This window comes from Dactylosporangium sp. NBC_01737 (assembly GCF_035963215.1).
In the GTDB taxonomy this organism is placed as follows: Bacteria; Actinomycetota; Actinomycetes; order Mycobacteriales; family Micromonosporaceae; genus Dactylosporangium.
Window position 1 is genome coordinate 9728443 of record NZ_CP109153.1, and the last position, 225511, is coordinate 9953953.

The 225511-nt window shown below is 72.2% G+C and carries 209 protein-coding genes and 6 pseudogenes (1 of these 215 cut by a window edge); 88 read left to right on the forward strand and 127 right to left on the reverse strand.

Annotated features, from left to right (window positions below; translation table 11 throughout):
- Positions 1-428, forward strand: partial view of a molybdopterin oxidoreductase family protein gene (locus tag OHA72_RS44570; protein WP_327002153.1) — the final stretch only. Its footprint begins 1804 nt before the window's first position; the window shows 428 of its 2232 coding nt (coding positions 1805-2232); the start codon falls outside the window, past its left edge; it ends in the stop codon at positions 426-428.
- A 130-nt stretch (positions 429-558) separates the two neighbouring features.
- Here the strand turns inward: OHA72_RS44570 and OHA72_RS44575 are convergent, their stop codons facing one another.
- The 10 genes from OHA72_RS44575 to OHA72_RS44620 form a co-directional block, all read right to left on the reverse strand.
- The gene (locus tag OHA72_RS44575) at positions 559-1110 is read right to left on the reverse strand and encodes a sensor histidine kinase (protein ID WP_327002154.1); all 552 of its coding nucleotides are present in this window, start codon (positions 1108-1110) and stop codon (positions 559-561) included.
- A gap of 105 nt (positions 1111-1215) precedes the next feature.
- Entirely contained in the window at positions 1216-2175 is a 960-nt protein-coding gene (locus OHA72_RS44580) for an Acg family FMN-binding oxidoreductase (protein ID WP_327002155.1), read from the reverse strand.
- A complete protein-coding gene (locus tag OHA72_RS44585) occupies positions 2172-4592 on the reverse strand; it encodes a phosphoketolase family protein (RefSeq protein ID WP_327002156.1) in 2421 nt (806 codons plus the stop codon). The genes OHA72_RS44580 and OHA72_RS44585 overlap by 4 nt, the downstream gene beginning before the upstream one ends.
- A 117-nt stretch (positions 4593-4709) precedes the next feature.
- Positions 4710-5684 carry an Acg family FMN-binding oxidoreductase gene (locus OHA72_RS44590; RefSeq protein ID WP_327002157.1) on the reverse strand — a complete coding sequence of 325 codons (975 nt, stop codon included), beginning with the start codon at positions 5682-5684 and terminating at the stop codon, positions 4710-4712.
- Positions 5685-5751: 67 nt separating this feature from the next.
- Positions 5752-6885 (reverse strand): 2-oxo acid dehydrogenase subunit E2, encoded by a 1134-nt coding sequence (locus tag OHA72_RS44595; protein WP_327002158.1) that lies wholly within the window; start codon positions 6883-6885, stop codon positions 5752-5754.
- Positions 6878-7909 (reverse strand): alpha-ketoacid dehydrogenase subunit beta, encoded by a 1032-nt coding sequence (locus OHA72_RS44600; RefSeq protein ID WP_327002159.1) that lies wholly within the window; start codon positions 7907-7909, stop codon positions 6878-6880. Before OHA72_RS44600 ends, OHA72_RS44595 begins: the two co-directional genes overlap by 8 nt.
- Positions 7906-8841, reverse strand: coding sequence for a thiamine pyrophosphate-dependent dehydrogenase E1 component subunit alpha (locus OHA72_RS44605; protein WP_327002160.1), 936 nt, complete (start codon positions 8839-8841; stop codon positions 7906-7908). The genes OHA72_RS44600 and OHA72_RS44605 overlap by 4 nt, the downstream gene beginning before the upstream one ends.
- 2 nt (positions 8842-8843) lie before the next feature.
- Complete coding sequence (adhE, locus tag OHA72_RS44610) at positions 8844-11477, reverse strand: bifunctional acetaldehyde-CoA/alcohol dehydrogenase (protein WP_327002161.1); 2634 nt, start codon at positions 11475-11477, stop codon at positions 8844-8846.
- Between the two features lie 5 nt (positions 11478-11482).
- Positions 11483-12595 (reverse strand): universal stress protein, encoded by a 1113-nt coding sequence (locus OHA72_RS44615; protein WP_327002162.1) that lies wholly within the window; start codon positions 12593-12595, stop codon positions 11483-11485.
- Positions 12596-12647: 52 nt separating this feature from the next.
- The gene (locus OHA72_RS44620) at positions 12648-13337 is read right to left on the reverse strand and encodes a CBS domain-containing protein (RefSeq protein ID WP_327002163.1); all 690 of its coding nucleotides are present in this window, start codon (positions 13335-13337) and stop codon (positions 12648-12650) included.
- Positions 13338-13528: 191 nt separating this feature from the next.
- Here OHA72_RS44620 and OHA72_RS44625 point away from each other — a divergent pair, with 191 nt between their 5' ends.
- The 3 genes from OHA72_RS44625 (at position 13529) to OHA72_RS44635 (ending at position 16875) form a co-directional block, all read left to right on the forward strand.
- On the forward strand, positions 13529-13867 hold the full coding sequence (locus OHA72_RS44625; RefSeq protein WP_327002164.1) for an ArsR/SmtB family transcription factor: 339 nt from the start codon (positions 13529-13531) through the stop codon (positions 13865-13867).
- On the forward strand, positions 13864-15546 hold the full coding sequence (locus OHA72_RS44630) for a SulP family inorganic anion transporter (RefSeq protein ID WP_327002165.1): 1683 nt from the start codon (positions 13864-13866) through the stop codon (positions 15544-15546). Before OHA72_RS44625 ends, OHA72_RS44630 begins: the two co-directional genes overlap by 4 nt.
- A 117-nt stretch (positions 15547-15663) precedes the next feature.
- Positions 15664-16875: an EAL and HDOD domain-containing protein gene (locus OHA72_RS44635; protein ID WP_327002166.1), complete on the forward strand. Its 1212-nt coding sequence runs from the start codon at positions 15664-15666 to the stop codon at positions 16873-16875.
- A 134-nt stretch (positions 16876-17009) separates the two neighbouring features.
- On the opposite strand, the gene OHA72_RS44640 is transcribed toward OHA72_RS44635, so the two are convergent.
- Entirely contained in the window at positions 17010-17420 is a 411-nt protein-coding gene (locus tag OHA72_RS44640) for a pyridoxamine 5'-phosphate oxidase family protein (protein ID WP_327002167.1), read from the reverse strand.
- Between the two features lie 222 nt (positions 17421-17642).
- Between OHA72_RS44640 and OHA72_RS44645 the strand changes: the two genes are divergently transcribed.
- The 4 genes from OHA72_RS44645 (at position 17643) to OHA72_RS44660 (ending at position 20451) form a co-directional block, all read left to right on the forward strand.
- Entirely contained in the window at positions 17643-18875 is a 1233-nt protein-coding gene (locus tag OHA72_RS44645) for an acetyl-CoA hydrolase/transferase family protein (RefSeq protein WP_327002168.1), read from the forward strand.
- Between the two features lie 113 nt (positions 18876-18988).
- On the forward strand, positions 18989-19837 hold the full coding sequence (locus tag OHA72_RS44650) for a universal stress protein (RefSeq protein ID WP_327002169.1): 849 nt from the start codon (positions 18989-18991) through the stop codon (positions 19835-19837).
- Between the two features lie 74 nt (positions 19838-19911).
- Positions 19912-20214 (forward strand): hypothetical protein, encoded by a 303-nt coding sequence (locus OHA72_RS44655; RefSeq protein WP_327002170.1) that lies wholly within the window; start codon positions 19912-19914, stop codon positions 20212-20214.
- 24 nt (positions 20215-20238) lie between these two features.
- Positions 20239-20451, forward strand: a complete 213-nt coding sequence (locus tag OHA72_RS44660) for a hypothetical protein (protein ID WP_327002171.1) — start codon at positions 20239-20241, stop codon at positions 20449-20451.
- A 49-nt stretch (positions 20452-20500) separates the two neighbouring features.
- On the opposite strand, the gene OHA72_RS44665 is transcribed toward OHA72_RS44660, so the two are convergent.
- From OHA72_RS44665 to OHA72_RS44705, 9 genes are all read right to left on the reverse strand, one after another.
- Entirely contained in the window at positions 20501-21121 is a 621-nt protein-coding gene (locus OHA72_RS44665) for an ATP-binding cassette domain-containing protein (protein ID WP_327002172.1), read from the reverse strand.
- Positions 21112-22182, reverse strand: coding sequence for an ABC transporter transmembrane domain-containing protein (locus tag OHA72_RS44670; RefSeq protein WP_327002173.1), 1071 nt, complete (start codon positions 22180-22182; stop codon positions 21112-21114). Before OHA72_RS44670 ends, OHA72_RS44665 begins: the two co-directional genes overlap by 10 nt.
- A gap of 175 nt (positions 22183-22357) precedes the next feature.
- A complete protein-coding gene (cydD, locus tag OHA72_RS44675; RefSeq protein WP_327002174.1) occupies positions 22358-23995 on the reverse strand; it encodes a thiol reductant ABC exporter subunit CydD in 1638 nt (545 codons plus the stop codon).
- The gene (cydB, locus tag OHA72_RS44680; RefSeq protein ID WP_327002175.1) at positions 23992-24996 is read right to left on the reverse strand and encodes a cytochrome d ubiquinol oxidase subunit II; all 1005 of its coding nucleotides are present in this window, start codon (positions 24994-24996) and stop codon (positions 23992-23994) included. Before cydB ends, cydD begins: the two co-directional genes overlap by 4 nt.
- A 10-nt stretch (positions 24997-25006) precedes the next feature.
- Positions 25007-26410 (reverse strand): cytochrome ubiquinol oxidase subunit I, encoded by a 1404-nt coding sequence (locus OHA72_RS44685; RefSeq protein WP_327002176.1) that lies wholly within the window; start codon positions 26408-26410, stop codon positions 25007-25009.
- 86 nt (positions 26411-26496) lie between these two features.
- Positions 26497-27249: a sigma 54 modulation/S30EA ribosomal C-terminal domain-containing protein gene (locus OHA72_RS44690; protein ID WP_327002177.1), complete on the reverse strand. Its 753-nt coding sequence runs from the start codon at positions 27247-27249 to the stop codon at positions 26497-26499.
- 117 nt (positions 27250-27366) lie between these two features.
- The gene (locus OHA72_RS44695; protein ID WP_327002178.1) at positions 27367-27687 is read right to left on the reverse strand and encodes an HPF/RaiA family ribosome-associated protein; all 321 of its coding nucleotides are present in this window, start codon (positions 27685-27687) and stop codon (positions 27367-27369) included.
- A gap of 112 nt (positions 27688-27799) precedes the next feature.
- The gene (locus tag OHA72_RS44700) at positions 27800-28375 is read right to left on the reverse strand and encodes a permease prefix domain 1-containing protein (protein ID WP_327002179.1); all 576 of its coding nucleotides are present in this window, start codon (positions 28373-28375) and stop codon (positions 27800-27802) included.
- Positions 28357-28701, reverse strand: coding sequence for a PadR family transcriptional regulator (locus OHA72_RS44705; RefSeq protein ID WP_327002180.1), 345 nt, complete (start codon positions 28699-28701; stop codon positions 28357-28359). The genes OHA72_RS44700 and OHA72_RS44705 overlap by 19 nt, the downstream gene beginning before the upstream one ends.
- Before the next feature lie 119 nt (positions 28702-28820).
- Here OHA72_RS44705 and OHA72_RS44710 point away from each other — a divergent pair, with 119 nt between their 5' ends.
- The 3 genes from OHA72_RS44710 to OHA72_RS44720 all read left to right on the forward strand — a co-directional run bounded on the left by OHA72_RS44710 (position 28821) and on the right by OHA72_RS44720 (position 30444).
- Positions 28821-29408 (forward strand): hypothetical protein, encoded by a 588-nt coding sequence (locus OHA72_RS44710; protein ID WP_327002181.1) that lies wholly within the window; start codon positions 28821-28823, stop codon positions 29406-29408.
- A gap of 79 nt (positions 29409-29487) precedes the next feature.
- Positions 29488-29955, forward strand: coding sequence for a hypothetical protein (locus OHA72_RS44715; RefSeq protein ID WP_327002182.1), 468 nt, complete (start codon positions 29488-29490; stop codon positions 29953-29955).
- A 231-nt stretch (positions 29956-30186) separates the two neighbouring features.
- Entirely contained in the window at positions 30187-30444 is a 258-nt protein-coding gene (locus OHA72_RS44720; RefSeq protein WP_327002183.1) for a nitroreductase family protein, read from the forward strand.
- 4 nt (positions 30445-30448) lie between these two features.
- Here the strand turns inward: OHA72_RS44720 and OHA72_RS44725 are convergent, their stop codons facing one another.
- Positions 30449-30664 (reverse strand): DUF1918 domain-containing protein, encoded by a 216-nt coding sequence (locus OHA72_RS44725; RefSeq protein WP_327002184.1) that lies wholly within the window; start codon positions 30662-30664, stop codon positions 30449-30451.
- A 410-nt stretch (positions 30665-31074) separates the two neighbouring features.
- On the opposite strand from OHA72_RS44725, the gene OHA72_RS44730 reads away from it, so the two are divergent.
- The 3 genes and pseudogenes from OHA72_RS44730 (at position 31075) to OHA72_RS44740 (ending at position 32907) form a co-directional block, all read left to right on the forward strand.
- On the forward strand, positions 31075-31500 hold the full coding sequence (locus OHA72_RS44730) for an Hsp20/alpha crystallin family protein (RefSeq protein ID WP_327002185.1): 426 nt from the start codon (positions 31075-31077) through the stop codon (positions 31498-31500).
- Between the two features lie 164 nt (positions 31501-31664).
- Positions 31665-32342, forward strand: a pseudogene (locus OHA72_RS44735) (ABC transporter ATP-binding protein); the annotation flags it as partial.
- Between the two features lie 55 nt (positions 32343-32397).
- Positions 32398-32907: a universal stress protein gene (locus OHA72_RS44740; RefSeq protein ID WP_327002186.1), complete on the forward strand. Its 510-nt coding sequence runs from the start codon at positions 32398-32400 to the stop codon at positions 32905-32907.
- 52 nt (positions 32908-32959) lie between these two features.
- On the opposite strand, the gene OHA72_RS44745 is transcribed toward OHA72_RS44740, so the two are convergent.
- Entirely contained in the window at positions 32960-33844 is an 885-nt protein-coding gene (locus tag OHA72_RS44745; RefSeq protein ID WP_327002187.1) for a class I fructose-bisphosphate aldolase, read from the reverse strand.
- Positions 33841-34071: a hypothetical protein gene (locus OHA72_RS44750; RefSeq protein WP_327002188.1), complete on the reverse strand. Its 231-nt coding sequence runs from the start codon at positions 34069-34071 to the stop codon at positions 33841-33843. The genes OHA72_RS44745 and OHA72_RS44750 overlap by 4 nt, the downstream gene beginning before the upstream one ends.
- Positions 34072-34300: 229 nt before the next feature.
- Here OHA72_RS44750 and OHA72_RS44755 point away from each other — a divergent pair, with 229 nt between their 5' ends.
- The 4 genes from OHA72_RS44755 to OHA72_RS44770 all read left to right on the forward strand — a co-directional run bounded on the left by OHA72_RS44755 (position 34301) and on the right by OHA72_RS44770 (position 36550).
- Positions 34301-34540: a hypothetical protein gene (locus tag OHA72_RS44755; protein WP_327002189.1), complete on the forward strand. Its 240-nt coding sequence runs from the start codon at positions 34301-34303 to the stop codon at positions 34538-34540.
- Complete coding sequence (locus OHA72_RS44760) at positions 34537-34698, forward strand: hypothetical protein (protein WP_327002190.1); 162 nt, start codon at positions 34537-34539, stop codon at positions 34696-34698. The genes OHA72_RS44755 and OHA72_RS44760 overlap by 4 nt, the downstream gene beginning before the upstream one ends.
- A gap of 108 nt (positions 34699-34806) precedes the next feature.
- A complete protein-coding gene (locus OHA72_RS44765; protein WP_327002191.1) occupies positions 34807-35742 on the forward strand; it encodes a universal stress protein in 936 nt (311 codons plus the stop codon).
- Entirely contained in the window at positions 35726-36550 is an 825-nt protein-coding gene (locus OHA72_RS44770; protein ID WP_327002192.1) for a universal stress protein, read from the forward strand. Before OHA72_RS44765 ends, OHA72_RS44770 begins: the two co-directional genes overlap by 17 nt.
- A 28-nt stretch (positions 36551-36578) precedes the next feature.
- Here OHA72_RS44770 and OHA72_RS44775 read toward each other — a convergent pair whose 3' ends face one another.
- On the reverse strand, positions 36579-37595 hold the full coding sequence (locus tag OHA72_RS44775; protein ID WP_327002193.1) for a zinc-dependent alcohol dehydrogenase family protein: 1017 nt from the start codon (positions 37593-37595) through the stop codon (positions 36579-36581).
- Between the two features lie 149 nt (positions 37596-37744).
- Between OHA72_RS44775 and OHA72_RS44780 the strand changes: the two genes are divergently transcribed.
- The 5 genes from OHA72_RS44780 to OHA72_RS44800 all read left to right on the forward strand — a co-directional run bounded on the left by OHA72_RS44780 (position 37745) and on the right by OHA72_RS44800 (position 42138).
- Complete coding sequence (locus tag OHA72_RS44780; RefSeq protein WP_327002194.1) at positions 37745-38722, forward strand: Acg family FMN-binding oxidoreductase; 978 nt, start codon at positions 37745-37747, stop codon at positions 38720-38722.
- A gap of 205 nt (positions 38723-38927) precedes the next feature.
- Positions 38928-39347 carry a universal stress protein gene (locus OHA72_RS44785; protein WP_327002195.1) on the forward strand — a complete coding sequence of 140 codons (420 nt, stop codon included), beginning with the start codon at positions 38928-38930 and terminating at the stop codon, positions 39345-39347.
- Between the two features lie 106 nt (positions 39348-39453).
- Positions 39454-40287 carry a universal stress protein gene (locus OHA72_RS44790; protein ID WP_327002196.1) on the forward strand — a complete coding sequence of 278 codons (834 nt, stop codon included), beginning with the start codon at positions 39454-39456 and terminating at the stop codon, positions 40285-40287.
- 11 nt (positions 40288-40298) lie between these two features.
- Complete coding sequence (locus tag OHA72_RS44795; protein ID WP_327002197.1) at positions 40299-41156, forward strand: universal stress protein; 858 nt, start codon at positions 40299-40301, stop codon at positions 41154-41156.
- Between the two features lie 124 nt (positions 41157-41280).
- Entirely contained in the window at positions 41281-42138 is an 858-nt protein-coding gene (locus OHA72_RS44800; RefSeq protein WP_327002198.1) for a universal stress protein, read from the forward strand.
- Positions 42139-42234: 96 nt separating this feature from the next.
- Here OHA72_RS44800 and OHA72_RS44805 read toward each other — a convergent pair whose 3' ends face one another.
- Positions 42235-42735, reverse strand: a complete 501-nt coding sequence (locus tag OHA72_RS44805) for a universal stress protein (protein WP_327002199.1) — start codon at positions 42733-42735, stop codon at positions 42235-42237.
- 209 nt (positions 42736-42944) lie between these two features.
- On the opposite strand from OHA72_RS44805, the gene OHA72_RS44810 reads away from it, so the two are divergent.
- A complete protein-coding gene (locus OHA72_RS44810; RefSeq protein ID WP_327002200.1) occupies positions 42945-43406 on the forward strand; it encodes a Crp/Fnr family transcriptional regulator in 462 nt (153 codons plus the stop codon).
- A gap of 61 nt (positions 43407-43467) precedes the next feature.
- Here the strand turns inward: OHA72_RS44810 and OHA72_RS44815 are convergent, their stop codons facing one another.
- Both OHA72_RS44815 and OHA72_RS44820 read right to left on the reverse strand, forming a co-directional pair.
- A complete protein-coding gene (locus tag OHA72_RS44815) occupies positions 43468-43743 on the reverse strand; it encodes a GlsB/YeaQ/YmgE family stress response membrane protein (RefSeq protein ID WP_327002201.1) in 276 nt (91 codons plus the stop codon).
- A gap of 373 nt (positions 43744-44116) precedes the next feature.
- Positions 44117-45484, reverse strand: a complete 1368-nt coding sequence (locus OHA72_RS44820; RefSeq protein WP_327002202.1) for a wax ester/triacylglycerol synthase family O-acyltransferase — start codon at positions 45482-45484, stop codon at positions 44117-44119.
- A 241-nt stretch (positions 45485-45725) separates the two neighbouring features.
- On the opposite strand from OHA72_RS44820, the gene OHA72_RS44825 reads away from it, so the two are divergent.
- A complete protein-coding gene (locus OHA72_RS44825) occupies positions 45726-46478 on the forward strand; it encodes a hypothetical protein (protein ID WP_327002203.1) in 753 nt (250 codons plus the stop codon).
- Between the two features lie 127 nt (positions 46479-46605).
- On the opposite strand, the gene OHA72_RS44830 is transcribed toward OHA72_RS44825, so the two are convergent.
- Together OHA72_RS44830 and OHA72_RS44835 are read right to left on the reverse strand one after the other, a co-directional pair.
- Positions 46606-47838, reverse strand: coding sequence for a sensor histidine kinase (locus OHA72_RS44830; protein ID WP_327002204.1), 1233 nt, complete (start codon positions 47836-47838; stop codon positions 46606-46608).
- Positions 47835-48512: a response regulator transcription factor gene (locus tag OHA72_RS44835; RefSeq protein WP_327002205.1), complete on the reverse strand. Its 678-nt coding sequence runs from the start codon at positions 48510-48512 to the stop codon at positions 47835-47837. The genes OHA72_RS44830 and OHA72_RS44835 overlap by 4 nt, the downstream gene beginning before the upstream one ends.
- A gap of 63 nt (positions 48513-48575) precedes the next feature.
- Between OHA72_RS44835 and OHA72_RS44840 the strand changes: the two genes are divergently transcribed.
- Positions 48576-49067, forward strand: coding sequence for a DUF2231 domain-containing protein (locus tag OHA72_RS44840; protein WP_327002206.1), 492 nt, complete (start codon positions 48576-48578; stop codon positions 49065-49067).
- A gap of 153 nt (positions 49068-49220) precedes the next feature.
- Here the strand turns inward: OHA72_RS44840 and OHA72_RS44845 are convergent, their stop codons facing one another.
- On the reverse strand, positions 49221-49490 hold the full coding sequence (locus OHA72_RS44845) for a metal-sensitive transcriptional regulator (protein WP_327002207.1): 270 nt from the start codon (positions 49488-49490) through the stop codon (positions 49221-49223).
- Positions 49491-49872: 382 nt separating this feature from the next.
- On the opposite strand from OHA72_RS44845, the gene OHA72_RS44850 reads away from it, so the two are divergent.
- Positions 49873-50046, forward strand: a complete 174-nt coding sequence (locus tag OHA72_RS44850; protein WP_327002208.1) for a hypothetical protein — start codon at positions 49873-49875, stop codon at positions 50044-50046.
- A 95-nt stretch (positions 50047-50141) separates the two neighbouring features.
- Positions 50142-50387 (forward strand): hypothetical protein, encoded by a 246-nt coding sequence (locus OHA72_RS44855; protein WP_327002209.1) that lies wholly within the window; start codon positions 50142-50144, stop codon positions 50385-50387.
- A gap of 86 nt (positions 50388-50473) precedes the next feature.
- On the opposite strand, the gene OHA72_RS44860 is transcribed toward OHA72_RS44855, so the two are convergent.
- The 3 genes from OHA72_RS44860 to OHA72_RS44870 all read right to left on the reverse strand — a co-directional run bounded on the left by OHA72_RS44860 (position 50474) and on the right by OHA72_RS44870 (position 51313).
- Positions 50474-50596, reverse strand: a complete 123-nt coding sequence (locus OHA72_RS44860; protein ID WP_327002210.1) for a hypothetical protein — start codon at positions 50594-50596, stop codon at positions 50474-50476.
- A gap of 148 nt (positions 50597-50744) precedes the next feature.
- On the reverse strand, positions 50745-51062 hold the full coding sequence (locus OHA72_RS44865) for a hypothetical protein (protein ID WP_327002211.1): 318 nt from the start codon (positions 51060-51062) through the stop codon (positions 50745-50747).
- Positions 51059-51313, reverse strand: a complete 255-nt coding sequence (locus OHA72_RS44870; RefSeq protein WP_327002212.1) for a hypothetical protein — start codon at positions 51311-51313, stop codon at positions 51059-51061. Before OHA72_RS44870 ends, OHA72_RS44865 begins: the two co-directional genes overlap by 4 nt.
- Positions 51314-51773: 460 nt before the next feature.
- On the opposite strand from OHA72_RS44870, the gene OHA72_RS44875 reads away from it, so the two are divergent.
- Positions 51774-52994, forward strand: coding sequence for an ROK family transcriptional regulator (locus OHA72_RS44875; RefSeq protein ID WP_327011777.1), 1221 nt, complete (start codon positions 51774-51776; stop codon positions 52992-52994).
- 94 nt (positions 52995-53088) lie between these two features.
- On the opposite strand, the gene OHA72_RS44880 is transcribed toward OHA72_RS44875, so the two are convergent.
- The 3 genes from OHA72_RS44880 to OHA72_RS44890 form a co-directional block, all read right to left on the reverse strand.
- Positions 53089-53490, reverse strand: coding sequence for a DoxX family protein (locus tag OHA72_RS44880; RefSeq protein ID WP_327002213.1), 402 nt, complete (start codon positions 53488-53490; stop codon positions 53089-53091).
- A 10-nt stretch (positions 53491-53500) separates the two neighbouring features.
- Positions 53501-54430 carry an RNA polymerase sigma-70 factor gene (locus OHA72_RS44885; RefSeq protein WP_327002214.1) on the reverse strand — a complete coding sequence of 310 codons (930 nt, stop codon included), beginning with the start codon at positions 54428-54430 and terminating at the stop codon, positions 53501-53503.
- 167 nt (positions 54431-54597) lie between these two features.
- Positions 54598-55389, reverse strand: a complete 792-nt coding sequence (locus OHA72_RS44890) for a DUF2249 domain-containing protein (RefSeq protein WP_327002215.1) — start codon at positions 55387-55389, stop codon at positions 54598-54600.
- A gap of 60 nt (positions 55390-55449) precedes the next feature.
- On the opposite strand from OHA72_RS44890, the pseudogene OHA72_RS44895 reads away from it, so the two are divergent.
- From OHA72_RS44895 to OHA72_RS44910, 4 genes and pseudogenes are all read left to right on the forward strand, one after another.
- Positions 55450-56162 (forward strand): annotated as a pseudogene (locus OHA72_RS44895) (helix-turn-helix transcriptional regulator).
- Positions 56159-57313, forward strand: coding sequence for a DUF8744 domain-containing protein (locus OHA72_RS44900; protein WP_327002216.1), 1155 nt, complete (start codon positions 56159-56161; stop codon positions 57311-57313). Before OHA72_RS44895 ends, OHA72_RS44900 begins: the two are co-directional and overlap by 4 nt.
- On the forward strand, positions 57310-59964 hold the full coding sequence (locus OHA72_RS44905; protein WP_327002217.1) for a multicopper oxidase domain-containing protein: 2655 nt from the start codon (positions 57310-57312) through the stop codon (positions 59962-59964). The genes OHA72_RS44900 and OHA72_RS44905 overlap by 4 nt, the downstream gene beginning before the upstream one ends.
- Positions 59961-60752: a YwiC-like family protein gene (locus tag OHA72_RS44910; RefSeq protein ID WP_327002218.1), complete on the forward strand. Its 792-nt coding sequence runs from the start codon at positions 59961-59963 to the stop codon at positions 60750-60752. The genes OHA72_RS44905 and OHA72_RS44910 overlap by 4 nt, the downstream gene beginning before the upstream one ends.
- 28 nt (positions 60753-60780) lie before the next feature.
- On the opposite strand, the gene OHA72_RS44915 is transcribed toward OHA72_RS44910, so the two are convergent.
- The 6 genes and pseudogenes from OHA72_RS44915 to OHA72_RS44940 all read right to left on the reverse strand — a co-directional run bounded on the left by OHA72_RS44915 (position 60781) and on the right by OHA72_RS44940 (position 68084).
- On the reverse strand, positions 60781-61254 hold the full coding sequence (locus OHA72_RS44915; RefSeq protein ID WP_327002219.1) for a flavodoxin domain-containing protein: 474 nt from the start codon (positions 61252-61254) through the stop codon (positions 60781-60783).
- 224 nt (positions 61255-61478) lie between these two features.
- Positions 61479-63077 (reverse strand): aspartate:alanine exchanger family transporter, encoded by a 1599-nt coding sequence (locus OHA72_RS44920; protein WP_327002220.1) that lies wholly within the window; start codon positions 63075-63077, stop codon positions 61479-61481.
- Positions 63074-64915, reverse strand: a complete 1842-nt coding sequence (locus tag OHA72_RS44925) for a phosphoenolpyruvate carboxykinase (GTP) (protein WP_327002221.1) — start codon at positions 64913-64915, stop codon at positions 63074-63076. Before OHA72_RS44925 ends, OHA72_RS44920 begins: the two co-directional genes overlap by 4 nt.
- Positions 64916-65047: 132 nt before the next feature.
- Positions 65048-66076, reverse strand: coding sequence for an Acg family FMN-binding oxidoreductase (locus tag OHA72_RS44930; protein WP_327002222.1), 1029 nt, complete (start codon positions 66074-66076; stop codon positions 65048-65050).
- A gap of 196 nt (positions 66077-66272) precedes the next feature.
- Positions 66273-66874 (reverse strand): annotated as a pseudogene (locus tag OHA72_RS44935) (LuxR C-terminal-related transcriptional regulator).
- A 34-nt stretch (positions 66875-66908) separates the two neighbouring features.
- Positions 66909-68084: a sensor histidine kinase gene (locus OHA72_RS44940; protein WP_327002223.1), complete on the reverse strand. Its 1176-nt coding sequence runs from the start codon at positions 68082-68084 to the stop codon at positions 66909-66911.
- A 173-nt stretch (positions 68085-68257) separates the two neighbouring features.
- Here OHA72_RS44940 and OHA72_RS44945 point away from each other — a divergent pair, with 173 nt between their 5' ends.
- Entirely contained in the window at positions 68258-70525 is a 2268-nt protein-coding gene (locus tag OHA72_RS44945; protein WP_327002224.1) for an MMPL family transporter, read from the forward strand.
- A gap of 88 nt (positions 70526-70613) precedes the next feature.
- Here OHA72_RS44945 and OHA72_RS44950 read toward each other — a convergent pair whose 3' ends face one another.
- Positions 70614-71252, reverse strand: coding sequence for a hypothetical protein (locus OHA72_RS44950; protein WP_327002225.1), 639 nt, complete (start codon positions 71250-71252; stop codon positions 70614-70616).
- Positions 71253-71502: 250 nt separating this feature from the next.
- Between OHA72_RS44950 and OHA72_RS44955 the strand changes: the two genes are divergently transcribed.
- Positions 71503-71730: a three-helix bundle dimerization domain-containing protein gene (locus OHA72_RS44955; protein WP_327002226.1), complete on the forward strand. Its 228-nt coding sequence runs from the start codon at positions 71503-71505 to the stop codon at positions 71728-71730.
- 212 nt (positions 71731-71942) lie between these two features.
- Here the strand turns inward: OHA72_RS44955 and OHA72_RS44960 are convergent, their stop codons facing one another.
- Together OHA72_RS44960 and OHA72_RS44965 are read right to left on the reverse strand one after the other, a co-directional pair.
- Positions 71943-72281, reverse strand: coding sequence for a VOC family protein (locus tag OHA72_RS44960; protein WP_327002227.1), 339 nt, complete (start codon positions 72279-72281; stop codon positions 71943-71945).
- A 141-nt stretch (positions 72282-72422) separates the two neighbouring features.
- Positions 72423-73058: a gamma carbonic anhydrase family protein gene (locus tag OHA72_RS44965; RefSeq protein ID WP_327002228.1), complete on the reverse strand. Its 636-nt coding sequence runs from the start codon at positions 73056-73058 to the stop codon at positions 72423-72425.
- 108 nt (positions 73059-73166) lie between these two features.
- On the opposite strand from OHA72_RS44965, the gene OHA72_RS44970 reads away from it, so the two are divergent.
- A complete protein-coding gene (locus OHA72_RS44970; RefSeq protein WP_327002229.1) occupies positions 73167-74195 on the forward strand; it encodes a tetratricopeptide repeat protein in 1029 nt (342 codons plus the stop codon).
- A gap of 310 nt (positions 74196-74505) precedes the next feature.
- A complete protein-coding gene (locus OHA72_RS44975) occupies positions 74506-75198 on the forward strand; it encodes a TetR/AcrR family transcriptional regulator (protein ID WP_327002230.1) in 693 nt (230 codons plus the stop codon).
- Here the strand turns inward: OHA72_RS44975 and pqqB are convergent.
- The 4 genes from pqqB to OHA72_RS44995 are packed head-to-tail and all read right to left on the reverse strand — an operon-like array spanning position 75187 to position 78285.
- Positions 75187-76032, reverse strand: coding sequence for a pyrroloquinoline quinone biosynthesis protein PqqB (pqqB, locus tag OHA72_RS44980; RefSeq protein WP_327002231.1), 846 nt, complete (start codon positions 76030-76032; stop codon positions 75187-75189). The genes OHA72_RS44975 and pqqB overlap by 12 nt on opposite strands.
- Positions 76029-77417 carry a pyrroloquinoline quinone biosynthesis protein PqqE gene (gene pqqE, locus OHA72_RS44985; RefSeq protein ID WP_327002232.1) on the reverse strand — a complete coding sequence of 463 codons (1389 nt, stop codon included), beginning with the start codon at positions 77415-77417 and terminating at the stop codon, positions 76029-76031. The genes pqqB and pqqE overlap by 4 nt, the downstream gene beginning before the upstream one ends.
- The gene (gene pqqC / locus OHA72_RS44990; protein WP_327002233.1) at positions 77414-78148 is read right to left on the reverse strand and encodes a pyrroloquinoline-quinone synthase PqqC; all 735 of its coding nucleotides are present in this window, start codon (positions 78146-78148) and stop codon (positions 77414-77416) included. Before pqqC ends, pqqE begins: the two co-directional genes overlap by 4 nt.
- Positions 78127-78285, reverse strand: coding sequence for a hypothetical protein (locus tag OHA72_RS44995; RefSeq protein WP_327002234.1), 159 nt, complete (start codon positions 78283-78285; stop codon positions 78127-78129). Before OHA72_RS44995 ends, pqqC begins: the two co-directional genes overlap by 22 nt.
- A gap of 198 nt (positions 78286-78483) precedes the next feature.
- On the opposite strand from OHA72_RS44995, the gene OHA72_RS45000 reads away from it, so the two are divergent.
- Positions 78484-79452 carry a ThuA domain-containing protein gene (locus OHA72_RS45000; RefSeq protein ID WP_327002235.1) on the forward strand — a complete coding sequence of 323 codons (969 nt, stop codon included), beginning with the start codon at positions 78484-78486 and terminating at the stop codon, positions 79450-79452.
- Positions 79453-79475: 23 nt separating this feature from the next.
- Here OHA72_RS45000 and OHA72_RS45005 read toward each other — a convergent pair whose 3' ends face one another.
- From OHA72_RS45005 to OHA72_RS45040, 8 genes are all read right to left on the reverse strand, one after another.
- Positions 79476-80342: a DMT family transporter gene (locus OHA72_RS45005; protein WP_327002236.1), complete on the reverse strand. Its 867-nt coding sequence runs from the start codon at positions 80340-80342 to the stop codon at positions 79476-79478.
- Positions 80339-81055: an ABC transporter ATP-binding protein gene (locus OHA72_RS45010; protein WP_327002237.1), complete on the reverse strand. Its 717-nt coding sequence runs from the start codon at positions 81053-81055 to the stop codon at positions 80339-80341. The genes OHA72_RS45005 and OHA72_RS45010 overlap by 4 nt, the downstream gene beginning before the upstream one ends.
- Positions 81052-82854 (reverse strand): branched-chain amino acid ABC transporter ATP-binding protein/permease, encoded by a 1803-nt coding sequence (locus tag OHA72_RS45015; protein ID WP_327002238.1) that lies wholly within the window; start codon positions 82852-82854, stop codon positions 81052-81054. The genes OHA72_RS45010 and OHA72_RS45015 overlap by 4 nt, the downstream gene beginning before the upstream one ends.
- Complete coding sequence (locus OHA72_RS45020; RefSeq protein ID WP_327002239.1) at positions 82851-83708, reverse strand: branched-chain amino acid ABC transporter permease; 858 nt, start codon at positions 83706-83708, stop codon at positions 82851-82853. Before OHA72_RS45020 ends, OHA72_RS45015 begins: the two co-directional genes overlap by 4 nt.
- 79 nt (positions 83709-83787) lie before the next feature.
- Positions 83788-84951 carry an ABC transporter substrate-binding protein gene (locus OHA72_RS45025; protein WP_327002240.1) on the reverse strand — a complete coding sequence of 388 codons (1164 nt, stop codon included), beginning with the start codon at positions 84949-84951 and terminating at the stop codon, positions 83788-83790.
- 53 nt (positions 84952-85004) lie between these two features.
- Complete coding sequence (locus OHA72_RS45030; RefSeq protein WP_327002241.1) at positions 85005-86759, reverse strand: thiamine pyrophosphate-binding protein; 1755 nt, start codon at positions 86757-86759, stop codon at positions 85005-85007.
- Positions 86756-87742, reverse strand: a complete 987-nt coding sequence (locus OHA72_RS45035; protein ID WP_327002242.1) for a zinc-dependent alcohol dehydrogenase — start codon at positions 87740-87742, stop codon at positions 86756-86758. The genes OHA72_RS45030 and OHA72_RS45035 overlap by 4 nt, the downstream gene beginning before the upstream one ends.
- On the reverse strand, positions 87739-89214 hold the full coding sequence (locus OHA72_RS45040) for an aldehyde dehydrogenase family protein (protein WP_327002243.1): 1476 nt from the start codon (positions 89212-89214) through the stop codon (positions 87739-87741). The genes OHA72_RS45035 and OHA72_RS45040 overlap by 4 nt, the downstream gene beginning before the upstream one ends.
- A 201-nt stretch (positions 89215-89415) precedes the next feature.
- Here OHA72_RS45040 and OHA72_RS45045 point away from each other — a divergent pair, with 201 nt between their 5' ends.
- The 3 genes from OHA72_RS45045 to OHA72_RS45055 are packed head-to-tail and all read left to right on the forward strand — an operon-like array spanning position 89416 to position 92222.
- Entirely contained in the window at positions 89416-90207 is a 792-nt protein-coding gene (locus OHA72_RS45045) for an IclR family transcriptional regulator (protein ID WP_327002244.1), read from the forward strand.
- Between the two features lie 24 nt (positions 90208-90231).
- Entirely contained in the window at positions 90232-91434 is a 1203-nt protein-coding gene (locus OHA72_RS45050) for a CaiB/BaiF CoA transferase family protein (RefSeq protein WP_327002245.1), read from the forward strand.
- Entirely contained in the window at positions 91431-92222 is a 792-nt protein-coding gene (locus OHA72_RS45055) for a citryl-CoA lyase (protein WP_327002246.1), read from the forward strand. The genes OHA72_RS45050 and OHA72_RS45055 overlap by 4 nt, the downstream gene beginning before the upstream one ends.
- Here OHA72_RS45055 and OHA72_RS45060 read toward each other — a convergent pair.
- The 4 genes from OHA72_RS45060 to OHA72_RS45075 form a co-directional block, all read right to left on the reverse strand.
- Positions 92210-94912: a TIM barrel protein gene (locus tag OHA72_RS45060; protein ID WP_327002247.1), complete on the reverse strand. Its 2703-nt coding sequence runs from the start codon at positions 94910-94912 to the stop codon at positions 92210-92212. The two genes, OHA72_RS45055 and OHA72_RS45060, sit on opposite strands and share 13 nt — an antisense overlap.
- A gap of 67 nt (positions 94913-94979) precedes the next feature.
- A complete protein-coding gene (gene aroQ, locus OHA72_RS45065; protein ID WP_327002248.1) occupies positions 94980-95423 on the reverse strand; it encodes a type II 3-dehydroquinate dehydratase in 444 nt (147 codons plus the stop codon).
- Positions 95424-95464: 41 nt separating this feature from the next.
- Positions 95465-97582 carry an outer membrane protein assembly factor BamB family protein gene (locus tag OHA72_RS45070; RefSeq protein WP_327002249.1) on the reverse strand — a complete coding sequence of 706 codons (2118 nt, stop codon included), beginning with the start codon at positions 97580-97582 and terminating at the stop codon, positions 95465-95467.
- A 221-nt stretch (positions 97583-97803) separates the two neighbouring features.
- On the reverse strand, positions 97804-100368 hold the full coding sequence (locus OHA72_RS45075) for an ATP-binding protein (protein ID WP_327002250.1): 2565 nt from the start codon (positions 100366-100368) through the stop codon (positions 97804-97806).
- A 287-nt stretch (positions 100369-100655) separates the two neighbouring features.
- Between OHA72_RS45075 and OHA72_RS45080 the strand changes: the two genes are divergently transcribed.
- The 5 genes from OHA72_RS45080 to OHA72_RS45100 all read left to right on the forward strand — a co-directional run bounded on the left by OHA72_RS45080 (position 100656) and on the right by OHA72_RS45100 (position 106713).
- Positions 100656-101462, forward strand: coding sequence for an SAM-dependent methyltransferase (locus OHA72_RS45080; protein ID WP_327002251.1), 807 nt, complete (start codon positions 100656-100658; stop codon positions 101460-101462).
- Between the two features lie 291 nt (positions 101463-101753).
- A complete protein-coding gene (locus OHA72_RS45085) occupies positions 101754-103565 on the forward strand; it encodes an EAL domain-containing protein (RefSeq protein WP_327002252.1) in 1812 nt (603 codons plus the stop codon).
- 182 nt (positions 103566-103747) lie between these two features.
- A complete protein-coding gene (locus OHA72_RS45090; RefSeq protein ID WP_327002253.1) occupies positions 103748-105706 on the forward strand; it encodes a cellulase family glycosylhydrolase in 1959 nt (652 codons plus the stop codon).
- Positions 105666-106007, forward strand: a complete 342-nt coding sequence (locus OHA72_RS45095) for a hypothetical protein (protein ID WP_327002254.1) — start codon at positions 105666-105668, stop codon at positions 106005-106007. The genes OHA72_RS45090 and OHA72_RS45095 overlap by 41 nt, the downstream gene beginning before the upstream one ends.
- A 112-nt stretch (positions 106008-106119) precedes the next feature.
- Positions 106120-106713 carry a GNAT family N-acetyltransferase gene (locus OHA72_RS45100; protein ID WP_327002255.1) on the forward strand — a complete coding sequence of 198 codons (594 nt, stop codon included), beginning with the start codon at positions 106120-106122 and terminating at the stop codon, positions 106711-106713.
- Between the two features lie 178 nt (positions 106714-106891).
- Here the strand turns inward: OHA72_RS45100 and OHA72_RS45105 are convergent, their stop codons facing one another.
- Both OHA72_RS45105 and OHA72_RS45110 read right to left on the reverse strand, forming a co-directional pair.
- Positions 106892-107206 (reverse strand): hypothetical protein, encoded by a 315-nt coding sequence (locus OHA72_RS45105; RefSeq protein ID WP_327002256.1) that lies wholly within the window; start codon positions 107204-107206, stop codon positions 106892-106894.
- A complete protein-coding gene (locus OHA72_RS45110) occupies positions 107179-107382 on the reverse strand; it encodes a hypothetical protein (RefSeq protein WP_327002257.1) in 204 nt (67 codons plus the stop codon). The genes OHA72_RS45105 and OHA72_RS45110 overlap by 28 nt, the downstream gene beginning before the upstream one ends.
- A 143-nt stretch (positions 107383-107525) precedes the next feature.
- On the opposite strand from OHA72_RS45110, the gene OHA72_RS45115 reads away from it, so the two are divergent.
- Together OHA72_RS45115 and OHA72_RS45120 are read left to right on the forward strand one after the other, a co-directional pair.
- A complete protein-coding gene (locus tag OHA72_RS45115) occupies positions 107526-107960 on the forward strand; it encodes a hypothetical protein (protein ID WP_327002258.1) in 435 nt (144 codons plus the stop codon).
- A gap of 3 nt (positions 107961-107963) precedes the next feature.
- Entirely contained in the window at positions 107964-108362 is a 399-nt protein-coding gene (locus tag OHA72_RS45120) for a hypothetical protein (protein ID WP_327002259.1), read from the forward strand.
- Between the two features lie 7 nt (positions 108363-108369).
- Here the strand turns inward: OHA72_RS45120 and OHA72_RS45125 are convergent, their stop codons facing one another.
- From OHA72_RS45125 to OHA72_RS45140, 4 genes are all read right to left on the reverse strand, one after another.
- Positions 108370-108612: an AfsR/SARP family transcriptional regulator gene (locus OHA72_RS45125; protein ID WP_327002260.1), complete on the reverse strand. Its 243-nt coding sequence runs from the start codon at positions 108610-108612 to the stop codon at positions 108370-108372.
- A gap of 277 nt (positions 108613-108889) precedes the next feature.
- Positions 108890-109678 carry a DUF2705 family protein gene (locus OHA72_RS45130; protein ID WP_327002261.1) on the reverse strand — a complete coding sequence of 263 codons (789 nt, stop codon included), beginning with the start codon at positions 109676-109678 and terminating at the stop codon, positions 108890-108892.
- On the reverse strand, positions 109678-110571 hold the full coding sequence (locus OHA72_RS45135; protein ID WP_327002262.1) for an ABC transporter ATP-binding protein: 894 nt from the start codon (positions 110569-110571) through the stop codon (positions 109678-109680). The genes OHA72_RS45130 and OHA72_RS45135 overlap by 1 nt, the downstream gene beginning before the upstream one ends.
- 17 nt (positions 110572-110588) lie before the next feature.
- Complete coding sequence (locus OHA72_RS45140) at positions 110589-110993, reverse strand: GbsR/MarR family transcriptional regulator (RefSeq protein ID WP_327011778.1); 405 nt, start codon at positions 110991-110993, stop codon at positions 110589-110591.
- A gap of 283 nt (positions 110994-111276) precedes the next feature.
- Between OHA72_RS45140 and OHA72_RS45145 the strand changes: the two genes are divergently transcribed.
- Positions 111277-113526 (forward strand): polyprenyl synthetase family protein, encoded by a 2250-nt coding sequence (locus OHA72_RS45145; RefSeq protein WP_327011779.1) that lies wholly within the window; start codon positions 111277-111279, stop codon positions 113524-113526.
- 67 nt (positions 113527-113593) lie between these two features.
- On the opposite strand, the gene OHA72_RS45150 is transcribed toward OHA72_RS45145, so the two are convergent.
- From OHA72_RS45150 to OHA72_RS45170, 5 genes are all read right to left on the reverse strand, one after another.
- Entirely contained in the window at positions 113594-115177 is a 1584-nt protein-coding gene (locus OHA72_RS45150; protein WP_327002263.1) for a sensor histidine kinase, read from the reverse strand.
- Positions 115178-115360: 183 nt separating this feature from the next.
- Positions 115361-116245, reverse strand: coding sequence for an ROK family protein (locus tag OHA72_RS45155; RefSeq protein ID WP_327002264.1), 885 nt, complete (start codon positions 116243-116245; stop codon positions 115361-115363).
- Positions 116242-117414 carry a sugar ABC transporter permease gene (locus OHA72_RS45160; protein WP_327002265.1) on the reverse strand — a complete coding sequence of 391 codons (1173 nt, stop codon included), beginning with the start codon at positions 117412-117414 and terminating at the stop codon, positions 116242-116244. Before OHA72_RS45160 ends, OHA72_RS45155 begins: the two co-directional genes overlap by 4 nt.
- A complete protein-coding gene (locus tag OHA72_RS45165) occupies positions 117411-118130 on the reverse strand; it encodes an ATP-binding cassette domain-containing protein (protein ID WP_327002266.1) in 720 nt (239 codons plus the stop codon). The genes OHA72_RS45160 and OHA72_RS45165 overlap by 4 nt, the downstream gene beginning before the upstream one ends.
- On the reverse strand, positions 118130-119206 hold the full coding sequence (locus tag OHA72_RS45170) for a sugar ABC transporter substrate-binding protein (RefSeq protein ID WP_327002267.1): 1077 nt from the start codon (positions 119204-119206) through the stop codon (positions 118130-118132). Before OHA72_RS45170 ends, OHA72_RS45165 begins: the two co-directional genes overlap by 1 nt.
- 119 nt (positions 119207-119325) lie before the next feature.
- Between OHA72_RS45170 and OHA72_RS45175 the strand changes: the two genes are divergently transcribed.
- Entirely contained in the window at positions 119326-120525 is a 1200-nt protein-coding gene (locus tag OHA72_RS45175) for an ROK family transcriptional regulator (protein ID WP_327002268.1), read from the forward strand.
- 2 nt (positions 120526-120527) lie between these two features.
- On the opposite strand, the gene OHA72_RS45180 is transcribed toward OHA72_RS45175, so the two are convergent.
- Positions 120528-123602, reverse strand: a complete 3075-nt coding sequence (locus OHA72_RS45180; RefSeq protein WP_327002269.1) for a glycosyl hydrolase 2 galactose-binding domain-containing protein — start codon at positions 123600-123602, stop codon at positions 120528-120530.
- 188 nt (positions 123603-123790) lie between these two features.
- Here OHA72_RS45180 and OHA72_RS45185 point away from each other — a divergent pair, with 188 nt between their 5' ends.
- From OHA72_RS45185 to OHA72_RS45195, 3 genes are all read left to right on the forward strand, one after another.
- Positions 123791-125176 (forward strand): carbohydrate-binding protein, encoded by a 1386-nt coding sequence (locus OHA72_RS45185; RefSeq protein ID WP_327002270.1) that lies wholly within the window; start codon positions 123791-123793, stop codon positions 125174-125176.
- A 13-nt stretch (positions 125177-125189) separates the two neighbouring features.
- Positions 125190-126842: a glycosyl hydrolase family 8 gene (locus OHA72_RS45190; protein WP_327002271.1), complete on the forward strand. Its 1653-nt coding sequence runs from the start codon at positions 125190-125192 to the stop codon at positions 126840-126842.
- A 285-nt stretch (positions 126843-127127) separates the two neighbouring features.
- Positions 127128-127271 carry a hypothetical protein gene (locus OHA72_RS45195; RefSeq protein WP_327002272.1) on the forward strand — a complete coding sequence of 48 codons (144 nt, stop codon included), beginning with the start codon at positions 127128-127130 and terminating at the stop codon, positions 127269-127271.
- 74 nt (positions 127272-127345) lie between these two features.
- On the opposite strand, the gene OHA72_RS45200 is transcribed toward OHA72_RS45195, so the two are convergent.
- The gene (locus tag OHA72_RS45200; RefSeq protein WP_327002273.1) at positions 127346-128611 is read right to left on the reverse strand and encodes a PP2C family protein-serine/threonine phosphatase; all 1266 of its coding nucleotides are present in this window, start codon (positions 128609-128611) and stop codon (positions 127346-127348) included.
- A 279-nt stretch (positions 128612-128890) separates the two neighbouring features.
- On the opposite strand from OHA72_RS45200, the gene OHA72_RS45205 reads away from it, so the two are divergent.
- Positions 128891-129157: a hypothetical protein gene (locus OHA72_RS45205; protein ID WP_327002274.1), complete on the forward strand. Its 267-nt coding sequence runs from the start codon at positions 128891-128893 to the stop codon at positions 129155-129157.
- A 15-nt stretch (positions 129158-129172) separates the two neighbouring features.
- Here OHA72_RS45205 and OHA72_RS45210 read toward each other — a convergent pair whose 3' ends face one another.
- The 6 genes from OHA72_RS45210 to OHA72_RS45235 all read right to left on the reverse strand — a co-directional run bounded on the left by OHA72_RS45210 (position 129173) and on the right by OHA72_RS45235 (position 133895).
- On the reverse strand, positions 129173-129997 hold the full coding sequence (locus OHA72_RS45210) for an MBL fold metallo-hydrolase (protein WP_327002275.1): 825 nt from the start codon (positions 129995-129997) through the stop codon (positions 129173-129175).
- On the reverse strand, positions 129987-130781 hold the full coding sequence (locus tag OHA72_RS45215; RefSeq protein WP_327002276.1) for a cytochrome c oxidase assembly protein: 795 nt from the start codon (positions 130779-130781) through the stop codon (positions 129987-129989). Before OHA72_RS45215 ends, OHA72_RS45210 begins: the two co-directional genes overlap by 11 nt.
- On the reverse strand, positions 130774-131220 hold the full coding sequence (locus OHA72_RS45220; protein ID WP_327002277.1) for a DUF2243 domain-containing protein: 447 nt from the start codon (positions 131218-131220) through the stop codon (positions 130774-130776). Before OHA72_RS45220 ends, OHA72_RS45215 begins: the two co-directional genes overlap by 8 nt.
- A complete protein-coding gene (locus tag OHA72_RS45225) occupies positions 131217-132386 on the reverse strand; it encodes a zinc-dependent alcohol dehydrogenase (RefSeq protein ID WP_327002278.1) in 1170 nt (389 codons plus the stop codon). The genes OHA72_RS45220 and OHA72_RS45225 overlap by 4 nt, the downstream gene beginning before the upstream one ends.
- A complete protein-coding gene (locus OHA72_RS45230; protein WP_327002279.1) occupies positions 132383-132856 on the reverse strand; it encodes a hypothetical protein in 474 nt (157 codons plus the stop codon). Before OHA72_RS45230 ends, OHA72_RS45225 begins: the two co-directional genes overlap by 4 nt.
- A 130-nt stretch (positions 132857-132986) precedes the next feature.
- Positions 132987-133895, reverse strand: coding sequence for an NADP-dependent oxidoreductase (locus OHA72_RS45235; protein ID WP_327002280.1), 909 nt, complete (start codon positions 133893-133895; stop codon positions 132987-132989).
- A 100-nt stretch (positions 133896-133995) separates the two neighbouring features.
- Between OHA72_RS45235 and OHA72_RS45240 the strand changes: the two genes are divergently transcribed.
- Positions 133996-134934 carry an AraC family transcriptional regulator gene (locus OHA72_RS45240; RefSeq protein ID WP_327002281.1) on the forward strand — a complete coding sequence of 313 codons (939 nt, stop codon included), beginning with the start codon at positions 133996-133998 and terminating at the stop codon, positions 134932-134934.
- A 57-nt stretch (positions 134935-134991) separates the two neighbouring features.
- On the opposite strand, the gene OHA72_RS45245 is transcribed toward OHA72_RS45240, so the two are convergent.
- Both OHA72_RS45245 and OHA72_RS45250 read right to left on the reverse strand, forming a co-directional pair.
- Positions 134992-135204, reverse strand: a complete 213-nt coding sequence (locus OHA72_RS45245; RefSeq protein WP_327002282.1) for a hypothetical protein — start codon at positions 135202-135204, stop codon at positions 134992-134994.
- Positions 135205-136294: 1090 nt separating this feature from the next.
- Positions 136295-137794, reverse strand: a pseudogene (locus OHA72_RS45250) (endo-1,4-beta-xylanase); the annotation flags it as partial.
- A gap of 606 nt (positions 137795-138400) precedes the next feature.
- Here OHA72_RS45250 and OHA72_RS45255 point away from each other — a divergent pair.
- Positions 138401-140035, forward strand: a complete 1635-nt coding sequence (locus tag OHA72_RS45255) for a methyl-accepting chemotaxis protein (protein ID WP_327002283.1) — start codon at positions 138401-138403, stop codon at positions 140033-140035.
- A gap of 858 nt (positions 140036-140893) precedes the next feature.
- Positions 140894-142567: an RICIN domain-containing protein gene (locus tag OHA72_RS45260; protein WP_327002284.1), complete on the forward strand. Its 1674-nt coding sequence runs from the start codon at positions 140894-140896 to the stop codon at positions 142565-142567.
- A 113-nt stretch (positions 142568-142680) separates the two neighbouring features.
- Here the strand turns inward: OHA72_RS45260 and OHA72_RS45265 are convergent, their stop codons facing one another.
- Positions 142681-144150: an arabinofuranosidase catalytic domain-containing protein gene (locus tag OHA72_RS45265; RefSeq protein ID WP_327002285.1), complete on the reverse strand. Its 1470-nt coding sequence runs from the start codon at positions 144148-144150 to the stop codon at positions 142681-142683.
- A gap of 64 nt (positions 144151-144214) precedes the next feature.
- The gene (locus OHA72_RS45270; protein ID WP_327002286.1) at positions 144215-145711 is read right to left on the reverse strand and encodes an arabinofuranosidase catalytic domain-containing protein; all 1497 of its coding nucleotides are present in this window, start codon (positions 145709-145711) and stop codon (positions 144215-144217) included.
- A 48-nt stretch (positions 145712-145759) separates the two neighbouring features.
- Here OHA72_RS45270 and OHA72_RS45275 point away from each other — a divergent pair, with 48 nt between their 5' ends.
- Positions 145760-147055, forward strand: coding sequence for a LacI family DNA-binding transcriptional regulator (locus OHA72_RS45275; RefSeq protein WP_327002287.1), 1296 nt, complete (start codon positions 145760-145762; stop codon positions 147053-147055).
- Between the two features lie 393 nt (positions 147056-147448).
- Here the strand turns inward: OHA72_RS45275 and OHA72_RS45280 are convergent, their stop codons facing one another.
- The 5 genes from OHA72_RS45280 to OHA72_RS45300 all read right to left on the reverse strand — a co-directional run bounded on the left by OHA72_RS45280 (position 147449) and on the right by OHA72_RS45300 (position 155778).
- Positions 147449-150790: a DUF4132 domain-containing protein gene (locus OHA72_RS45280; protein WP_327002288.1), complete on the reverse strand. Its 3342-nt coding sequence runs from the start codon at positions 150788-150790 to the stop codon at positions 147449-147451.
- A gap of 84 nt (positions 150791-150874) precedes the next feature.
- Positions 150875-152605: an amylo-alpha-1,6-glucosidase gene (locus OHA72_RS45285; RefSeq protein WP_327002289.1), complete on the reverse strand. Its 1731-nt coding sequence runs from the start codon at positions 152603-152605 to the stop codon at positions 150875-150877.
- 95 nt (positions 152606-152700) lie between these two features.
- Positions 152701-153441 (reverse strand): carbohydrate ABC transporter permease, encoded by a 741-nt coding sequence (locus tag OHA72_RS45290; RefSeq protein ID WP_327011780.1) that lies wholly within the window; start codon positions 153439-153441, stop codon positions 152701-152703.
- An 86-nt stretch (positions 153442-153527) separates the two neighbouring features.
- Entirely contained in the window at positions 153528-154367 is an 840-nt protein-coding gene (locus OHA72_RS45295; RefSeq protein WP_327002290.1) for a carbohydrate ABC transporter permease, read from the reverse strand.
- A 154-nt stretch (positions 154368-154521) separates the two neighbouring features.
- On the reverse strand, positions 154522-155778 hold the full coding sequence (locus tag OHA72_RS45300; protein WP_327002291.1) for a sugar ABC transporter substrate-binding protein: 1257 nt from the start codon (positions 155776-155778) through the stop codon (positions 154522-154524).
- Between the two features lie 355 nt (positions 155779-156133).
- Between OHA72_RS45300 and OHA72_RS45305 the strand changes: the two genes are divergently transcribed.
- The 3 genes from OHA72_RS45305 to OHA72_RS45315 all read left to right on the forward strand — a co-directional run bounded on the left by OHA72_RS45305 (position 156134) and on the right by OHA72_RS45315 (position 158899).
- Entirely contained in the window at positions 156134-157171 is a 1038-nt protein-coding gene (locus OHA72_RS45305; RefSeq protein ID WP_327002292.1) for a LacI family DNA-binding transcriptional regulator, read from the forward strand.
- 102 nt (positions 157172-157273) lie between these two features.
- Positions 157274-158179, forward strand: a complete 906-nt coding sequence (locus OHA72_RS45310; RefSeq protein ID WP_327002293.1) for an SAM-dependent methyltransferase — start codon at positions 157274-157276, stop codon at positions 158177-158179.
- A gap of 165 nt (positions 158180-158344) precedes the next feature.
- Positions 158345-158899 carry a dihydrofolate reductase family protein gene (locus tag OHA72_RS45315; protein WP_327002294.1) on the forward strand — a complete coding sequence of 185 codons (555 nt, stop codon included), beginning with the start codon at positions 158345-158347 and terminating at the stop codon, positions 158897-158899.
- 7 nt (positions 158900-158906) lie between these two features.
- Here the strand turns inward: OHA72_RS45315 and OHA72_RS45320 are convergent, their stop codons facing one another.
- Positions 158907-161957, reverse strand: a complete 3051-nt coding sequence (locus OHA72_RS45320; RefSeq protein ID WP_327002295.1) for an AfsR/SARP family transcriptional regulator — start codon at positions 161955-161957, stop codon at positions 158907-158909.
- A gap of 67 nt (positions 161958-162024) precedes the next feature.
- Here OHA72_RS45320 and OHA72_RS45325 point away from each other — a divergent pair, with 67 nt between their 5' ends.
- The 3 genes from OHA72_RS45325 to OHA72_RS45335 all read left to right on the forward strand — a co-directional run bounded on the left by OHA72_RS45325 (position 162025) and on the right by OHA72_RS45335 (position 164761).
- On the forward strand, positions 162025-162780 hold the full coding sequence (locus tag OHA72_RS45325) for an alpha/beta fold hydrolase (protein ID WP_327002296.1): 756 nt from the start codon (positions 162025-162027) through the stop codon (positions 162778-162780).
- 179 nt (positions 162781-162959) lie between these two features.
- On the forward strand, positions 162960-164099 hold the full coding sequence (locus tag OHA72_RS45330; RefSeq protein WP_327002297.1) for a sensor histidine kinase: 1140 nt from the start codon (positions 162960-162962) through the stop codon (positions 164097-164099).
- Positions 164087-164761 carry a LuxR C-terminal-related transcriptional regulator gene (locus OHA72_RS45335; RefSeq protein WP_327002298.1) on the forward strand — a complete coding sequence of 225 codons (675 nt, stop codon included), beginning with the start codon at positions 164087-164089 and terminating at the stop codon, positions 164759-164761. The genes OHA72_RS45330 and OHA72_RS45335 overlap by 13 nt, the downstream gene beginning before the upstream one ends.
- Before the next feature lie 6 nt (positions 164762-164767).
- Here OHA72_RS45335 and OHA72_RS45340 read toward each other — a convergent pair whose 3' ends face one another.
- The 11 genes from OHA72_RS45340 to OHA72_RS45390 all read right to left on the reverse strand — a co-directional run bounded on the left by OHA72_RS45340 (position 164768) and on the right by OHA72_RS45390 (position 181248).
- Positions 164768-166711: a TOMM precursor leader peptide-binding protein gene (locus tag OHA72_RS45340; RefSeq protein WP_327002299.1), complete on the reverse strand. Its 1944-nt coding sequence runs from the start codon at positions 166709-166711 to the stop codon at positions 164768-164770.
- A complete protein-coding gene (locus OHA72_RS45345) occupies positions 166708-167463 on the reverse strand; it encodes an ABC transporter permease (protein ID WP_327002300.1) in 756 nt (251 codons plus the stop codon). The genes OHA72_RS45340 and OHA72_RS45345 overlap by 4 nt, the downstream gene beginning before the upstream one ends.
- Positions 167460-168383: an ABC transporter ATP-binding protein gene (locus OHA72_RS45350; RefSeq protein WP_327002301.1), complete on the reverse strand. Its 924-nt coding sequence runs from the start codon at positions 168381-168383 to the stop codon at positions 167460-167462. The genes OHA72_RS45345 and OHA72_RS45350 overlap by 4 nt, the downstream gene beginning before the upstream one ends.
- An 11-nt stretch (positions 168384-168394) precedes the next feature.
- On the reverse strand, positions 168395-169576 hold the full coding sequence (locus OHA72_RS45355; RefSeq protein WP_327002302.1) for a peptidase M50: 1182 nt from the start codon (positions 169574-169576) through the stop codon (positions 168395-168397).
- Between the two features lie 5 nt (positions 169577-169581).
- Complete coding sequence (locus OHA72_RS45360; protein ID WP_327002303.1) at positions 169582-170622, reverse strand: lantibiotic dehydratase C-terminal domain-containing protein; 1041 nt, start codon at positions 170620-170622, stop codon at positions 169582-169584.
- On the reverse strand, positions 170615-173371 hold the full coding sequence (locus OHA72_RS45365) for a lantibiotic dehydratase (RefSeq protein WP_327002304.1): 2757 nt from the start codon (positions 173369-173371) through the stop codon (positions 170615-170617). Before OHA72_RS45365 ends, OHA72_RS45360 begins: the two co-directional genes overlap by 8 nt.
- A 7-nt stretch (positions 173372-173378) precedes the next feature.
- Complete coding sequence (locus OHA72_RS45370) at positions 173379-174980, reverse strand: nitroreductase family protein (RefSeq protein ID WP_327011781.1); 1602 nt, start codon at positions 174978-174980, stop codon at positions 173379-173381.
- A gap of 24 nt (positions 174981-175004) precedes the next feature.
- Positions 175005-176849, reverse strand: coding sequence for a TOMM precursor leader peptide-binding protein (locus tag OHA72_RS45375; protein WP_327002305.1), 1845 nt, complete (start codon positions 176847-176849; stop codon positions 175005-175007).
- Positions 176846-178960: a TOMM precursor leader peptide-binding protein gene (locus tag OHA72_RS45380; RefSeq protein WP_327002306.1), complete on the reverse strand. Its 2115-nt coding sequence runs from the start codon at positions 178958-178960 to the stop codon at positions 176846-176848. Before OHA72_RS45380 ends, OHA72_RS45375 begins: the two co-directional genes overlap by 4 nt.
- 13 nt (positions 178961-178973) lie before the next feature.
- Positions 178974-180791 carry an AfsR/SARP family transcriptional regulator gene (locus OHA72_RS45385; protein ID WP_327002307.1) on the reverse strand — a complete coding sequence of 606 codons (1818 nt, stop codon included), beginning with the start codon at positions 180789-180791 and terminating at the stop codon, positions 178974-178976.
- Between the two features lie 262 nt (positions 180792-181053).
- The gene (locus tag OHA72_RS45390) at positions 181054-181248 is read right to left on the reverse strand and encodes a thiazolylpeptide-type bacteriocin (RefSeq protein WP_327011782.1); all 195 of its coding nucleotides are present in this window, start codon (positions 181246-181248) and stop codon (positions 181054-181056) included.
- A 171-nt stretch (positions 181249-181419) separates the two neighbouring features.
- Between OHA72_RS45390 and OHA72_RS45395 the strand changes: the two are divergent.
- A pseudogene (locus OHA72_RS45395) lies at positions 181420-182644 on the forward strand (amidohydrolase).
- A gap of 39 nt (positions 182645-182683) precedes the next feature.
- Here the strand turns inward: OHA72_RS45395 and OHA72_RS45400 are convergent.
- The 10 genes from OHA72_RS45400 to OHA72_RS45445 form a co-directional block, all read right to left on the reverse strand.
- Positions 182684-183658: a hypothetical protein gene (locus OHA72_RS45400; RefSeq protein WP_327002308.1), complete on the reverse strand. Its 975-nt coding sequence runs from the start codon at positions 183656-183658 to the stop codon at positions 182684-182686.
- 172 nt (positions 183659-183830) lie between these two features.
- Positions 183831-185534, reverse strand: coding sequence for an NPCBM/NEW2 domain-containing protein (locus OHA72_RS45405; RefSeq protein WP_327002309.1), 1704 nt, complete (start codon positions 185532-185534; stop codon positions 183831-183833).
- A gap of 194 nt (positions 185535-185728) precedes the next feature.
- Positions 185729-186802, reverse strand: coding sequence for a glycoside hydrolase family 1 protein (locus tag OHA72_RS45410; protein WP_327011783.1), 1074 nt, complete (start codon positions 186800-186802; stop codon positions 185729-185731).
- Between the two features lie 215 nt (positions 186803-187017).
- Complete coding sequence (locus OHA72_RS45415) at positions 187018-188565, reverse strand: SGNH/GDSL hydrolase family protein (RefSeq protein WP_327002310.1); 1548 nt, start codon at positions 188563-188565, stop codon at positions 187018-187020.
- A gap of 149 nt (positions 188566-188714) precedes the next feature.
- Positions 188715-189335 (reverse strand): dihydrofolate reductase family protein, encoded by a 621-nt coding sequence (locus OHA72_RS45420; protein WP_327002311.1) that lies wholly within the window; start codon positions 189333-189335, stop codon positions 188715-188717.
- Positions 189335-189841: an SRPBCC family protein gene (locus OHA72_RS45425; RefSeq protein ID WP_327002312.1), complete on the reverse strand. Its 507-nt coding sequence runs from the start codon at positions 189839-189841 to the stop codon at positions 189335-189337. Before OHA72_RS45425 ends, OHA72_RS45420 begins: the two co-directional genes overlap by 1 nt.
- Positions 189842-189844: 3 nt before the next feature.
- Positions 189845-190186 carry an ArsR/SmtB family transcription factor gene (locus tag OHA72_RS45430; RefSeq protein ID WP_327002313.1) on the reverse strand — a complete coding sequence of 114 codons (342 nt, stop codon included), beginning with the start codon at positions 190184-190186 and terminating at the stop codon, positions 189845-189847.
- A 73-nt stretch (positions 190187-190259) separates the two neighbouring features.
- Positions 190260-190967 (reverse strand): class I SAM-dependent methyltransferase, encoded by a 708-nt coding sequence (locus OHA72_RS45435; protein WP_327002314.1) that lies wholly within the window; start codon positions 190965-190967, stop codon positions 190260-190262.
- A gap of 30 nt (positions 190968-190997) precedes the next feature.
- The gene (locus OHA72_RS45440; RefSeq protein WP_327002315.1) at positions 190998-191690 is read right to left on the reverse strand and encodes a DUF6193 family natural product biosynthesis protein; all 693 of its coding nucleotides are present in this window, start codon (positions 191688-191690) and stop codon (positions 190998-191000) included.
- Positions 191691-191724: 34 nt separating this feature from the next.
- The gene (locus tag OHA72_RS45445) at positions 191725-192105 is read right to left on the reverse strand and encodes a VOC family protein (RefSeq protein ID WP_327002316.1); all 381 of its coding nucleotides are present in this window, start codon (positions 192103-192105) and stop codon (positions 191725-191727) included.
- 64 nt (positions 192106-192169) lie between these two features.
- On the opposite strand from OHA72_RS45445, the gene OHA72_RS45450 reads away from it, so the two are divergent.
- The 3 genes and pseudogenes from OHA72_RS45450 to OHA72_RS65135 all read left to right on the forward strand — a co-directional run.
- On the forward strand, positions 192170-192649 hold the full coding sequence (locus tag OHA72_RS45450; protein WP_327002317.1) for a helix-turn-helix domain-containing protein: 480 nt from the start codon (positions 192170-192172) through the stop codon (positions 192647-192649).
- Positions 192646-193695 (forward strand): ArsR/SmtB family transcription factor, encoded by a 1050-nt coding sequence (locus tag OHA72_RS45455; protein ID WP_327002318.1) that lies wholly within the window; start codon positions 192646-192648, stop codon positions 193693-193695. Before OHA72_RS45450 ends, OHA72_RS45455 begins: the two co-directional genes overlap by 4 nt.
- An 11-nt stretch (positions 193696-193706) precedes the next feature.
- Positions 193707-194312 (forward strand): annotated as a pseudogene (locus OHA72_RS65135) (ABC transporter transmembrane domain-containing protein); the annotation flags it as partial.
- 63 nt (positions 194313-194375) lie between these two features.
- On the opposite strand, the gene OHA72_RS45465 reads toward OHA72_RS65135, so the two are convergent.
- Positions 194376-194519 carry a hypothetical protein gene (locus OHA72_RS45465; protein ID WP_327002320.1) on the reverse strand — a complete coding sequence of 48 codons (144 nt, stop codon included), beginning with the start codon at positions 194517-194519 and terminating at the stop codon, positions 194376-194378.
- A gap of 10 nt (positions 194520-194529) precedes the next feature.
- Here OHA72_RS45465 and OHA72_RS45470 point away from each other — a divergent pair, with 10 nt between their 5' ends.
- The 3 genes from OHA72_RS45470 to OHA72_RS45480 all read left to right on the forward strand — a co-directional run bounded on the left by OHA72_RS45470 (position 194530) and on the right by OHA72_RS45480 (position 197004).
- A complete protein-coding gene (locus OHA72_RS45470; protein ID WP_327002321.1) occupies positions 194530-195246 on the forward strand; it encodes an ATP-binding cassette domain-containing protein in 717 nt (238 codons plus the stop codon).
- Complete coding sequence (locus OHA72_RS45475; RefSeq protein ID WP_327002322.1) at positions 195243-195431, forward strand: hypothetical protein; 189 nt, start codon at positions 195243-195245, stop codon at positions 195429-195431. The genes OHA72_RS45470 and OHA72_RS45475 overlap by 4 nt, the downstream gene beginning before the upstream one ends.
- Positions 195432-195549: 118 nt before the next feature.
- Positions 195550-197004 carry an ABC transporter ATP-binding protein gene (locus tag OHA72_RS45480; RefSeq protein ID WP_327002323.1) on the forward strand — a complete coding sequence of 485 codons (1455 nt, stop codon included), beginning with the start codon at positions 195550-195552 and terminating at the stop codon, positions 197002-197004.
- Between the two features lie 11 nt (positions 197005-197015).
- On the opposite strand, the gene OHA72_RS45485 is transcribed toward OHA72_RS45480, so the two are convergent.
- Entirely contained in the window at positions 197016-197858 is an 843-nt protein-coding gene (locus OHA72_RS45485) for an Lrp/AsnC ligand binding domain-containing protein (RefSeq protein WP_327002324.1), read from the reverse strand.
- 37 nt (positions 197859-197895) lie between these two features.
- Here OHA72_RS45485 and OHA72_RS45490 point away from each other — a divergent pair, with 37 nt between their 5' ends.
- The 3 genes from OHA72_RS45490 (at position 197896) to OHA72_RS45500 (ending at position 199904) form a co-directional block, all read left to right on the forward strand.
- A complete protein-coding gene (locus tag OHA72_RS45490) occupies positions 197896-198258 on the forward strand; it encodes a hypothetical protein (protein ID WP_327002325.1) in 363 nt (120 codons plus the stop codon).
- A gap of 200 nt (positions 198259-198458) precedes the next feature.
- A complete protein-coding gene (locus tag OHA72_RS45495) occupies positions 198459-199343 on the forward strand; it encodes an SDR family oxidoreductase (protein ID WP_327002326.1) in 885 nt (294 codons plus the stop codon).
- A 135-nt stretch (positions 199344-199478) separates the two neighbouring features.
- A complete protein-coding gene (locus tag OHA72_RS45500) occupies positions 199479-199904 on the forward strand; it encodes an NUDIX domain-containing protein (protein ID WP_327002327.1) in 426 nt (141 codons plus the stop codon).
- A gap of 226 nt (positions 199905-200130) precedes the next feature.
- Here the strand turns inward: OHA72_RS45500 and OHA72_RS45505 are convergent, their stop codons facing one another.
- On the reverse strand, positions 200131-201276 hold the full coding sequence (locus OHA72_RS45505) for a L,D-transpeptidase (protein WP_327002328.1): 1146 nt from the start codon (positions 201274-201276) through the stop codon (positions 200131-200133).
- 431 nt (positions 201277-201707) lie between these two features.
- Between OHA72_RS45505 and OHA72_RS45510 the strand changes: the two genes are divergently transcribed.
- From OHA72_RS45510 to OHA72_RS45525, 4 genes are all read left to right on the forward strand, one after another.
- The gene (locus OHA72_RS45510) at positions 201708-202106 is read left to right on the forward strand and encodes a cupin domain-containing protein (RefSeq protein ID WP_327002329.1); all 399 of its coding nucleotides are present in this window, start codon (positions 201708-201710) and stop codon (positions 202104-202106) included.
- A gap of 373 nt (positions 202107-202479) precedes the next feature.
- Positions 202480-202986, forward strand: coding sequence for a hypothetical protein (locus OHA72_RS45515; protein WP_327002330.1), 507 nt, complete (start codon positions 202480-202482; stop codon positions 202984-202986).
- 589 nt (positions 202987-203575) lie between these two features.
- Positions 203576-204985: an IS1380 family transposase gene (locus OHA72_RS45520; protein ID WP_327002331.1), complete on the forward strand. Its 1410-nt coding sequence runs from the start codon at positions 203576-203578 to the stop codon at positions 204983-204985.
- Positions 204986-205206: 221 nt separating this feature from the next.
- Entirely contained in the window at positions 205207-205644 is a 438-nt protein-coding gene (locus OHA72_RS45525; RefSeq protein ID WP_327002332.1) for a PDZ domain-containing protein, read from the forward strand.
- Here the strand turns inward: OHA72_RS45525 and OHA72_RS45530 are convergent.
- The 3 genes from OHA72_RS45530 to OHA72_RS45540 all read right to left on the reverse strand — a co-directional run bounded on the left by OHA72_RS45530 (position 205610) and on the right by OHA72_RS45540 (position 207624).
- Entirely contained in the window at positions 205610-206563 is a 954-nt protein-coding gene (locus OHA72_RS45530; RefSeq protein WP_327002333.1) for a DDE-type integrase/transposase/recombinase, read from the reverse strand. The two genes, OHA72_RS45525 and OHA72_RS45530, sit on opposite strands and share 35 nt — an antisense overlap.
- 41 nt (positions 206564-206604) lie before the next feature.
- Positions 206605-207036 carry a hypothetical protein gene (locus OHA72_RS45535; protein ID WP_327002334.1) on the reverse strand — a complete coding sequence of 144 codons (432 nt, stop codon included), beginning with the start codon at positions 207034-207036 and terminating at the stop codon, positions 206605-206607.
- A gap of 297 nt (positions 207037-207333) precedes the next feature.
- Positions 207334-207624 (reverse strand): helix-turn-helix domain-containing protein, encoded by a 291-nt coding sequence (locus OHA72_RS45540; RefSeq protein WP_327002335.1) that lies wholly within the window; start codon positions 207622-207624, stop codon positions 207334-207336.
- Positions 207625-208102: 478 nt separating this feature from the next.
- On the opposite strand from OHA72_RS45540, the gene OHA72_RS45545 reads away from it, so the two are divergent.
- Positions 208103-208663 (forward strand): DUF3515 family protein, encoded by a 561-nt coding sequence (locus tag OHA72_RS45545; protein WP_327002336.1) that lies wholly within the window; start codon positions 208103-208105, stop codon positions 208661-208663.
- A 234-nt stretch (positions 208664-208897) separates the two neighbouring features.
- On the opposite strand, the gene OHA72_RS45550 is transcribed toward OHA72_RS45545, so the two are convergent.
- The gene (locus OHA72_RS45550; RefSeq protein WP_327002337.1) at positions 208898-209779 is read right to left on the reverse strand and encodes a hypothetical protein; all 882 of its coding nucleotides are present in this window, start codon (positions 209777-209779) and stop codon (positions 208898-208900) included.
- 154 nt (positions 209780-209933) lie between these two features.
- Here OHA72_RS45550 and OHA72_RS45555 point away from each other — a divergent pair, with 154 nt between their 5' ends.
- Positions 209934-210494: a hypothetical protein gene (locus tag OHA72_RS45555; RefSeq protein WP_327002338.1), complete on the forward strand. Its 561-nt coding sequence runs from the start codon at positions 209934-209936 to the stop codon at positions 210492-210494.
- Between the two features lie 102 nt (positions 210495-210596).
- Here the strand turns inward: OHA72_RS45555 and OHA72_RS45560 are convergent, their stop codons facing one another.
- Positions 210597-212069: an MFS transporter gene (locus OHA72_RS45560; RefSeq protein WP_327002339.1), complete on the reverse strand. Its 1473-nt coding sequence runs from the start codon at positions 212067-212069 to the stop codon at positions 210597-210599.
- Here OHA72_RS45560 and OHA72_RS45565 point away from each other — a divergent pair.
- The 4 genes from OHA72_RS45565 (at position 212059) to OHA72_RS45580 (ending at position 215711) form a co-directional block, all read left to right on the forward strand.
- Positions 212059-213102, forward strand: a complete 1044-nt coding sequence (locus OHA72_RS45565; RefSeq protein ID WP_327002340.1) for a hypothetical protein — start codon at positions 212059-212061, stop codon at positions 213100-213102. The two genes, OHA72_RS45560 and OHA72_RS45565, sit on opposite strands and share 11 nt — an antisense overlap.
- A 259-nt stretch (positions 213103-213361) precedes the next feature.
- Positions 213362-213799 (forward strand): DUF3592 domain-containing protein, encoded by a 438-nt coding sequence (locus OHA72_RS45570; protein WP_327011784.1) that lies wholly within the window; start codon positions 213362-213364, stop codon positions 213797-213799.
- Positions 213800-214234: 435 nt separating this feature from the next.
- The gene (locus OHA72_RS45575) at positions 214235-215002 is read left to right on the forward strand and encodes a L,D-transpeptidase (RefSeq protein ID WP_327002341.1); all 768 of its coding nucleotides are present in this window, start codon (positions 214235-214237) and stop codon (positions 215000-215002) included.
- Between the two features lie 118 nt (positions 215003-215120).
- On the forward strand, positions 215121-215711 hold the full coding sequence (locus OHA72_RS45580; RefSeq protein WP_327002342.1) for a hypothetical protein: 591 nt from the start codon (positions 215121-215123) through the stop codon (positions 215709-215711).
- A 201-nt stretch (positions 215712-215912) separates the two neighbouring features.
- Here the strand turns inward: OHA72_RS45580 and OHA72_RS45585 are convergent, their stop codons facing one another.
- The gene (locus OHA72_RS45585) at positions 215913-216338 is read right to left on the reverse strand and encodes a hypothetical protein (protein WP_327002343.1); all 426 of its coding nucleotides are present in this window, start codon (positions 216336-216338) and stop codon (positions 215913-215915) included.
- Between the two features lie 149 nt (positions 216339-216487).
- Here OHA72_RS45585 and OHA72_RS45590 point away from each other — a divergent pair, with 149 nt between their 5' ends.
- The 3 genes from OHA72_RS45590 (at position 216488) to OHA72_RS45600 (ending at position 218845) form a co-directional block, all read left to right on the forward strand.
- Positions 216488-217129 (forward strand): DUF998 domain-containing protein, encoded by a 642-nt coding sequence (locus OHA72_RS45590; protein WP_327002344.1) that lies wholly within the window; start codon positions 216488-216490, stop codon positions 217127-217129.
- A gap of 42 nt (positions 217130-217171) precedes the next feature.
- Positions 217172-217543, forward strand: a complete 372-nt coding sequence (locus OHA72_RS45595; RefSeq protein ID WP_327002345.1) for a YciI family protein — start codon at positions 217172-217174, stop codon at positions 217541-217543.
- 63 nt (positions 217544-217606) lie between these two features.
- Positions 217607-218845 carry an RNA polymerase sigma factor gene (locus tag OHA72_RS45600; protein WP_327002346.1) on the forward strand — a complete coding sequence of 413 codons (1239 nt, stop codon included), beginning with the start codon at positions 217607-217609 and terminating at the stop codon, positions 218843-218845.
- 555 nt (positions 218846-219400) lie between these two features.
- On the opposite strand, the gene OHA72_RS45605 is transcribed toward OHA72_RS45600, so the two are convergent.
- From OHA72_RS45605 to OHA72_RS65140, 3 genes are all read right to left on the reverse strand, one after another.
- Positions 219401-219688 (reverse strand): hypothetical protein, encoded by a 288-nt coding sequence (locus OHA72_RS45605; protein ID WP_327002347.1) that lies wholly within the window; start codon positions 219686-219688, stop codon positions 219401-219403.
- Between the two features lie 164 nt (positions 219689-219852).
- Positions 219853-220788 carry an MBL fold metallo-hydrolase gene (locus OHA72_RS45610; protein WP_327002348.1) on the reverse strand — a complete coding sequence of 312 codons (936 nt, stop codon included), beginning with the start codon at positions 220786-220788 and terminating at the stop codon, positions 219853-219855.
- Positions 220789-220834: 46 nt separating this feature from the next.
- Positions 220835-220999: an STAS domain-containing protein gene (locus OHA72_RS65140; protein ID WP_442788770.1), complete on the reverse strand. Its 165-nt coding sequence runs from the start codon at positions 220997-220999 to the stop codon at positions 220835-220837.
- Between OHA72_RS65140 and OHA72_RS45615 the strand changes: the two genes are divergently transcribed.
- On the forward strand, positions 220961-221131 hold the full coding sequence (locus OHA72_RS45615) for a hypothetical protein (RefSeq protein WP_327002349.1): 171 nt from the start codon (positions 220961-220963) through the stop codon (positions 221129-221131). The two genes, OHA72_RS65140 and OHA72_RS45615, sit on opposite strands and share 39 nt — an antisense overlap.
- 68 nt (positions 221132-221199) lie before the next feature.
- On the opposite strand, the gene OHA72_RS45620 is transcribed toward OHA72_RS45615, so the two are convergent.
- The 4 genes from OHA72_RS45620 to OHA72_RS45635 all read right to left on the reverse strand — a co-directional run bounded on the left by OHA72_RS45620 (position 221200) and on the right by OHA72_RS45635 (position 225472).
- On the reverse strand, positions 221200-222582 hold the full coding sequence (locus OHA72_RS45620; RefSeq protein WP_327002350.1) for a serine/threonine-protein kinase: 1383 nt from the start codon (positions 222580-222582) through the stop codon (positions 221200-221202).
- Positions 222583-222876: 294 nt separating this feature from the next.
- On the reverse strand, positions 222877-223449 hold the full coding sequence (locus OHA72_RS45625) for a GerMN domain-containing protein (protein WP_327002351.1): 573 nt from the start codon (positions 223447-223449) through the stop codon (positions 222877-222879).
- Positions 223446-224801 carry a sensor histidine kinase gene (locus OHA72_RS45630; RefSeq protein ID WP_327002352.1) on the reverse strand — a complete coding sequence of 452 codons (1356 nt, stop codon included), beginning with the start codon at positions 224799-224801 and terminating at the stop codon, positions 223446-223448. The genes OHA72_RS45625 and OHA72_RS45630 overlap by 4 nt, the downstream gene beginning before the upstream one ends.
- Positions 224798-225472, reverse strand: a complete 675-nt coding sequence (locus OHA72_RS45635; RefSeq protein ID WP_327002353.1) for a response regulator transcription factor — start codon at positions 225470-225472, stop codon at positions 224798-224800. The genes OHA72_RS45630 and OHA72_RS45635 overlap by 4 nt, the downstream gene beginning before the upstream one ends.
- Positions 225473-225511 lie beyond the last annotated feature (39 nt).

Genomic DNA, 225511 nt, shown 5'->3' on the forward strand with positions numbered 1-225511 from the left:
TCGCCCGGCTCCGGGCGGTGCTGGACCGCCCCGCCGACGGGCTGGTCCTGGTCGGCCGGCGGCACCTGCGCTCCAACAACAGCTGGATGCACAACGTACCGGCGCTGATGAAGGGCCGCGACCGGTGCACGCTGCAGGTCCACCCGCACGACGCGGCCGCGCTGCACCTCGCCGACGGCGCGCAGGCGACGGTCGCCTCACGGGTCGGCACGCTCACCGTGGCCGTCGAGGTCACCGACACGGTCATGCCGGGCGTGGTGAGCCTGCCGCACGGCTGGGGCCACGGCGCGCCGGGGACCCGGATGCCGGTCGCTGCCGCCCGGCCAGGCGTCAACAGCAACATCCTCACCGACGACCACGCGATCGACCCGCTGTCGGGCAACAGCGTCCTCAACGGCATCCCGGTAACCGTCGCACCGACCGCCTGAACTGCGCAGACGCCCTCGGCCGGGTGCGCGTGACCTGGCCGCGCCGGACTCCGGCCACGTCGCGCCGGCCGTCGGCCTTGCCCCGGGCCGGCACCGGCACGGGCGTCGTGGTGCGCCTGCCGCCGACGGATCAGCGTTCGCGCGTGGTGTACGGCAGTTCGACGGTCACGTGGGTGCCGCTGCCGGGTGGGCTGTCGACGTGGAACATCCCGCCGAGCGCGGCGACCCGGGCGGCGAGCACGACGATGCCGCCGCCGATGACCGGCTGGGCACCGCCGGACCCGTCGTCGGTCACCGAGAGCTGGACGGTCGGGCCGTGCCGGCGCACGGTGACGATCGCCCGGCGCGCCTCGGCGTGGCCGACGACGTTGGCGAGCGCCTCACAGATCACGGCGTAGGCCGTCGACGCCGCCTCGGGTGCGAGCGGTACGTCGTCCACGGTCACGTGGACGGGAAACGGCAGGGCCGCGGCGAGCTGCCGCACCGCGGCGTCGAACGCCGCCGGGTCCCGCACCGTGGAGTCGTCGCGCAGCGCCGCGTCGCACCGGTCCCTGAGGGCGTGGCGCAGCGCGAGACGCACGGCGTCCGGGGTGACGGGCGTCGTGTGCCACGCAACGGCCGACCGTTCGCGACGGCGGCGCGCCCCCGTACCGGACCTGAACCACACGCCGAACGTGCCCACGCCCGCCTCCCCACCGCCGATCGTGCCCCTCACAGTAAGGAGCGGGACACCGTCGCGGCGCGTTACCGGAGGCCGTGGGCAGGCCCGGCACCGTCAGTACCGGCCTCAGTCCTCGATGTCGATGACCTGCTCGACCGGCAGTCGCGGGGTGTGCGCCGGGCCGGCGTGGTCGGGGTCGTTGATGCCGAGGCGCAGCACCAGGTACGGGTAGCCGACCTCGCCGAGCATGCGGCGCAGCGCCTGCCGGGTGAAGTCAAGCTCGACCGGGCTGCTCAGCGGCAGCACGGCGGCCCCGTGCTCGGTCGCGGTGAGCCACACCTCGCTGAGTGCCTCCCCAGCCCGCAGCCAGTCGGCCGGTTCGTCGCCGTCGCCGTACAACACGGCGTAGGCGGCGGCGGTGTCGTGCCCGGCACCGGCGCGCAGGGTGCCGCTGACCCCGAAGTCGCGTTCGGCAACCGTGGTGAGCGGCAGTTCGACCGGGATGACCGCGTCGGGCAGGCCGGTCCCTGCCGGCCGGTCACCGCCGACCCACGCGGCGGTCTCGGCCTGCATCCGTTCGTCGTGCCGCTCGGCGTCACCGGCGTGCTCGACCATGACGGCGAGCTCCAGGACCCGGTCCCGGTGCAGCAGCTCCAGGCGGGCGCCGCCCCGGCCGGCGGCGGCGGTGAGTGCCTGCCGGACCTCCGGCGGGACCGGCTCGTCGCTGACCGCCCGCCGGTCGGTGCGCCGGACCTGCAGCAGTTGCAGGCGGCGCATCGCGGACGGGTCGGCGGGTCCGGCGTGCTCGGCGTGGACGACGGCGAGCGGCTCACCGGCCGGCCGCTCCACGCGGTGGGTCCAGCCTTCCGCGTCCAGGGCGACCCGGGCGTGGTGCAGGGCCGCGCCGCAGCTGAGCAGCATCAGCCGGCCGGCGGGGTCCTGTTCGTGCAGCTGCCGGTCGGTCACGGCGAACAGTTCGAGCCGGTCGCCGCGCACGACCCACCGCCACGGCTGGGTGTTGTGCACGGACGGCGCCAGCCGGGCGGTGTCCGCCGCCCGGGCCAGCGCCTCGGTTGCCGTGGTCATCCCTGCTGTGCCCAGTCGCCGAGGGTCCAGTCGCGCACCTCGGGCATGTCTTCGAGGTGCTCCACCACGTACGCCTCGTGCTCGGCGAGTTTCTGCTCGCACCACGCCTTGAGCTCGGCGGCGCCACGGGGCAGCCGCTTGGCGTTGTTGATGGCGTCCATCACGAGGTGGTAGCGCGACGCGCGGTTGCGGACCGTCATGTCGAACGGGGTCGTGGTGGTGCCTTCCTCGATGAAGCCGCGGACCCGGAACCGGTCGGCGTCCGGCCGGCCGTGCACGAGCTGGTGGATCGCGCCCGGGTAGCCGTGGAAGGCGAAGACGACGTCGACACGGTCGGTGAACAGTTCGGTGAACCGGGTCGGGCTCATCCCGTGCGGGTGGTCCTTCGGCCGTGGCAGCGTCATGAGGTCCACGACGTTGACGACGCGCACCTTGAGCTTCGGCAGCCGCTCCCGCAGGATCTGGGCCGCGGCGACGGTCTCCATGGTCACGACGTCGCCGGCGCACGCCAGGACGATGTCGGGGTCGGTGCTGCCGTCGTCGGTGCCGGCCCAGTCCCAGATGCCGGCGCCCTGCGCGCAGTGCTCCACGGCCTCGTCCATGCTCAGCCACTGCAGCTGGGGTTGCTTGTCGATGACGATGAGGTTGATGTACGAGCGGGACCGCAGGCAGTGGTCGGCGACGGACAGCAGTGTGTTGGCGTCCGGCGGCAGATAGACGCGGGCGACGTCGCCGCGCTGGGTGAGCACGACCTGGATGAGGCCGGGGCCCTGGTGGGAGAAGCCGTTGTGGTCGTTGCGCCAGGCGGTGGAGGTGAGCAGCACGTTGAGGCTGGGGACCTTCGCCCGCCACGGCAGCCGCTTCGCCTCCTGCAGCCATTTGCCGTGCTGGACGGTCTGCGACGCCGACACCATCGCGAACGCCTCGTAGGTGGCGAACATGCCGTGCCGCCCGGTGAGGTTGTAGCCCTCCAGCCAGCCGTGGCAGTTGTGCTCCGACAGCACCTCCATGACCCGGCCGTCGCGGCTCAGCGCGACGTCGGTGTCGGTGACCCGTTCCATGAACGCCCGGTCGGAGACCTCGAAGACGGCGCCGAGCCGGTTGCTGTTGGTCTCGTCGGGGCAGAACAGCCGGAACCGGTCCGGGTTGCCGCTGTACACGTCGCGCAGCATCTCCCCCAGCCGCCGGGTCGACTCCGCGTGCTCGGCGCCCGGCGTCTTCACCTCCACGGCGTAGCCGCGGAAGTCGGGCAGGTCGAGGTCGCGGGTGAGCAGGCCGCCGTTGGCGTGCGGGCTGGCGCTCATCCGCAGCTCGCCGTCCGGTGTCAGGCCGCGGACCAGTGCGACGGGTGCGCCGGCGTCGTCGAAGAGCTCCTCCGGCCGGTACGAGCGCAGCCACGTCTCCAGGATCGCCAGGTGCTCCGGGTTGTCCTTGACGCCGGACAGCGGCACCTGGTGCGAGCGCCACGTGCCGGTGACCTTGATGCCGTCGACCTCCTCGGGGCCGGTCCAGCCCTTCGGCGACCGCAGGATGATCATCGGCCAGTGCGGGCGTTTGCCGTCCCAGTCGCCGCCGCGGGCGGAGCGCTGGATCGCCCGGATCTTCCCCCAGGCCTCGGCGAGGGTGGCGGCGAAGCGGTGGTGCATGCCGGGCAGGTCGTCGCCGCCGACCTCCAGGACCTCGTAGCCGTGCCCTTCCAGCAGCGAACGGACCTCGGCCGGGTCCTTGCGCCCGAGCACGGTCGGCCCGGCGATCTTCGCGTCGTTGAGGTGCAGGATCGGCAGGACGGCACCGTCGCGGGTGGGGTTGATGAAGGAGATGCCCTTCCAGGAGCCTTCGAGGGGCCCGGTCTCCGCCTCGCCGTCGCCGACGACCGCGACGGTGAGCAGGTCGGGGTTGTCCATGACGGAGCCGAACGCGTGCACGAGGACGTAGCCGAGCTCGCCGCCCTCGTGGATGGAGCCGGGCGTGGTCACCGAGACGTGGCTGGGGATGCCGCCGGGGCTGGAGAACTGCCGGAACAGCCGCAGCAGCCCTGCCTCGTCCTGGGGCACCGCCGGGTAGATCTCGCTGTAGGTGCCCTCCAGGTAGCCGGCGGCCACCAGGGCGGGGCCGCCGTGGCCGGGACCGGCGAGGTAGATCGCCTCCTGGCCGGTCAGGCGGATCAGCCGTGACACGTGGGCGTAGATCAGCGACAGGCCGGGGCTGGTGCCCCAGTGCCCGAGCAGCCGGGGTTTGATGTCACCCGGTTCGAGCGGGCGGCGCAGCAGCGGGTTGCCCTGCAGGTAGATCTGGCCGATCGTCAGGTAATTGTTCGCCCGCCACCACGCGTCCAGTTGCGCGACCTCGTCGTCGCTTGGCCGGCCGAGCGCGCTGGTGAGGTTCTCGTCGGTGGTGCGGTCCGCGACAGTGGTCACCGGACGTCCTTTCTCCGATATGCGTATTCAGGCTGTGGGGGTCAGGTCAGCAGTCCGTCCGGGCATACCAGCCCGAGGTTACGCTGTCGGCGGGGGCCGTGCCGCCGTTCACGGCTGTCAGGGCAGGCCGATGGTGTCGGTGCCGGAGCGCCGGATCGACGCCGGGACGGGTTCGATGCCGTCGACGGGGACCCCGATCCGCATCGCGATCGCCGGGTGGCCGACGCCGCCGAGCAGCCGCTGCAGGGCCACGCGGACCGGCAGGACCTCGATGACCTCGCTGATCGGCGACGCGGCCAGCCCGCGGGCGGTGAGGGTGAGCCACATGTCGGACAGGGCCTCGCCCGCGGCGACCCAGTCGGCGGGCTCCTCGGCGTCCACGGTGAGGATGACGTACACGGTGCCACGGTCCGAGCCGGTGCCGGGGTCGAGGGTGGCGGGCCGGGCGAGGTTGAAGTCCCGCGGCGCGATGGCGCGGTGCGTCGGCGCGACGGTGCTGCGGGGCGACACGCCGTCGCGGTCCTCCCGCGCCCGGGTCGTCCAGGCGAGCACGTCGTCGCGGAAGCGCGGGTCGCCGTGTTCCACGTCACCGGCGTGCGCGACCGCCGAGGCAAACGCGGTCACCTGGTCGTCGCGGACGACGTGCAGGTGCACTCCGTGCCGCTCGGCGGCGGCGCGCAGCTCGTCGAGGACCGCGTCAGCGGGCCGGGCGTCGTCGAACGGGCGCCGGTCGGTGCGTCGCTGGTAGATCGCCCGGTACAGCAGGCTGTCCGGCGGGCAGGGGCGCCCCTGCCGGACCCGTGCGACCAGGTCGGGCCTGGCCGGGTCGGGCAGCCGGGCGACGTCGGCGTCGAAGCCGGCGGCGAGCAGCGCGACCGTGGCGTGGTGCAGGGCTGTGCCGCAGCTGAGCAGCAGGAGCCTGCCGTCGGGGTCGAGCCCGTCGAGCTGGCGGGACCGGTCGGCCCACAGCTCGGCGTGGTTGCCGGCCAGCCGCCACCGCCACGGCTGGGTGTTGAGGATGGACGGTGCACGCAGTGCCGCGATCGAGGCCTCGGCGACCTGGTCGATCTCGGCTCGCAGGTGCTGTGTCATGGCAGGCTCCCATCGGTGGCTCTCCTCAACGATCGCCTGGACGCGGACCCGGCAGCAGGGTCAATGGTCACGCCTTCACGGGACCCACGGCCCCCGCGGCACGCTCCAGGGCGCGTTTGACGTCGCGGAGGAAGACCACCGCGTCCCGGCCGTTGACGACGCGATGGTCGTATGCGAGGCCCAGCGCGAACCAGCTGCGCGCCACGACCGTGCCGTCCGCCGCCACGACGGCGTCACGGTGGGTGCCGGACAGCGTGAGCATGCAGCTGGTGCCGGGCGGGATGATCGGCTGGGTGAACAGGACATCGGTGTAGTTGGTCAGCGAGAGGCCGATGTTGGCGCCGGTGAGCTCGTCGGCGCGGAAGGTGCCGTGCCGGGCCTTGCCGGTGAACGCGGCCAGGACATCGCCGATCTGCGCGTGGGACAGCTCGCCGGCGTGCCGCACGACCGGCAGGTAGAGACCCTCGCCGGCGTCGACGGTGACGGCCACGTGGGCACCGTCCGGCACGAGGACGGACGCGTCGTCCTGGTAGGCCCCGAAGCACAGCGGATACCGGTCCCGGAGCCCGGCGACGGCCTTGACGAGCAGCTCGACCGTGCCGACCGTGCGCCCCGCGGCCGCGGGCAGTTGCCGCCGCAGCGCGGCAACGCGGGTGGCGTCGACGCGGATCGCCGTGTACGCCGCGGGGATCGACAGGTGGGACCTGGTGACGACGTCGGCGACGCTGCGCTGCTGCCGGGTCAGCGGATGGCTGGTGCCGCCGGCGGGGCGCTGCTCGGTGAGCAGCGCCAGCACGTCGCTGCGCCTGATCACCGTCCTGCCCAGGCCGGCCAGGCGGGCGGGGTCCACACCGGCCTGCTCGATCAGCACGCGGGCCGGCTCGGTCACGATCAGCCCCGGGTGGCTGCCGGTGACGCCGTGCGCCGTGTCGTGCGGCGGTGCGGCGAGGAAGGCGGTCCGTTCGGCGTCGGATTCGAAGAGGTACCCGACGACGTCGCCGTGGGCGCACTCCGCCGGCGCACCGACCGTGCGGTGCAGGATGCCGCCGGCCGGCGCGGTCAGGTCCTCGGCGGTCTTGGACGTCTCCACGAGCGCCACGACGGCACCTTCGGCGACGTGCCCGCCGTCGTGGCCGTACCACTCCACGAGCGTGTAGGCGACGTCGTTGCTGTTGAGCTTCGGCAGGCGGATCTCACGCACCGGCAGCCTCCCTGATCGTGTCGTGGATCGTCGTCTCCTGCAGCAGCACCCGCCGCTCGAGGTGCACGGCGGCGGGGATGACGCTGTCCAGCGACGTCAGCCGCAGCACCGGCCGGCGCAGCCGCCCCCAGGCACGCTCGTGCAGGTCCGCGGCGACCTCTCCGCCCCACGTGCCGCCCGGGGTGCTCTCCTCGGCGATCAGGACGTGCTGCGCCGCGGCGGCGAGGTCCAGCAGCGGTGCCACGTCGAACGGATACAGCTGGAACGGCACCACGACCTGGCAGACCAGCTCCTGGTCCAGGAAGAGCCGGCGGGCCGCGGCCAGCGCCCGCGCCGCGACGCCTCCGGGGGCGATGATGAGGCAGTCACAGCCGTCCCTCGGCACGCCGTCGACGTAGGCCCGTGCGAGGAGGCGCTCCTCGTCGAGGAAGTCGAACCGGAACAGGTCGTCCACGACCCCGCCGGTGTGCACCCGCTGCGGGTAGAGGGTCTTGTCCTCGAACAGCAGGCACGGCTCGCCTCGGCGCAGCAGCTGCGGGAGCAGCGCGGTGTTGTCGTGGAACGCGGAGGCCTCGGCGAGGTGCAGGTGCGGCACCCCGAGGAAGTGCTTCTGCAGGCTCTGGCTGTGGGTCGGTCCGTAGCCGCGCCCGCCGCCGGTCGGGCAGCGCACGACGAGGCGCATCGGCAGCCGCCGGCCGTACATGCTCACCGACTTGGCGGCGAAGTTGACGATCTGGTCGAAGGCGAGCGTGACGAAGTCGCTGAACATCATCTCGACGATCGCGGCGCCGCCCCGCAGCGCGATCCCGCTCGCGACGCCGGCGAATCCGCCCTCGCTCAGCGGCGTGTTCAGCACGCGATCCGGAAACCGGGAGCTGAGCCCTCGGGTTATCTTGAAGGCGCCACCGTACGGGTCGGCGACGTCCTCGCCGAGCAGCACCGCCGCCGGGTCGTCGCGCAGGATCTCGTGCAGGGCCCGGTTGAGGTTCTCCGCGACCCGCTCGGGCCGGGCCGGGCCGGTCATCGCCCGCTCCATGTCGCGGGCGGCCGCTGCTGCACGTCGGCGACGACGGCGTCGATCCGTTGCCGCGCCAGGCGGTCCGATGCCGCGAACTGCTCCGGGAAGCGGTCCGCGTAGCCGGTGCACCAGTCGCGGGCGCGGGCGGCCGCGACGGCCTCTGCCGGTCTCGCGTCGTCGCCCTTGCTGTGCGGGCCGAGCCGCGTGGTGCGCAGCTCCACGACGAGCGGCCGGTGCTGGTCCCGTACCCGGGTGACCGCCGCGTGCAGCTGCGTCCGGATCGCGTTGACGTCCGTCGAGCGGACGAGCTCGTGTGCGATCCCGAACGCGGCGGCCCGCCCGGCGATGCTGCCCGCCAGGTGGGCCGGTGTCGGCGTCGACTGGGCGATGCCGTTGTGCTCCACGACGACGAGCAACGGCAGCCGCCACAGGGCCGCCATGTTGAGCGCCTCGTAGACGGCGCCTTCGCCCCAGGTGCCGTCGCCCATGAACACGACGGCGAGCGCGTGGTGGCCGGACAGCTTGTGCTGCAACGCGATCCCGGCGGCGATCGGCAGCGTCTGGCCCTGCACGCCGCTGGACAGGAACCCTTCCCGGTAGAGGTGCTGGCTGCCGCCGACGCCGTTGCAGATCGCACCGTCCCGGCCCATGATCTCGGCCAGCAGGCCGGCCGGATCGTCGTACCTGGCGAGGTAGTGGCCGTGCCCGCGGTGGTTGCTGACGATCCAGTCGCCGGCCTCCAGCAGCCGGCACAGCGCGACCGGCACGTACTCCTGGCCCAGGCAGGTGTGGGTGGTGCCGTCGAGGCGCCCGGCGTCGAACAGCTGCAGCAGCCGTGTCTCGAAGTGCCTGATGAGCAGCATCGCGGTCAGGTCCTCGTCCGCCAGGCGGGTCGGTCCGCCTGGCGGGCGTACGGCCGGGTCCGTGGTGAGCGTCATGCTCATGACCGGGTGGTCCCGTAGTAGGCGGTCCGCATGATCCCGCGGAGGTCCTCGAGCATGGGCATCCTCGGGTTCGCCGGGGCGCACTGGTCGAGGTAGGCGTTCATCGCCTGCTGCGGCAGCGCGTCGAGGAACGTCTGCTCGTCGACGCCGGCGGCCTGGAACGACGGCTCGATGCCGACCTCGGTGCGCAGCCGCTCCACGGCGGCGGCGTAGGACTCGACGCCCTCCTGCGGTGTGCGGGCCGGCAGCCCGAGCGCCTGCGCGATCTGCTGGAACCGTTCGGGGGCGACGTACCGCTCGTACTTCGGCCAGGCGGTCAGCTTCGCCGGCACCTGGCCGTTGTGCCGGATGACGTGCGGCAGCAGGATCGCGTTGGTGCGCCCGTGGGCGATGTGGAACGTGGCGCCGAGGGTGTGCGCGAGGGCGTGGACCATGCCGAGGAAGGCGTTGCCGAAGGCCATGCCGGCGATCGTTCCGGCGTTGTGCATCTTCTCCCGGGCGACGGGGTCGGTGCGGCCGTGGTGGACGGCGGCGGGCAGGTGCTCGAAGATCAGTTTGATCGCGTGCAGGGCCAGGCCGTCGGTGTAGTCGTTGGCGTACACGGAGACGAACGCCTCGGTGGCGTGGGTCAGGGCGTCGAAGCCGCTGTCCGCGGTGACGTTCGGCGGCAGGTCGGCGGTCAGGACCGGGTCGATGATCGCGACGCTCGGGGTGAGCGCGTAGTCGGCGAGCGGGTACTTCATGCCGGTCTTGGTGTCGGTGATGACGGCGAACGGGGTGATCTCCGCGCCGGTGCCGGACGTGGTGGGGATGCAGACGAGGCGGGCGAGCCGGCCGAGGGTCGGGAACGTGAAGGCCCGCTTGCGGATGTCGAAGAACTTCTCCCGCATGTCGGTGAACTCCACGCCGGGGTGCTCGTACAGCAGCCACATCACCTTGGCCGCGTCCATCGGCGAGCCCCCGCCGAGCGCGATGATCGTGTCGGGCCGGAACGAGCGCATGAGCTCCGCGCCGCGTTCCACTGTCGCCATGGTGGGCTCCGGTTCGACGTTGTCGAGGATCTGCACGGTGACCGGGTTGACGCTGCCGCGCAGGACGCCGCGGATGCGGTCGACGTAGCCGAGCCGGGTCATCGTCGGGTCGGTGACGATGGTGACGCGGTGCACGTCGGGCATGTCGGAGAGGTACCGGATGGCGTTGGGCTCGAAGTAGATCTTCGGCGGGATCTTGAACCATTGCAGGTTGTTGGTCCGGCGCCCGATGCGCTTGATGTTGAGCAGGTTGACCGCGGACACGTTGCCGGACACCGAGTTGCGGCCGTAGCTGCCGCAGCCGAGCGTCAGCGACGGCAGGAAGGCGTTGTAGACGTCGCCGATGCCGCCCTGCGAGGAGGGCGAGTTCCAGATGATCCGGACCGCCTTGACCCGCTGGCCGTAGGCCTCCGCGGTCGCTGCGTCGGCGGTGTGGATGACCGCGCTGTGCCCGAGCCCGTCGAGCTCGACCATCTGCTCGGCGAGGCGGAACCCCTCCTCCTGCGAGCCTGCCCGCAGCATGGCGAGGACCGGGCACAGCTTCTCCCGGGTCAGCGGCTCGTGCGGGCCGACGCCGCCGACGGGCACCAGGATGACCGACGTGCCGGCGGGGACCTCGAAGCCGGCACCGGCCGCGATCCAGGCCGCGGAGCGGCCCACCACGTCCGGGTTGAGCTTCGCGGCGGAGGTACCGAAGATGAACTGCTCCAGCAGCTGCTTCTCGTGCGGGGTCGCCACGTGGGCGTGCAGCCGCTCGAACTGGGCCACGGCCTGCTCGGCGATGGCCTCGTCGAGGATGACGGCCTGCTCGGACGCGCAGATCATGCCGTGGTCGAAGGTCTTGGAGACCACGATGTCGTGCACGGCCCGCACCACGTCGGCGCTGCGCTCGATGTAGGCGGGGACGTTGCCGGGCCCCACACCGAGCGCCGGCTTGCCGGCCGAGTAGGCGGCGCGGACCATCCCAGCGCCGCCGGTGGCGAGGATGACGGCCACCCCGGGATGCTGCATGAGCGTCTGCGTCGCCTCGATGGACGGCGCCTCGACCCACTGCACGCAGTCGCGTGGGGCGCCGGCGGCGATCGCGGCGTCGCGGACGACCCGCGCGGCCTCGGCGCTGCACCGCTGCGCGGCCGGGTGGAACGCGAACACCACCGGGTTGCGGGTCTTCAGCGCGATCAATGCCTTGAAGATCGTGGTCGACGTCGGGTTGGTCACCGGCGTGACAGCGCACACGACGCCGACCGGCTCGGCGATCTCGACGATGCCGTTGATCTCGTCGCGGGACACGACGCCGACGGTGCGCAGCCCGGCGAGGCTGTGGGCGATGTGCTCGGAGGCGAAGACGTTCTTGACCGCCTTGTCCTCGAACACGCCGCGGCCGGTCTCCTCGATCGCCAGCTCGGCGAGGCGGCCGTGCTGGCTGAGCGCCGCGACGGAGGCCTTCTTCACGATGTGGTCGATCTGCTCCTGGCTCAGCGCGGCGTAGGCGTCCAGCGCCTTCAGTCCCTTGGTCACCAGACGGTCGACCGCCGGTACTGTGCCTTCGACGGGCACGTCGAACTGTTCGGCGAGCGACGGGGCAAGGGTCCCGGTCACCGTCATCACTTCCTTTCCCGAGGGCGGCACGGACCGCTGCGGTCCACACCTTCATCCTTCGGCGGTCCTGGCACCGCCCACAGAGCCGCAGGACCCGGCCGGCAATGACCAAGGTCCCGCCCGGCCGGTCGCTCAGCCGACGGCGGCCGGATGCGTGCTCGCCTGCCGCTGGGTCCGCACGACGGCCACCGGGCACACGGCGTTGCGCACGAGGGTGCCGGGCACCGCGCCGGGGCCGGTGCCGGGCACGCCGGCGCGTTCGCAGGCGCCCACGACCAGGGTGAGGCGGTCGCGGCCGCGTCGAGCAGCCTGGCCGCAGGGTCGACGCCGTGCAGGACGTCCAGGGCGACGGGCACGTCGGCGAAGGCGGCGCGCCAGCCGGCCAGTGCCTGGCTGAGCAGCAGCCGCGAGTCGGCGTCGTCCCGCGGGTCGCCGGGCCGGTCGCCGGAGGTGCTGATGTAGCACACCCGGATGCTGGTGCCGCGGCGCTGCGCCGCCTCGAAGGCATAGGAGATCGCCGCCGCCGAGGGCGATGCCGCGTCGAGGCCGAGCACGACCGGGCGGCGGACCGCGTCGGCGTCCACGGTCGCCGCGACGACGACGGGGCACGACGCGTAGGCCATCACGTGCGTCGCGACGGCGCCGGCATGGATGCGCTGGAACCCTCCCCCGGCCGGTGCCCTGCCGTGCCCGTGGCGGCCGAGGACGATCAGGTCGGCCGAACGCGAGATCCGGACCAGCGCGGCACCCGGCGCCCGCTGCACGAGCATCGTCTGCACATCGATGCCCGGATGCGCGTGCGCCAGGTCGTCGGCGGCGAGGTCGAGCAGCCGACGTGCCTCGGCCTCGGCGTCCGCGGTCAGGTCGGGCGGCAGCAGGGTCGCGTAGGCGACCCGGTCGAGCAGCGAGTGCACCAGGCGGACCAGGCCGCGGCCCGGGACGACCTGGGCGGCGGCCTGGGTGGCTGCCACGCCGGTTGCCGCACAGGCGGCCGCGGCGGCGGTCTCGCGGGTCTCGCGGGCGGTCTCGGCTGCGGCCTCGGCGGCGGCGAAACGGGCCGCGGCCCAGGAGTCCGCGGAGCCGTCGAAGCCCACGACGATCCTGATCCGTGATGACATGTCGGCCTCCGTCAGGTCAGTTCTTGCCGGTGCCCTGGTCGCCGGCGGCCGGTCAGGCGTCGAACGTGTGGCTCAGCCGGGTGGTCGTGTCGTCGAAGCCCCACTTGAGGTCGTCGTCGGTGACACCGACGACGCCGTCGAGGCCGCGGATCAGCCGGACGGCGATCTGGGCGCTGCTGCGCCGGTCGATCTTCCCGGCCAGGGTGACGTGCCCGCCGGTGACGGCGACGTCGACCTCGATCGGGTCGATCCACATGATGCCGCGCAGGACCGACTCGATGACGTCGGCGCGGATGACGTCGTCCTCGCGCAGGTACCGGCGCAGCAGGTCGCGCCGCGAGACGATGCCGACCAGGAGTTCGTCGTCGTCGACGACGGGGAGCCGCTTGACGTTGCGGTGCTCCATCAGCTGGGCCGCCTGAGTGAGCGTGGCCGTCGTGGTGATCGTGACCGGCGGCGCCGTCATCAGCGACGCGGCGGTCTCGCCGGTCGCCTTCTCCTTGGCGAGGCGCCGGCGGCGGCGCTCGAAGAGCCTGGCGTGCACGTCCTCGCCGTTGAACTCGACCTTGTGCAGCAGGTCCGCCTCGGAGACCACCCCCAGCACCCGGCGCCGCGGGTCGACGACCGGCACCGCGCTGACGCCGAACTCGACGAGGAGGTCGACGATCTGCTTGTACCCGAGCTCGGGTGCCACGGTGACCACACTGGTGCTCATCACGTCTCGTACCAGCAGCGAACTCATCGACCTGCTCCCTTCCATGGGGGTCCGTCCTATCTCCCCACCCTGACCTCGGCGCCGACGGGCCGCACGGGCCGAAGGTCCCGCCGTCGCGGGCCGGGATGCCCCGTCCGCCCCGGGCCGCTATTTGCAATTGTTTGCAACTGCTAAACTCGCCATGTCGTAATACGCAGATCGGGAAGGCGGCCGCCGGCATGCCCGTGCCGCTGTATCAGGCGAAGGCCGAACTCTTCCGCACGCTGGGTCATCCCGTGCGCATCCGCGTGCTGGAGCTCCTGCAGAACGGCCCGAGACCCGTCCGGGAGCTGCTGACCGAGATCGACGTCGAGGCCGCGGGCCTCTCGCAGCAGCTCGCGGTGCTGCGCAGGGCGGGCCTGGTGACGTCGACCCGTGACGGGGCGCTCGTCGTGTACGCGTTGAGCACCCCGGACGTGGCCGACCTCCTCGCGGCGGGCCGGCGGATCCTGGGCGCGGTGCTGACCGATCGGGAAGGGCTGCTGGCGCAGCTCGAGGCCGAGGCGCGGGACCTGTGACCGCGTCGGCAACGCGGCGCGCCGCCGGCTGGGGCCTGACCGGCCTGCTGCCGCAGCGGTCGGACTGGGCCGCGGTGCGCCGCGCCCCGCGCCGGGACCTGCTGGCGGGACTGACGGTGGCAGTGGTCGCCCTGCCGCTGGCGCTCGCCTTCGGCGCGACGTCGGGACTGGGCGCCCAGGCGGGACTGGTCACGGCGGTGGTGGCCGGCGCGGTCGCGGCGGTGTTCGGCGGCTCCAACCTGCAGGTGTCCGGCCCGACCGGCGCGATGACCGTGGTGCTGGTGCCGGTGGTGCAGCAGTTCGGCGCCCGCGGGGTCCTCATGGTCGGCGCGCTGGCCGGTCTCGTCCTGATCGTGCTGGCGCTGGCCCGGCTCGGCCGCTACGTGCGCTACCTGCCCACCCCGGTCATCGAGGGGTTCACCGCCGGCATCGCGGTCGTCATCGCCCTGCAGCAGCTGCCGGCCGCGCTCGGCGGCGCCGGCGCCCACGGCGACAAGGTCTGGGCCGTGGCCGCCGACGCGATCGTCCGCTTCGCCCGCCATCCCCACCCCGCACCCGTCGGCGTCGCCGTGGGCGTGGCGGCGGTGATGCTGCTCGGCGCGCGCCTGCGGCCAGGACTGCCCTTCTCGCTGCTCGCCGTCGCCGCGGCGACGATCACGGCGGAGGTGGCACCGCTCGACCTGGCCCGCATCGGTGCGCTCCCGGCCGGCGTGCCCGCACCGTCGCTGAGCTTCGTCGACCTCGCCGCGATCGGGACGCTGCTGCCCTCCGCGCTCGCCGTGGCCGCCCTCGCCGCGCTGGAGAGCCTCCTGTCGGCGACCGTGGCCGACGGGATGAGCGTCAACCAGCGGCACGACCCCGACCGGGAGCTGTTCGGCCAGGGCCTGGCGAACCTCGCGTCGCCGCTGTTCGGCGGCATCCCGGCGACCGCGGCGATCGCCCGCACGGCGGTCAACGTCCGTGCCGGTGCCGGGTCGAAACTGGCGGCGCTGACCCACGCCGTCGCCCTGGCGGCGATCGTGCTGGCCGCCGCGCCGCTGGTGTCCCGCATCCCGCTCGCGGCGCTCGCCGGGGTCCTGCTGGCGACCACGGTGCGGATGGTCGAGGCGGGCACGCTGGTCGCGCTGGCCCGGTCCACCCGCGGCGACGCGCTGGTGCTGGCGCTGACGTTCACCGTGACCGTCGTGTTCGACCTGGTCGCCGCCGTGGCCGTCGGCATCGGCGTGGCGACGGTGCTGGCGCTGCGGTCCGTCGCCCGCAGCGCCCGGCTCGAGCAGGTGCCGCTGGAGCCCGGCGACCACAGCGCCGAGGAGCACCAACTGCTCAGCGAGCACATCGTGGCGTACCGGCTCGACGGCCCGCTGTTCTTCGCCGCCGCCCACCACTTCCTCATCGAGCTGTCCGAGGTCACCGACGTCCGGGTGGTGATCCTGCGGATGTCCCGCGTCACCACCATCGACGCCACCGGCGCGCACGTGCTCGGCGACGCGATCACGCACCTGCGCCGCCGTGGCATCGTCGTCCTGCTGTCCGGCGTCCTCACCGGCCACGACCAGGTCCTCGCCACGCTCGGCGTGGCCGAGAGCCTCCGCCGTGACGGCCTGATCTTCCCCGACACCGTCGCCGCCATCGCCCACGCGCGGACGCACATCGTCGGCCGCCCCTCACCGCCGGGATGAACGCCCGTGTCGGGTGATCGTCGAACTTCGCGCACGTTCGGCCGTCGCAGCCGGGTGTGCCCACCGGTCACCATCGACTACGCAAGGTGTTCGACCACATACGGATCGGGAAGCCCCATGTCCAATGTCATACCTGAGGTCACCGATGTCCACGTCGGCCGCCAGGCGATCTACGATCGGCAGGGCGACATCGCCGCGTTCGAGCTGCTGTTCCGCAACTCGCCCGGTGCCCGGTCCGCAACCAACGGCGGTGCCCTCGCGACCAGCCAGGTGATGGTTGCCGCGTTCACCACCGTCGGCCTGGAGGAGCTCGCCGGCGGCCGGCCGTGCTTCATCAACCTGACCGCGGACTTCCTGCTCGGCGAGCTGCCGGTGCCGTTCGCCCCGGAGCACGCCGTCCTGGAGGTCCTCGAGACGGTCGACGTCGACGACCGGCTCGTGGCGGGCGTCGCGAGCCTGGTCGAACGCGGGTATGTCATCGCCCTCGACGACTTCGTGTCCGGGTCCGGCCACGAGCGGCTGTTCGCGCTGGCCACCTACGTCAAGGTCGACTTCCTCGGTACCACGGCCGCCCAGCGACAGGCGATCCTCGACGTGCGCAGGGCATACCCGCACCTGAAGTTCGTGGCCGAGCGGCTGGAGACCGCCGCGGACGTGACCGAGGCGCACGAACGCGGATACGACCTCTTCCAGGGCTACGCGCTCAGCCGCCCCGCCGTCGTCACGGCCCGCACGCTGAGCGCGTCACGGCTGCGCTGCGTCCACCTGCTCGGCCTGCTGATGGCGCCGGACGTCGGCCTGGACCGCATCGTGTCCATCGTGTCGAGCGACCCGGCGCTGAGCTACCGGATGCTCCAGGCGGTCAACACCGCTGCCACGGGCGCGGCGCACCGGGTGTCGTCGGTCCACGAGGCGGTCGTCATGCTCGGCACCGCGCAGATCCGCAACTGGGTGACGCTCATGCTGATCGGTGACCTCACCGAGGCCGGGGAGGAGCAGACCGCCGACATCCTCGTCCACGCGCAGCTGTGCCGGCTGATCGCCGAGAGCACCGGGCTCTCCGGCGACGAGGCGTTCACCGCCGGGCTGCTCGACGCCGTCGCCGGCCTGCTCGGCCTGCCGGTCGACACCCTCGCCGGCAAGCTCCCCCTCGCGGCGATGGTCCGCGACGCCCTGCTGCACGGCACCGGCCCGCTCGGCGACGTGCTCGCCGCCGTCCAGGCCCATGAGCACGGCACCGCGACGGCCGCGGGCGCCGACATGCTGCCCCAGCAACTGGCGGCGCTGGCATGGGCCACGAAGACGGCACAGGCCATCCGCAGCAACTGACGGCGCTGGCACAGGCCGTCCGCAGCAGCCCGCGGCGCGGCACGGGCCGTCCGCAGCAGCCCGCGGCGCGGCACAGGCCGTCCGCAGCAGCCCGCGGCGCGGCACAGGTCATCCGCGGCAGCCGGCGGCGTGGCTCAGACGGCGGCCGCGGCCAGCTCGTAGCCGGTCACGAGGTCGCAGTCGATGCCGATGACACAGTTCATCGGCTCGTCGACCCACGGCCGCAGCAGCCGCTCGTACCGCGCCTGCCGCACGGGGTCCAGGACGAGCCTCGCGGCGCCGGTGACCACCACCGTCCAGCCGGTGTGGCCGTCGAGGTCGAACGTGTCCGCCTCGTACGCCACGACGACCCCGCCGCTCTGCGTGGCGGCGGACGCCAGCGCGCCGCCCAGGTTGCTGCGGATGACGATGGTGCTGCCGTCCACCAGGTGGTTCACCGGCCGGATCGCCGGTAGGGCCCGCATGCTGAACACCACCCGGCCGACCGGCACGGAGGCCAGCAGCTCAAGACAGCGGTCGCGGCCCAGCGGTCGCATTGTCGCCATCGGTCCACCCTTCTCATTGCGGTGAACTCTGCTCCGCCCGCGACCCGCGGGCCAGGGCACAACGGCCCGTCCCCGGCGGGACCTTGTCCCTGCCGCCCGCGCCGGTGTCGCACGGGTCCTTGGTACGCCGTGACCGGTGCCGTTCGGCCCTGCTGCGCTCCCCGGGGCGCCGCCTAGCGTGATCCACGAGCCCGGACGGGGTCCCTGGTTGAGGAGCGCGGCATGCGAACGGTGACGGAGTCGGAGCTCGGGCGGATCCTCGGCGCGCTGCCGGGCAGTCCGCGGATCGTGGCGAGCGGCAACTACGCCGCCCCGGGGCGGCTGCTCGCCGCCGCCGACGCCGCCGTCGCGGAGTTCCGGCTGTTCATGCTCAACGCCCAGCCGGGCCTGCCCGACCGTGACGGCGTCGTCTACGAGTCCGCGTTCGTCGGGCCCGGCATGCGGGCCCACCCGCGGCTGCACTACTTCCCGTGCCGGCTGTCGCTCGTGCCCCACCTGTTCCGGCAGCGCCTCGCCCCGGACGTGGTGCTCCTGCACACGTCACGGCCGATCGACGGCGCCGTCAGCCTCGGCGTCGAGGTCAACATCCTGCCCGCGGCCATCGAGGCGGCCCGCGCCCGCGGCGGCATCGTCGTCGCGCAGGCCAACGCCGCGATGCCGGCCACGCACGGCGACGCCATGGTGCCGCTCGAAGCGGTGGACTACCTCCTCGAGGTCGACGAGCCGCTCGCAACCCATGCGGTCGCCCCGCCGGACGCGGTCTCCGCGTCGATCGGCGAGCGGGTCGCCGCCCTGGTACCGCAGCGGGCGACGCTGCAGCTCGGCATCGGTGCGATCCCGGACGCGACCCTCGACGCGCTGCTGGACCGGCGGGACCTGCGCATCTGGTCGGAGATGTTCAGCGACGGCGCCCTCGCCCTGGAGAAGGCGGGCTGCCTGGACCGGGACACGCCCGTCACCGCCTCGTTCTGCTTCGGCTCCGCTGAGCTGTACGACTGGGTCGACCGCAACCCGCGGGTCCGGATGCTGCGCACCGAGAAGACCAACGACCCCGGCACGATCGCCGCGCACCCCAACCTGATGAGCGTGAACAGCGCCCTGCAGGTGGACCTCTTCGCCCAGGCGAACGCCACCCGCGTCGGCAACCGGACGCACTCCGGCTTCGGCGGGCAGACCGACTTCATCGTCGGCGCCATGCACTCCCCCGGCGGGCACGCCGTCATCGCGCTGCGGTCCTGGCACCCGAAGGCCGACGTGTCCTCGGTCGTGCCGCTGGTGTCCGGCCCAGTGACGTCGTTCCAGCACAGCTACATCGTCACCGAGCAGGGCACCGCCTCGATCTGGGGCCAGGACTCGGTCGAACAGGCCCAGGAGATCGTCGACCACGCCGCGCACCCGGCCGCCCGCGACGGTCTGCGCGCCGCCGGCCGGACCTTCGGCATGCCGCTGACCTGACCACGGGACACCGGCGGGACCATCGACCCACGCACACGATCCAGAGTCCTCTATCTCGTCGGGGAACCGCGGCACACGCTGAAGCCGGACACTCAGGACCTGAGGAGGAGACCATGGACAGGACGAGGATCGTCGTCGGATACGACGGATCCGACGAATCGCGCCGGGCGGTGGACTGGGCCGCCGACGAGGCCGAACGGACCGGCGCACCGCTGCAGATCGTCCACGCCTACCAGACCAGCTGGCCGGCGGGCAGCTACTACCGCCCGACCGCCCAGGAGGAGCAGGCGGCGCGGGGCCGGGCCGAGCAGCTGGCGGCCGACGCCGTCGCCGGTGTCCGCGGACGGGGTACCGGCGTCGACGCCGTCGCGACGGTCGTGCACGCGGCCCCGGCGGCAACCCTGCTCGACCTCGGCGGCAGCGGGTCGCGGCTGCTCGTCGTCGGCAACCGTGGCAACGGCGGGATCACCAACCTGCTCATGGGGTCGGTCAGCCAGCAGGTCGCCACCCACGCCCGCGTCCCCGTCGCCGTCGTGCGCGGCCACGCCGCGGCGGCCGGCCCGGTCGTGGTCGGGGTGGACGGTTCACCGGCCACCGACGCCGCGCTCGGCCTCGCGTTCGACGCCGCCGCGGCGCGCGGCACCCACGTCGTCGCGATCAGGGCCTACGTCCCGCCGGCACCGTCCGTGCTGCCGCTCAGCGGCGTCGAGGCGGTCGAACGCGAGATGCTCGAGGCCTCCCTGGCCGGCTGGCAGGACAAGTACCCGGCCGTCAGGCTCGAGGCGCGCCTGGCGGTCGGCCGGGTGGCGAAGGTCCTCGTCGGCGTCTCCCACACCGCGCAGCTCGTCGTGGTCGGCAGCCGCGGGCACGGCGGCTTCACGGGTCTGCTGCTGGGCTCCGTCGGGCAGCAGCTCCTGCACCACGCCGAGTGCCCGGTCCTGATCGCCCACCCGAAGTTGTGACTTTCTGCCCTCGTCGGCCATTGCCCGGGTGCCTACTGTGACAGATGTAGGCGGTTGGGCGGACGATGGGAAGAGTGAGTCCGGTGCTGGCAGTCATGCTCGTGGCCACGATCATCGCGACCGTCTACGTCGCGCTGATCGCCATGCACGTCCTGGCCATCCGCGGCGGCGAGCGTTCGGGCTCGCGGTACCGCCCGCGGATCGCCAGGTGGATCGCCACCGCCGACGAACGCCGGCGCGGCCGCGCCGAGAGCGACGCGGCGCGCCGGCTGATGACCGGTGCTCTGGACCGGGCCTCGTACCGGGCGGCCCTGGCCGCCATGGCGGCACAGGACGAGATCGAGCACCCGGTCGAGATTCCGAAGTCCAAGATGTGACGAGCCGCGGAGAGGGGCACGGCGATGGCATCCACAACCGGCCCGATCACCCCGGAGGAGCCGGCGGCGAACCGGACCCCGCCGCCCGCCGACGTGCTGCTGCGCCTGCGCCTGCTGGAGTCACGGGTGCAGGTCCTGGAACAGACGGTCCGTGACCTGGAGACGGCCCTGGACCGGCTGGACCAGAGCGACGCGGCGACCGTGGTCCGCAGGGCGCTCGATCAGCTCCAGCCGTGAACAGCCGCCACCGCACGGCGGCGCGACCTCGTGGTCCCGCCTCCACCGCTCACCCGGCTCCCGCGTAGGCGCCGATCGGCGCCGCCTCACGGGAGCCCGGCGTGAGGGTGACCACCTCGTCGACGTCGCCGAGCACGTCGGTGCGGTGGGTGATGAGCAGGACCGCCCGGTCCCCGGCCGCCGCGAGCAGGTCCCGGATCAGTTCGGCGGCGGTGACGTCGTCGAGGTGCTCGGTCGGCTCGTCCAGGACGAGGACGGGGAAGTCGGCCAGCAGCGCACGGGCCAGGGCGAGCCGCCGCCGCTGGCCGCCGGACAGGGCGACGCCGTGCTCACCGACCGGCGTCGCGAGCCCGGCCGGCAGGGTGCGCACCCAGTCCAGCAGCCGCGCGGCGGCCAGGGCCTGTTCGAGCTGCCCGGTGGTCGCGTCCGGCCGGCCGATGCGCAGGTTCGCCTCGAGGGTGCTGTCGAACAGGTACGCGTCGTCGCCCAGGTAGCCGACGACGGTGCGCAGCTCGTCGCCGCGCAGGTCCCGCACGTCCACGCCGTTGAGCGTCACCCGCCCGGCCGCCGGGTCGAGCCACCGCACCAGCAGCGCGGCGACCGTGGTCTTGCCGGCGCCGCTCGGGCCGACGAGCGCGACCCGCCGCCCGGGACGCAACGTCAGTGACACGTCGTGCAGCACCGTCTGCCCGGGCACCCATCCGGCCGACACGGCCTCCAGGCGGACCGTCGCCGGTCCGTCCGGCAGCGGCACCGGCGTGGCGGGGTCCGGTGCCGGGTCGGCGGCGCGAGCGATCTCGGCGAGCCGGCCGAGTGCGCGCGGGCCCCGGCGAGGCGCTGCGCGGCGCCGGGGATCACGCCGACGGTCTCGAAGACGGCGAGCGGCGTCAGCACGATCACGGCGAGCAGCTCGCCGGGCAGCGTGCCGGCCCGGACCGCGACGGCACCGGCGGCGAGCCCGGCGAGGACGCTCAGGCCCGTGCACAGCGCGGTGACCGCGGCCGAGACCCCGGCGGCGCCGCTGGAGCGGCGGGCCGCCGCGAGCAGCTGCCGGTCGGTGCGCTCCAGTGCGGCAAGCGCGTCGTCGACGGCCCCGTATGCGATCAGGTCCGGCAGCCCCTGCGCCAGCTCGACGGTGCCGGCGGCGAGCGCGCCGCGCAGCGGGGCGAGCCGGGCGTCCGCCCGCCGGACGGCGGCGGCCTGCAGCGCGGGCACCCCGACGGCGACGATGAGCAGCCCAGCCGCGAGCGCCGCGCCGGCGACCGGCAGCAGCGTGCCGACCAGCGCGACCGTGGCGGCACCGGTGACCGCGGCGACCACGACGGGCAGCATCACCCGCACGATCACGTCGAGCACCGACTCGACGTCGTCGACCAGCCGGGCGACGAGGTCACCGCGGCGGAACGCGGCGAGGCCTGCTGGGGCGAGCCGCTCCAGCCGCCGGTACGTGCGGACCCGCAACGCACCCAGCACCCGGAAGGCCGCGTCGTGCCCGGTGAGCCGCTCGACATAGCGCAGCACGCCACGTCCGATGCCGAACGCCCGCACGGCGACGATGGCCACCATGAGGTGCAGCACCGGCGGATGCTGGGCGGCACGGGAGATGAGCCACGCCGACGTCGCCATCAGCCCGACCCCGGCACCGGCCGCGCCGACACCGGCGACGACGGCCAGGGTGAGCTGCCCCGCGGCCGGCCGGCACAGCCGCAGCACGGCCCGGACCGCGCTCACGCCATCACCTCCGCCGCGCGCCGGCGCCGGGCCGGGTCAAACCCGCGCTCCTGATCCACGGACCCTCCGTTGCACTCCGACCGACGCACGCCGCCATCCCCGCCACCGTCACGGCGCCGGGATGAGCCGACACCGCGCTGCCGCCGAGCACCGCATCCGCGGCGCCCCCGCCCGCTCACGCCGGCACCGTCGCGGTGCCGACGGGGATCGCGCGGTCGGCGAGGGCGACGAGGGCGGGCCGGTGGGCGGCCATGACGACGGTGCGGCCGGCCGAGTGTGCCCGGATCGCCGCGAGGATGCCGGTCTCGGTCTCGGCGTCGAGGTTGGCGGTCGGCTCGTCGAGCAGGACCAGGGGCGCGTCGCGGAGGAACACGCGGGCCAGCGCGATCCGCTGCCGCTGCCCGGCGGACAGTCCGGCGCCGTCGTCGCCGAGTCTGGTCGACAGCCCGTCGGGCAGCGCGTCGATGAAGCCGAGGGCGCCGGCCTGCTCGGCGGCGCGGCGCAGCGCGTCGTCGGTGGCGCCGGGCGCGCCGAGGCGGATGTTGTCGGCGATGGTGCCTGGGCTGAGCCAGGGCCGCTGCGGCAGCCACGCGACCCGCCGCCGCCAGGCGGAGGGGTCGACGGCCGAGAGGTCCTGGCCGCCGACGGTGACGCTGCCGCCGGTCGGCGCGGCGAAGCCGAGCAGCACGGCCAGGGCCGTGGACTTGCCACAGCCGCTGGGGCCGGTCAGGGCGACCAGCTCCCCCGGCGCGATCGACGCGCTGAACGGTGGCAGCGACGCCTCGGACCGCCCGTCGTGCAGCACGGCGACGTCGTTGAACCGCACCGTGCCGGCCGGCGCCGGCGCCGTGCCACGGGGGCGCGGCGGCGTCTCGAGGAGGTCGAAGACCTCGGTGGCGGCGGCGAGCCCTTCGGCGCTGGCGTGGTAGTTGGCGCCGACCTGGCGCAGCGGCAGATACGCCTCCGGGGCGAGGATCAGCACGAGCAGCGCGGTGGCCAGGCCGAGGCTGCCGTCGACGAGGCGCAGCCCGATGCCGACCGCGACGAGCGCCACCGACAGCGTCGCGAGCAGCTCCAGCACCAGCGAGGACAGGAACGCGACGCGCAGGGTCCGCATCGTGGTGGTGCGCTGCTCGGCGCTGATCCGGGCGATGATCCCGGCCTGCCGCTTGGCGCGGCCGAAGACCCGCAGCGTCGGCAGGCCCGCGACGACGTCGAGGAAGTGGTGTGACAGCCGGGCGAGGAGCCGGAACTGGCGCCGGTTCGCCGTCTCGGTGTGCAGGCCGACGAGTGCCATGAAGACGGGGATGAGCGGCAGGGTGATGGCGATCGTGCCGGCGGCGACGAGGTCCGCCGGCGCGATGCGGGCCAGCACGATCACCGGCACCAGCGCCGCGAGGACCAGCTGCGGCAGGTACCGCGCGAAGTAGGCGTCCAGCGCGTCGAGCCCCCGGGTGGCCAGTGTCGCGATCGCGCCGCTGTCACCCGCCGCGCCCGGTCCCAGCGCCGCGACGTGGGTGAGGAGCCGGGACCGCAACTGCTGCTTCACCGCGGCCGACGACCGGGCCGCGGCCACCTCCTGCGCCCAGGCGACCGCCGCCCGCAGCGCGACGACGGCGGCCAGCCACGCCAGCGTCGGCGCGATGCGGTGCACGTCGGCGCCGTGCAGGTAGACGGCGGTGATGCCGTCTGCGAGCAGGGTCGCCTGGGCGACGACGAGGGCGGCGAGCGCGACGCCGAGGACGACGGACAGCGCCAGGTAGGTGCGGGTCGCCCGGGCATACCGCAGCAGTCGCGGGTCGAGGGGCTTCACGGGTGGCTCGCCGGGATGTGCTCGACCCGCAGCCGCCGCCGGAACACCCAGTAGGTCCAGGACTGGTAGCCCAGCACGATCGGGGTGAAGCACACCGCGACCCAGGTCATGACCTTCAACGTGTACGGCGTGGAGGCCGCGTTGGTCACGGTGAGGCTGTCGCCGCCGGTGAGGGTGGTCGGCATGACGTCGGGGAAGAGCGTGACGAACAGCGCGGCGACGGCGAGGACGAGGGTCGCCCCGGTGGCCAGGAACGCCCATCCCTCACGGCGGGCCTTCGCGGCGAACACGGCACCGATCAGCGCGACGGCGGCGGCCGCGGACAGCGCCCAGCCCCACGCGTCGTCGTGGGTCAGCTGCGTCCACACCAGGAACGCCGCGGCGATGAGCACGGCGGGCAGGCTGAGCCGGAACGCGAGCCGCCCGGCCCGTTGCCGCATCTCGCCGTCGGTCTTCAGCGCCAGGAACACCGCGCCGTGCAACGCGAACAGCGACAGTGTGGTCAGCCCGCCGAGCAGCGCGTACGGGTTGAGCAGGGTGAAGAACGTGCCGACGTATTCGTGCTGGGCGTTGATCGGCACACCGCGGACGATGTTGCCGAACGCGACGCCCCACAGCAGCGCAGGCACGAGGCTGCCGGCGATGATGCACAGGTCCCAGCGGCGTTTCCACTGTGGACTGTCACCCTTGCCGCGGTATTCGAACGCGAGGCCGCGCAGGATCAGCGCCACGAGGATGATCAGCAGCGGCAGGTAGAAGCCGGAGAACAGCGTCGCATACCACTCGGGGAACGCCGCGAAGGTGGCGCCGCCGGCGACGAGCAGCCAGACCTCATTGCCGTCCCAGACGGGGCCGATGGTGTTGATGAGCAGGCGGCGCTCCCGGTCGTCGCGGGCGAGCACCGGCAGCAGCATGCCGACGCCGAAGTCGAAGCCCTCCAGGAGGAAGTAGCCGGCCCAGAGCACGGCGATGAGCGCGAACCAGACGGTGGTGAGTTCCATGGTCATTCCCTCAGTACGCGAACGCCAGCGGGCGGTCTTCGTCATCTTCGTCTGCTGTGTCACTGGGTACGACGATTTCCGGTGCCCCGGCTCGGGCGTAGCGCAGCATCAGCATGAGTTCGACGACGGCGAGCGCGCCGTACAGCAGTGTGAGGACGATGAGCGAGGTGGCGACGGTGCCGGCGCCCACCGTCGGGGAGACGCTCTGCGAGGTCTTGAAGACCCCGAAGACCGTCCACGGCTGCCGGCCGACCTCGGTGAAGATCCAGCCGAACGAGTTGGCCAGCAACGGCATGGCGACGGTGGCGACGGCTGAGATCCACAGCCAGCGCCCGCCGGGCAGCCGGCCCTTGCGGGTACGCCAGAGCGCGATCGCGGCGATGGCCATCGCGAGGGCACCGAACCCGATCATCAGGCGGAACGACCAGTAGGTGATCGGCACGTACGGCACGTAGTCGCCGGCGCCGTACTGCTCGGTGTACTGCCGCTGCAGGTCGTTGATGCCTTCCACGGAGCCGCCCGGGCTGCCGGTCGCCATGAACGACAGCAGCGAGGGGATGCGGACGCTGGCGAGCTCTTCGCGGCCGTCGAGCGAGCCGATGGTGAAGATGGAGAACGACGCGGGTTCGGAGGTCTCGTACAGCGCCTCCGCGGCGGCCATCTTCATCGGCTGCTGCTCGGTCATCACGCGGGCCTGCAGGTCGCCGGTGATGAGCACGCCGACGCCGGCGACGAGGACGACCCAGGCGCCGAGCCGCAGCGCGGGCCGGAACACCTCGATCTGGTTGCGGCGGCGCAGGTGCCAGGCGCTGACGGCCAGCATGAGCGCGCCCGCGGTGAGAAAGCACGCGGTGATGGTGTGCGGGAACGTGACGAGCGTCGTGGAGTTCGTCAGTACGGCGCCGATGTCGTTGAGTTCGGCCCGGCCGCGCTCGGCGTTGATGGTGTAGCCGACGGGGTGCTGCATCCACGAGTTCGCGGCGAGGATGAAGTACGCCGACAGCATCGTGCCGATCGAGGCGAGCCAGATCGTCGCCAGGTGGACGCGTTTCGGCAGCCGGTCCCAGCCGAAGATCCACAGTCCGAGGAACGTCGACTCGAGGAAGAACGCGAGCAGCCCCTCGATGGCCAGCGGCGCGCCGAAGATGTCGCCGACGAAGCGTGAGTAGGCGCTCCAGTTCATGCCGAACTGGAACTCCTGCACGATGCCGGTCACGACCCCCATCGCGAAGTTGATCAGAAAGAGTTTGCCCCAGAATTTCGTCGCCCGCAGGTACTCCGGACGACCGGTCCGCACCCAGGCGGTCTGCAGCCCGGCGACGAGCGCCGACAGGCCGATCGTGATCGGCACGAAGATGAAGTGGTACACGGTGACAATCGCGAACTGCCACCGGGCGAGATCGAGCGCGTCCATGACTGGATCCTCATGATCGGGGTGGTGCCGCATCAGGGCCGAACGGCACGTCCGGACGGGACCGTCGGGCCTGGGTTCGCGGCGGGTCAGCCGGCCGGGCCGAGCAGCCCGACGCCGCCGTCGTAGCGGCGGTAGACGATCCCGCCGCGGCCGGTGCCCTCATCGGTGAAGAACAGGAACGGCAGCCAGCCCTCGGCGAGGTGGGTGGCGGCTGCCGCCGGGGTGAGGACCGGGGTGCGGCGGGAGTTGACCGTCGGGGCGGGTGTCCCCGAGGCCGGGGCCGGTCGCATGCCGCGCTGCCGGGCGACGCGCAGTCCGGTCGGTCCGGCGCGGTAGATCACGGCGTCCTCGCCGGTGTCCGCGTCGGTGAACAGGCACACGTCGTAGTCCATGGCGGCGAGCATCGACGCCGCCTGGCAGGCCCGGCGCGGGCGCAGCGGCACCGTCTTGCGGCGGGTGATCCGGTCGCTGCCGGGGATGGCCAGTGCCCGCCGCTCCGGGTCGGGCCACGGCCACGGCTCCCAGCCCGTCAGCAGCCGCTTGACCTGGCGGTCCAGTCGCACCGCACCGGCCGAGACGGCGGCGGCCGGATCGGGTCCGGCGATCTGGATCCGGGCCGGCGCGCCGCTCACGCGGAGGTTCACCTGCACCACGACCGGACCGCCCGGGTGGTGGCCGCCCGTCAGGCGTACGCGGGCGCCGCCCGCCAGGTGGTGCCGTGTGACCACGGCCGCGACCATCGTCCGGGCGCACTCGCGTTCGTCGCCGCCGATCGCACCGCGGCTGCGCACCTCCACCTCGCCGGCGGGCATGTTCGGCAACAGGTCGAGCTCAGGCACCGGTTCACCTCCTGGGTCGGGACCGGGACAGTGTCGGCAACCGTCGTCATGCCTGACAGTGCCGAAGGTCCCGACCCGGGCGGGACCGGCCGGGCCGGGACAGGGCCGGGTGGGCCGTCAGCGGTGGTCGCCGCGTTCGTGTCCGAGGCGTGCCTGGAGCCGGTCCTGCAGGAGGTCGACGGCCTCGTACGGCGTGTCGCCGGACGCCTCGGCGTGCAGGACCCGGCCGTTGACGTCGATCTCGGCCCGCGCGGTGACGGGCCTGGTCGCGGCGGGGTTCGCGATGCGGTCGAGCCGCACCCGGGCGTACAGCACCGGGCGTCCCGTGCGCCCCAGCACCGCCGTGACCTTCTCCTGGGCGTACCGGTGCAGCTGCGGCTCCATCCCGGCCTGCAGCTGGACCTGGACTTCGACCTCGTCGTGCGTGCGGGACATCATCTCGTCCTCTCCTCGTCCACGGGCGGAGATCCGGCCGCCTGTGATCATTCGATCCCGCTGCGAGGAGAGGTTCCAGGGCCGTTCGTCGTCCGCGCCGGGACCGAAGTCCCGGTCAGCCGGTGAACAGCGGTGGCAGCAGCCGGATCGTCAGCGCGACGCGGGCGAGGCTGGCTGCGGCGGCGAGGGTCAGCGGCCATGCGAACGCGGGTGCGGCCAGCGCGACGGCGGCCAGCACGGCGGCGTCGATGACGATCATGCCGAGGCCGCCCGCGGCCGCGGCCCGGGTGCGACGGTAGCTGCGGCTGGCGGTAGCGGCGAGCACCAGGGCGACGACGACCGCCAGCAGGGTCAGGCCGAACACGAACGGGACCGGCGCGGGCACCGGCCAGGTCCAGGCGTGGCCGGTGACGATCGCCGCGCACCAGCAGCCGCCCACGACCGGTCCCGAGCACAGCAGCACCCGGGCCGCGCGACGGCCGGGAGCGTGGCGCACGAACGCGGCGACGACCTGCTCCGGGTCGCCGAACTCGGCGATGGCCGCCTCGGCCGCGGCATCAGGATCGAGGCCGATGGACAGGTGATGCTGGTAGGTCTCGGTCAGGCCGTCGGCAAGCTCGTCCACGGCGTCGGCGGGCAGTCGCCGAGCCAGCTCGGTGATCGATGCGTCGATCAGCCGGTGGCCGGCCACGGTGGCCCCTCCAGCAGGGTGGTGACCGTGGCCGCGAACTCGCGCCAGTTGGCGCGGTCGCCGGCCAGCCTGCGCTGACCGGCCTCGGTGAGCCGGTAGGCGCGGCGGCGTCGCCCGCCGGTCACCGACCAGGATCCGCTGATCAGGCCGATGCTCTCCAGCCGGTGCAGCGCCGGATAGACGGTGCCGGTGGGCAGGTCGAAGCGTCCCGCGCTGCCCTCGCGGAGCGCCTCCTTGACCGCGTACCCGTGCCGTGGGCCGTCCTCGAGGGCGGCCAGCAGCAGCACGTCGAGGTGGCCCTTGAGCGCCTGCGCATCGGACTTCATCAGCATCCCTCCCGCATAGGTAGTTATGCTACTCTCGGTCGATAGGTAGGATACCTACGTAGCGATCCGGAGGCGGACATGCCTCGACGCATCCCGGCCGGCATCGAAGTGCCCCGCACATGAGCGGCGTGCTCGCGCTCGGCATCGCCGGCATCGAGGTTCCTGACGCCGGCACGCTGTTCCTGGCCGCGCTTGCGGTGCACGTGACCGCCGGCGTGACGGCCGTGGTCGCGGGAGTGCTGGCGACCACGGCGCCCAAGCGGGCCGGCCGTCATCCGAAGACCGGCGCCGTCTACCTGAGCGCCACCGGCGTGGTGTTCGCGACCGCCACGGTGATGGCCGCGCTGCGGTGGCGTCACGACCGGCACCTGTTCGCGATCGCCGGCGTGACGCTCGGGCTGGCGATGCTGGGCTGGTGGGCGCGCCGCCGCCGGCCCCGCCGATGGACGGCCTGGCACGGGTCGGCCATGGCCGGCTCCTACATCGGCCTGCTCACCGGCTTCTACGTCGACAACGGCCCGCGACTGCCGCTGTGGGATCAGCTGCCACACCTGCTGTACTGGCTGCTTCCGGCCGCCGTGGGGATACCCGTCACCTGGTGGGCGCTGGTCCGCAACGGTGCCGTTGGTCCCGTGCGGCCCGGCCGCGAGGGTGCGTCGTCGTCACCCGCGGCCGGGCCGCACGGGACCAACGGCACGACGGCCTGAGGCGGACGCCCCGTGCCCGCCAGGTCCGCAGCGACGACGCTGGATGTGGGTGGACCCGGCAGGTTGGAGATGACCGACGATGACTGTGCGAGTGGACGACGAGACGACCGGTGGGTGGCTCGGGGCGGCGGTCGCCGCACCATCGATCCACAACACGCAGCCGTGGCGCTTCGGCGTCCACGACGGCAGCATCGACGTGCGCGTCGACCCGGCCCGCCGCCTGCGGGTCATCGACCGCGACCACCGTTCGATGCTGCTCAGCGTCGGCGCCGCCGTGTTCAACCTGCGCCTGGCCATGGCGCTGGACGGCCGGCTGCCGGTGCTGCGGCCCTTCCCCGCCGACGGCCTGACCGTGGCCAGGGTCGAGCCCGGCCGCCCCGGCAGGCCCGGGCCCGGCCTGCGTGCCCTCGGCACCGCCCTGTTCCGGCGGCACACGAACCGCGGCCCGTACGCGCGCCGTGGTCCCGGCACGGATCGTCGAGGAGCTGCGGGCGGCCGCGGCCGCGGAGGGCGCCGAGCTGACCGTGCTGGACCGGGCGCGGCGTGAGGCGCTGCTGGCACTCATGACGACGGCCGACGCGGCGCAGCGCGGCGACCCGGCGTACCGGCGGAGCTCGCGGCGTGGACGGCCGCCGACCCCCGCCGCCGGGACGGCATACCGGAGGCGCTCTTCGCCCCCCGCGACGAGGACGGCAGACTGCCGCTGCGCGACTTCGGCCTGCCGTGGCCCTGCGCCGGTCGCCGGGGCGCCCGGTTCGAGCCGCATCCGCAACTGGTCGTGCTGAGCAGCCGCAGCGACGCGCGGGCCGCACGGGTACGTGCCGGCCAGGCACTGCAACGGGTCCTGCTCAGCGCCACCGTCCGGGGGCTGTCGACCCAGCCGATGACCCAGGTGCTGGAGATCCCGAGGCTGCGACGGGTCGTCGCCGACCCGGCCGACCCGTGGTTCCCGCAGATGATCCTGCGGATCGGCTACGGCATGCCGGCGCCGGGAAGCCCGCGCCGGGACTGGTCCGAGATGGTCGCGACGGCGTGAACCGTCACGTGGCACCACCGGGCGCCTCGTCGTCGGTCTTGGGCCGCACGTGCGCGTCAGGCCCCGGGAACACCAGCGCCTCATGCCCGTCGTCGAGCCACCGCACCGTGTACGGCGGTGTGTGATCGGTGTGGCCGACCCCGGTGATGACACCGACCCGCCGGCGGAGGCCGACCCGGGCACCCTCGACGATCAGCTGGTCTCCGACGTTCGCTTGCATCGCCGTTCCTCCTCCGCTGATACCCGCCGGCAGCCACCGCCGGCGTGCTGTCCTGCCTGTCCCTCTACCGTGCGCCGCCGACGTGGCGGGAATCAAGCCGTCCGGCCCGATCCTCCGGGCCGGCGGCCAGCTCTCACCGCTGGTGCTGCCGTTCGTCCGGATGCACCACCGCGACCGGGCAGGCTTTGCGGTGCGCTCGACGTCCGCGTCGGCCTTGACGGTCGGGAACTGCTCGGACGCGTCGACGCCGGCCACCACCGGCAGGGCCGGAGGTCCCGGATCCGGCCCCGCGCCCCCGGCGGCGTCCGGCATCGATGTCGGGTCCTTCGATGCGACGCGGCGGGACCGACGCCCTGCCGTCCGGCCGCGCCGGCGTGCTGTGCTGGATGAGGAGAAGGAGGAGGTTCACGATGCTGACCACCAGACTGCGCGCTGCTCCACTCATGCCGTTCGACCTCAACGGCCCGTCCTGGTTCCCGTTCACCGAACCGGCGATCCGGATCGAGGAAGGCCTCGAAGAGGACCGCTACACCGTGCGGGCGGAACTGCCCGGTGTCGACCCGGTCAAGGACGTCGACATCACCTACGCCGACGGGGCCCTGCGCCTGGCGGTCACCCGGATCGAGTCCCAGCGGGACAAGGGCCACTCCGAGTTCCGGTACGGCACGTTCCACCGCACGATCTCACTGCCCCTGGGCGCCAAGGAGGAGACGCTGTCCGCGGTGTACAAGGACGGCATCCTCGAGATCACCGTCGCGGTCGGCGAGGCCCACCCGCTCAGCAGGCACATCCCGGTGACCGTCGAGACCGTCAAGCCCGTCAGGAAGGCCGGCTGAGCGGTGCCACGCCGATCCGGGCCCCGGCCGCGTGCCGGGGCCCCGGATCTGTGTCCGGCAACGGGACTTTCGGCCTGACGGCCGGTCCGGATGCGGCGGGATGGTGGAGGTGAGTCATCCGGGTCCGGACGGCGCTCGCGGCACGACGGAGGAGGTCGACGGCGATGGCTGCGGTGGGGCTCAACCATGTCAGCAAGCTGTTCGGAACGGTCCCGGCGGTGGATGACGTCTCGCTCCGCGTCGCGGACGGCGAGTTTCTCGTCCTGGTCGGCCCGTCCGGCTGCGGCAAGTCGACGATCCTGCGCATCATCGCCGGGCTGGAGGAGGAGACCTCCGGAACGGTGTCGATCGCCGGCTCGGTGGTCACCGGCCTGCCGCCGAAGCTTCGCGACATCGCGATGGTGTTCCAGAACTACGCCCTCTACCCCCACATGAACGTCGCGGGCAACCTCGGGTTCGCGCTGCGGTTGCGCAAGGTGCCGCGGGAGGAACGCGAGCGGATCATCCTGGAGACGTCGCGGATGCTGGAGCTGGACGAGTTCCTCGACCGCAAGCCGAAGGCGCTGTCCGGCGGGCAGCGGCAGCGCGTCGCCATGGGCCGGGCGATCGTGCGCGGCCCCCAGGTCTTCCTGATGGACGAGCCGCTGTCCAACCTCGACGCGAAGCTGCGGGTGTCGATGCGGGCCGAACTGCGCCGCCTGCACGACCAGCACGCGAACACCACCATCTACGTGACCCACGACCAGATCGAGGCGATGACGCTCGGCGACCGGATCGCGGTCGTCGACCACGGCCGGCTCCAGCAGGTCGGCACGCCGCACGAGCTGTACGACCGACCGGCGGGTCGGCCTTCTCGTCGTCGGCGGCCATGACGGCGGCGACCCGTTGCACCACGCGGTGCCCACCCGGCTCGCTGCTCGCGCCGCCTGCCCGGTGGTCGTCGTGCGCCCGATCGCCGGACGTGGCCCGTTCGCCGGTCACGTCGTCGTCGGCGCCGACGGGTCCGCCTCGGCGGCGGCCGCGCTGCGCGCCGGGTTCGCCCACGCGGAACTGCACCACGTGCCGCTGGCGGTGGTCGAGGTCGACGGCCGCCGTCCCGGCGGCGACTTCTGGTTCGACGACCGCTTCCTCGAGACGCACTTCGCCACAGTGCCGGCACCGCTGGAGGCACTGGCCGGGCAGGTGGAGCCGTTGATGGCACGGCACCCCGAAATCGCGGTGAAGCGCGCGGTGTACGGCGGTGACCCGGTGGCGGGGCTGCGCCGGGCCGCGGCGGGTGCCCTGTTGCTGGTCCTCGGGCGGCACGGCCGGCTGTTGCCCGCGGCGCTCCGGCTGGGCTCGGTGAGCCGGGCCTTCGCCGAGCACGCCGACGGGGTCGTGGAGATCGTCCCGGACGGGGGCGGGTGAGACCCGCCGCGCCGGAGCACCACGGATGGGCCCCGGCGCGGGCGGCGCGCGGTCAGCGTGGGTGTTCGTCGAGGACCTCACGCAACCGGGCGGCGAACTTCAGCGACTCGCCGTGCTCACGCTGCCAGATGTTCCGGCCGAAGATGAGGCCGGTGGCACCCGCCTGCATCGACTGCCTGGCCTTGTCGAGCATCGCCTCGTCGCCGGCCTTCTCGCCGCCGGAGATGAGCACGAGGGTCCGGTTGGCGGACCTGACCACGCCGTCGATCGCCTCCTGACTGGTGAAGGTGCCCTCGTAGGGCTTCTTGACCCCGTCGCGCTTCTCCGGATGCGGGAAGTTGACCTTCACGATGTCCGCGCCGAGCTCGCTGGCGACCCGCGCGGCGTAGTCGACGGCGTAGAAGGAGTCCTTGCCGCCCTTCGCCTCGATCGCCGCACCCCGGGGGTAGGCCCACACGATGAGCGGCATCCCGAGACGCTGGGCGGCGCGCCGGACGCTCAGGTACTGCTCCAGGTCGCGGTCCTGCGCGGGGGTGCCGACGTACAGCGTGTAGCCGACGGCGTCCGCGCCGAGCCGGACCGCCTCCTCGACCTGCGCGTTCAACGGCGACAGCGCCGCCTCGTCGGACGGGATGTCGGTCTTGCCGTTGAGCTTGAGGATGAGCGGGACCTCCCCGGCGTACTCCCAGTAGAACTTCTCCGCCAGGCCGATCTGCACGGCGATGCCGTTGAACCCGCCCTCAACGGCCAGCCGCAGGATGTAGGACGGTGAGCCGGCCGAGGGGTTGGCGAAGAAGTCGCGGGGGCCGTGTTCCAGCCCCTGGTCGTAGGGCAGGAACAGCGCGGTGCCGTTGCGCGAGCCGTGCTGGTACAGGATCCGGTGCAGGCGCGCCTTCTTGCCCGTGCTCAGCCCCAGGTCACGTAGTGCGGTGGTCATGTCGTGCTCCTCTGGTGTCCGTGGTGCCCGGCGGCCCGGGACCGGGCCGCCACGACTAGGCCGGCCAGCGTCCAGACCGCCAGGACACCGAGATGGGTCCAGGCGACGCCGCCGCCGTCCGGTCCCAGGGCATCGAGCATCGCCCGGGACAGGTGCTTGAGGGGGAACACGTCCGCCGTGTACCGCAGAGCCGCCGGCAGCGGACCGCCGTTGCCGACGACGAACACGTCGGAGACGCGAAGCAGGGCCTGACCGACATCATCGCCTCGGTCCGGACGTTCGTCGGCTGAGCGCCGGGCCGGGACGTTCGGCCCTGCTCACCTCGGCACCGGCGCACGACGCTGGAGGCACGAACGCGTGGCGCCGGCCGCGCCTGGCCCCGGAGGGGATCGACATGACGAATCGGCGGTACGCCGGGCGGGTCGCCGTGATCAGCGCCGACGGTGGGTGGCTGTCATGACCACCGTCACCCGGGCCCGGCGCGGCAACCGGACGGTGCTGCGGCTGCTGTCCTCGCCGCTGCATATCCTGCTGAGCCGTCGGATCTGCGAGCTGTCGTACGTGGGCGTGGTCACTGGTCTGCGGCACGTGCTGCCGGTCGAGTACGCGCAGGACGGCGATCGGATCCTCGTCCTGGCCGCGGACGCCGCCACGAAACGCTGGTGGCGCAACTTCACCGGGCCGGGCGCACCGTGACCGTCACCGTCCGCCGGCGCCCGTACGTCGCCCACGCGACGGCGCTGGCACCCGGCGATCCCGGCTACGCCGACGCGCTGACCTCGTACCGGCGCCACCGCCACGCGCCGCAGGACACCGACCACCGCCTCGTGGTCATCCGCCGGCTGGCGGATTGAACAGCTCCGGCCGGTGCCGGTCGGGTGGGTGACCGGGCCCTTCGGCGCTCGTCGTGGCCCCTTCCCGCGCAGGACGCTGGAAGCGTCGAGACGGTGAAGGGAGGGGTCATGGGATACCGATATGGTCCCGTCGTCGTCGGCGTCGACGGGTCGGCCGACAGCGTCGGCGCGCTGCGCTGGGCCGCGGACGCGGCCTGCCGGCACTCCCGGGAACTCCACGCGGTCCACGTCCTGCACAAGGCCGCGCCACCCGGCGAGGCCTCGCGTGCGCTTGCCGACGATGCCGCGGCGGAGGCACGACGATGGCTGCCGGGGGTGTGCGCGACCGGGGTGGCCGAAACGGGTGACGCCGTCGAGGTCCTGCGCCGCCATTCGCAGACGGCCCGGCTGGTGGTGATCGGCAGTCACGGCACCGGCGGGGTCGACGGCAAGCCGGTGGGCGCCGTCGCGGAAGCGCTCTGCCTGCGGGCGCACTGCCCGGTGCTCGTCGTCGAGGCCGGCAGGCGGTGGGCCGATCCGTGGTCGGTGCTGCCCCACGACGGGCCCGTCCTCGTCGGCTTCGACGGCTCGGACCCGGCCCGGCGCGCGCTGCGGCTCGGCTTCGAGGAGGCCGCCGGCCGGCGCAGCCGGCTCATCGTCATCCAGGTCTGGCAGCATCCGGACCTCTGGCGGCCCGGCCACCACCGGCACGGGGCCGACCTGGCCGCCGAGGAGGCCGCGATCCGCGCGGCGCTGCACGAGGCCGCCGGGCCGTGGCAGGCCAGACATCCGCTGGTCGAGATGGAGCTGCGCAGCGAGCCGGGCGACCCCTCCGACGCGTTGAGCGTCGCGTCGCAGTGTGCGCTGCTCATGGTCCTGGGCCCGGTCCGGACCGAGGACCCGGGCCGGACCGCCGAATCGTCGGTGCTGCGCCGGGTACTCAGGCACATGGCCTGCCCGGCCCTCATCGCCCACGATCCCGGCCGGACGCCGGTGCCGCACACGCCGCCGGAGCACGCACCCGCGTACCCGCCGCAGGAGGTCCGTCATGGAGCACCAGGTTAACGTCGTCGTCGGTGTCGACGGCTCGGCGCAGAGCATGGAAGCGGTGGAGTGGGCCGCCGCGGACGCCGCACGACGGCACCGCCGGCTCCAGATCATCCACGCCTGCCCGCCGCACGGCGCCCATCCTGCGCCCGCACTGGACGAGGCGGTCGCCCGTGCCCGCGCTGTCTCGGCCGAGTTGTCGATCACGACCTCCGCTCCGGTCCAGCCGGCCGCCGTCGCACTGCTCGACGCGTCGCGATGGGCCGACACCGTCGTTGTCGGCAGTCGCGGGCTGGGTGGTTTCGGTGGCCTGCTGCTCGGGTCCGTCGGCGGGCAACTGGCAGCACACGGCGCCTGCCCGGTCGTCGTGGTGCGCGGGGACGGACGCGCCGGCGGACCCGAGGCGGGGCGTGTCCTCGTCGGCGTGGACGGTTCCCACGACACCGACCGCGCCATGCGGTTCGCGTTCGAGCAGGCGTCGTTTCGTGGTGCCGGCCTGACCGCGGTCCACACGTACGTCTGGCCCGGCTCCACCGGTCCGGGCGACATACTGCCGCTCGTCTACGACGAGGACGACCTGCGTGACGACGAGCGGCGGCTGTTTGCCGAGGCCGTCGCCGGCTGGACCGACAAGTTCCCGGACGTCGACGTGCGCTGGTGCAACGTGCGCGGCGGCGCCGCCGGGGTGCTCACCCGACTGTCGCACGGCGCCGAGCTGCTGGTCGTCGGCTCCCGCGGGCGCGGGAGCTTCACCGGGCTGCTGCTGGGCTCGGTCAGCCGGGCGATGCTCCACCACGCCGCGTGCCCGGTGGCGGTGGTGCGGTAGGCCGGCGCCCGCCGGGCACGCCCCCGGTTCAGAGACCCGGCGGTATCAGGACGGCGGCACCCTCCACCCGGTCCGCGGCGAGGTCGGCGAGCGCTCGGTCCGCCGCGGACAGCGGGTACGGGGTGACGGTGACCCGCAGCGGATGCTCCTGCGCGAACGTCAGGAAGTCGTGACCGTCCTGGCGGGTGTTGGCGGTGACGCTGCGCAGGGACCGTTCCTGGAAGAGGTGGTCGGCGTAGCGCAGCGGCGGGATGTCGGTGAGGTGGATGCCGGCCACCGCGAGCGTGCCGCCGCGGTCGAGCGCGGACAGGGCGACGGGCACCAGGTCCCCCACGGGGGCGAACAGGATCGCGGCGTCCAGCGGCTCCGGCGGCGCGGCCGACGCGTCACCGGCCGACGCTGCGCCGAGGTCCAGGGCCAGCCGCTGGGCCTGGGACGAGCGGGTCAGGACGTGGACCGTGGCGCCCTGCGCGATCGCGACCTGCGCCGCCAGGTGCGCGGACGCGCCGAAGCCGTACAGGCCCAGACGGCCGCCCGGCGGCAAATCCGCCCGGCGCAACGCCCGGAAGCCGATGATCCCGGCGCACAGCAGCGGGGCGGCGTGGGCATCGTCGTACCGCGGCGGCATCCGGTAGACGTATGCGGCGGGCGCGACACAGTGCTCGGCGAACCCGCCGTCGGCGTCCCAGCCGGTGTAGAGCGAGAACGGGCAGAGGTTCTCCGCCCCGGCGCGGCAGTACCGGCACGTGCCGCAGGTGTGACGCAGCCACGCCACGCCCACCCGGTCACCCACCCGCAGGTCGCCGGTGTCGCCGCCGAGCTGCTCGACCTCACCCACCACCTCGTGCCCGGGCACGGCACCGGGGCGGTGCGGCGGCAGATCGCCCTCGGCCAGGTGCAGGTCGGTGCGGCACACGGCGCACGCGCGGACCCGGATCAGCACCTCGCCCGGCCCCGGCTCGGGCACCGGCGCCGACGTCGTCCGCAGCGGTCGCCCGCCGATCGGCCCGGGCCGGTCCACGCGCCACGCGTTCATCGTTCGCATCCGCGACTCCTGCCCACCACGGTGCGCCCCACACCCGGGACGTTGGTCCTGCGCCATCTCGTGCTTTGTACCTTAACGACGGCACCACGCAGCGAGAACGATGAATACGGCAGGAGCGGACGTGCACGAGGAGAGGTCGGGGTGTCCCTATGAGCGGACCACTGACGGACCGGTCGATCGCGGCCGGGCTGGGTGCCGCGGTCGCGGCGCCGTCCATCCACAACACGCAGCCGTGGCGGTTCCGGATCCGCGACGGCGGGTTCGACGTGCTGGCGGATCACGACAAGGGGCTGGACGTGATCGACCCGCACCGGCGGGCGATGTACCTGAGCCTCGGCGCGGCCGTGTTCAACCTGCGCCTGGCGCTGGCCGGGGCGGGTCACACCCCGCTGCTGGTGCCGGTGCCGGCGGGCGGGGATCAGGTCGCCCGGGTCGAGCTCGGTCCCCGCAGGATGCCCGCGCAGGGCACGCGGCTGCTGGCGGCGGCGATCCCCCGCAGGCGCACCAATCGCCGGCCGTTCCAGGGTGGGCTGGTCCCGGCCGGCACGGTCGAGGAGCTGTGCGCGGCCGCGGCCGGCGCCGGCTCCGCGCTGACCGCCCTGGATCCGTCGGGGCGTAACGCCGTGCTCGGACTGACGTGGACCGCCGACGCGCGGCAGCGCAACGATCCGGCGTACCGGCGGGAGATCATCGCCTGGACGGCGCCGGGCGGTTTCCGGCACGACGGGGTGCCGTTGGAGGCGTTCGGACCGCGGCCGGCGATGTCCGCCGTGGCCGTGCGGGACTTCGGGCTGGCGCTGCCGCCGGACGAGCGGCAGACCGCGCGGTTCGAGGCCGACCCGCAGCTGCTGATGCTGCGCAGCCTCGGCGACGACCGCGCCGCGTGGCTGCGCAGCGGCCAGGCCCTGCAGCGGGTGCTGCTGACGGCCACCGTCCGCGGCGTGGCGGTCCAGCCGATGACCCAGGCCCTGGAGGTGCCGGACCTGCGGCGGACGCTCGCCGACGCGCAGGGCCGCTGGTGGCCGCAGATGATCCTGCGCATCGGGTACGGGCCGGCCGCACCGACCACCCCTCGGCGCCCGGCGTCCGCGTGCCTGGTCCCGCGGCCGTGGCAGCGGCGGGCATAGGGCGGAGCGGCGTGACCCGGCACTTTCCGGTCCCGTGACCCTGCCGATCAGCGGCTACGCGCATACCATCGATAGATGTCAGCGGGCACGACGCGACGGCGTCGGTCGCGTCGACGTCGCGCCGCTGCCTCGATGAGCCTCCGGCCGCCCCGCGCCGTGCCCGACCTGCCCGGCACAGGCTGCCGCCCGCAAGGAGGTCCACGTCATGACCACCACCGTCGTCGGCGTCGACGGCTCGCCCGACAGTGACCTCGCCGTCGAGTGGGCCGCCGCCGACGCCGCCCGGCGGCACCGGCCGCTGCACATCGTGCACGCGTACCTGTCCCCGTTCGTCGCCGCGCAGGTCGCGGTACCCACGTCCGGAGGCTTCGAGCCGGTGCTGCGCGCGGCGGCGGAGGGTACCCTCGGCGCGGCCGTCGCCAGGGCCAGTTCCGTCGCCGCGGGACTCGACATCACCACCGACATGCCGGCCGGTGAGGCGCCGGCGGCGCTGCTGGATGCGGCACGGCGCGCGGCGCTGCTCGTCGTCGGCTGCGGTCACGCCGCGATGGCCGGGCTGCTGCCCGGTTCGGTGAGCCGGGCCGCCGTCCACCACGCCGCGTGCTCCGTCGCGGTCGTCAAGTAGCGCACGCGCCGCGGCCCGGCCGGACGGGACCATCGGCCCTTCCGGCGCGGACCGTCGTGGACGACTGTGGAGGATGTGCCGCCGTCGCACCGTGAAGGAGGTCGTCATGACCACCATCCACCGGCCGGTGATCGTGGGCGTGGACGGATCGCCGGCCGCGTTCGGCGCCGTGCGCTGGGCCGCCGACGCCGCGGTCCGTCTCGGCCGGCCGCTGCGCATCACGCACGTGCTCGGTGTCCCCGGGCCCGCCGAGGAGATCACGGACGAGCAGGGCCTGGTGCTGGACGCCGCGGTCGAGGCCCGGCACTGGTACCCGGGACTGCACGTGACGACGTCGACCTGGTACGGGCATCCCGTCTCGGTGCTGCGTGAGCAGTCCAGGCACGCGGAGCTGGTCGTCGTCGGCAGCCGCGGTCACGGCGGCTTCCACGCGCTGCTGGTCGGCTCCGTCGGGGTGCACCTCGCCGGGTACGCGCACTGCCCCGTCCTGGTCGTGCACCACGCCGAACGCTGGGCCGGCCCGGAGTCCCCGCTGCCGTCGCATCAGCCGATCGTCGTCGGCGCGGACGGCTCGGCCGGCGGCCAGCAGGCCCTGGAGGTGGCGTTCCGCGAGGCGTCCGCGCGCCGGGTGCCGCTGGTCGCGGTGCGGGCGTGGCAGCAGCCGGTGAGCCGGCTCGCCCGCCGCGTCGACCCGGACAGGGTCGCGGCCGACCTCGCCGCCGACCTCGAACGGTTGCGGGCCAAGGACCCCGCGGTCGAGCTGCGGTCGCGGGTGGTCCAGGGCGCGCCGGTGCCGGTCCTGCTCGCCGAGTCGCGCGACGCGCTGATGATCGTGCTCGGCGCCCGGGGGCACGGCGGCTTCGCCGGCCTGCGAATCGGTGCGGTCAGCCAGCACGTGCTCGAACACGCCGACACCGCCGTGCTCGTCACCAGGTACTGAAGGGAAACCCGATGCGACCCACCGACATCGTCGTCGGCACCGACGGCTCGACGGCCGGCACGTACGCGGTCCGCTGGGCCGCTCATCAGGCGGCACGCACCGGCGCGCGGCTGCGGATCGTCTGCGTCTACCACTGGCACCTGCCCGGCCCGGGCACGTCGGCGTCCCAGCTGGACGCGGCCGCCCGCGAGCAGGCCGCCGCCGTCGCCGCCACAGCGGTCGCCGACGCCCGGGGCGTCCGGCCCGCCATCGACGTCCAGGGCTCCGCGGTCCTCGGCATGCCGACCGAGGCGCTGCTCACCGAGGCGGGCACGGCGGCGCTGCTCGTCGTCGGCTCGCACGGCCGGGGCGCGCTCGCATCGGCGCTGCTGGGTTCGGTCGGCCTGGACATGGCCACCAACGCCGCCTGCCCCGTCGCCGTCGTGCGGGGGCGCGCGCACACCGCGATCGGGCCGGTGGTCGCCGGCATCGACGACACACCGGCGAGTGACCGGGTGCTCGCGACCGCGTTCGACGAGGCGTACCGCCGTGGCTGCGGCCTCGTCGCGGTGCGGACCGTCGGGGCGGACGCGCACGCCGCGGCGCCGGTGCCGGCGGCGGCCGCCACCACCGGCCTGCGGACCCTCGTCGCGGTCGAGGTCACCGAGGCCGTGGCCCGCATGCAGGGGCGGTACCCGACGGTGCCGGTGGAGGTCGAGCTCGCCACCGGCAACGCGGCGGACGTCCTCGTGGCCGCGTCGCGCAGCGCGCAACTGCTCGTGCTGGACGGGCACGGGCATCTCGGCGTCCTCGGGCCGGCGCTCGATCCGGTCACCCAGCATCTGTTGCAGCGCTCCGACTGCCCGGTCCTCGTGCTGCGCGATGCCTGAGGCGATCCGCGCCGATCCCGCGCCGATCCCGGGCCGAAGGTCCCGCCGGTCCGGACCCTGTGCCCCTGCCGTGCCGAGGGGCACCGTCGCACGCTGAACTCGGATGCTTCCGAAGGAGGATGCGATGGACGCGCAGCGGATCGTCGTGGGATACGACGGGTCGATCGGGGCCCGCGACGCGGTCGGCTGGGCCGCCGCCGAGGCCGAGCGGACAGGGTCTCGGCTGCACATCGTGTACGCCTACCTCCTGGCCTGGCCCGGCGCCGAGTACGACGGCCCGGTCGCGCAGATGACGGCCGAGGCGCAGGAGCGCGGCGACCGCCTGGTCGCCGAGATCGTCGAGCAGGTCCGCCGGCGGGGCACCGGCATCCAGGTCGTCGGCACGGCCCTGCACGCGGCACCCGCACCGGCCCTGATCGACCTCGGCGACACCGGCGCCGGCCTGATCGTCGTCGGGAACCGCGGTGGCGGCGGGATCACCAACCTGCTCGTCGGGTCGGTCAGCCAGCAGGTTGCCACGCACGCCCACGCACCCGTCGTCGTGGTGCGCGGTCGGCACGACGCCGTCGACGGCCCGGTCGTCGCCGGTGCCGACGGCTCCGCCAGCTCGCACGCCGCGCTGGGCATCGCGTTCGAGACGGCCCGGCTGCGCGGCACCGGCGTGCTCGCCGTGCGCGCCTACGTCCCGCCCGCGGTCACCGCACTGCCGGCCGGCGTGATCGAGGCGTCCGAACGCCGGGCGCTGGACGCCTCGGTGACCGGGTGGAAGGAGAAGTACCCCTCCGTCAAGGTGGAGACGCTGCTCGTGAACGGCCGGACGGCCGAGGTGCTCGTCGGCGCCTCGCGCACCGCCCAGCTGATCGTGGTCGGCAGCCGCGGACACGGCGGCTTCACCGGGCTGCTCCTGGGCTCCGTCGGCCAGCAGCTCATGCACCACGCCGAATGCCCGGTGCTGATCGTGCACGCGCCGAAGCCCTCCTGACCCCGGTGCCGGGCGTCACCGCCCTGCGGGACGCGGACACGGGCGGGTGCTGCTCGAGCTCGTGTCGGCGCCCCTGGTCCGAAGCCGGCGTTGCGGTCAGCCGATGAACTGTGGCAGGTCGCGGCGGATCGACCGGCCCATGCCCTCGCGTCTGGCCTGCTTGGCGAACCCGTCCGGCGGCACGACCAGGACCGGGCACGCGGCGTGCGCGGCGCAGTACCGTGCCACGGGCGGGTGGAACAGCCGGCGCAGCGAACGCACCTGCGAGCTGCCGACGACCAGCAGGTCCTCTTCCCTGTCGGCGTACTGGACGAGGGCCTTGCCGGGCGGTCCGAGCACCGTGCCGAGGACCAGGTCGAGGTCGGCGGGTGCGCCGCCCATGGCGTCGGCGAACGCGGCCACGGTCGACTCGTACACCGCGTACTCCTGCTCGTCGTAGCCGGCCATCCCGCCGCGTCCCTTGGGACGGAAGGTCCACGCTCGCAGCGCATGCAGCTCGGCGTGCCGCAGCTGGGCCTGCGCCACCGCGAGCCGCAGCGCACGCAGGCCGGCCATCGACCCGTCGACCCCGACCACCACGCGCGTGGATGTCCGCATGATCCTGTCCCTTCGCCCGGCGTCGCACGTGCCACCGGCCGGTGGCGTCATGACGTTATGCCGCCGTGGCCGTCGGCCGTCAGTGCCTGACGACCCGTCCGGCGGTGACGGTGGTCCCGTCCGGATGGGGCATGTGACCCTACCCGGCGTCAGGCCAGGCCGGGTTGGCTGGGAAGCAGACGCCACCACACCACGCGGAGGTGAGCTCAATGATCACCGCACACGATCTGCTCGTCGCGCATCCGTTCATGGCCGGGGTACCGGACCGGTTCCTGGACCGCATGGCGCACTACTCGCACCGCGTCACGTTCCATGCCGGCACCCGCATCTTCAACGAGGGCGGCCGGGCCGACCGGTTCTGGCTCATCCGCGACGGCCTCGTCAACCTCGACACGCACCTGCCCGGCCGGGGCGACATCGTGCTGGAGACCATCGGTCCCGGGCAGGTGCTGGGCTGGTCGTGGTTGTTCCCGCCTTACCGCTGGCACTTCGGCGCCACGGCCGGCAGCCCCGTCCTCGCGATCAGCTTCGACGGCGCGGGCATCCGTGCCATGTGCGCCGCGGAACCGGAGCTCGGCTACGAGCTGACCAGGCGGCTCATCGAGGTGGTGGTCGAACGCATGCAGGCGACCCGCATGCGGATGCTCGAACTGTACGGCGAAACACCGTGATCGCCACGGCGACGGCCGCCTGACACGCCCGGGGCTCAGCCGCGCGCCGGACGGCGGGTGATCACCTGGTGATGGCTCGCCGGCCGCGGACACCGTCGACGAGAGCGACGCCGCCGGCGGCGAAGGCAACCTGCAACGCCAGCTCGATCCAGTCGATGCCGCGGGTGTCGGCCACGCCGATCATGGTGGCGACGAGCGTGCCCAGCAGCGCGGCGACGACGCCGACCACGAGGGTGAGCAAGAACCCGATCTGTTGCCGGCCCGGTAGGACGAGCCGCCCCAGCACGCCGATGACCAAGCCGATGATCAGAGCGGTGAAGATCCCGGAGATTTCCATGTTCGCGCATCCCTTCTGAGGGTCCACGATCCAGTCCTCGGCGGCCCGGGTGTCACGGCGCGATCAGCGCCCGCATCGCAACGGCCGTCGCTGCAATGGTATTGCGGCCACGCCCAGCCGCCCTCGGTGACAGTCCCTACGGACCGCCCTGACGTACAGGCATCCGGCCGGACGACACGTGGATGCCGGTCGAGGCCATATCGCCCATGGTCGCGCCGCAGCGTCGCGATGTCCCGGGCCGAACGGCCCGCCGGTGGCGGACCTTCCGGCACCGGCACCCGCCGCCGGCACGCTGAGCGTCGTCTCCGCCGTCGGTGCCGGCCCGTCCCCGGTCGCCGGCCGTCGCCGCGGGCACCTGGCGGACGAGGCGCCGTCATGCGGCCGCGCCCAGGTGCTCCCGCAGACCGGCCCACTCCTGTGCCATGCCGGCCACCACGACCGGCAGGTCCGGGACGCGGTCCCGGTCGGCGAGCACACTGACGACGAGCCGGCCGGCGTAGGAGACGGCCAGGAAGGTGATGGTCAGGTTGCCCGCGATGGCACCGACGGGCACCAGATCGAGCACCGGCGCGCCGAGCATCCGGATCGGCGCGGGCGGGCCGGGGACGTTGCTCTCGACGAAGTTGATCAGGTGCTGGGACCGGCTCAACCGCCGGGCCAGCCCGGTGCGGGCCACGACGGCCATGAAGTGCTGCTGCATGACGGCCGGCTGGTCCTGCTTGGCCCGCCTGGTCCCGGCCGTCACGGCACGCAGCCGCTCGGCCGGATCCGCACCGTGCAACGGCAGGCGGATCACGAAACTGCCGTTGTGGTTGCCGTCGGCGGAGCGCCGGTCCGTGCCACGCAGCGACACGGCGACGGCGACCCGCAACTCGACGCCGTCGACCGGCTCGCCTCTGGACCGCAGCAGGCCGCGCAGCCCACCACCGGCCAGGGTCACGAGCACGTCGTTGACCTTGCCGCCGGCGGCGTGGGCGACGGCCTTCGCCTCAGCCAGATCCAGGCGGACGACCCCCAACCGCCGCCCCGGACCGATCGGCGCGTTCAGCGAAGTCCGCGGCGCCGCCCAACCCTGCCGCAGGATCTGCCAGGCGCCCCGCAGCGTCCGCCGCAACGGCGGCCGCCCGGCGGTGCGACGCACGCGCCGGCCGGTTCGGCCCTGGAACCGCTGCACCACCAGGTCACGTCGGCGCGGCGGCGGCACCGGTGCCCACGGCGGCACGCCCGGCCCGCCGGCCGGCGGGTCGAGCAGCGCGCCGATCAGGCGCATCGCCGCGACGCCGTCGCCGACCGCATGGTGCAGCTTGACCACGACCGCCAGCCGCTGATCGGGCAGGCCGGTCACGACCCACAGCTGCCACAGCGGCCGCGAGCGGTCCAGCAACGTCCGCATCAGCGCCTCGGTCAACCGCAGGAGCTCATCCTCACCGCCAGGTGGATCGACCGCCGCCTGCGCGACGTGACGCTCGACCGCGAACACGGGGTCGTCCACCCACAGCGGGCGTCCGGCCAGCGGGCCCGGCCGGTACACCTTCTTGCGCAGCTTCGGCGCGGCGTCGAGGCCGGCAGCGATGCGGGCCTTGATCCCGGCCAGGTCGAGCCGCCCGCCCGCGTCCAGCAACGAGCGGCCATCGAGCACTGCCACCATCCCGACATGCATCGGGGTGTCCGGCGCCTCGACCGTCAGGTTGGTCAGATCGAAGGCGCTGAGCCGATCGATCGCACCGGGTCCGCCAGTCATGTGCTCCACGATGCCGGGCCGGGTCGGCGGTGGGCAGGGGCGAAGGTCCCACGCCTGCCGGCGCCCGCAGCAGGATCGGCGGGATCGGCCGGGACTTTCGCCTCTGGGCCAGCCGGGCGCGGCAGCGGACGCTGGCATCTCGTGGCCGCGCGGATTCCCGCATCCCGCGTCGACGTGCTGCATGACACCGGCCTGGCGGACGCCGCCGACCGCAGGGTCGGCGGATACTCCCGCGGCATGCATGAGCCTCTGGCACCTCGAATGGCTGCGCCTGACCCGGACCCGCCGGCTGGTCGCGCTGCTGGGCGTGTACGTGTTCTTCGGCCTCACCGGGCCGCTGACCGCGCGGTACCTCAGCGAGATCCTCGGCTCGTTGAACACCGACGGCGTACGCGTCGAGCTGCCCGACCCCACACCGGCCGACGGGATCGCCCAGTTCGCCGGCAACGCCTCCCAGATCGGCGTGCTCGTGGTCGTCCTGATCGCCGCGTCCGCACTCGCCTTCGACGCGCGCCGGGAGATGGCGGTGTTCCTGCGCACCCGCATCACCGGTGTACGGGCAGTCATCATCCCGGCGTACGCGGTCACCACCGGCGCGGCCGTGGCGGCGCTACTGCTCGGCACGCTCGCCGCCTGGTACGAGACCGGCGTCCTGCTGGGTCCGCTGCCGGTGGCGCGGATGCTGGCCGGGATCGGGTTCGGCGCGGTGTTCCTCGCCTTCGCGGTCGCGGCGGTCGCGCTGGCCGCCGCCGCCGTCGTCCGCGGTGTTCTCGCCGCCGGTGGTGTCACGCTGGCCGTCCTGCTGGCCATGGCGATCCTCGGTGGCATCGGTGGCCTCGGGCGGTGGCTGCCGACCACACTCGCCGGCGCGCCGGCCGGTCTTGTCGACGGCACGGCGCCCGGCTTCTACCTGCCGGCGACCGCCGTCACCGTCGCGGGCACGGCGGCCGCCCTCGCCGGTGCGATCGTCCTCGGCGGGCGCCGCGAGCTATGACCCAGGCCGTGGTCACGGGCGCGGGACGGCGTGCGGCGTGCCGCACCGGCCGCCGGCCCGGTGCCGCGATGCGCGCCGTGTCACGGTGGCCCTGGCGTCCTCGCCCACGACGGTCGCGTTCACCGCTTCACGAGGACGTCCTCGTCCCGCTCGCGGCGGGGAGATCGATGACGAACCGGGCGCCGTGGCCCGGGCTGCCGGAGATCTCGAGGCGTCCACGGTGGGCCTGGACGACCTCGTTGACGAGTGCAAGGCCGAGGCCGAAGCGGCGGCCCTCGCGGTCGGCGTGGCCGCTGCCGCGGGCGAAACGACGCATCAGGTCGCCCGCTCCGGAAGGATCGAGGCCGTCGCCGTCGTCGGTGACCGCGACACGGACCCGCCCGGCGCCGCCGTGCGCGCCGACGGTGACGCTGCCCCCCGCGTCGACGTGGGCCAGCGCGTTGTCGACGAGCGCCGCAAGGGCCCTGCGCAGTGAGGACCGCACACCGTGCACCATGAGCTCACCGTCGCCCGTGTCCGCGGCGAGGGTGACGCCCCGGCGTTCGGCGTACGGGCCGACGGACGTGACCAGGTCCCGGACCAGGTCACCGGCGTCGACCGGGACACCCGCCGCCGGCCGGTGCTGCAGCTCCGCCGACAGCAGCAGATCCTCGACGACCTCGCCGAGGGCGCGGGTGTCGGTCGTCAACCGTGCGACGTCCGCGCGCAAGCGATCGTCGGCGAGGTCACCGGCGCGGGCGAGCCGGCGCTGAATCAGCTCGGCGCGGGTGTGCAGCACCGCCAGTGGCGTGCGCAACTCGTGGCTCGCGTCGGCGACGAAGCGCCGCTGCAGGTCCAGCGCCCGGCCCAGCGGCTGCACCGCGCGGCGCCCGAGCAGCAGTCCGGCCACACCCGCGACGGCGATGCCGACCAGTCCGCCGAGCAGCAGCGATCCGACGAGCCGCTCCCCCGACTCCTCCCGGCTGGTCACGTCGAGCAGCCCGACGGTCCGGCTGCCGTCGGGCCGGTCGACCGCATACGTCTCGTACTCGCGGCCGGCGACCCTGGCGTTGCCCCGCCCGGCCCGCAGCTGCCCCAGGTCCAGCCGGGACACCGCGTCGGGCACCGCGGGGCCGGAGCGCACCGCGCCGGACGCGTCGCGGCGCAGCAGCACCACACCGTCCGAACCGATCAGCTGCGGGCCGGCGGATTCGGTGACCGTGCGGACGATGCGTTCCTCGTCGTGGTGCTCGGCCCGCACGGTGAGCGAGTAGGCCAGGACGCTGACGAGCATCACGGTCGCGGCGACCGCGGCGGCGACCTGCGCCGCGATGCCGATCGCCGCACGGCGGACCATCCGGGCGTCGGGTGCGCCGTTCATGCCGGGCCGATCTGGTAGCCGAGCCCATGGACGGTGCGGACCACGTCGCGGCCGAGCTTGCGCCGCAGGTAGTGCACGTAGGTGTCCACGACACCGGGGCTCTCGGCCGCGTCGAACACCAGCGACCGCAGGTCGTCGCGGCTGAACACCTGCCGCGGCCGGGTGGCCAGCGTGCGCAGCAGGGCACACTCGCGTTCCGAGAGCGTCACCGCCCGCCCGGTGCGGTCGCGGACCTGCCTGGCGCCCAGATCCAGCCACCGGTCCCCGATCGCGAGCCGGTCCGCGTGCTCCTGATGGCGGCGGCGCAGCGCCCGCAGCCGGGCGAACAGTTCCGTGAGGTCGAACGGCTTCACGAGGTAGTCCTCCGCGCCCGCGTCGAGCCCCTCCACCCGGTCGGCGACCGCACCGCGCGCCGTCAGCAGCAGCGCCGCGGTCGTGACGCCCCGCGCCCGCAGCTTGCGCAGCAGGTCCAGGCCGTCGACCGCCGGCAGGCCACGGTCGAGCACGATGACGTCGTAGCGCCGGGTGAGGCCGAGGTGCAGCCCTGACTGCCCGTCTCCGGCCCGGTCGACCCGGTACCCCTCGTCGGTCAGCACCTCGACCAGCATGTCGGACAGTTCCCGTTCGTCCTCGACGAGGAGCAGCGCGGGCGCGGTGTCGTCGGCGGGGGGCATGCTCCAAGCCTGGCACGGCGCCGGCTAAGAAACCTCGAAGATCGCGCTGTCAGGGTGGTGCACATGCCCGACTTCAATGGACTCCCGCTGCACCCGCTCGTCGTGCACGCGGTGGTGGTGCTGCTGCCCCTGGCCGTGCTCGGCGCCGCCGCGCTCGCGATCCGCCCGGCGCTCGCCGACCGGTTCGGCGCGCTGATCGTCGGCGTCGCCGTGCTCGCGACGGTCGCCATCCCGATCGCCACCAGCAGCGGGGAGGACCTGGAGCACCGCGTCGGCGATCCCGGTGCGCACGCCGAGCTCGGTGACACCCTCATCTGGTTCGCCCTGCCCTTGCTCGCGGTCATCGTGGCCATGGTCTGGGCACGCCTGCGCGCAGGAGCCCGCCGTTCTGCCACCGGCCCGGTGGGGCGCGGCGCGACCGGTGTCGCGCTGTCGGTGCTCGCGCTGGTCATCGCCGCGGCGAACCTCGTGCAGGTCTACCGGGTCGGCGACTCCGGCGCCCGCGCGGTGTGGGACCGCACACCGGCCGCGTCGACCCGCGGCCCGGGACGCTGACCGGCCCGCCAGGTCGCCTGCCGCCACGGGCCGCCCCGGCGGCGTCTGCCAGATCTCCGATACCCCCCACGGTATTCGCGGAAGGTTCCGGATCTGTCGGGGAAGAGGTCCTGATCGGAACGGGACCCTCGGCGTTGACCGACGCGGGCTACCTCACGCCAGCGAGAGGAAGAGCTTCTCGAGCCGCGCCACGTCGACGGTGGGGTCCTCGCCGTTCTCCTCGGCGGTGACACACTGCCGAAGTCCGGTGGCGATGATTTTGAAGCCGGCCCGGTCCAGGGCCTTGGACACCGCGGCCAGCTGCGTGACGACGTCAGCGCAGTCGCGACCGTCCTCCAGCATCGCGATCACGCCGCGGATCTGCCCCTCGGCGCGGCGCAGCCGTTTGATCACGTCGCCGAGTGCGTCGCCGTCGATCTGCATGCTGTCGTTCCCTTCGTTGCGGCTCTTCAAGATACCCCCGGGGGCACCCGCGGCGCCGTGAGGGCCGTGGTGGGGGCCGATCGACCGGGCCGAGCAGCGCAGCACCGCGGACGCGGTCCGCGACCTGCTCGACCAGTTGCACGACTGACATCCGCAGCGACCCGCGAGGCCCACGGGCGCCGAACTGTTCACCCGCCACGCGACGGCATGGTGATGGTGGAGCGGTCCGCCGTCCCCCACGACCGCTCCACGCTCGACGCTGACGCGCCGCTGCATTGAACGCCGGCCCGACCGGCTCCCGCGGACAGGACCGACGGCTCTGCACGCCGACGCCGCGCGGGGCGATGGTGGACTGGAGGAAGACGTGGACAAGGAGGGCACCATGCATTGCCGTTCCGCCGGCTGGCTCATGGCCGAGTTCGGCGTCGCGTTCGTGGCCGGCGTGATCGGGGCGATGGTCGCGGCACACCGGCACGCCACCCCGGCTGCCGGAAAGCGCCGCGTCGTCGGCGCACCCGACCGGGTGGCGGCGAAGGAGCTGCAACCGGCCCTCTGAGCTGCCGACCGTCAGCGCACCGGCCCGGACCTTGAACGCGGGACGATCGGCCCGCGCCCACCGGGCGCACCGGCCCTGCCGATCTTGCCGCCGGAGTGCGGCTGGGCGTCAAGGTCCCGGCGCTGGTGCCGCTGGGCAGCGGCCTGCTGATCACCGCCGGGCTGCTCGTTCTCGTCGGGTTGGCGCTGGTGTACGCCGGAGCCTCCGGCCTGGGCCGGCACCACGGAAGGCCGCCGACGCGAAGGGCGGGCCCGACGACGCCGATGGGACCGGCGGGCACGGCCTCGGTGGACCCGCCGGTTGACGCACCGTTCACGGCGGCATCCGGGTCGGGCCCGTGACCGGGTGCCCGCACCGCTGAACGAGCCGCCCGTGCAGCCCCGCCGGGCGGCTCGTTCAGGTCCGGCTGCGAGACGGGCGACGCCGCTCAGCCGGTCATGACGGAGTAGAGGAACCCCACGATGACCAGGATGCCGATCACGCTGATGAGGATCAGCGCGCCCGAACCCGGTACCCGGGTGTCGTCGTCGTCGTTGTCGTCGTTATCCATGGTTGCTCCAGTTCGGTCGTCACTGCGCCGCACGGCAGGGTCGACGTGCTTCGGCCCTGGCGCAGGCGGCATCGACGCAGGTCGTCAGCGAAGTGGGCACGGCCGGGTGTGACCGGGCCTCAGTGTCGGGCGGCGTGTCGGTGCGCGGTCACGCGAAACGGCGCGGCGGCGCCCGGCCGGCAACCGCCAGGGCCCACCAGCGCCTCAGCAACCGCGCGTGGCGGCGCACGGGCGGGACCCGCCGCGCCGGGGACGGCTGGTCGACATGGGGGCGTGCGGCAGGCGGGCGGACGCCTTCAAGCCACCGCCAGCACAGCAGGCCCGCCGCGGCACCGACGCACACGTGGACCGCGATCCCGGCGAGGAGCAGCAGCGCCGGGGACGGCCGTGCCGGGCCGTCCGGGCCGTAGTGCACGCGGTCGATCCCGACGAACGCGATGGTCGACAGGGCGCTGGCCCACATCACGGCCGCCCGGGTGGCGCCGCGACGGCCGGCCGCGGCAACGGCGGCGACCAGCGAGACCAGGAACAGACCAGCGAGACCAGGAACAGGGATCCGACCACCAGGGCGGCCGCGGCCGCCCGGTCGTGGACGTGCGGCACCGCGGCACCGATGCCGTGCGCGGTGTCGTGGGAGTGGGCGAGCAGCCGTCCGGTCAGCAGCTGGGCGCCGAGACAGCCGAGTCCACCGGCGGCCAACGCCGGCGCCGCGCGCAAGCACCGCATGACGCTGCGGACGTGCCTGCCGGTCGCCGTCACACGTCGCCCTTCAGCTTCGCCCCGTCGAGCACTCATCGTAGCCGGTAACTGAAGGCTCGCCCCCGCCGTGGCACGGCCGACGCAGGCCTGGAGCCCCGGGCCGTGGTGGGCGCCGCTACTGTCGCGGCCCGCCGGCCGGCCCGGGCCAGCCGGGGTGACCTGGCGCAGGCCCGAGGCGGAGACGAGGAGCGCGGCGTGACTGCCGAGGGCCTCCAACCAGTGCAGTGAACGCGGGCCGCGGGCCACGGCGGCGGTGGCGTAGACGTCGGCCCACAGCAGATCCGGTCCGGTGACGACACGGCATCCGCGCCCGGCCGCGACGGCGCCCGGCATCGCCGTCGTCTCCCGACCGCCGTCGTTAGACTCAGGGTCCGGACCGCCAACTGGGTGCGGCGTCCGACGGGAGGTCGGCTTGGTTCTGCGCGATCCGTCCAACAGCGTCGGCACCCTGCTGCGCCATCTGCACCTGGGCGGCCCGGTCTCGCGGGCCGAACTGGCCGAGCGGATGGGGCTGAACCGCAGCACGATCCTGGCCGCGACGGCCGAGATGACCGCCGCCGGCCTGGTCCGTGAGCAGACCCCGGCGGATACCGGCCGGCGGGGCCGCCCGTCGCTCGTGGTCCGGCCCGAGCCCGGCCGGGCCCACGTGCTGGCCTTCGATGTTGCCGTCGACCGGGTGGCCGCGGCCCGCGTCGACCTGGGCGGCACGATCGCCGACCGGCACGAAGCCGTCCGGCCCCGGGCCGGCGCCGACCTGGATCGGGTGGTGGAGGCGCTGACCCGGTTCGGTCGCCAGCTGCACCGCTCGGCCCCGGCCGGCTCGACGTGCGTCGGCCTCGGCGCCTCGTACTGCGGCATGATCCGGCCGGGCGACGGCATGGTCCGCTTCGGTCCCGAGCTGGGCTGGGTCGACCAGGCCTTCGGCGCGGAGCTCGGCCACCGTCTCGGTCTCGGCCGGCCGGTGATCGTCGGTAACGAGGCCCACCTCGGGGCGCAGGCCGAGCAGCGCCGCGGCGCCGGCCGGGGGCTACGGAACCTGGTGTACCTGCACGGCGACGTCGGGGTGGGCGGCGGCATCATCGTCGGTGGCACGTTGCTGGACGGGGACGGCGGCTACGGCTGCGAGGTCGGCCATATGGTCATCAACCCGTACGACGGGCGCGCCTGCGGTTGCGGGTCACGCGGATGCTTCGAGGCCGAGGTCGGCGAACGGGCATTGCTGGACAACGCGGGCCGCCCGGCGGACGAGTTCGGCCGGGACGCGGTCCGGGCGGTCGTCGACGACGCCGTGCGGGGCGACCCGCGGGCGGGCGACGCGGTCCGCCTCATCGGCGACTGGCTCGGCATCGGCGTGGCCAACCTCATCAACCTGTTCAACCCCGCCATGGTCATCTTCGGCGGGATGCTGCGGGACCTCTACCCGGCCGCGGCAGCCACGGTCCAGCGCCGCATCGCGACCAACGTCCTGCCGGTGGCCCGCGAACGGATCCGGCTGCGCATATCCGAGCTCGGTGACGATGCCACCCTCATCGGCGCGGCCGAACTCGGCTTCGAGGAACTCCTGACCGATCCGCTGGGCACCCTCGCCCGGACCGGGGACCGCACCGGCGACCGCCCCCGGGACCACTCCCGGCGGTAGGCCCGCACCAAGGGCGGCCGCCGGCAACGGGCTGCCGCGACGTGTGCCGAATCGGCCCGGTGGGCGGCGCCGTGCAGAACTTCCTCATGGCCGGTCAGCCGGTCAGAGCGGTGAACGACTCCGGGCCGAACCGGCCCCACGCCACGAAGGCGGCCAGGACCAGATAGACCAGGTCGGCCGCGATCGTCTTCCGCTCACCACGGCGCAGGCGCATGGCTACGGCGCAGGCGAACAGCAACGCCACACAGGTGGCGGTGATCGGCACGAGTACCGGCGCGATGTCGAGCACGGCGGGCAGGATCAGTCCCGCCGCGGCCAGGATCTCCACGGTGCCGATGGCGCGCAGGGCGCCGGGGCTGAAGTCCAGCAGCCATTGCGCGGCGGTACCGCCGACAGCGGCTATCTTCTCCCGGGGCACGAACATCTTGGAGGTGCTGCCGAGCAGGATCGTCGCCAGCAGGCCGGCCACGATCCACAGCCACACGTTGAGGTCCATTGAGTGCTCCTTACTGCTTGCCGTCGGGCCGACGGGCGCGGTTGAACGCGCGGGAGACCGCCCACGCGTCCGCGACCGGCCCCAGGTGCCCGAGCTTGTCGGGGTTGACCACGACGCGGATCGCCTGGATCCGGCCGTCGAGGATGTCCAGGGACAGGGCGTTGACCGGCCGCTCGTCGCGGTCCGACAGGATGGCGCCCGGCTGGCCGTTCACCTGCTGCGGTTGCACGACGGCGCCGATGCGGGCCAGCGGTTCCGCGACCGCCGCGAGCACCCGGGCCACGTTGTCGGCACCGTGGATGGTCCTGGGCAGACGCGGCGCCTTGCCACCGCTGTCGCTGGTCATCTGCACGTCGGCGGCGAGCAGATCCCGCAGCGCCTCGATGTCGCCCTCCCGGAACGCCTCGAAGAACCGCTCGGCGAGCTGCTCGCGCTCCCTGCGGCTGGCCTCGAACCGGGGCCGGCCCGCCTCCATGTGACGGCGCGCCCGCACCGCCAGCTGGCGGCACGCCGCCTCCGAACGGCCCACCGCCGAGGCGATCTCATCGAAGCCGAAGGCGAAGACCTCCCGAAGCACGAAAACCGCGCGTTCCAGAGGGCTGAGCCGCTCCAGCAGCAACAGGGCCGCCATCGACACCGAGTCGGCCAGCTCGGCGGACCGGGCCGGGTCCTCGTACGGGTCGACCAGCAGCGGCTCCGGCAGCCACGGCCCGACGTACGTCTCCCGTCGCACACGCGCCGAGCGCAGCACGTTGATCGAAATACGCGTGACCACGGTCGACAGGAACGCCCTGGTCGACGCGGGCTGCGCCGGATGGGCCTGGAAGCCGAGCCAGGTCTCCTGGACCGCGTCCTCGGCCTCGGCCACGCTGCCCAGAATCCGGTAGGCGATCGCGAACAGCAGCGGCCGCAGATCCTCGAACTCCTCCGCCCGGGTCACGCCGGTTCCCCCTTCGCACTGGTCCGTCCGGTCTCCACCACCTGAGTCAAGACAGCCCGGCATCCTGTGACATGTGATGGTCCCGCCCACTCCTGGGACCAGGCACCGCCGTCCCCGCAGGACCGCCGCCGGCCGGGCACCCCCAGGTGGCGCTGCAGCTCGTGGCGTCAGACGGTGACCGATTGGCGGTGCAGGCGGATCTGCCACACGTCGGGGCCGTCCTGCAGCCACTGGATGTCGAGCTCGCCCGGGTGTTGCGCCTCGATCTCGGCCAGCAGCGGCAGGGGCGCGTGCGGGGCGATGAGCACCAGGGCACCATCGGCGGGCAAGGCGTCGACCGCGGCGAGGACCCGGGCGTGGCGATCGTCGTGGGGCAGGCCACGCACGTCGACACGGGTGTCGAGGCTCAGCACCGGCGCCGGCGCGTCGGCCTGTCCCCGGTCGCCGCCGCACCCGCAGCCGCCACCTCCGCAGCGGCCGGGGGTGTCCTCGGCGCCGAGCAGGGTGTGCATACCGGCGAGCAGGCCGGACAGATCGATCTGCGGGGCGTCGAGCAGCAGCGGCAGGATGAGGTTGTTCTCCTTGGCCAGGTGCACCTCGAACACTGCGGCAAGCGCACGTGCGGCTGCCGCGGCGTCGACCGCGGCGTCGGCGGTGTCCAGCTCCGCCACCAGTGCGGTGATCGCCTCGTGTTCGGCGAGCATGCCGTCCACCAGCAGGCGTCCGCCGGGCTGGTCGGCGGCGGCCGGATACAGGGCCGCCTCCTCCGCGGTGGCATGGGGCAGCAGCTCTGCGCGCAGCCATTCCAGCACTGTCTGCCGTTCACGTCGCCACAGCGGGCTGGTCCCCCGGGCGGCGGCACGAAGGGCCGTGACGTAGCGGCTCAGGTCGGCGGCGAGTTGCGTGTGGTGAGCCACGACTGCCGTGGCGGCGGCGTGGTCGGCGTCCGATTGTGACATGGCACCCTCTCCCGAGTTTTCTTGTCGTTTGACGTTGTAACGTTAACCCTCGTGAAAACTGTGCGGCCAGGCCCTACGGGAGAGACGATCGACACGCCCCAGCACCGGGCCCTCGGTTCACCGAGCCGGGTGGCGATCCTGCGGCTGATCCGCGCCGCCGACGCCGGCCTGACCGGCGCCGAGGTGGTGGAGCGCACCGCGCTGCATCCCTCGACGGTGCGGGCCCACCTGGAGCGGCTGGTCGAGGCCGGGCTACTGGTCAAGGCGCGGGCCAGCGGCGGCGCGCCGGGCCGGCCGGCCTGGCGCTACCGGTCCGCCGCGCCGGACCCCGCCCCGCTCCGTACCGGGCGCTCGCCGGCGCGTTCCTGGACCACCTCGCCGGCACCGGCGGCGGTGCCACGGCGACCGTGGCCGCGGGCCAGGCGTGGGGCCGCCGGCTGGCCTCCACGGCGTCCTCCGGTGAGCCGGTGGCGGCGGCCATGGAGGTGCTCACGCAACTGGGGTTCGATCCACACACCGCGCATCAGCCGGACGACGCGCAACCGTCCGGCGATGCTGTCGTAGAGGTCCATCTGCGGGCCTGCCCGTTCCTGGATCTGGTCGGCCGGCATCCGGACATCATGTGCGGCCTGCACGCCGGGATGATCAGCGGAGTGCTGCACGCCGCCGGCGCCCCGGACGGGCATGCCGTCCTGGAGCCGTTCGCCGCGCCGAACGCCTGCGTCGTGCGGCTCGACGTCGCGAACCGGCGCGTGCCGGACGGCCGGCGATGACACGCTCCGGCCAGGTCGGTGCCGGCCTGCGGATACCGCTGCTCGCTGCGGGCGGCATCGCCCTGCTCGCCGGCCTGTATGCCGCGTTGCTGCTGCTCGGCTTCCGCCTGCCGATGCTCCGCCCGGCCCTGGCCGACGTGCACGGCCCCGTGATGGTCCTGGGCTTCGCCGGGACCCTCATCGCCCTGGAGCGTGCCGTCGCGCTCGGCGCCCGCTGGGCCCTGGCCGCGCCCGGCGCTGCCGGCGCCGGTGGTCTCACCCTGATCGTGGCCGGGCCTGGCCTGCCCGGCAAGCTGCTGCTGGCCACCGGCGGGGTCTTGCTGCTGGCCGTCTACCGCGCGTTGTGGCGTCGCCAGCCCGGCACGGCACTGCTGGCCCAGGCCGCCGGCGCATTCAGCTGGTACGCCGCCACCCTGCTGTGGCTGGCCGGCCTGCCGATCCCCGACCTGGTGCCGTGGCTGGCCGCCTTCCTCATCGCGACCATCGCCGGGGAACGCCTCGAACTGGCCCACGTCGCCCTCACCGGTCCCCGCCCGCAGCGCTGGTTCCTCGCCGCGCTCGCCGCCCTGATCGCCGGTGCCACGGCGGCGACCCTGTGGCCCACCGTCGGCGCGCACCTGTTCGGTCTGGGGGTGCTCGCCGTCGTGGCCTGGCTGGCCGTGTTCGACGTGGCCCGGCACACCATCCACGCCCGCGGCCTGCCCCGCTACGTCGCCGCCGGGCTGCTCACCGGGTACGCCTGGCTGGCCTTCGCCGGACTCCTGTGGACCGGCGCCGGCCAGACAGCGGCGGGCGCCCGCTACGACGCCACCGCGCACGCGGTGTTCCTCGGGTTCACCATGTCGATGATCTTCGCCCATGCGCCGGTGATCCTGCCCGCGGTGCTGCGCCGCCCGTTGCCGTACCGGCCCGTGCTGTACGCCCCGCTGCTGCTGTTGCACGGGTCCCTGCTGGTTCGCGTCATCCTCGGTGACGGTGCCGGTTGGGAGGCGGTGTGGCGGTGGGCCGGTGCCGCCAACGTCGCCGCCGTACTCGCCTTTCTCGCCTGCGCCGTCGTCCTCGTCGTGTACGGGCGCCGCCGGCCGGTGCGGCCTCACCCGTCGCGGCCCGGATCACGGCACGTCGCGGCCGGCGCGGGAGGGACACGGTGAGCGCCACACCGGACCCGGACCCGCCGACCGGGCGGGCCCGCTGGCACCGTCGCAGCAGCCTGCCGCCGCTGGGCTACCTGACCGGGGTCGTCGCGGTCAGCCTCGCCCACCCGCTGCTGCCGCAGTACCGGTGGCTCGCCATCCACCTGCTGCTGCTCGGCGCGGTCAGCAACGCGATCGTCATCTGGAGCGCCCACTTCACCGCCGCCGTCCTGCGGGCCCCGGCCCCGGTCAGCCGCCGCGGCGAGACCATCCGTCTCACCGTGCTCAACGTCGGCGTGCCGGCGGTGCTGGCCGGCGCGGCGCTTGACCTGCCCTGGGTCGGCGTCGCCGGCGCCGCCGCGGTGTTCGCCGCGATCTGCGCCCACCTGCACTGGCTGTACGCCCGGATCCGCGCGGCGTTGCCGGCCCGGTTCGCCGTCACCGTGCACTACTACGTGGCCGCGGCGGTCGCGCTCCTGGCCGGTGTTCCGGTCGGCGCGTGGATGCTCGTCACCGACGACACCGCACGGCCCCGGCTGATCCTGTTCCACGCCCACGTCAACCTGCTCGGCTGGGTCACCCTCACCGTGCTGGGCACCGTACTCACGCTGTGGCCGACGATCCTGCGCACCCGCATGGCCGACGGCGCGGTCGCGGCCGCCCGCACCGCCCTGCCCGTCGCGATCACCGGGCTGACCGTGCTCGCCGTCGGGGTCCTCGCCTGGTGGCCGGTTCTTGCCGTCGGGGGCCTCGCGCTCACCGCCGTCGCGGTCGTGATCGTCATGAGGCCCGCGGTGCGGGTGGCCGTGCACAAGCCCCCGGCGTCGTTCGCCGCCTGGTCACTCGCGGCCGCCGGCGGATGGCTGCTCGTCGCACTCGCCGCCGACGCCACCACCCTCGCTGCCGCCACGGATCCGGCCGACGCGGCCGACCGGTTCGGCGGTGTGCTGGTGCCACTCCTCGTGGGCTTCGCCGCCCAGACACTGCTCGGCGCTCTGACCCATCTGCTGCCCGTGGCACTCGGCGGCGGTCCCAGCCGCGTCCGCACGGCCATCGCCGTCCTGGAACGGCACGGCGCGCAGCGGGTGGTCATGGCCAACCTCGCGCTGCTGGCGTGCCTGCTGCCGGTCCCGGCCTACGTGCGGATCACCACCACACTGCTCGTCCTCGCCGCGCTGGTGCAGTTCCTGATCCCCGCCGCCCGGCTCGTCCTCGCCAGGAGACCACTCGTGACCAGCCCCACCGGCCCGGCGCCGGACCTACCACCGGACACCCCGACCGGCGCCGCACGCGCGACCACCGCAGCGTCGCCACAGGCACCGGCACGATCGCTCAGCGGTGTCGCGACCGGCACGGCCCTCGTCCTGCTCGCCGTCCTCGTCGGTGTCGCCGCCCAACGCACGACCGACCCCGCCGCGGCACCGGAAGCCGCCGCGGTCGATGTGCCGGCCACCGGGCACACCACCACCGTCCGTGTCACCGCCGAGGGCATGCGCTTCCACCCAGACCGCATCACCGTCCCGGCCGGGGACCGCCTCATCATCGAGCTGACCAACCACGACAGCCGCCGCCACGACCTCGTCCTGGCCAGCGGCGCCAAGACCGGCACCGTCGGGCGCAACGCGTCGGCCCGCCTCGACGCCGGCATCATCGGCGGCACCGTCGAAGGGTGGTGCTCCCTGCCCGGCCACCGGCAAGCCGGCATGACCGTCACCGTCACCGGCGGCACGGCCGGCGCCCACGACCACGGCGCCGCGCCCGGCACGACGGCGCCCGGGAAGGCCGCACCGCACATCGACCCGATGGCCGACCCCGGTCCGGCGTTCACCGCCCGCGACGCCACCGCCCCCACCACGGGCACCGACCGGATCCACCGGTTCGAACTGCACGCGCAGGAGGTGATCCGCGAGGTCGCACCCGGTGTACGGCAGCAGCTGTGGACGTTCAACGGCACCGCCCCCGGCCCAACCCTGCGCGGCAGGATCGGCGACACGTTCGACATCACCCTCGTCAACGACGGCAGCATCGACCACGGCATCGACTTCCACGCCGGCGCCCTCGCCCCCGACACCCCGATGCGCCCCATCGATCCCGGCCAGCGCCTCACCTACCGGTTCACCGCCACCAGAGCCGGCATCTGGATGTACCACTGCTCGACCATGCCCATGCTGCTGCACATCGGCAACGGCATGTACGGCGCCGTCATCATCGACCCACCCGACCTCGCCCCCGCCGACCGCGAATACGTCCTCGTGCAGTCCGAGCTCTACCTCGGCCCCGACGGCCAGACCGGCGACCTGGCCAAGATGCAGGCCGAGCAGCCCGACGCCGTCGTGTTCAACGGCTACCCCGCCCAGTACGCCCATCGGCCACTGACCGCAACCGCAGGGCAACGAGTACGGATCTGGGTCCTCGACGCCGGCCCCAACCGCAGCAGCGGCTTCCACATCGTCGGTGCCCAGTTCGACACCGTCTACCGCGAGGGCCACTACCAGCTGCGACCCGGTGACCCCGGCGGCGCTCAGATCCTCGATCTCGGCCCGGCCGGCGGCGGGTTCATCGAAACCGTCCTGCCGGAGGCCGGCCACTACCCGTTCGTCTCCCACATCATGGTCGACGCCGAGCGCGGCGCCCGCGGCGTCCTCGACGTCCAAGGGCGGGCATCATGATCCCAGGAACAGCCACCGGGCCGCAGCCCGCACCGGCTGCCGGCGCCGGGCCCGGGCGGGCGGCGTCACCGCGCCGGCGGGCCGTTCGCCGGTTCATCCCGCCGCAGCACGGGGCCTGGGCCATGCTGCTGCTGCCCTGGCTCGCCGGGGTCCTCTCCGCCGGGTTCCGCTGGCCGCACCTGCCGCTGCTGATCGCCTGGCTCAGCGGTTACCTGCTCAGCTACTACCTGCTGCTGGCAGTCAAGACCCGCCGACCCGGCCGGGTCCGCACCCAACTGACGGCCTACGCGATACCGACCGTGCTGCTCGGCGGGCTCGTCGTCGCGGCTGTGCCGGACCTGCTGTGGTATGCCCCCTGCTACGTGCCGCTCCTGGTGGTCAACGTCGTCTACGCCGCTCGCCGCGACGAACGCGCGCTGCTCAACGACCTCGCTTCCGTCACGCAAAGCTGCCTGATGGTGTTCGTCTGCGCCACCATCGCCCACGTCCCACCCGCCGACGTCACGACCGTCTTCATCGCCCTGCTTGCCTACTTCACCGGCACCGTGCTGTACGTCAAGACGATGATCCGGGAACGCGACAGCATCGGCTACCGCCGCGCATCCGTCGCGTTCCATCTCCTCGCGGCGGCGGGGATGCTGTGGCTCGAACCGCTCATCGGCGCCGTGTTCGTGGTGCTGCTGGCCCGCGCCTGGGTCTTGCCGGGACGCCGGCTCAAGCCGGTGCGCGTCGGCGTCATCGAGATCGGCGCCTCATTGCTCGTCCTCGTCACCGCAACCATCAGCTGACGCTCGGCTGGAGGCGCCCTGCCGGGACCTACGTCCCGGACGCGGCGGACGTCTGGAGCGTGTTGGCGATCTGGTGCGCCCAGCCGCACACCTCGCCCGGGTCGGGCTCGAGCGCGTGCGGCGCCCACGGCAGCGCGGGCGCGGCCGTGGCCAGGAACGGCCGGTGATCCAGCGGCGTGACGGCGGCCTCCACCAGGCCGATGTCGATGGCGTGCTCCGGCGTCAGCGCGTCGCCCGGCGAGGCGTTGGAGAACAGCCAGACCGGGACTTCGCACAGCCGCTGCTGCTGGGCGACGGCGAAGCGGACGGCGCGGCGCAGCCAGTGCCCGGCGCGGGCCGTGCTGCCGAGGACGACGGCCTCGAAGTCCCCTGCGTCGGCGTCGGCGGCCTCGACGGGGCGTACCACGCTTTCGAAGCCGTGCAGGATCAGGGTGTCGCCGATGAGGCGTGCCGTGTCCGCCCCGGCGCCGTCGTCGTCGGCGTAGGTGATCAGGATGCGCATGACGCTGCCTTTCAGCCGATCGCGGCGACCGCATTGCGGCCGACCTCAGGGTTCACGTCGACGGTAGATGCGCCCGCACGTGGCCCGGCAGGGCCGATGGACCTGCGCCGGCAGGGCCTGGTCCTGCCACAGCCCATGCACCGGTGGCGCTCGTTCGGCGCAGCTTCAGCAGCAGGTCGGCCCCGGGCACCACGCCGATCGCGCGGTGCCCCGACCAACCGCTGCTACAACACGGTGAGCAGCACCTGCGCGAGGAGAATCTTCACGATCATCGCCGTCGGGTACACCGCCGCGTAGGCGCGCTCGGGCAGTTCGTTGTCGGCCTGCTCGACGGCGAAGCCGAGCGTCGCCGGCTGGGTGCACACGGCCGCCAGCACGCCCGTGGCCACCCCCATCGGCCAGCGCAGCACCCGGTGGCCGAGCCACAGCACGCCCACCGTGACGAGCAGGCACACGATGAACGCCGCCGCGACCAGCTTCAGCCCGTCGCCGGTGGCCGCGGTCGCGACGAACGACTGGCCGGCGCGGGTGCCGATCCCGGCGAGGAACAGCACCAGCCCCATCTGGCGCAGCGACCAGCTGACGTTGTTCGGCAGCTGCCACACCAGCGACCCGGTGCGCCGCCGGGCGCCCAGCAGCAGCCCGACCACCAGCGGCCCGCCCGCGAAGCCGAGGCTCAGCTGGCCGCCGCCGGGCAGCGGCAGGCTCACCGCGCCGAGCAGCAGCCCCACGGCGAGGCCCAGCGACAGCGACGCGATGTTGACCTCGCCCAGCTCCTTGTACGAGTCGCCGAAGTACCGGCTGATCTCCTTCATCCGCGCCGGCGGGGCCAGCACCCGCACCCGGTCGCCCAGCTCCAGCACGGTGCTCAGGTCGGCCAGTGAGTCGGTGTCGCCGCGGCGGATCCGGGTGATCGTCGCGCCGAACCGGCGGGCGAGGTCGAGGTCCTTGATCCGCCGGCCGACGAGGTCCGGGTCGGACACGAAGATCCGTCGCACGTCCAGCCGGCTGCGGTCGGTGTCCAGCCGTTCCGCCGCGGCCTCACCCACGATCGCCGTCGCGTCGGCGACGGCGTCCCGCTCGCCCACGATCGTCACCTGGTCACCCGGGTACAGCCGCAGGTCGGGCTCCGCCACGGTCACCTCACCGGCGTGCGCCACCCGGCCGATCAGCGCCCGGCCGCCGGTGGCCCGGACCACCTCCTTGACGGTCGTCGGCCGTCGCACGTCGGCGGTCGCGTTGTGGATCGGCTGCTCGGTCAGGTGCGCGGCACGGGCCTCCGCGGCGTAGTCGACGCCCCAGACGCGCTGCAGCACGCTGATGCCGACGAGGCCGGCCAGCACGCTGACGGGATATGCCAGGGAGTACGCCACCACCGGCAGGTTGGCCTCAGGCCCGCCGCCGAGCCGCTCCACTACACCGGCCAGCGCCGGGGTGTTGGTCAGCACGCCGGTGAAGAACCCGGCGCCCTTGGCCCGGCCCAGGTCCAGCAGCCACGACAGGGCCACCACCATCACCGCGACCACCGCGATCGCGGCCAGCGCAAAGCCGTTCCAGCGCAGCCCGGCCCGGCGCAGCGACCCGGCGAACCCCGGCCCGGCCGACAGCCCCATCGTGTAGACGAACAGCCCCAGGCCCAGCAGGTACACGATCTCCGGCAGCTTGAGGCGGGCGTCCAGCGCGCCCAGCGCGATCCCGGTAAACAGCACCCCCGCCACACCGAGGCTGAACCCGCCGATGCGGACCCGTCCCACCAGGAACCCGCCGCCCACGACCACGAACAGGGTGAGCAGCGGGTTCGCGGCGAGGAAGCCGGCGATCACGAACGGGCCGCGGACAGGCGCGCCCGCAGGCCGGCGAGTTCCTCAGCCAGGGCGGCGGGCAGCCGGTCGAAACGCGCGAACCAGTCGCCGATCAGTTCCGCCTCGCAGACCCACTCGTCGGCGTCGACGCGCAGCAGCTCGGCCAGGTCGGGCGCGGAGACGTCCAGCCCGGTGGTGTCCAGCGCGCCCGGCTCGGGCAGGTTGCCGATCGGGCTCTCCACGGCGCCGGCGCCGCCGCACCGATCGAAGATCCACGCCAGGACGCGGCTGTTGTCGCCGAAGCCGGGCCACAGCCACCGGCCGTCGGCCGCCTTGCGGAACCAGTTCACGTGGAAGATCCGTGGCAGTTGCACGCCCGGTCGCCGTCCGATCTCCAGCCAGTGCGCCCAGTAGTCGGCCATGTTGTACCCGCAGAACGGCAGCATCGCGAACGGGTCGCGGCGCAGCTCGCCGACCACGCCCACGGCCGCGGCGGTGGTCTCCGACGACACGGTCGCGCCGAGGAACACCCCGTGCGCCCAGTCCCGGGCCTCCACGACCAGCGGCACCACGCCGGCTCGCCGGCCGCCGAACAGGATGGCGTCGATGCGCACCCCCCGCGGGTCCTCCCAGGTGTCGGCGAGCGACGGGCATTGCGCGGCCGGGGCGGTGAACCGGGCGTTGGGATGCGACGAAAGGCGGCCGCAGCCCGGCGTCCAGTCCTCGCCGCGCCAGTCGATCAGGTGCGCGGGCGGTGCCTCGGTGAGCCCCTCCCACCACACGTCGCCGTCGTCGGTCAGCGCCACGTTGGTGAAGATGCAGTTGGCGTCGAGCGTCGCGAGCGCGTTGGGGTTGGTCGCGGGGCCGGTGCCGGGCGCCACGCCGAAGAAGCCGTTCTCCGGGTTGATGGCGCGCAGTTCACCGTCGGCATTGCAGCGCATCCACGCGATGTCGTCGCCGATCGTCTCCACCGTCCAGCCGGGCAGGGACGGCACGAGCATGGCGAGGTTGGTCTTGCCGCAGGCCGACGGGAACGCGGCAGCGATGTGACGGGCCTCGCCGGCCGGGTTCGTCACCCGCGAGATCAGCATGTGCTCGGCCAGCCAGCCCTGGTCGCGGCCCATGACGCTGGCGATGCGCAGCGCATAGCACTTCTTGCCCAGCAGCGCGTTGCCGCCGTAGCCGGAGCCGTAGGAGATGATCTCGCGGTCCGCGGGGAAGTGGCTGATGTACTTCGTCGTGCTGCACGGCCACGCCACGTCCGCCGCGCCCCGTTGGAGCGGCGCGCCGACGCTGTGCAGGGCCTTCACGAAGTCGCCGTCGTCGCCGATGAGGTCGAGTGCCTCCTTGCCCATCCGCGTCATGATCTGCATCGACACGACCACGTACGGCGAGTCGGTGATCTGCACGCCGAGCTGGGAGATCTCCGATCCGAGCGGACCCATGCAGAACGGCACGACGTACATCGTGCGGCCCCGCATCGCGCCCGCGAACAGCAGCTGCAGGGTGCGGCGCTGGTCGACCGGATCGGCCCAGTTGTTGGTGGGACCGGCGTCGCCGGGGTCCGCGGTACAGATGAAGGTGCGGTCCTCGACGCGCGCCACGTCGGACGGGTCCGAACGGGTGAGGAAGCTGTTGGGCCGCAACCCCGGGTTGAGCCGGACGAAGGTGCCCGACTCGACGAGTTGCTCGGTGAGCCGCTGCCACTCCTCCTGCGAGCCGTCGCACCAGACGACCTCGTCAGGTGTGGTCAGGGCGGCTGTCGCGGCCACCCAGGCGCGGAGTCGGGCGTGCGTGGTCGGGGCTGACTGGTCCATGGTCCGATCCTGTCCGTCGCAGTGCTTCTCGGCCGTCTCCATCCGAGCCCGGTTCGCCGGAGCAGGGCAGGGTCGCAGGCAACATGTCCCCCGGGACCTTCGACCCGTGAATCGTCGACCGGCGGGATGGCGACGACGAGATGGTCGCGGCCGAGCGCCTGATGGGATCGGCCGCTACGTGTGGTCCGGGTCGGCGGCCGGCGTGATCAGCACCTCGGCCAGCGGCCTGCGGGGTGTCGGCGTGGTCGGCTGACCGTAGCCCAGCCGCAGGATGACCTGCGCCCACTGGCCCGCGGCTGTGTCGGTGACCAGCCGCCGTAGCCGCGGCAGCTCCAGCGGCTGGCTCATCGGGGTGGACGCCAGGCCGGCGACCGTGGCCGTGAGCAGCACGCGTTGGAGCGCCTGGCCGGCGCGGAGCCATTGTTGCGGCGTGTCCCCGGCCGTCGAGAGCACCACGATGGTCGGGTACGGCTCGAACCGCTCGCCTCCGCGGCGCAGCAGCGGCTGGGTCAGGCCGAAGTCTCGCAGGGGCAGGGCTTCCATGGCGTCCCAGGGCCCGAATGCGTTCGGTGGCACGCCGCCGGACCGGCCATGCGCGGCCGGGGTCCGCTCGGTGAGCTCCGCGCGGTAGACGCCCTGGGCACGCAGCCGCCGTTCGGCGGTGCGCACGAGGCTCAGGATCGCGCCGCGGCCGACCGGGTCGGCGACGCGCAGCATCGCGCCTTCGGCCTGAGCGGCGGTGGCGAGTTCCTCAAGCACCGACGCGGGGACGACCGTCCGGGCGAAGGGTCGCCGGTTGGTGTGCCGGCGCGGGATCGCGGCCGCCAGCGCGGTCAGCGACGGGTCCGGTGTCGCGGGCGGACCCGGGACGACACGGGCCACGAGGTCGGGCTGGGCGGCGTCGGGTGGCAGGTGCAGGACCGGTGTCCGACCGTACTGGCGCATTGTCAGTCGCAGGTTGAACACGGCGGCCCCGACACTGATCAGCAGCTCCCGTCCGGAGGGATCGATGACGTCGAGCCGGCGGCCCCAGTCGGCGAAGACGTCGATACCGTCGTCGCGGACACGGAACCGCCATGGTTGGCTGTTGTAGATCGACGGCGCGGCGATCGCGGCTTCGACACAGGTGGTGAGCGCGGCTCCGGTCAGGCCCGGCGGTCCGCCGGGACGGACTCGCGCCTCGCGGATGTCGGGTTCAGGCATGCCACACCGTCCTGGGCTGGTTGTCGAGGACCGCTGGAATGCGGCGGCGCCGTGTCGGTACCTCCTGTCTATGCCGGGTGACGCGATGCCGATAGTGCTGTCGGTCCCGCCTGGGGGCGGCAAAGGTCCTGCCGTCGGGCTGCCGCGCGCACCGACGGAACCGGGCGGGTCCGCGGGTCCGCGCCGAGGCCCGGGTTCAGGTTCCCGGGACGATACGGCGGGTTTCGTAGGCCCACATCGCGATCTCGACCCGGTTGCGGACGCCGAGTTTGGCCATGAGGCTGGCCAGGTGGGTCTTCACCGTGCTCAGGCTGATGTGCAGGGCGTCGGCGATCTCGAGGTTGGTCAGCCCCCGGGCGACCGCGATGAGCACCTCCTCCTCGCGGGCGGTGACAGGGGAGATCGGCTGCGCGGCGGGACGGCCGGCCGGTACCTCGGCGAACGTCCGCAGCAACCGCACCGTGACGCTCGGCGCGATCAGGGCCTGCCCGTCGGCGGCTGACCGCACGGCCTGGACCAGCAGCTCCGGCCCCGCGTCCTTCAGCAGGAAGCCGCGGGCCCCGCGCGCAGCGCGCCATACACGTACTCGTCGAGGTCGAAGGTGGTGATGACGACGACGGCGAGGGGGTCGGCGACGCCCGGGCCGGCGAGCTGCCGGGTCGCCTCCAGACCGTCCAGGACCGGCATCCGGATGTCGAACAGGCAGACGTCGGGGCGCAGATCGCGGGCCAGCAGCACCGCCTGATGCCCGTCGGCGGCCTCGCCGACGACCTCGATGTCGGGCTGGGCGTCCAGCATGATCCGCAGTCCCGTGCGGATGATGGCCTGGTCGTCAGCGACGACGACGCGGATGGGTGTCACCGTCGGACCTCCCTCTGGGCAGCTCCGCCTCGACCTGCCAGCCGCGGCCGGTGCCCGGTCCGGCCCGCAGCTGCCCGCCGAGCAGTGCGGCCCGTTCCCGCAGCCCCGCCAGACCGTACCCGTCGCGTCCCCGGCCGGCTCGCGCGCCGTCGTCGTGCACGGTGATCCGCACCTGCCCCGGCGCGCCGGTCACCCGGACGACGACCTCGGTCGCGTCGACCGCGTGGCGCATGGCGTTGGTCACCGACTCCTGCACGATGCGGTAGACCGCCGCGTCCACGGCCGGGGGCAGCGCGTCCAGGTCGCCGTCGAGCCGCAGGTCGACCCGCAGCCGGCCACCCGGGGCACGCAGCAGGCGCTCCAGGTCGGCGACGCCGGCGAGCGGTGCAAGCTCGGCGCCGGCGGCGCGGTCCCGCAGTGCCGCCACCATGGCCCGCATCTCCTCCAGGGTTCGCGCGCCTTCCTCCTCCACACCTTCCAGCGCCTCGACGGCGGCGGCCGGGTTCGTGGCGGCGAGGACCCGGCCGGCCTGCGCCCGGATCACCATGGCCGAGACGTGATGGGCCACGGTGTCGTGCAGCTCCCGGGCGAGGCGTTCACGTTCCCAGGAACGCACCTGGTCCAGCTGCCGTTCCCGGGCGGTGGCCCGGAACCGCACGGACGCGCCGATCACCGCGGGCACCAGCAGGAACCCGAAACCGGCGACCTGTTCGCCGGGCGGGGTGCTGCGGTCCGTGAACAACTGCAGCACGAACGCGGCCAGGACGATCCCGCCGCCGACGACGACCTCCCGCCCCGATCCCCAGCGCAGCAGCGCGTACAGCAGCACGAGCACGACGACGCTGCTGTACAGGCCGACCGGTCCGGGTGGCACGACGATCAGCGACACCACGCCGAGGAGGATCGTCGCGCCGAACCCGAGCGCCACCATCGCCAGGGGGTGTGTCCGGCGCCAGAGGGGCAGCAGGCACATCCAGGCGGCGAGGGCGACCGCCGCCGGTAACCACACGATGTCCTCGCGCAGGGTCAGCTCCAGAACGATGCCGCCCAGTTGCACGGCGACCAGCGCCCAGTCCCGCCACACCCGGCGGGGCGCACCGGGTGCCCGCGGCTCGGTCCACAGGGTTCGCAGGTCATCACGCAGCACGGTGTCAGCCTAGGCAGCGCGCCGCGCCGCGCATCGGCCGAAAGAACGGCAAGCCGGTCGGCCCGGGGACGGACGGATCGGCGGCTCACGGGCCGATGTCCGGCGACGCCCCGGCAACGACCCTGGTCTCGGCGGCCGCGCAGCGCGGCCGGCAAGGTGGTTGGAGGACCCCGATGCTTTCGAAAGCACTGTCCGGTCTGGGTGGGCACGCGGCCCGCCATCCATGGCGGACGATCGCGGCGTGGCTGCTCGTGGCCGCGGTCGCGGTCGTCGCCGCGGTCGCCTCCGGTGGTCGCACGGCGGACTCGATGACCGCCCCCGGCCTGGACTCCCAGCTGGCCGCGGAGCTCATCGAACGGACCGGCACCGGGCAGGACGGGATGACCGCCCAGGTCGTCGCCACCCCCGTCGAGGCCGGTGCGACCTTCTTCGACCAGGGCGCCGCGCGTACCGCGTTGGCGCGGCTGCAGGACGAGGTGCGGCGGCTCCCGAACGTGCTCGGCACCAGCGAGCCGGCAAGGGCACTCGATCAGGGCGGGGACACCGCCGTGCGGGCCGGGGTGGTGTCCGCCGACGGGCGGATCGCGGTCCTGCGGGTGCAGTACCCGCAGCAGAGCCAGCTGTCGGCCGCGGACCTCGACGCGCTGGTCGCCGCCGTGGAACGGCTGCGCGGCGAGCTGCCCCTGCGCATCGAGATGGGAGGGGACCTCTTCTTCGTCTTCTCCGACGCCGGCGGCGGCGCCGGGGAGCTGATCGGCCTGCTCGCGGCGGCCACGATCCTGTTCCTGGCGTTCGGCTCGCTGGTCGCCGCCGCGCTGCCGATCGGCATGGCGGTCTTCGGGCTGACCGTCGGGGTCGCCACGATGACCGTGCTGGCGGGGGTGACGGAGATCCCGACCTTTGCCCCGGTCCTGGGCAGCATGGTCGGACTCGGGGTCGGTATCGACTACGCGCTCTTCGTGCTCAGCCGGCACCGGGAGTACCTGGCGCGTGGTGTTGCGCCCGAGGAGGCGGCCGCGCGAGCGGCGGCGACGGCCGGGCGCCCCGTGATCTTCGCCGGTGGGACCGTGGTCGTGTCGATCCTGGGGATGGCGGTCGCCGACGTGCCGTTCATGACCATGGGCGGCATCGCCGTCGCGATCGTCGTGCTGATCATGGTGATCGCGTCGGTGACGCTGTTGCCGGCGTTCCTGGGCGTTGCCGGTGCGCGCCTCGCCCGGCCCGGCCGGTTCGCCCGGGTCCTGCACTCCAGGCGGCGGCCGGCCGTGGGCACCGTCCCCGCGGCCGGGTGGGCCCGGTGGATCGGGCACGTCAACCGGCACCCGGTGCCGTACGCGCTCGGCGCCGCCGGGCTGCTGATCGCCGCCACACTGCCGGTGCTGGGCCTGCGGGTCGGGCTGCCCGACGACGGGTCGCTGCCGGACGGCCGCACCGAGCGCCGCGCATACGACCTCGTCGCGCAGGGATTCGGCCCGGGCGCCAACGGTCCGCTCATCATCGCCGTGGACCCCGCCGGTGACTCGGGGGCCCTGGACCGGCTCGTCGGTGCGGTCACCGCGGACCCCGGTGTCGCGTCGGTCGCGGCGGTGCAGGTCGACCGCGCCACCGGGATCGGGACCCTCGTGGTGTTCCCGACCACCGGCCCTCAGGAGCGGGCCACCACGGACACCGTCGGGCGGCTGCGCGCCGATGTCCTGCCCGCCGCGCTCGGCCGGAGCCCGGCGAAGGCACACATCGGCGGCGGCGCGGCGAGTCTGTCCGATGTGGGGCGGCGCACCAGCGAGCGCATGCCGGCCTTCGTCGCGGCCGTCCTGGCGCTGTCGTTCGTGCTGCTGATGCTGGTCTTCCGGTCGGTGCTGGTACCGCTGAAGGCGGTGCTGCTGAACCTGCTCAGCATCGGCGCGGCCTACGGCATCATGGTCGCGGTGTTCCAGTGGGGCTGGGGCGGTGCGCTGATCGGCCTGGAGTCCACGGTGCCGATCGTGTCGTTCATCCCGATGTTCCTGTTCGCGATCCTGTTCGGCCTGTCGATGGACTACGAGGTGTTCCTGCTGTCCCGGGTGCGCGAGGAGTACGTGCGCACCGGCGACAACGGCGCCGCGGTCGTGCGGGGCATCTCGGGCACCGCCCGGGTCATCACGTCGGCCGCGCTCATCATGGTGGCGGTGTTCCTGTCGTTCGCCGTCGCCGAGGACCCGTCGACCAAGATGTTCGGGCTGGGCCTGGCGACCGCCATCTTCGTCGACGCCACGGTCGTGCGCATGGTGCTGGTCCCGGCAACCATGACGCTGCTCGGCAGCGCCAACTGGTGGCTGCCGGCGTGGCTGGACCGGATCCTCCCCCGGGGCGCCACCGACAACGCCGACGACGACCTCGATGATGACCTGCGGGACGTCACCGGACAGGTGCGGCCCGTCCGCGGCCTCGCGCAGGTCGGCTGATCCGGGCTGCGACACGCCGGCCGGGCGGCCGGACGCACGCGACCCGGGCTCCCTGTGGGAGGCCCGGGTCGGGTGGATTCGGACGGGATCAGGCGGTGACGAGTTCCTTCGCGGCAGCCTCCGGGACCGCGAAGCCCTTGCTGCCCGGGGTCGCTGCGGCGTGGATCAGGCCCGCGGCACCCAGCAGGAGCAGCAGCCCGGCAGCGCCGTACGCCACCAGCGCGGCCTGACCGGCCTTCACCCCGAACTCGCTGAACCCGTACGAAGTCAACAACAGCCCACGCAACGTCTCACCCTTGAACACCGTCTCCCGCGCCGCGGTGGCATCCGTCAGCTGCTTCTGCAGGTCCGCGGCGGCCGGGTCGTCCTTGGCCAGCTTCGCGATCTGCGCCCGCAGATCCGTCTGCACATCACCGAGCTGCGCGTAGGTCTTCCCACCCGCGATCGACTTCAGGTGCAGGCCGATGAACTCGTTGGCGTAGCACTCCGCCTGCTTCCCGCTCGTCAGCTGCTGACCCGCGTACCTCACCAGGCACGCCGACTGCTTCTCCTCCGCCGTCATCGTGTCCGCGGTCTTGAACGTGATCTGCTGCTGACCCAACTGATCCTTGACATAGTCGTTGGCGAAATTCGCGTTACTGGTCAGCACCACACCAGCGACCAGCAGGAGACCCGCCAGGACGACCAGGCCCAGACCGACGAGGATGTCGAGCGTCTTGCGCTTCATGGCATGCCCTCCAGGGCGCTGGTAATGCTCCGTTGTGATGCCAGAAGCATCGATCACCAGCACCGCCGCAGCGCAGAGGACAACCACCCACACCGACGGGACCAACGTCCCCTCATCCACGGGACCTCCGGCGGCGGCACCCCGCGGCGGCTCCGGGGCCGTCGGTCCCGCGGCCGCGGGCAGAAGGTCTCTGTCGTGGCCGGCGTCGATCGGCGAGTGTCGGCACTGCACGGACAGCATCGAGGAAGGGATGGGGACCATGTTCGCCGCCGAGGCAAAGACCAGGGTCGAGATGCACGCCATCGAACACGCCACACAACGGTTGATCCAGCGGTATGCCGGGCGCCACGAGCCGGGGGTGGTCCGGCAGACCGTCGAGCAGGTGACCGACCTGTACGCGACCGCCGAGGTGTACGCGTTCGTCCCGGTGCTCATCGAGCGCGACGCCCGCCGCATCCTCGACGAACCGGTCGCGTAGAACGCCGGACGGCGCCGAAGGCCGGAGCGCCGACCGTGCCGGGGCCTGTGTCGGAAAGGAGCCGTCCGCCGAAGTTCGACCCGGAGGACGAGTGGCTGTGACCAGCGCATCTGACGCCAGGCCTCTCCGAGGCGGCCAGCAGCTGATGAACCGCTCGCTCAAGCCTGAGCGCTACGGCGTCTGACGAGGGATACCTGTCAACGCCGGTGACGTCAGGAAGACGTCAGGCAGAAGGGGTGGCCAGCCGGATCCAGGAGTACCCGCCAGCGTCCGTCGCCGGGCTGATGGTCCGGTTTGACCGCGCCGAGTTTCAGGGCCAGCTCTTCCATCGCATCGAGGTCGTCAGCGCGGAAATCCAGGTGGAACTGTTGTGGCACGTCCTGACCCGGCCACTGCGGAGCCCGATATCCGTCAACCCTCTGGAATCCCAGATCACAGCCGGAGTCGTCCGTCAGAGCGACGAACTCGTCCGTACTGAAGAGTTCGCGCATCCCGGTCAGTGCACCGTAGAAGTCCGCCAGCGTCTGCGGGTCGGCACAGTCCAGAGTCACCCCTCGCAGCACAGCGCCTGGCACCATTCGCTCCTTCGCGTCCGCGCGTCTGTCTCCGTGAGCCGCCGCTGCACGCGATCACCGGCCACAGCCACACCGTACTCGCCACATCCACCGCTGAAGTAGCGGTTTACCCCTGCCTCAGAGCAACGGGTGGCTGTGACCGGCGAGGCCCTGGATCTGTCGGTCGTCGCGGTGGCGACCCAGGGCGCGACCGTACCGTTCGGCGATCCCAGGCATGATACTTTCGCCCGCGGCCGGGCGGTCCAGGCCGAAGACGTAGCCGGGGAAGTCCAGCTCCTGCTGCGCGGCCCAGATTCCGTCGTGGTCTTCGGCGGGGAGGATGCGAAGAGGATCTCCGACCGCCACCCAGCCGATGGGCACCATGGAGTCCGGTGGCAGCACCGTGCGGAGGTGCACGAGGCCGTTGATGCGGATCTCGCTGCGTGTTCCGATGCTGGCTCCGTTGAAGACGCGGCTGCCGGTGGCCAGGAACACCTCGTCGTCCACCTGGCAGCCGGTCAGGCAGGAGGTGGGACCGACCAGGACCCGGCGGCCCAGTCGGAGGGGGTCGCGGCGGGTACCACGCAGGACGGCGTTCTCCATGATGATGCTGTCTTCGCCGATCTCCACCGGGCCGCCCTCGGCGGTGAGCACGGCACCGAACAGGACCCGGCAGCCCGGCCCCACCCGGACATCCCCGCTGAGGGTCGCCGTCGGCGCAACGTAGGCGGTGGGGTCAATGGTCGGCGAACGGCCCTCGTGCTCAAGCAGCATGGATCCGATGATGCCGCAAGATCGGTCGCGGCGTCCTGGCACACCAGCCACTGTCAGCGAAGTCTCGGTCTCCTTGAGGTGCGGCCGGAGTACTAGGATCGATCGCTGATGAACGGTTTGCCGGGCCTTCCCGCCGCCGGCGACGCAGATGCCGCGATGTCCCTCGAGCAGCTGCTCGGCCGGGCGTCGGTGCTGCTGGACGCCGGCCGGCACGAGGCCGCCGCCGCGCTGGTCGGGGCCGCGCTGAGGATGGCGCCCGACTCGGCCGACGCCCTTGCGCTGTCGGCGCGGTGCCTGCTGCTGGCCGGCGACCCGGAGCATGCCCTCAGGGCGGCACGGGAGGCGGCGCGCCGATCGGACAGCGAGCTGGTGCGCAGCGTGCTGGCGGCGAGCGTCGGCGCGGTCTGCGCTGACCGGCTGGAGAAGGTCCGGGGGGCGCTTCGCGGGCGGGACCTCGACGCGGCGCGGGAGCTGCTGCGCGGGATCGCCGCCCTGGGCTGCGGCGACCGTTTCCTCGTGCTGGTGAGCGCCTACACGGCCGGACGGCCGCCGTTGGCGGCCGAGCAGCGTGAGGAGGTGTTGTCGTGGCTGCTGCGCGAGGAGCTCGACGAGGCCGCCGCGCTCAAGGACGAGGATCATGGACGGTCCCTGGCCGCGGCCGAGCGAGCGCTCGCGATCGACGGCCGCAGCATGCTCGCCGCGTTGCTGGGTGCCGAGGCGATCCTCCGCGCCGTCGTGTCGAGTCCCGCCCGCTCCGGCGTCGCGCTGCGCTCGGTCCTCAAGGACCTGCGCCACGCCAGGGACCTGCTGCAGCGGCACGACGAATCGGAGGAGTTCCGGCGGCGGGCCGATCCGTTGCGGACGCCGATCAACCAGCTCGCGCGGCACGTCGCGGGCGAGCTGCGCGTACAGCTGGCCAACGAGCTGAAAGACCGGTACAACGCGATCGTGTCGACGTATGCCGGCCGTGTGATCTCGGTGTTCGAGGCGAGCAACGCCCGCCGGTCGCTCGCGCCGCTCAGCCAGGATGTGACGAAGCTGCGCCGGCAATGCCCGCCGGACTCAACGGAGGCCGTCGTGCTCACGCAGCTGGCCAGGGCAATCGCGTCGCTGCAGCAGCAGTTGCACCATTACTGACCGCGGCGACGGGTCAGTCGATCGTGCCTCGCCAGCGACACCGAAGAGGTCTTCGTCCTTCGTCCTCGTCTGCCGGTTGCCCCGTTGCACCACGCGGCCGAAGCGCCCGTCGGCGCGACGGGCATACAGCGTGATCGTTGTGAGCGGGCATGCCGCTCGCGCGATATCCGGCGGCCACCGGCCGCTCCATGGCCGAACGGCCGAGGTTCGACCGCGACCGCTCACGACCCTGGTCAACGCCGATCCGAGTCCGCCGCAACTGCCGCTGCCCGGCGGGGCGGGCTGCCGCACGGATCGCGGCGGAGATCGGGTGGCATGGGAGACTGGGCAGCGCAGCACCAAGCAGAGGGGCGCGATGGAGCAGGGAGACGACCGCCGGCGCGACCCGGCGCGGACCCGCCGGGAGATTCTCGATGTCGCGACGCGGGAGTTCGCCGACCGTGGTTACGACGGGGCGCGGGTGGACGAGATCGCCGAGCGCACCCGCACGACCAAGCGGATGATCTACTACTACTTCGGCGGGAAACGGCAGTTGTACGTCGAGGTGCTGGAGCGTGCCTATGCACGGATCCGGGAGGCCGAGCACCGGCTGAACCTCGACCACCTGCCGCCGGCGGACGCGATCCGCCGGCTGGCCGAGTTCACGTTCGACCATCACGAGGCCAACCCGGACTTCATCCGGCTGGTCAGTATCGAGAACATCCACCGCGCCGAGCACATCGCGCAGCTGGACAGTCTGGCGGCGCTGAACAGCCCGGCGATCAAGCTCATCGAGCAGATCCTCAAGCGCGGCCAGGCCGAGGGTGTGTTCCGTGGTGATGTCGACGCGTTCGACGTGCACCTGGCGATCAGCGCGTACTGCTTCTTCCGCATCGCGAACCGGTACACGTTGACGGCCATCTTCGAGCAGGATCCGGTCGATCCGGCTCGGCGGGATCACTTCCGGCGGCTGCTCGGCGACATGATCGTGTCGCATCTGCTGGCCGGCGGCTCACAGCTGTAGCTCCTGCCCGTCGTGGGCGACCTCGACAGGCACCGGCGCCGGGGCGGACGCGTACGGGTTGGTGTTGTTGAGGTGCCCGAACAGGAAGCGGACACCGGGGTGGCGGCGCAGCGCGGGGAGCGCCGCGGCGATCGGCAGGTGGCCCATCTCGCGCGGGGTGCGGGTCAGCCCGGCGGCCCGGGCCGGTTCGTCGTCGGTGCTGAAGGTGCCGTCGAGCAGCGCGGTGTCGGCACCGGCGATGAACGCGTCGAAGGCGTCGGTCCACGCCGGCAGGCAGGTGGCGTACACGAACGATCGGCCGGTGCGCCCGTCACTGATCCGCAGCGCGGTGACCCAGGCGTCGTCCGGGCGTGGATCGGCGTAGCGGGGCACCTTGACCCCGACGGGCAGGGTACGCACGGTGAGGCCGCCGTCGAGGGTGACCGGCGAGCCGGTCGTCAGCTGGTGCAGGTGCAGGTCGGTGTACCGGCGCAGGATCGGGATCGCGGGCAGTGCCGCGAGGACGGTGGCGGTGGCGTACAGGTCGAGCCGGCCGGCCTCGCGCAGGCCGAGCAGGCCGGTGGTGTGGTCGAGCTCGGCGGTGGTGAGCACCACCCCGCGGATCGGGGTGTCCCGCCGGCCGGGGCCGGGGTCGAGGTCGCCGGTGGACAGCAGCTGGGTGCGCAGGTCGGGCGAGGCGTTGATCAGGTACCACGCGGCGCCGTCCCCGGTGACCGCCACGCCGTCCTGGGTGCGGTGGGTGCCGGCGCGGCGGGCGGTGGCGCAGCCGGTGCAGGCGCAGTTCCACTGGGGCACACCGCCGCCGGCGGCGGTGCCGAGGATGCGGACCCTCATCGCGCCCGCCGCGGGATCGCCGGCAGGCGCACGGCGGTGCCGGCCGCGGCGCGGACCCGGTCGTGGTGTGGTGACAGGTGGCAGGCCGGGTCGGTCGCGGCGGCGTCGCCGGTGAGCTGGAACGCCTGGCACCGGCAGCCGCCGAGGTCGGCGTCGCGCAGGGCGCAGCCGCGGCACGGGTCGGGCATCCAGGCGGTGCCGCGGAACGCGTTGAACAGGTCCGAGTGCTGCCAGGCCTGGGCCAGTTCCGTGGTCTTCGCCGACGGCACCGGCAGGCCGAGCTGGCCGGCGGCGAGGCACGGCAGCAGGTCGCCGTTCGGTGCGACGACGAGCTGGCGGCTGCCCCAGCCGTTCATGCAGGGCTTGGGCCGGCCCGTGTGGTAGTCGGGCTCGACGTAGACGATGTCGACCTGTTCGCCGTGCCGGCGGTGGACCTCCGCCGCGGCGGAGGCGGCGGCGGTGACCTGGTCGCGGGTGGGCATGAGCGCGGCGCGGTTGCGCAGGCCCCAGCCGTAGTACTGGGTGTGCGCGAGTTCGAGCCGGTCGGCGCCGAGGGAGACGGCCAGTTCGGCGATGTCGGTGAGCCGGTCGGTGTTGTCCGCGTGCAGCACCACGTTGACGGTGAACGGGATGCCGGCCGCGCGGACGAGTCCGGCGGCGGCGAGTTTGCGGTGGTGGAACCGGCCGCCGGCCATCCGGTCGGCGGGGCCGGGCGTCGCGTCCTGAATGGACAGTTGCAGGTGGTCGAGGCCCGCGTCGGTCAGCGCGGCCAGCCGGTCGGCGGTGAGCGGGATGCCGCTGGTGACGAGGTTGGTGTACATGCCGAGCCCGCTGACGTGGCGGATCAGGTCCGGCAGGTCGGGGCGCAGCAGTGGTTCGCCGCCGGACAGGTGGACCTGGAGCACTCCGGCGGCGCGGGCCTGGTCGAAGACGCCGGCCCAGTCGGTGGTGGTGAGTTCGGCGCGGTACGCCGCGAGCTCCACCGGGTTGGAGCAGTAGGTGCAGCTCAGCGGGCAGCGGTAGGTGAGTTCGGCGACGAGCCCGGTCGGGCGCGGGTGGCGGTCCGTCCAGGTGGTTGCCCCGGCGGCGCCGCCCGCCAGGGCGCCGCCGGGACGTCGGGGACCCGCGTGCGGCGCGGCGGCGAGCAGCCGCCGGTGGCGCAGGTCGGCGAGCAGGTGCTCGACGTCGGCGGGCGCGACGTCGTGGTAGTCGCGGCTCAGCCGGTCCACGATGCCGGCGAGGTCGCGGCGGCCGTCGCAGGCGCGCACCACGTCGGCGGCGACCGGGTCGAGCAGCAGGACGCCTTCTGGGTACAGCAGTGCGTCCTGGCCGCGGACGGGGTCGAAGGCGAGGCGGACACCGCGTCGCAGGGCGGCGGCGGTCATCCGGTCGCCGCCGCGTAGTCGATGGCGTCGAGCATCGCGCCGAGCACGTCGCACTTGAAGCGCAGCGCGGCCAGCGCGGCCTGCTGCTGCTCCGCGGTCACGCAGTGGGTGAGCACCAGGTCGAGGGTGCCTGCGCTGTCGCTGCGCGCCACGGGGATGCGGGACTCGAAGTACGCCATGCCGTCGGGCTTGATCCAGTCGTAGTGCCGTTGCCAGGCCCGCATCCGGTCGGTCATGAGGTCGGGCGAGAAGAGCTCGGTGAGTGCCGCGGCCACGGCCTCCGTCCACGGCCGGGTCAGGCAGAAGTGCAGGTAGCCGTCGACGGCGAACCGCACGCCGCGCAGCACGTGCCGCTCGTCGACGACCTCGTCGCGGGTCAGCCCGACCGCCTCGGCGAGGGCGAGCCAGTCGGCGAGCCCGCCGGTGCCGTGAGCGGTGCCGTCCGTGGTGCCGTCCGTGGTGCCGTCCGTGGTGCCGTCGTGGAACGTCACCCGCGGCAGCCACGCGCGGCGGACCTCCGGCAGCGGGCAGTTGGCGATGACGGCGGCGTTCTTCTGGGCCAGGCAGCGCTGGTAGTACCAGCGGTTCGCCACCCAGGAGCGGATCTCATCCGGGCTGCACCGCCCGGCGTGCAGCCGGACGTGGAACGGGTGCCGGTCCCAGTAGTGGACGCCGAGGCCCCGCAGGGCCTCGGCGAACGTCTCCCGGGTCAGCGGTGCTGCTGGAGCCACGGGTCACCGGCGCCGGAGTAGGCGGAGACCTCGGGTCGCGTCTCGAGGCACTCGACCCGCGGTGAGGTCCATGGGCGGCGGTCCGGCGCGGCGGCCGGGGTGGCTGGAGTGGCGGTGCTCTGGTCGATCCTGGTCATGGTCGCTCCTGGGTCCGCTAGACGGTGTGTCAGAGCCACTGAATGGTCGAACCATAGTCCGGACGCACCCCTGCCACAAGCCCGATCCTTGTGCACTGATCCGGCCCGGGCCTATATTGAGCCGGCTTCCTGCCGGTACTAACGGTCCGCCTGATGGACCATGCGGATCCTCGACACCCCGTGAAATGGAGACCCGGCATGCAATGGAAACGTCCCGCCCTCCTCGCTGGACTCGTCGCCGCCGCGACGGCCGCGATCGGGCTCGTCGCCGTGCTGCCCAGCGCGGCGCAGAACCCCAAGGACCGCCACACCGGCGCTCGCGAGCTGGGCAACCCCGACTACGGGGTGTGCCGCGGCATCGACGAACGCTGCTACCACGACTGGGGCAACTTCAACCCGGCGAACGGCTATAAGGTCCTGCTCTTCACCCGTACCGCCGGGCCCCGGCACGCCAACCTCGGCCCGGCGCTCGGCACCGGCCTGAACCCGGTCCTCGCCGTGAACAACGTCGTGCAGAACGGTGTCGTGGCACTCGGGCAGAAGAACGGCTTCGCCGTCGACTGGACCGAGGACCTCGCACAGGTCAGCAGCCCCAACCAGCTGTTCCGGTACAACGCGGTGATCTTCTTCAGCACCTCCCGCGACACGCTCGACGACGCGGCGCAGACCGCGCTGCGCCAGTACATCCGCGGCGGTGGCGGGTTCGTCGGCGTGCACAACGCCTTCGGCACCGAGTACAACTGGCCCTGGTACGAAGGGCTGCTCGGCGGCGCGAACTACTACGACCACGGCCCGGCCCAGCCCGGCACGGTCCGCGTCGTGGACCGCCGCGACGTCTCCACCGCCGGCCTGCCGCAGACCTGGCAGCTGCGCGACGAGTGGTACAACCTGGTCCCGGCCCCCACCAAGGTCCGTGTCCTGGCGAACGTCGACGAGCAGACCCTGGCCGAGGGCGTCGAGGGCTCGATGGGTCACCCCGGCCACGGTGACGACCACCCGGTCACCTGGTGCCAGTACTACGACGGCGGCCGCGCCTGGCTGACCACGCTGGGCCACGACGGCCAGATCTTCGGCGACGGCAGCACGTTCCCGGGCGCGTTGCAGTTCCAGCAGATGCTCGTGGGCGGCATCAGGTCCGCGGCCGGCGCCGCACCGTTCTGCCGCTGACCCGCACCGGCGCCCCGCAGCCCTCAACCGGCTGCGGGGCGTTCGCGCAGCACCAGGAACAGGCCCGCGACCGTCGCCGCCATCCCGGCCACGCTCACCGGCGGGACCGGCTCGGACAGCAGCGCCCAGCCCCACAGCACGCCGAACAGCGGCACCAGCAGGTTCACGTTCGCCGCCCGTGCCGGGCCCTCCGCCGCAACCAGCCGGTAGAACAGCAGGTACGCCAGGGCGCTGCCGGCCACGCCGAGCACCGCCAGGCGCAGCACCAGTCCCCCGGTCGGCGCCGCACGCACCGGCACCAGCAGCAGCGCGGGCGCCAGCAGCACGCATGCGGCCAGCTGCTGGCCCGCGGCGAGCGCGGCCGGTGCCTCGTCCGGGAAGTGCCGCGCCGCGAAGAACCCGCCGTAGGCGAAGACCGCCGCACCGGCCTGGCCGGCCGGCACGCCGACGGCGCCGCCGTCGCCGAGGTGCAGGCCACGGCTGGCCATCGCCAGCGAGACACCCGCGATGGCCAGCGCAAGCCCGGCGAGCTGCCCCCAGCCCGGGCGGCGGCGCCGCTGCAGGACGTCGAAGCCCAGCGCGAACAGCGGCGAGGACGCGTTGAGCACGGCCGCCGTGCCCGCGTTGAGGCTGAGCATCGACAGCGAGATGAGGCTGAAGGGCACGGCCGCCGACAGGGCGCCGAGCATCAGGTAGGACCGCCAGCGCCGCCACCGCGGACGCTGACCGGCGGCCCGCGCCGCGAGCAGCAGTACGGTGCCGCCGATGAGCGTCCGCACGACGGTGACCCCGACCGGCCCGGTCGCCGGCACGACGTCGCGCACCAGGACGTAGGACAGGCCGAACAGGGCACCGCAGCCGACGAGCACCGCGGTGCCGGTGGACCTCACAGCCCGAGATACACGCGGCGCACCCGCACGTCGTGACGCAGCTCGTCGGACGAGCCCGACATCACCACGGTCCCGTTCTCCACGACCAGGCAGCGGTCGGTGGCCTCGAACGTCAGTTTCGCGTTCTGCTCCACCAGGAGCATGCTCAGCCCGTCGGCGCTGAGCCGCTGCAGTGCGGCCAGGATCTCCTCGACGAGCTTCGGCGACAGGCCCATCGACGGCTCGTCGAGCAGCAGCAGCTTCGGCTGTGACATGAGGGCCCGGCCGATGGCGAGCATCTGCTGCTGGCCGCCGGACAGCGCGCCGGCGAGCCGGTGCCGCATCTCCCCCAGCACCGGGAACAGCGTGAAGATCTCGTCGAGGTGCTGGCGGGTCGCGCTGTTCCACGGCCGGGCGTAGGCGCCAAGGAGCAGGTTCTTCTCGACGGAGAGCCCGGCGAACACGTGCCGGCCCTCGGGCACGTAGCCGATGCCGTGCCGGACCATGTCGCGGGCCTTCACCTTGGACAGGTCCTTGCCGTCGAGGCGCAGCGCCGCGACGGTGCGCGGGATGAGGCCGAGCACCGCCTTCAGCGTCGAGGTCTTGCCCGCGCCGTTGGCGCCGATGATGCCGAGGCAGCCGCCGGCCGGCACGGCGAAGCTGACGGAGCGCACGGCGCAGACGCCGCCGTAGTGGACGGTGAGGTCCTCGACCTCCAGCGCCGTCGCGGTCATCGGCTTGCCTCCTCGATCGGTGCCTCGGCGATGGTGTCGGACATCGAGTCGCCGAGGTACGCCTCGATGACCTGTGGCGCGGTGGCCACCTCGGCGGGGGTGCCGTCGGCGATGATCCGTCCGCTGGCAAGGACCGTGACCCGCTCGCACAGCGACATGACCAGGCCCATGTTGTGCTCGATGAGCACGACGGTGACCCCGCTGCCGCGGATGGAGCGCACGATCTCGCTGAGCTGGCGCACCTCCTCGCCGTTGAGCCCGGCGGCGGGCTCGTCGAGCAGCAGCAGCTTCGGCCGCTGGGCCATGGCCCGGGCGATCTCGACGCGCCGCTGGGTGCCGTAGGGCAGCGCGCCGGGCAGGGCGTCGGCGAAGTCGGTGAGGCCGAAGCGGGCCAGCAGCGCGTCGGCGTCGGCCCGCAGGGCGCGGTCGCGGCGCCAGACGCCGACCGGCCACAGCAGGTACTGCCAGATCGAGCGGGTGCGGGTCTGGTCCAGGGCGACAAGGACGTTCTCGCGCACGGTGAGCGCGGTGAACAGCCGCAGGTTCTGGAACGTGCGGGCCATGCCGGCCTGGGCGAGCCGGTACGGGCTCGCACCGGTCACGGCACGCCCGTCGAACATGACGCGGCCCGAGGTGGCCTTGTACAGCCCGGTGACGACGTTGAACAGTGTCGTCTTGCCGGAGCCGTTGGGTCCGACGATGCCGCGGATCTCCCCGGTGCTCACGGCGACGGTCACCTCGTCGAGCGCCAGCAGGCCCTTGAACTGCTTGCTGACCGCGTCGATCTCCAGCAGCGGCCCGTCGCGCTCGGCGACCTCGGCCGCCGTGTACGGCTCGAACGGCCGCAGCTCCTGCCGGGCCTCGCCGCCACCGCGGACGAAGCGCTCCCACAGGCGTTTCGGCAGCCCGGCCAGGCCGGTCGGGGCGAACACGACGACCAGCACGACGACGCTGCCGTAGGCGACCTGCGCGTAGGTGGGGTAGTCGACGAGCAGCTCGCGCAGCAGCGACAGCATCACCGCGCCGGCGACGCAGCCGAGCAGGCTCTGCCGCCCGCCGATGATCACCATGGCGAGCAGCAGGAACATGTTGGCGATGCTGAACGACTCCGGCGCGACGTACCGCACGAGGCCGGCGTAGAGGACACCGGCGGCGCCGCCGTACACGCTGGCGAGCAGGAACGCGGTCATGCGGATCATCGGCACCTCGACGCCGACGGAGCCGGCGGCGAGCGGGTCGTCGCGCATGGCCCGCATCCGCCGGCCGAGCGGCGTGCGCACGACGAACAGCCCGAAGGCGAGCGCGATCGCGAACACGATCAGCTCGAGGTAGTAGAACAGGTACTCGCTGGACAGGTCGACGCCGGGAAGCTCGGGCACCGGGATGGCGTTGATCCCCTCGGCGCCGCCGCTGATCTCGGCGTTGGTGACCCAGTTGGTGAATGCCAGTGCCAGGCCCAGGGTCACGATGCCGAGGTAGTGCGACTGGACCCGCAGCGCGGGGGTGCCGACGACCAGCCCGGTGACGGCGGTGGCGATCAGGGCGAGCAGCGCCGCGCTCCAGAAGCCGAACCCGGCGTTGGTGGTCAGGATCGCGACGGTGTAGGCACCGACGCCGAAGAACGCGACCTGCGCGAGGTTGACCTGACCGGCGATGCCCATCGCGAGGCCCAGGCCGATGGCCAGCAGCGCGAAGATGAGCGTGACGTCGATGACGTGGATGGCGTAGGAGTCCACCCCGTAGGGCAGCATCCACAGTGCCGCCGCGACGGCGGCGAGGATGGCGAGACGGCGTTTCATGCCCGGTTGACCGTCCTTTCGCCGAAGATGCCGGTGGGGCGGACCATGATGATGACCGTGAACACCAGGAACGTGACGAGTTCGGAGTAGCCCTGGAAGTGTCCGGCGGCGAACGCGTCGAGCACGCCGATGGCGAGGCCGCCGAGGATGGCGCCGGGGATGTTGCCGAAGCCGCCGAGGATCGCGCCGGCGAAGCCTTTGATGCCCAGCGCCCCTCCCATCGTCGGGCTGACGTAGAGCAGCGGGCCGACGAGGCCGCCGGCGAGGGCGGCGAGGCCGGCGCCGATGACGAACGCGATGGAGTTGCTGCGCCCGACGTGGATGCCGACGGCGGTGGCGGCCTCGTGGTCCATGGCGACGGCCTGCATGGCGGTGCCGCGTTTGGTGCGCGACAGGAACAGCATCAGCAGCACCATCGCCACGGCCGCGATGGCGAGGACGACCAGGTCGTAGGTGCGGATGCGCAGGCCGAAGAGGTCGATCGGGGCGGCCGGCACCGGTGAGGGCACGGCCCGCCCGGTCGCGCCCCAGATGATGATCGCGAGCGCGTCGAGCACGATGCCGAACCCGATGGTGCCGATCAGCATCAGGTCGAAGTCCTTGTTCTCCAGGGGCCGCAGGACGAACTCGATGACGAAGCCGACGAGCCCGGTGACCACGATGGCCACGACCATGGCGAGCGCGAACGGCAGTTTGACGGTCATGTAGAAGGTCGAGGCGACGTATGCGCCGAGGGTGACGACGTTGCCGTGCGCGAAGTTGACCAGGCCCATCGTGCGGTAGACGAGGGAGAATCCCATGGCGACGAGGGCGTAGACGGCGCCGAGGCTCAGCCCGCCGATCAAGGTTTGCAACGTGACTTGCATGGCTCTCCCGATGCCGGAGCGGGGCGTCACCGCCGTTGACGGCGACGCCCCGGTGAGTTGGGCAGGCTCAGCTGGCGGCTTGCAGCTTGCCGTTGGTGATGATGCCAATGGAGGTGGCGCGGATGCCGACGCCGGTCTCGTCGAAGGCGAAGTCTCCCAGCAGCCCCTTGTACTTGGTGGCCCGGATCGCGTCGGCGAGGGCCTTGCCGGTGGCGCCGTTGCTGGTCTTCAGCGCGGTGAGCACGATCTGGGTGCCGTCGTAGGCCTTCGCGCCGTGCAGTTCGGCCTCCTCGTTGAAGGCGGCCTTGTAGGCGGCGGCGAACTTCTTGGACGCGTCGTTGATGTCGTTGCTCAGGTAGGGCGAGCTGACGATGGTGCCCTCGGCCTTGGCGGCGCCGGCGGTGTCGAGGTAGACGGGTGTGCCCTGGGGTGCGGCGCCGGCGAACGGCACGGTGATGCCGAGGTCGCGGGCCTGCTTGACGATGAGCCCGGACTGGACCTCCTCGGCGCCGAGGAAGATCAGCTGCGGGTTCTTCTGGCGGATGGCGGTCAGCGCGGCGCTGAAGTCCTTCTGGTCGGTGGTGACGACCTGGTCGGCGGCCGGGGTGACGTTGCGGGTCTGCAGTGCCTTGAGGAAGGCGTCGTGCTCGCCCTTGCCGTAGGACCCGTTGTTCGTGATCATCGCGATGTTCTTGATGCCCTTGGTGTCCACGATGTACTTGGCGAGCGTCTCGTCGTAGGTGGTGCTGGTCGGGCCGTTGAGGAACAGGAACGGGCTCTTGACCGCGACCAGGCCGTTGGACTGCCCGGAGGTGATGTTCGGGATCTGGGCCTGCTGCAGGATCGGGGCCATCGCGATGGTCACCGCGCTCTCGGCGGTGCCGATCATCGCCGTGTACCCCTCGCTGGCGATCTTGCGGGCGAGGTTGGTGCCGACGGTCGGGTCGCCCTGGTCGTCGAAGACGTCGAGCTGGATCTGCCGGCCGTTGACGCCGCCGGCCTTGTTCCACTCGTCGACGGCGAGCCTGGCGCCTTTGAGCTCCCAGGCGCCGAGCGAGCTGAGCTGCCCGCTCTGCGCGTCGACGAGGGCGAGCTTGATCGGGCCGGCGTTGCTGGTCGGCTGGTCGTCCTTCTTCTCGCCGGGGGCGCTGCAGGCGGTGGTGGTGAGGGCCAGCGTCAGCAGGGCGGCGCCGACCAGGCCGAATCGGGCGCGGTACGTGGATCTGGACATGTGCACATCACCTCGGGGATTCGCGTGGGGTGTGAACGGGGTGTGCAGGGCGTTCAGTCGAAGACACCGTGGTAGATGTCCTTGATGTTCCAGTGCCCAGGGGTCGGCACGGGCTCGTTGACCATCGCGACGTCCAGCACGGCCGGTCGGCGGCGACGGTGGGCGGTCAGGAGCGCGTCGCGCAGGTCCTCGACGCGTTCGATGAGGTACCCGTCCGCGCCGCAGGCCCTGCCCAGCGCGGCGAAGTCGGGGCTGTACGGGCGGCCGTCGGGGTCGGTGAAGGTGCAGCCGTAGGTCTGGCCGTAGTTGGCCTGCTGCAGGTCGGCGATGGTGCCGTGGGCGCGGTTGTTCATGACGACGAACAGGACCGGCAGGCCCCGTTCGACCGCCATCGGCAGCGCCGGCAGCTGCGCGCTCATGCCGCCGTCACCGACGAGCGCTACGACGACCCGGTCGGGCAGCGCGAGCTGCACGCCGAGCGCGGCGGCGGGGCCGAAGCCCATCGTGGACGCGCCGCCGGGGGCGATGAACCGGCCTTCCGGCGGCAGCGGGTAGCACTGCGCGACGCCGTTCTTGTTCCAGCCGACGTCGGTCACCAGGATCGTGTCGGGTGGCAGGGTCTCGCGCAGGTCGAGCAGGATCCGTTCGGGTCGCAGCGGGAACTGCCCGCTGCGGCCGCGTTCGGTGCTGCCGTCGAACAGTGCGGTGCGGGCGGCCCGGATCTGGTCGCGCAGGGCCGGGCGGCGCACCGCCTGCGGTGCGGATCGGCGCACGGCCTCGTCGATGGCGCGCACGGCGTGGGTGGCGTCGGCGACGATGCCGAGCTCGACGGGGTAGTTCCGGCCGATCTCGGCCGGGTCGATGTCGATCTGGATGAGTTTCGTCGGCGGCACCCGCCAGGTGTAGGCGGGATTCCAGGAGCTGGCGTCGGTCTCGGCGAAGCGGGTGCCGATGGCCAGGACGACGTCGGCCTCGAGGGCGTAGGTGTTGGTGACCTCGAGGCCCCAGAAGCCGGTCATGCCCATGACGAGGGGGTGCTGGTCGGGCAGCGCGCCCTTGGCCATCAGCGAGTGCGCGACGGGGATGTCGAGGTGCTCGACGAGCGACAGCAGGGCTTTGCGCCCGTCGCCGGGGCCGAGGCCGCCGCCGAGGTAGACCAGCGGCCGCTCCGCCGTGGCCAGCAGCTCGGCGGCCCGCTCGGCGTCAGCGGCGGTCAGGGCCGGCGCGCTGGTGACCGCGGGCAACGGGTAGGCGGCCGCCCGGCCGGCCGGCAGCGGGCGGGAGAACAGGTCCATGGGGACGTTGAGCAGCACGGCGCCGGGCCGGCCGGAGGTCGCGGTCCAGAACGCCCGCTCGGTGAAGCGGGCCAGGTCCTCGACCCGGTGCACGTGCCAGGCCCGCTTCACGAACGGCCTGTAGATGGCGGTCTGGTCCGCGTCGGCGTGGAGGTTGACCTCCTGGTGCGGGTGGCGGCCGTACATGTAGGACGGCACGTCCCCGGCGATGGTGACCAGCGGCACCGAGTCCAGCGCGGCGGTGGCGGCGCCGGTGACCGCGTTCATCATGCCGGGGCCGACGTGCACGAGCAGCACGCCGACCTTGCCGGACGCGCGGGCGTAGCCGTCGGCGGCGTGCGCGGCGGCCTGCTCGTGCCTCGCGATGACGAAGTCGATGCGGCTGCGGCCGATCGCGTCGAGCAGCGCGATGTTCGTGTGCCCGCAGGTACCGAAAATGTATTCGACCCCGTATGACTCCAGCTGCTCCACGAGGGCTTCGGCAGCGGTCCGGGTCGTCGGCTCGGCGCTCATCGCGGCGGTTCCTCCAGGTGCTCGAACGTGATCCAGGTCTTGCCGGGCAGCTCCCGGGCCTGCGCGAACGCCTCCCCGGCCCGCGCGAGCGGGTACCGGCCGCGCAGGATGCGACCGGGTCGCAGCTGCGCGGCCCGGGCGATGGCGGCGGCGAAGTCGGCCGGGTGGTCGTAGATGAGGCAGCCGAGCAGGGTCAGCCGCCGCTGTACCACGGTGAACGTCGACAGCCGGGCCGGTGCGGCGCTCTGTCCGATGAGCACGACCCGGCCGTCGGGGCCGCACCGCTCGACCGCCGTCTCCAGCGCGACCGGCACCCCCGAGGTCTCGAACACGACCGGGAAGTCCATGCCCTCGGGCATGGCGGGGGCGCCGAGGTCGGCGGCGGTGGCGAGCCGCCCCTCGTGCGGGTCGACGACGAACGGGACCGCGCCGAGCGCCTGCGCGGCCAGGCAGATGAGCAGGCCCTGCGCGCCGGCGCCGACGACGAGGCAGTGCTCGCCGGCGGTGAGGCCGGCCCGGGCGACCGCGGCCAGGGCGACGGCGAGCGGCTCCACGCACACCAGGTCCTCGTCGGCGAGACCGGCCGGGGCGGTCCAGGCGAACCGGGCCGGCACGCTGACCCGCTCGCGCAGCGCGCCGGGCTCGTTGATGCCGAGGATGCGCCGTTTGGGGCAGACCGCGGTCCGGCCGGCGTCGCAGGCGGGGCAGGCCAGGCACGGGAAGTTGGGTTCGACGGCGACACGCTCGCCGAGCCGGCCCGGCGCGACGTTGCCGCCGACGCGCACGACGTCGCCGATCGCCTCGTGGCCGAGCGCCCAGGGCAGCCAGGGCACGGCCCGTTTGCCGTCCACGACGGCGAGGTCGGAGCCGCACACGCCGACGGCGCGGACGGCGACGACGACGTCGTCCGGCCCGCACTCGGGCTCGGGCCAGTCGGCGGCGACCTCGACGGCGCCGGGTCCGGTGAGGACGGCGGCCCTCATGCGCCGGTGCCCCAGATCGACAGGCCGCGCAGCAGCAGCGTCTTGACCACCGTGTAGTCCTCGATCATGCAGGCGGGCGACTCACGGCCGAAGCCGGAGTCCTTGACCCCGCCGAACGGCACGTGGTCGAGCCGGAAGTTGGAGGAGCCGTTGACGACGAGCCCGCCGACCTCCAGGTCCCGCCAGGCCGTGATGATCCGCCCGATGTCGTGGGTGAACAGTCCGGCCTGCAGCCCGTACCGGCTGCGGTTGCAGGATGCGAGGACGGCGTCGAAGTCGTCGTAGGGCAGCACCGCCACGAGCGCGCCGAACACCTCGCGGGTCACGACGTTCGCATCGGCGGGCGGGTCGACGATGACCGTCGGGGCGACGGTCGCGCCGTCGCGGGTGCCGCCGAGCGCGATCCGGGCGCCTCCGGCGGCGGCTTCGGCGCTCCAGGCGACGACCCGCTCGGCGGCTTCGTCGTCGACCATCGATCCGACGTCGGTGGCCGGGTCGAGCGGGTCGCCGACGCGCAGGGCGGCGACCTGCGTGCCGAAGGCCGTGACGAACTCGTCGAAGCGGGACCGGTGGACGTACACCCGCTGCACCGAGATGCAGCTCTGCCCGGAGTTGGTGTAGCCGGTGCGCGCGCAGACTGCCGCGGCCTGGGCGATGTCCGCGTCCTCGCAGACGATCGTCGCCGCGTTGCCACCGAGCTCCAGGACGAGCCGTTTGGCGCCGGCGGCCCGGGCCACCGCGGCGCCGGTCTCGGCGCTGCCGGTGAAGCTGATGACGCTGATCTCGGGCGCGGCGCACAGCGCGGCCCCGACGGCGCCGCCGCCGTGCAGCTGCACCGCCTCGACCGGCGCGCCGGCCTCCAGCAGCAGCGCGACGACCGCGGCGGAGACGGCCGGCGCCTGCGGCGGCGCCTTCACGATGGTCGTGTTGCCCGCGGCGAAGGAGGCGCCGAGTTTGTGGGCGAGGAGGTTGGCCGGGGCGTTGAACGGGGTGATGGCCAGGGCCACGCCGGCCGGTGCGCGGTAGGTCAGGGCGGTGTTGCCGATGCCGCGGGCCCAGCCGGCGACCGGGAGCAGGTCCCCGCCGATGCGGCGGGTCTCGGCGGCGCAGACGGCGAAGGTGTCGGCGACGCGGTCGAGTTCGCCGCGGCCGTCCTTGACCGGTTTGCCGAGCTCCAGGGCGATGAGCCGGGCGATCGGGTCGCGGTGGCGGATGGCGAGCTCGGCGGCGCGCTCCAGGATCGTGGCGCGGGTGGCCGGGGCGAGCGCGGCCACCGCCCGGGCCTGATTGTGGGCGTATTGAACCGCACCGTGGACGATCTTGTCGTCGCTGACGGCCGCCCGGCTGACCGCGCGGCGGACGTACGGGCCGATCCGATCGGCCTGCCGGCCGTCCGTGCGCCACTCCCCTGCCAGGAAGGCAGGGGCGGGCGCCGGTTCGTCCCCGGGCGATTCGAGGATCGCGTTCAACATGTTCGCTCCTGGAAGCTATACCGCTTGGCAGTACGTCTGGACCACTATGCGGACTGGGTGTAACGTACGGGCGGCTGGCCGCCGCTGGCAAGAGCCCGAGTCGCAAAAGTTACGAGCGCGTGAAACCCAATGAGCGCGCGACAATCGGCGTCCAGCGGCAGCCGCAAGGCGCCGAGGTGATGGAGACACATGGTGAAGGCAATGACGGAGCCGCGCGACGCCGAACCCGCGGCCGACGGCGAATCGCACGGCGTGCGCAGCGTCCAGCGGGCACTGGACATCCTCACGCTGCTCACGGAGGACCGGCCGCTGGTCTCGATCCGTGACATCGTGGAGGGCACCGGACTGGCCAAGACCACCGTCATCCGGCTGGTCCAGACCCTGGAGCAGTGCGGCCTGCTGTGGGGCACCGCGGCCGGATACATGGCCGGCCCGGGGCTGTGGCGCTGGGCCCACCTGGCCCGCCGCAGCTGGGAGCTGCCGCCGGAGACCCAGCGGATGATGCGTGACCTGGCCGCCCGGCGCCGCGAGACCGTCAACGTGTACGTCGCCCGCGACATCTACCGGGTCTGCGTCGCGCAGCAGGAGAGCCCGCAACCGCTGCGCCACGTGGTGCACATCGGCGACGAGCTGCCGCTGTGGGCGGGGGCGTCGGCCAAGGTGCTGCTGCGCAACGCCACGCCCAGCCGTCTGGTGCGCGTCGCCAAGAGCTCGCCGTACGGCGAGACGCACAGCAAACGCCTGCAGGAGTGGATCGACGAGGCCACGCACCACGGCTACGCCGTCAGCCACGGCGAGCGCGAGGACGGGCTGTCCGCGGTCGCCGTGCCGATCTTCTCCCGCTCCGGCGCCGTCGTGGCCGCGCTGTCCCTCAGCGGGCCCACGCTGCGCTTCACCGACGAACGCATCGCCGAGTTCGCCGCCGACCTCAAGGACGTCGCCCAGCGCATGTCGGAGCGCGGCTTCGACCACCCGCTGGGCAGCTCCCTCTGAACCTCCCCGCGAAGGAGCACCCGCATGCACGAGCGACCGCTGGCCGGTATCCGAGTCCTCGACCTGACCAACGTCCTTGCCGGCCCGTACTGCAGCTATCAGCTCATGCTGCTGGGCGCCGAGGTGGTCAAGGTCGAGGTGCCGGGACGCGGTGACCTCGCGCGCCAGCTGGGGTCCGACCCGGACCTCAACCGGCGCGGCATCGGCGCGTCGTTCCTGGCCCAGAACGCCGGCAAGAAGTCCGTCGAGCTGGATCTCAAGGAGGCGGCGGACCGCGCGGCCTTCGAGGAGCTGATCGCCGCGGCCGACGTGCTGCTGGAGAACTTCCGGGCCGGCGTGCTGGCCCGGCTCGGCTATGACTGGCCGAGGCTGCAGGCGCTGAACCCGGCCCTCATCGCGTGCTCCATCACCGGCTTCGGCCAGACCGGGCCGATGAGCCAGGCACCCGCATACGACCAGATCATCCAGGGCCTGTCCGGCATGATGAGCGTGACCGGCACCCAGGACACCGCGCCGCTTCGGGTCGGCTTCCCGGTCTGCGACTCGATCGGCGGGCTCGCCGCCGCACTCGCGATCACCGCGGCCGTCGCGTCCCGGCACCGCACCGGTGCCGGCTGCCACCTCGACGTGTCGATGCTGGAGGCCTCCATCTCCGCGATGGGCTGGACCGTGTCCAACTACCTCATCGCCGGCGTCCCGCCCGAGCCCACCGGCGACCAGAACGCGACCGCGGCGCCGTCGGGCACGTTCGACACCGCCGACGGGCCCCTGAACATCGCGGCCAACCGCCAGGAGCAGTTCGAGTCGCTGTGCCGGGCCGTCGGCCGCACCGACCTGATGAGCGACGTGCGCTTCGCCGAGCGCGAGGGCCGCAAGACGCACCGGGCGGCGCTCAACGACGAGCTGAACCAGGCCCTGCGGTCGCGCCCGGCCGCGGAGTGGGAGCAGGTGCTCACCGCCGTCGGTGTGCCCGCGGCCCGGATCCTCACCGTGCCGCAGGCGGTCGAGCTGGAGCAGCTGCGTCATCGCGGCTTCATCCAGGAGCTGCCGTTCCCCGACGGATCCGGGCGGCCGCTGCGGGTGGTGAGCAGCGGGGTGCTGTTCGACGGTGAGCCGCTCACCCCCGCGGACCCGCCGCCGTTGCTCGGTGAGCACAACACCTCCGTCCCCGAGCTGCTCGCGTCGTGGCGCGCGGCTCGCCTCGTCTCCGAAGGAGCGCCTGAATGACCGTGGGATCGAGCGACGACGTCCGCCAGCGGGTCGCCGACTGGTGGGCCACCTCCGTCTCGCGGATCGAGCCCGGCGTGATCGAGCTGCGGGGGCGGCCGATCCAGGACCTGCTCGGCGCCGCCTCGCTCACCGACACGATCTGGCTCATGCTGCACGGCACCCTGCCCACACCCCGGCAGGCGCAGCTGCTCGACGCGGCCCTCGTCGGCTCCGTCGACCACGGGCCGCACGCCCCGTCGATCGCCGTCGCCCGGATGTCCGCGACGTGCGGCGTCGGGCTCAACAACGCGATCGCCAACGGGGTCAACGTGATGGGCGACGTGCACGGCGGCGCCGGCCAGCAGTGCCTGGAGCTGTACACCGAGATCCGCGACCTCGCCGCGGAGGGCACCGGCCACGCGGAGGCGACCCGCCTGGTGGTCCAGCGGTGGCGGGCCCGCGACAAGTACCTGCCGGGGTTCGGTCACCGGTTCCACCCCCGCGACCCGCGCCGCGACCCGCTCGTCGGGCTCGTCGAGCAGGCGGTCGCCGACGGCGTCGTGGCCGGCGACTTCCTGGCCGCCGGCCTCGCCGTCGAGGCGGCGATCGCCCCGGTGCCGATGAACATCGATGGTGCCACCGCCATCATCTACGGCGAGCTCGGATTCCCGGCGCCGCTGGCCCGCGGCCTGTTCGTGATCGCCCGCAGCGTCGGCATCCTGGCCCACGCCTGGGAGGAGATGCAGGGCGGCCGGCGGATCAAGGGTCCGATCCCGCCGGACATCCGCCCCACCTACCGGCCCTGAGCCCCGGCGACCGCCGGGGCGTCGAGGTAGTCGCGGGTCGCGCTGAGCGCCTGGCGGGCGTGCTCCTTGGCGCCCACCTGGGCGACCAGCGTGGCCCGCGGGATCTCCAGGGTGTAGGGCAGCCCGGGCGGCAGCGCGTCGAGGATGCCGTGCACGTCGATGCCACCCTCGCCGGGGAACAGCCGCTCGAACCGGGCGGTGTGGATGAGCCCCTCGTTCGTCGGTGGCACGCCGGCCGGTGCGTCGCACACGTGCACGAAGTGGAACCAGTGCGCGGGCAGCTGGCGCAGGTCGGCGATGCTGGACCCGGACCGGGCGAAGTGCAGCAGGTCGATCAGGATCCCCGCGTTGGGCTGGTCCGCCGCCCGCAGGACCCGCACCGCCTCCCGCAGGTCGGGCGTCTCCGTCCAGGACGGGAACTCCAGGTCGACGGTCAGCCCGTAGGGGCGGGCCAGCTCGCACAACTGCGCGAACCGGTCGATCTTGCGCGCGCGGTCGGGGTCGGGCAGCTGGGTGATGACGTGCCGGGCGCCGAGTTCGGCGCCCGCCTCCAGGAACCGCCGGTAGTCCCCGGGGGTCTTGTCCGGGCTGATGCGAGCCAGCTCGATGTCGAGCACCTCGACGCCGGTGGCGGCGAGGCGGGCCTTGGTACTGCGCATCAGGGCCGGGTCGGTGGCCAGGGGATAGTGCGGCTCCTGCGGGGTGACGCGGGTCAGGCGCAGCCCGACGTAGCGGTAGCCGGCGTCGGCGGCGGCCTCGACGAGCTCGGGTGGTGACAGGCTCAGCGCAGTCAGGTGGGCCAGGGAGTAGTCGTGCCGTTCGGCGCTGCGCGTGACCCGGCGCCGCTCGCGGTGCGCGGCCATCCGCACCGGCACGCCGTTGGGGTCGCCGTAACCGGCGTAGGCACCGATGCGCTGCACGACGGCGAAGAAGACCCGGGAGCCCAGCAACTCGGTGTAGAAGTGCAGGTACTCGCCGTGCTCGTCGCGGTCGTAGAGGATCGAGTGCTCGCGCAGCGTGTCGAGCAGCTCCGGGCGCAGGTCGAGGCGGGCGCCGAGGTCGGTGTAGTAGTTGTCGGGGATGCGCAGCACCGCGGCGCCGAGCGCCCGCATGGCCCGCGCGCGGGCGATGATGTCGGCGGTGCCGAACGCGATGTGCTGCGGGCTGGGGACGGCCGGCGCCCAGTCGCCGCGGCGCAGCGGCGCGGTGTTCAGCGCGATGCGGACCTGACGCGCGGCGTCGGTGACGACGCGGGTGCGGATCAGGCCGAAGGGGGCTGCGACCTCGGTCGTCTCGTCGTCGCGCAGGCCGAGCACGGTGCGGTAGAAGACGGCGGCCTCGTCGTAGTCGTCCAGCGACTCGGTGAGTGACACGTGGTCGGTGACGAGCCCGTCGTCACCGTCGGCCTGCCCGGTGGGCACGAAGTCGTCGAGCCAGGACCGGTCCACCAGGAAGACCGCGATCCCGTCGGGGGCGGCCACCGAGGTCAGCTCCGCCTCCCCCGGCGCGTACAGGCGTGGCAGCACCGGGGCGAGCAGCGTCTCGGCCCGCTGCGCCGCCCGGGCGGGGTCGGCGCTCTGGATGCCCAGCGCGCAGATCGCCGCGGTGCCGGGGGTGACGGTGCGCTGCGCACCGGAGTTCAGCAGGATCCGGGCCGCGCCGTGCTGCCAGAGCTCGACCGGCTTGGAGCGGTGCTGGGCGGCGTGGACGAAGCCGAGCGCGGTCAGGGTGGCGGCGACCGCCGGGCCGGAGACGTCGTCCACGGCGAGTTCGGTGAACGCGTGCCCGCCGAGCCGGGGCGCCGGCGGCAGCCCGGACAGGCGCAGCCGCTCCCGCACCGCCGGCGGGCCGCCGGTTGCCACCGCCTCCTGCAGCGCCAGCAGCGAGCGCATGCCATCGATGGCGGCGTAGCGGGGCTCGGCCTGGCGGTACACGTCGTTGAACACCTCCAGCGACAGTGGCCCGGTGTAGCCGGTGCTCAGCACGTGCCCGGCCAGCCCGGCCAGGTCGAACGAGCCCATGCCGGGGAAGAGCCGGTGGTGACGGCTCCACTCCACGACGTCCATGGTGAGCCGCGGCGCGTCGGCCAGCTGCAGGTGGAAGATCTTGTCGCCGGGCACCACCCGCAGCGCGGCCGGGTCCTCGCCGGTGGACAGCACGTGGAAGCTGTCCACGCACAGGCCGAGGGCCGCGTGGCCGGCGCGGCGGACGATCCGCCAGGCGTGGGCGTGGGTGTCGACGAACCGGCCCCAGGCGAGGGCCTCGTAGGCGACGCGGATGCCGCGCCGCTCGGCCCGGTCGGCGAGGGCGGACAGCTGCTCGGCGGCCAGGTCGTCGTCGTCGACCGCGTCGGGCGAGACGGTCGAGGTGACGAGCAGGGTGCCGGCGCCGAGCTGCTCCAGCACGTCCAGGACGCGTTCGGCCCGGCGCAGGTTGGCCGCGAACACGTCCGGCGGGACCGCCTCGACGTCGCGGAACGGCTGGTAGACGTCGATGGTCAGGCCGCGGCGCTCGCATTCCTGGCGGACCCGGGCGGGCGACCAGGGTGAGGCGACGAGGTCGTGCTCGAACAGCTCCACGCCCTGGAACCGGGCCGCGGCGGCGGCAGCCAGCTTGTCCTCCAGCGTGCCGGACAGGCAGACCGTGGCGATGCACAGGCGCGGGGTGGTGGGGGTGTCGATGGTACCCATGCGGGCGCCCTTCTGAACGCACTAGATAGTTACTTATACCCGCACCGGTGCGACGACGGAAGGTTCCTCAGCCCAGCCGCTGCACCAGGTAGGTCACGGCGAGGACGTAACCCACCGGGCCGGCGCCGGCGATCACGGCGTCGGCGACGCCGGAGACGTACGAGTGGTGCCGGAACTCCTCCCGGCGGTGGATGTTCGTCAGGTGCACCTCGACGGTCGGCCGGGCGACGGCGGCGACCGCGTCACGCAGCGACACCGACGTGTGGGCCAGCCCGCCGGGGTTGATGATCACACCCGCGCAGGTGGTGCGGGCCGCGTGCAGGGTGTCGATGAGGACACCCTCGTGGTTGCTCTGCACGGCCTGCACGCCGATGTCGTGCCCGGCGGCGGCCTTGGCCACCATCTCCTCGATCTCGGCGAGGGTGGTGGTGCCGTAGCGCTCCGGCTCGCGGACCCCGAGCAGGTTCAGGTTGGGCCCGTTGAGCAGGAGCAGCTGGCGGCGCGGCGGCACGGGCGGCAGCATATCGCGCCGCCCGTGCACGCCGGGCCCTCTCAGTACACCTCGATCTTTCCGGTCGGCCGTGGGCTGAAGCAGTCGTTGAAGAAGTACTCGCCTCGGCGCTGGAACGTGTACGTCGCCGACTGGCCCGGCTCCAGGCGGAAGTCGAACAGCCCTTCGAAGAACTGCGTGGCGCCGTGCGTGTTGACGTTGTCCGCCGGGTTCACGAACGTCACCGTCGTGCCGACCGGCACCCGCAGGTGCGTGGGTGCCATCGCGTTGACCGCGGTCGACTCGACGGCGCTCACCTGGCCGGTGGTGGCGTTGTACGTGCGGGCGAGCACCACTTTGTTGCCGACCGTGCTGCCCTCGACCGGACCGCCGGACACCGGGCGGCGCACCACCGGCGCGGGCGGCGTCGGCGCCGGCGGCACGTCGCCGCCGAGCTTGAACGCCCAGAGGAAGTCGCCGCGCGGCGCCGAGTCGCCGTACGGGATGCCGGTGCCGCCGGCGTACACGGCGACGTACTGCTCGCCGTCGACCTCGTACATGATGGGGCTGCTGCTGATCGCGGCGCCGCACTGGAACCGCCACAGCTCGCGGCCGTTCTCCGCGTCGAGGCACAGCAGGTTGCCGTCCGGCTGGCCGATGAACCCGAGGTTCGCGCCCGTGGTGAGGATGCCGTTGCCGTGCGCGAGGGAGTACGGCATGCGCCGCTTCCACCGCACCCGGTTCGTGCTCACGTCGACCGCGACGACGCCGCCGGTCAGGTACTCCCCCGGCGGCCGCAGGCCGTTGCTGGCCTCGGTCAGCGAGTGCGCGGCGGCGACATAGCCGAACCCGGTGTACACCAGCCCCGTGCTGTGGCTGAAGGACTGATGGTTCCAGCAGGCGCCGCCGCCGTGGCCGGGGATCGACAGCACCGGGACGTCCCAGTGCGGGTCGTACAGCTTGCCCTGCACGTAGTTCGGCACGGCCCGGTTGGGGTCACCGGGGACGGAGGTGCCCAGCGGCTGGTCCACGACCCTGTGCTCGGTCCACGGCCCCTGCCGCGGGAACGGCTGGGTCGGCCAGGTCTTCTGCCGCTCGTCCTGCGGCACCGGTACCTCGTCGATGCCCAGCGGCGCCGAGCCGTCGGTGCGGTCGAGGATGAGGTACATGCCGGACTTGCTGCCGTAGACCACGACCTTGCGCATCCGTCCGCGGATCCGCACGTCGGCCAGGACCGGGGCCATGGAGTTGTCCATGTCCCAGATGCCGTGATGCACCGACTGGAAGTGCCAGCGGTACTTCCCCGTCTTGATCTCCATCGCGACGATCGAGCTGGAGAACAGGTTCGTGCCGCCACGCTCCGAGCCGTCCTGCGACGAGCGGCTGCCGCGCGCGTTGCCGAACGTCCAGTACACCAGGCCGAGCTCCGGGTCGAGCGCCGGGTGCAGCCACGGGGTGGCACCGCCGGTCTGCCAGGAGGTCCCCTCCCAGGTGTCGTTGCCGAACTCGCCGGGGCCGGGCGCACCCCAGAAGTGCCAGACGACCTCGCCGTCGGCGGCGTTGACGGCGAGCGCCGCACCGCGATCGCCGTCGTGGGTGCCGACGTGCAGCAGACCGTCGTGGTAGGTGACGGCGACCTTCTCCATGTTGCCGTACTCGCCGATCTGCCGCTCCCACACGACCGCGCCGGTCTGCTGGTCGAGCGCGATGAGCCAGTTGCCCCGGCCGTGGGTGAAGACCAGCCCCTGCCCGACGGCGACACCACGGCGGGTCAGCGTGCCGCGGGTCTGGCGGTAGACCCATCTGGTGACGCCGGTCGCGCCGTCCACGGCGTGGACGTTGCCGAGGGCGGACTCGATGTACAGCACACCGTCGACGGCGACGGCGGTGCTCTGGTTGGTGCCGGTCGTCAGGCCGCCCTCGATGCGGTTGACCCACGCCGCACCGAGCCTGCGCAGATTGCCTTTGTTGATGCGGGTGAGGGCCGAGTAGTTCTGGTTGCCGTAGTTGCCGCCGACCTTGGGGAAGTCCTTGGCCAGCGGCGTGGTGCAGGATCCCGGCACATGACCGGCGGCGGGCGCCGCCTCGGCCTCGGCGGTGGCGGCCTGTGCCAGCGCGGAACCCACCGCGGTCACCGCCGCACCCTTGAGCACCTGCCGGCGGGTTTGCTGATGGTTCAACCTTGCTCCCCTCTTAGAGCTGGGGTCGGACGCCTGGACGGTGCGGCGGGCACCCGTGCTGCGGGCCTTACGGACGTCCAACACATTGACGATCTTGAGGTCCACTAGACGGACTGTTTGGACCACAACCAAGCGAGCTGAATATATGGCGGCCCGCGAGGTTTGTCCACGCCCAACCGGCTCCGGCCGCAACCCGGCACCCGGCCGGCGACCGACGGGTGTCAGCCGCGCAGCTGCATCCGGATGGCGGCGGCGGTGGTCTCCGCGTCCAGGAACTGCTCGACGTCGGAACTCGTGAGGATCTCGAGCGCCTGCCGCCAGTGCTCGCCGGCCCGATCGGGCCGGCGGAGCGCGCGCAGCGTGTGGGCGAGGCCGTCGTGGGCGCGGGCCTGGTCGCCGGGGAACCCGAGTGCCTCGGCGAGGTTCAGAGCCTCGCGATGGTGCTCGAGCGCGGACTCCAGGCGCCCGGCCGCGCGGTGGACGCGCCCGAGCCCGAGGTGCGCCTCGAAACGCCCGTTGCGGTCGTGCATCGCCTGCGCGATGTCGAGTGCCTGCTGGAAGAACGCACCGGCCGGGCGGTGCCGGCCCTGCCGCCGGTGCAGCTCGCCGAGGCCGATCAGCGCGGCCATCTCGCCGTTGCGGTAGCCGAGGCCGCGGGCGATGTCCAGGGACTGCCGGTGCAGGTGTCCGGCCTCCTCGTACCGTCCCTGCGACTGCCGGGCGGCGGCCAGGCCGTTCAGCGGGTAGGTCTCGCCGTGCCGGTCACCGACGGCCCGGGCGAGGTCGAGGGCCTGCTGGAAGAACGCGCCGGCCTCGTCGTAGCGGCCCTGCAGGGTGGAGTTCTGGCCGAGGTTGCCCAGCGTGATGCGTTCGCCGTGCCGGTCGCCGACGGCCCGGGCAAGGTCGAGGGCCTGCCGGTGCAGGGTGCTCGACGTCACGTACCGCCCTTGCAGCCGGTGGATCTCGCCCAGGACGTCCAGCGAGGCCATTTCGCCGCGGCGGTCGCCGACCTCACGGGCGATCTCCACGGCCTGCTCGATGTCGTCGCGGCCCTGGTCGGGGTTGCGCTGCCGGCCCCGGATGACGCCGCGGCCGTGCAGCGCCGCCAGTTCGCCGCGGCGATCGCCGATGGTCCGGGCGATGTCCAGGGCCCGTTCGAAGGCGTCGCCGGCCTCCTCGTTCGTCCACTGCCCGAGGTGGGTCCGGCCGATGTCGTTGTGGGTCCGCATCTCGGCCGCGGCGTCGCCGCCGTCGCGTGCGAGCATCAACGCCCGACCGAGCAGGGCAAGGGCGTCGCGGTACCGCCGCCGCACCTGCAGATGCCGCAGCAGGATGGTCGTCAGGTGCGGCGTGTGCTCCGGGCCGGCGCTGTTCGCCAGCGCCAGGAGGTTCGCCAGTTCACGGTCGAGCCATACCGTGGCCCGGGACTGGTCGGCCAGGTCGGGCGCGGCGGTCGCCGGAGCCGGCACATCGGGAAGATCGTCGCGCTCGTCGGGGTATGCGACGCCGACCGCCACGCGCGCGGTGTGCCGGAAGTAGTCCAGCAGCCGGACGTCCGCCGCACGGCCGGCCGGCTCGGGCTCGGTCGCACCGACGCCGGCGGCGTGCTCGCGGACCAGGTCGTGGAACACGTAGCGGCCGGCGGACGGCTCCAGCAGCAGCCGCTCGTCGAAGAGCCGGTCCAGCATGCGCCGGGCCGGGCCGGGCAGCGTACCGCTCAGCGCGGCCGCTACGAAGGCATCGATGTCCGGCCCCGGGTGCCGGCCGAGCAACCGGTAGAGGTCCTGCAGGTCCGCGGCCAGGTGCCGGTAGGACGTCTCCAGCGCGACCCGCACGCTGCGGGTTCCGTCGTCCAGCTCGGCCAGCCGCTCCTGCTGGTCCCTCAGCCGGGCCACCACGTCGGCAACGCTCCACGCCGGATGCGAGCGCAGGACGCCGGCCGCGATGCCGATCGCCAGCGGGAGCCGGGCACACAACGCAACGACCTCGGTGACGTCGTCGGCTGGCAGCGCTGACGCGCCGGGCCGGACGATGCGCAGGAACATGTCCGCGGCGTCCTCGGCGGGCAGCGTGCCCAGCGGGATCGCGCTGGTGGTCGGCAGCCCGGCCAGGCGACGGCGGCTGGTCACCAGTACCAGGCAGCCCGTGTGCCCGGGCAGCAGCGGCGCCACCTGCTCCGCGGCCGCGGCGTTGTCCAGCACGATCAGCAGGCGCCGCCCGGCCAGCACGCTGCGCCACAGTCCGATCCGCCCGGCGAGATCGGCCGGAACCTGCTCGGCGGGCACGTCGAGGTCGTTGAGCAGGCGGCCGACCGCGTCGATCGGCTCGACCGGGTCCTCCTGATCGGTGAAACCCTTCAGGTCGATGAACAGCTGCCCGTCCGGGTAGCGGCCCGCCATCCGGTGCGCGGCGCGGACCGCCAGCGCCGTCTTGCCGATCCCGCCCATACCGTCGATCGCGATGACGCCCGCCGCCGATGCCAGCAGCGCCTCGAGCTCGGCGGCGCGGCCCGTGAACGCGGCCGCGTCCAAGGGAAGCTGGGCCGGCCGTGGCCGTGCTCCCGGCCCCGTAGCGGACGTCCCGCGGCCCGGATGGCGCCACGCCAGGTAGGCCACGACCAGGCTCGCGGCGGTCATCACCGCGCCGGTGATCGAGGCCAGCTGGTCACCGCGGTCGAGCCAGTGCCCGACGTGGAGGCCCCGGCCTGTCCGGAGCGCGGCCATCCAGGCAAGACCACCGCCGGCGACCGCCGCTGCGGTCCAGCCCGTCGCACGGCGGTGTCGCATCAGCCACCGCCACGAGCGGCCAACCCATGCGAATGCCGACAACTGTGGCTCCGGATGCCTCGAGGTGGTGGAGCCTCACGGTACACAGGACCGGCCAATCAGGCTGTTCGCGGCGGCATGTGGGCCAGTGGTGTCCGCCTTGCCGACGGCGTCCACGCATCCGGTACGGCGTCGCGTTCGAACCGGACCGCTGGTGGAGCGATGCAGCAGGATGACCTAACGTGAATGCATGTGCACATTGCGGCACGTTCGCCGGTGGCTCGGCGGCAGGCGGAGAGGGATCGGCGATGCTGCCCGACTGGGTGCCTGACGGAGTTGACATCACCACACCGAACGCGGCGAGGGTCTACGACTATGCGCTCGGGGGGTTCCACAACTTCGAGGTCGACCGGCAGTTCGCCGAGGAGGCGAGACGCGCGTGGCCGGGTGTCACCCAGGTGGCGCATGACAACCGCGCGTTCCTGGGCCGGGTCGTACGGTGGCTGGCCGGCAGCGGGGTGCGGCAGTTCCTGGACATCGGCTCGGGCATCCCGACGCTGGGCAACGTGCACGAAGTGGCGCAGTACGCGGCCGCGGACGCGCGGGTGGTGTACGTCGACATCGACCCGGTCGCCGTCGCGCACAGCCGAAGGATCCTGGCCGACAACCGGTACGCGACCGCCGTCAAGGGGGATCTGCGGCAACCGCAGGCAATCCTGGGCCATCCGGAGGTGACCGGGATGCTCGATCTGTCGGAGCCGGTCGGTGTGTTGCTGGTGGCGGTGCTGCACTTCATCGACGATGCGGACGACCCGGCCGGCATCCTGCAGCAGTTCGCCGCCGCCACCGCGCCAGGAAGCTACGTCGCGGTCTCCCACGCTGCGCCCGCCACTGACGCCGCGGGGCAGGAGAACGTGCGGCGGCTGTATCAGCGCACCCCGACCTCACTGCATGTCCGCTCTCCCGCCCGGGTGGCTGAGCTGCTCGCCGGCTGGCAGCTGCTGGAGCCTGGCCTGGTGCCGATCAGTGACTGGCACCCGGACCCTGAGGACGCCGACGATCCTCCGCAGCACGCAGTGGTCGGTGGCGTCGCCGGCTGGTCCGCGACGGGCTGAGTCATCAGCGCTGTGCCGCTGCCGGCGTGGCAACGGACCCTGCCGTTCACCCGTCCGGGCGACCTGGTGGTCCTCAGGCGTTCGTTGCGTTGACACTTGCCCTGCCGGAGAACATTGCTGACTCCGGTCCGTCGCGGAACGGAGGACGCGTGTGCGGCAGTCGATGACGGTATCCGGCGATGCCTGGTCCGCACCGGTCAACGCCCGGCACCGGCGATCCGGACCGCGCCGCTGCCCACCCGGGCACCATCGACATCCAAGCTCGTCCGAGCGCCGTGAGTGTCACGAGTCGTGACCGGCCTCCCGCCTGAAACTCCGGCAGAACTGTCGCACCACGCTGAGGCGCAGCGGTATGCGCCGGACGTCGAGCTCGGGATCGCCGCACTGGCAGCGGCATGGGAGCACAGCCTGGTCCGGACGAACTTCGTGCCCGGTGGGCGGGCCCGCCGGGCCCGGATCCTGCACGGCCTCACCCGGCAGCTGTTCCGCGCCGTGACCGGTCCCGTGGACGATCCCGGCGCCGGTTTCGGGATCGGCACCGACCTCGTTCGCAATGCCATGTCCGACCCGCACGTCCTGACGACCAGCATGCGCATCCTGCGCCAGCGGCTCCTGACGGACCTGCGGATCGACGGCCCTGCCGCAACCGCCAGGCTCGCCGCGCTGATCGAGCAGCTGGCGCTCGGGTTCACCACCGCGTTGCGGGACCGGGTCCGCAGCGCGGCCGAGGAGATCGGCCGGGATGAGCGGGAGGCCTGGCGAGCGCACCAGCAGCAGCTGCAGCAGCAGGTGCGCCACGCGCTGCTGCACGACCCGTTGACCGGCCTGGCGAACCGGGCGGCGCTCACCGCCTACCTCGATGTCGTCATCGCCGGGAAGCCGTCCACGCGGATCGGTCTGTGCCTGCTCAACATGCAACGGTTCGGTGCCATCAACGACACCTTCGGCACCACCGCAGCGGACCGGCTCCTGCGGGACGCCGCACAACGGTTGCGTGGCCTGGCCATCGAACGCGACTACTACCTCGCGCATCTCGGCGGCGACACCTTCGCCCTCGCCACCGAGGACACCACCGGACCGGACGATGCCGTCAAGGCCGCCGACGCCGCACTTCGGCTGCTCCGTCACCCGTGGCGGACCGACGGCCACGACCTGTCCCTCACCGCACGAGCGGGCATCGTGGAGCGACCCGTCGGCGGAAGCGACGCCGGCGAGCTGCTGCGCGCGGCGGCGATGGCCCTGACCTGGGCGCGGCACGACAATCCGGCAACGTCCTGGACGCTGTTCGAGCCGGCCCGGGAAGCGCTTGACATCCGCCGGCACCAGCTCACGCACGCCCTGCCGGGCGCCCTGCGCCGCGGCGAACTCACGCTCGCCTACCAGCCGATCATCCGCCTGCGCGACAACACGATCGTCGGCATGTACGCGTTGCCGCGCTGGACCCACCCCGACGCCGGCATGGTACCCGCCGCCGAGTTCCTCGACCTCGCCGAACGCTCCGGCGTCCTCGTGCCGCTGAGCGTCCACCTCCTGCGCATGGCGTGCGCCCGAGCCGCGACCTGGCAGTCCACTCCGGAACCACCGGTGCTCAGTGTCGGCTGCACCACCACCGAACTCCGCGACCGGGGCATCATCACCGCCGTCGCGGCGGCGCTGGACAGCACCGGGCTCCCGCCGAACCGGCTGCAGCTCGCCGTCGCGCAGGACGCCCTGCACGACCCCAGCGACGACATCGCCTTCACCCTCGACGGTCTGGCCCGCACCGGCGTGCACATCGCCGTCAACAACACCGGCGGCCCCGCCCACCTCGCCGAGTCCCCGATCCGCACCGTCATCCTCGACCCGCGACTCATCCGCGGCCTCGACATCGCCCTGCCGACGTACGCGTCGAGCGCCAACATCCTCGCCTGGCTCATCGAGATGTTCCACGACCTGAAGCGCACCGTCACCGCCACCACCGTCGACAACCGCGACCAGCTCGAAGCCCTCAACGACCTCGGCTGCGACACCGCCAGCGGCAACTACCTCGCACACCCGATGAGCCCCGAAGCGGCCGACCAGCTCTTCATCTCCAGAAGCCGGCCTGCTCCCCCACCCGCCTGATCGGCAACGGTGAACGTTACATCGACAGCCTGCCGTCGCCGTACCCATCGACCAGCGCCGAGCACATTACTGAACTGATTAAGCTCCGACCCGGCGCGAAGCCATCGACGTTCGTTGACAAGCCTTGGCCACAGACGTAGCGTGCCGTCCGATTCGGTTAAGCACGCCGCCAGGAGGCCGCCGTGATCAGCCATGCACGAACGTACGCGCTCGCCGTTGTCGCCGTCCTGTCGGCCGCCGGTCTCACCGCTCCGCACGCCGCCTCGGCAAGCGCGAAGACGGACGCCGGGTTCGTCACACGTCAGGGTTCAGACCTGCGGCTGAACGGCAAGACGTTCAGGTTCGCCGGGTCGAACAACTACTACCTGCACTACACCTCACCGGCGATGGTCGACGACGTGCTCGGCGACGCCGCAAACGCCGGCTTCAACGTGCTGCGCACCTGGGGCTTCATGGAGTCCGGCCAGAACGGGGTGTCGTTCCTGTCGTTCGACGGCACGACGCCGGTCGCCAATGACGGGCCCGACGGGCTCGGCCGGCTCGATTACGTCCTGAAAGCCGCCAGCGACAAGGGCATCCGCCTGGTCATCCCGCTGACGAACAACTGGAGCGACTTCGGCGGCATGGACCAGTACGTCAAGTGGCGCGGCGGTGCCCACCACGACGACTTCTACACCGACCCGGTCATCCGGGGCTGGTACCAGGACTGGATCGCGCACGTGCTGAACCGCACGAACACGCTGACCGGCGTCAAGTACAAGGACGACCCCACCGTCATGGCGTGGGAACTGGCCAACGAACCCCGCTGCGGCGGCTCCGGCCAGCTACCCCGCTCGGCCGGCTGCACCGATCAGACACTGGTGGGCTGGGCAGACGACATGACCCGGTTCATCCACAGCGTCGACGGCCACCATCTGGTCGGGGTCGGCGACGAAGGCTTCCTGTGCACCGACCGGGCCGGCGCCGACTGGACGACCAACTGCGCCGACGGCGTGGACTCCGCCGCGCTCGCCGCGCTGCCCGGCGTCGACCTCGCGTCCTTCCATCTGTACCCCGACGGCTGGGGCAAGGACGCCGCCTGGGGCACGCAGTGGATCCGCACCCACGCGCAGATCGCCGCCCGGGTGCACAAGCCGGTGATGCTGGGCGAGTTCGGCTACAAGGACAAGGCCACCCGTAACCCCGTCTACAAGGCATGGACCGACGAGGCCGTGCGCAACGGCCTCGACGGGTTCCTCTACTGGCTGCTCTCCGGCGTCCAGGACGACGGCACCAACTACCCGGACTACGACGGCTTCACGGTCTACTGCCCGAGCCCGGTCTGCACCGCCATCGCCAACGCCGGCGACGAGCTGCGCCACGGGCAGCGGTCCCGCCCGCCGGTCGCCGACGACGACGCGGTCCAGACACTGCGGGACGAGGCCGCCACCCTGCAGCCCGCCGCGAACGACATCGCCTACCGGACCCGGGTCACACCGGCCACCATCGACCTCGACCCGGCGGCCGCGGGTCAGCAGACGACGGCGACCGCACCCGGCGGCACGTTCACGCTGGACCGCTCCACCGGAACGGTCAGATTCGTGCCCGCGCCCGGATTCCAGGGACGCGCCGGCGCCTCCTACACGATCCGCGACGAGGCCGGCCGCACCTCCAACGCGGCCCAGCTCACCGTCACCGTACGCCCGCGGCCCGGCGACCCGGTGCTCATCGCCGGTTTCGAGAACGGCACCGACGGCTTCGTCCCGGCGAACTGGCAGGCCAACGCGGGCACCGTCGCCCAGACGACGGACTTCCACACCCAGGGCGCCGCCGGACTGCGGATCACCGCGGCCGACGGCGGCTGGTTCGGCATCTCCCCGCTGCCGGCCGCGCTCGACGTGTCAGGCAAGGCCACCCTCAAGTACGACCTGCGCACGGCCGCGGCGGGCACCTCGACGAGCATCGCGGTGCAGACCGGCGCGGCGTGGACCTGGTGCCAGTCCACCTTCGGCTGGGTCAACCCTGATACGACCACCACGGTCTCGATCGACCTCACCACCGCGATGTCCTGTGACGGCACCGCACTGGCGGACATACGCGTGATCTACGTGTGGTTCTCCGGTGGCGGCACCTTCGACATCGACAATCTGCGCGCCGAGTAGGACCCGCCCGTCGCTTGCGCCGGGCGGACTTGGAAGTGGTGCACATGTCGACCAGGGGGCAGGTGCGGCGGCGCATACCGAACTCGGCCTTGCCGGCGAGTTTCTTGTCGCCGCGCACCGGCCGGACGGAGATGGTGATGCCGTTCGGGCAAGTGACGGTCTGGGCCTGCAGGTCGATGTCGAACTGGTCCTTGGCGAACATCCCACCCGGCGCGACGGGCGGCTGGACCTTCGCCATCGCCTCGATCCCAGCGTCCTCGAGGCGCTGCAGTATTTCTCCGGCGCCGAACGGGCCTTCTGATCCGTTGTCGGGCGAACCAGCCTCGGTGCGTATCGGTCGCGCCGCCTTGGACTCGGGCTTCGAGCCCGAGAACTGCGGTGCGCCGGCGGACCACCGACGCTAAGGTCGCGCCATGGAGATCCGTCGTGTGATGCCGGCCGAAGAGCTGGCCGCCGAGGAGGTCGTCTCGGCGGCATTCGGCGAGCCACCGGACGGGCGCGTTGTGCAGATGATGCGAGCTCTGCAGACCAGCGGAGCAGCTCGGGCGAGTCTGGTCGCTGTTGTCGACGAGGAGCTGGTCGCGCACGTTGGTCTCTCACGCGGCTGGGTGGACGCTCGACGCGAGGCGGTCGAGGTAATGGTGCTCTCCCCGCTGTCGGTACGTCCCGACCTCCAGCGCCGCGGCGTCGGCACCGCGTTGGTCGCGGCGGCGCTGGAGACCGCCGAAGGTCATGGCGCGCCAGCCGTCTTCCTCGAGGGCAGCCCGTATTACTACGGACGCCGCGGGTTCAGCTCCGCCTCCGCCCTTGGCTTCGAGCGGCCCTCGGCGCGCATCCCGGACCCGGGGTTCCAGGTGGCGCTTCTTTCGTCGTACCGGCCGTGGATTGTCGGCCGGCTGATCTATCCCGAGGCGTTCTGGACCACTGACACGGTCGGTCTGCGCGACCCCGAGCTGCAACGGGTGGAGGCTCAGATCGCGGCGGGCGGACGAGCGCCGGGAGACTGATGGATTGCAAGACCTCGCCCACCGAGTCGCGGTACCGCTGTAGACGCGCGCAGCAATCCAGACAGAACGGCTGGTCGCTCCCGCTTCACCGTCTGCGGCGCCACACCCATCACGCCCGCGACGTCACCGTGGCGGACGTCGATTCACACCAGTTTCCTAGCCGACTTTGATACGCACCCTAGTTGGCTCGGGAGGCTTCACGCAGCGCCTCGATTTCGGCCAGGAACCGCTCGGAGCGGCGCGGGAAGAGGTGGGCCCCGCGTTCGTCCGATCGGGCGCGGGCTGCTTCGGCGGCGGCTCGCACGACGTCGACGGGTTCGCCGCGGGCGTGCAGCAGGCGCGCGCGCAGCAACAGCAGGAGCCCTTCGGCGTAACGTTGGCCGTAGGTCGTGAGGGCCTGGTCGGCTCGGTCGAGGGCGGTTGCGGCCGCGTCGGGCATGTCGGCGGCCAGCCACATCTCGGCGATCAGGCCGTAGTGGTATGCGATGCCCATCGCGGCGGGTCGAGGAGGGTCGCGGCCAGGAGTTGTTCGGCCTCTGCCGCCTTGCCGGCCGGGTCGTCGCCGGTGAGTGCACAGGCCCAGTGCCAGTCCAGCCAGATGTAGTGCTTGTGCGCGACGCCGGAGCGGTCGGCGCCGGCCGCGATCCACCGCTCGGCCCGATGTCCCACTGGTACAGGCCCCAGGCATGCCGACCGTACGCCTGGATGGTCGGATCGACGGACGCCTGTCCGTGCTCGTACAGTCGGCGGGCCCACCTCCCACGGTCCTTCTCGATCGAGGTGTAGGCCCCGACCAGCCGAACGAACAGAGAGTGGACGGCCTCCGTCTCGCGGCCGAGCATGCGGGCCAGGTACTCGGCCCGCTCCAGCAGGTCGAACGTCGAACCGCCGTATCCCGCGTGCCTGCTGGCAACAAGGGTGAGCAGCGACAGCACCGACAGCTCCAGGTCCCGCAGGCCGGCCGTGCGCGCGATCTGGGCGGCCGATTCCAGGTGCCGACCGGCGGCCGCGAACGCGAGTTTGGTCGCCGCACGGCGGCCGGCACGGGCCAGTGCCTGCGCGGTGCGAGCCGGGTCGGCGAGCGGGCCGGCGGCCCACAGGTGGTAGGCGAGGCGTTCGGCGACGGACTCGTCGTCCACATGGGTGCGTTCGAGAGCGTCGGCAACGCGCAGATGCAGCCGGACGGTCTGCTGCCGCGTCGTGGTCTCGGTGACCGACTCGCGGACCAGGTCGTGCGCGAACCGTAGCGAGTGCGGGCTTTCCGGCCTGGTTTCCAGCAGACCGAGCGCCTGCAGCGGTTCGAGGCGTTCGAGGCAGTCCGCGACGTCGACGCCGGCCGCGCCGGCGAGCAGGGCGAGGTCCACGTCGCGGCCGATGAGCGCGGCGACATGCAGCAGGTCGCGAGCTCTGTCGTCGCGACCTGCCATCCGGTCGCGGACGACGTCTCGTACGGTGGCCGGTACCCCGGCCGGCACTGCTGCCTCGCCGTCGCGCAGCGAGCCGCCGTCGCTCAGCAGCCGGGACAGCTCCCGGACGAAGAACGGATTGCCGGCCGTACGGGTCTCGACGAGCTCCCGGAAGGCGACCAGGTCCAACATGCCGGAAGGCGCCGTGAACAGGTAGGTGTTGCCGCGGCGGTGCAGGTATGAGCCGGTTCTACGGGAGGGGGATCGCGGGTTCGAGCAGCCGCCGCAACGCGCCGACGTACTTGTGGATGACGTTGAGCGCGCTGCTGGGAACGCCGTCGCCCCAGATCAGATCGATCAACTCGCTCGCGCTGATCGGCCTGCCCACCCGGGCCAGCAGCAAGGCCAGCAGATACGCCTGCTGCCGGGGACCGGTGTCCAGCTCGACACCGTCCCGCCACACCCGTAACGGGCCGAGGACCTGCAGGCGCAAACCAACGCCACCGACCGGCCGGCCGCCCCTCGTCGTCAGGCTGGACCGGATGAACCGGCAAGGCCACGCCGACCCCCGGGAACATGACAGATCGTCCGCTGACCAGCCGTCGAACGCGGAGTTGCAGCGCGCACAAAGCCTACCGGTCCAAACCCTGCCCAGAAAACCCATCAGACGTCGATCCGACCAGGCACGCACCCCAGCCGGCCACCACCGTCGCCGACTTCGATACAGGCCCTGGCGAGGACCACGCGAGTGTCCCGGCTCGGGGCGCGGTTCACACAGCGATGTCGCGCCGGTTGTAGCGCCAGGTGCCCGCGGCGACGAACAGCACGGCGAGCCCGAGCAGGAGCCCGGCGTGGCCCCATTGCAGGCCGTGCTTCAAGGGTTCCCCACCCAGGTACCAGTCGAACGGGGAGAACTGCTCCGTCCACTTCAGGCTGTCGATCTGCGTGAAGAAGGAGTCGCCGAGGTAGCCCAGCACCGCGACGACGGCACTGGCCGCGATGGCGTACACCCGGCGGCCGGTCCACGCGCCGACGCCGTAGGCCAGCGCGGCGAACAGCAGCCCGAACAGTGCCAGTTGCAGGCAGATCGCGAACAGGCGGCCGGGTGGGAGCGCCGTGAACTGGCCGGGGCCGCGCAACGCGATGATCACGAGGCACATGACGGCCGCGATGACGACCAGCGCCACGGTGATGGCGAGAAAGCGTTGCAGTGCAAGCGAGGCACGGCTCACGGGCTGGGTCTGGACGAGATCCAGCGTGCCGGCCTCCTCGTCGCCGGCGATCGCCTTGACTCCGGCGGAGATGGCGAAGACGGCGACCAGGATGGGCACCAGCAGGCCGAACACACTGACCGCGAAGTAGTTCTCGGGTTTGGTGTAGTCCTCCATGTGGAACGCTTCCTTGAGCGACTGCGGGAACGCGTTCAGGGCGTCGGCCATCGCCGGGTTGTTGATGCTCGGGTAGAACGAGGCGTACATGGCCGCGACCGCGGTCAGCGCCACGGTCCATGCGATCCACGCGCGGCGGTTGTCCCGCATCGACTTCCAGAAGACGTGCATCACGCCTCCTCGTGCTGGTAGTAGGTGAAGAAGAGCTCTTCGAGCTCGGGCTCCTCGCTGATCAGATCCACCACGTGGTGTTGGGCCAGCGCCTTCACCAGCGCGTCGGCGTCGCCGGAAAGCTTGCAGCGCAACACCTTTCCGTCCACGACCACGTCGGAGATGCCGGCCGCGTCGAGGGTGGGCGCGTCGCAGTCGAAGTGCACCTCGATCTTGCGCAGCGCCCGCTTGCGCAGGTCGTCGATGTGTTCGACGGCAACCAGTGAGCCTGAGCGGATGACGCCCACGCGGTCGCAGGTCTGCTGCACCTCGCTCATCACGTGCGAGGACATGAAGACCGTCTGCCCGTTGGCGGTGGCTTCACGCACGAGCGAGACGAACTGCTGCTGCAGGAACGGATCGAGCCCGCTGGTCGGCTCGTCGAGGATGAGCAGGGGCGGCCGGTGCATGAATGCCTGCAGGACGCCGAGCTTCTGCCGGTTTCCCTTGGAGAGGCTGCCGATCCGCTTGTTCAGGTCGAGATCCCAGGCGGACGCGAGCTGTTCGATGCGTTGGGCGGGGACGCCGCCGCGCAGGGTGCCGAGATAGGTGAGCAGTTCCCGTCCGGTCTGGCGCCCGTTGGCGATGAAGTCCCCGGCCAGGTAGCCGATCTTGTCACGAAGTTCAGGGGCGGAGCGCGGCTCGGCACCAAGGACGCGCACGGTGCCCGAGGTGGGCCGGATCAGATCCAGCAGGATTCGGATCGTCGTGCTCTTGCCGGCGCCGTTGGGGCCCAGGAACCCGAAGGCCTCCCCGGGGGACACCGAGATGTCCAGACCCTTCAACGCTGTGGTGCCCCCACGGCCGTAGCGCTTGACCAGCGCCTCGGTCTGGATGGCCGGGGTGTCCGCCATCACGTGTCCTTCCGCTGCTAAGACAGTCCTTCTTTTCTGGCGAATTCCTCGATCAGTTGCGGGAGCCGCTCGCCCACGAACGCGTAGAAGTCGCGGGTCACCCGCAGCCGCTGCGCCCGCGGCAGGCTCTCGTCGCCGCCGAGGACGTCGATGCCCTTCTGCATCACGTCGTGGATGACCGTGTACAGCCGGCGCGCGTCGACCGTGCGCGCGAGCGCGTCGGGGAACATCTCGTAGGCATGGCCACGTCCGCGCACGGGCACTCGCCGCACCATCCCGAGCTGTTCCAGGGCACGCACGCCCGTGCTGACCGAGCCCTTCGAGAGCCCGAGCGACTGGGCCAGTTGCGTGCTGGTCTGCTGCGGCGGGTCGCAGATGAGGAACCAGCCCATCAGCTTGCCGAACGCGGCGGGCAGGCCCATCCCGGACAGCACCAGGCCCACCTCTTCGGCGAACTGCCGCTCGTCCTCCACCACGATCTCCTAACGTTCAGAACTTTCTGAACGTTAGCATACGCCGCGGCGCCCGGGATGTCCGCTGCGGATTTCTGGCCGTCGATGCGCGAGCGCGGGTCGCCTACCATCCGGGTCGACCCCGCTCACCACGCGTCCCAGGGAGCAGTGCCAGATCCTGATGAGTGACCCAGCGCCTGCCCACGGGCCGTTCCCGTTCCGCCGGGAGGACTTGGCGGAGAGCCGCTTGCTGGTGGGCGTCGGGCACACGCTCGCCGACTTCCGTCGCTGGAGTGCACACCATCCCGCCCTGATCGACCAGTACACCGACCGGTGCACCGAGCAGCTGCTGGCCGCCCGCCGGTTCACCGTCCGCCGCCGGGCCGCGGAGCATGTCCGGCAGGCGCGGGAGGTGGCCCACTTCAGCGTGTTCAACCTGGCCGAGGTGCCCTCACCGGAGCAGGTCGAGGCGGCCGTCAGCGGATCGGGCGGGCGGCCGCCCACCGTCCGCGAGGTCCTCGCCGGCATCGACGACCGCGACGGCGTCGCCGGGGTCGTCGCCGCGTTGGAGCGCCACCTGCCGCCGCTGCGTGGCGCCGCCGAGCTGCAGTGGCTCACGGAGCGCCTCAAGCACCTGCACCGCATCCTGCCCGAGGCGGTCGTCCAGGCCGGCGGTATGGGCAAGGTCCTGCGGGCGATGACCGGCGTGCTGCTCATCGCCGCGCAGGGGGGCGACCGGGCCGGACCGCACACCGCCCGGGCGCGCCTTGCCGGCGTCGTGCGGGGGGCGTACGGGTTCGGCGCGGCCTACGCGATCGTCGACGACACCCTGCACGACCTGCCCGCCGACCACTTCTCGGTGGAGCACCGGGAGCGGCTGCACGAGCTGGCCGTCAAGGGCCTCGCCACCGGGCAGCCGGCCGACGCCGGCGACGTGCCCTCGCACCCGCTCGCCGAGGAGCTGCACACCGTGCACCTCGGACTGCTGGACGACTACGCCTTCGACGAGCACCGGCATCTGTACCACGCGGCCGAGTCCATGTACCTCGCCCAGCACCGCGACGCACAGCGGGCGACCGACCCGCCGGCCGCGCGGCAGCCCGACGACCTGTACCCGGACATGTTCGTCAAGGCGGGCATGAGCCGGGTCATCGCCAACCTGCTCGCCCGCCGCGAGCTCGACGACGGGTTCTACCGTCGCTGCATCAACATGATCTTCATCAGCCAGCTCCGCGACGACCTGATCGACGCCGCCGACGACCAGCGCGACGGCCGCAGGACACCGTTCACGACGCCACCCGGCCCGGATCGCCCGGACGGCCCGAATCCGCTGCACGACCTGTTCGCCTACCAGTCGTACGTCGCCGCGGAGGTCTTCGGCGGCGATCCGGTCGCGGCCGATGCCCTCGCGTACTACACCAGCACGCGGCTGGGCCGGCACCTCGCCGCCGATCCGGGCCGCGCAGACGTGCTGCGCCGCCGGTTCGCGCCCACCGGCACGGTCGAACGGTTCCTGGCCGCGGCCACCGGTCGCTCCGGTCGCGTCGACCGCCGCCGCGACGTCGCCGAGCAGCGGCTGCGGGAGCGGGCGGGGCAGCTCCTGCGGCACCGCAGCGCCACCACCGTCGACTGCCGCACCTTCATCGCCGACCGGTTGCCGTACCTCAACGGCCTGCTGGACCGGCACCGACCGGCGCAGGGCAGTTCGGACCTGGACGCGGTCGTCGCCTACGCGCTGGCCGGCTCCGGCAAGCGGCTGCGTCCCGCGCTGGGCCTCATGCTCGCCGAAGGACTCGGCATCCAGCCGGCCGCGATCGAACCGGTGCTGGTCGCCGGCGAGCTGTTCCACACCGCGAGCCTCATCTTCGACGACCTGCCGGCGCAGGACGGCGCGACGGTACGCCGGGGCAGGCCCGCCGCCCACCTCGTGTACGGCGAGGCCAGTGCGCAGCTCGCGGCGCTGTCGATGATCTCGTCCGGTTTCGGGCTCGTGGCGCGGCTCGACCGCCGGTTCCCGGCCCAGCGGGTCACCGCCGTCATCGAATACGTCGGCTCCGTCCTGGGGCCGCAGGGCCTGTGCCGCGGACAGCACCTCGACCTGCGGCTCGGCCAGGACGGCACGCCCGCCACCGCGGCGGAGATCATCGAGATGTACAGCCTGAAGACCTCGACCGCGATCGAGGCCGCACTGGTGCCGCTGCTGATGCTGCTGGACCGGCCGCCCGAGCAGATCAGCCTTCTCAAACGCTACGCGCACCACGCCGGGGTCGTCTTCCAGCTTCACGACGACGTCCTGGACGCCACCTCATCGACCCGGCAACTGGGCAAGGACGCCGGCCTTGACGCCCGCAAGGCCAACATCGTGCGCACCTGCGGGCTGGCCGAGGCGCGCCGGCTGACGGCGGTCCACCTGGACGCGGCGGTCAGCTGCTGCGAGCGGCTGCCCTTCGACACCGACCTGCTCGCCTGCGCCGTCCGCCACTTCGCGACCCGGCAGCGCTGACCGGCCGGTCCTCGGCGTCCAGGTCGGCTGCGCGGTCGCCGGCATGCCCGGCGTCGACGGCGGATCCTCACGGGTGGTCGAGCGGGAAGTCGGCCTGCAGGCGCGTACCCTGCCCGGGCGGGCTCTCGACGGTCAGCGTGCCGCCCACGGCCTCGACGCGGTCGGTCAGCCCGATGAGGCCCGTGCCGCGCTTCGGGTCGGCGCCGCCGATGCCGTCGTCGCGCACCGTCAGGTGCAGGTAGCCGCCCCGGATCTGCACGCAGACGTTGACGAGTGTGGCCTGGGCGTACTTGGCGGCGTTCGTCAGCGCCTCCGCCACCACGTAGTAGGCGGCGACCTCGATCGGTTCCGGCTGGCGGCCGTCCACCTGCACGTCGAGCGCGACGGCGACGGCGGAGCGGCGGGCCAGCGTGCGCAGCGCGGGTCGCAGGCCGCCCTCGGTGAGGATCGCCGGGTGTACGCCGCGCGAGAGCTCCCGCAGCTCGTCGACCGTGCCGTTCAACCCGGCCATGACGGCGGACAGCTGCTGCCGGAGCTGCGTCAGCTCCGGCGGCACGTTCGCCTCGGCCATGCGGATGTCCAGCCCGAGCGAGATGAGTCGCTGCTGGACGCCGTCGTGCAGGTCGCGCTCGAGCTGCCGGCGGGTCTGGTCGGCACCGAGCACGAGCCGCGCCCGTGATGCGACGAGGTCGGCGCTCTGCACGAGCGTCACCGCCTGGCGGATGATCAGCAGCGCGATGACCACGGACTCGACGACGATCTCGACGCTGTCCATCGGGACGCCGCGGACCAGTTGCACGAGCAACAGCACGCCCGTGCCGGCGACCGGCACGTACGGCAGCAGCAGGTGGCCCCAGCGGGTGCCCGGGTGCGCGGTCCAGTGCGGCGTGTCCCCGGCCGGCGTCAGCGCGGCGACTGCGACGAGCGCGTGCCCGGCGACGAACCCGGCATTGGCCAGCGGCGGCATGCTCTGCGCGCCGGCGGACACCAGGTACGCGAACACGCTGTCCGAGAACGACAGGCAGAACAGCCCTGCCCCGAGGATGACCAGCTGCGACCGGTTCGCCGCCGACGCGGTCGCGGCGATGAGCAGCACGACGATGACGGTCAGCAGCAGATCGGTGACCGGGTAGGCGATCGCGATGGTGTAGGCGAACGGGGTGGCCGCACCGGCCCGCACCACCGAGCCGAGCGCGGTGGCCCAGCTGAGCACGAACAACGCACCCACGACGATGAGCCCGTCGAGGAGCATCACCAGTTGCCCCGGGCGGCGCCGCTGCACGCCGTGTGCGGGCCGGTCGGACGCCAGGGCGATGACCGCCACGAGCGCGAACACCGGCATGGTCAGGTATCCGGCGTCCGCGAGCGACGGGGTCGGTAGCCCGACGTCGCGGAACAGCTGGTACCACGACCAGAGGAACTGCCCGATCATCCAGCTGCACGTCGCGGCGCCCATCCACAGCCGCCACCATCGCTGCGCGCCGGAATGCCGGGGAGCGGTGATCCAGCAGGCAAGCGTTGCGGCGAGCGCGGCGGACAACTGCCCGGCGTTGTCGACGAACAGCGACCACCACGGGCTCAGCAGCCCCGAGCTGGCCAGTCCGACGACAGCGACCACCGATAGGGCGGCGACGAGGAGCGGCGCTGACATGCATCTGCGCGACAAACGGTTCAGTCCTGACCGAAGTTGATCAGAACGACACGCTGGCTACGCTACCGCACCCGCGTGTCCTTCCCGTCGCGTCTCGGCCCGAATCGTCACGTTGCGGCCCGTTCACCGGTCGCTGTCACCCTCTCACTCACCCCGTCGCTCCGCTGGTTCCGTGGCGGCCGGCTACCTGGCGGCGGCCAGCGCCATGGCGAGGGCGCCGACGAGCGGGGCGTCGTCGACGAACGTGGCGGTCATCAGCTCGGGCGGGAACGGCACCGAGCGGCGCAGCGCCGCCGCGACCGGCGGGAGGATGTCGTGGGCGGAGCCCATCAGGCCGCCGCCGATGACGACGCGCTGCGGGTCGAGGGTGATGCAGAGGTTCGCGATCGTCCGGGACAGCGTGTCCATCGCGTCGTCGAGCAGCGCGGCGATGCCGGGCTCGGCGCGCAGGCCGAACAGTTCGGCCGCGGTCACCTCGCGGCCCAGCAGGGCAGAACCGCGGCGGGCCAGGGCGCTGCCGGAGACGGCCTCCTCAAGGGGGGCGTGGCCGTCGGCGAAGGCCGGGTCGGCGGAGGAGTCGCGGAGGTAGCCGATCTCACCCGCCGCGCCGTGGGCGCCGGGCAGCACCCGGCCGCCGGCCACCAGGGCGGCGGCGAGACCGGTGCCCACGTTGACGTACAGGCCGACGTCGACGCCGCGGAGGGCGCCCCACCGCAGTTCGGCGGCGGCGCCGGCGTTGACGTCGTTGTCGATCGCGACGGGGGTGTCACCGAACTCGGCGCGCAGCAGCGGCGGCAGGGCCATGCCGTCCCAGCCGGGCACGTTCGGGGCCAGCCGGATCACGTCGTCGCGGACCACGCCGAAGGTCGAGACGCCGACCGCCGCCGGGGCGCTGATCAGTTCCCGGGCGGCGGTGAGGGTGCGCTCGAGCACGCGCAGCGCGCCCTGGGAGCCGTCGGTGGGCAGGCGCATCGTGGTGTGCGGGCGGCCGTCGAGCGCGTCGACGGCCGCCGTTCCCAGCGCGACCTTGGTGCCACCGAAGTCGATTGCCAGTACGTGTCGCGTCACCTGGGCTGGCCCCGTCGGGCGAGCGAGTCGATCGCCACGGCGATGGCGAGCACCACGGCCGTGACCATGTACCGCACCGAGGAGTCGACGCTGAGCAGCAGCATGCCGTTCGTGATCGACTGGATCACCAGAATGCCCAGCAGCGCGGCGTAGGCGCGGCCCCGGCCACCGAACAGTGACGTGCCGCCGATGACCGCCGCGGCGATGGCCATGAGCAGGGTGTCGCTGCCGCCGGAGCTCTGGTTGACCGCGGCGAGCCGGCTGGCCGCGAGGACTCCGCCGAACGCGGCCAGGGTGGACCCGGCCACGAAGGCGAGGATGCGGATCCGGGTGATGTTGATGCCGGCCCGCCGTGCCGCCTCGGCGTTGCCGCCGACCGCGTACATGTGGCGGCCGAAGACGGTGTGCTGCAGCGTCAGGTCGAGGCACACGACGAGCGTGCCGAAGATGACCAGCAGCAGCGGCACCCCGCGGTCGGCGGACAGCACGAGCACCGCGGCGGCGAGGATGCCGGCGAGACCGGCGAGCCGGAACAGGAACCCGGGACCGGAGGTGACCGGCAGGTCGGCCGCGCGGCGCAGCCTCCGGTTGATCAGCGAGCCGGCGCTGCGCCCGGCGACGATGAGCGCGGCGAGCAGCCAGCCCGCCCACACCGGCAGCCAGGTGTCGCTCAGCCGGGCGAGGAGTCCCTCGAACGGCAGGTTGATCGTCCCGCCGCGGCCCAGCAGGTACAGCATCAGCCCTTGCCAGCCGATGAGGCCGGCGAGCGTGACGACGAAGGATGGCATCCCCAGTTTGGTGAACATCCAGCCGTGCAGCAGGCCGATCAGCGCGGCGCAGGCGAGCGCCGCGGCCACCGCGAGCAGCGGGTTCCAGCCGTGGTGCACGGACAGGATCGTCATGACGACCGCGCAGAGCCCGCTCACCGAGCCGGCGGACAGGTCGATCTCGCCGAGCAGGATCACCATGATGATGCCGAGTGAGATGGTGCCGGTGGCTGCCATCTGCAGGGCCAGATTGGTGAGGTTCTCCGGGGACAGGAAGTGCTCGTTGAGGGACCCGAACACGACCGCGATTACGATCAGGCCGCCGACGACCGGCCACGCGCCGAGGTCGGTGCGGCCCGCCGCCCGCAGCGGTTCGAAGCGGCCCTGCAGCAGCGGCTTCACGCCGTACCTCCGGTGATGGCGGCGACGACGGCCTCCGGCGTGGCTTCCGCGGTGCTGAACTCGCCCGCGTTGCGGCCCAGGCGCAGCACCACGATGCGGTCGCTGACCGCGCGGACGTCGGCCAGGTTGTGGGAGATGACCAGCACCGCCAGGCCCCGGTCGCGCAGGCGGCGGATCAGGCCGAGCACCTGCGCGGTCTGTTCGACGCCGAGTGCGGCGGTCGGCTCGTCGAGGATCACGACCCGCGGTTCGCCGATGAGTGCCCGGGCGATGGCGACGGACTGTCGCTGGCCGCCGGAGAGCATGGCGACCGGTACCCGGATGTCACGGATGCGCACGTCCAGGGAGGACAGCAGGTCCCGTGCGGAGCGCTCCATCCGGATGTGGTTGAGGACCGTCCAGCGGCGCCGCTCGGCGCCCAGGAAGAGGTTGCTGACGACGTCGAGGTTCTCGCAGAGCGCGAGGTCCTGGTGGACGGTCGACACGCCGAGGTGCTGGGCGTCGTGCGGGCTTGCGATCCGGACCTGGTGGCCGTCCTGCTCGATCGTGCCGTCGTCCGCGGTGACGACGCCGGACAGGACCTTGACGAGGGTCGACTTGCCGGCGCCGTTGTCGCCCACCAGTGCGACCACCTCGCCGGGCGGCAGGTCCAGGCTCACCCCGTCCAGAGCCTGGACCGCGCCGTAGCGTTTGCTGATGTTCGAAGCGGCGAGCACTACTGGATTCCCGCCTTGGCGCACGCCGGGACGACCGGTCCGGTGCAGATCTCCGCGGCCTTGTAGAAGCCGTCCTTGATGATGGTGTCCTTGATCCGGTCCGCGGTGACCGCGATCGGGTCGAGCAGGAACGCCGGGATGTCCGCCGTGCCGTTGGCGACCTTCGTCGGTGCGGCCGGCTTCTCGCCCTTGGCCAGTGCGACCGCCAGTTCCGCGGCCTTCTCCGCCTCCTGGCGGATGTCGAGGTAGATGGTCATGTACTGCTCGCCGGTCAGGATCCGTTGCACCGCCGCGAGTTCCGCGTCCTGGCCGGTGATCGGCGGCAGGGCCGGGTAGCCGGCCCGCTTCATCGCCGCGATCGCGCCGCCGGCCATGCCGTCGTTGGCGGACAGCACCCCGACGATCGTGTCCCGGCCGAGCGCGGTGATGGCCTGCTCCATTTCCTGCTGGGCCTTGTCCGGGCTCCAGTCGGGCGTGTCGAACTCGCGGCCGATCTGGACCTTGCCGTCGAGGACCTTGTGCGCGCCGGTCTTGTAGTCGGCCGAGCTGGGGTCGGTCGGCGCGCCGTTGAGCATGACGATCTTGCCCTTGTCGGTCGTCCCGGCCTTGGTGAGGGCGTCCAGCAGGGCCTGGCCCTGCATCTCGCCGACCCGGACGTTGTTGAAGGAGACGTAGTACTCGTAGGTGATCTCGGAGATCAGCCGGTCGTAGGCGATGACCGGGACCTTCTTCTGCTTGGCCTGGTTCACCAGCGACGCGACGGCGCTGGCGTCGACCGCGTCGAGCACCAGCACGTCGGCGCCCTGGGCCAGGGCGGCCTCCACCTGCTGCTGTTGCTTGGCGGCGTCCTGGTCGGCGTTGGCGTAGAGCACCTTGCAGTCGGCGCACAGCGCCTTCACCTTGGCCTCGAACAGCGGCCGGTCGAACGCCTCGTACCGGGTCGTCTTGGACTCCGGCAGGAACAACGCGATCGTCGGCGCGTCCCCGCCGCCCTGCTTGTCACCGGTGCTGCCGCCGCACCCGCTGACGAGGGTGACCGCGGCGGTCATGACTGCGACGAACCATCTGGCTCTCACGGAGGCACCTTTCCTCGGAGGGTTCTGCGTGCATGGTCGGCCATCCCCGCGACGCTTGGCAAGGTCCTTTACGAAATTGATAAAGGACCTTTCCGAGAGGATGTGGCACGCTGTTCTCCGTGCAGACCACCAACACCGCCAGCACGACCAGCGTGCTGCGGGTGATGAACGAGCGGGCCGTCTTCGCCGAGACCTTCCGGCTGGGCACGGTGTCCCGCCCGGAGCTGGCCCAGCAGACCGGGCTGTCCAAACCGACCGTGGCCATGGCACTCACCAACCTCGAACGCGCCGGGCTGCTGCGGCAGGCCGGGTCACGGGCGGGCGCAGCCGGACGGTCGGCGGTCCTGTACGAGGTACGCCCCGAGGCCGGCTGGGTGTTCGCGGTCGACGTCGGCCGCTCCTACGTCCGCGTCGGCCTCGCCGACCTGGTCGGCACGATCGTCGCGCGCAAGGACGAGCCGTCGCACGGCACCCGCGCCCGCGACCTCGTCGCGCAGCTCACCCGTCTCGCCGAGGAGCTCGCCGCCACGGCCGGCATCACGCGTGACGACATCACCCTCGCCGTCTTCGGTACCCCCGGCATCCACGACAAGGCGACCGGCGCCCTGCACCTCGCGCCGAACCTGCCCGGCTGGGAGCGTCGCGGCAGCGTCGAACGCCTCGCGGGCATCGCCGGCGCGACCTACCTGGTGGAGAACGACGTCGACCTGGCGGCCGTCGGCGAGGCCACCTACGGGCTCGGCCGGGGCATCCGGCACTTCGTCTACGTCTCCATCGGGACCGGCACCGGCATGGGCATCATGATCGACGGCAAGCTGTACCGCGGGTTCCGCGGCGCGGCCGGTGAGATCGGCTACCTGCCGGTCGGCGAGGGCGACCCCCTGCTGGACGAGCCCGCCGCGCGCCCCCGCGGCATGTTCGAGTCGGTGGCCTCCGCCGACGGCATCGTCGCCACGGCCCAGCGACTGGGCCTGCACGACGCGGCCACCGCCAAGGACGTCTTCGACGCCGCCCGCACCGGCGACGAGACCGCCCGGCTGGCCGTGTCCCGCGAGGTCGACCACGTCAGCCACGCGCTCGCCGGCATCACCGCGGTGCTCGATCCGGAACTGGTGGTGCTCGGCGGCGGCGTCGGCAGCCAGCCCGGCGACCTGCTCACCGGCCCGGTGACCCAGCGGCTGCGCAACCTCGTCGCGCTGCGCCCGCCCCGCATCGAGGTCTCCACGCTCGGCACCGACGCCGTGCTGCTCGGCGCGCTCGCCGTCGGCCTGACCGAGGCACGCACCCTCATCCTCGACCGCGCGGCGCCCGGCCGGTGACCTCAGCCGACCTCGATGTAGTCGAGGTTGGCCGGACCGTTGGCCGTGGTGGCGGTGACCCGGATCGTATTGCTGCCGGCGGTGAGGTTCACCGCGAGCGTGACGCTCGCCCAGGTGTCCCAGTCGTTCGTGCTGGTGAACGCCTGCCCGGCGGCCACCACCGTGCCGTTGACCGCCACACTGGCCGGCCGGTTGGTGGCCGTGCCGTTGGAGTAGCGGACCGTCAGCGTGGCCGGGCCCGGCGCCGCCGCGTTCACGGTCCACTGCACATAGGAGCCGCTGACGTTGTCGCAGTTGACGAAGCCGGTACCGCTGAAATTGCGGTGGTTGGACTCGACCGCGCCCTGCGAGACGGTCGCGCCTTCGGCCTCGAACCGCGTGCGGGCGGGGCCGCCGCCGGCCGGGACGGTCTGCGTCGCGACGTTCCAGCCGGCGATCCGCACGCTCGGGGCGGCACCGTGCAGGTCGGCGGTGCGGTACGTCGCGGTCAGGGTCGTGGACTCCCCTGGCCAGAGGCTGACCGCGTTGTCGTTCCACGTGATCGGCAGTACCGGCGCGGCGCCCGCCCCCAGCACGTGCGCGTCGAGGTAGAACGCCGGGACCTTGCCGGTGCCGGTGTTGCGCAGCGTCACCGCGGTGGTGGTCGTGCCGTCGGCGCCGGCGGTGCTCGCCGCGCTCGCCGACACGGGTGCGGTGGCCATGCCGGACAGGCCCTTCAGGTTGGCGTAGGAGGAGGTCGGCGCGTAGTACCAGGTGTTGCGCGAGTAGTCGATGACGTCGCCGGCCGTGGACAGCCAGTACACGTTGCGGCTGACCTCCTGCCCGGCCGGGTTCGTGAGCGTCAGCTTCACCAGGTAGGTGCTGGACAGCCCGCTGATCGACGGGATGGTCACCGCGGTGGTGCTCCCGCCGTCACCCGCGACGGACAGGCCGGTGGCGGTGTTGGTGTACAGCTGCGTGCCGTCCAGGTTGTAGACGGCGGTGCGAGCGGTCAGCCCGCCGGCCGCGGCGGGGCGCGCGTTCACCACGACGACGGACCTGGTGTCGTAGGAGTACTGGATGTGCAGCGGCTCGTTGGCCTTCTTCGCGCCGTAGTAGGCGCCGTTCTGGTCCAGGTACCGGTCGAACAGCTGCCAGTGCAGCGACGTCCAGCCGCTGTTGAGCATCCAGTAGATCACGCCGGTCGACGGGTTCGTGCCGTCCTTGAAGTTGCGCCCGTACGACTCGAACTGTGCGCGCACGTTTTCGTACTGCTGCAACTGCGCCTTGCGCACGTAGTCCTCGAGGCTCGTCGCGGCGCCGTACCGGCCGATCATGGCGTTGTTGAAGATGCCCAGGTTGTTGAAGGTGCCCGACGGCGAGCGGTGGTACTGCGTCGATGCCGGGCTCTGCCACAGCGTGTCGAGCTCACCGGCCGACATCATCCGGCGCAGCGTGTCGAGCGTCGGGACGTCCGGCCCCGCACTGGTCTCGGAGTTGAAGCCGAACGCGCCGCCCTCACGCTTGGTGTACCAGTAGTTCGGCGGGACCCAGTCGTACGGCCCGGTCATCTTCATGCCGGACGAGCCGAGCATCGGCGAGGACTTGTCCGAGGCCGCCGCGATGACCGGGGTGGGCCAGTCGGCGGCGCGCAGCGCGTCCACGTAGTTCTGCTCGACGGTCGCCGACGGCGCGAAGTCGCTGCCGATCAGGAACGAGATGACGCTCGGGTGGTTGCGCAGCCGGGCGGCCTCGGCGGCCATCGAGGCCTTGGCGACGACGAAGTCGGCGCTGCCCCACGCGTCGCCGGGCTCGCCGCCGTTGGCGTTGCCCTCCCACTTGTTGCAGCACTCCCAGCCGGGCAGGGTCAGCACCCCGAGCCGGTCGGTCATCTCGAAGAACTCGTCGGGCTCCAGGTGGCCTTCGAGGCGGATCGTGTTGAGGCCCAGGTCTAGCGTGTACCGGATCCTGTCCTCGACGGAGGTGGGATCCCAGCGCAGGAACAGGTCCGGGGACCATCCGCCGCCCTTGATCAGCAGCGGGCGGCCGTTGATGCGGTACGCGCGGTGCCCGCTCGCATCGAGCGTGGCCGTGACGGTCCGCACGCCGAACCGCTCGTGCGTGGTGTCGGTGACGGTGCCGCCGGCGGTGGCGCTGAGGTCGAGGTCGTAGAGCGGCTGGGCACCCATCCCGGCGGGCCACCAGACCTGCGGGGCGGCGAGCGTGACCGCGCCGACGGTGACGGTCTTCGTCTCGCGCGCGGCCAGCGACACGCTCGTGGCGATGGTGACGCCGGCAACCTGCCCGGCGATCGTGGCGGTCACCGCGGCGGCGGTGTCGTTGCGGGCGTCGACCTTCGCCGTCAGGGTCGCCTGGTCCAGTGCGCCGGTGAGCGTGGTCAGCACGTGCCCGCCCCGCAGTGACACGCCGCCGTTGCGGCGGATGAGCACGTCACGGAAGATCCCCATGTTGCGGTCCGGCGGGTTCTGCACCCAGTCGATCCAGCCGACGGTGAGATCGCGGTTGGCGTCGTTCGGATAGATCTTGAACGCGACCGCGTTGGTCCCGGCCTGCACCAGCGCCGTCACGTCCACCTCGTGGTGGGTATAGGCGCCGGCGACCTGCGCGCTGCCGGCGACCTGCGTGCCGTTGACGAACACGTCGGCCTTGGAGATGACGCCGCTGAAGTCGAGGAACGTCCGGACGCCGGGCGCGTCGGCGACGGAGAACTCGGACCGGTACCACCACGGCACGGTGAAGTCGCCCGCCGGGATGTTCCGCATGTTCGTCGAGTAGAACGGGTCGGCGTACCGGCTGTTCTGCAGCAGGGCCGCCAGCACGGTCGACCTCGGTGCGGCCGGGAACCAGCCGGCCGCGGCGTAGCCGGGCCGCGAGACGGTCGCGCCGGTGTCGCTCGTGGCCGCCGTCGACTGGACCTGGTACCCGGCGAGCGGGACGGCGGCACCGACGGCGGTCGCCGTGACACCGGTCGCGGCCGGGACGGCCGCGGCGGTCGAGGCGGTCGATGGGCCGGTCAGCGCGGTGGCGACGAGCACGGTCGCGAGTAACCGCACGGGCCAGCGGGGTGTCGTCTGCATGCGTCCGCCCTCGGTCAACAATTGTTAGTCACCTTGACTGACTGACGCTGGTCGATGCTAGCCATCCATCTGGTCGGCGGTCAAGGATGTGGATTGACACCCATGGAAGCTTGACACGTCGTTCGGGCGGTGGTCCCATCTCCTACAACTGTCAGGCAACTTGCCTAACAGTTGCTTCGGGAGGAACGATGCGACTGAACAGACGGCGCGCGGGCCTGACGGCGCTCGCGGTCAGCGTCGGGGCGGCGCTCACGCCGCTCGTACTGCAGGTCCCGTCCGCCGAGGCCGCCACGACGGCCTATCAGGCGGAGAGCGCCACCGTTTCCCAAGGCGTGGTGGAGTCCAACCACGCCGGCTACACCGGCACCGGGTTCGTCAACTACGACAACGTCAGCGGCTCCTCCGTGCAGTGGACGGTGAACGCCGCGGCCGCCGGCACGGCCACCCTCACCGTCCGGTTCGCCAACGGCACCACCACCAACCGGCCGATGACGATCGCCGTCAACGGCACGACCGCCGCCTCCGCGGTGGCGTTCAACGGCACCGGCAGCTGGGACGCCTGGCAGGACGTCACCGTCGCCGTCACGTTGAACGCGGGCGCCAACACCGTGCGGGCCACCGCCACCACCGCCAACGGCGGACCCAACGTGGACAAGCTCACGGTCTCCGACGGCGGCGGTACCGGCGGGCCGAGCATGGCCGTCGCGCCGTACGAGTACTTCGGCTGGGGCAACCCGCAGAGCCCGACGTCGGTCATGTCGGCAACCGGCATCAAGTACTTCACGCTGGCGTTCATGCTCTCCGACGGCGGGTGCAACCCGCTGTGGGACGGCTCCCGCCCGCTCACCGGCGGCGACGACCAGGCGAAGATCAACGCCATCCGCGGCGCCGGCGGCGACGTCATCGTCTCCTTCGGCGGCTGGAGCGGCAACAAGCTCGGCGAGAAGTGCACGTCGGCGTCGGCGCTGGCCGGCGCGTACCAGAAGGTCATCAACGCCTACCACCTCAAGGCCATCGACATCGACATCGAGGACACCGAGTTCTCCAACGCCACGGTGCGGCAGCGGGTCATCAGCGCGCTGAAGACCGTCAAGGCGAACAACCCCGGCATCAAGACGTTCATCACGTTCGGCACGACGCCGACCGGGCCGGACTCCGCCGGCATCGACCTCATCAACAAGGGCGCGGCGACCGGACTCGACAACGACGGCTGGACCATCATGCCGTTCGACTTCGGCGGGCACACCGGCACGATGGGTGCGGCCTCGGTCAGCGCCGCCGACGGGCTGAAGAACGCCGTCAAGAGCGCCTACGGCTACAGCGACACCGTGGCCTACACGAGGATCGGCATCTCGTCGATGAACGGCAAGACCGATGAGAGCGACGAGACCGTCACGCTCGCCGACTTCCAGACCATCCTGGCCTACGCGCAGCAGCATCACCTGGCCCGCCTGACCTTCTGGTCGATCAACCGCGACCGGGCCTGCGGCAGCGGCAGCGACGCCGACTCGTGCAGCGGCGTGTCCCAGGCGGCCTATGCCTACACCAAGATCCTCGTCCAGTACACCGGCTGACCCGGGAGCACACATGAGAGCACACCTGAGACTGCGGCACGTCGCGGCGCCGCTCATGGCGCTCGGGGTGGTGGCGGCGCTGACCCCGCTCGCCTCCCCCGCCGCGGCGGCCACGACCCGCTACGAGGCGGAGTCGGCCACCATCTCACAGGGCGTCGTGGAGTCCAACCACGCCGGCTACAGCGGCACCGGATTCGTCAACTACGACAACGTCAGCGGCTCCTCCGTGCAATGGACGGTGACCGCGCCGTCGGCGGGCGCCGCCACGATCGTCCTGCGGTACTCCAACGGCACCACCACCGGCAGGCCGATGGACATCGCCGTCAACGGCACGGTGGTCGCCGCGGCGGCGTCGTTCGGCAGCACGACGAACTGGGACACCTGGCAGAGCAAGACACTCACGGCGAACCTCAACGCCGGCACCAACACGATCCGCGCCACCGCCACCACCGCCAACGGCGGGCCGAACGTCGACTGGCTCAGCGTCGACGCGGGCACCACCGTCCCGCCGACCGGACCGGCGGTCCCCTTCGGCAGCCACCTGTTCCCCTACGCGGCCGGCACGCTGCGCCCCAGCGGCGCACAGTCCACTGTGGACCAGGCGGTCGTCACGTACTACAACAAGTGGAAGGCCGCCTTCGTCAAGCAGAACTGCGGCAACGGCTGGTACCAGATCATCTCGCCGGACGCCGACCACCCCTACGTCGCCGAGGCGCAGGGCTACGGCATGGTCGTGCTCGCCACGATGGCCGGCGCCGACCCGGGAGCGAAGACCGCCTTCGACGGCCTGGTGAAGTACATGCTCGCCCACCCATCGGTGAACAACCCGGACCTGCTCGCGGCCGAGCAGGACACCGCGTGCCGCAGCGTCAACGGCTCCGACTCGGCCACCGACGGCGACATGGACGTGGCGTTCGGCCTGTTGCTGGCCGACAAGCAGTGGGGCAGCGCCGGCACGTACAACTACAAGCAGCTGGCAGTCCGGCACATCAACGCCATCAAGGCCAGCGAGGTCAACCCGACCACGCACCTGCTGCTGCTCGGCGACTGGAGCACCCCGGGCGACAGCCTCTACTGGACCGCCCGCCCGTCCGACTTCATGATCGACCACTTCCGCGCGTTCCGGTCGGCGACGGGTGACACCGCCTGGGACACGATCCGCACCGCACACCAGAACCTCATCACCAACCTGCAGACCCAGTACGCGCCGAGCACCGGCCTGCTGCCCGACTTCGTGGTGAACACGAACACCACCCCGAAGCCGGCGCCCGGAGAGGTACTGGAGGACCCCAACGACGGCAAGTACTTCTGGAACTCCTGCCGCACACCGTGGCGCATCGGCACCGACGCGGTCACCAGCGGCAACGCCGCGTCGCTCGCCTCGGCCCGCAAGCTCAACACGTGGGTGAAGACCAAGACCGGCAGCAACCCGAACAGCATCGCGGTCGGCTACTCACTCAGCGGCAGCGCGATCTCCTCAGGCAGCGAGCCGGCGTTCTTCGCGCCGTTCGCGGTCGCCGCGCTGACCGACCCGGGCAGCCAGGCGTGGCTCGACGCCCTGTGGACCAAGATGCTCAACACCTCGTTCACCAGCAGCGACTACTACTCCACCAGCATCCAGCTGCAGGTGATGATCGTCGCCAGCGGCAACTACTGGGTCCCCTGACCCCGGCCGTGACCACCGGGCCCGGCGTCCACCATGGACGCCGGGCCCGCGTCGTGTTTCTCGAACCCCGGGCAACACCGCACCGGGGTCGGGCGGGCGACCACGTCGTGATCACCGGGCGCAGCGCCGAGCGGGCCGCCGACGTGGCGGAGGAGCTGTCCAGGGACGTGCCGGGAACCGTCACCGGGCCGGCGCTCGACCTGACCCGCCCCGGCGAGATCGCCGACATGCTGGCCCCGATCGAGCGGGTCGACCGCCTCGCCGTCGTGGGCATGGTCCGGCACCGTGACACTGAGCGGGCGTCTCGGTTCCATGCACGACATCGTCGACGGCTGCCTCTTCCTGCTGGAGAACCCGATGGCCAACGGCATCGAGAAGGCTGAACCTCGTGACCAGCAGGTTCGCGCAGTGGACGTCGGACGTGCATGACGATGGCATCGTTCTGGTCGCTGGTCGAGACGGGCCGAGGGGCACCCGGTCGCCGCACACCACCGCCGGGTCGGTCACGGGCCGGCCGCCGGTGGGACGGGGTCCGGGCGCACCATCGCAGGTCCCGCGTCGTGCGACCACTCCAGCAGCATCAGCGTGACGTCGTCCGTCGGAGGGCCGTCGTAGAGCGCCAGCGCGGCATGACACAGCCGCCGCAGCGTCTCCGGCGCCGGCAGTTGCCCGGCGTCGCGCTCGACGAGGTCGACGAGCCCTTCGGCGGTGAGCAGCCCGCCACGGTGATCCCGGGTCTCGGTGACGCCGTCGGTGTACAGCAACAGCCGGTCGCCGCGTTCCAGGGTCTCCTCGGCGACGTCGATCTGCGGGTCGTCCAGGCCGAGCGGCATGCGCCTGCCACCCTCGAGACCGCGCACCACCTTGCCGTGCCGGATCAGCAGCGGCATCGGATGGCCGGCGTTGATGTAGCGCAACCGGCCCGTGTCCAGGTCCAGCTCGCCGAGCACGGCGGTGGTGAACCGCAGCTCGGGCAGGTGCGCCTCCAGCGCCCGGTCCGCGGCGCGGGCCATCGCGTACAGCCCGTTGCCGGCTCGCCTGGCCGCCCGGATCGCGGACATCACCACGGCGGTGCCCAGGCCGGCACGCAGGTGGTGACCGGCCGTGTCGAAGATCGAGAAGTACAGCGACCGACCGCCCACCGCGTAGTCGAACCCGTCGCCGCCGACCTCGTAACAGGGTTCGAGGATCGCTGAGACGACCGCCCGCTCGCAGGCGAAGGTCAGCGGCGGCAGCAGCCGCCACACCAGCTCGGACGCCTCCGACATCCGTCGGGTTCGGCGGACCTGCAGCAGCGCGTCGCCGTAGGGCACCTTCGTCGCCACCAGGTGCCCGACGAGCTGGCCGAACAGATCACATCCCGACAGCAGCCCGGGGTCGTCCAGGGCCGCCTCGCCGTGCACGACGAACTCCAGCACCCCCAGCCGCTCGGTGCCGTCCAGCAGCGGCAGCCACAACCGGCGCTGCCCGTCCGCCGTGGACGGCAACGGCTGCACCGTCATGAAGACCCGGCCGGCCACCGTGGACTCCACGGCGAGCGGTTCCGGAGCCTCCCGCGGCGGTCGCGGCACGGGACGCAGCACCCGTTGTTCCTGATCGACGAGGTACATCCACACGTCCAGCCGCAGCAGCGCGGCTGCGGCCGCCACCGCGGCCGCGAGCTCGTCCGGTTGCGCGAGCCTGGTCCGTTGCAGCAGGTCCGCCACAGCGGTGCGCCACGGCCTGCCACCATCAGGTGCCCCGGTGGTGACGTCACTGAGCGGTTTCACTGCCCGGAGCCGGGCTCGGCCATCTTGCGGTGCATCCCGGCCAGGGGACGACCGATGGTCGGTGTGCTCATGATGCCGCGTTCCTTTCCGTGGGGTGACCGGGCCTTTCCGTGGGGTGACCGGGCCGGCACGGCCGGCCGTTTCGGCCGCCGCGACGTCGGGGTCATGCGCAACGGCTACCCGCGCGGGCCACCCGAAAACACACCCGCGGCCGCTTGCACGGGAGCACAGACGAGGGGCATCGTGTTTTCCCGCGCGGACAGCGGGTAGGCCTCGCGCATGACCACCGACACGAACTATGACGTCATCCTGGTTGGCGGACCTCGGGACGGGGCGGTCGTGCACTCCGTCGGCTCGGCGGTCGTCGAGCTGGAGATCGACGCCTTCATCCACAGGTACGTGCTGACCAACCGGCACACAGAGCACGACGGCTCCTCGTACACCGTCTTCAACTACGACGGCATGATCGACCCGAAAGGCGCGACGCCGGGCGCGGAGACCCCCGACGGCGGCAGCCACGACCCGATGGACGTCGACGAGCAGTAGCGGCCGCCGGGGCCGCTACCTCACGCCTGACACGACCGTCAGGTCGACGGTCTCGCCGCGTGCCATCGCGCGCACGGGCAGGCCGTCGGACAGGCGCAGGAAGTTCGCCAGCGGGTCCCGCTGGACCGGGTACTCGTCGTGGTGGATCGGCAGGATGCTGCGCGGGCGGACGAGTCGCGACAGCGCGGCCCCGTCGCGGCCGTCCATGGTCAGCAGCACGCCGAGGATCCGGGTGCCGCCGAGGTGGACCAGCGCGGCGTCGATGTCGCCGAAGCGCTCCGGGATCTCGCCGAGCACCTCCGGGCGGAACAGCGTGTCGCCGGTGATGTACAGCCGCAGGCGGCGGTGACCGTCCCGTTCCCAGTCGATGACGGTCCCCATCGTCTCCGGCAACGCCCGGTACACCAGCGCCGGTCCGTGCTGCGCCGGCACGGCGGTGATCCGCACCGTCTCACCACCGCGCCGCCACACCACGTTCTGCCAGGTGGACAGGCCGACGGTCTCGTTGAAGCGCCACTTGCGCAGCCTGCGCCCGGCCGATCGGGTGGTCACGAAGGGCATGTCACGCGGCAACCCGCGACGGGCGACCCGGTCGAAGTGGTCACCGTGCAGATGGGACAGGACCACACCGTCCAGCGGTGGCAGCTGCTGCGGCGTCAGGGCCGGATCGGTGCGCCGCTTCGACCACATGCCGTGGCCGAGGTAGGCGCGCTGCCCGGCGTGCAGGAAGTTGGGGTCCGTCAGCAGCGTGAACGCGCCGAGCCGGAGCAGGACCGTGGCATTGCCGATGAAGGTCGCCGCGGCGTCCACGGCCGGGTCCGGGACGTTGTCAGTGCGCATGACCCTCCGCTACCCCGCCCGCCACGGGTGACACGCCGAGGTTGCCCTGCCGTCGTGCGGCGCGTGGCCGCCGGTACCACTCCAGCGCCAGCAGCACGAGCAGCACCACGTCGACCAGGTCACCGCCGTAATACATGAGCATCGCCCCGTGCTCGGCGTCGACGGCGCTGACCCCGGCCGGTGGGTGTGCGTAGAGGAACTTGGCCAGGATGCCGTGCGCCGCCGTGAACGCGACGAGCGCCGCCGCCCGCACGGGCAGCGGGGCGCGGTGCGGCATCGGGTCGGGCCCGACCAGTGCCACCGTGAGCAGGCAACCGGCGAGGAACACGTGCGCCTGGACGAGCTGGTGCACGGCCGGGTCCGCGCTCGCGAGCCGGAACAGCGGCGTTGCGTACAACAGCCACAGGCCACCCACGTCCAGGAGCACGACCGTGACCGGATGCGTCAGCAGCACGACCGGTGCGCTGCGCAGGACCCGCGACACCCGCCGGGCCGCGCCGGCCGGCAGTCCGCGCAGCAGCAGCGTCACCGGCGCGGCGGCACACACCAGCAGCGGTGCCAGCATGCCGAGCAGCAGATGTCCCACGCTGTGCCCGACGAAGCCGCCGCCGGCAGGCGGTCCGAGGACTGCCGAACCGGCGGCGGCCAGTCCCGCGAACCAGCTCGCCGTGCGCCACCACGGCCATGGCCTGCGCCGCCGCGGCAGGCACACGAGACCGGTGTACCCGCTGAGCCCGGCGAGCAGCAGCAGGCCAGGCAGTGCGACGTTGTGATGCTCATGCATGGCCGGGCCACACCTGCGGCGCCGGGCGGCGCAGCAGCAGCAGCCCGGCGGCGAGCATGCAGACGGCGAGGACGTTCCACACCCAGTCGTAGAGCGCGACGTCGGTGACGTAGCGGATCTGGTGCAGCCGCAGCAGCTTGTGCTGGACCGTGCCGTCGTAGAGCTGGAACCCGCCGGCGCCCAGGAGCAGACCCGCCCACCACCGCGCCGGCCACACCCCCTCGCGGCGGCGCAGGTCGGCGAAGAGGAACAGCCCGGCGACCGTCGCGAACCAGCCGAAGGCGTGGAACACGCCGTCGGAGACCAGGCCGGCGGCCGGGGTCGACCGATCGTAGAAGTGGTGCCAGTGCAGCAGCTGATGGAACACCGTCTCGTCGACGAACGCCGCGAGCCCGACGCCGAGCAGCGCCCCGGAGACGATGTTCCTCCCGCTGGTCACGGTGTGAATACGGTGCGCACGCAGCCGTCGGACTTGTCCTTGAAGATGTCGTACCCGCGCTGACCCTCCTCCAGCGTCATCGTGTGGGTCGCGAGGTGCTCCGTCACGAGGTCACCGCGGGCCATCCGCTCCAGCAGCATCGGGATGTACCGCTGCCCGTGCATCTGCGCCCCGCGCAGTGTGAGGCCCTTGTTCATCACCGCGCCGAGTGGGAACTTGTCGACCGCGCCGGCGAACACACCGAGCACGAAGACGCTGCCGCCCTTGCGGCAGTTGTAGATTGCGGAGCGCAACGCGGCGGTACGGCCGGTCTCCAGCCGCAGCTGCTGCTTGACCATGTCGTAGGCGCCCTGCGGCCCGGCGGCGTGGGCCTCCATGCCGACCGCCTCGATGCACACGTCGGGTCCCCGCCCGCCGGTGCGCTCCAGCAGTTCCGCGCCGACGTCGTCGCGCTCGTAGTTGAGGGTCTCGGCGCCGACGTGCTGCGCAGCCATCGCCAGCCGGTAGCCGAACCTGTCGATGCAGATGACCCGCTCCGCGCCCAGCAGGATCGCCGCGCGGGCCGCCATCTGCCCTACCGCGCCGGCGCCCCAGACCGCGACGACGTCACCGGGCTGCACGCCGCCGAGGTCGGCGCCCATCCAGCCGGTCGACGCGGAGTCCGACGCGAACAGGGCCCGTTCGTCGCTGACCCCGTCGGGCACGGTGAACGCGCCGACGTCGGCGAACGGCACCCGCACGTACTCGGCGTGGCTGCCGGCGAAGCCGCCCATGGCGTGGGAGTAGCCGAAGCAGCCACCCGGTGCGGCGCCCCACAGCTGCTCGGTGATCGCCGGGTTGGTGTTGCCGTTGTCGCACAGCGAGAACTCCTGGCGCCGGCAGTACCAGCACTGCCCGCACGAGATGAACGACGACACCACGACCCGGTCCCCCACCGCATGCTTACGCACCCCGGCGCCGACCTCGACGACCTCGCCGAGGAACTCGTGGCCGAGCACGTCACCCTCGCGCATGAACGGGATGTACCCGCCGAGCAGGTGCAGGTCGGAGCCGCAGGTGGCGGTCCGCCGGACCTCGACGATCACGTCGCCGCTGTTGCGGATCTGCGGGTCGGGGACGTGCTCGACCGCGACCTTGTTGACGCCTTCCCAGCACAGTGCCTTCACAGCCGGCCCTCCTCATGTCCGTGGCGCGTCGCGTACGCCAGCGGGGCGCCGGTCAGCGTCGGGTGGGTGGTGGCGGGTGCATCGGGCAGCAGTACCTCGCCGACCTCCGCCAGCGACCGGGCCTCCCGCAGTGCCCGCCGGATGGACCGGACCGGGTCATCGTCGTCGCGCAGCTTCCTGACGAGCTTGGCCGCCCCCGCCGGTGGCGGCTGCACCATCCGCACCGCCAGCTCGGTGCCGCGATCCCCCGGGGCGGGCCGGATCCGGATCTCGACCGGGAATCCGAGCTCGTCCAGCGGCGGCGGCGTCGGAGCGAGCTGCCCAGGCGAGCAGTTGACGGTCACGCTGTGCCACCGGTCCCCGCCGTCGTCGCGCGCCGTGGACGGGGTGTGGCGCACCAGCCGCCGGCCGAGCATCACCCCCGCCCCTCCGGCGGCCACAGCGGTGAGGCTCTGCATCGTGCGGTTCATCGCACCTCCAGGCGTCGATGGTTCGGATGCGGTACGCCTACCCACAGATTGCGTGTCGATGCATCGGTCATGATGCAGCTGAGGACCCGGTCGCCGCCGGTGCGCGCATCACGGGCGGTGCCGAGCGCCCTCACGGAACGAGGATGATCTTGCCGCGGGTGCGGCCGTCCTCCGCGTCGCGGTGCACCGAAGGCAGGTCCGTGAACCTGCGCGTCGCTGCGATGTCGACCCGGACCGTGCCTGCGTCGATGAGCTCGACCAGTGCGGCGAGGTGGCGGGTGTCGTTGCGGGCCACGAAGTGCACGGCGGACACCTGGGATCCGGCGGGTGCCGTGATCGGGACGGTGACGGACACGACGATGCCGCCCGGGCGGATCAGTGGCAGCAGGGTTGCGGCCTGCTCGGCGCTCATCGGCACGAGGTTGAGGATCGCGTCGACGGGTCCGTCGAGGGCATCGGCGAGCGGTGTCGCCGTGTAGTCGACGATCTCGTCGGCGCCGTGACGGCGGACCACGTCGGTGCTGCGTGGGCCGGCGGTGGCGATCACATGTGCGCCGGCCAGCTTCGCAAGCTGCACGGCGAAGCCGCCGACACCACCACCCGCGCCGTTGACCAGCACCCGCTGCCCGGCGGCGACGTGCGCGTGCTCGACCACCGCCTGCCAGGCGGTGAGGCCCGCGACCGGGATGGCGGCGGCATGAGCGAGCGGGATGGCGCCCGGCGCCGTGACGAGCGTGGCGGCGTCGGTGGTGACGTACTCGGCCGCGGCACCGCCGATCCGGCCGATGACCGGGTCGCCGGCGGCGAGGGTGTGCACACCCCGCCCGACGTCGACGACCGTGCCGGCGACGTCCCCGCCGAGGGTGTGCGGCAGGTCCAACGCAACGACCGAACGCAGCAGCCCGCGGCGCAGCCCGACGTCGGATGGGTTGAACGAGGTCGCGGCGACCTCGATCAGCACTTCACCGGGCCCGGGCTGCGGACGGGGGATGTCGTCGTCGCGGATGACGGACGCTTCGCCGTACTGATGGATTCGCATGGCTCTCACACAGACGAAACTACGGCGGCCGCAGGAGACGAACCATGCGCGACGGTCCCTCGTTCATACTCGATCGTCTCCGCCGCGATACGGTGGCCGTGTGGATGTACTCAGCGACGTGATCGCGGTCATGCGGACCGGCCGGCCACGCTCCGCGCGGGTGGCGTGGCACGCGCCGTGGGCGCAGCAGTTCGCATCGGTGCCCGGAGCGGCCGGATTTCAGGTCGTCCTGCAGGGGCCGTGCTGGCTCATCCTGCCAGGCACCGACCCGATGCCGCTGGCAGCCGGGGACGTGGTGTTCCGGCCGCACGGACGCGGGCACACCCTCGCTGACAGCCCATCGACCCGGCCCACCGCACCCGCGTGCGACCCGAACGATCCGCAGGTGCTGCAGCGTTACGCCACCGGCACCGTCGGGATGCCGACGGGCACCGACGCGCCGGTCACCGTGACACTCTGCGGCGCCTACGAAATCGATCCGGCCCGGGTCCATCCGTTGGTGCAGGACCTGCCAGAACTCATCCACCTCCCGGCGCACCTCGGCAGGCATCCCGGGCTGCGCGCCACCGTTGACCTGCTCGCCACGGAGCTGGAACGGCCCCGCCTCGGCACGGACGCCATCGTTCCCGCACTGCTCGACACGCTGCTGCTGCACATCCTGCGCTCCTGGCTCGACCAGCAGCCCGCCCCCGCCGCCGGCTCCGGCTGGGCAGCGGCGCTCAAGGACCCGGTTGCCACCGCCGCGCTGCAGGCCATGCATCAGGACCCAGCCCGGCCGTGGACCGTCGCGACCCTCGCCGAGCAGGCCGGGTTGTCCCGGGCGCCGTTCGCCCGCCGCTTCACCATGCTGCTCGGCCAGCCGCCGCTGACCTACCTCACCTGGTGGCGGATGACCACCGCCGCTCGGCTGCTCCACGAGTCCGACGCGCCGCTGAGCGTCATTGCCGCCAAGGTCGGCTACACCTCGGAGTTCGCCTTCGCCAATGCGTTCAAACGCCAGCACGGCACCGCACCCGGCAGGTACCGCCGCACCGGATAGCGCCCGACCGCTCCCGGCGGTCGAACGACACGGTCGCGCGGTCGCTGTCGACCGTTGTCAGCGATCGCGGACGGGCACGAGCGCGTGGCGGGCGACGAACGGCGGCGAGCCGAAGCAGTGATAGGCGACCCTTTCGGACCGGCCCAGCCACCACGGTGCCACCTCGGTGGCACACAGCGGGCACCACCAGGCCGGCGGGGAGTTCACGCGCGAGGCGTCGAGGTCCGAACTGGTCGCCGGGTCGGGATGCCGCAGTGCCGTGCTCGTCATGCCGGCCAGCTACCCTGACGCCGCGACACAAACCGGACGCACCTCGGCGCTCGCACCGGCACGGTGGCGGAGCCGACGGGACGGGCTCCTGGCCGCCGGAAGTGTGGGAACCTTCCGTGCCAGGAGCCCGTCGCCGTGAACCTCTGCGTTGCCGTTCGAGGATGCAGATCGGTTGTGGATCAGGACCGCAGGATCAGAACTGGGCGAAGAACTTCCACACCTCGCTCTTGGTCCAGGTGCGGACGCCGCTCTCGGTGTACGTGCCGTCGACCGGTCCGGGCATGTGACCGTTGTCGAACGCGGCCCAGACCACCGGGTATCCGGCGCGGCAGCCCGTGTAGGCGGTGGTGATGTGGGTCATGCTGCCCGCCGCGGGTTCGCGGGGGCTCTGGGCGGTGCAGCCGTTGTTGCGCACGAACGTGTCGCGCAGCGACCGCCCCATGGAGATGTTGAGGACGGTGTCGCCGATGCCGTGCATGCCGAGGTAGGCGATGGGCTGGGTGCCGCCGCTGCATCCGCTCAGCTGCGCGCCGCCGAACACGGCGACGGCCCGGAAGACGTTGGCACGGGTGCAGGCGAGGGCGTAGCTCATGCCGCCGCCGTAGCTGAACCCGAGCGCGAAGCGCTGCCCGGTGTTGACGCACAGGTCGCCTTCGATCAGCCGGATCATGTCGTCGACGAAGGTGACGTCCTCACCACCGGCGTTGGCCCAGCCGGCGTTGAGACCCTGTGGTGCCACGAGGATCGCGCTGTTGTCCGACTGTTCCTGCTGGCCGTAGTAGGACCAGGCGGTGCCGCTGGTGCCGCCCGAGCTGATCTCGGCGGCGGTACCACCGCGCCAGTGGAAGGCGAAGATCAGGCGGTACGTGGTGCCGCTGGAGTAGTTCGCGGGGACCCGCAGGATGAAGGTGCGGCTCTTGCCTCCGCTCTGGATCGTGTGCGTGCCGCTGGCCAGCGCTGGGCTCTTCCCGCAGCCCGCCGTGCCGTTGCCGACGGGACCCGGGCTCCTGCTCGCGCTGGGGCCTGGTCCGGGGGTGACCTGCTGGGTCGGTGAGGTCGACGGGGTGGGTGTCACCGCGCCGCCGACGCGGACGAGCTGCCACTGCTGGTTGGTGCCGCCCCAGTCGCTGTACTGCACGACGCTGCCGCCGTCGGCGGTCGAGGCGCCCTGCACCTCCACGGCCTTGCCGCTGTTGCGGTTGATCAGCCGGACGTAACCGCCGGTGGAGTCGGCGATGCGGAACTGCTGGTTGGCGCCCTTGTGGTCGGACCACTGGATGACTGCGGCCGCGTCGGCGGTGGACCAGTTGTAGACGTCGAGGACCTTGCCGGAGTGCCGTGACTTCAACCGGTAGTAGCCGCCGCCGGAGTCGACGAACTGCCATTGCTGCCACGCCCCGTCGTTTCGGGACCACTGCGCGATCCGCGCGCCGTTGGCGGTGGCCAGGTTGTACACGTCCAGGGCCTTGCCGCTGTTGCGGTTGACCAGCACGTACCAGGAGTTCGGGTCGACCGTCGTGGGCGCGGTGGGCGGGACCGACCCGCCGGATCCGTTGCCGCCGCCACCGCTGTTGAGGGCGTCGAGCGTCGCGGTGTAGGACGCCTTCTTGGCGCCGCCGGCGGTGAACAGCAGCGGGTTGTCGCCGGTCCGCCACGAGTCGCTGTCGCGGACACCCCAGACGGTGATGCCGGTGCACCGCGCAACGGCGAGGCACGCCTTGACCACGGTGGCGTAGGCGTTGGCCTGGCTGGCGCCGGAGATGTCCAGCTCGGTGATCTGCACGTCGACGCCGAGGTCGGCGAAGCGCTGCAGGTTGGCCCGGTAGTCACCGGGCGGGTTGCCGCCGAGGTGGGACTGGAAGCCGACGCAGTCGATCGGCACGCCGCGGGCCTTGAAGTCCGCGACCATGTTGTAGATGCCGGTGCTCTTGGCGTTGATCCCGTCGGTGTTGTAGTCGTTGTAGCAGAGCTTCGCGCCCGGGTCCGCGGCACGGGCGGCGCGGAACGCGGCCTCGATCCAGTCGTTGCCGGTGCGCTGCAGGCTGGAGTCGCGCCGGCCGCCGCTGCCGCCGTCGGCGAACGCCTCGTTCACCACGTCCCAGGAGTGGATCTTGCCCTTGTAGTGGGTGGCGACCTGCGTGACGTGGTTGAGCATCGCGTCGCGCAGCGCGGCACCGGACAGGCCCTGTGCCCAGCCGGGCTGCTGCGCGTGCCACAGCAGCGTGTGCCCGCGGACCTTCTGCCCGTGCGCCTGCGCGTGGGCGACGATCTGGTCGCCGCCACCGTAGGTGAACCTGCCCTGGGACGGCTCGGTGGCGTCCCACTTCATCTCGTTCTCGGGCGTGATCGACGTGAACTCGCGGTCCAGGATCTCCGCGAGCGCACCGTCGCCGAGCTTGAACGCCGGCACCGCTGCGCCGAAGTAGCGGCCCGTGCCGGAGGCGGCGGCGCCGAGGCTGCTGGCGGCGCTCGCCGTGGCCGTGAAGACCAGCGCCGCGCCGGCGGCAACGACCGCGGCAGCGGCGAGCGGCAGGTACATCCGCAGCCGGCGCCGGCGTCTGGGCGTGTCGCCCGGGCGTGTCGAGCCCATCATCGTGTCAGTGCCTTTCGGGGGATCATGAGGATTCAAAGGCGTGCGGGGACGTGGACGGGCTGCGGGCCGCACTGTTCATCGCGTGCCCGAGGCGATTCACGGAATGGGAGCCTCGTTGCGTGCCGCCATCGGCATTGCCCGCACCGAGTTCAGAGGGTGTCAGAATTCTTCGCAACATTCAAGAGCGAGGCACAACAATGACCGGCAAATCCGGAGTACACCGCTGAATACCGGCTCTGCTTCGTATATCAGCAGCTCAGGATGCCTATCGGCGAACAACTCGACGACCGGCACCGCTGATTGAATTGCTTGCCCAACGGGTGCCAGATCCGCGCAGTTCGGATCCATAACACTTTTAAGCCGGACGAAAACTCGCTCTAATACAAATATGTGAGTGCAATTTCCTGGTCGCCGGACGATGACCCAGGACGTCATTCGCCGAACACCTTGCCGCCGGCTGCGGTGCCGGCGCCGGCTCCGCCGGCCGGCAAGGTGTCGCCGGCAAGGGAGCGGAAGATTCTGCCAGAAACCTACAGAATCCGGCATACCTGACGATCCGCCGCATGAAGCGGACTCGCCGCCTCAGCTGCGTTTGGAGTCATCATGGGGTCGGTGTCGGTGACCGGCGGGACGTCGGACGGTTCTGGGCTGTTGCGGGTCATCACCAACCGCAGGGTGATCACCAAGATCCTGCTGGCGGTGCTCCTGGTCGCCGCGATCGGCTCGGGTGTCGAGGTCTTCGCGCTGTCGCAGATGGCGGCGATCAACGGCAGTACAGGCGTGGTGCATGACGACGGCACGCAGATGCGGACCATCGCGGAGATGCGCAACGCGTTCAACCGGGTCCGGGCCGGGGCCCTCGACCATTTCCTGACCGACGACCCGGCCGCCATGACGGCGAAGGAACAAACCCTGGCCGGCGACCAGCAGACCCTCGCCGAGGCGGAGGCCGCCTACAAACGCTTCGAGCTCGGACCGATCCGCCTCGATGCACTGGCCAGGTTCGACACGGCCTGGGCAACGTACCTGGCCCTGCTGAACGACCGGTTGATCCCATTGAGCCGGGCCGGGAAACGCGCGGAGATCCTCACGCTGCGCAACGCGCAGGAGACGCCCGTGGTGACCGAGTTGCGAGCGGCGCTGGACATCCTGGCCGCGCAGACCGCGGTCAAGATGCAGGAGGGCAAGGCCGCCGCGAACGACGTCTACACGCGGGCACGGCGCCTCGTGATTGCCTGCATCATCGCCGGTATCGCGCTCGGCGTGCTCGCCGCGTTCGGCGTCGCCCGGCTGATCACCCGACCGCTGGCTCGCTGCGTGGCCGTCCTGCAACGCGTCCAGAGCGGAGACCTGACCGTCCGCACCGCGCTGACCGGACGCGACGAGGTCGCCCAACTGGCCCAGGCGCTGGACGCGTCGACGGACGCGATCGCCGCCATCATCCGCGAGGTCGACGACAACGCCCACCACGTCGCGGCCGCGTCCGAGGAACTGTCCAGCGTGTCCGCCCAGATGTCCGCATCGGCCGAACGGACCTCCGCGCAGGCCGGCGACGTCGCCGCGGCCGCCAGCGAGGTGTCCCGCAACGTGCAGACCGTGTCGACCGGCGCCGGTCAGATGGGCACGTCGATCCGTGAGATCGCCGCCAGCGCCGCCGAGGCATCCACCGTCGCCGCCGAAGCCGCCCAGACCGCGCAGCGCACCACCGAAATCGTCACCAAACTCGGCCGCTCCTCCTCCGAGATCAGCAGCGTCGTGCAACTCATCACCTCGATCGCGGAACAGACGAACCTGCTCGCGTTGAACGCCACCATCGAGGCCGCCCGCGCCGGCGAGTCCGGCAAAGGCTTCGCGGTGGTCGCCACCGAGGTCAAAGACCTCGCCCAGGAGACCGCCAAGGCCACCGATGACATATCCAGACGCGTCAGCGCCATCCAGGACGAAACCGAACAGGCGGTCGCCGCGATCGCCGAGATCACCGCGGTGACCGCACGGATCAATGACTACACCTCAACCATCGCGGCGGCCGTGGAGGAGCAGACCGCAACCACCGGCGAGATGACCCGCAACGTCGCCGAGGCAGCCACCAGCGCCGGCGGCATCGCCACCACCATCGGCGGAGTCGCGGAGTCCGCCGGTTCTGCCGCCGCCGGCGCCACCCAGACCCAGGTCACCGCCCAGGACCTCGCGCGCATGGCCACCAAGCTGCAGACCAGCATCGCCGCCTACCAGGTTTGAACCGCCCGGTCGCGGACCCGTGAGCCTTTCACCGGCGTCGATCGTACGGACGGGCATCCGCAGCGGGTCACCCCTCGAACCGGTTCGAACCCGGGGTAGGGCCGCCCGCACATCGAATCCTGTACGTCGAGGTGCCACCGGCCCTTCGCCGCGGCCGACGACCCGCGCAGACCGGCCCGCCGCCACGAACGCCGACCGGCCACGCCGCTGCCCGCCGGACCGCAATCGCTGGCACCACCTGCCCAACCGGCCTGCCGGCCGTCACCGCCTGGAATTTTCAGCCCGGCCGCGCCGCACCGTGCCGGTTCGCCGAGGACGGATCTGCCTGAGGTATTGACCGCGGCCACGATACCGCTACGATCGATGCGAATCGGTTCGATAACCGGTACACCGCCGCCCGTACCGATGGACCGCCGGACACCGGCAAGAACGATGATGGTCGTTCGACGGCAGCGTCATCGGCCGGCGGGCCCGCGAGCTGACGACCGCCGACAGCCCGCGGAAAGCGGTCACCCCGCGCCGCCCGCCGAGCCACCCCGCCCATGCTCCGTCTCGAGAGGCACCCGCCATGTCACCCTCGTTCCGGATTCCCGCCGCAGGCTGCGCACCACCGCCGGCGTCACGCTCCTGCGGGCGGGGACAGGCCCGCCGGCGTCCAGCCGGCAAACACCATTCAGGTTCAGGCAGTCAGCCATCGGAGTGACGTTCCGCCGCGCCCGTCGCCGGCCGGCGAGCGGCGTCCCAGGCCGTCCTTGCCCATTGACAGAGGAGACTTCTGTGCACAGTTCACCGACGCGTCGATGGCGCGTCCGAGGCGCTCTCATCTCGGCGCTCGTCCTTGCGACCGGGCTGGCAGTGGTGGCCACGACGCCGGCCCATGCCGCCGACGAGGCCATCACCGTCAACTTCTCCGTGACGAACGGGACGCCGACGTACCGCGCGTCCGGCTGGATCTACGGCATGACCGAGGACGGCACGAACCCGCCGGACAACTTCTTCCGGGACGTGAAGTTCCAGGCCATGCGGGCAGGTGGCGCCCAGTTGTCCGGCGGCGGCTGGCAGGGTGGCGGCTACGACCGCCGCTGGAACGCCACCCGGGCGCAGGCCCTGCGCACCGCCGCGCTCGGCGGGAAGTTCGTGCTGCTCCCCCACGACCTGTGGGGCGCCGACGGCGCCGCCATCAGCCGCTTCCCCGGCGACAACGGCAACTGGACCGACTACGACAACTTCCTCACCCGCCTGTTCAGTGACGTGCAGGCGGCCGGGCTCACCGTCCAGTGGGACATCTGGAACGAGCCGAACATCAGCCTCTTCTGGAACCGGCCGCAATCGCAGTACTTCGAGCTGTGGAGGCGCACGTACCAGCGCATCCGCGCGACGTTCCCGAACATGCTCATCGTCGGGCCGAGCTGCGCCTGCGTGCCGTCGACCAGCGGCTGGTGGACGCAGTACCTGGACTACGTCAAGGCCAACAATGTCGTGCCCGACATCATCAGCTGGCACTCGCTGCCCGGCGACCCGGTGGCAAACGTGGCCACGGCCAACCAGACACTGGACTCGCGCGGCATCGCGCACCCGCGGCCGTACCAGATCAACGAGTACGGGGCGTCCGACGAGCAGAACCCCGGCGACGGGGCGTGGTACATCGCCCGCCTCGAGCGTGCCGGCGCCGACGGCCTGCGCGCGAACTGGGCCGGCGGCGGCAACCTGCACAACGACCTGGGCAACCTGCTCACCCGCTCCAGCGGGCAGTACCAGCCCAAGGGCGAGTGGTGGGCGTACAACTTCTACGCCGGCCAGACCGGCCAGATCGCCTCGGTCACCCCGAGCAGCTCGTACGACGCGTTCGCCACGAAGACGTCCGGCTCCGCGAAGATCCTCGTCGGCGGCGGCCGCACCACGGGCAACGTCGCGGTCAACCTGCAGCGCCTCGACACCACCAGCGGCATCGTGCAGAACAACCAGGTCCGCGTCGTCGTGCAGAACATCCCGTACAACAACGGCGGCGCCGTCACCGGCCCGGTCACCGTGCGGGACAGTGTGGTGACGCTGTCGGGCAACGCCGCGACGGTCAGCGTCGCCCACACCAACGTCAACGAGACGTCCACCATCACGCTCCTGCCCCCGTCAGGCAGCAGCGGACAAGGTCAGCAGATCGTGGGCAACCAGTCCAGCCGGTGCGCGGACGTGCCGGGTTCGAGCACCACGAACGGCACGCAGCTGCAGCTGTGGGACTGCCACAGCGGCACCAACCAGCGCTTCACGTACACCGCCAGCAAGCAGCTGACCGTGTACGGCACCAAGTGCCTGGACGCCAGCGGCCACGGCACCACCAACGGCACCGCCGTCATCATCTGGGACTGCAACGGCCAGGCCAACCAGCAGTGGAACGTCAACGCCGACGGCACCGTCACCGGCGTGCAGTCCGGGCTGTGCCTGGACGCCAGCGCGTTCGGCACGGCCAACGGCACCAAGATCCAGCTCTGGACGTGCCTCAACGGCGCCAACCAGAAGTGGACGCTGCGCACCTGACGATCCTCGCCAGAGGGGCGGCGGGGCCGACCGGCCCCGCCGCCCCTTTCCCGTTGGTGATCCCGTTCAGTCAGCTGCCGCTGTCGCCGCGCAACGCGTCGGCATACGGAGTGTCAGGTGCGAAGGCTCCACTTCTGGTTGGCACCGTTGAGGCACTGCCACACCTGCACCTTCGTGCCGTTCGCGGTGCCGAAGGCGCTGGCGTCCAGGCACAGCCCGGACTGCACGCTGGTGAGCGTCCCGTCGGCGTTGACGTTCCACTGCTGGTTGGCGCCGCCGTGGCAGTCCCAGATGATCACGGGCGTGCCGTTCGCCGTGCCCTGGCCGGAGACGTCGAGACATTTGTTGCCGTAGACCTGCAACTGCTTGCCGGACGTGTACGTCCAGCGCTGGTTGGTGCCGTTCCAGCAGTCCCACAGCTGGACCTGGAGCCCGTTGGTGGTGCCCTGGTTCGGGACGTCGACGCAGCGGCCTGACTGGCCGCCGACGAGCTGGCCGCTCTGCTGCGGGTTGCCGCCGGCCGGTGCGTACCCGGCGGCGGTGATGTTGGCCTGGACGGCGTTCTCGGTGGCGGCCGATGGGTAGCCGGAGGTCAGTACGCCCTCGTAGAAGGTGCCGCGGCCGGAGACGCTGTTGTCGCCGCCGATGCCGAGCAGGATCGCGCCTTCCTTCTTCATCGGGTGGTAGCCGTTGGGGCGCTGGCCGTCGAAGTACGTCGTGAGACCACCCGACTGCGAGCTGCCGCCGCGGATGGCCCAGTGGTTCGGCTCGCCCTTGACCATGGCGGTCACGAAGCGCTGGTTGATGGACGCGATGTTGTTGTAGCCCGCGTTCACCCCGGAGAACAGCCCCCACTCCAGGTCGGCCATCACCCACGGGCCGGCTCCGGCCCCGTACCCCCATTGTTTGTTGGCGCCGAAGTAGACGGTCTCCATGATGGCGGGCGAATCGGCCTGGCCGTCCGTCTGCGCGTTGCCGTAGTCGAAGCAGCACCACTGGTTGTAGTGGGTGCCGTCGACGACCGCATAGATGCCCTCGGGCTGATCGCCGGTCGCGACGCCGTTGGTGTTGTTGTTGCGGTAGCCGGAGCCGGGCGCGATGTAGACGCCGTACGCCTTCTGACCACCGATCGTGATCGGCGCCGCCTTCGCGTCGGCGAGGTTGTCCCACCCACCCGCGGCAGGACCGGGCCAATACCCGGGAGGCGCCTGGGTGAGCCGGTTGTTGCGGCCGGACTGGTCGTAGATGACGGTGATGAGGCAGGTCGTGTTGGCGCAGAACGCGTCCTGCGTGGCCGCGTTGGCGTATCCGCCGGCGCTCAGCACCCCGACGTCGCGGGTGGTGTTGTCCGACGCGCGCCGGACCTGGTACAGCGGGCCGTTGTACGCGCCGTACAACGCCCGGGTGGTGCTGTGCGCGGCCACGCACGGCGTACCACCCGAGGCGTAGATGTCACACGGACCTGTCGTAGCTGCCTGGGCCGGTTGGGCGGTCGCGACGGCCAGCAGCCCGGCGCCGGCGAGCAGTGCCAGGGCCAGCCCTGCGGTGGTCCTGGGGCGGCCGGTCATACCTCTCACGTGCATGAGTTCCTCCGAGGGGTTCGTCTGTGAGGGGGAAGTACCGTGACGTCAGGGGGCGCCGGCCGGTTCAGCGGTAGCCGGCCGCGGTGATGTTGGCCTGGACCGCGTTCTCCGTCGCGTCGGACGGGTAACCCGCCACCATCGCACCCTCATAGAACGTGCCCGCGCTCTGGTTCGCACCACCATCGGGCTTGCAGCAGTCCCCGCCACTGCCCAGCACGATCGCGCCCTGCTTCTTCATCGGGCTGTACCCGTTCGGCAGGGTGCCGTCGTACAGCGTGAACAAGCTGCCCGACTGGGCGTTGCTGCCCTTCATCGCCATCCGCGACGTACCGTTGTTCTTCAGTGTCGCGGTGACGAACTTGCTGGTGAACGCCCGCTGGTTCGGGTTCCAGGCGCTGCTGCCACCGGGGAACAGCCCCCACTCCAGATCCGCCTGCACCCACGGCCCGGAGCCCGAACAGCCACCGAACCAGCAGCTCGTGCCGAAGTAGATCGCGTCCATCGCACCGGCCGCGTCGGCCTTCCGCGTCGTCTCGCTGTTGCCGTAGTCGAAGCAGCAACCGCTGTTGACATGCGTGCCGCTGGTCACCATGTACATACCCTCAGGCGCACTCCCGGTCGGCACACCCGTCAGATGACCGTCACGCCAGTAACTGTTCCCCGGGTTGATGTACAACGAGTACGCCTTACCACCGCCCACCGTCAACGACTCCGTCGTCGCCCGCGCCGGGCTGCTCTGCGGCGAACCAGGAACCACACTCGACCCCTGATACCACAGGTCGTTGCCACGCCCGGACTGGTCGAACAGCACCGTGATGACACACGTGGTGCCGGCACAGAAGGAGTCCTGTGCGGCGGCGTTGGCGGTGCCGCCGGCGCTCAGCAGGCCGATGTTGAGGGTCGCGTTGTCCGAGGAGCGCCGCACCTGATACAGGTTGCCGGTGTACGCGGCGTACAGCGCCCGCGTGGTGCTGTGCGCTGCGACGCACGCCGTGCCGCCCGCGGCGTAGATGTCACAGGGCCGCGACCCGGCCGGGGGCGGGCCGGACTGGGCCCATTGCTGGTTGGCGGCGCCGGTGCACGTCCAGAGCTGGACCTTGGTGCCGTTGGCCGTGCCGAACGCGCTGGCGTCCAGGCACAGCCCGGACTGCACACCGGTGACGGTGCCGTCGGCGTTGACGTTCCACTGCTGGTTGGCCTGGCCGTTGCAGTCCCAGATGATCGCGGGCGTGCCGTTGCTCGCGCCCTGGCCGCTGGCGTCGAGGCACTTGTTGCCGTACACGGTCAGTTGTCTGCTCGACGTGTAGGTCCATTGCTGGTTGGCGCCGCCGTGGCAGGCCCACAGCTGGGCCTGGGTGCCGTTGACGGTGCTGGAGCCCGGCACGTCGACGCAGCGGCCGGACTGGCCACCGACGATCGGCGTCGGCGAGCCGACCGTCGCGGCCACGGCGGGCCGGGTGGGCGACAGCAGCGTCGCGCCGCCGGCGATCAGGGCGAGCATCAGCGCGCCGGTCGCACACAACCGTGTGCGTCCACGGCGCCGGTGGTTCGGAACAACCATGGCGGATTCCTCGACGTAGAAGGGTTCGGGCGGGGGTGCATGCCATCAATGGGCATCGAACCGATTCGCGTTGATGGTAGCGCTCACATGTGCGCCGTCAACCCATGTCGATGCGGCAGACGCCCAGGCGCCTGCCGGTCGTTGACACTCGCCCCGCGGCGTGTCTACATTGAGTACGAATCGATTCGACCCCGCCACTGTGACGGAGTATGCAAACCGGTGCCGTCAACGCCGCGCGACGAGAGCGACGATCGTCATCGACCGGACGCGGCGTCCGTCATGCTGCCTGGCCGGGCAGCGGTCATCTACGACGTTGCGCGGCTCGCACGTGTCTCGCACCAGACCGTGTCACGGGTGCTCAACCATCGTCCCGGCGTGCGGGCCGACACCCGTCAACGCGTGCTGGACGCGGCGCGCACGCTCAACTTCCGGCCCAACGCCATGGCCCGCCGGCTCGCGGGCGGTCGATCGCGGCGCATCGGGGTCATCGTCCCCGACCCGACCCTGTACGGTCCGACCTCCACGTGGATCGGTGTCGAACGCGCCGCCCGCGCGGCGGGCTACGACATCAGCATCGCCATCCTCGACCGCTGCGACCGCGCCGGCACGGCCGCGGCGCTCGGCAGTCTGGTGGACCAGTCGGTCGCGGGCGTCATCGTCGTCGCCGCGCACCGGACCGCGGCCGCACTGCTCCAGCTGGCCAACGGCATGCCCGTCGTCGCCGTTGAGGCCTCCATCGATCCGAACGTCCCGTCCCCCGCGGTCGACCAGGCCGCCGGAGCCCGATCGGCGGTCCAACACCTGCTGGGCCTGGGCCATCGTCAGATCTGGCACATCGCCGGGCCACGCGATTCGCTCGACGCGCAGCGTCGCGTCGAGGGCTGGCGCGACGCCCTGAGCGAGTCCGGGCTGGCTGCACCGGAGCCGCTCATCGGTGACTGGACCGCCCGGTCCGGGTATCTGGCCGGTCTTGAGCTGAGCTCCCGCTCCCGCCGAGCCGTGACCGCAGTGCTCGTCGCCAGTGACCGGATGGCCGCGGGGGTGCTGCGCGCCTTTCACGAGCGCGGCATCCGGGTGCCGGACGACATCAGCGTCGTCGGGTTCGACGACGCTCCTGAGGCGCGATACCTCTGTCCGCCACTGACCACGGTCCGCCAGGACTTCGACGAAGTCGGCCGGCGCTGCGTCGCCGCCCTCGTATGGGCCATCGAGGCGGACCTGCCGGACGGCCGGGTTCGCCCGGGCTGGGAGCCGATGGTTGCCCCCACGCTCGTCGTCCGGGACAGCACGGCTGCGTGCGCCCGCATCGTGCCGGACGGGATGCTCTCGGCAACGCTCCGCTGAGCGATCGCCGGCGGCGGCCGGCACGGTCACCGCATCCCGATCGCGGCTGCGTGCCACGGCCGCCGACGTCGGCAATCGCGGAACGGTCCCAGCGAACGTGCCCAGGGGCCCGCAGGTGCGCGTCCCGCGGCGCCCCGTGCAGCGACAGCATGTCCAGGTGTCACCCGTGGGCAGGTCCGTCACGGCCCGAGGCGTCGGGGATGGGGGTGAGGCGCTGCGCCGTCCACGCGCAGCCGGATGGGGATGAGGCGCTGCCGGTCCACGTGGAGCCCGGTTCGCCCCGCCACGGCCGCCACCGTGCACGCCGGCGGACCGCCGCGGTGCGGCAGCCCGTGGCAGGCCGCCGGCACACCGGCAGCGCCAGAAGCGGCGATCCGGGGACGGGTGGTGGGGTCAGGCCGTTGCGAGGTGCAGGTCGCGGAGAAGCTCCGAGGCGGTGATCGGATCGATGACGCCGAACGGGATGTGGTGCCGGGTGGATTGGGGGTCGCCGGCCGCGATGATGTGCACGTCGCTCACCGTCTGCTGCGGGGTGACGGACGGGTCGCCGATGAAGATGCCCGGGTGCAGCTCGGCGATCAGGAGGTGACCGCCGGGCAGGTCGTGCTCCACCCAGCACTGTCCCCCGCCGTCCTGGGGCGGTCCGAGGCGCCAGTCGTGGCGGTCGAGGCCGATGAAGCGGCCCGACGGGCCGGTCCGGCCGGCGAAGCGGGTCAGGGTCACGGCGGCGCGCTCCGCCGGGGTGAGCGTGTGGATGTCGCGGCCCAGCTGCGGGAACGGCTGGAGGATCTCGTAGTCGGAGAGGATCCCGGACCAGCGGGTGAGGTCGGGGCCCAGGTCCAGCGGGTGGGCGATGCCGACGACGGCTGCGGGGTCCAGGGTGGCCGGGTCGTCGTCGACGGTGGCGAGGGTGCGGTCCTCGGCGATCCGGAACGCGGTGTGCGCCGTGCCGTCGTCGGCGTAGCCGGCCCACACGAGCCGGCGGGCGAGATGCCAGATGAGGGGGTGGGCGATGAACAGGTCGCGCAGCTCCTCGGCCGTCCAGCGGCGCCGGCGGACCATGGCCTGCTCGAGGCGCCGGACCTGGTCGGCGGCGATGGTCCGGACGTCCTTCTTCAGGGCGGTGAAGCGCTGGGCCGCGACGGGGGCCAGGACCGGGTCGTCCTTCGCGCCGGGCTTCGGCAGGTCCTTGCGGCGGGCGCCGCCCTCGTCGGCGACATACGGTTTGAGCTGCTCGTCGAAGCCGACCACGAACCGGCGGGGGCCGTAGTCCAGGGTGAGGCTGCCGTTGGGGTCGAGGCCGAGGTCGGGGACGAGGCGGTCGGCGAGCTGCTCGGGGCTCAGGCCACGGGCTGCGGCGGCGTCGGCGAGGCGCTCGGCGGCACGTTCGCGAACCGAGCGGTTCTTGACCTTGTCGGCGATGCCGTGCAGGTGCATGAGGGCGAGGTCGGAGCCCATGCGGGCGAGGACCTCGACGCCGGTGACGGCGCGGGCCCGCAGGTTCTGCGTCGGCCAGGCGCGGACCAGGGGGCTGAGCCGGCGGACGGTCTCGTCGTCGCCGATGACGCTCAGCGCGTCGAAGGCCCAGGCGCCCTTGGACGGGCTGTCGGCGTTGAGCCACTGCTGGAACAGTGACCAGCCGAACTCGGCGAGGCTTGCCGGGTCACACGCCTCGCGGACGACGTCGATGCCCGCATAGGGCTCGTCGGGCTTGGCGACGGCGAGCATCATCAGCAGGTGCCGGACCGCGGTGGCCGGGAGCGCGCCGCCACCGTCGCGCAACTGGACCGGGGCGAGGACCGCAGGGTCGGCCCAGTCCGGCGGGGTCGGCATCCGTGCCGGCAGGATGGTGAGCGGGTCGGCGTCGAGCAGGGCGGCGACCGCGTCGGCGGCCCGCGTGCCGTGGGCGTCCGCCGCGGCGGCGACCGCGGGGTCGCGGTGACCGGCGCGGCCGATGGCCGCGAGGGCGAGCCCGGCGGCCTGGCGGGCGGGGCCGGCCTTGCCGAGGGCGGCGGGGGTCAGGGCCCTGGCCGCGGCGGCCGGGTGCCGGGTCAGCCAGGACCGGGCGTGGGCGCGCAGCGGCTTGACCCGGTGGAACCAGTCGGCGACCAGCTCGGCCAGCTCCGGCCCGGCGATCGGCATCATCGCCTTGACGGCCTCCGCGGGTGCCTCCCGGGCAACGGCGAGGACGACGGGATAGGCGGCCGCGTCGAACCGGGCGACCAGCAGCCGCAGCCAGTCGGACGCGCCGTCGCCGAGCCAGTCGATGCGCCACTCGGCGAGCATCGGGGCGGCAACGGACTCCGGGGCATGCAGGAAGAAGCGGACGGCGGTGACCGGGGCGGTGGCGCCGCGGCGGATCCAGGCGATGTCGGCATCGACGCCGGTGTCGGCGCCGGGCCGCCAGAACCGCGACAGGTGCGTCGTGCCGCCGCGCCAGAGGTCACGCTCACCGGGCACCCAGGCCGACGACGGCCCATCGGTGCAGGTGAGGCCCTCGATCACCACCGGCGGGGCGGCCTTGCGGCGGCCGGTCCACGGCGGGGTGACCAGGATCGGCGGGACGGCGTGCGCCGGCGCCTCCCGTGCGGCGTCGATCGCGTCGATGACGGCCGTGACCCGGCGGGCCGCGTCGACCGGCAATGCGGGCAGGAGTGTCTCGGCGAGTTTGCGGTGCCTGGCGACATGCGACCGGAGCAGCTCGGAGACGGGCCGGCGGCCGGCGTGGACGGCGAGCAGCCGCACCGCCCGGGCGGGGAACCGGCCGGCGGTCTCCATGACGGTGGCCGGCACGTGTTTCTGCTCGATGCGCTCCAGCAGCGCCGTGAACGCCGCGTCGGTCGGCAGCGCCGCGATGATCGGCAGCAGCGTGCGGCGCATGTCCGGGTTGGCGTAGGGATGGTCGAGCCACGCCAGCAGCGGGCCGAGCGCGGCGCTGCCGGCACCCCGCACGAGGGTGTGCACGATGGCCTCGGTGTGGAACAGGTCGAGCTCGCCGGCGGCCGCGGTGAGGGCGTCGACCTGGGCGGCGGTGGTGACGCAGGTCAGCAGGGTGTTCGCGGCGGCGTCGTGCCACTGGACCGCGGCGAGGGCGGCGATGTCCTCCTCGATCCAGCCGGGTCTGGTCGGGTCCAGGAACGTGGCGGTGAACCGCTGGTGGACGATGCCGCCGCGGAACTCCTGCAGGGTCCGCACGACGGCGGCATACTCCTGCTCGGGCGCGGCGGCGATCGCGGCCCGGACCTGCACGGTCCCGTCGGAGGACCAGGTGTCGGGCACGGCGGACGGGCCGCGGCGGCGCAGGGGCCCGACGAGGTGCCCGGAGAAGTACCGGCCCAGATACAGGCCGGCGAGCTCCAGATAGGCGCGGGCGGCGAAGTCGACGCCGTGCTCGGTGATCCACCCGTCGGCGATCGAGACGGCCCAGCCCGACTCGCGCCAGTTGAGCCGGGCCATGAGCACACCGGCGACGACGGCGGCGCCGAGCGGGGTGCGGCCGGGGTCGCCGGCGAGCCAGGCCCGGCCGGCGTCGGCGAGGTCGCCGTCCACGCCCTCGCGTCCGAGCTCGGCGAGGATCGTGTCGCGGTGCAGGCCGATCACGTGCGCGGTCTCGGTGACGGCGGTCGGCCGTGGCGTGTAGCCGACCGGGACCTCGCCGCGCCGCGGGAACGCGGCGGCGCTCCACGCGGGCCGGACCACCAGGGTGTCCTCGTCGGTCCCTGCATCGGTGCTCATCGTCGCCTCCAGGGTCCCTGACCCGCCCGGTCCACCCGGGAACGGCAACACCATAGCGACACCCACCGACAAAAAGCCGGGGCGTCACCGGTGCGCGCTGGACGCCTCGGCTCGCGTGACGTGGGCGGCGCAGAGCAGGAGGTAGGCGCTGGCGGTCCAGGTGTAGGCGCGGTCACGCAGGCCGGCGCCGGTGAGCGCGTCGAAGTTCTCGGCGAACCCGGACCGCTCGCACAGTGCACGGAAGCGGGCGCTGATGTCGTCGGCGAGATCGGTGTGCCCGGCGCGGCGCAGCCCGTCCTCGACGAGGATGGTGGACGGTGCCCAGATCGGGCCGCGCCAGTACCCGTCGGCCTCGTATCGGGGTGAGGTGGGCAGTTCCGTGGCGGGGCCGAACGCCGTGAGGTGGGCCCGGATCCGCTCGGCCAGGACGTCGCGCACGGCAGCGGGCAGGTCGTCGCCGAGGATGACGGCCATGAGGTCCAGCAGACTGTCGCTGGTCCAGGTGGTGCCCGACGTCGCGCTGCGGGTGACGAACCGGTCGCCGTCCCACAGCAGGTCCAGCATGGCGGTGCGGATCTGCCCGGCCGTCGCCGTCCAGTAGGCGGCGTCGCTGCCGCGGCCCAGCAGCTGGGCGAGGTCGGCGAGCTCACGCAGTTGCAGGACGAGGAACGCCGCGAGGTCGGCGCTCTGGACCAGCCGCTGCGGGTCGAAGGTGGTGGCGTTGTCCCAGCCGCTGTCGTTGCCGTGCTGGTAGTGCGCCAGGTGCGCGCCCGGGCGCCGGCGGGTGTCCAGCCAGAACGTGGTCCATCGGACCATTGCCTGGTACGTGGCGGTGAGTTCGGCGGTGTCCAGGTGCGGCAGTCGCTGGCGCAGCTGCCGCAGCGCCCAGCCGTGGATCGGCGGCTTCACGAAGTTGTAGAGCACCTCGGAGTGGGTGATCGAGTCGGGCAGGGCGCCGGTCTCGTCCTGGTGGTCGAACACGATGCGGAACTGGTGCCACGCCAGGTCCGGCAGGCCGTCGGCGAGGGCGAGGGCGTTGAAGCAGTGGTCCCAGCTCCACACCTTGTCCATCCAGTGCTTCGACATCAGCACCGCGGGTCGCGTGACGAACCCGGCCGGGCGGACCGAGGCCGACCACAGGACGTAGGCGGCCAGTTCGGCGGCCGGGGTCTGCGTCGTGCGCCACGGTGCGACGGCGTCGACGAACGCGGCGAACTCGCCCTCGGCGGCCTTGACGACCTCGTCGAAGGTGCGACCGGCGCGGTAGGCCGGGCGGGCGCTGTCGAACTCCTCGATCGCGATCTCCCACGGCTCGTCGCCGTCGGTGGTGACGCCGCGCTCGCCGGTGCCGAGTGTCTCCGTGCCGACGGCGGTGACCCTGCCGGTCAGGACGGTCACCCGGTACCGCCGGCCGGTGCCGTAGTCGGTGAACACGTACGTGTCGTCGACCGGGTCCTGGTAGAAGTACGTGCCGCTGAACGATGTCAGGGTCGCGTGCGCGGCGCGGATCGCCAGGCCGAGTCCCTGCCCGCGCAGCCGCACGGTGTCGGTGGTCTCGTAGGCCAGCTCGATCCGCCCCTGCGCCGCGTCCCAGGTGAGCTGGGCGGGGCCGGCCGAGACGGTCGCTTCGACCGGTGTGCCGGCCCGCATCGGGACGAACCGGAGCACGGCGTGCAGACCCGACTGGTGCGACACCAGGTGCAGGTGCTCGGCGTAGGTCTTCTCCGCGGTCACCGGGGAGATGCCGAACCAGGAGCCCGCGTAGCTGAACGGGATGTCCTGCACGGAGAAGGCAGGACCGATCGGGGCGCTCATGCGGGGGCTCACTTTCTGCGACGGCGGGACGCCGGGTGCGGGGCGGCGACGGTACCGCGAAGGGCTGGACATGTCGGACGGCCTGCGCAACCGGGTCAGTCCTTGACCGCGCCGGCGGTCACACCGGCGGCGACATATCGCTGCGCGACGACCAGGAGCACCGCCGCGGGGATCGAGGCGACGACGGCGGTGGCCATGATCGCGTTCCACTCCTGGTTGTTGTTGCCGATGTAGCGGTAGATGCCGAGGGTGATGGGGCGCAGCTGCCCACCGCCGTCGAGGGTGCTGGCGAAGATGAAGTCGGACCAGGCCCACAGGAACGCGAACAGCGAGACCGTCACCACGGCGTTGCCGCTGACTGGGAGAACGATCGACCAGAACGTGCGCAACGGCCCGGCGCCGTCGGTGCGCGCCGCCTGCAGCAGTTCGTCCGGTATGCCGGACATGAACGCGGTGAAGACCAGGACCGCGAACGGCACCGCGATCGTGGAGTCGGCGAGGATCAGACCGGGCCAGCTGTTGAGCACGCCGAGGTTGAGATAGATGACGTAGAAGCCCATCGCCATGATGATGCCGGGGACCATCTGCGCGACGAGCAACACGAAGGAGAGCAGGCCGCCGCCGCGGGGTCGCAGCTTCGCGAGGGCATAGGCGGCGGGCGCCGCGAGCACGACGGTCAGCACCACTGTGCCGACGCTGACCATCAGGCTGGTGCCGAGGTACGGCAGCTGTTGCTGCAGGACCGCACGGTAGCCGTCGAACGTCGCGTGCAGCGGGAACATGTCCGGCGGGCTCTTGCGCATGTCCCGCTCGGGGGTCAGCGACACGTTGATCATCCAGTACACGGGGAAGAGCAGGACCGCCGTGAACACCAGCCCGAGGCAGGTCCGTGACCAGGTCCGCCATCGGCTCGACGTCCGGTTCACCGGCCCACCTGCTTGCGCTGCATACGGATGTAGAGCAGGCCGAACGCGAGGGCCATGAGGATGAGCAGGTTGCCCACCGCCGCACCGGGGCCGAAGTCGGGCAGCAGGTTGCCGAACCCGAGCCGGTAGGACCAGGTGGCGAACGTGGTCGAGGCGTCCACCGGCCCGCCTTTCGTCATGATCCAGATGAGGTCGAAGACCTTGAGGGTGTACACGAGACCGAGCAGCAGGGTGATCGCGGACACCGGGCGCAGCAACGGGAAGGTGATGCGCCAGAACTGCTGGGCGCCGCTGGCACCGTCGAGGGCGGCCGCCTCGTAGACCTCCCCCGGGATGACCTGCAGCCCGCTGTACAGCACGACGAGGTTGAACGGGATGCCGATCCAGATGTTGGCGATGATGACGGACACCAGCGCCCAGTCCGGTGCGGTGAGCCAGTTGACCGGGTCGATGCCGGCCCAGCCGAGCGCGGTGTTGACGATGCCGGAGTCGCTGTTGAGCATCCACGACCACGTCGACGCCGACACGATGAGCGGCAGCAGCCACGGCACCAGGAACAGCGCGCGCAGCGTGCCGGACAGCGGGAAGTGCCGGTTGAAGAACACCGCCAGGGCCAGTCCGATGGCGAACTGGAACACCAGCGACACCACCGTGAACACGACGGTGTGCGCCAGCGCCGGCACGAACGTCGGGTTGTCGAGCACGGTGCGGTAGTTGTCCAGCCCGCTGAACGGCGCCCCGCCCTGCACGAAGGAGCGCACCGTGTAGTGGCGCAGGCTCAGGTCGATGTTGCGGTACAGCGGGTAGGCGTAGAAGGCTACGAGGTAGACGACCACCGGCGCCAGGAACGCCCACGGTATCCATCCGGCTGCACGTGCCCCGCGCCGTGCGCCGCGCGGGGACGGGACGGCCGGGGCCGCCCCGTCCCGGTCTCGCACGGCCGTCGGTGCGCCCGTGGCCTGTGTCGTGCGATGCATGATGTGCGTCGGCCTACTTGGTCGCCGCTGCGGCCGCGGACTGGGCCGCGGTGAGGGCGTCGGCCGGTGACTTCGACCCGCTGAGGGCCGCCTGGAACGCTGTCCACATCGGCTGGGAGATCTTCGGGTACTTGGTGCCGAGGTCGTCGCTGGTGCGTCCCTTGGCGGCCTTGACCGCCGCGACCCACACCTTCAGCTCGGGATTGTCCGCCACCTGCTTGTCCTGCACCGCCGTGGTCGGCGCGATGTAGGACAGGGTCGTCACGGTGGTGTAGGAGTTGTCGGTGTTGGTCAGGCACTGCACGAGTTTGCGGCTGGTGTCGTAGCGACCGGCGTCCTTCTGCACGGGGATGCTGACGAACTCACCGCCGGTCGGCGCGGCGGCCGTGCCGCCGGTGATCCCCGGGACCGGGATGATGCCGTATTCGAAGCCGGCCTTCTTGGCGTTGGCCAGCTGCCAGGTGCCGTTCTCGGCGAACGCGTACTCACCGGTGGCGAACTCCTGCCAGCTGGTGGTCTGGGTGTTGTTGATGACGGAGTTCGGCGCATAGCCCTGCTTGAGCCAGTCCGTCCACAGCGTCAGCGCCGCGACGGCCTCCGGCGAGTCGAGCTTCTTCAGGTTCGCGCCGGATCCCCAGTACCACGGCAGGAACTGGAAACTGCCCTCCTCGGTGCCGATGGCGGAGAACGTGATGCCCTTCTTGCCCGCGGCCTTCACCTTGCCCAGCGCCGCGGTGAGCGACGGCCAGTCCTTGACGGTGCCGATGTCGACGCCGGCGGCCTGCAGGACCGACTTGTTGTAGTACAGCGCGAGGGTGTTCGCGCCGATCGGCACCCCGAACGTCTTGCCGCCGGCCGTTCCGGCGGCGATGAGGTTCGGCTCGATCGTGCTGGTGTCCAGCTTGTTCTCCGCGGTGGTGGTCAGCACTCCGGCCTCGGCCATCGTGCTGACGACCGGGTTGTCGACGATGAGCACGTCGGGCGAGTTTCCCTGCTGTGCGGCGAGCAGCGCCTTGTTGGTCAGGTCGCTGGTGTCGTGGCCGGTGCGTTTGATGGTCACGCCGGCGTCCGTGCCGCATTTCGTCAGCAACTGCACCCAGGCGGAGCTGTCGTCGTACTGCGGGTAGGGGTCCCAGATGGTGAATGTGCCGTTGCCGGATGCGCCGGTGCCGCCGTCGTCGGACGACCCGCAGGCGGTGGTGGCGCACACGACGGCGAACGCGAGCAGGGTGGCGCCGATGACGCGGCGCCCGCTGGTGAGGTTAGGCATGGCGGCCCTTTATGGAGTGGGGTGTTCGGCTGTCACCAGCCGTGATGGCGTGGATGGCTCGGGACCGGTCGCGCCCGGCGCGGGTGCAGCGCCGGACTCAGGAGCGGACCAGGGTGTGCCGGTCCCGTGCGGGCACCGGCGGAGCTCCTCGTGCTGCAACGGCCGGCGCCCGCACCGTCGTGCGAATCGGTTCGACCTACCTAAGCACGCTGCCTCGCGCGGGTCAAGGTGCCGCAGCGTCGCGGCATTACGAATCGGTTCGACAAGGTCCGTGCCCTCGTGGACAGGGTTCAGGTAATGTCGTGAGGCTGCCGTGACATCGCGCGACGCTTGGGGACGGTTGATGGGGAGCGGTATGAACATCGGAGAGATCGCCCGTCGGGCGGGCGTCTCCCGCAGCACGGTGTCCTACTCGCTCACCGGCAACCGCCCGGTGTCCGAGGAGACCCGCCGGCGCATCCAGGCGGTCATCGACGAGCTGGGATACCGCCCCAACGCCAGCGCCCGCGCACTGAAGGAAGGCCGGACCCGCACGCTCGGCCTGGTCATCCCGCCGGCGAGCCAGCGGCTCACGGACATGCAGCTGGGGTTCGTGGCCAGCGTGGTCGAGGCCGCCGCGCACGCCGACTTCGACGTGCTGCTCTCACCGTCCGGCGGTGACCACGAGCGTTCGTTCGAGCGGATCGTCACCGGCCGCCGGGTCGACGGCGTCATCCTGATGGAGATCCGGCTCGAGGACGACCGGGTGACCCGGTTGCAGCACACCGGCCTGCCGTTCGTCACCATCGGCCGCACCGGCAACTCCCAGGACATGTGGTGGGTCGACGTCGACTACGCCGCACTCGTGTCACGCTGCGTGCATCACCTGGCCGACCTCGGCCACCGGCACGTCGCCCTCGTCAACCGCTCCGCCGAGCTGGTGGCCGCCGGCTACGGCCCCAGCCACCGCGCCCTGGCCGGCTTCATTGAAGCGGCCGCGGAGCGCAACCTGGCCACGGTCGACGTCTGCTGCGCCGACGACACACCGGCTGGAGAGTCCTGCGTCGAGCGGCTCCTGGCCGACCATCCCAAGGTCACCGCGCTGGTCACCATCAACGAGGCCGCGCTGCCGGGCATCCAGCGCGGCCTGGAACGCGCCGGCCTCCTCGTGCCACGCGACTTCTCGGTCACCGGCGTCGCCGCCCGGCACTGGGCCGAAGACTTCCGCCCGCCCATGACCGCCGCCGACATCCCCACCCACGACATGGGCGCGCACGCCGTCGAGCTGCTGCTGGAGCGTCTCGCCACACCCGAGGCGCATCCCCGGCACACGCTGCATGCCCCGCCCATCTCCTTGCGGAACACCACCGGACCGGCACCCGCCAGACAGCCGCTGCCCACCAGCGAAGACTGACCTGCGCCGGAGGGCGTCGCCTGGCGTATGCGGCGACCAGCACTCGCACCCGCGTGCGCGGTGTACCTGATCGGAGCCGGAACACGAGGAAAGGTGCACGACATGGCGGGAAACCGCAGCTGGGACGTCACCACCGGGCCGGGCATCACGGCCCTCGGCCTGGCCGCGGCGCGCACCGTCGAGTCGTCGCGTCCGGACGCGCTGATCGACGACCCGTTCGGCGCCGCGTTCATCCAGGCCGTCGAGTCGCCGGTCGCGTTCCCGGCGCGCTGGCCCGAGCCCGGCGCCGAGGTCAGCGACCGGGACGCGCTGCACCTGCACGGCTCGCGCTACATCGGCGTGCGCTCACGGTTCTACGACGACGTCGTCCTCGACGCGGTCGGCGGCGGCGTCCGGCAGGTCGTGCTCCTCGCCGCGGGCCTGGACACCAGGGCGTTCCGGCTCGGCTGGCCGCCCGGCGTGACCGTGTACGAGCTGGACCAGCCGCAGGTCGTCGCGTTCAAGGACGACGTGCTCGGCCACGTGGGCGCCCAGGCCGGCTGCGCCCGCGTCCCGGTCGGCGCCGACCTGCGCGAGGACTGGCCGGCGGCGCTGACCGGCGCCGGGTTCGACGCCGGCGCCCCGGCCGTCTGGGTGGCGGAGGGGCTGCTGGCGTACCTGCCGGCGGAGGCGGAGGAGCTGCTGCTGCGGCGCGTCGACGAACACTCCGTGCCCGGGAGCCGGCTCGCGCTGGACCACATCGTTCAGGTCGACCGCCTCGCCGCCGACCGTGCACCGCTCGACGAGCTCAGCGAACGGTCCGGTGTCCAGATGCGATCCCTGATCAACACCGAGCGGCGCCGGGATCCGGCGGAGCACCTGGGGGCGGCCGGCTGGAGCGTCGGCGAGGAGCCCGCGGCGGCCGTGGCCGCGCGCTACGGCCGGGACCTGTCCGACCCTTTCGGCCGGCAGGCGACACCGCCGTGGCTGGACACCAGGTTCCTCAGCGCCGTGCTGGATCGTCGCTGATCTTCTGGGACCCCGAGGTCAGTTGATCATCGATCGACCGCACCGGTACACCGGCGCCCTTACCCCGGGGGACGACCGGAGAAGGGCACCTGAAGCGAACCGTAAGCGCGGCCCGGCAATGTCCTGGGTGTCAACAACCAGCGGCGAGACCTCCGGGAGATTCCAATGCGCAAGCTCATCAACTCGACCTACATCACCCTCGACGGCATCATCGAGAACCCCATGTGGACCATGCCGTACTTCGACGACGAGGCCGCCGCCTTCGCCGGTGCGCAGACCGAAGAAGCCGACGCGCTGCTGATGGGCCGCGCCACCTACGACGGCATGTCCGCCGCCTGGCCGAGCAGGGACGAGAGCGACCCGACCACCGGTGCCGCCTACTTCAACCACGTCAAGAAGTACGTCGCCTCGACCGCCCTGACCGACCCCGCCTGGAACAACACCGAAGTGCTGCAGGGGGACCTGGTCGAGGAGGTCACCAAGCTCAAGGCGCAGGACGGCAAGGGCATTCTGCAGTACGGCTACGGCACGGTCACCGCCCAGCTGATCAGTGCGGGCCTGGTGGACGAGGTCCGGTTCTGGATCTGCCCGGTCCTGGAGGGCGGCGACAGCCTGACGACCCCGCTCAAGGATTTCAAGACGTCCTTCGATCTGGTCGACACCAAGGTCATGAAGAGCGGCGTGATCATCGCCTCGTACCGGCCGAAGGCGGCCGCGTAGCCGACGCTCAGAGCTGAGCCCGGGCCTCGCCCGGGCTCAGCCGCGTGCCGTGGGCGACCAGCGCGTCGAAGCGCTCCCGCCCGAGGGCGGCGACCAGGCGCGCGGTCACCCGGTCGGTCTCGTCGCGCTCCGCCGGGGCGGCCGGGGCCTCGATGGCCAGCCGGTTGGCGGCCGCGGCGCCCAGCAGCCGGGCCGCGACCTCGGCGGAGCGCTCCGCGGCGGCCGACGCCATGCCCTCCAGGGCGTACACCGCGTCCCGTGGGGACCCCATCGCCTCCGCGGCCTCGAAGGCCTCGACGTGCAGCGCCAGGCCGGCCGCCGCGTCGCCGCGCTGCTCGGCCGCGTACCCGAGCTCGACCAGGATCATCGGCAGGTACAGCGCCGGCTGCTGCTCGCGCCGGCCCTGCTCGGCGATGTGCATGAGATGTTCGGTGGCGACGTCGAGCTTGCCCTCGCGGCGGGCGGCCATGCCCAGGCTCGTCTCCGCGAAGATCACCGCGCCCGGCGCGTCCTGCTCCATCGCCAGGGTGTATGCGCGTTCGGCAAGCTCCCGGCCCTGCGCGTAGTCGCGGGTCTGCACCGCGAGCCACGCCAGCCAGGACAGCTTGCTGCCCACCTCCGGCCACAGCGACAGCGCCTCGGCCCAGCGCAGGCCCTCTCGATGCAGGGCGGCGGCACGCTCGTGCTCGCCCCGCATCTCGGCGAGGCCACCCATCCAGTCGTTGGCCTGCAGCCGGCCCCACCCGTCGCCGAGCTCTGAGAACAGCGCGGCGCTGCGGGTCGCGGCGTGCTCCAGCATGGTCAGGTCCCCGGTGGCGTGCGCGAGCTTCGCCCGCGAGCTGAGCACCGCGGCCTCGGTCCAGCGGTCCTCGAACGTCGTGGGCAGCAGCTGCGCGGCCAGTACCAGATCGCTGCGGTCGATCAGCGCGTTGGCTACGAACCAGGTGGCCCGGGCGTCGACGCCGGCGCCGAGCGCCCCGCGGATCTCGTCGGGCGAGATCGGCCCGCCCTGCAGCAGCGCGAAACCCATCCGCCAGGCCGCCGCGCGGGCCTCCTCGGCCGGATCGCCGGTCACGCCTTGCGACGCAAGGGCCCGCCGCGCCTCGGTGGGCCGGCCGCGCAGGAACCAGTACCAGGTCAGGGCGTTGGCCAGGCGCAGCCCGCCGCCGTTGGCCAGCGCCGAGCGCAGGTTGGCCGTCTCCGCGTCGAGCCGGGCGAGCCACTCCCGCTGGCCGGCGCCGCGCAGGTGCGGGTCGGCCAGTTCGGCCAGCTCGGTGTAGTACACCGCGTGCCGGGCCCGGGCGTCGCCGGCGTCCTCGAGCCGCTCGAGGCAGAACGCGGCGACCGACTCGAGCAGGCGGTAGCGGGTCCCGGTGCCGGAGTCGTCCACCACCACCAGCGACCGGTCCATCAGCCGGGCCAGCGCGTCGAGGTCGGTCCGGCACACCTGTTCGGCGGCCTCCGGCGTACATCCGTCGCTGAACACCGCGAGCCGGGCCAGCACCGCCCGGTCCGCCGCGTCGAGAAGGTCCCAGCTCCAGCCGATCACGGCGGTCAGCGTGCGCTGCCGCGCCGGAATGTCCCGCTGCGAGGTCGTGAGCAGCTGGAACCGGTCGTCGAGCCGGTCCACCACGCCCTGCACGCCGAGCGCCCGGACCCGGGTCGCGGCCAGTTCGAGGGCCAGCGGCAGGCCGTCCAGCCGCCGGCAGAGCTGGGCCACCGCCGGTCCGGTCCTCTCATCGAGCCGGAACCCGCGCTGCTGCGCGGCGGCGCGGGCGGCGAACAGCCGGGCCGCGGCCGAGCGCCGGACCGCGTCGAGGTCGCCGTCGTGCTCGGGCACGGCCAGCGGCGGCACCTCCCAGAGCAGCTCGCCGGTGAGGCCGAGCGGCTCGCGGCTCGTGGCCAGCACGCTGAGGCCGGGCGCGTCCCGCAGCAGCCGCGCGACGAGGTCGGCGACCGGCTCGATCACGTGTTCGCAGTTGTCGAGCACGAGGAGGAGCCGTCGTTGCCGGACCGCTGCCGCCAGCCGGTCGGCTGGGGACACGCTGGCGCCCGCGACCTCGCGCACGTCCATCGTGGCGAGCACCCGGTCGGCGACGCCGGGGTCACCGGCCGGCAGCGGCGCCAGCTCGACCAGGTGCGCGCCGTCGGGGAAACGCTGCTCGCGGGCCGCCTCGGTGGCCAGCCGGGTCTTGCCGACGCCTCCCGGGCCGATCAGCGTGACCAGCCGCTGCCCCGGGATCAGCGCCCGCAGCTCGGCCAGCGCCTCGGCCCGCCCGACCAACTCGTCGAGCCGGGCCGGCAGGCTGTTGCGCACGATCGCGGCCTTCGGTGGGGCGCTCAGGCCGGCGTCCTGCTCCAGGATCCTGCGGTGCAGGGCGACGAGCTCCGGCCCCGGGTCCAGGCCCAGTTCGTCGGCGAGTCGGTCGCGCAGCTCGGCGTAGCTGTCCAGCGCCTCTGCCTGGCGCCCCGCCGCATACAACGCGCGCAACTGCAACGCCCGCAGGCCCTCGCGCAGCGGATGCCGGGCCACCAGCTCAGCGAGATCGGCGACGACCAGGTCGTGCTCGCCCCGGGCCAGCCGCGCCTCGGCGAGCCGCTCGTGCACGGCGAGGCGCTGCTCGGCCAGGCGCGTCGCCTCGGCGCGGGCGAACTCCTCGTCGGCCACGTCGGCGTACGCGTCGCCGCGCCACAGGGCGAGGGCCTCGCCCAGCCGGTCTGCGTCGGTGGAGCCGGCCAGCTCCCCGAACCGGTCGGCGTCCACGGCGCCGGTGCGCAGCACGTACCCGGGCGGCCGGGACTCGACCAGGTCGCGGGCGCCCGGCTCGGCGTCGTTGAGTGCCTTGCGCAGCTGGGACACGCGCACCTGCAGTGCCCCGGCAGGGTTCGCCGGCGCGTCCTTGCCCCACAGGTCATCGATCAGCCGGTCCGCCGAGACCACCTGGTTGCGGTTGGCCAACAGGTCGGCGAGCAACGCCCGGACCTTGGCGCCGGGCACGACGACCGGCTCGCCGGCGTCGGTGGTCACGGCGAGCGGCCCGAGCACCCCGAACTGCACGGCGGCAATCCTAACCGCCGTTGCGGCCCGTAAGCCGACCGTAAGCGGCCCGGCGCACCGTACGCACATGGACATCTACTTCGAAGCACACGGCACCTCCGAGGGCCGCCCGCTCCTGCTGATCCACGGCGCGCTCTCCGGCATCGGCACCTCGTTCGGCACGATCCTGCCGATGCTCGCCAAGACCCGGCGGGTGATCGCCGTCGAGTTGCAGGCGCACGGCCGCACCCCGGACATCGACCGCCCGTTCACCGTCGAGCACTTCGCCGCGGACGTGGTGGCGCTGCTCGACCGCCTCGGCGTGGAGCGGGCGGACGTGTTCGGTTGGAGCATGGGCGCCTCGGTCGGGCTGCGGCTGGGCACCGACCACCCGGAGCGGGTCGGGCGGCTGGTGCTCGCCTCCGTGAGCTTCGACAACGCCGGTGTGTACCCGGGGCTGCTGGAGGGCATCCAGGATCTGCAGCCGGAGCACCTGCACGGCTCGGAGTTCCACGACGAGTACCTGCGGACCGCGCCGGACCCGGCCGGTTGGGGGAACCTGGTCACCAAGATGAAGGTCCTCGACGCGAACCTGCCACAGTGGACGCCCGAACAGATCCGCGCCGTGGTGGCGCCCACGATGCTCGTGCTGGCCGACTCCGACATCATCCGGCCCGAGCACGCCGTGTGGATGTTCCGGCTGCTCGGCGGCGGGGTGGCCGGGGACGTGACCGGTCTGCCGGCCTGCCGCCTGGCCATCCTGCCCGGCACCACGCACACGTCGATCCCGCAACGGGCCGACTGGCTGGCCCCGATGATCGACGAGTTCCTCGACCTGGTCTGACATCCCGCCGGCGGCGGGAGGAATGGACCGATCGTGCTGCCCGGAGCCGCCTCTGGGCGTCGACCCTTGCTGCCGGCGGTACACGCTTCTGCGTACTACCGCCGCGATCGGTGGTGTGCGACCTTGGCTCAGTGCATCCATCTGCGACGGTGAATGGCGCGCGGGCCCGCTCAGAGTTGGTGCTGCTGCAGGTGTGCGCCTGCCTGCGGGCCATCCAGCTGTCGGTGGGGCTGCCGGTGATGCTGGCCGGCGGGCTCAACGACTTCCGCTGGAAGACGGTGATCATCGGCAGTCACCTGCTGGCCGTGGTCTGGGCCGCGGTGCTGTTCTCCGTGCTGCTGCGCCGGCGTGAGGTGTCGCTGCCGTGGGTCCTCGTCGACCTGATGCTCGCGGGGATGTGGCTGATCACGGTCCCGCAGATGTGTGTGGCGTCCACCTGCGCGGCCGGCTGGCAGCTGTGGGTGGTGCCGCAGGCGATGGGCGCGATCATGCTGGCGACGATCTTCGTCCAGCTCGGGTTCGCGGCGGTCGGCACGCTGGCGGTGGTCTGCTCGTACGTCACCGGGATCTGGAACCAGATGATCAACAGCGGTGGGATGACACCAGGGCTGACCGGGACCCTCGCCGTGAACGTCTTCTTCATGATCGGGTTCGGGTTTCTCGGCTGGATGTGCGCGCGGCTGCTGCGCGGCGCCGCCCACAAGGTCGACCTGGCGACCGCGGACGCGCTGGAGGCCCGCGGCCGGGAGGCCACCGCCCAGGCCCGCTACGACGAGCGGACACGGCAGTACGACGTGCTGCACCACACGGTGCTCAGCACGCTGAGCAAGATCGCCCGGGGCGGGCTGGACCATCGCACGGAGGAGGTGCGGGCCTTGTGCGCCCGTGACGCCGACTTCCTGCGCGGCCTGATCACCGGCGCCGACGACACCGGCCCCGGCGATTTCGTCAGTGCCCTCGCCGGCGTCGTGCGCGACAAGCAGGCACTCGGGCTGCAGGTGCACCCGCAGTATCACGCGCTGCCCTCCAAGCTGCCGGAGACCGGCGCCGCCATGCTGCTCGGGGCGGCCCGCGAGGCGCTGACCAACGTCGCCAAGCACGCCGGCGTCGACGAGGCGTGGCTGACCGCCGTCGGCGAGGACGGCGGGGTCCGCCTGACGGTCGTCGACCGCGGCGTCGGGTTCGACCCGTCCGCCGCGCCGGTCGGCCGCGGGCTGATACGCGAGCTGCGCCACCGGGTGATCGAATCGGGCGGCACGGTGGACGTCATGTCCACCCCAGGGCATGGCACGGTGGTGGAGGTGCTGTGGAAACCGTGATCGACATCGCGGCGATCGACAACGACCGGATGCTCCTGGAGGGCATGGCGACCTGGATCTCGCGGATGCCGGACATCCGGCTGGCGGCGACCGCCTCGTCGGTCGACGACTTCCTCAGCCAGACCGTCTCGGCCCGCATCGTGCTGCTCGATCTCAACCTGGAGGACTTCTCCGACCCGGTGGACAACGTCGTGCGGCTGGTCGCCGTGGGCTTCACCGTCATCGTCATCACGGTGGTGCCCGACCTGTCCTACATCCTGACGACGACCGAGGCCGGCGCGGCGGCCTACGTGGCGAAGACCGCCAACCTCACGTCCCTCGCCGAGGTCATCCGGGCGGTCGCGGCCGGCGACTCGCCGATGACGACGGAGCACGCGTTCTGGCTGGGCCGCGACGACAGGCCGGACCGGCCGGAGCTCACACCCCGCGAGCTCGAGGTGCTGGTGGCGTACGGGCGCGGGATGACCGTGGACGCGGTCGGCCGTCAGCTGGGCATCGCCCCCGGCACGGTGCGCACCCATCTGGAGCGGGCGAAGCAGAAGTACGCCGAGGTGGGCCGGCCGATCCGGCACCGCGGCCAGTACGGCGAGCGCATCCGCGAGGACGCGCTCGGCCGCGAGCGGCTGCCCGGGCCGAACGCGACCCCGCCGGCCACCGGCTGACGCGGATCAGGGAAACGGGTGCGGGACGAGGCGGGGCTCGCCGCCGGCCAGCCGCCGCAGTAGCCGGGGCATGCCCAGTGCGCGTTGCCGCAGCCACCCGAAGTCGATGGGCAGCAGGCCGGGCACGATCGTGCACACCGTGCGCAGGCCCATCGCGTGCTGCTCGGGGGTCGTCTGGTCCACGACGATGACGTCGAAGCCCTTGCCGTGCAGCTCGTCCAGCACCCGCCGCAGGTCCTGCAGCAGGTCATGGGTCGGCGCCCCGGGCGCGCCGTAGATCTCGCGCATCGACTCCAGCGGCCGGTCGGCGAGGTAGTCCGCGGCATGCTCGCGCATCCGCGGCAGCCCGAACAGGTCGGCGTGGTCGTGCACGGTCTGTACCAGGGCGTAGTCCTCGGCCATCGCGTCGAGCTGTGCCCGCCGGCGGTGCGTCGTGCGGGCCTTGACCGGGATGTAGGACAGGGTCTCCGACAGTGCGGCGGCGACCGCCTGCGCGGGGTCGAGGTGCGCGCCGGCCGCGAAGGCGAGCAGTCCCCGGCCGCCGTCGTGCCGGACGGCGAGGGTGGTGACCACGGGCACGGTCAGGTCGGTGCGGTTGTCGAAGGCGAGCACCTCGTAGCCGGCGAGCGTGGCGCGGTCGGTCATCGCCCGGATGTGGGCGCTGGCGCACGAGCCGAGGTCGATGCGGCGCAACGGCTGCCGGGCGTACCAGGCGAGCAGGAACGCGTCGCGCTCGATCAGCTCCAGCAGGCCGTACAGGACGGCCTCCTCCAGGCAGCTGCCGGTGGCACAGCCGTTGGAGGAGCTGAGGACGAAGTTGTCGCCGGGTGCCCCGGAGCTGTAGAAGCACAACCGCCGCGGCACCATGATCGGTTCGCCGGTGCCGGCGACGTGCCCCCACACCCACGGGATCGGCCGGAACGGGTCGAAGCGCTGCACCAGCGGATCGGCGTCATAGGTCTCGTCCGCGTAGACGCCGCACCGGGCCGGGTCCAGCGCCCGGTCGGCGACGTCGGCGTAGGCGGCCAGCAGCGGCGGCCCGGCGCGGCGGCGGTGCGTGCCCGCGTACCGTTCCAGCCCTTCGAGGTAGGCCAGTCGCAGGCTGTCGCCGAAGCCGGCGGCGTGCCCGCTCCATGCGACGTCGAGCAGGCCGGCGTACCCGCGGATGAAGACTCCCCCGGTGACCGGTGACGTTGTCGGCATGGCCGGGTTCATCAGCGCCCCGGCGCCGATGGCACCGCTGACCGGGTTGACCAGCGCACCGACCGGAAGCCGGTAGTCGCGCGCGCCGTGCAGGCGGTAGCGGTGCGGTGCCGGTTTCGGGCGGTGCTGCGGCGCGCTCCAGCGCGTCGGCAGGTCGGCCTCCACGCGGCCGCAGCTCGGGCACAGCGGCTCCGGCAGCACCGGCACCGTCACCGTGCGCAGGCTGCCGAGGTCCATCGAGGTGACCCGGCACAGGCCGCGGCTGTCCGGGTCGAGGAAGCGGCCGGCGGTGGGTGGCCGCTCGGCGATCGCGCGGAACAGGTGCCACACGGCGTCGACGAGGTACGGCGGCAGCTCCGGCCAGGCTCCGACCGCGGTGAGGTGCCGGCCGGTCTCCAGCGCGTCGCGTTCCGTGCGCCCGCGCATCCGCTGCCACCGCACGCCGAAGCAGTGCCCGCACGCCGCGTCGGGGCCCTCCGGTCCGCCCCACGGTCCGATGACGACGGTGCCCGCGGACAGGTGCACGTTGGCGTGCCGGCGGGCCGCGTCGGGTTCGTTCGTGAGGTCGGCGGCGCCGAGGGTCACTACGGCCGGTGCCCGCCCGCCGGCCGGCGGGTTCGCCGACCAGCGGACGTCCAGTTCGCGCCGGAGCCGGGCCGCGGCGGCGCTGAGCGGTGCCGCCGCGGCCGTGGTCGTTGCCGGCCGGTCCGCCGGTCGCGCGGCCGGGCGGGTCGCTGACGTCGTCACTCCTCGTTGCTCCACTTGAACAGGCGCAGACCGATCGCCGTGAACACCGCGGCGAAGCCGGTCAGCACCCCGCAGGCGATCCAGTAGTCGCGGGCCTCGCCCGCGCCGGCCAGGGCGTAGACCAGACCGTCGAGCAGGTAGCGCAGTGGCATGGCGTACGAGACGTCCTGCAGCCAGGCGGGCATGAGCTCCACGGGGATGAACGCGCCGGACAGGAACGCCATCGGGATCACCACGCAGTTGCCGATGGCGCTGACCGCCTCGGGGGTCTTGGACACGGCCCCGATGATCAGCCCGAGCCCGAGGAACGCCGCGATGCCCAGCAGCATGACGGGCAGCACGAGCGGCCAGCGACCGGACACGTGCATGCCGAACAGTGGGATGGTCGCCACCCCGATGAACAGCACGCACTGGGCGACGCCGACGCCGACCGCGATCGCCAGCCGCGCGAGCACCACGTCGCTCAGCGGGGCCGGGGTGTGCCGGATCAGGCGCAGCAGGTCGTCCTTGCGCCACTGCATCAGGGAGAAGGCCACCCCGAACGAGGCCGCGTTGGCCTGTCCCCAGGCCAGGACGCCTGGGGCGATGAAGTCGATGTACCCGTTGCCGGTCTCCTCCACCCGCTGGCCCTTGAAGATCAGGCCGAAGATGGTCAGGAAGATCAGCGGGAAGGCGAACGTGAAGAAGATCGTCGCGGTGTCGCGGGTGTTGGCTTTGAAGGAGGCCCGGGTGAGGGCCGCGAACGCGGTCACGACTGTGCTCCGATCAGTTCCAGGTATGCGTCTTCGAGGGTGGCCGACCTGGTCTGGACGCCGTCGAGGCCGCCGTGGCCGCCCAGCGCCGCCAGGACCCGGGCCAGGTGCCGGGTGTGCAGGGTGAGCAGGTCGCCGCCGACGGTCGCGGCGTCGACGCCGTCCAGGCCGCGGGCCTGTTCCGCGGACATCGCGGTGGCCGGCACCAGCACCCGGCTGCCGACGCCGGAGCGGCCGATGAGCTCGTGCGGGGTGCCGAGCGTCAGGATCCGGCCGTGGTGCAGGATCGCGACCCGGTCGCAGAGCTCCTCTGCCTCGTCGAGGTGGTGGGTGGTGTACACGATGGTCCGGCCGGCCGCTTTGAGCTGCCGCAGCATCGTCCACAGGTCGCGGCGCGCCTGGGGGTCGAGCGCTCCGGTCGGCTCGTCGAGGAAGATGACCTCGGGCTGGTGCACCAGCGCCGTGGCGATGGCCAGACGCTGCCGTTGCCCGCCGGAGACCTTGGACACCCGGACGGTGGCCGAGTCGGTCAGGCCCACCTGTGCGAGGGCCCGTTGCGCCGCGGCGCGGTCGAGGCCGTAGAACGCGGCGACCGTCTCCAGGTGCTCCACGGCGGTCAGGTGCGGGAAGAACGCCGACTTCTGCGTCTGCACGCCGATGAGCGGCAGGAGCGCGGGATCGCGCGGGTACGGGCGGCGGCCGAGCACGCTCACCGTCCCGCTGTCGGGCACCCGGAGTCCTTCGATCATCTCGATGAGGGTGGTCTTGCCGGCGCCGTTGGGGCCGAGCAGCCCGATGAACTCGCCGCGCGGCACGGTCAGGGACACGTCGTTCACGGCCTGGACCGCGCCGTAGGACTTGTGCAGCCGCTGGACCTCGATGGCTGTGTCCGCGGGTGTCCGCGAAGTCGCTGCCTGCATTGCCTTTGTCTTCAACGCCGCGCCTCTCGTGTGACGGGTTGGTGGGTTCGGCTGCGTGCCGGACGCAGTCCGGGTTGGCTGGTGAGCCAGAGGGTGACCGTCAGGACGACCGCCGCGCAGGACGCGGCGTAACCGGCCCGGCCGAGTGCCGGTTCCAGCAACCGGCCGCCGGCGACGGCCACGGTGGTGCCGGCCGCCGCCGCGGCCGCGTGCCACGCCGTGCCGTACAGGCCGAGCGCGATCCGGGCCTGGCGGGGGTACGCCGCCCCCCGGCCCGTCAGCCACCGGTGCGGGCGCGACCACAGGTAGCGGCGGCTCTCCGGACCGAGCGCGATCATGCCGAGCTGGTGGCTGAGCATCTTGTAGCCGTCCAGCGGCGCGACCGGTACGTAGTTGACGAGGCTCTGCGCGGTGCCTGCCAGGGCCACCGCGGCCGCGAACCGGTGGCCGGCGGATGCGGGTGCGGTGAGCGACCAGGCCAGGACGAAGGGTGCCGTGACGAGCGCGTTCAGCACGCCGCCGGCCGCGGCGATGGCGACGCGGTGGGCGCGGGCGGGCAGGTACTGGTAGTCCTCGACCTGGCAGGTCAGGCGGAACAGGTTGATGCGCACCACGCGGCAGCCGAAGTGGGTGGCGGTGACGCCGTGGGCCAGTTCGTGCAGCATCGCGCCGACGTAGCAGACCGCGACGACCCCGGCGATCGAGCGCCAGTCCTGCAGCGCCGGCCGCGCGGCGTGCCACAGGTGCGGCGACTGCACCGCGACGATGGTGTACAGCGTCAGCAGCGCGACCGTGGCGGCGAGACCGGCCGGCGCCGTGAACGCCCACCGCACCGCCCCGGCGAGCCGGTGCAGTCCCGGCCGGGGCGGTGGATGCGCCGCGGTCTGACCGTCCGCGGCGAGCAGGTCCCGCTGATGCAGCAGCCACAGCAGCTGCGACCACTGCGCCGGGCCGAGCCGCCGGCCGAACCTGGCCGCGTACAGGTCGCTGACGTCGGCCACGGTCAGGTGGCCGTCGAGGTGGCGGATCAGGAAGCTCTCCTTCGCCGAGACCTCGAACACCCGGCCGCCGCGGATCTTCACCAGGTGGATCCGGTTGGGCCCGCGCCCCATCTCCGCGGAGATCAGCAGGTCGGGCCGCACCCGTGGGCGCGCGTCGAGCAGGTCCTGGGGGTCCCCGGCGACGCCGGTCACGCCGGTCACCGCGCCGGCGCCGTCTCGCGCAGCGCCCGGCCGATCAGGTACGCCAGGTACGCCTCGTCGCGCAGCGTGACGTACAGCCGGTTGTTGGTCATGTGCAGGTACGGCGACAGCAGCCGGATCAGGGCCTGATGCGCGTCGGTGACGGTGACCGGCTCGGCGCCCTCGGGGTAGGCGAAGGTCAGCGCACCCGATCCGGCCAGCAGCACCACCCGCTCGCGCAGCTGCGCGGCGTGCTCGGCCCACCCGCGCAGCAGCACCGGCAGCCGGTGCGGCTCGCCCTGGTCGAGCGCGGTGAGGATGGGCCGGAAGCGCCGGTCCAGGTCGGCGGCGACGCGGTCGTACATGCCGTCGTAGTCGATGTTGTCCACGAGACCGGCACCGCCGAACGCGTGCCGCCAGAACTGGTGGTAGCTGTCGAAGAAGGTGGCGAGCTGGTCGCGGCCGGGCAGGAACGTGCCCGCCATCACCAGCATCAGCTGGCTGGCGATGCCGAGGACCACCGGCCGCAGGTGCAGGTTCATCGTGGCGACCAGGTCGATGACGAGGTCGCTGGAGTGGCGGAAGTGCCACTCCGCCAGCGCGACACCCTGCGCGCCGCCGTACTTGCCGTACTCCGGTTCGTAGGGCCGGTAGGCGAAGGAGTTGTTGGGCTGCATCGCCGCGGTGCCGTCGGCGGCGAGCAGCTCCTGCGGGCCGCCGTTGGGGTATTCGAGGCGGAACAGCATCTCGTGCAGCTCGCCGCGGAAGCCGGCGTTCATCTCGTACAGCGCCGGGCGGTCCGCCAGGAACCGCTGGACGGCGGCTTCGGCCGCGTCGCGGACCGCCGGCTCGTCGGCGGCGGTGCGGGGCTTGAGCCGCAGCCGGACGTGCGGGCCTTCCTGCCAGTAGTTCATGTAGAAGTACGAGTCGAGCAGGCCGCGGGTGGTCAGCTCGTCGACCAGCGGCCGGACGCAGTCCAGCACCATCGGCCGGGCGTTGGCGCCGTAGAAGATGTGCATGCCCAGCCACGATCCGGGCTGGGCTGTGGGGTCAGGCATCGTCGGCTCCAGGGTTCGTTTCCGGCGCTCGGGAACTGGGAAAGGTCTCGATGACGAACTCGGTGACGTGCCGCCCGCCGGGCGACGCGGCGGTCAGCTGGTCGCCGGACGGCAACATCTCGCGGAACACGACGCGGTCGGTGGTGTCCTCCAGCGACGACTCGAGCGCGACCAGCGACAGGTAGCTGCCGCAGTCGACGTACTGCGGCTTCGGCCGGCCGCCGAATCCACTGTGGACCGTCGCGAACAGCTGTGCCGGAAGCCGGTGTGCCCGCTGCCACCGCTGCCATCGCAGGAACCAGGCGGCGTCGGTGTCGCCGTCGGTCCGGCGGGGCAGCGCCGTGGGCGTCGTCGACCAGCTGCGCCGGCTCACCACCACGTCGCCGATCAGGACCCGGGGGCGCGCGACGACGCCGTCGGCCGGTGGCGGCGCGGGCACGCCGCGCCACACGTCGAAGGTGGCCAGGGAGGTCGGCGACAGCAGCAGCAGGGTGCGGTGCAGCTGCGGCAGCGCCATGGGCACCAGGTAGCCCAGGTAGACCGGGATCACCTCCCGGTCCAGCCGCGTGGAGCGCAGCATCACCCGGTCGGTGGCGGGGTCGTGCCGCAGGTACAGGTCCGACAGCGGGATCTGGCACTCCTGCGGCGCGAGGCTGGTCTCACCGGGGCAGACGATGACGTAGTCGGTCAGCTGCGCGTGCAGGTTGAGGTTGGTGGTCACCGGGCCGCCGGTCACCTCGGCGAACACGGCGCCGGGCGGGGCCACCGCGGCGGCCTGGGCGCGCAGCCGCGCCGGCAGCGGCCCGCCTCCGGGCCCGCTGTCGAGGCCGTCGAAGCAGTGCGTGAACCGGCTGAACGGGAACGACAACCCGCCCAGCGACTGGTTGAGCACCAGCAGCGGCCCCTCCGGGCGCGGCACCACCTGGATGAGGTGGCTCTGCGGCCGGAAACCGCCGAACAGGTCCTGCAGGCCGCCCCCGATCTCGTGCAGCGCCGCGGGGTCGAGCCGGATCTCCGCCGCGCCGGGTGCCGCCTGCGCGGCGGAGCGCAGGTGACCGGCGAGGTCCTGCCGGACCCGGTCGAGCAGGGCCAGCTCGGGCCGGCCCAGCCAGTTCTCCTCCGGACGGTAGGAGCCGTCCTCGGCGAACGGCCTGACGTCGGCGGTGCTGATCAGGTACTGGTCGTACAGGTCGTCGTGGAAGTCCTCGACCAGGCGCAGCAGGTCGTCGCAGCGCCCGCCGGCGCCGTACCGGGCGACGAAGAAGCCGTGGAACATGATCCGGTGCGGCAGCGTCAGGTCGAACGCCGGCAGCACCGCCTCGGCGGCGGCCAGCTCGTGCCCGGCGAACCGGTGCCAAGCGCCGGCCGGCATGGACAGCTCGCCGCCGACGCGGCAGTCCTCGTACAGCAGTGCCCGCGGCAGCGAGACCGATGCGGCGCCCAGGTGGTCCAGGACGTCGCGGAGCGCCTCCCGCAGCCGGTGCATCGCCGTGCGGCGTTCGGCGATCCCGCCGTCGCGGAACGCCTCGATGTGGGCGATCGGCGCGGCGAGCCGCTGCGCCAGTTCGTCGGCCCACGGCCGCCGCAGCGTGGTGAGGAAGTCGCGCAGCTGCCGCAGCGGATCGGGGGTGTGCACGTCGACGGCGAACCCGTCGATCTGCAGGACGCCGAGCCGCAGCAGGATCGACACGTACTCGTCGCAGCGCTGCGGGTCGGCCCGGGTCTGCCGCCGCAGCCAGGCGGTCAGGTCCGCGCACCGCCAGGCGCCGCCGCGCTGCAGCAGGGCCGTGAGCCCGTCGAGCAGGCCGCTGCGGCGCAGGTAGAACAGGCCGTCCTGGATCGCGTCGAAGCTGACCGGGGCCTTGTCGTCGCCTTGCGTGACCCAGCGGCGCACGTACCGGATCCGTTCCGGGTCCTGTCGCAGGCCGGGGCTCAGCACCATCGGCAGGTCGCCGCGGCGGGTGACGTCGGCGCAGACGGCGTCCACGATCCGGGTCAGCACGACCACGTTGAGCCGGACGTGGCTGTGCCAGGTCGCTGCCACCTCCAGCGCTGTGTCGCCGGGCGGGTCGCCAGCGGGGTCGCCTGCGGTGCCGGTGAACTCGCCGACGCCGATGCCGGTGAACCAGCTGAACGGGCTGGTCTTGCACGCGGTGCGGTACAGGTAGGACAGCACCGAACGCTCGACCCGGCGCAGCTTCTTCGCCGGTGATGCGGCGGTGCGGCCGGTCAACGCCACCAGTTGCTCGTCCAGTGCGGGCGAGGCGACCTGCATCCCGGCCCGCAGCCGCGGATCGCCGCAGAGCCGCCACAGTTGCGCGCGGCTCGCGGCGACGTCGGTGTCCAGCAGCGCCGCGAGGTCCCGCTGCCGGTCGGTGAGGTGCTGCCGGCGGGTCAGCCACTCGCGGACCGCCGCGGCCGCGGCCTGGTCGACGGCGAGGACCGCGGCGAGGGCGCCGCCGGGGTCGGCGGGGAGTCTGCCCTGGAAGATCGTCCTGCGCAACACGAGCAGCTCCCGGCGGGATCCGCTGTCGTCGTTCGCGCCGATCAGGTCGTGCAGCAGGTCGGTGATCGGTCCGGCTTCGGCGGCGAGCTGCGCCTCCAGGTCGAGGATCTCCGCGGCGCAGGCGGTTGCCCGGTCGCACCGCAGCGCCGCGACGGTGTCGTACGGCAGGCCGCCGACCCGCACGGCGAAGTACCGGCCCAGCAGCCGGGTGGACGGCCTGGTGGCGGGGAGGATGGTGGTCATCGCCGGTTCACCGCAGTTCGTATCGGTAGTCGCTGGTCAGTGCCCGCTCGTGGCCGGCCAGCATGATGAGCAGGGGCGTCTCGCCGGTCGCGGTCAGGCCGAGCTCCTCGATGTAGGAGACGCCGTCGAAGCCGAGCGCCACGCCGCAGCCGAGGCCGAGCGCCGCAGCGGCGGTGTAGAACGTCTGCGCGACGGCGCCGATCGTGGCGTTGACGACGTTGTAGCCGCGGGGCCCGGTCGCCTCCAGCACGGCGCCGACGCGCACGGCGGGCACCACGACCGCTGCGGCCTGCTCCAGGTTGTAGTTGGGCAGGAAGTAGTTGCGCTGCAGGAAGGTGGCGGGTGAGCCGGTCCGCACGGCCCGCAGCTGGTGGCGCGCCGGGTCGTACTCATAGCTGCCGGCCGGGACCCCGCGCACGTGGTTGACGAAGGTGTAGAGCTTGACGAGGTGGCCGTCGCCGGGGGTGGCGACCTCGGTGGGCAGCTGCGCGGCCTGTGCGGCGACGAGCAGGCCCGCGAGGTCCGCAGTCGTCATCGGCACGCTGGCGTCGAACCGGCCGAAGCTGCTGCGGCGCCGGGTCAGGGCGGCGCGGACCGGCATCTGCGGCGGCCTCGCCGGTGGCAGGGCGATCCGGTCTCCGCCGCCGGTCGGCGGGGCGGCCGCCGCCGCGGCGAGTGACCCGGGCGCCGGCCGGTCATCGGCCGCCGCCGCGGTCGCGCGGTGGATGCGGCGCACCGCGTCGAAGGTCAGCACGACCCGTGACTTCTCCTGGTCGCGCCGGCGCACGGCCACGGCGCCGGCCGGGCCCGGACCGACGCCGGCCGCCGGGGTGGCCCAGGTCAGTGGCACGACGGCGAACAGGCCTTCCTCGTCGTCCGGCAGCCCGAGCAACCCGCCCAGCGCCGCCTGGTCGAACCAGAAGTGCGGGGCGATCCGCCGCCGCCCACCGGCCAGCAGCCGCCAGGTCTGCACGAGCGTGCCCACGTCCATCGAGACGGCGTGGTAGGCGAACGTGTTGTACTTGAACGCGTTCGCCCAGTACTTGACCCCGACGACCAGGAACTGCGAGGCGCCGGTGTCCGTGCCGAGGGCGGCGCGGACCAGGTGCGTGACGTCACCGGCGAGCAGCCGCTGCATCGCATGGGTGCGGCAGGCGTAGTGGTACACCCCTGGGCAGACCCCGGCGCCCGGGCCGGCGATCCAGTAGACGCTGCACGGGTAGAGCCCTCCGCCGGAGGCGGTGCCGCGGCTCCAGTTCGCCCGTGCGTAGAACGGGTAGCCGTGCACGTCGGTATTGGCCTGGATGGCGAGCCGCCGGCCGGTCAGCCCGTACGAGTCGCGCAGCATCGCGCCCAGGACCGGCAGCGTGAACGGCTCGTCGCCGGGCTCGCCGGGCTCGCCGGGCTCGCCGCGCTCATCGGGCGGGTCTGCGGCTTGCGCGGCCGGTTGCGGGTCGTCGGGCAGCGGGAACGACAGGGCGCCCGGGTAGTGCTTCGTCGGACGGGGCTTGTCCGGCCAGTTCGGCACGAAGTCCGCCGACGGCATCGGGATCCGGTTGCGTTGCAGGATCATCGACGCGTACTCGGACGCGTAGCCGGTATCGGTCATCGCGGTGGTCGTCAACGCCTCACCTCACGGGTAGGGGTGCGGAACTCGGTGGATGTCGCCCTCGCGCAGGTCACTGCCGGCCAGGCCGGCGGCGCGGGCGGCGGTTCGCAGGCGGGGCATGGTCAGTGCCCGCTGGCGTTGCCAGCCGAAGTCGATCGGCAGGAGCCCGGGCACCGTCACCCCGGCCGTGTGCAGGCCGAGGTCGTGTTGCTCCGGCGTGGTCTGGTCCACGACGATCACGTCGAACCCCTGCGCGGTCACCATCCGCACGCAGGTGGTGAGGTCGTCGAGGAGGTCGCCGGCGGGTGCCGGGGCCGGGCGGGTCCCGGCGTAGGTATCACTGACGGGGCGCGCCGGCGCTCCGGCGTCCAGCAGGAACGACGCGTGCCGGCGCATCTGTGGCAGCCCGTACAGCAGCGGATGGTCGTGCAGGCCCCACACCTGGTCGTAGTCGTCGACCATCGCGCGGAGTCTGGCCTCGTCGGCGGCGGCCCGCACGCCGACCATGACCGCGTCGGAGGCGATCTCACACAGGGCCGCGGCGATCGCGGTCTCCGGGTCGAGGCTCGCACCGCCGCCGAAGGCCAGGGTGCCGAACCCGCCGTCGACGCGTTCGGCGACGGCCGTGACGACCGGGATGTCGAACGTGCACCGGGCGTCGAAGAACCGGGCGCGGTAGCCGTACATCTCCAGCCGGTCCACCATGACCCGGGTCTGGGTGCGGCCGCTGGTCGCGGGGTCGATCTCCGGCAGGGTCCGCCGGCCGTACCAGGCCAGCACGAACGCGTCGCGTTCGATCGCCTCCATCAGGCCGTGGTAGACCGCCTCGACCAGGCTGCCGCCCGACGCGCAGCCGCTGGAGTTCTCCTGGACGAAGCGGTCCTCGACCGGCGCGCAGAAGTAGTAGGCGAGGACCTCGGGGACCAGGATCGGCCGGTCGTCACGCAGCGACCATCCCCACACCCACGCGATGGGCCGGTCCGGCGCGAACCGTGTGATGTGCGGGTTGTGCCGGTGGAACTCGTCCGAGTAGGACCCGCAGGTGCGAGGGTCGAGCGCGTCGGCGCCGAGCTCGTCCAGCGTGGCGGTCACGGTGGTGCGCGTGCGGGCCGGGCGCAGGCCCGCGGTGCGTTCGAGACCTTCCAGCAGGCCGAGCCGCAGGCTGCGCCCGTAGCTGTCCGCGTGCCCGCCCCAGAGCATCTCGCGCAGGTGGTGCCCGGATCTGGGGTGGAAGGCGCCGTGCACCGGTGCCGTCGACGTCGACGTGTGGTCGGGCCACACGGAGGCGCCCAGCGGGCCGCAGACGGGGTTGACGAATGCGGCCGGCGACAACGGGTAGTCGGCGGCGTCGCGGGCCCGGAAGGCGTCCGGTGCGCGCTTGGGGCTCGGGGTGAGCCGTGGTGGCGTGGGCGTGTCCGGCGCCCGCCGGCCGCACTGCGGGCAGTCGGGGTCGGGTACGAGCGGCACCCGGCCGACCCGCAGCGTCTCCACGTTCAGGTCGTAGACGGTGGGCGTGCCGGCGGTTGCGGCGGTTGCCGCCGCGGCGTGCAGTGCCCGCAGGGCGTCGGCCACGAACGCGACGGCGTACGGCCACTCGCCGGCCGCCACGGTGTCGCCGCCCAGTTCCAGCGCGTCGCGCAGGTCCGGCGGCCGGACCGCCTGCCACCGGCGGGCCAGGCAGCGGGTGCATCCGCGCGGGCCCGCCGGTGCGAGCAGCAGTGCGTGCCGGCCGTACACCAGCACCTGCGTGGACGCCGGCGCCTGCCCGTCGGCGCTCCTTTCGTCACTGACCCCGAGCGGGTGGACGACGACCGCGGGCGCGTCGGTGCTCAGCAGGGCACTGAGCGCCCCGGTGATGCGCAGGCTCATCCGCGGGCCCGGTCCGTGAGCACGACGCGCACCGTGTGCAGGCCGTGGGCGGGGAGGTCGGCGCCGCCGGTCAGGACCACCACGGCGTCCGTTCCGGCCGCGTCCAGGGCATCCAGCACGCCCTGCCAGTCGCCGGTGGCGCCGGTCCTCGCCGCGGCCACACCGGCCGTGGCGAGGGTGTCTGGGTCGAAGTCGGTCAGGAAGCCGTCGCGCCCGTCGGTGGCCTGCGGGTCGGGCGACTGCTGCCGCAGCTGCACCTGTCCGACCAGGTCGCAGAGGGCCCGCACGGCCGCTTCCCGCCACGACGGGCCTGCGGCGACCGCCCACAGTTTCGCGCCGTCACGCGGCTCGGTGCACCGGGCCAGGAGCACGTGGGCGCCGCCGGGCGCGCTCGCGGCGAGGTCGAGCAGGTCGGCCGTGACCCCCAGGTTCGCCGCCGCCCTGGTCAGGAAGCACAGTTCCGGGTCGTCGCCGAGGTCGGCCGTGGGCACCCGCGACGGCGCGGCGCCGCAGATGGCGCCCTGCAGCGCGGCGTACGCAAGTGCGGAGGACAGCCCGTCCGCGATCGCCGCGGCCGTGTCGAAGCCGGCGCCGGCGCCGGCGCGGGTCGGCTCGGCGGCCCGCCCCGCGTTGGCCGTGCCGAACGGCTCCACCTGGGCGCGCGGCACGTCCACCGGCCCGTGGTGGATCAGCGACCGGCCGGTGACCGTCGCGTCGGTGCCGGTGCCGGGCCCGGCGTCCGGCACGCCGAGCCGGTCGGCGTAGGCGACGGCGGCGTGCGCGAGGGCACGGGTCCGCGCGCCGACGAGGTGGTGCACGTCGAAGGCGTTGACCTGTCGTGGTGTGCCGTCCGGGTCGGTGAACACCAGCGTCGCGATCTTCACCGGCAGTTGGTCCCAGTCCTCGTCCTGGTACCGCTGGAAGACCCCGGTCCGCGGCTGCACGAGGCGGTCCCGCGCGGACAGCCGCTCGGCGGCGGCGTCGGTCGTGGCGTCGTCATCGGTGGCGGCGGGCCGCGGCGGGTCCAGCGTGAGCTGCTGCGGCAGGGCCGGCGCGGGCACCGGCGGGCAGTAGACGCACCGGGGGTGCGGCAGCAGTTCCTCGCTGACGACGTCGAGGGACTCGAGGTCCTGCACGATGACCCGGCCGTTGGTCTCGGCCGGCAGGGCGCCGGTCGTGAGCCGGAACACCTCGAAGGCGAGCAGGTTGCCGATCATCGCCGCGAGGGGGCCCGCCGGGGTGTCCGGTGCCGGCCCGCCGACCGCGACACCACGCCAGATCTCGGCCGCGGCGCCGCCGTCGTCGTTGGCGGTGAGCCGCAGCATGGCGCAGTACCAGCAGCCCCGGCGGTCGGTGCCCGCGGCGGGGCCGACGACGACCCGGCGGCCGAAGGTCCAGGCCGGCAGCAGGGTCTTGCCCTCGGGGATCCCGGCCGCGAGGAGGCGGTGCGTCAGCCGTGCGGCGCCGGCCGCGCCGGATCCGCCGGCCACGAGCACGATGTCGGCGTCGGCCAGGTCCGCCCAGGTGGGCTCGTCGCACCGCCAGTCCAGCACCGCGGACGGCACGCCCGCCGCGTCCAGTTGTGCGGCCTCGGCGGCGGCCGATCCGTCGTGGTGACCGGTGACGGCCACCCGTGCCATCCCGTTGCGGACCAGGCCCAGTGCGCACGCGTCCGCCACCGGTCCGTCGCCGACGACGACGGCGGTGCTGTCGCGGAACGCGGCGAACCGGTGCGGTGCGCCGTCGGTGTAGTGGTCGATGTAGCCGATCTGCGCGCCGAACTGCTTGGCCACGTCCGCGCCGAGCACGGCCGCGGGGTCGGCCTCGCCGGCGGGGACGTCACGGGCGAAACCGCGGGTCAGCAGCGCGCCGACCAGTTCGCCGACCATGCCCCGTTGCGGGTCGGGCAGTTTCGCGCACAGCTCGGCCACCGTGCGGGATCCGTCGAGGAACGGCACCAGCAGCGCGGCCAGCCGGTAGGCGCTCGACGAGGTGATCTTGAAGCCGCCGGAGGAGTTGTGGAACAGCACGCCGTCGTAGGCCGCGGTGAACAGGATGTCGCGCCGGATCCGTGGTCTGGTGCCGGCAACCGATTCGAACGCAGTGCTCAATGGAGGCTCCGTTTCAGACGGCAGACAGGGTGGCGCCGGCGGCCGCGGTGGATCGCCGGCCGTCGACGGTGGTGCTGGCGCAGGCCCGTGCGTAGCGCCGCAGCAGTCCGGGGATCCGGAACTGCCCGGCCTGGTCCTCGATCAGGCTGGCGTCGGCGAGCTGGTCGAGGACCGTCTCGGCGGCGTCCGGTGTGACCTGCAGGCGGTGCGCCACGCCGGCCAGGTCGAGCGGGTCCGGGTCGAGGGTGCCGAGACTGAGCAGCGCGGTGACGAGCGGCGGCGGCAGCCGGTGCACCGCCCGGTCCAGCCGGCCCAGCAGCGTCATGTCCGGGTCGCCGGGCAGGGCCAGCCGCCCGATCGGGTTGCCGTGCAGCCAGGCGACCGACGCGGCCAGGCTCGCCGTCCTGGTCAGCAGTCGTGCGGCGGCGATGCGCAGCGCGAGCGGCAGGTGATCGCAGAGGTCGGCGAGTGCTCGTGCCGCCGCCGGCTCCGCCTCGACCCGCTCGCTGCCGAGGATGGCCGCCAGCAGGGTAACGGACTCCGCCGGGTCGAACCCGCCGACGCGTTCGATGGACCCGCCGAACCGCGCGACCACGCCGGCGAGGCCGAACTGGCTGGTGAGCAGCACCGTGTCGCCGGCCGGCCAGTACGGCGCGGTGGCGAGGGCCTGCCGCACGTCGGCGACGTCGTCGAGGATCAGCAGGCCGGGCGCCGACGGGTGGGGGCGTGGCCAGGCCGCCAGCCGGCCGGTCAGGTCGTCGGCACTCACCGGTGTCCCGTCGGCCTGCCGCATGTCGAGCAGGAGCTGGCCGCCCGGGAAGTCGTCGCGTACCGCGGCCGCGAGGTGGCGGGCGAGGGCTGTCTTGCCGGCACCGGGAGGGCCGGTCAGCACCACGATCCCCGCTCCGGCGCGCAGCCGGGAGGTGAGCGGTCCGGCAATCGCCGAACGCCCGAGGAACCCTTGCGGTGCCTCGATGCCGGGATGCGCGGCCGCGGGCTCGGTGGTGGCGCCGACCCCGGCGATCGCGACGGTCCCGGCGGGCCCGGTCAGCTCGGGGAGCCCGGAGGTCCCGGTGGGCTCATCGGGCTCCGCCCAGGTCTCGCCGACGAGGATGCTCAGTTCGAGTCTGCGCAGCCGGGGACCGGGATCCACACCGAGTTCGCCGGCGAGGAACTGTTTCACCCGGCGGTATTCGGCCAGTGCGTCGGCCTGGCGTCCGGTGCGGTACAGCGCCTCGATGAGCAGTTCCGCCAGCCGTTCGTTGCCCAGGTGTGTGCGGGTGGCGTCCCAGAGCTGCGCCAGCGCCGACGCGGCGAGCCCCTGCCGAATCTTGAGCTCGCAGAGCCGCTCCAGCACCCGCAGGCGTTCCTCGGTGAGCCGGGGCACGACGTCGCGGTGCAGGCTGTCGGACGGCACGTTGGCCAGCAGCGGTCCGCGCCAGAGCGCCAGAGCTCCCTCCAGCAGGACCAGCCGCCGGCCGGGGTCGCTCTGCGCTTCGGCGGCCAGGGTCATCTCACGGAAGCGGAGCAGGTCCGCGGTCTCCCCGGACGCGTTGAACCGGTATCCGCCGGGCACCGTCTCGATGGAGGAGGTGCCGATCGCGTGCCGGACGAACAGCTGGCGCAGCCGCATCGCGCAGGTCTGCAGGGCCGCCCTGGCGGCGGCCGGCTGGTCGTCACCCCAGACCGCCTCCTGCAGCGTCCCGATCGAGACGACCTCGTTGGGGCGGACCAGCAGCGCCGCGAGGAGGCTGGCGACCTTCGACGGCGGCAGCACGACCGCGTCGCCGCCGTGGGCGAGCGACAGCGGCCCGAGCACCCGGAAGATCATGTGTGCCCGCCCTGGTGCGGCACGTGGACGTGACAGGCGAACGCGGTCTGGACGGTTCGGTCCGATGTGGACACTCGCGCGGTGGCGACTGAGCGATCCATGGATGTATCTTTTGACCGGCGTCGATCGACGGCAAGTACGCAGAACCGTCTACTGCGGGCTACCCGGCAGTACGCGTCCCAGGCATATGACGACCGCCGCCGGGAGACCGGCGGCGGTCGTCACCCGGCGAGCGCGCCGGGGTGCGCTGTCGGGTGCGGGGTCAGCCGCAGCAGGACGTCGTCGAGGCGCTGCTCGTGCTCGACGTGGTGCTGCTGGTGGTCGAGGTGGTCGCCGAGCTGGAGGTCGACGCGAGGATCGCCTCGGTGACATCGGTGTAGTCGGCGATCGCGAAGGTCTCGGTCTCCAGCGCGAGGATCTCCGCGGCGATCAGGTCGAGCTCGGTGCGGTCGTGCATCATGGGTGTACTCCCTTGCGTCTTCCCCGGCCGGGCTGTCCTACCGGTGCACGGAACGCCCGTGCCGGCTCAGTCCACCGCGCCGTCATCACGTATCGACTCCACCTCGGCGACGTGCGGCGACAGCGGGATGTGAGCGATGTGTGAGTGCCGTCCGGCAGCGTTGCGCTGATGAACACGCGCGAGCGGGTACCGGACCAGATCGTGCGGGACGCGCTGGCGCTGTACCGGCAGCTGCACGCCGGCCCGGAGCTGTCCGGGGCCGAGGAACGCACCGCGGCGGTGTTCGCCGGCACGCTGCACCGCGCGGGGTTCGACGTGGCCACCGGCGTCGGCGGCCACGGGGTCGTGGGCCGGCTCGTCAACGGTGACGGGCCGACGGTCCTGCTGCGCGCCGAGCTCGACGCGCTGCCCGTCGCCGAACGCACCGGCCTGCCCTACGCCAGCGACGTCCACGCCGCGGACGCCGACGGCACGAGGACCGCGGTGATGCACGCCTGCGGCCACGACCTGCACCTGGCCGCGCTCGCCGGCGCGGCCGAGGCGTTCTCAGCCGACCGCGGCGGGTGGCGGGGCACACTGCTGGCGGTCGGCCAGCCCGCCGAGGAGACCCTGACCGGCGCGGCCGCCATGCTCGCCGACGGCCTGTACCGCCGGTGGGGCCGCCCCGACCTCGCCCTCGCCCAGCACTGCGCGCCGCTGCCGGCCGGGATGGTCGCGCACGGCCCGCTGATGACCGCGGCGTGCGTGACCCTGGAGATCACGATCGACGGTGTCGGCGGGCACACCGCGATGCCGCACCTCGGGGTCGATCCGCTGCTCGCCGCGGCGCTCACCGTGGTGCAGCTGCAGACCGTCCGTGCCCAGCAGGTCGACCCGTCCGAGCCCGCGGTGCTCACCGTCGGCCGGTTGTCCGCCGGTGTGCGCGCCAACGTCATCGCCGACAGCGCGACCATCGGCGTCACGCTGCGGGCCCACTCGGACGCGACCCTGACCCGCATGCGCGAGGCCGTGGAACGGATCGCCCGGGCCACCTGCGCGGCGGCCGGCACGCCGGGCGAGCCCCGCATCGGCGTGGTCGCGCAGACGCCGGCGAACCGTCCCGACGCGCAGGTCGCCGCGGGGTGCGCGCGGCGCACGTCGACGCGTTCGGTGCCGCCCGCCGTCGCTCGCCGCCGACGACTTCGCCGTGTTCGCCGCCGACGGGGTACCCACCGCCTACTGGATGCTCGGGGTGATCGGCCCGGCGCAGTGGCGCGCCACGACCGGCACCGCCAGGTTCACGCAGGTCCCGGGCCCCCACTCGCCGCGGTTCGCGCCGCACGCCGCGCTCGCCGTGCCCGCCGGCATCGAGGCGCTCACCGCGGCGGCACGGGCCTGCCTGCACCGGCCGTGACCGCGGTTGCCAGGTACCGGTTCCTCGGCGTCGAGCTGATCACCGTTCGCCGGACATGCTGTCGATCACCACCGCCGGGCCGGTCAGGCTCGTGCCGCCGGCCTCGCCGACCGGGCCTGTCAGCAGCCACACCGCGGCGAGCTCGGCGTCATCCGACCGCAGGGCGTGGTCCACCGCGCCGGAGTAGTCGTCGTAATGGGCGAGGACGTATCCGGCCGTCACGATCGCGATCCTGGCATCGTCCGGCAGGTGCCGCGGCAGCGTCACCTCGGCCACCGCTCCGAGCGGTACCTCGCCGGGCCCCGCATCCACCACGGACGTCTGACCGTCCGGTCCGTCCGCCGTGCCCCGCAGCGCGAAGATCTCCGGGCCGCCGCACCGCAGCACCTGCACCGCACCGGTCGGGTCCACCTGCACGAATGTGCCCACCGCGTACCCGTGCGGGGCGTATCGCCGCACCAGTGGCGTCAACAGCACCGGCAGCTGCTCCAGCCCGGCCCCGCCGCGACGCGCCGCCGCACGGAACGCCCGCTCGACGACCTCCGCGCACCGCACCGGATCTGCCACCTGGCCCATCACCAGGCCGATCATCGCCCACACGCCGCCGCCCGGGCGGGGAACCATGACGGCGATCTCGCCGGGCAGCCGCGACACCGCCAGCACCACCGGGCGGCGGACCCCACCGGCGCCCGCGTCGATGGTGCTCGTCGCCGTGGCCCGCACCCGGAGGGTCCGTCGCTGCCACGACAGCACGGGCATGACCGCCAGGCAGACCGCGGACGCGACCAGCGACCCCCGGTCGCCGCGGTGGCCCGGGACGATCGGCACCGCCACCGACAGCAGGATCAGCGCACCCGCCCAGCCGGACATCAACGCGGCGATCCGCGGCCGGGACGCCATCCCCGCTATGCCGGGCACGAGCAGCCACCCGATCGGAGCGGTGACCCCGACAACGCCCATGACGACGGCGTTGCCGGTGACGGCGAGCAGGGCCGTCCGCGTTGAAATCCTCACAGCATCCACATCCACCTGTGCCGCATCGCCGGCTCCGGTCGCCGTGTCGCCGCCTCGCAAGGCGCTGGACGCAACAGGGCGGACGACGTTTCTCGATGACACCGTAGCGCTGCCGGTGCTGCCGCAGCGTTGCGGGCCGGGTGCCACGTCGCCGGCCCGCTGGACGGACCGGCTACTGGGAGCAGACCAGTTTCGCGTCGGCCCAGGCGGCGGTCACGGATCCCTGGTTGTCCTCCGCGATCAGATCGAGGCGGGACGCGCCGATGATGTCGACGGCGATGTCTCCTGACTGCCCGGCCTCCAGCGGCCCGACGGTCGCGACGACCGAGTCGTCGACGACCACCTGGAAGGTGGCGGTGCCCGTGTCGTTGGCCGGGTCGATACCGACGACCGCGGTGAAACGCAGGCAGCCCGGCTTCGGGTACAGCCGCACCGCGCTGGGAGTGGCGATCCCGAGCCCCCGCTCGTAGGCCACACCGGCGATGACGATCGGGTTGCCGTCGTCGGGCTCGGCGGTGCCGTTGGCGCGGTCGCGCTCGATCGGGCCCAGACCGTTGCGCAGCGCGGTGTAGGGCAGGTCGCTGACGAAGTCCTCCTGCTCATGGACCGGCTGCCGGCCGCTGCTGCCGGAGTCGCCGGAGGTGCCGCTGCCGGTCCATCCACCGGCGACGACCACGGCCGCAAGCGCCGCGACGCCGAACGCGGCGAAGGTCCGGCGGGCCCACGGGTCAGGCGTGCCGGTGCGCGGCTCAGCAGGCGACGGCGACGGTGACGGCAATGGACCGGTGCCGGCGGACTTGGGCGGCATCTGCGGCAGCAGCCCGGGTGACCGGCGGGCTGCGAGATCCTCGACCCAGCCCACCGCCAGCACCGGCACGCACGTGGCGGCGGCGACGATGCCGGTGGTCAGCACACGGCGGGACCAGTCGCCGAGGTTCGTGCCGTCCAGCAGGTACTGCGCCAGCCCGAGCATCGGGAAGTGCCACAGGTAGATGGTGACGGCCCGGGCGTTGATCACGGCGACGAACCGGTCGAGCCGGCCGCCGGGCCGCCACCAGCGCAGTGGCTGATCGCAGCGCAGCACCGCGGCGACGAACGCCGCCGACCACCACGCGCTGGCGACCGGATGATGGTTGAGGTCGAAGTCGGCGCGTCCGCCGCCGTGCCGGAACAACCACACGGCCGCCGCCCCGGCCAGCACCAGCACGACGGCGGCGAAGACCGGTCCCGGGATGCGGTGCAGCAGCCGGTCGCGGTGGGCGTAACCGACGATCCAGCACGCGAAGTACGTCGACAGGTCCCGCGTCAGCGACTCGAACGAACCACCGACGGTGATCAGCTCCCAGTGCAGCAGCACCGGAGCGGCCAGGGCCACCAGCACCGTCGGGACCGGCCATGCACGGAAGATCCGCAGTGTCACCGGTGACAGCACCACGAACCACAGGTACGCGACGAGATACCACAGCACCGCGGTGACCATCCAGCCCCACTCGGCGCCCCCGGGCGGTGGCCACTCGACCGGCACGATCCACCACAGCAGGTCGATGCGTTCCCGGGCCTCGTCGAGGAACGGGCCCCAGCCGTCGCTGAACGTCAACGGCAGCATGATCGCCGCGTACGCCCACAGCGGCGGCAGCAGCCTGCGTAGCCGTCCCCGCACGACGTGTGACGGTGAGCGGTCCAGCGAGCGGGCAGTCAGCGACCCCGCGAGGGCGAACATCAGCCCCATCGCCGGGAACAACAGCGTCAGCCAGGCCAGGCCGCTGCCGTGGTACACCACGATCCGCACCACCGCGGCAGCTCGCCACACGTCGATGTACCGCTCGCGCGTCCGCGCCGCCGCCGGCGCTAGCGCGGGTTGCTCGGTCGTCCTCACGTGCCCGCGCCCCGTCGGAACCTGTGGACGGCGCGGCCTTGCTGATCCATGAGGTGGCCTCTTACATGGTTGAGGGGCGTGCTGCCCACCGACACAACTCCCCCGAATACCATCCATACCCTACCTGAGACGAATGGTTCAACGATCGGGCCGCAGGTGTCGCCGGCGCAGCGGGCGGCGATGCGCCGGGCCGCTCACGGTGTGCGGCTCCCGGTGCGCAGGACGTCGAGCCGGCCGGCGGCGACGCGGGCCAGGGCGTGGGCGGAGGGTTTGACGACGCGCGTGTGCTCGTCGGTGACGGCGCTGAGGCCGAACTTGGGGCGGTAGCCCTCGCTCCATTCGAAGTTGTCGAACGCGGACCAGTGCAGGTAGCCACGGACGTCGACGCCTTCGCGGATCGCCTGGGCGGTGGCCGTGAGGTGCCCGTCGAGGTAGTCGAGGCGCTCGGTGTCGTCCTCGGTGGCGATGCCGTTCTCGGTGACGTAGAGCGGCAGGCCGGTCGCCGCGGCGCGGTGCAGGATCACGCGCAGGCCGTCGGGATGGACGGCCCAGCCCATCTGCGTCACCGGTGTGCCGGGTGGCGGGTCGGCGAAGAAGGTCGGGGAGGCCGGATCGACCCACTGTATGCGGTAGTACTGCACGCCGAGCCAGTCGCCACGGTCGGGGCCGGTGAGCCCGTCGAGGTACAGGTCGACGATCTCGTGCCGCATGGTGCGGTGGAAGGCGTCGCAGGCCGGATCGGCGCGGATCGGCGCGAGCAGCGGCAGTTGCACGGCCAGTCCGGTCCGGGAACCGGGTGATGCGGCCCGGACGGCGCCGACCGCGGCGTGGTGGGCGTCGAGCAGGGTCCGGCCGACCCGTTTCCACAGCACGGGGTTGGTCATGGCGGGCGGGTGGTAGCCCTCGAGGTAGCCGTGCAGGGCGATCATCTGTGGTTCGTTGATGGTGCAGACGAACGGCATCAGGTCGCCGAGCTCGGCCGCGACGTGCCTGCAGTATCGCGCGAACAGCCGCACGGCGTCCGGGCCGAGCCAGCCGCCGCGGGCCGCGAACCAGCGGGGCAGCGTGAAGTGGTGCAGGGTGACGAAGGCGGTCATGCCGGTGCCGGCGAGGGCGGTGAGGACCCGCCGGTAGTGCGCGACGGCGGCCCGGCTGAACTCGCCGGGGGCCGGTTCGATCCGGGACCATTCCAGCGACAGCCGGTGGGTGTTGTGCCCGAGCTGCCGCAGCAGTGCGAAGTCCTCGGCGTAGCGGTGGAAGTGGTCGATGACGTCGCCGGACGCCGTAGCCCGACCTCCGCGGCACTGAACTGCTCACGTGCCGCGGACACGCACCTGCGATCGGTGCCTGCCGCACCCGCCGGGAGGCACCGGTCGTGGGATGACCGCCGTGCTCGACGCCGCCGACGCTGTGCTCGGATCGCCCTCGCCGAGCGGCGGCGTGCCGTTGATGTACGGCGACGTGCGGTGGCTCGACGCGCCGATCACCCGCGTCGGGCCGCCGTTGCCGGCTGGGTGCCCGACCCGATCTGTTGCACCACGGCCGAGGCCAGCCGGATCGAGCCGATGCCGGTCGGATGGAAGGGGTGCGCGCTGTCCAGTCCCTGGATGTCGGCGCCGAGACGGTCGCTGTCGGGTGAGCACAACGGGGCCAGCCGCGGGGTGGCGACACTGAACCTGTACTTGTGCGCGCCGCTGACGAGCACGTCGTTGAGTGCCGTGTTGCGGCTGGACAGCAGCGAGATGTTCGTCGGGTCGAGCCCGTTCGCGTTCGCCGGCCCCTTGGCGTCAGCGCACTTCGCGTCGGGGTTGAACACGTCGTACGACGTCATGACGATGATCTGCGGCCGGTCCGGCAGATCGTCGAGCGTTTGCAGCAGCTCGCCGTAGTCCCGGTCGAATGCGGCCAGCCGGTAGTCGAACTCCCCCTGGGTGAGGTTGTCGTGGCAGTCGGCCACGGCGTAGCAGTACGTGAGGAAATCACCCCAGGCGAGATCGTTCGGACCGATCACGACCGCCACGTACTTCAGCCCCCGTACCTGGTGCAGCAGCCCGACCTGGCTGGGCAGCGTCCGGCCGCCCCGCGCCTGCGGACCGAGCAGACCGCTCGGGATGGACGCTCCGGAGCAGGCCAGGTTCAGCACGCGGTCACCCTGCATCCGGCCGATCTCCGCGGCGAGGGAGTCCGAGCTGCGCCCGCATGCCGTGTCGTCCTCGGTGGCATCGGCGACCGGGGCGCCGCCGACGCGTGCGGCACGCGAGTCGCCGATCACCGCCCCGGCGTAGCCGGTGACCTTCGGGCCGACCGGCATGGGTGCGAGGTGCCGGGTGCCGACGAGGTCGGCGAGCGACCGGACGCCGCGCAGGCCCTGCACCGTGCCGTCGTAGGCCAACGCCCCGGCGCCGGCCCAGGCCAGCATCGTCAGCGTGACGGCGACGGCCGTCATCCGCAGGCTCTGCGCCACGCCGTGCTGCCACAGCTGCGACGCGGACAGCTGCCGGTGCGGTGTCCGGCTCTGCCGCCGCAGGGTGGCCAGCACCCGGATGTAGCCGGCGGCAGCGGTCGCGGCGAGGGTGAAGGCGAGCAGGCCGAGCGTCGCCCAGCCGTACCAGCGCAGGAACCCGTTGCCGAGCGCGGCCATCGCGCCGGCCCGCACGTGCGGGCCGGTCGAGGGGTCGATCGCGGCGGCGGCTGCGGCGTTGCGCTGGATCGGGCCGAGCGTCAGCTGAGGGCGCAACGGCCCGAAGACCTGCAGCGGCGCTATGTCGATCCGGGTGTTGCCGATCTGCACCAGCTGCGCCGGGCCGGACAGCGACCAGCCGGGCGGGCGCGCGCCGACGGACAGCTCCTGGCCGGCGATCGCCAGCTCCTGGGGCGGTGTCAGGCCGACCGTCGCGGGGATGCCGACCAGCATGCAGAACGCCACCAGGAGCACCGTCGGCAGGGAGCGTGCCTCCCGCAGCACGGCACGGAATCGACGCCGCCGGGGACCGTTGTCGAACGCCACGTCTCTCTCAGCACTTCCGTTCATGGGTACGAGGGCAACCGCGCTCACCTGCCGCGGACGGCGGCAACAGTACCCGGCGCGGCGCCCTTACCACGCTGATCGCAGGCTGGTGTGACGCAGGTACGCGCAGAGCGTCGAGGAACTCACCGCGCTGCCGACCTCGCCGCGGAGCGCTACCGCTCCCGGACCGCGTAGGTCAGGTGCGTCACCCGCTGCGTCGGCTCGGCGCGGACCGGCTCCAGGGCCACGCGGCCCGCGTCCACGCCTTCGAACAGGCGGATTCCGGCGCCGAACAGCACGGGCGACAGCGCGATCGAGAACTCGTCGATCAGGCCGGCGTTCACGTACTCCAGGATCGTCGCGCCGCCGCCCGCGATGCGCACGTCCCGGTCGCCGGCGGCCTCGCGGGCCTGGTCGAGCGCGGCCTCGATGCCGTCGTTGACGAAGTGGAAGGTGGTCCCGCCCGGCCGCTCCCACGGGTCGCGCTTCTCGTGCGTCACGACGAAGACCGGCGTGTGGAACGGCGCCTCCTCCGGCCACGCATGCTCGCCGGCGTCGAACATGCGCTTGCCCATCACGCTCGCGCCGGTGCGCAGATACGTCTCCCGCAGGATGTCGTTGTCGCGCCCCTCCTCGCCGCCCTCGCCGAACTTCAGGTTCTCCCGGAAGAACCGCTGCGGGAAGACCCACTGCTGCAGCTCCATCCACTGCGGCCCCATCAGGTCGTCGAGGGACTCGGGCGCGATGAACCCGTCCAGCGACATCGACACGCTGAAGAACACCTTGCCGGCCATCAGTGCTCAGTTCCCTTCCGAAGGGTCTCGGTTACGTACGCAGCCAGGTTGCTCAGGGTCTGCCGGCCGCCCTCGATCGCGTGGTACTTCTCGACCGCCTCGTCGCGCAGCTCCTTGGTGGGGAACACCGTGCGCATCTCGATCCGGGTCGCCGCCCCGTCGGGCGCGAACGTCAGGACCGACACGAAGGCGTTCGGGTCGTCGCGGGACTCACCGTGCAGCATCGCGATCCGCTCCGGCGGGGCGATCTCGGTCCAGGAGATCCACTCCTGGTAGTCCGTGCCGTCCGGTCCGTGCATCACGAAGTCCCATGCCGCGCCGACGCGGAACTCGAACGCCCGCGTGGTGGTGCTGAACCCCTCCGGTCCCCACCACTGCGACAGGTGCCGCACCTCGGTGAACGCCTCGAACACCAGCTCCCGCGGGGCGTCGATGACCCGGGAGATCACGATCTCCCGGTCGGCCGTCGCGGTCTGCGTCGGCGCTCCTCGTCCCGTCTCGCTCATCAGCTACTCCCCCTGCCTTACCTGCTTGAGGTCCTGCACGTATGCGTCCAGCCGGTCGAAGCTCTCGTTCCAGAACCGCTCGAACCCGCCGGCCCACTCGTGCACCGGCCGCAGCCCGCGGGCGTCAAGGCCGTACAGGCGCTGCTTGCCCGCCTTGCGGTCCCGCACCAGCCCGACCTCCCGGAGCACCCGCAGGTGTTTGGACGCCCCCGGCTGGGTCATCCCCAGCTCCCGAGCCAGCTCGGTCACGGGCCGCTCACCCGCCCGCAGCAGCACCAGGATCTCCCGGCGCTGCGGCTCGGCGATCGCGTTGAAGACGTCCGACGTCGTCGCTGCTCGTGCCATGGCCGCAATCATATGCCGTTATCGGTATGCGTCAAGTCGAAGGCCTCAGGCGGGTGCCGGTGATGGCCGCGGACTATCGCCGGCGCGCCAGATACAGCAGCGTTTCCATGCTGAGCGTCACGTACGGGCCGGCCGAGTCCACGATCGCCCCGAACAGGTCCGCCCGGGTCCGCTCGGTGAGCATGCGGTTCGCCGACTTGGTGGACAGATAGGCCACATAGTCCACTGTGGACAGTTTGCGTTCCCAGCGGTACAGCCGCTCGGACAGCTCACCGAACTGCGGCAGCAGGTCCAGCTCCGTGCGCGGCCACGACACCGCGAGCTCCGCCTCGGTCGTCGGCTCGGGATCGATCTCGACCGCGGTGTCGATCCCGGGCGCGTGGGTCCGGTGTGCCGCCACGATCGCGGCCAGCGTGTCCGGGTCCGCCGGCCGGTGGCCGTTCCAGAACAGGGCCAGCGCACCGCCCGGCAGCCCGAACGGCTGCCGCGGCGCGTAGTCCTCGAAGGCGGCAACCTCGACGGTCACGTCCGGATGCCCGGCCACCCGCCGCGCCAGGACCGCGGCCATCGCCTCGTCCGGCTCCACGGCCGTGACGGCGACACCCCGCTCGGCGAACGCCACGGTGGCTCTGCCCGTGCCCGCGCCGACGTCCAGCGCGGGCGCCCCACCGGGCCCGGCGTACGCCAGCACGTCGTCGATCAACGCCGTTGGATAGCCGGGCCGGATCCGGTCGTACTCGTCCGCCACCGCACCGAACACCCGCGCCCGATCGCCCGTCATGGGCAAACCCTAGACGCTGGCACCATCCCGTCAGTCAGGCAGTTCGTTCAGGACGAGCCGGAACGCGCCGATCGCGTCGGTCTCGTCATGGACCCGGCCGTCGCTGGTGGACACTGTGTACCGGCCCGTCGTCCCGGCGGGGTGGACCGCGGGATAGGCCCCGGTGAAGGGCCAGGTGGCGGTGGTGCTGAACCGCAGCGTCCAGTGGCTGGTGTAGGGGCTCAGCCGACGCAGCCGGGGTTCGTGGAAGGCCAGCGCGACGAAGGGCCGCAGCCGCGTCGCCACCGGGCTCTCACGGTGATTCTCGTACAGGTGCAGCCAGCTGGACTCGCGGTGATCGCCGCGTTCCCGCGCTGTCGCCAGGGCGACGGAGCCGAGGAACGGCCACGCCGCCGCGACCGCCGGCGGTGCCGTCCCGGACAGCCACGCCCGTGCCGCGTCGGCGGCGACGGCCAGATCCGGTGCGTGGCCGCCGAGCATGACCGCCCGTCCGGTGCGCAGACCGAGGATGAACCTGCGCTGCCACGGGCTGAGGATCAGGTACGCGTTGCGTTCGCCGTGCTCGACGGCCGCGGTGCGCGGATTCGCCGGGTCCTCCGCACGTGCCCGGAACGGCGGCGCTTGCCGGTCGAGCTCGACCTGCCACGCGTCGTGCGCAGCACCGAGCGCGACGACGTCCGGGTACCACTGCGCCGCGTCGCCCCACAACCCCGGATCGGCCATCGCTCCATGATGCACCGGCGGCGGCTGCTGGTCGTCACTCGGCGTTCTTGTCGTACTGCATGGCGCCCACGACGTTGCCGGACGGGTCGGCGAGCCAGATCAGATGACCGACGCCGGCGATGGTCGTGGTCTGCATGAGCAGCCGGCCACCGGCGGCGAGGGCGGCCTGCTCGACGTGATGGACGTCGTCCACGGCGATCGTGCACTCGAAGCCGGTGGTCGGCTGGTCGGGCAGCAGCCGGCGGCGCTGCTGGAGCGCGGCGGTCAGCCCTGGCCCGTGCGGGTCGTCGGCCTCCACGCGGTAGAAGCCCGGCGGTCCCCAGGCGGTGAACTGCCAGCCGAAGGCCGCCCGGTAGAAGGCGCGGCTGGCGGGCACGTCGTCGGCGTTGATCGCGATGTGGGACAGCGTGTTCATGAGCAGGACGGTAGGCGCGCCGACGGGATACGCACTACCGATAGCACGGCGTATCTTGGTGTGAATGCGGCAGGGTGTCGACGAGCCGGAGCCGGATGTCCGCTCCTACGCGGTGTCGCACCCGGGCGGCTGGCTCGGCCTGCCCCAGGACCCGGCGTGGAGTCAGCTGGTCTACGCGGTCCACGGCGTGCTGACCGTGCTCCCCGACGCGCCGCTGCAGCTGCCCACGCCACGCGACCCGCGTGCGGTCGCCGTTGCCGCGGCCTTGCACGGCGACCCCGGCGACACGTCCTCCGTGACCGCCCTGGCCCGTCGGGTGGGCGCCAGCCGGCGCAGCCTGGAGCGCGTGTTCCGTGCCGAGACCGGCATGACGGTCAGGCAGTGGCGGCGCCGGCTACGGATGCTGGTGGCGCTCCGGCCGCTTGCCACCGGCATGACGGCCACCGCCGTCGCGGCCCGGGTGGGATACGCGACGCCCAGCGCGTTCGGTGCCGCATTCCGCGCCGAGCTCGGTGCCACCCCCGCACACTGGTTCAGCCGGTGATCCGCATTCAGCTCGGCGAGTCGACGCTGGACCGCACGCGGATCGCGATGAGCCCGCTCAACGAGCTGGTCGCCGGGGTCGAGCTGGTGCACCGCCATCGGCAGCGGCCGGCGCCGTGGCCGTACACGGACTGGGTCGAGCGCGCCCGCGAGGTGCTGCGCCGCGTCCCGCAGACCACGCCGTTGCAGGTCTACGCCCAGTTGTACGGCGCTGAGCACGCCCGCCGTACACCAGACCTGTTCACGCCCGTTCCGCTTGAGGCGCGCCCGGTCCTCGCCGAGCAGATCGAGCTGATCCGCAGGACCGGACGGGCCGTCGTGCAGGAGCAGTTCACCACGCACTACCCGGAGGGCCTGCCCGACTTCCTTGTGCCCTACCTCCACGACGGGGACCGTGCGTTCGGCCGGCTCGCCGACGCGTTGACGGCCTTCTGGGAAGCGGCGATCGCCCCGTACTGGCCGGTGATGCGGGCCGCGCTGGACGAGGAGGTCCTGCTGCGCGCCCGTACGCTCGCCGCTCATGGTCCGGAGGCCGTGCTGACCGGCGTGCGCGGCCCGGCGCAGTGGGACCGGCCGGTGCTGTCGCTGCCGAAGCGGCACGAGTCGGTGCTGCCCGCGCACGACCAGCGGCTGCTGCTGGTGCCGCTGCTGCTCGCGCAGGACCGGCTGACCTGTTCCACGGATCATCCGGAGATCCTGATGGTGACCTACCAGGCGCGGGGTGCGGCGGTGCTGGCGCAGCGCGCCGCGCCGGCGCGACCGTCCCGGGACCGCCTGGCCCAGCTGGTCGGGCCCGGCCGGGCGGCGGTGCTGCGCGCGTTGACGCAGCCGGCAACCACGACCGGGCTGGCCGTCGCCCTCGGCCTGTCCCCCAGCACGGTCTCGGAGCAGCTGGGCTCGCTGCTGGAGACCGGCACGGTGCACCGCTCCCGCAGTGGTCGCCAGGTGCTGTACGGCCTCGAACCCGCCGGCGCGGCGCTGGTCGCGCTGTTCGCCGACGATTCGGATCCGACCGAAGCGTTGGAGCGGCCCGAGGACAGTTCCTAGCGTTCGGGGGTATGCAACCGCTGCTCACCGGCGTCCTGCGCCGCCACGCACGCCCGCTCACGCTCGCCTGCGCGGCGTCCGCCGGCCACCAGATCTGCGAGGCGCTGGTGCCCCTCGCCATCGGCCTCGCCGTCGACCACGCCGTCGACGGCGGCCCACCGACCGCGATCGTGCTGGCCGTATTCGCCGTCCTGGCACTGTTCACAGTGCTCGCCGCAGGCGGCGGCACCACGTTCTGGCAGGTGACCTCGGTCGCGGTCACCGAGGCCCATCAGCTTCGGATCCGCGTCGCCGGCCGGATCCTCGCCGATCCCCGCGCCGGCGCCGGGCGGCGGGCGGGTGACCTGACCAACGTCCTCGTCTCCGACACCAAGGCGGCCGCGGAGATCGTGCGGGTGGTCGTGCACGTCGTCTCCGGCTGCGCCGGGCTGCTGGTGACGGTGGGGGTGCTGCTGCGCGTCGAGGTGTGGCTGGGGCTCGGCATCGCCGCCGGCGTGCCGGTGCTCACCCTCGTCATCGACCGGATCAGCCCGTGGGTCGAGCGCCGGATCGCGGCGCGCCAGCAGACGTCTGGTCTGGCCGCGGCACTCGCCGCCGAGCTCGTCCACGGCCTGCGGCCGCTGCGCGGCTTCGGCGGCGTCCCGGAGGCCGTCCGGCGGTACCGGCGCGCCAGCAGGGCGTCACTGGACGCTGCGCAGCGCGACCGCGGCGGCCGCGGTCGACGGCAGTGGCCTCCTCGCGACCGGTCTGGTACTGGTCGGCACCGCAGCCGCGGCGGGTGCGCTGGCGCTGTCCGGGCGGATCACCGCCGGCGAGTTCGTCACCGTGGTCGCGATGGCGTCGTTCGCCGGCGATCCGGTGCAGCGCATCGCCGCGGGCATCAAACAGGCGGCGATCTCCAACGCGAGCGCCACCCGGATCGCGGCGTTGCTCGACCCGGAAGCGGCCGCGCCCCGGGCCCTGGCCATGCCGCTCGGGCCGCTGCGGGTACCGGGTCTCGACATCACCGTGCAACCCGGTGAGATGCTCGGCATCGTCACGACCGATCCGGCTGCCGCCGACGCGCTGATCGGCCGCATGCCGGCGGACCGGCGCGTGCTGGCGGAACCGCACACGGTGCACATCTTCGGCCGGACGCTGCACGAGGCCCTCGACACCGGACGCGGCAGCGACCCTGCCGTGACTGCGAGAGCCCTCGCCGCCGCACACGCGGCCGACGTGCGTGGCCCGCTCCTCGACGGCGGCGCGAACCTCTCCGGCGGCCAGCGGCAACGCGTGGCACTGGCCCGCGCTCTGGTGGCTCGTCCTGCGGTGCTGGTACTGCGTGACCCGCTCACCGCGGTCGACGCCGTCACCGAGGACGCTGTCGCCGAGGGGCTCGCCGCGCTGCGCCGCGAGGACGACGGCGCCACGGTGCTGATCAGCACGTCGCCGCCGCTGCTCACCCGCTGCGACCGGGTGGTGTTCCTCCCCGCTGCCCGACCCCCGGTCGTGGCCACCCACGCGCAGCTCGTCCACGACGCGGACTACGCCGAGGCGGTGCTGCGATGACGGCGCTGCCGATCGCCACCGGACGGCAGAGCCTCGCGGGCCTGGCGACCGTCGTGGCCGCCCACCGCGCCGCCGTCCTGCTCGCCCTGTGCTGGACGGTGCTGGGCGCCGCCGCGACCGTCACCGTCCCGCTGCTGCTCGGGCGCCTGGTCGACGCGGTACGCGCCGGCGGCCCGTACCCCTGATCGTCCTGGTCACCGGCACCGGCGTCACGATCCTGCTCGGCGCCGCCTCACGGCGGCGGCGCTGCGCGCCACCGGGCGTCTCGGCGCGCGGGTCGCCGCCGACCTGCGCGAACGGGTCGTGGACCGGACCCTCACGCTGCAACCGGCGGTGCTGGAAGGCGCCGGCCGCGGCGACGTCGCGTCACGGGTCACCGACGACCTGGAGGACTTCGTGACGGCCGTGCCGCTGGTGGCGGAGGTCCTCACCGCCGCCGTCACCGTCGTGCTGTCCGCTGCGGGCTTCCTCACGCTGGACTGGCGCATGGCGCTCGCCTTCCTGGTGGTGGTCCCGGTGTACGGGGTCAGCCTGCGGATCTACCTGCCGAAGGCGGCCCGGCTCTACGCCACGGAACGCCGGCTCGCCGCCGAACGCGGCCGGGTGCTGCTCGAATCGCTGCACGGCCGTCCCACCGTGCACGCGTACGACATGGCGACACTGCAGACCGGCCGGCTGGCTTCGGCATCGCAGGACACCGTGACCGCGGGCCTGCGCGCGGCGCGCAGCTACCTGTGGTTCAGCAAATCCATGAACGCCGCCGAAGCGGTCGGCCTGTCCGCGGTGCTGGCGACCGGCTACTGGCTGGTCAGGACCGACGCGGTCACCGTCGGCGCCGTGACCGCGGCCGCGCTGCTGTTCCACCGGCTGTTCGCGCCGCTGGGCACCCTGCTGCTCTCCTTCGACGAGGTACAGCGTGCGCAGGCGTCCCTGGCCCGGACGCTCGGCGTGCTGCTGGTGCCGGCCGCGGCCCCTGGCGTCCGGCGCCGTCCCGGCGCCGTGCGGTCGGTCACGGTGACCGCACGCGACGTCCGGCACCGGTACGCCGACGGCCCCGTGGTCCTCGACGGCGTCGACATCGCCGTGCCCACGGGCACGTCCCTGGCGCTGGTCGGCGGCAGCGGCGCCGGCAAGACAACCCTGGCAAACCTCATCGCCGGCACGTTCCCCGCCGCGGGCGGCCGGCTCACGCTGACCGACGCACACGGCACCGTCGACGTCGCCGCCCTGGACCCCGAGGTACTGCGCGACTGGGTCGGCGTCGTCTCCCAGGAGACGTACCTCTTCACCGGAACACTGCGCGAGGACGTCACGTACGCCGCACCCGGCAGCACCGAGGAACAGATCTTGTCGGCGCTGCGCACGGTCGGGGCCGACACGTGGGTGAAGGCCCTGCCGCAGGGCCTGGACACGCAGGTCGGCCCGGAGGAACACCCGCTGACCGCCGTGCAGGTCCAGCAGCTGGCCCTGGCCAGGCTGGCCCTGCGCGACCCGCCGGTGGTCGTGCTCGACGAGGCGACCGCCGAGGCCGGCAGCGCGGGCGCACGCGACCTCGAAGCGGCCGCGGCCGCGCTGATCGACGGCCGGACGGCAATCGTGGTGGCGCACCGGCTGAGCCAGGCCCGCGCCTGCGACCGCATCGCCGTCCTGGCCGGCGGCGAGATCGCGGAGACCGGCACGCATGACGAACTGCTCGCCCGGGGCGGCCACTACGCGAAACTCTGGGACGCCTGGTCACGCCCGTCCTGGCTGGGTTGAGGCGGCAGACCTCATTCCATGACGAGGCGTCCGTTGCGGACCCTGGTGCCGGCCTGTTTGAGGCGGTGCAGCACCGGCACGACCTCGACCTGGTGCACGGCGGGAAGGACGCCGACCTTGGTGGTGATGAAGGTGTACAGGTCCTCGACGCTGCGGCAGGTCACGGTCACCAGCAGGTTGGCCGCTCCGGTGACGGCGGCGGTGAACGTGGTCTCGGGGTGCAGCGACAGCGCCTGGCCGGTGGCATGCAGCTCGCCGGGTGTGACGGTGAGCCAGAGGTAGGCGGTGGCGTGGAATCCGAACTGTGCCGGTGCGAGGTCCGTGGCGACGTGCAGGCCCCCGGAGGTCAGCAGCTCCTCCAGCCGGGTCGACACCCGTGACTGGGGCCAGCCGGTCGCTCTGGCCAGGACCACGACACCGATACGGCCGTCGCGGGCGAGTTCGGCCAGCAGGGGTGCGTCATCGTCGCGGATCGCGGCGTCGGGCCGGCCGACGGGGTCGGGCCGGCCGGTCCGTCCGGACCGCAGGACGGCGAGCTGGTCCGGGCTCAGCGGGTCGTCGAAGGCCAGCCACTTGGCGGTGCCGCCGACGTGCATGTGCAGGACGGCGAACGCGGTGAAGCTCAGGACCTGACTGGTCCGGGGCAGCCGGGCCAGGACGGAGCCGTGGGCGGTGTGCGGGTCGGTGAAGGCGACGCACACGATCTCCGAACCGCCGGAGGTGGTGCTGACCCAGGACACGTCGTCGCGGGCGGCGATCGCCTCGGCGAGGGTGCCGGCGGCGTCGGGGCGGCACTGCACGCGGACGAACCATCGTCGCCGCCCGGTGGCGCGGGAGTCCGGCAGCGCCCGCACGCGCAGTGCCCCGTCCGCGTGCAGCGCGCGGTGGCGTGTGGTCGATGATGCCCGTGGGGAGACGGTCGATGCCGAGGTCGTTGCCATCGCCAGGGATGCTCCCGGCCGGCGGGTGTATGACGTTCACTTTGTGACGGCGGCGGGTCAGGCCTGCGAGTCCCGCGTCGACTCCGGCTCCAACCCGCCGCCGCACGAGATCCACGTTGGCGGACGTGCGATGGTGCACCACTCCGCCTCCAACCCATGCAGCAGCTTCTTGTTGCGGGAGACGACGTATCCGTCGCGGTGGCCGTTCATGATTGTGGCGCCGATGGTGATCGCCGTCTGTCTCGTCGCGGTACGGCGGCTGCGGCCGCGCAAAAGACGACCGGTGACCTGCCCTGCCGCGCTACTGAAGTAAGCGCATGTGAGGGCAGGGCTCACATGTCGTCGGGCCAGCCCTGGTGCCATCGACATCGGTCGTCACCTGGACGCGCCGACCAACGACCGGAAACTTCTCAAACACGCTCTCAGGAGCCAGTATTTCCGCTGGTGGGCGCCAATATGCGAACGGCATGTTCGCGTTTGCCTGCGCTGGGCAGGAGGGGCTATGCAGGGAATATGCGAATCCTGGTGACCGGGGGAACCGGAAACGTCGGAAGGCTCGTCGTCGAGGAGCTCGTCCAGGCCGGCGTCATCGTGCGGGTGCTCAGTCGCCGCCCCGGCACGGTACTGCCCGGGGACGTGGAGGTATTCCACGGCGACCTGGCGGAGCCGGAATCGCTGCGCCCGGCGCTGCAGCACGTGGACCGGATGTACCTGTTCCCCTTCGCCGCGACGGCGCCCGACGTTGTCCACCTGGCCGAGCACTCGGGCGTCCGCCGGATCGTCACGCTGTCCTCCGGGGCGGTGACCACCGGACATGACACGAACTTCCACCTCCCCGTGGAGCAGGCGGTGCAGGCATCCGGCATGGAGTGGACCCACGTACGTCCCGGCGAGTTCATGCTCAACAACCTCTGGCTGTGGGGTCCCTCGATCCGGACCGAACGGGCGGTGCACGAGCCGTTCCCAGACCGGACCGGACGCCCCGTCCACGAACGTGACGTCGCCGATGTCGCCGCAGCCGCCCTCCTCGAGGACGGGCACCAGCACAGCGCGTACACCCTGAACGGCCCCGAGCTCCTCAGCCGACGCGACCAGGTACGGGCGATCGCCGAAGCCATCGGACAGCACATCCGCTTGGAAGTGGTGACCCCGGCCCAGGCCCGCGACCTGTACCTGGCCCAGGGCGGCTTCGCAGCGGCCTCCGCCGAGTTCCTCACCGGATTCCAGACCTACTCCGGCGCGGCTGCCGACCCCACAACAGTCCCCCAACCCGGCCCCGAGACGCTGGACCGGGCGCCCACAGCGCAGGACGTCACCGGCACACCCGCCCGAACGTTCACCGCCTGGAGCCGCGAACACGCCCGAGACTTCCTGGCTCCGAGCGAGCAGGAGCCATAGCCGCACCGCCCCCGGCGAACGAGGCCGCCGAGCCGCGCGGGTGACGGGGACGTGCGGGAGCGGCGGCAGATCGGTATGCCGGCTGCCGTTCGGCACGGCGCAGTGCTGGCTCGCGACGGGTGGCAGAATGCGCCCATGTCGATCTCAGCGGAACGCTCTCCGAGGGCTCGCATCGTCACGGCGTTGCTGCGGGACGGCAACCGGATACTGCTATGCCACCGATCTCCCCGGCGCCGCTGGTATCCCGACGTCTGGGACCTGCCGGGTGGTCATGTGGAGCCCGGGGAATCGCCTGGCGCCGCACTCGCTCGAGAACTCCGGGAGGAGTTGAACATCGATATCGCGGCGCCGTCGGGTCCGCCCGTGCACGAGGTGCATGCCGCCACGTCCGACATGCAGATCTGGTTGATCGAAGCGTGGACGGGGTCTCCGGTCAACGCCGCGCCGGACGAACACGATGCCATCGCGTGGTTCACCGAAGACGCGCTCGAAGCATTGCGCCTGGCTCACGACAGTTACCTCGGGATGTTCAGCAAGGTTCTTGCCGAGCATCGAGCCTGACCACGACCGAGCACGCGCTCTCATCGGCCACGAGCGTGCGTCAGGCCGGGCCCGGGCAGGCTTCGCCCGCGCACGGATTGTCACCGCGAGGACGTCGGCCACACCGCGATCCCCAGCACAACGACCGCCTCGCGGCTACTCCGTGCACCCGATCATGATGCTGGTACTCGGGCGGCCGGGGCGGAGCGAGATCTGCGGCGGGCGTTTCGTGATCGCGGCTCAGCTTTCATGCGTGGTACTGGGACCAGTCCATGTCCCAGACGGTCCAGCCGTCGCCGACCTCGAGACGTCGCTGGGTGTTGCGGGTGATGACCGGATCGCCGACGAGCGTGTTCTGGTAGAGCCAGCGCGCGTTCGCCATCGACACGTTCGTGCATCCGTGTGAGACGTTTCGCTTTCCCTGGTCGCCGACCGACCACGGTGCGGCGTGGATGTACTGCCCGCCCCACGTCAGTCGCATCGCGTACTGGACGGGGGTGGTGTATTCGGGCGTACGGAAGACCGTCGCCGCCTCTCGCGACATGATGACGGTCGTGCCGCTCGACGTCGGCGTCGATGCCTTGCCGAGACTCACCGGCACGGTCCGTACCACCGCGCCGTCTTGACGCACCGTCATCTGTTTCGTGGCGTTGTCGATGTCCATCACGAAGCTGCGTCCGATGGTGATGGCCGCGGTGAAGTCGGTGTCGCCGACCCGGTCGCCGATCTGGACGCTGTTGAGGGCCTTGCGGGCGGTGATTTTCGTGCCGGCCTGCCAGAACGACGCTGGCCGGTACATCACCTGACGCGCACCGAACCAGCGCCACGCACCGGGCTGCGGCGGGTCACTTTTCACGAACAGCCGCTTCTCGATCGCGGCGCGGGCCCCGACCGGCACGTCGGACCCGAACTGCACGACGATCGGCATGCCGACTCCGTAGGTGCCGCCGTTGGTCAGTATGAGGTCTGACCTGATGCTACGCCCGCTTGGCCTCGCACCCGTCGTGAATGTTGTCTGCCGCACGCTGTTGGTGTCCCCGGGACCGACCGCGGTGACAGTCGCGGTATACCTGGCGTCGGGACGCAATGGCGACGCCGGCACCCACGAGCTGCCGTCCTCGCGCATCTCCCCGGCGACCTCCTGGCCGGCGGTGTCAACGAGCTTGACCCCGGCGACCTTCCCGTTGTTGATCTGCATCCCGATCTCGGTGGTGATCGGTACGCCGTTGGTGCCCGGCGCCGGCGTGACGGCGATCTGGACCGCCGCCGGTGCGCTGCCCTTCAAGATGTCCGGTCGCGGTTCGGCGTCGCTGGTCCAGCTGCAGGCTGACAGTGCGAGCTGGACGGCCACCGCCAGCCCGACCAGTACGCCCGTCGTGCTTCTGGCGCGCATCGGTTCTCCTCCCGTCGTGCGTGTGCCGCTCGGATACGGGCCGGCATGGATGGTGTCCGGGGCGTGTGGCGCGACCAGACCTCACGTATCGTCGCGGCGGGCAGGGCGGGTCCGGGGCAGAGTCGGGGTGGGTTTCCGGATGGCATCAGTCCGATACCGGCGTGGACGGTCCACAGTGGAGTTCGGCCTCACCCGTCACGCCGGACAGGGCGAAGACCGTACGAGTGCGGGATTCACCCGGCGGAGCAGTTTCGCGACGGTGTCGACCGGAGATACCCCAGCGTCCCGGCGGGCACATTTGCCGGTCGTACGCACCGGACCGTGCCTGAATCGACGCCGAGCCGGGCCAGCCTGAGAGAGGACGCCTATGGAAGTCATTCGTGCCCCGGTGCCGGAGTCAACTGGCCTCGCGAGAGTGCTATTCCGGCATCGTGTGGATCGACCGGGTCCTCCGGGCACTGGAGCCGTCCCACCTGGTGACCTTCAGCGTCCAGTTCAGCCCTGGCGCGCGAACGGCCTGGCACCGCTGCCCGTATGGGCGGGTACTCCACTTCCTGTACGGCGTGGGCCGGGTGCAGCGCCGGGGTGGCCCGGTCCACGAGGTACGCGCCGGAGACACGATCATCGCCGCCGCCGGCGAGTGGCAATGGCATGGCGCCGCACCGAACACGTTCATGGCGGTGGTGTCGACCCACGAGACCGGCCCGGACGGCACCGACACCGAGTGGGCCGAGCGTGTGACCGACGCCGAATACCTGCTGCCACCGCTCAACTCGACGGTCCCGCGCCAAGGCGCGGATCGGGTCGCGCACCGTGAAGCATGCTGGTAACAGCCCTGGGCCCCGGCCTGGGATCCCCCACCGTCACAGCGGGGATCCCAGGCCAGGGCATCCAAGCGCCCCGGGTCCCCATAGCCGACACCCGTGTGACCCGCCCGAGCGGGATCGTGGCTGACGGCTGCAGTGGCCAGTTCCTGTGGGGGTGTTGGCGGGTCAGTGTCGGTTGTTCAGGCCGGCAAGCCAGATAGCTGTAAACAGCACAGCGGATCGTTCGGATCGAATGACAATTCACGTCCCGAAACGGCGTTCGATTCACTATCGACCCAATTATGGCGGTAGCCGTGAACATCGACTTCGGCCGTTGTCGGAGCGATGCCTGCGCCACATCCTGGGCGTTCAATCGACGCCGATCGAGGGAGTGACGATGCGTAGAAACGGTTCGGCGAGGTCCGGGCTGCTGGTCGTGCTACTGGCCGTCGGCGGGTGCGGCGCGGGCGACCGGCCGGATGACACCGACCGCGCAGGCCAACCTGCCGCGGCCGCAACGTCCGGTCCGGCGACGTCATCGACATCCTCGGCGCCGCTGAGCCTGCAGGCGACGTTCACCGCCCCGAAGCCCGACCACGTGCTGCAGGTCGAGGTGCGCTCGGCCACCCGCACCGGCGACCGGATCACCCTGGTGCTCGCCGGCACCTACGGCGGCACCCGAACCACCCAGTGGAGTTCCACCACGATCAAGGCCGGCATCGGGACCGCGAATTGTCAGGTGAGTGCCGACCCCGGCTTCCCCACCGGGACGCATCGTCCAGGCAGTGTGGTCACCGGCACCTGGGCACTGACCTGCCGGGGCGACGGTCCGGTTCGGCTGGTGGTCGACCCGTTCGGCGGACTGCTCGACTCGGACACCAGCTTCAAGATCGAGCTGCGCTGACATCATGCGGTGACCGTCGAGCGGACCGGGCTCTCTGCAAGCCGCGACCTTCTCCGGTGAGCAGACCCAAGCCGGTCAGGCGACCGCCGCCACCGCGCTGCTCCAAGAGGCCATGCGGCGGCAGATCCGGGCACCTGAGCATCATCGAGGTCCGCAAATCGACCTACTGCCAAACCAATGCCTGGTCACCGCTGACCTTCGTTGTCGAGCAGGCGGAACAGCCGGGCGCCCTGTTGGTTGCATCGCTGTCCTGCGCCCATCCCGGCAACTGGATCGGATTGCCGAGCCGGCCGGCGTTGCCCGGGACGGTGGCTGCAGGCGTCCGCCAGGCCCTGGCCACCGGTTGGCGGCCTTCGCGGCCGGGACCCGCCTTCAAGTTGCTCCTGAACAACTCGTCGCACGGACGGTGACGGCCGAGCCGTCGGGCGCCGCGCACACGGCGGCATGCGTGGACGGCTGATCTTGGCGTTAGCCCGGGTCATTCGTTAAGGGCTGCCCACATGCTGGGTCGATAGAGAACAGGTGCCATCTGAGCTGGGAAGATAGGACTTGTCGAGGGTCCTTATCCATCCGCCCGGAGGGCACCTGCATGGTGAAGCGTACCGGAACGCGTCCGAGGATTGTGGTGTCCGCCGATGGTCGTGGCGTCGTCGGTCATGCCGGTGCGCGCCTGCTCACCGACGTCGCCGATGTGACCGGTCTGACCGGCGCGTGCAGTGAGGCGCTGGCCGGGTTGCGGCAGCGTCGTGGCGGCCACGACCCCGGCCGGATCGCAGTCGATCTGGCGGTGACGCTCGCCGACGGCGGCGAAGCGATCTCGGACCTGGCCGTGCTCCGCGACCAGCCGTCCCTGTTCGGGGCGGTCGCGTCCGATCCGACCGCGTGGCGACTGCTGTCCATCATGGACAGTGCAGTGCTACGCCAGTTCGCCATCGCGCGAGCACAAGCCCGCGAAATCGCGTGGGCACAACGGATCGACACACACGGCGGCCTGCCACAGACCACCGCCGCCGGCCTCCCCGTCCCAGGGCTGACCCTCGACCTGGACGCCTCCATCGTGATCTGCCATTCGGAGAAGGAAGCAGCGACCCCGACCTGGAAGAAGAATTTCGGCTACCACCCGCTGTTCTGCTTCCTGGACAACACCCGCGAAGCGCTGTCCGGACTGTTGCGTGAGGGCCGGGCCGGGTCGAACACCACCGCCGATCACATCACCGTCCTGGACGACGCCCTCACCCAGATCCCCGACCACCACCGGCACGGCACCCCGATCCTGATCCGATCGGACTCCGCCGGCTGCACCCAAGGACTCCTCACCCACATCCGCAACCTGCGCGCCACCGGCGTCGACGCCCGCTTCTCCGTCGGCGTCGCGATCACCGAACCCATCCGTCAGGCCATCCTCACCGCCAAACAGCACCTGCAATGGGTCCCGGCCCTCGACAGCGACGGTGAACCCCGCGACGGCGCGGACATCTGCGAACTGACCGGCCTCGTCCCCGACGACGGCTACCCGCCCGGCACCCGGTTCATCGTCCGCCGCGAAGAACCGCACCCCGGCGCGCAACTCTCCCTGTTCGACACCATCGAAGGACTCCGCCACCAGGTGTTCGCCACCGACACCCCACCCGGCAACGGATCAGTGCAATACCTCGAGGCACGCCACCGCGGCCACGCCCGCGTCGAAGACCGCATCCGATGCGGCAAGGACACCGGCTTCGGCCGGTTCCCGTCCCGCGTCTTCGCGATCAACCAGGCCTGGCTGCAACTCGCCCTCACCAGCATCGACCTGCTCGCCTGGACCCAGATGCTCCTCCTCAACGGAACCCTCGTAACCGCCGAGCCGAAGAAACTGCGCTACCGACTCCTGCACGTCGCCGCCCGCATCACCCACACCGCCCGCCAGACCCAGCTCCGAATCGCCGAAACCTGGCCCTGGGCAACAGACCTCGCCACCGCGTTCACCCGACTCAACGAGCTACCACGCCCGACCGGCTGACACCCGCACCCGATCACGTCGACACCGCGGAGGAAACCGGCCAACACGCCGGAACCTCGGCACGCCCGCGCGGCCCACCAATCCGAGCAAAGATCAAAAAGCTGCTCCCAGTCGCCATGATCAACTGATAACGAAAGGCCGAGGTTAGTAGGCTGGCGGGCTGAACCGTGGAGATGCCATTGACAGACGTATGCAAGCTGATGTGACTGGAGGGGGATCGCATGCTGATGTCTACCCTGGCCGAGCCGCCCGGTCTGGTGTACGAGGTAAAAGGGCTCGTCTTCGCGAACGCCAATCTCAACGCGAACTTCGGCGGCAAGATGCCGAAAATGGTCAAGTCTCTGGTGGAGCAGGCTCAGCAGCTTGGCGCGAACGGCATCGTTGACATCAGGACCGCTGTGGGCGGCGATCATGGATGTTGCGTGATGACCGGGACAGCCGTTCTGATCGCAAACCCGCCAGGCCCGCCGTACCTCGGTGCGCAGCTGCTGGACGCCACCAACGGCGCCCAGATCGGTGTTGTCGCCGCAGGAGGCCCCGCAGAACGACACGGGCTGCGCCAAGGCGATGTCGTGACGCACGCCGACGGCGCGGTATCTGTCAAGTCAAATGAGACATTTGATGTCAAGTCTTCTGTAGTTCCTCGGCTGGTTGGTTGATCCAGCTGTGGTCGGGGATCTGGGGCGGGCGGGGTCGTCGGGCGAAGCGTTCGGGGTGGGCGGCTTGGGCGGTGTCGAGGGTGTGCTGGCGGGCGGCGTCGATCGGGCCGGTGGTCGCGAAGTGCACGGATGCCGGGGTGTGCCAGCCGATCCCGGAGTGGCGGTGGACGTGGTTGTACTCGGTGAAGAATCCGTCGCAGAACGCCCGTGCGGCCGGTAGGTTCGGGAATGAGCCGGGGAAGTCGTGCAGGTATTTCAGGGTTTTGAACTGCGCTTCGGAGAATGGGTTGTCATCCGATATCCGGGGTCGGGAGTGGGTTCTGGTGACGCCGAGGTTGGCCAGCAGCGCGGATACCGGCTGGGAGGTCATCGAGGTGCCGCGGTCGGCGTGGACGGTGTGCGGGATCTGGCCGTTGCGGGTGATGGCTTCGTCGATGAAGTCGCGGGCCAGGACGGAGTCCTCGGCGGCGGCGAGGATCCAGCCCGGGTTGTAGCGGGAGTAGATGTCGATCAGGACGTACAGGTGGTACCAGACGCCTTTGGCCGGTCCGCGGAGCTTGGTGATGTCCCAGGTCCAGACCTGTGACGGGGCGTCGGCGACGAGTTCGGGTTTGACCTTGGCCGGGTGGGTGGCCTGACGGCGTCGCTCCCTCGTCTGTCCCGCGGCGGCGGCGATGCGGTACATGCTGGAAAGCGAGCACCAGTAACGGTTTTCGTCGAGTTCACGGATCCAGATCTGCCCGATCGACAACTCGGCGTAGCCGGTCTGGTTGATCACTTGCAGGACCGCGGCCCGCTCCGCGGTGTCCAGTGCCTGCGGGCCCGGCTGACGTCGTTGCCTGGGTCCGAGGACCGGGCCGCGGGCGTGGCGGTAGTGGGTGGCCCGCGAACGTCCGACGAGCCGGCAGGCCGTCCGCACGGGCGTGCCGGCCTCGGTGAGGGCGTTCAGGGTTTGTTCGATCAGCGGCTCGATGACGGCGGTGTGTCCGTGCTCTCGGCCAGCGATGCCAAGAGCTCGTGCGCTTTTCCCATGATCGACAACGCGGCCTGGGTCTGGGCGAGTTTCGCGTTCAGCCGGGCATTCTCGGCGCGTAACCGTTCGGTCTCGCGTTCGGCCCGCGACAGGCGGGCCGTCGTCGCCGACGTGTTGACGGAACCATTCGCCGGTCCGGCCGGCGTGGCGGTGTTGCGGGCACGGGTCCATTCCTGCACGTGGGAATGGAACAATCCTTCCCGGCGCAGGACCGCGGACTTCTCGCCGTGCGGCGCGGCCTCATACTCGGCCACCACCTTTGCTTTGTACTCGGCGGTGAAGCTACGCCGGGTCGGACGCGGAGCCGGATCGACCGGCCCGGACCCGTTGGTCTCGGGCGCCTGCTTGTTGCTGCTCACGTACGCATCTCCAGTCACGCCCTACAAGCCAACCCCGATCGCCGGGGTGTCTCACGACAGCCTGACAGGGAGGGGCGAGGTTTTGACCGGCGCCGCCGCATTGATCGAAAAGAAGAATGCGGCAAAGCCTGGGGATCAACTTGCGCTGACGATATGGCGAGACGGGTCGACCGCGAGCCTCGCCGTTGTACTCGGTCTCAGACCGGAGTGAGCCGAACCAGCGATACTGGTGTCACGACGGACGAGAGCCGTCCGGTGCCGCCCAATGTGCATGATCCAGTGAGGTGATCTCAACAATTAGGTAGCCGTGTTCGAAATGTGTGAGCACGAGCGTGGCCCTGGCGATGTCGCCGATCTTCGTCGGTGAGGCGGTGACGTGTTCTTACTGATGGTCTTCTCATGGCACCGGTCGGTGTCGATGACTTTGCTGTCGAGGATGACGTGGGACCAGCCCTCGGCCTGAACCCGGTGCAGGGCGTCGGTCAGCTCGGGAGGCCGGCCGGACAGCAGCGACAGGACCTCGTCGCGGTAGCGGTAGGCGGTTGCCCGGCTGATGCCGAACCCGGCGGCGAGGACCCGCAAGTCCACGCCTCGGTCCCGGAACCACACCAACGCGAAGACTGCCTGCCGCCAGCAGGTCAGCGCCCTGGTCTGTCTGCGGATGCCCAACGCACGCCGGCGCGCGGCCAGCAGCCGCGACACGTAAGCGACCAGTTCCCGAGAACGTCCAGCATGGCACGATAGGCGATCACGTGGGTTCTCACCGTGTGGGTGATCTTGTGGTGAGAACTGCCTACCGGGGCCCCACGCCCTGATCAAGCATCGCCCGAACTGACCGATACGCCGTGTCGTTCCGGGTTAACCAGGTGCGCCGCACTCCTCGGGCAGCACGACGTCGCCATCCGGTCCGGCACGGCCCAGCCGTCGGTGGTGGACCGGTCGTTTATAGGATGTTCCGCACTCGACTCGCTGACTCAAACCTTGCGCGAAGAGTCCGCCGAAGCCACGAACGACCATGCCGTGTCGTCGACGATTGGTGCGGACTCATGCCGTTCGGAAGGGTTGCATGGAACGCACGAGCAGGCCGCCCCAGGTGCTCGCCACCGTCGTCGCCGTGCCGGTGGCGATCATCACCGGTGTGGCGGTCTGGATGATCAGCCGGCCGCAGCCCATGGGTGAGAGCCGTCCGGTCCCCACCGCACCGCTGCCCGTCTCGGCAACACCCGGGTCCCAGCGGGCCGCAGTGTGTCAAGCCCTGGTTGGCAGCCTGCCGATGAACCTCCTGGAAGCGACACGCCGTCCCGTCGCTGCGCCCAACGACAGGTTCGCCGCGGCTTTCGGAGAGCCGCCGATCATCGTGTGGTGCGACACCGCCAAGCGATGGGTGGCGAAGGAGGACATGGTCTACCTGGTCTCCGGCACATGCTGGGCGACGCACCCGACCGGAAGCTCAACCACCTGGACCACCGTCGACCGGAACACGGCTGTCGGCGTCTCGGTGCCGAACCACTACACGTCCCAGAGCCAATACGTCGAGGCGCTCGCCGGTGCCGTGCGGGACACGCTGACCAAGTCAGAAGACATGCCGTACGGCTGCCGCCCGGAGGTCGCTGCGACAGCAAGTTGACCGGCGAGCAATCAGTACCACTCAATGTAACCTTTCACGAGTGCCATGATCGAATGCTAACGAAGGACCGGGGTTAGCCGCCATTGCTCGCTGAGATCACCTCAGTGCACGACTTTCGGCAGTTCAGTGCGTCAGGCCGTGCCGGGGGTTCGTCACGCGGTGCCACGATCGGTCTCGGGCCAACGGGCGTTGTCTGCGGCAGATGGGCGCGCTGTGTCACGGTGGGCGAGATCGTCAGGCCCTTGTCGGTGGCGGCTTGCGAGCTGATGTCCGGGACATCTGCGGCGTGACAGTGGCCGGCGGCGACGTGCCGAGATCGTCGCGGTAGGCCAGCCCGGCCGCGTCCATCGCGGCTCGCAGGTGGCGAAGGGCGTAGGGTCCCACTCCGTGCAGTGCCCGCACCTCGCCCTCGGTGAGTTCGGCAACCTGTTCCAGGCGGACCACGCCGTGCGCGGCGAGCGCCCGGGTCGCGGCTGCGCCGAGGTGCGGCATCGGGATGCCCGGCTCCCCTACCGGTCGGCCGGGGTTCGACCGGGGATGACCCTCGTGGTCCAGGACGGCGGCGCCGCGCGCCGAGAGCCGGTAGCCGATGTCGAGCGATTCGGTCAGGCCGCGCTCCTTGAGCTTGCGCACGTTCTGCTTGAACGCCGGGGTGTCGCGCCCCAGCCGTTGCGCGAGGTCGGGCGCCCGGGTGGCCGGAAGTTCGTCGATCAGCAGCAGCGTTGCCCGGGTCCAGGGTCCGGTCGGCGAGGCCCGGTCGAGCCGGTCGAGCCACGCGACGATCGCGTCGATCTCCGCGGCATCGGGTACCGCCTCACGCAGCGCGTGCCGCGGGTCGGCACCGGCGTACCGCAGCCCGATCCGATACACCGGCCGGTCGGGGTGCACGCGGTCCAATCCCTGCCGCAGCGCGGCCAGCGACACCGCGCCGGCCCGGCGGGCGTCCGCGGCAGTCAGCGACCTGACCGGTACGCGGTCGACAGACGTGACCTCGACCAGTCCGACTGCCGTACGCATCCGGGTGCCGACCCTGACGCGAGGCAGTTCCCACCGACGGAACGCCACGTCGATCTCACCGGCACGGATCGCCGCCAGTTCTGCGGGACGCATCTGCATGCCCTAGTCCAACACATCGCGGCTCGCCCGGACCACGGCATGACAGCGCGTCAGTCGGGCGAGCACCTGGGCCCGGCAAATGTCGTCGCCGGCGTCTCGAGTTCACAGAGCTGAGAAAAGGTGCGAATCGTCGATGCCCGCCTGGTTTGACCGGTTGCCTGGCACGCTCGATGATGTCCCGGTGCAGGATTCCGCGGACACGACTGAACCGCCGGAGCGATGGCTGCGATGGGCGGTCGCCGCCGCCGCGGTGACGACCGGTGTCGTCGTGGCGGCCGTAGGGACGCTTGCGTGGATGTTCGTGTCGCCGATGCTGTCGTTGTTCGTCGTCCCCGAGTGCACCGAACACGACCGGCGGCTCACCGAACAACTCGTGGCCGACCCGGTCCTCACCCAACTGCGGCCCGGCCTGACCCGCACGAGCGAGGGCCACGCGGCGCCGTGCGAGCGTGCCAGTGACACGTCGGGCATCGCCACTGCCACCGTTGACGCTGATCCGTCCGTCACCCGGGATGCGGTGATCGCGCACTATCGCGGCCTGCTCGAAGACGGCGGATGGACCGTCGCGGCTGACCGCAGGGCCCCCCTGCTCTGCGCCGACCGCCGGTTCGACAACCAGCAGGTCCTGTTCGTCCTGCACGGATCGGACAACTCGACGCAGTACCAGCCGGAGATTGCCTTCCTTCCCCACCGACAGGACCTCGGCTGTAGCTAGCAACGTTGGCGGTTTTCGGGTTGCGGGTGACCCACGCGCAGCGGGACCGGTGTTTCGGGTTGCTGCGTTCCGCTGGGGATGTGTGGGCGTGTGTGCTGGAGGTCAATCATTGGCGGTGGCGGCATGTCGCGGCGCCGGTGGTGTCGTATCAGGCGTTGTGCCGCCAGGTTCAGGCTGCTTCTGGTGATTCGTGGTGGCTTGCGCCACGACGGCTTCCTCGCTGCCATGACCGCCGTCTGTCGACGTCTTCGGCAACCGGATCGCGGCGAGGACACCGGCACTCGCGATCACTGTCATGAGCGCGAACACGACGCTGAACGCCAGGGTCGGAGACGCCCGCAATCCGGCCAGAATCGCGCCGGTGGCCGCCACGCCTGTGACCGCCGCGACTTGCCGGATCGTGCTGAACACTCCTGAGGCCGCACCGGCGTCAGCGGCGTTCACCGATGCCATGGCGGCAACCGACAGCGGCGACCAAGCCACGGCGTTCGCGATGCCGAGCACCACCGCTGCGGGCGCTGCCCACCAAGGATCAACGCCCAGCACGACGACAAGCCCGATGAGCATCAGGCTCGCGGCGAGGAGCACCATCCCCAGAATCGCCGGACGGCGTGGTCCCACGCGGTCGACCCATCGCCCTGCCGCAGGTGACAACAGGGCCGCAACGACGGCGTCCGGGGTCATCACCACAGCGGCCTGCAGCGGTCCCAGCCCCCGCACATCCTGCAGATACAGCATCGTCGGCAACGCCATCGCGATGACGACGGTACCCAGGGCCGCCACCGCGCCGCTCGCCGCGAGGAACCCGGCCGAGCCGAAGACGGCCGGAGGGGCCAGCGCTGCTGAACCGATCCGGCGCTGCCGAACGACGAAACCGGCCAGCAGCGCGACAGCGATCGCCCCGGCGGCGGCGATCACGGGCGCCGGGGTGTCGCGCCACGCGAGCAGTGCCCAGACAAGAACCCCGAGGCCCATGGTGCTGAGCAACGCTCCCAGCAGGTCAAGGCTTGCGGTGTGGCCCCGGCTGCTGGGAATCCAGCGCAGCCCCATCAGGAACGCGGCACAGCAGATCGGAACGTTGACCAGGAAGATCCATCGCCAGTCGAGTGCCGCGGTCAGCAGGCCCCCGAGGAGCGGACCCAGCAGCGCGCCCGCCGACGCGACCGTGCCCCACAGGCCGAGCGCGCGCCCGCGCTCGTCGGCGCCGAACAGCCGGCGAATGAGTGTGAGTGCCTGGGGTGCCATCGCAGCCGCCGCCAGCCCCTGAACCACCCGGAACACGACGAGCCAGCCAACCGACGGCGCCAGACCACACAGCGCCGACGCCCCTGCGAAACTCCCGATCCCGGCCAGGAACACCCGTCTGGGGTCGTAGCGATCGCCGAGCCGCCCGGCGACGAGCAACGGGACCGAGAACGCCAGCAGATACCCGGCTGTCACCCAGAACAGCCCCGCAACGCTTGCGTGCAGGTCCTGCTGAATACGCGGGCTCGCGACCGCCACGATCGTCGCATCAAGGAGAATGACGAAGAACCCTGCCAGCAGCGCAGCCAGCCCTGCCCACTTGTTCGTCACCGAATCTGCGGTCTTGCGCCGACCCGTCCCAACATGCCCCGCAGGCAACGGCACCTTCCACCTCCAACCTCCAGACCCAACCATGGTGACTTGCGTAGCGCGGGTCGCGGCTACGAGCGGATGGAGCTGGAAGCTGTGCCTGCGGCGGGTGCTGAGGCGAAGTCACGCACGCATGCTGGCCGCGTTGGCCGTATCCGCTTACGCTGCCGGGATGTTCTCCGCGATCTTCGACGGTATCGGACGTCATCCGCGTCCGGTGATCGGTGGTGTGGTCGTCGTCGCGGTGGGGTTCGCGGGGGTGCAGCAGCTGGCGGCGCCGGGCAGCGACACCAGGTACGCGATTCCGGCGCTGCTGTCGTTGCTGGCGGTCGGGTGCGGCGTGCTGATACTCGTCGCGCTGGTCCGGCCGCGGCCGGCGGCGTTCGTCGTCGATGCCCAGGCGTCCGCCTTTCGTACCGTGTCGCAGCCGGGCCATGTCTTCAACGCCGCCTCCAGCGTGTTGCTGAGCGCGACCATGGTCACGTCCCGGGTCGTCGCGCCTGACCTGGACGGCGCTCCCGGCTGGGACCGGATGTCCAGGACGTTGGATGTGCTCGCCGTCGTGCTGGTCGCGCTGTCGGCGATGGCTGTCGCAGCGGTGTGGCGCGGCAGCGGTCTGTGGCTGCGACCGGACGGGCTCATGGAACGCAACCCGCTCGGCTCCCTCACCGTGCCGTGGGACGCACTGTCGACGCGCTCACTGCCGTCGACCACGCAGTCTGCCCAGTCATTGCGGCTCGGGTACACCCGGCCCGACCTGGTTCGCCGCTACGGACTGGCCATCATCCGGCGGCGGATCAGCACGGACACCGTCAACGCGTTGTTCCTCGTGCACACCCTGCACCACTACCTCACAAAACCTGAGCAGCGGCAGACCATCGGCACCGAACCCGGGTACGCCGAACTGCTGCGGGCGCTGCACGGCGCGACGCCGCGTCAGCCGACCGGCGGATTGCCTGCGACGGGCCCCGGGAGCGAGGCATCGGCTGGATGATGCTCGATGAACGACAGACGACTGCCGCGCTGCCATCGATTCACGACCGCGGCGTGGGAGGGACCTGCGTGCGGGCTCCTGCCAGGTTCCGGAGTACCGGGCAGATCCGGCAGACGTCAAGCCGGCGCTCGGGTGCATCGAGGACCTCGCCGGGCAGGCCGACGAACTCGACGCGAACCGGGTGATCTTCCGCCGGCTTCCGCCCCTCACGTGCGACCCGGTCGGGCCGAACCGGGGACTGCTCGCGCTCGCTGTCGTGATGCTCGTTGCGGGGCTGGCGCTCGCTGGCGGGACGCCGATCCTGTTGTCGCGGAACCACGACAAAGCTCAACGGCTGCGTGCCACCGGAGTGGCCGTCGACGCCTCGGTCACCAGTTGGTCCGCGCAGCAGCGCAGCAACGCGGCGGCAGATTACATCAGGCTGACCTACACCTACAACGGCGTGCGGTATTCGTCCCAGACTCGATGCGGCGGCAGCGGCGGGTGCGCCGAACCACCTGGGCTGACGCTGCGGATCTGGGTTGACCCGCAAGACCCCGACGAATTCGTGACCAGCGACGGCAACACCGACGACTCGAACCTTGCCACCAGCCACCTCCTTCTGCCGGCTGGCTTCATGACACTGGTCGGCGGTCTCGGCATCTGGGTCGCCACGGCGTTCCGATCGATTCCGCGTCGCGGGCGCCGGCGAGCGTGAGGCCCGATCAACCGGCCCGCCTCCCAACCACGATCAGGTACACGCACATCGGCCAGATGCGTGCAGCTGATCAAGGCTTGCCGCTGCATCAGAAGCCGTCGCCCGGCCGTACTGAGGGGTAAAGGTCCGGGCGAAGGCAGAAAGGGACGTTCCGCATACTGACAGGGCAGCGAGGTTCGATCCGGCCGATTGTGATGTGGTCGAGCCGGACAGCGGTGGCGGCGGGCGTGCATAAGGGGCATCGTCGTGGTTATGCGATCTTCTCACCGCGCGCGGGTGTCGGCACTGCTGGTCGGCCTTGGTCTCGGGTTGACGGCGTGCGGCGGGAACTCCGCGCCGCAGGCCTCCTGGTCGGGGGCGCCGTCGTCGGGCCAGCAGCCGGCCGGGGGCGCGTCGCCTTCGGTGTCGCCGGCGCCGAGCGGTAAGCCGGTGCACGTGCGACTGTACGAGAAGGACGGCGCGACGTACGGCGTGGGCATGCCGATCATCGCGTACCTGTCGGCGTCGATCACCAGCGCCAAGGACTTCGACGCGGCGACCCAGGTCACCGTCGACGGGGCGCCGGCCCAGGGCGCGTGGTACTTCCAGAAGTCCACGATCTACGCCGGCTACCCGATCGAGGCACACTACCGCCCCGCCGAGTTCTGGCCGGCGCACGCCGAGGTCGCCATGAACCTTGACACGAAGGGCAAATCGGGCGGGGCCGGGCTGGTGTACGACAACAGCCTGACCCTCGACATGAAGACCGGGCCGGCGAACGTCGGCAAGGTCGACGGCAAGTCCCTGCGGATGGTCGTGACCTCCGACGGCAGGCAGGTCTTCGACTTCCCGGTGTCGCTGGGCAAGGCGGGTACCCCCACGTTCAACGGCACCAAGGTCGTCATGGAGAAGAAGGCGGTCGAACACATGGTCGGCGACGGCTATGACGAGCAGGTGCCGTGGTCGGTACGGGTCACCAACTCCGGCGAGTACGTCCACTCGGCCAGCTGGAACGGCGGCAACATCGGCCAGCGCAGCACCTCCCACGGCTGCACCAACCTGACCGAGGCAAACGCCAAGGCGTACTTCGACTTCGCCCAGGTCGGCGACCCGATCACCTACACCAACACCGGAGGCCCGACGATGCCGACCTGGGACGGGTACGGCGACTGGAACGTGCCCTGGAACACCTGGCAGGCGGGCGGCGCGGTGCCGGCCAACTGACGCACCTCCGGGCGAACGTCGACATCGCAGCCCGCAGACGGCCGCGGCGCCTTCCAGCACGCGGGTCGCGGCATAGTGCGGACACCGCTGTTGCGCACCGGGCGGCACAATACCGGCCATGACCCGAGCGCGATCAAGCCGGCAGCGTCGGAAATGGACCTGGCGGTGGTTCGCGCTCCTGGCATTTCCGTTCGCGGTTACGTTGATCGGCATCGCGGTCCTGCAGCCGCTGCTTCGATCGTGGGTCATCGCCGGTGCGTGCGAACTTTCGTGCCACCCGGCTTCCATGGCGGCGTTCGGTTGGGCGACCTGGGGATTGTTGCCCACGCTGTGCATGCTGTTGCTGACGCGGCCACCGACGGGCCGCCTCGCACGGCGAGTCGTTCGAGATCTCACTGTGGTCGCTGTCGTCTCCGCGTTGATCTTCTTACCCGCTAGCGACGGCGACTGGCACTACGACCAGCTCCTCGGCGCTGATCGACCGGTGCGTGCGTTCGCCGACGGCGCGCTCTCCGCTGCATGCGCCATGATGGTCACCGTGTGCAGCGCAGGTGCGGCCGTGGTGATTGCCGAGCGCATAACGGGACGTCGGCGCCGACAGCTGGCCTCGGCAAAAGCCGTCAGCGCCGCCGACTTGGCCGTCGCGCTGATCGGCACCGCCGTGCTCAGCGGACTCGCCGCTCTGGCGACAGCGCTATCGCTCGCCTGAAGCGGTCACGGACTGCACCGCGAGCAGCACCAGCCAGTCAGGTACCGATCGACCGAGACACTCGCTCATCGGCATGACGGCACGCCTCATGCCCGCGCGGGCCATCGAGACGGTCTGCGACGGAACGTGACGCGCTTGCCGGGTCCAGAGCGCTCGCTGTATGCCAGATCCGGACGTCCGGGTCGCCGCGGCCTTCCGATCTCAGATCCGGGTCATGGCGGAGGCGTAGCCACCTCCGCCAGGGTAGGTCCATTCGCCGGTGACCGTAGTGTCGTCGGCGTTGAACGTGCCCTCGTAGTAGGCGGGGCTGCCTTTCGCGTCGGCCCAGATGGTCAGCTTGTCGCCGACAAGTTCGTAGACGTAGTCGAAGGTGTTGCCGGCCGTGTCGTAGAACCGCGACACCACGTCGGCGCCGGCCGGCTCACCGAACGGGTGCAGGTTGCCGATGACTTCCAGCCCGGTGACGGCCTGGCCGAACTGGCTCAGTTCGACGTGCTGAAGCAGGAAGAACCGGCCGGCCATCCATTCGTACCGCACGGTTCCCTCGGCGCCGCCGGTCACCGACCAGGTGCCGACCAGACGGTTCAGGGCGGTCAATTCGGCGCTCGGCTTGGTGTTGTCAGACATCGTGTCCTCCTCGGTGGGTGCTTGCCGGTACCTCGAAGGCGACGCCCGGGCTTTGACATCGACGTGATGTGACCCGGGTCACCCCTCCTGAGCGTCAAGGTTCGCGGTGCGGCCACGAGGTAGCGCAAACACCCACCGAGGAGGAAGTCATGGACACCATCGCCGCCACCGTTCCCGCCGTCCGCCGCTCGTCCGACCGCCTGCTCCTCGCCGGCAGCCTTGCCGGACCGGTCTTCTTCGCTTCGGCCGTGACGCAGATGCTCACCCGGGACGGCTACGACATCACGCGGCATCCGATCAGCCAGCTGGCCACCGGAGGTCTCGGCTGGATCCAGATCACCACGTTCGTGCTCGCCGGCCTCGGTGGGATCGCCCTCGCCGTCGGTGTCCAACGCACGCTCACCGAGGGCACCGGTCGGCGCGTGCTGCCGATCTTCGTCGGGATCTTCGGTGCTGGACTCGTCGCGGCGGGGGTGTTCACCATGGATCCGGAGTACGGCTTCCCGGCAGGGACTTCTGACGGGCCGGCCGGCGAGATGTCCTGGCACAGCATCGCGCACTCGGCGGCGGCCGCGATCGCCTTCACCGCACTGGCCGTCGCGGCCATCGTGCTGACCATTCGTCAGGTCCGTCGGCGGGCTGCCCTGCCGGCGGTGCTGAACGGCCTCGCCGCGCTCATCCTGCTGATGCCGATGTCGCCGAGTCACATGAGTATCCAGATCGCCGTGAACGGGCTGGTCGCCTTCACCTGGACGACGGTCGTCGCCCTTTCCCTGCGCCGTTCGAGCTGATCGGCGTACCGTGATCCGAGCCCTGCGAGTACGAGGATGACCATGAAGTATTTGCTGCTCAGCTATACGCCGGTCGCCGCCTGGGACGCCGCGACCGCCGACACTCCGTCCGAGGAGGCGCTGGCCGCGTTCGCCGCGTACCAGCGGTTCGAACAGGAGCTGATCGAGACCGGCGAGTTCGTCAGCAGCGAGGGACTCGGTCACCCAGCGGTCAGCACCACGATCCGCAAGACCCCGTCCGGCGTGGTGGCCACCGACGGCCCGTTCGTCGAGCTCAAGGAGGTTCTGGCCAGCTTCGCGGTAATCGACGTGGGCAGTCAGGAGCGCGCCGTCGAGATTGTCTCGAGAATGGTCGAGGTTCTGGGCGAGCCGATGGAGATCCGGCCGATCATGGGCGCGGACTTCACGGCGTGACCCCCGCATCCAGCGTCGCCGGACGGCGGCAGACCGGGAGGGCATGCGAGCGGCGGTACCGGCGTGACGCCTGACATCGAGAACCTGCTACGCACCGAGGCACCGCAGGTCCTCGGCGCGCTGGTGCGGCGCTTCGGCCAATTCGACGCCGCCGAGGATGCGGTGCAGGAAGCACTGCTCGTCGCAAGCCGGGCATGGCCGACAGACGGCGTGCCGGAGAACCCGCGGAGCTGGCTGATCCGGATCGGGTACCGGCGGATGGTCGACCTACTCCGCACCGACCAGGCCCGACGCCGCCGCGAGCGGCACGCCGGCACAAGCGAACTGGCGATGCGGGACCCGATGCGCCAGGCAGCCCCCGCGCTGGAAACCGACGACAGTCTCACGCTCCTGCTGCTGTGCTGCCACCCCGCGCTGAGCCCCACCTCTCAGGTGGCGCTCACCCTTCGCGCGATCGGCGGTCTGACAACCACGGAGATCGCACACGCCTACGGGACGACCGAGAACACCATGGGCGCCCGGATCAGCCGCGCCAAACAGCAACTGGCCCGCGTCGGCGCCCGGTTCACCCCGCCGACCAATGCCGACCGCGACAGCCGGATGAACGCCGTCATGCAGGTGCTCTACCTGATCTTCAACGAGGGCTACACCGCCTCCACCGGAGACGAACTCGCCCGCGTGGACCTCACCCGCGAGGCGATCCGGCTGACCCGCATGCTCCGCGACTCCCTGCCGGACGACCCCGAGGTGACCGGGCTGCTCGCCCTGATGCTGCTGACCGACTCGCGGCGCGCTGCCCGCACCGACGGCGACGGGCTCGTGCCGCTGGACGAGCAGGACCGGACCCGGTGGGATGCCGAGCTTATCCGCGAGGGCACCGAGCTGATCGACGGCGTCTGGCGGCGGCGTGAGGTCGGCACCTACCAGCTGCAGGCGGCGATCGCGGCCGTCCACGCTGCGGCCGCGTCGCCGGACCGGACGGACTGGCCACAGATCGCGGCACTGTACCTCGGTCTCGAACGGCTCAATCCGACCGCGCTGGTACGGCTCAGCCGGGTAGTCGCAGTCGCGCACGCGTACGGGCCGGCCCGGGGGCTGGCCCTGCTCGACGACCTCAACCGGGGCTATCACCTGGACGAGGAACCGCTGACCCGGCAACGCGAACGCGCCGTTCGCGCACATCTGCTTGAGATGACCGGTGACACGACCGGCGCGGCGGCACAGTACCGCGAGGCAGCCGCCCTTACCCAGAACCAGGTCGAACAGCGGTACCTCCAACGCCGAGCCCACCGTCTCGGCTGACTGCTCGCCGGCGGCGTCCGCATGTCGGCCACGAGCGAGCACCGCTGCTGCGTTCGACGCACCGGCGTCGCCGCCACGAAGAGTGACGATCTCCGTGACGGCCGCCGCGCCCGATCGGCGGCGTGACAGGATGGTGCTGAGCTCGGGCCAGTCCGGTCGATTGCCTTCACCGCACACAGCGGAGATGTCGTGAAACGTCGGTACGCCGAATACCGGCCCGTGAGGCCGTGGCGCCGGTTTCGGCGTCATGCCCAGCCGTTCCGCAGTGTGCAACTGAACCTGGTCGGCTGGTCGGCGGTCGCGGTGCTGTGTCTGGCCGGCGCGGGAATTGGTTACGGCGGGAGCCGGCTCGTTGATCTGCCGACCGGCCCCTGCCTGGCCGGAGGTGCCGTGGCGGTACTGGCCGGCCTGATCATCCTGGATCGTCGGCGGTGGGCCCGGCTCCGTGAGCATGGTGCGACCGAACACTGACCGCTACGCCGCTGCACCATCTCTGCACGGCGGCCGGATCGCCGCCGCCCAGCTCAAAGCAGCGTTACCCTCCCTGCCGGTTGTTCATCGTCTGCCGGGAGGGGTGTCGGCGTATGAGCCGTGTGCGCGCACGTGATCATGCGGCGGCCGGCGCAGGCTCAGGCCGACGGATCTCGGCATGTGCGGAAACGTGGCGCCGCTGGCAGTCGGTGACGAGCGCTTCGCGGCCATGACCGACTGGATGTCGCCGTACCACCGGTCCAGGGACTCGCCGCCGGGCACCCGTTCCGCGACGAGCAGCCAGGCGACGCCGACTACGCGCCCGTCGACCTCGGCGACGAACGGCAGGTGCGTGTCCGTGTGGGCGGCCACCCAGTCGGTGTACGCCGCGAGCCTGTCTGCGTCGATGCCGCGCAGTCCGCGAGCACGGCCGCATCCGCGACGCCGGCCCTCCGCACAATCACCCGGCGAGTCTAGGCGAGTTCGTCGCCGATGGTGCCTCGGCCTGGAGCAGGGAGTTGCAAACCCGCGCCGGCCTACCCACCACCGGTCGGGAGACCGTGCCAGGGGTTCTCGCGTCGCCACACCGTCGGGAAGTGCAGCGGCACCGCGTCCGCCGCGGCGAGCTCGTCCAGGACCCGCATGCTGACGTCGAGGTCGTCGCCGAGGTACGGCAGGGCTCGCAGCGGCCGGTCGAGGGGCCTGAAGAAGTCATCCCAGTGGGTCAGCACGACCCGCTGGGCGCCCACGGCACGCACCGTCTCGTCCCAGTAGGCCCGGATGTACGCCTCGCGCTGCAAGTCCAGCTGGCCGACGCCGAGGTACACCACGTCGGCCCGGTGGCCCTGCAGCAGGCCGGGTACGAAGCCGGCGCTGCCCTGCAGGAGTGCGGTCCGGCCGCTCGCGTGCCGCACGAGGATGGACCAGGCTTCGCCGCACCGGTAGGCGCCCACCCGCACCGGCGGCACCACCGGCTCGGTGATCGTGCCCGGGAACCGGTCCGGCGGGCAGTGCTCGGACACGAGGTGGGTCACCGTGAACGGGCCGTGCGTGTCGGGCCGGCCGGGCGTCACCACCCGGATCCGGTCCTCGGCGAGGCCGTGGCCCCGCCCGATGTTCGCGGTCGACTCCCCACCGACGAGCAGGGCACCGGTGCGCTCAGCGACGAGCGCGGCGTCGAGCGCGTGGTCGAAGTGCGTGTGCACCGGCAGGACGGCGGCCAGCCGGTCCACCCCGGCGCGGGCGAGGGCGGCGTCGACCAGGGCGGTCGAGGGCCGGAGGCGGCCGAGCAGGAGCCTGCGCAGCGGGTACCGGCTGAAGAACCCGTCCGTCATCACCGCCGCCGACCCGTCGTCGATGAGCAGCGTGGAAACACCGAGGAATGTCACGCTCAGCCCGGACCCGTCCGCGGCCGGCACGTCGAACCGGTCGCGGTACCGGTTGATGTCAGGACGTCCAAGCTTCCAGCGCATGTGCCGACGCTACCGCCGTCCACCGGGCAGCCGCGCCGCGGCCGGGTCATGCTGCCGGGCCTTCGCCTCTCGTTTCGGGCACCGCGTCCGCTGACGACAGTTGCAACAGGTGTCGTACCCGCGCTGACGGCCGCAGCAGGGTCAGCCGTCCCCCACACACGGACAGCCGGCGGTGGAGTTCGACGAGCAGGTCGACGCCGACTGGGTCCACGTAAGGACACCGGGTGAGATCGACGTGCAGGTGAATCGGCTGTCGTGCCAACGAGCCGCTGATCATGGTGATGTACAGCGCCAGGTGTCCCACATCGCGGGGACTGGTGACGACCGCGTCGAGCCGCAATGACCGCATGACGTCTCTCCAGTCCCTTGTCAGGTCGGTCCGGTCAGCTCACGTTCGGCTGCAGGCCTGGGTCATGCCGTCTCCGGTTGGGCCACAGCGAACACGGATACGGAACGTTCACAGGTGACGCCGTTGACAGCGAAGTCCGCAGGTGGTTGCGCGTCGATCTGGTGCAGCTCGCCGGTCAGCGTGACGGTGACGTGATGGTCGGTAGTCAGCGGGTCGGTGCCGGTCAACGTCACCTGTGTGCCAGTCTGGGACCACGCCAGGGCGGTGCCGGCGGTGACCTGTTGTCCTGCGGGAACTGTGAATCGCAAGGCCCACGGTTGCGGCATGCGACCGCGGATCGACAGGTCCGCGGTGAACATCGCGCTGCTGCGGTGGCTGGTGTACTGGACCGCGCAAACGCCGGAACCGGCGGTCGGACCGCTCGCCGCAGCGGTTGGCGGGCGGCCAACCGGATGGATCCAGCCCACAATCGCTGCGAGGACCGCGATCGCCGTCGCGACCGTCCGGCGGCTCGGTCGACCCGGACGCTGCCGGGTCGGCAACGCCCACGACACGGGTGCCGGTGCCACCGCCGGTGCGGCCCGGTGGACGGCCATCGGCACGCTGACGTCGGCGGCCTCCGGGTCGCGTTCGGTCAGTGTCTCGCACAAGACGCGGGCCATGTGACGGCTGGACGGACGCCGCTCGGGGTCGTTGGATAGGCACTGCCCGCACAGCGACACGATCGCTGCCGGCACGCCGGCCATCGGCGGCACCCGGACCTGCGGGAATTGGCGCCGCTCCTGCAGCAGGCTGTGCCGGTCGGCTGCGGTCCAGGGCAGGGAGCCGGTCAGCATCTGCAGCAGCACGAGGCCCAGCGCGTAGATGTCGGCGGCGGCGGTCACCGGTTCGCCCCGGATCTGTTCCGGTGCCATGTATTCCGGCGTACCGAGCAGCACTCCTGCCGGACCCGCGGGGAGTACCCCGATGAACGCGGCGAGCCCGAAGTCGACGACCTTCACCCGGGACGGCGTGAGGATGATGTTGCCGGGCTTGATGTCCCGGTGCACGACCCGGTGCAGGTGCGCTGCCGCGAGCGCGTCGGCGACCTGGACCGCGATCCGCGCGGCCCGCTGCCACGGCATCGAGCCCTGTCCGCCCAACCGCTGGCAGAGGGTCTCACCGTCGACGAACTCCATCACCAGATACGGCAGCCGTGGGCGCAGCCCGCGCCGCACGTGTCCCGCGTCGTGGACGACGGCGATGTTCGGATGGACGAGGCGGGCGGCGGCGCGGGCCTCGACCTCGGCCCGTTCACGGGCGCGCGGCAATTCCGCGAGGTCGGGGCGCAGCAGCTTGACCGCGACGGTCCGTTCGAGCCGGACGTCAACGGCGCGCCACACGGATGCCATGCCACCGGTGCCCACCTCGGTCATCAGCCGGTACCGTCCACCGACCGTCGGCATGACCTCAACACCTCCCCGGGAACGGTTTGCGCGGCTCGGTCCGGCCGGAGCCGGTAGCGCAATCCTCGCCACGAGGCATGGCGGACAACCCTCGAAGATATGACAGTTGTACGACGAGATGGGCGTCACGGAACTGTCACGATCCCGCCGGACCGCCTTCATACCGTTGGGGCAGTCTGGGACCACCAGCCACGGCCGCTGATGGGAGCCGGTCGCCGCCGGCTCATGCCCCGAAGGCGCGGTGGTGGGGCGTTCCCCCCGGCGTCCCACCACCGTCCGGTCGCGTTGCGTCGGTCAGGCGGGCAGCACGAGGTCGGCGTAGTCGGCGCCGGTGAGCCGGCCGTCTGACAGGGAGGCGTCCGCGCGGGGAACCCGCAGCGGCTGCCCGTCGTGCCGGAACGAAACGGTGTCGACGTCGGCGCGGCTGGTGAGCGTGGACACGATCTGCCCGTATGCGAGGACCTCGTCGCTGCGTCCGGCCCCGTCGGACCGGTTACCGATCTCCACCGTCGCGTCACCGCCGCGGAGTTCGACCATGCCGGTGACGGTGATGCCGGTCAGTGCGCTGGTGTACCCGGCCTCCCGCTCGGCCGCGGTCGGGCCGGCCAGCAGATGCTGCAGTTGCTCGTCGATCGCCGGGATCCGCTCGGCGGGGCGGCGCACCGCGACGAGGCCGGTGTCTCGCACCAGATACAGCAGCTCGACCGGCACGCCCGGCGCCGGGCTGGCCGGCTGGACCATGGCCGGGGTACTCGGCCGGCCATGGACCATGATCGGCCGAGGAGTGCTCTCGGTCGGCACGCCGCATCCCGCCGCCATCGACACCAGCACCAGCGCGGCGGCGAATCTCGAAACCCGCCCGGTCACGGCGATTCCCTGCGAAGCTCGACCCGGAACCGTGCGCCGCCACCCGGCCGGTCCAGCACGACCGCCCGGCCGCCATGTGCCGCGGCGTGCTGCGCGACGAGCGCCAGCCCAAGGCCCGCACCATCGTCGTCGGTGCGGGCACGGGCCGCCCGCCCGCGCACGAACCGGTCGAAGATCGTCGCCTTGTCCTCCGGGCTCACGCCGGGGCCTTCGTCGTCGACCTCGATGAACCACCGGTCGGCGCACACCCCGATCCGCACCGCGGTGGCCCCTCCCCCGTACCTGGCAGCGTTGTCCAGCAGGTTGCCGATGATCTGCTCGACGCGGCGGCCATCCACCAGCCACCGGCTCGGGGTACCGTCGACTGCGCCGACAAGGTCCGCCGGCAGTTGCCGGGTCAGGCAGGCACGCCGTGCGACCTCCACGACGTCGACGTCGTCACATTGGACCGGCTGGTCGCTCTTTGCCAGTTCGAGCAGGTCATCGACGAGAGACTGGAACCGGTCGACCTCCTCGACGATCAACCCGACCGCCAGCCCCGTCCGCTGGTCGAGGTGCTCCCGTCGCCGGGCCAGGACACTGGCCGACGCAGCGAGCGTCTGCAACGGCGAGCGGAGCTCATGGCTGACGTCTGCGGCGAACCGGCGGTCCTGCTCGAGGCGTTTCGCCAGCCGGTCGACCATGTCGTTGAAGGAGGTGGTGAGCTGGACGAGGTCGGGTTCGACGGCCGGGTCCAGCCGAGTCGACAGGTCACCGGCGGCGACCTCCTGAGCCGCGCCGGCGACCGACCGCAGCGGCCGGGCCACGTACCGGGCGGCGTACCAGCCGAGCCCGGCACCGGCGGCAGCGGTGAGCGCCGCCACGATCGTCAGCACCCAGCTCAGTGTCCGCAGCGTCTGGTCCAGCTCACGGAACAGGTCGACCTCGTACAGTGCGGCCGTGTCCGTCAACGGCACACCGACGACGATCGCGGGGACGCCGTTGACCCGAACGAGCTGCTTGCCCGCCTGGCCCTGCCGGACGAGTCGTTGCAGGCTCTGCGGCACCGCGGCGGTGGTGCCGTCGTCGGCGGCCCGGCCGAACCAGGCACCGTCGCGGTACAGCATCACCCGCCGGTTCCCGCCGGTGTCCAGGGAGCGCAGCAGGTCCACAATGTCGACCTGGTCGGTGACGACCCCCTCCCGCAGAATGCGGGCGTCGAACGACACCGCGCGCACCGACACCCGCTCGCGCGCCTCCAGCAGGGAACGGCGGGTCGCCTGGTATGTCACGAAGGCCATCGATGCCGACAGCAGCAGCGCGCCGACGGCGAACCCGCCGACGACCCGCGTTCGCAGCCCCGCCCGTCTCATCGCTGCAACTTGTAGCCCATGCCGCGGACTGTGACGAGCCGCTGCGGTACCCGCGGATCATGTTCGATCTTCTGTCGCAGCCGCCCGACGTGCACGTCGACGAGCCGCTCGTCACCGATCTCGTACTCCCACACCCGCTGCAGCAGCTGCTGCCGCGACAGCACCAACCCGGGGTGCTCGGCGAGCTCACACAACAACCGGAACTCGGTATGGGTCACCGCCACCGGATCACCGTGCAGACGCACCTCCCCCGCATCGGGCAGGATCTCCAGGTCCCCGAACACCAGCCGCGGCATCACCGTCGGCAAGGCACGGGCACGGCGCCGCAGCGCCCGCAACCGCGCCGACAACTCCTTGACCGCGACAGGCTTGACCAGGTAGTCGTCGGCGCCGGCCTCGAGCGCGGCGACGATGTCGTGAGTGTCGTCCCGGGCGCTCACCACCACGATCGGCACGTCGTCGTGGCGACGCATCTCCCGCACGCACTCGAAGCCGTCCATCCCCGGCAGCATCAGGTCGACCAGCACGGTGTCGGCGGGTTCGGCCCGTTGCGCCTCGAGACCCTCCTCCGCGCTCGCCGCGCCACGAACCGCGTATCCCTCGTCCTCGAGGGCAAGGACCAGCGACAACCGGATACGGTCGTCGTCCTCGATCACCAGTACACCTGCCATCACCGCATCATGCCCTCCCCTGGCGTGCGCACCTTCGCG

What these genes read in the sequence shown, in the direction of transcription:
- OHA72_RS44580 (WP_327002155.1), bottom strand. Translation starts at nt 2,175, where the DNA reads ATGACCACGGCAACCGAGGCGCTGGCCCGGGCGGCGGACACCGCCCGG.
- OHA72_RS44590 (WP_327002157.1), bottom strand. Translation starts at nt 5,684, where the DNA reads ATGACACAGCACCTGCGAGCCGAGATCGACCAGGTCGCCGAGGCCTCG.
- OHA72_RS44600 (WP_327002159.1), bottom strand. Translation starts at nt 7,909, where the DNA reads ATGACCGGCCCGGCCCGGCCCGAGCGGGTCGCGGAGAACCTCAACCGG.
- OHA72_RS44605 (WP_327002160.1), bottom strand. Translation starts at nt 8,841, where the DNA reads ATGACGCTCACCACGGACCCGGCCGTACGCCCGCCAGGCGGACCGACC.
- OHA72_RS44615 (WP_327002162.1), bottom strand. Translation starts at nt 12,595, where the DNA reads ATGTCATCACGGATCAGGATCGTCGTGGGCTTCGACGGCTCCGCGGAC.
- OHA72_RS44620 (WP_327002163.1), bottom strand. Translation starts at nt 13,337, where the DNA reads ATGAGTTCGCTGCTGGTACGAGACGTGATGAGCACCAGTGTGGTCACC.
- OHA72_RS44625 (WP_327002164.1), top strand. Translation starts at nt 13,529, where the DNA reads ATGCCCGTGCCGCTGTATCAGGCGAAGGCCGAACTCTTCCGCACGCTG.
- OHA72_RS44635 (WP_327002166.1), top strand. Translation starts at nt 15,664, where the DNA reads ATGTCCAATGTCATACCTGAGGTCACCGATGTCCACGTCGGCCGCCAG.
- OHA72_RS44640 (WP_327002167.1), bottom strand. Translation starts at nt 17,420, where the DNA reads ATGGCGACAATGCGACCGCTGGGCCGCGACCGCTGTCTTGAGCTGCTG.
- OHA72_RS44645 (WP_327002168.1), top strand. Translation starts at nt 17,643, where the DNA reads ATGCGAACGGTGACGGAGTCGGAGCTCGGGCGGATCCTCGGCGCGCTG.
- OHA72_RS44650 (WP_327002169.1), top strand. Translation starts at nt 18,989, where the DNA reads ATGGACAGGACGAGGATCGTCGTCGGATACGACGGATCCGACGAATCG.
- OHA72_RS44660 (WP_327002171.1), top strand. Translation starts at nt 20,239, where the DNA reads ATGGCATCCACAACCGGCCCGATCACCCCGGAGGAGCCGGCGGCGAAC.
- cydB (WP_327002175.1), bottom strand. Translation starts at nt 24,996, where the DNA reads ATGGAACTCACCACCGTCTGGTTCGCGCTCATCGCCGTGCTCTGGGCC.
- OHA72_RS44685 (WP_327002176.1), bottom strand. Translation starts at nt 26,410, where the DNA reads ATGGACGCGCTCGATCTCGCCCGGTGGCAGTTCGCGATTGTCACCGTG.
- OHA72_RS44695 (WP_327002178.1), bottom strand. Translation starts at nt 27,687, where the DNA reads ATGATGTCCCGCACGCACGACGAGGTCGAAGTCCAGGTCCAGCTGCAG.
- OHA72_RS44705 (WP_327002180.1), bottom strand. Translation starts at nt 28,701, where the DNA reads ATGAAGTCCGATGCGCAGGCGCTCAAGGGCCACCTCGACGTGCTGCTG.
- OHA72_RS44710 (WP_327002181.1), top strand. Translation starts at nt 28,821, where the DNA reads ATGAGCGGCGTGCTCGCGCTCGGCATCGCCGGCATCGAGGTTCCTGAC.
- OHA72_RS44715 (WP_327002182.1), top strand. Translation starts at nt 29,488, where the DNA reads ATGACTGTGCGAGTGGACGACGAGACGACCGGTGGGTGGCTCGGGGCG.
- OHA72_RS44725 (WP_327002184.1), bottom strand. Translation starts at nt 30,664, where the DNA reads ATGCAAGCGAACGTCGGAGACCAGCTGATCGTCGAGGGTGCCCGGGTC.
- OHA72_RS44730 (WP_327002185.1), top strand. Translation starts at nt 31,075, where the DNA reads ATGCTGACCACCAGACTGCGCGCTGCTCCACTCATGCCGTTCGACCTC.
- OHA72_RS44745 (WP_327002187.1), bottom strand. Translation starts at nt 33,844, where the DNA reads ATGACCACCGCACTACGTGACCTGGGGCTGAGCACGGGCAAGAAGGCG.
- OHA72_RS44755 (WP_327002189.1), top strand. Translation starts at nt 34,301, where the DNA reads ATGACCACCGTCACCCGGGCCCGGCGCGGCAACCGGACGGTGCTGCGG.
- OHA72_RS44765 (WP_327002191.1), top strand. Translation starts at nt 34,807, where the DNA reads ATGGGATACCGATATGGTCCCGTCGTCGTCGGCGTCGACGGGTCGGCC.
- OHA72_RS44770 (WP_327002192.1), top strand. Translation starts at nt 35,726, where the DNA reads ATGGAGCACCAGGTTAACGTCGTCGTCGGTGTCGACGGCTCGGCGCAG.
- OHA72_RS44775 (WP_327002193.1), bottom strand. Translation starts at nt 37,595, where the DNA reads ATGCGAACGATGAACGCGTGGCGCGTGGACCGGCCCGGGCCGATCGGC.
- OHA72_RS44780 (WP_327002194.1), top strand. Translation starts at nt 37,745, where the DNA reads ATGAGCGGACCACTGACGGACCGGTCGATCGCGGCCGGGCTGGGTGCC.
- OHA72_RS44785 (WP_327002195.1), top strand. Translation starts at nt 38,928, where the DNA reads ATGACCACCACCGTCGTCGGCGTCGACGGCTCGCCCGACAGTGACCTC.
- OHA72_RS44790 (WP_327002196.1), top strand. Translation starts at nt 39,454, where the DNA reads ATGACCACCATCCACCGGCCGGTGATCGTGGGCGTGGACGGATCGCCG.
- OHA72_RS44795 (WP_327002197.1), top strand. Translation starts at nt 40,299, where the DNA reads ATGCGACCCACCGACATCGTCGTCGGCACCGACGGCTCGACGGCCGGC.
- OHA72_RS44800 (WP_327002198.1), top strand. Translation starts at nt 41,281, where the DNA reads ATGGACGCGCAGCGGATCGTCGTGGGATACGACGGGTCGATCGGGGCC.
- OHA72_RS44805 (WP_327002199.1), bottom strand. Translation starts at nt 42,735, where the DNA reads ATGCGGACATCCACGCGCGTGGTGGTCGGGGTCGACGGGTCGATGGCC.
- OHA72_RS44810 (WP_327002200.1), top strand. Translation starts at nt 42,945, where the DNA reads ATGATCACCGCACACGATCTGCTCGTCGCGCATCCGTTCATGGCCGGG.
- OHA72_RS44815 (WP_327002201.1), bottom strand. Translation starts at nt 43,743, where the DNA reads ATGGAAATCTCCGGGATCTTCACCGCTCTGATCATCGGCTTGGTCATC.
- OHA72_RS44820 (WP_327002202.1), bottom strand. Translation starts at nt 45,484, where the DNA reads ATGACTGGCGGACCCGGTGCGATCGATCGGCTCAGCGCCTTCGATCTG.
- OHA72_RS44825 (WP_327002203.1), top strand. Translation starts at nt 45,726, where the DNA reads ATGAGCCTCTGGCACCTCGAATGGCTGCGCCTGACCCGGACCCGCCGG.
- OHA72_RS44830 (WP_327002204.1), bottom strand. Translation starts at nt 47,838, where the DNA reads ATGAACGGCGCACCCGACGCCCGGATGGTCCGCCGTGCGGCGATCGGC.
- OHA72_RS44835 (WP_327002205.1), bottom strand. Translation starts at nt 48,512, where the DNA reads ATGCCCCCCGCCGACGACACCGCGCCCGCGCTGCTCCTCGTCGAGGAC.
- OHA72_RS44840 (WP_327002206.1), top strand. Translation starts at nt 48,576, where the DNA reads ATGCCCGACTTCAATGGACTCCCGCTGCACCCGCTCGTCGTGCACGCG.
- OHA72_RS44845 (WP_327002207.1), bottom strand. Translation starts at nt 49,490, where the DNA reads ATGCAGATCGACGGCGACGCACTCGGCGACGTGATCAAACGGCTGCGC.
- OHA72_RS44850 (WP_327002208.1), top strand. Translation starts at nt 49,873, where the DNA reads ATGCATTGCCGTTCCGCCGGCTGGCTCATGGCCGAGTTCGGCGTCGCG.
- OHA72_RS44860 (WP_327002210.1), bottom strand. Translation starts at nt 50,596, where the DNA reads ATGGATAACGACGACAACGACGACGACGACACCCGGGTACCGGGTTCG.
- OHA72_RS44880 (WP_327002213.1), bottom strand. Translation starts at nt 53,490, where the DNA reads ATGGACCTCAACGTGTGGCTGTGGATCGTGGCCGGCCTGCTGGCGACG.
- OHA72_RS44890 (WP_327002215.1), bottom strand. Translation starts at nt 55,389, where the DNA reads ATGTCACAATCGGACGCCGACCACGCCGCCGCCACGGCAGTCGTGGCT.
- OHA72_RS44900 (WP_327002216.1), top strand. Translation starts at nt 56,159, where the DNA reads ATGACACGCTCCGGCCAGGTCGGTGCCGGCCTGCGGATACCGCTGCTC.
- OHA72_RS44910 (WP_327002218.1), top strand. Translation starts at nt 59,961, where the DNA reads ATGATCCCAGGAACAGCCACCGGGCCGCAGCCCGCACCGGCTGCCGGC.
- OHA72_RS44915 (WP_327002219.1), bottom strand. Translation starts at nt 61,254, where the DNA reads ATGCGCATCCTGATCACCTACGCCGACGACGACGGCGCCGGGGCGGAC.
- OHA72_RS44925 (WP_327002221.1), bottom strand. Translation starts at nt 64,915, where the DNA reads ATGGAGACGGCCGAGAAGCACTGCGACGGACAGGATCGGACCATGGAC.
- OHA72_RS44930 (WP_327002222.1), bottom strand. Translation starts at nt 66,076, where the DNA reads ATGCCTGAACCCGACATCCGCGAGGCGCGAGTCCGTCCCGGCGGACCG.
- OHA72_RS44945 (WP_327002224.1), top strand. Translation starts at nt 68,258, where the DNA reads ATGCTTTCGAAAGCACTGTCCGGTCTGGGTGGGCACGCGGCCCGCCAT.
- OHA72_RS44950 (WP_327002225.1), bottom strand. Translation starts at nt 71,252, where the DNA reads ATGAAGCGCAAGACGCTCGACATCCTCGTCGGTCTGGGCCTGGTCGTC.
- OHA72_RS44955 (WP_327002226.1), top strand. Translation starts at nt 71,503, where the DNA reads ATGGGGACCATGTTCGCCGCCGAGGCAAAGACCAGGGTCGAGATGCAC.
- OHA72_RS44965 (WP_327002228.1), bottom strand. Translation starts at nt 73,058, where the DNA reads ATGCTGCTTGAGCACGAGGGCCGTTCGCCGACCATTGACCCCACCGCC.
- OHA72_RS44970 (WP_327002229.1), top strand. Translation starts at nt 73,167, where the DNA reads ATGAACGGTTTGCCGGGCCTTCCCGCCGCCGGCGACGCAGATGCCGCG.
- pqqB (WP_327002231.1), bottom strand. Translation starts at nt 76,032, where the DNA reads ATGAGGGTCCGCATCCTCGGCACCGCCGCCGGCGGCGGTGTGCCCCAG.
- pqqE (WP_327002232.1), bottom strand. Translation starts at nt 77,417, where the DNA reads ATGACCGCCGCCGCCCTGCGACGCGGTGTCCGCCTCGCCTTCGACCCC.
- OHA72_RS44995 (WP_327002234.1), bottom strand. Translation starts at nt 78,285, where the DNA reads ATGACCAGGATCGACCAGAGCACCGCCACTCCAGCCACCCCGGCCGCC.
- OHA72_RS45000 (WP_327002235.1), top strand. Translation starts at nt 78,484, where the DNA reads ATGCAATGGAAACGTCCCGCCCTCCTCGCTGGACTCGTCGCCGCCGCG.
- OHA72_RS45010 (WP_327002237.1), bottom strand. Translation starts at nt 81,055, where the DNA reads ATGACCGCGACGGCGCTGGAGGTCGAGGACCTCACCGTCCACTACGGC.
- OHA72_RS45015 (WP_327002238.1), bottom strand. Translation starts at nt 82,854, where the DNA reads ATGAAACGCCGTCTCGCCATCCTCGCCGCCGTCGCGGCGGCACTGTGG.
- OHA72_RS45025 (WP_327002240.1), bottom strand. Translation starts at nt 84,951, where the DNA reads ATGTCCAGATCCACGTACCGCGCCCGATTCGGCCTGGTCGGCGCCGCC.
- OHA72_RS45030 (WP_327002241.1), bottom strand. Translation starts at nt 86,759, where the DNA reads ATGAGCGCCGAGCCGACGACCCGGACCGCTGCCGAAGCCCTCGTGGAG.
- OHA72_RS45035 (WP_327002242.1), bottom strand. Translation starts at nt 87,742, where the DNA reads ATGAGGGCCGCCGTCCTCACCGGACCCGGCGCCGTCGAGGTCGCCGCC.
- OHA72_RS45040 (WP_327002243.1), bottom strand. Translation starts at nt 89,214, where the DNA reads ATGTTGAACGCGATCCTCGAATCGCCCGGGGACGAACCGGCGCCCGCC.
- OHA72_RS45045 (WP_327002244.1), top strand. Translation starts at nt 89,416, where the DNA reads ATGACGGAGCCGCGCGACGCCGAACCCGCGGCCGACGGCGAATCGCAC.
- OHA72_RS45050 (WP_327002245.1), top strand. Translation starts at nt 90,232, where the DNA reads ATGCACGAGCGACCGCTGGCCGGTATCCGAGTCCTCGACCTGACCAAC.
- OHA72_RS45055 (WP_327002246.1), top strand. Translation starts at nt 91,431, where the DNA reads ATGACCGTGGGATCGAGCGACGACGTCCGCCAGCGGGTCGCCGACTGG.
- OHA72_RS45060 (WP_327002247.1), bottom strand. Translation starts at nt 94,912, where the DNA reads ATGGGTACCATCGACACCCCCACCACCCCGCGCCTGTGCATCGCCACG.
- OHA72_RS45075 (WP_327002250.1), bottom strand. Translation starts at nt 100,368, where the DNA reads ATGCGACACCGCCGTGCGACGGGCTGGACCGCAGCGGCGGTCGCCGGC.
- OHA72_RS45080 (WP_327002251.1), top strand. Translation starts at nt 100,656, where the DNA reads ATGCTGCCCGACTGGGTGCCTGACGGAGTTGACATCACCACACCGAAC.
- OHA72_RS45100 (WP_327002255.1), top strand. Translation starts at nt 106,120, where the DNA reads ATGGAGATCCGTCGTGTGATGCCGGCCGAAGAGCTGGCCGCCGAGGAG.
- OHA72_RS45105 (WP_327002256.1), bottom strand. Translation starts at nt 107,206, where the DNA reads ATGGGCATCGCATACCACTACGGCCTGATCGCCGAGATGTGGCTGGCC.
- OHA72_RS45130 (WP_327002261.1), bottom strand. Translation starts at nt 109,678, where the DNA reads ATGCACGTCTTCTGGAAGTCGATGCGGGACAACCGCCGCGCGTGGATC.
- OHA72_RS45135 (WP_327002262.1), bottom strand. Translation starts at nt 110,571, where the DNA reads ATGGCGGACACCCCGGCCATCCAGACCGAGGCGCTGGTCAAGCGCTAC.
- OHA72_RS45140 (WP_327011778.1), bottom strand. Translation starts at nt 110,993, where the DNA reads ATGGGCCTGCCCGCCGCGTTCGGCAAGCTGATGGGCTGGTTCCTCATC.
- OHA72_RS45150 (WP_327002263.1), bottom strand. Translation starts at nt 115,177, where the DNA reads ATGTCAGCGCCGCTCCTCGTCGCCGCCCTATCGGTGGTCGCTGTCGTC.
- OHA72_RS45180 (WP_327002269.1), bottom strand. Translation starts at nt 123,602, where the DNA reads ATGCAGACGACACCCCGCTGGCCCGTGCGGTTACTCGCGACCGTGCTC.
- OHA72_RS45185 (WP_327002270.1), top strand. Translation starts at nt 123,791, where the DNA reads ATGCGACTGAACAGACGGCGCGCGGGCCTGACGGCGCTCGCGGTCAGC.
- OHA72_RS45190 (WP_327002271.1), top strand. Translation starts at nt 125,190, where the DNA reads ATGAGAGCACACCTGAGACTGCGGCACGTCGCGGCGCCGCTCATGGCG.
- OHA72_RS45205 (WP_327002274.1), top strand. Translation starts at nt 128,891, where the DNA reads ATGACCACCGACACGAACTATGACGTCATCCTGGTTGGCGGACCTCGG.
- OHA72_RS45210 (WP_327002275.1), bottom strand. Translation starts at nt 129,997, where the DNA reads ATGCGCACTGACAACGTCCCGGACCCGGCCGTGGACGCCGCGGCGACC.
- OHA72_RS45215 (WP_327002276.1), bottom strand. Translation starts at nt 130,781, where the DNA reads ATGCATGAGCATCACAACGTCGCACTGCCTGGCCTGCTGCTGCTCGCC.
- OHA72_RS45230 (WP_327002279.1), bottom strand. Translation starts at nt 132,856, where the DNA reads ATGAACCGCACGATGCAGAGCCTCACCGCTGTGGCCGCCGGAGGGGCG.
- OHA72_RS45235 (WP_327002280.1), bottom strand. Translation starts at nt 133,895, where the DNA reads ATGCGAATCCATCAGTACGGCGAAGCGTCCGTCATCCGCGACGACGAC.
- OHA72_RS45245 (WP_327002282.1), bottom strand. Translation starts at nt 135,204, where the DNA reads ATGACGAGCACGGCACTGCGGCATCCCGACCCGGCGACCAGTTCGGAC.
- OHA72_RS45255 (WP_327002283.1), top strand. Translation starts at nt 138,401, where the DNA reads ATGGGGTCGGTGTCGGTGACCGGCGGGACGTCGGACGGTTCTGGGCTG.
- OHA72_RS45265 (WP_327002285.1), bottom strand. Translation starts at nt 144,150, where the DNA reads ATGCACGTGAGAGGTATGACCGGCCGCCCCAGGACCACCGCAGGGCTG.
- OHA72_RS45270 (WP_327002286.1), bottom strand. Translation starts at nt 145,711, where the DNA reads ATGGTTGTTCCGAACCACCGGCGCCGTGGACGCACACGGTTGTGTGCG.
- OHA72_RS45275 (WP_327002287.1), top strand. Translation starts at nt 145,760, where the DNA reads ATGGGCATCGAACCGATTCGCGTTGATGGTAGCGCTCACATGTGCGCC.
- OHA72_RS45280 (WP_327002288.1), bottom strand. Translation starts at nt 150,790, where the DNA reads ATGAGCACCGATGCAGGGACCGACGAGGACACCCTGGTGGTCCGGCCC.
- OHA72_RS45285 (WP_327002289.1), bottom strand. Translation starts at nt 152,605, where the DNA reads ATGAGCGCCCCGATCGGTCCTGCCTTCTCCGTGCAGGACATCCCGTTC.
- OHA72_RS45290 (WP_327011780.1), bottom strand. Translation starts at nt 153,441, where the DNA reads ATGATCAACGTGTCGCTGACCCCCGAGCGGGACATGCGCAAGAGCCCG.
- OHA72_RS45300 (WP_327002291.1), bottom strand. Translation starts at nt 155,778, where the DNA reads ATGCCTAACCTCACCAGCGGGCGCCGCGTCATCGGCGCCACCCTGCTC.
- OHA72_RS45305 (WP_327002292.1), top strand. Translation starts at nt 156,134, where the DNA reads ATGAACATCGGAGAGATCGCCCGTCGGGCGGGCGTCTCCCGCAGCACG.
- OHA72_RS45310 (WP_327002293.1), top strand. Translation starts at nt 157,274, where the DNA reads ATGGCGGGAAACCGCAGCTGGGACGTCACCACCGGGCCGGGCATCACG.
- OHA72_RS45315 (WP_327002294.1), top strand. Translation starts at nt 158,345, where the DNA reads ATGCGCAAGCTCATCAACTCGACCTACATCACCCTCGACGGCATCATC.
- OHA72_RS45325 (WP_327002296.1), top strand. Translation starts at nt 162,025, where the DNA reads ATGGACATCTACTTCGAAGCACACGGCACCTCCGAGGGCCGCCCGCTC.
- OHA72_RS45350 (WP_327002301.1), bottom strand. Translation starts at nt 168,383, where the DNA reads ATGCAGGCAGCGACTTCGCGGACACCCGCGGACACAGCCATCGAGGTC.
- OHA72_RS45360 (WP_327002303.1), bottom strand. Translation starts at nt 170,622, where the DNA reads ATGCCTGACCCCACAGCCCAGCCCGGATCGTGGCTGGGCATGCACATC.
- OHA72_RS45365 (WP_327002304.1), bottom strand. Translation starts at nt 173,371, where the DNA reads ATGACCACCATCCTCCCCGCCACCAGGCCGTCCACCCGGCTGCTGGGC.
- OHA72_RS45370 (WP_327011781.1), bottom strand. Translation starts at nt 174,980, where the DNA reads ATGACCGATACCGGCTACGCGTCCGAGTACGCGTCGATGATCCTGCAA.
- OHA72_RS45375 (WP_327002305.1), bottom strand. Translation starts at nt 176,849, where the DNA reads ATGAGCCTGCGCATCACCGGGGCGCTCAGTGCCCTGCTGAGCACCGAC.
- OHA72_RS45385 (WP_327002307.1), bottom strand. Translation starts at nt 180,791, where the DNA reads ATGATCTTCCGGGTGCTCGGGCCGCTGTCGCTCGCCCACGGCGGCGAC.
- OHA72_RS45390 (WP_327011782.1), bottom strand. Translation starts at nt 181,248, where the DNA reads ATGCACGACCGCACCGAGCTCGACCTGATCGCCGCGGAGATCCTCGCG.
- OHA72_RS45415 (WP_327002310.1), bottom strand. Translation starts at nt 188,565, where the DNA reads ATGAACGGAAGTGCTGAGAGAGACGTGGCGTTCGACAACGGTCCCCGG.
- OHA72_RS45420 (WP_327002311.1), bottom strand. Translation starts at nt 189,335, where the DNA reads ATGGCCGGCAAGGTGTTCTTCAGCGTGTCGATGTCGCTGGACGGGTTC.
- OHA72_RS45425 (WP_327002312.1), bottom strand. Translation starts at nt 189,841, where the DNA reads ATGAGCGAGACGGGACGAGGAGCGCCGACGCAGACCGCGACGGCCGAC.
- OHA72_RS45430 (WP_327002313.1), bottom strand. Translation starts at nt 190,186, where the DNA reads ATGGCACGAGCAGCGACGACGTCGGACGTCTTCAACGCGATCGCCGAG.
- OHA72_RS45435 (WP_327002314.1), bottom strand. Translation starts at nt 190,967, where the DNA reads ATGACGGGCGATCGGGCGCGGGTGTTCGGTGCGGTGGCGGACGAGTAC.
- OHA72_RS45440 (WP_327002315.1), bottom strand. Translation starts at nt 191,690, where the DNA reads ATGGCCGATCCGGGGTTGTGGGGCGACGCGGCGCAGTGGTACCCGGAC.
- OHA72_RS45445 (WP_327002316.1), bottom strand. Translation starts at nt 192,105, where the DNA reads ATGAACACGCTGTCCCACATCGCGATCAACGCCGACGACGTGCCCGCC.
- OHA72_RS45450 (WP_327002317.1), top strand. Translation starts at nt 192,170, where the DNA reads ATGCGGCAGGGTGTCGACGAGCCGGAGCCGGATGTCCGCTCCTACGCG.
- OHA72_RS45470 (WP_327002321.1), top strand. Translation starts at nt 194,530, where the DNA reads ATGGCGTCGTTCGCCGGCGATCCGGTGCAGCGCATCGCCGCGGGCATC.
- OHA72_RS45475 (WP_327002322.1), top strand. Translation starts at nt 195,243, where the DNA reads ATGACGGCGCTGCCGATCGCCACCGGACGGCAGAGCCTCGCGGGCCTG.
- OHA72_RS45495 (WP_327002326.1), top strand. Translation starts at nt 198,459, where the DNA reads ATGCGAATCCTGGTGACCGGGGGAACCGGAAACGTCGGAAGGCTCGTC.
- OHA72_RS45500 (WP_327002327.1), top strand. Translation starts at nt 199,479, where the DNA reads ATGTCGATCTCAGCGGAACGCTCTCCGAGGGCTCGCATCGTCACGGCG.
- OHA72_RS45505 (WP_327002328.1), bottom strand. Translation starts at nt 201,276, where the DNA reads ATGCGCGCCAGAAGCACGACGGGCGTACTGGTCGGGCTGGCGGTGGCC.
- OHA72_RS45515 (WP_327002330.1), top strand. Translation starts at nt 202,480, where the DNA reads ATGCGTAGAAACGGTTCGGCGAGGTCCGGGCTGCTGGTCGTGCTACTG.
- OHA72_RS45520 (WP_327002331.1), top strand. Translation starts at nt 203,576, where the DNA reads ATGGTGAAGCGTACCGGAACGCGTCCGAGGATTGTGGTGTCCGCCGAT.
- OHA72_RS45525 (WP_327002332.1), top strand. Translation starts at nt 205,207, where the DNA reads ATGCTGATGTCTACCCTGGCCGAGCCGCCCGGTCTGGTGTACGAGGTA.
- OHA72_RS45545 (WP_327002336.1), top strand. Translation starts at nt 208,103, where the DNA reads ATGGAACGCACGAGCAGGCCGCCCCAGGTGCTCGCCACCGTCGTCGCC.
- OHA72_RS45550 (WP_327002337.1), bottom strand. Translation starts at nt 209,779, where the DNA reads ATGCAGATGCGTCCCGCAGAACTGGCGGCGATCCGTGCCGGTGAGATC.
- OHA72_RS45570 (WP_327011784.1), top strand. Translation starts at nt 213,362, where the DNA reads ATGCTCGTTGCGGGGCTGGCGCTCGCTGGCGGGACGCCGATCCTGTTG.
- OHA72_RS45580 (WP_327002342.1), top strand. Translation starts at nt 215,121, where the DNA reads ATGACCCGAGCGCGATCAAGCCGGCAGCGTCGGAAATGGACCTGGCGG.
- OHA72_RS45585 (WP_327002343.1), bottom strand. Translation starts at nt 216,338, where the DNA reads ATGTCTGACAACACCAAGCCGAGCGCCGAATTGACCGCCCTGAACCGT.
- OHA72_RS45590 (WP_327002344.1), top strand. Translation starts at nt 216,488, where the DNA reads ATGGACACCATCGCCGCCACCGTTCCCGCCGTCCGCCGCTCGTCCGAC.
- OHA72_RS45595 (WP_327002345.1), top strand. Translation starts at nt 217,172, where the DNA reads ATGAAGTATTTGCTGCTCAGCTATACGCCGGTCGCCGCCTGGGACGCC.
- OHA72_RS45610 (WP_327002348.1), bottom strand. Translation starts at nt 220,788, where the DNA reads ATGCGCTGGAAGCTTGGACGTCCTGACATCAACCGGTACCGCGACCGG.
- OHA72_RS45620 (WP_327002350.1), bottom strand. Translation starts at nt 222,582, where the DNA reads ATGCCGACGGTCGGTGGACGGTACCGGCTGATGACCGAGGTGGGCACC.
- OHA72_RS45630 (WP_327002352.1), bottom strand. Translation starts at nt 224,801, where the DNA reads ATGAGACGGGCGGGGCTGCGAACGCGGGTCGTCGGCGGGTTCGCCGTC.
- OHA72_RS45635 (WP_327002353.1), bottom strand. Translation starts at nt 225,472, where the DNA reads ATGGCAGGTGTACTGGTGATCGAGGACGACGACCGTATCCGGTTGTCG.